Raw genomic sequence first — 176,406 nt, 5'->3', positions numbered from 1 at the left:
GGTTACATTCCGAACCCGGAAGCTAAGCCTTACAGCGCCGATGGTACTGCAGGGGGGACCCTGTGGGAGAGTAGGACGCCGCCGAACAAATATTGAAAGGGTTGGATCCTGAACTTCGGTTCGGGGTCCAACCCTTTTTTGTTGTGCGTCACTTGAAGTTCACGTTGCGCAATCACCATCCGAGCATGGGTACTGCTGCAATGCTCAGGGCCGCAGGCGTCGGACTCGGTGACGAGGTCGTCGTGCCGGCGTTCGGGAACGTGGAAGTCGCCGAGGCCGTCACCCTGGCGGGTGGCCTCCCGGTGTTCGCCGACATAGATCCGGTGACCTACTGCCTGGACGTGTCCGCTGTCGAAGCGGCCGTAACTCCGCGTACCGCGGCGATAGTTGTCGTACATCGATTCGGTCGGTCGGCTGATGTCGGGCGGTTGCTCGGGGTTGGGCAGCGGCATGGGCTGCTGGTGTTGCAGCAGGGGGAGTCCGAGGCGCCGTACGACGAAGTCGCTCAGCGGCGGGAGCGGGCTGCCTATCTTGATGCGAAGTTGCGGGGGGTGCGGACGCCCGATGGTGGGGACGGGCACACCTACCAGCAGTACGTCGTGCGGGTGCCGGGGAACGGGCGGCCGGATCGGGATGCCTTCGCTCGGGCCGTGCGCGGTAGGGGAGTTGAGTGCCGGGTGCCGGTGAAGACTCCTGTGCATCGGCTGCCGGAGTTCCGGCGGTGTGTGGCTCTGCCGGAGACCGAGCGGGCCGCCGACGAGACCCTCGCGCTGCCCGTGGACGCCTCGTTGACCAAGCGGGAGATGCAGAGGATCGTTTCTGCATGCAACGCGCTCGGGGGACTGTTGCAGCCCGCTTTCTGATCGAGTCGGGGTCGGGAGGCGGTGGTTGGGCGCACGGGCCTGTTCGGGGTATGATTCTTTTCGTTGCCGCGAGGGAAACCTCGGGAAAGTGACAGGCCCTCTTAGCTCAGTCGGTAGAGCGTCTCCATGGTAAGGAGAAGGTCAACGGTTCGATTCCGTTAGAGGGCTCCAGACATCAGAAGGCCCCGCCCAATTGGGCGGGGCCTTCTGCGTGTTCGGGGTCGGTCAGTCCTTCTGGAGGCCCGGGACGCGCATCGCCAGGATCGCCATGTCGTCGGACGGGGCGTCGGAGGCGAAGCGTTCGACCGCGCGCATGACGCGGGCCGCGACTGCTCCCGCTGTGAGGCCCGTGCAGGTCGTGAGGACGTCGGTGAGGCCGTCGTCGCCCAGCATGCGGGTGCCCTCGCGGCGCTCTGTGACGCCGTCCGTGACGCACAGGAGGACGTCTCCGGGGTCGAGGGTGACCGTCTGCTCGTAGAGCTCCAGGTCGTCCATGACGCCGAGGAGGGGCTGGGGTTCGGCGGCGGGTTCGACGGTGCCGTCCTGGCGGAGGCGGAGCGGGAGGGGGTGGCCGGCGCAGACCACCTTCAGTTCGGCGCTGCCGTCCTCCTGGGGCCACAACTCGCCGTAGAGGAGCGTCAGGAAGCGGCTGCGGGCTCCCTCGTCGAGGATCGCGGAGTTGAGGCGCTCCAGGACCGCGGGGCCGCCGAAGCCCTCCCTGGCGAGCAGGCGGAGGGCGTGGCGGGCCAGGCCGGTGACCGCGGCGGCCTCGGGTCCTGTGCCGCAGACGTCGCCGATGGCGAAGCCGTAGACGCCGTCTCGGATGGGGAACAAGTCGTAGAAGTCGCCGCCTACTTCGTTGCCCTCGCCGGCCGCGCGGTAGATGACCTCGACCTCTACGCCCTCGATGTGCGGGAGGTCGGGGGGCAGGAGGCTGCGCTGGAGGGACTGGCTGATCGCCGTGCGTTCCGAGTACAGGCGGGCGTTGTCCAACGCCAGCGCCGCTCGGCGGCTCAAGTCCTCGGCCAGTTCCAGGATTTCCTGGCGGAAGTGTTCGTCGGTGGGCTTGCCGAGGGTCAGCATGCCGATGACGCGGTTGCGGGCGACCAGGGGGAGGACGACTGTCTCGCCGCCAACGGCGGATGCCGTAGCGAGAGTTGGGCCGATGCCCGAGCTGACGCGGCGGGTCGGCTCGCCGAGGCCGAGGCTGCGCATGGAGGTGCGCAGGGCGGCCTGGTGGGCGGCCTCGGCGGGGGCGGCCCAGACGCGGGCGCCGGGGGTGGGGACCGGGTCCGGAGGGGCGATCTTCGAGAGCAACGACTTGATGCCGTCGATGAGTTCCTCGTCCTCATGGAGGACATACGAGAGGTACGGGTCCGAGGACTGGTCGGCGATTGTGTAGACCGCGCACCAGGTGGCGAGCGTCGGGACCGTCATCTGGGCCATCAGGGCCAGGGTTTGGTCGCGGTCCAGGGTGCCGGCGAGGAGGTCGGAGGCCTCGACCAGGAAGCTGAGGGAGCCGCGGCGCAGGCGTTCCAGTTCGCCCAGGCGGGCCGATTCCACCGCCAACGCGATGCGGTCCGCGGCGAATTGGAGGCGGAGCGCTTCTTCGTTCGAGTACTTGTTGGGGCCTTCGGCGGCCACTCCGAGGGAGCCGGTGAGGCGGCCCTCCACCTTCAGGGGGACTGTGACGACCGAGCGCATTCCGGTGCCGCTGAGGAGCGGGACGGCGCCCGGGACGGCCTGGAGGTCCTCGTGGACGGCCGGCATGCGGGCGGAGCCGTAGCGGCCGGGGCCCGCTTCGACGGGCACGCGCGCGAAGCGCTGGCGGGCGGAGGGCAGGCCGGTGGAGGCGCGGACCTCCAACTCCGTTTCGTCGTCGGTCGCGAGGAGGAGGAAGGCGGAGTCTCCGTCGAGCATGTCGCGGGCGCGTTCGACCGTGCGCTGGAGGAGGCCGTCGAGGTCGTCCGGCGCGGGGGAGCCGATGAACACCTCGAACGGGTCGGTGTTCTGGCCGTCCGGGGTGGACGCCGCGTCGGGGGCGGGGCCGCGCAACGGGGTCTGCAGAACCGCGCGTTCGTGGTCCCGCACCAGGAGGCACACGGTTGACGGCTCGCCGTCCGTGTCGCGGACGCGGAGGTGGGAGGCGTAGACCGGGGTCACGCGGCCGTCGGCGCCGCGGATGCCGTAGGTGCCCTCCCAGCGGGAGAGGCGGAGGGCCTCGGCGATGCCGGTGCTGGTGCCCGGGGTGTGCGGCCAGGCGGCGAGGTCGGTGAGGGGCTTGCCGGTGACCTGCTCTGCGGCGTAGCCGAAGAGTTCCTCGGCGTCCTCGTTCCAGGACGCGATGGAGCCCGTACGGTCGATCTGGACGACCGCGACGCGGACTCTGCCGTCGGCGAGCGGGAGCAGGGCGGCCGGGAGGGACGGGCCGGCCGCGCGGGTGCCCACCGGGCGGGCGGGGAGGTCGAGTTGGAACCAGACCAGCTTCTTGGTGGGGGTGTAGTCGACGCCCCAGCGGCTGGCCAGGGCCGCGCACAGTTGGAGGCCGCGGCCGCCCTCGCGGTCGGGGCTGCTCATGCTGATCGCGGCCCCCTGGAGGGGGATCTCGCGCTCCGGGTAGTGGTCGGCGACCTCGATCCTCACGCCGTCGTCACTCCGTAGACACAGAACATCCGCGGCCGTGCCCGCGTGGACCACGGCGTTGGTCACCAGCTCGCTGGTGAGGACCACGGCGTCGTCGACGATGTCGGCGAAGCCCCAGCCCTGCAGGGTGTCGCGGACGAAGGACCGCGCGGTGGCGACCGATCGTCCCACGGGGTCGAAACTGGCGGCCGCGCGCGCGGTGATCACAGAACTCCTCGGCCTGTCGTCGGCGGGCAGGTCACCATGGCCGATCGTCGCCTGCCGGGGCACCGGCTGGTTTCCGGTCGGCGGGGGATCCTGGGGCGTTCCCCCAGGATGCAGTCCGGTGGTCATGGTGCGGTGCCCCTCCGATGCCTGCCCGCTCGTGCTCGTGCCACCGCCCAGGCCGGACGGAACCGGCGCGGCTGGACAGCCGCATGCAAGGTTACTTACCTTCACCGTCCATGCGGATGCCGGTCCGCAGTGTTTCCGTCCTCAGGGTGTGCGGACCGTGTGCGAAGCTGCCGAACTGTTATGGCCTGGTTCAGGCAGGGTGAAACACTGGGCAGGATTCTGGTGAAGGTCCGGGCAGGCCGGGTGTCTTCCGTGTACGGAGGGCAGCAAGCCCTGTTGAAGCCCGGTAAACCGGGCAGAGATACGCGGCAGTAACTGATACGCCGAGCAGTAGCACCCAGAACAGCAGTAACGGTCGACCCCTGCGGGAGGGACACAGTGGAGTCTGGCGCAGCGACGCGGGCCACCAAGACGCGCGCGAAAGGCGGACAGTCCCTGAAGAACCAGCGCAAACCGCGCAATGGGACCACGGAGGTGGACGCTGCCTCCTTGGACCGGCTGCTGACGGCTCTGGTCTCCATGCGGGACGGGAACTTCCGCAAGCGGCTCACGGTGTCCGGCGACGGCGTGATGTCGGAGATCGCCGCCGTGTTCAACGAGGTGGCCGACCGCAATCTGCATCTCACGGGCGAGCTGTCCCGGGTGCGGCGCATGGTGGGCCGCGAGGGAAAGCTCACGGAGCGGCTGGAGACGGGCGCCTGCGAGGGTTCCTGGGCCTCGGCCATCGACGCCTCCAACGCGCTCGTGGACGACCTCGTACGGCCCGTCTCCGAGGTCGGACGGGTGCTGTCCGCGGTGGCCGAGGGTGATCTGTCGCCGCGCATGGAGCTGCGGACGCAGGCGCCGGACGGGACCGGGCATCCGCTGCGCGGGGAGTTCCTGAAGGTCGGGCGGACCGTCAACAACCTGGTCGACCAGCTGTCGACGTTCACCGACGAGGTCACGCGCGTGGCCAGCGAGGTGGGCACCGAGGGCAAGCTGGGCGGGCAGGCACGCGTGCGTGGCATGTCCGGCTCGTGGAAGGACCTCACGGAGTCGGTCAACACGATGGCGTACCGGCTGACGGCCCAGGTGCGGGACATCGCGCTGGTGACCACGGCGGTCGCCAAGGGTGACCTGTCGCGGAAGGTCACCGTCCATGTCGCCGGCGAGATGCTGGAGCTCAAGAACACCGTCAACACGATGGTGGACCAGCTGTCGTCGTTCTCCTCCGAGGTGACGCGAGTCGCCCGTGAGGTGGGCACCGAGGGCGAGCTGGGCGGCCAGGCGCAGGTGCCGGGTGTGGCCGGGGTGTGGAAGGACCTCACCGACTCGGTGAACATCATGGCCGGCAACCTGACGGCCCAGGTGCGCGGGATCGCGCAGGTGACGACGGCGGTCGCCAACGGTGACCTGTCGCAGAAGGTGACCGTGTCGGCGCGGGGCGAGGTCGCCCAGCTCGCCGAGACGATCAACCAGATGACCGAGACGCTGCGGACGTTCGCGGACGAGGTCACGCGCGTGGCCAACGAGGTCGGTGCCGAGGGGCAGCTCGGCGGGCAGGCGAACGTGCCGGGTGCGGCGGGAACGTGGAAGGACCTCACCGATTCGGTGAACACGGTCTTCCGGAACCTGACGATTCAGGTGCGGGACATCGCCGCCGTGACGACCGCCGTGGCGAGCGGTGACCTGTCCCAGAAGGTCACGGTGAACGTGGCCGGCGAGATGCTGGAACTGAAGAACACCGTCAACGGGATGGTCGACCAGCTGTCCTCGTTCGGTGCCGAGGTCACGCGCGTGGCGCGCGAGATCGGTGTCGAGGGTGAACTGGGCGGCCAGGCGCAGGTGCCGGGCGCGGCCGGGACGTGGAAGGACCTGACGGACTCCGTCAACACGGCGTTCCGCAACCTCACCGGACAGGTGAGGAACATCGCGCAGGTGACGACGGCCGTGGCCAACGGCGACCTGTCGCAGAAGGTCACCGTCGATGTGTCCGGCGAGATGCTTCAGTTGAAGAACACCGTCAACACGATGGTGGACCAGCTGTCTTCGTTCGCCGACCAGGTGACGCGGATGGCCCGTGACGTGGGCACGGAGGGCCGGCTCGGTGGCCAGGCGCGCGTGGACGGTGTCTCGGGCACCTGGAAGGAGCTCACCGACTCCGTCAACTCGATGGCCGGGAACCTGACTTCCCAGGTGCGCAACATCGCCCAGGTGACCACGGCGGTGGCCCAGGGCGACCTGTCCCAGAAGATCGACGTGGACGCGCGCGGCGAGATCCTGGAGCTGAAGAACACCATCAACACGATGGTCGACCAGCTCTCCGCCTTCGCGGACCAGGTGACCCGGGTGGCCCGCGAGGTGGGCACGGAGGGGCGCCTGGGCGGGCAGGCGCAGGTGCCCGGTGTCGCCGGTGTGTGGCGGGACCTGACCGACTCGGTGAACGGCATGGCCGGCAACCTCACCGCGCAGGTGCGCAACATCGCGCAGGTCGCGACCGCGGTGGCCCGGGGTGACCTGTCCCAGAAGATCACCGTGGACGCGCGCGGGGAGATCCTGGAGCTGAAGAACACCCTGAACACGATGGTCGACCAGCTGTCCTCGTTCGCCGAGGAGGTCACGCGTGTGGCCCGCGAGGTGGGCACCGAGGGGCAGTTGGGCGGGCAGGCCGAGGTGCAGGGTGTCTCCGGCACCTGGAAGGACCTCACGCAGTCGGTGAACTTCATGGCGAACAACCTGACCATCCAGGTGCGCCAGATCGCCGAGGTCACGACCGCCGTCGCCAAGGGCGACCTCTCCAAGAAGATCACCGTCGACGCCAAGGGCGAGATCCTCGAACTCGTCACCACCGTCAACACGATGGTCGACCAGCTGTCGTCCTTCGCCGAGCAGGTGACCCGGGTCGCCCGCGAGGTGGGCACCGAGGGCATCCTGGGCGGCCAGGCGCACGTACCGGGTGTCACGGGCATCTGGAAGGACCTCAGCGGCAACGTCAACCTGATGGCCAACAACCTGACCATGCAGGTGCGGAACATCTCCCAGGTCGCGGCGGCCGTCGCCAACGGTGACCTGACCCGGACGGTGACGATCGAGGCGCGCGGCGAGGTCGCGCAGCTCGCCGACACCTTCAACACCATGGTGAAGACGCTGAGTTCGTTCGCCGACCAGGTCACCAAGGTGGCCCGCGAGGTGGGCACGGACGGCATCCTGGGCGGTCAGGCGCGCGTGCCCGGTGTGGCCGGCACGTGGAAGGACCTCACCGAGTCCGTGAACGGGATGGCGTCCAACCTGACCGGTCAGGTGCGCAACATCGCGATGGTCACCACGGCCATCGCCAAGGGCGACCTGACCAAGAAGATCGACATCGACGCCCGCGGCGAGATCCTCGAACTCAAGACGACGATCAACACCATGGTCGACCAGCTGTCCAGCTTCGCCGAGGAGGTCACCCGGGTCGCCCGTGAAGTGGGCACCGAGGGGCAACTCGGCGGCCAGGCACGCGTGCGTGACGTCGACGGCACCTGGCGCGACCTCACCGAGTCGGTGAACGAGATGGCCGGGAACCTGACCCGGCAGGTGCGCGCCATCGCGCGCGTGGCGACCGCGGTGACCCGCGGCGACCTGAACCTGAAGATCGACGTCGACGCGGCGGGCGAGATCCAGGAACTGCAGGACTACATCAACAAGATGATCGCCAACCTGCGCGACACCACGATCGCCAACAAGGAGCAGGACTGGCTCAAGGGCAACCTCGCCCGGATCTCCGCGCTGATGCAGGGCCGCCGCGACCTGGACGACGTCGCCTCGCTGATCATGAGCGAGCTGACGCCGGTGGTCTCCGCGCAGCACGGGGCGTTCTTCCTCGCGCTGCCCCTGGCGGATGCCGAGGGCGAGGAGGCGTACGAACTGCGCATGCTCGGGTCGTACGGCTACTCCATGGGCTCCATGCCGACCTCGTTCAGGCCCGGTGAGGCGCTGATCGGGACGGCCGCCCAGGAGCGGCGCACGATCCTCGTGGAGAACGCGCCCAGCGGCTATCTGAAGATCTCCTCGGGGCTCGGGGAGGCGCCGCCCGCGCAGGTGATCGTGCTTCCGGTGCTGTTCGAGGGGAAGGTGCTCGGCATCATCGAGCTGGCCTCCTTCACGCCCTTCACGCAGATCCAGAAGGACTTCCTCAACCAGATCGCCGAGATGATCGCGACCAGCGTCAACACCATCTCCGTCAACACCAAGACGGAGGTGCTGCTGAAGCAGTCGCAGGAGCTGACCGAGCAACTCCGCGAGCGGTCGGCCGAGTTGGAGAACCGGCAGAAGGCACTCCAGTCCTCCAACGCCGAACTGGAGGAGAAGGCCGAGCTGTTGGCCCAGCAGAACCGTGACATCGAGGTGAAGAACACCGAGATCGAGGAGGCGCGGCAGGTCCTGGAGGAGCGTGCCGAGCAGCTCGCGGTGTCGATGCGCTACAAGAGCGAGTTCCTCGCCAACATGTCGCACGAGCTGCGCACACCGCTCAACTCGCTGCTGATCCTGGCCAAGTTGCTCGCCGACAACGCGGAGGGAAACCTCTCCCCGAAGCAGGTCGAGTTCGCCGAGACGATCCACGGCGCGGGGTCCGACCTGCTCCAGCTGATCAACGACATCCTGGACCTGTCGAAGGTCGAGGCGGGCAAGATGGACGTCTCCCCGACGCGCATCGCGCTCGTCCAACTCGTCGACTACGTAGAGGCCACTTTCCGTCCGCTGACCGCGGAGAAGGGCCTCGACCTGTCGGTCCGGGTGTCGCCGGAACTGCCGGCCACGCTGCACACCGACGAGCAGCGCCTCCTCCAGGTGCTGCGCAACCTGCTGTCGAACGCGGTGAAGTTCACCGACTCCGGGGCGGTCGAGCTGGTCATCCGGCCGGCCGGCGCGGATGTGCCGGTGGCGATCCGGGAGCAGCTCCTGGAGGCCGGTTCGCTGCGGGACGCGGACGCCGCCCTTATCGCGTTCTCGGTGACCGACACCGGGATCGGGATCGCCGGCAGCAAGATGCGGGTCATCTTCGAGGCGTTCAAGCAGGCGGACGGTACGACCAGCCGCAAGTACGGCGGTACCGGCCTCGGGCTGTCGATCTCCCGGGAGATCGCGCAGTTGCTCGGCGGTGAGATCCACGCGCAGAGCGAACCGGGACGCGGTTCGACGTTCACGCTGTATTTGCCGCTGCACCCCAGCGAACTGCCCCCGCAGGGCTATCAGCAGCTGCCCGCGCTGGAGGCGGGCGACCTGGTGGCGTCCGCGGCGGAACTCGCCGAACTCACGGAGCGGAGCGAGGTGGGCATCGAGATGCCGGCCGAGGTGAAGTCGTACCACGAGACCCAGAACGGTGCCGCCGCGCTCTTCAGGCGCCGTCGCCGGGCCGTCGAGTCCGCCCAGCTCGGGCAGACCGTACGGGACCAGTGGGCGTCCGAGGAGTCCGCGCCGACCTCGCGCCGGGGCATCCGGTTCAACGGGGAGAAGGTGCTGATCGTCGACGACGACATCCGCAACGTCTTCGCGCTGACCAGCGTCCTGGAGCAGCACGGTCTGTCCGTGCTGTACGCGGAGAACGGCCGTGAGGGCATCGAGGTCCTGGAGCAGCACGACGATGTGACGGTCGTTCTGATGGACATCATGATGCCCGAGATGGACGGATACGCGACGACGACGGCGATCCGCAGGATGCCGCAGTTCGCCGGGCTCCCGATCATCGCGCTGACCGCGAAGGCGATGAAGGGCGACCGGGAGAAGGCGATCGAATCGGGCGCCTCGGACTACGTCACCAAGCCGGTCGATCCCGATCACCTGTTGTCGGTGATGGAGCAGTGGATGCGTCCGGAGTGAAGGAAACGACCGGACTTGACGGGAAAGCAGTGGGAACCGTGCGGGGAACGTTCGGTGGCCACGCGGAGTTGCTGACTGAGTGTGGCCGAAGCCGTGTAGAAGCACGGGATTCGGGGAACCTTCTGGTCTCCCGCTACGTTTCTGCTACGTGCACAGTGACATCGCGGTGACAGGGTGTGGCGACAGGCGGGGTGCGGCTACCATGACCGGCACAAGGACGGACGGCGCAAGAGAGTCGTCCCCTGGGGCGGCGCCCGGTGCACATCCGGGGCGAGGAGGGCGGGCCATGGTGCAGAAGGCCAAGATCCTCCTGGTCGATGACCGGCCGGAGAATCTGCTGGCGCTGGAGGCCATCCTCTCTGCGCTCGATCAGACACTGGTTCGGGCATCGTCCGGGGAGGAAGCGCTCAAAGCACTGCTGACGGACGACTTCGCGGTCATTCTGCTGGACGTCCAGATGCCGGGCATGGACGGTTTCGAAACCGCCGCGCACATCAAGCGACGGGAGCGGACCCGGGACATCCCGATCATCTTCCTCACCGCGATCAACCACGGCCCGCACCACACCTTCCGGGGTTACGCGGCGGGCGCGGTCGACTACATCTCCAAGCCGTTCGACCCGTGGGTGCTGCGCGCGAAGGTCTCGGTCTTCGTCGAGCTCTACATGAAGAACTGCCAGCTTCGGGAGCAAGCGGCCCTGCTGCGGCTCCAGTTGGACGGCAAGCCCGCGGTCGGGGCGGCCAAGGAACCGGCCGGACTGCTCGCCGAGCTGTCGGCGCGGCTCGCGGCCGTCGAGGAACAGGCGGAGGCGCTGTCCAAGCAGCTCGACGACGAGTCGGCGGACGCGGCGGCCGTAGCGACCGCGGCTCATCTCGAACGCAAACTCACCGGGCTGCGCAGGGCACTCGACGCCCTGGAGCCGGGTACGGGCAGCGGAGCACCATCGGTCCCGTCGCAGAACTGACGTCCGCCGCGGGCGCAGTTGTGCGTGAGCCGGCGTCAGTTCCCGGTCTCGTACGGGCGACACGAACGGGTGAAGCAGTGGGCACACGTGTCCGCTGCCGTCTCCACAGGTAACCTCACACCTATGGCCTCACGTCCCTCCGCAGCCAAGAAGCAGCCCGCCAAGAGGGCTGCTCCGGCGAAGGCTCCGGCGAAGAAGGCCGCTGCGAAACGGGCCCCGGCGAAGAAAGCGGTCGCCAAGAAGACCGCCCGCCCGGCGCCCAAGCCGGCGCCCAGCCCCACCGGGGGCATCGTCAAGCTCGTGCGCGCCGTCTGGCTCGGCACCGCGCACGCCGTCGGCGCGGTGTTCCGCGGAATAGGGCAGGGCGCGAAGAACTTGGACCCGGCCCACCGCAAGGACGGCGTCGCACTGCTGCTCCTCGGTCTCGCGCTGATCGTGGCCGCCGGCACCTGGGCCGATCTGCGCGGCCCGGTCGGCGACCTCGTCGAGATCCTGGTGACCGGCGCCTTCGGCCGCCTCGACCTGCTCGTGCCGATACTGCTCGCGGTCATCGCCGTGCGGTTCATCCGCCACCCCGAGAAGCCCGAGGCCAACGGCCGCATCGTGATCGGCCTGTCCGCGCTCGTCATCGGCGTGCTCGGCCAGGTCCACATCGCCTGCGGCGCGCCCGCCCGCAGCGACGGCATGCAGGCCATAAGGGACGCCGGCGGCCTCATCGGCTGGGGTGTGGCGACCCCGCTGACCTACACCATGGGCGAGGTCCTCGCCGTACCCCTGCTGGTGCTGCTCACGATCTTCGGGCTGCTGGTCGTCACGGCCACGCCCGTCAACGCCATCCCGCAGCGCCTGCGGCTGCTCGGCGTGAAGCTCGGCATCGTCCACGACTACGAGGACGACGAGGAGTTCGTCGGCGAGGACGACGAGCGCTACGACGAGCAGTGGCGCGAGGCGCTGCCCGCGCGCACCCGCAAGCGCGGGAGCGCCCCCGAGGCCTACGACCCCGACAGCGCCGAGCAGGACGCCCTCTCCAAGCGCCGGAGCCGCCCCCGGCGCTCCGCGGTGCCCCAGCCCGACATGAACCGCCCCATGGACGCCGTGGACGTCGCAGCGGCCGCCGCAGCGGCGCTCGACGGGGCCGTCCTGCACGGCATGCCGCCCTCGCCGATCGTCGCCGACCTCACCCAGGGCGTCCGGGTGGGCGACCGTGAGGACACCACCCCGACGCCCGTCCCGGCCCCGACAGCGCGCCCCAAGCAGGAGAAGCTCAAGGCCGAGCCGGCCGAACGCGTCGTGGCGGACCTGACCAAGGCCCCCCCGGAGGAGATGCGCGACCTGCCGCCGCGGGCCGAGCAGCTCCAGCTCTCCGGCGACATCACGTACGCGCTGCCCTCGCTCGACCTCCTCACGCGCGGGGGCCCCGGCAAGGCGCGCAGCGCGGCGAACGACGCCGTGGTCGCCTCCCTGACGAACGTCTTCTCCGAGTTCAAGGTCGACGCCGCCGTCACCGGCTTCACACGCGGGCCGACGGTCACGCGCTATGAGGTGGAGCTCGGCCCCGCCGTCAAGGTCGAGCGGATCACCGCCCTCACCAAGAACATCGCCTACGCCGTCGCCAGCCCCGACGTGCGGATCATCAGCCCGATCCCCGGCAAGTCCGCGGTCGGCATCGAGATCCCGAACACGGACCGCGAGATGGTCAACGTCGGCGACGTCCTGCGCCTCGCGGACGCGGCCGAGGACGACCACCCGATGCTCGTGGCACTCGGCAAGGACGTCGAGGGCGGCTACGTCATGGCCAACATGGCGAAGATGCCGCACATCCTGGTGGCCGGCGCCACCGGCTCGGGCAAGTCGTCCTGCATCAACTGCCTGATCACGTCGATCATGTGCCGGGCGACCCCCGAGGACGTCCGCATGGTCCTCGTCGACCCCAAGCGCGTCGAACTGACCGCCTACGAAGGCATCCCGCACCTGATCACGCCCATCATCACCAACCCGAAGCGGGCCGCCGAGGCGCTCCAGTGGGTCGTACGCGAGATGGACCTCAGGTATGACGACCTCGCCGCCTTCGGGTACCGGCACATCGACGACTTCAACCAGGCCATCCGCGACGGGAAACTGAAGACTCCGGAGGGCAGCGAGCGGGAGCTCAAGACCTATCCGTACCTCCTGGTGATCGTCGACGAGCTGGCCGACCTGATGATGGTCGCGCCGCGGGACGTCGAGGACTCGATCGTGCGCATCACACAGCTCGCGCGCGCGGCCGGCATCCACCTGGTGCTCGCGACACAGCGCCCCTCCGTAGACGTCGTCACCGGTCTGATCAAGGCGAACGTGCCCTCCAGGCTCGCGTTCGCCACCTCGTCCCTGGCCGACTCCCGGGTCATCCTCGACCAGCCCGGTGCCGAGAAGCTCATCGGCAAGGGTGACGGCCTGTATCTGCCGATGGGTCAGAACAAACCCACCCGTATGCAGGGCGCCTTCGTCACCGAGGACGAGATCCACGCCGTCGTGCAGCACTGCAAGGACCAGATGACCCCGGTCTTCCGGGAGGACGTCACCGTCGGCACCAAGCAGAAGAAGGAGGTCGACGAGGAGATCGGCGACGACCTCGACCTGCTGTGCCAGGCGGTCGAGCTGGTCGTGTCCACGCAGTTCGGGTCGACCTCGATGCTCCAGCGCAAACTGCGCGTCGGCTTCGCCAAGGCCGGGCGGCTCATGGACCTCATGGAGTCGCGGGGCATCGTCGGACCCAGCGAGGGATCCAAGGCGCGTGACGTTCTTGTGAAGGCCGACGAGGTGGATGGCGTGCTCGCGGTGATCCGCGGGGAGTCTGAAGGGTAGGCGTCCGCCGAAAGGTCCGCCGAAAGGATGCGACCGTGATCCACCCGTTAGAGATCCTCGGGCAACCGTTTCCCTTTGCCGTACGTCAAGTTGAGCGGGAAGACAGATGGGGCTCCCACCATGGGGTCCGTGTCTGACCCGTCATCGGACTGTCCGGCCATACCGATGGCGTACAAAGTCCCACCGCCCGGTTGCCCCACCCTTCGGTACCCCCCCTAGACTGAATTTCCAGCACAGGCGGCTACACGCTCGAAAGGCGCCCCCGTGTCCATCGGCAACTCCCCTGAAGACGAGCGTCCGTTCGAAGACGGTCGCTCCGAAGAGGGTCATGAGGAAGAAGCCCGCCCTTCCGTCGGCCGAGCCCTGCAGCAGGCACGTATCGCCGCCGGGCTGACCGTCGACGACGTCAGCAGTGCCACCCGGGTCCGCATCGCCATCGTGCACGCCATCGAGGCCGACGACTTCACGCCCTGCGGCGGTGACGTCTACGCCCGCGGGCACATCAGGACCCTCGCCAAGGCCGTCCACATCGATCCCGCCCCGCTCCTCGCGCGCTACGACGACGATCACGGCGGACGCCCGGCCCCGACGCCGGCGGCGCCCCTCTTCGAGGCGGAACGTATCCGTCCGGAGCGGCGCGGCCCCAACTGGACCGCGGCCATGGTCGCCGCGATCGTCGCCGTGGTCGGCTTCGTCGGGTTCACGGCGTTCAAGGGCGGCGACAGCGACACGGACGCCGCGACGCAGGCCACCCAGGGAGCCACGCCCAGCCCCAGCAAGTCCACCGCGCCCAAGCCCTCGAACACCACCGCCACGCCCAAGTCCGACCCCTCCGACAGTGCCATCGCCGCCGCGCCGCAGGACAAGGTGACGGTCCAGGTGAGCGCGGTCGACGGCCGCAGCTGGATCTCCGCCAAGGACCACAACGGCCGGATGCTCTTCGACGGACTCCTCAAGAAGGGCGAGTCCAAGACCTTCCAGGACAGCTCGAAGGTCAACCTGATCCTCGGTGACGCCGGTGTGATCCAGCTCTACGTCAACGGCAAGAAGATCGAGGACGACTTCCAGCCCGGAGCCGTGGAGCGCCTCACGTACACGAAGGGCGACCCCGAGGTCGGTTAGTCCGGTCCTGCGGAGTGGTCCTTTCAAGGGGTTGGCCAAGATCGGCCAACCCCTTCGACGTGGGGTGTCAGTGGGACGAAGTAGTCTTGAGCCCATGCCTGAACGCCGTACCGTCGCACTCGTCACTCTTGGCTGCGCCCGTAACGAGGTGGACTCGGAGGAGCTCGCAGGCCGCTTGGAGGCGGACGGCTGGCAACTCGTGGAGGACGCCGAGGACGCGGACGTCGCCGTCGTCAACACCTGTGGCTTCGTCGAGGCCGCCAAGAAGGACTCCGTCGACGCCCTCCTCGAAGCCAACGACCTGAAGGGCCACGGCAGAACGCAGGCCGTCGTCGCGGTGGGCTGCATGGCCGAGCGGTACGGCAAGGAGCTCGCCGAGGCGCTGCCCGAGGCGGACGGGGTGCTCGGCTTCGACGACTACTCCGACATCTCCGACCGCCTGCAGACCATCCTGAACGGCGGCATCCACGCCTCGCACACCCCGCGCGACCGCCGCAAGCTGCTGCCGATCAGCCCCGCCGAGCGGCAGGAGTCCGCCGCCGACGTCGCGCTGCCCGGCCACGGCCCGGTCGACCTCCCGGACGGCCTCGCGCCCGCCTCGGGCCCCCGCGCGCCCCTGCGCCGCCGCCTGGACGGCTCCCCGGTCGCCTCGGTGAAGCTCGCCTCCGGCTGCGACCGCCGCTGCACCTTCTGCGCCATCCCGTCCTTCCGCGGCTCCTTCATCTCCCGCCGCCCCAGCGACGTCCTGAACGAGACCCGCTGGCTGGCCGAACAGGGCGTCAAGGAGATCATGCTGGTCTCCGAGAACAACACGTCCTACGGCAAGGACCTGGGCGACATCCGCCTCCTGGAGACGCTGCTGCCCGAGCTGGCGGACATCGACGGCCTGGAGCGCGTGCGGGTCAGCTACCTCCAGCCCGCCGAGATGCGCCCCGGGCTCATCGACGTCCTCACGTCGACCCCGAAGGTCGCGCCCTACTTCGACCTGTCCTTCCAGCACTCCGCGCCGGACGTGCTGCGCTCCATGCGCCGCTTCGGCGACACCGACCGCTTCCTCGAACTGCTCGACACCATCCGCTCCAAGGCCCCGCAGGCCGGCGTCCGCTCGAACTTCATCGTGGGCTTCCCCGGCGAGTCCGAGTCCGACCTGGCCGAGCTGGAGCGCTTCCTGAACGGCGCGCGCCTGGACGCCATCGGTGTCTTCGGCTACTCCGACGAGGAGGGCACGGAGGCGGCGACGTACGACAAGAAGCTCGACCAGGACGTCGTGGACGCGCGGCTCGCGCATATCTCCCGGCTCGCCGAGGAACTCGTCTCGCAGCGCGCCGAGGAGCGCGTCGGCGAGACCGTGCAGGTGCTGGTCGAGTCGGTGGACTCCGAGGACGGCGCCTACGGCCGCGGTGAGCACCAGGCGCCGGAGACGGACGGCCAGGTGCTCCTCACGAGCGGCGAAGGCCTGAGCGTCGGCCGTATGGTCGAGGCGAAGGTGGTCGGTACGGAAGGTGTCGACCTGGTGGCCGAGCCGCTCCTGGGCTCGCTCGCGTGTAGTGAGGAGGCGGGCAGATGACCGGAGTCCCGGCATCGGCGGCGGGCGGCACCTCCAGCGCGAGCGGCGCGCCCGCGAGCGCGGGTTCCGGTGCGGCCTCCGGTGGCGCCCCTTCCGGCGCGATGTCGGGCAATGTCTCCGGTGGTGTCCCCTCCGGCGGTGCGGCCTCTGGTGGTGCGGCCTCCGGTGGTGTCTCGCCCGGTGTTGTCGAGACGGGCGTGGCCGGTGGGCAGAGGCCTGCGCGCGGTGCGAAGGTCGTCGCCGCGGCCGTCAACCAGGCGAGCGTCTGGAACATCGCCAACTTCCTGACCATGCTCCGGCTGCTGCTCGTCCCCGGCTTCGTCGCCCTGATGCTGGCCGACGGCGGGTACGACCCGGCGATGCGCTCGTTCGCCTGGGCGGCGTTCGCCATCGCCATGATCACCGACCTGTTCGACGGCCATCTGGCCCGCACGTACGACCTCGTCACCGACTTCGGGAAGATCGCCGACCCCATCGCCGACAAGGCGATCATGGGAGCGGCGCTGATCTGTCTGTCCTCGCTCGGCGATCTGCCGTGGTGGGTGACCGTCGTCATCCTCGGCCGGGAACTCGGGATCACGCTGCTGCGTTTTGTTGTCATCCGGTACGGCGTGATTCCCGCGTCGCGAGGCGGCAAGCTGAAGACCCTCATCCAGGGCGTGGCCGTAGGGATGTATGTGCTGGCGCTGACCGGCTGGCTGGCCACGCTGCGGTTCTGGGTGATGGCTGCGGCCGTGATTCTGACCGTGCTGACCGGGCTGGACTATGTGAGACAGGCCATTGTGCTGCGTCGGCAGGGAATCGCCGAGCGCATGGCGGCGGCGGAGGAGACGGAAGCGTGAGTTCCACGGCCACTGAAGTGGTGCGACTACTGACGGTGAGCGGTGCGACGCTCGCTGTTGCCGAGTCGCTCACCGGTGGCCTGGTTGCGGCGGAGATCACATCGGTGCCCGGAGCTTCCAAGGCCTTCCGTGGTTCGGTCACCGCCTACGCCACCGAGCTGAAGCACCAACTGCTCGGTGTGGACGCGACCCTGCTGGCCGAGCGGGGAGCCGTAGACGCGCAGGTCGCGGCCCAGATGGCGGTCGGCGTGCGGAAGGCGCTCGGCGCCGACTGGGGCATCGCGACCACCGGCGTGGCGGGTCCCGAGCCGCAGGACGGACAGCCTGTGGGGACGGTTTTCGTGGCCGTGGACGGCCCGTTTGGACCTGATTCGGATGAAACCGGTGGCGGGAAAGTGGCCGCGCTGCGGTTGAACGGCGGCCGGGCGGAAATTCGTAGAGAGAGTGTACGGAGCGTACTCGCGCTGCTTCTGGAGCGGCTCGTGAGCGAACAGACCGGGAATGAGCGGACACAGGATACGGAACAGAACGGGGGGTTTTGATGTTTGCAGCCCTGAGTGAACACGACATCGCTCCCCGCACGGCCGCGGCGCAAGGCGGTACGGTGGGGCGAGAAGGATGCGGCTACGCGGTCCGAGGAGGGAGCCACCGATGATTCTGCTCCGTCGCCTGTTGGGTGACGTGCTGCGTCGGCAGCGCCAGCGCCAGGGCCGTACTCTGCGCGAAGTCTCCTCGTCCGCCCGAGTCTCACTCGGCTATCTCTCCGAGGTGGAGCGGGGGCAGAAAGAGGCTTCCTCTGAACTGCTGTCCGCCATCTGCGACGCGTTGGACGTACGGATGTCCGAACTCATGCGGGAAGTGAGCGACGAGCTCGCTCTCGCCGAGCTGGCCCAGTCTGCTGCGGCCACCGGTTCTGTGCCCACGTCGGTACGTCCGATGCTGGGTTCCGTGTCGGTGACCGGTGTGCCACCGGAACGGGTGACCATCAAGGCCCCCGCCGAGGCGGTGGACGTGGTCGCCGCGTGACGCTCACGCTGGTGTAGGCCGATGCGACGCTGATCGGCAGCGAGCTGATCAGTACCGAGAAGTGTGCGAGCCCCGGCCGGGGCTTCTCCAGGGGGACCTGGAGGGGAGCGGCCGGGGTTTTTCGCGTTCCGGGCGCCTTGTGCGGCTGCCCGTGGCCGTGACGGTCCGTTTGCCGGTGTGACCCGGTGCGGTCATGGTTGAGGCGTGTGGTGCGTCCGTGTGCCGTCGATGCGCCCTTCTTGCGGGTGACCGTGACGTTCTAGCGTCGGGCTGGAGGTGGGGCCATGGCGGCGCGAATAGCACGCTGGGGGCTCGCGCTCGGGCTCTGCGCCGCGTGGTGGGTGGCCGTGCTGCGGCTCGCGCTGACACCGCACGCGGGGGCGCTGGAGGGGGCTGTGGCGGCCGGGGGGTGGGGGCTGAGTCTGCTTCCGGTGCACTGCATGCCGAAGGCTCGGGCGGTGGGGGCTGTGGCTGCGGGGCGGTGGAGGGCGGCTTGGCGGGGGGCTGTGGTGCCGGTGCCGGTGCCGGTTGCCGGGGCGGTGCCGGATGTTGGGTTTGTGGGGGGTGGGGTGACGGGTGGTGGGGTGCTGCCGGATTCCGGGGTGACGGGTGATGGGGTTTGGTCGGGCCCTGAGGGGACGGGCGCTGGGGTGGGGGCGGGCCCTGGTGGGACGGACGTTGGGGTGAGGCCGGACTTCGGGGTGACGGACGCTGGGGCGTGGCCGGGCCAGGGCGGGACGGAGGTTGGGACGACGGACGCCGGGGTCACGCCAGACCCGGGTGGGATGGATGTTGGGGCGTGGTCGGATCCGGGTGGGACGGACGCTGGGTCCACGTCGGACCCGAGTGGGACGGACGCTGGGGTGTGGTCGCACCCGGGTGTGACCGACGCTGGGATGACGGACGCCGGGGTCACGCCAGACCCGCGCGTGACGGACGCCGGGGCGCGGTCGGGCTTGGGTGGGACGGATGCTGGGGCGTGGCCGGACCCAGGTGTGACGGACGCTGGGGTGGCGTCGGCGGACGGATCGCTGCCGGGCGGCGGACGATCGTCGGACGTTGGACTGTCGCCGGGCACCGGACCGTCGCCGGATGCCTGGGCGTCGTCGGCCCCCGGAACGGCGCCGGATGCCGAGTCGGAGCCTGTTACCAAGGCATCGCCACGCCGCCGTTCGGGCGGAGGATCTGGCCCGTCGTGAACGACGACGCGTCCGACGCCAGATGCAGCACCGCGTGGGCGATGTCCTCCGGCTCACCTACTCGGCCCAGCGGCGACAGCCGGGTCATCATCGCTTCGGTACGGGCCTGGGCCTCGCCCTCGTGGTGGTCGGTCATGGGCGTGCGGATCCAGCCGGGCGCGACCGCGTTGACGCGGATGCCGTGCCGGCCGAGCTCCGTCGCCAGCGTCTTCGTCAGCTGGACTACGGCCGCCTTGGCCGCGCTGTAGCAGAGCAGTCCGGCTCCTCCGGTGTCGATGGCACCGGAGGCCATGGTGATGATGCTGCCCTTGGTGCCGCGGTCGAGCATCAACCGGGCCGCCTCCTGGCAGGCGTACAGGACGCCCTTGAAGTTGACGTTCAGCACCCGGTCGAGATCCTCGTCCCGGGTCTCCAGCACCGTGCTGCTGTGCATGATCCCGGCGACCGCGGCCATCACGTGCAGGTCCTCGCAGGACTCGACGGCCTGCCTGATCTGCGTGCGGTCGGTGACGTCCAGGTGATGGGTGCGGGCGGTGCCGCCCTTGTCCTTGATCAGGGTCGCCGTCTCGTGCAGGCCCTGCGCGTCGCGGTCGGCGCAGTGCACGGTGGCGCCCGCCTCGGCGAGCAGTACGGCGGAGGCGCGGCCGATACCGCTGGCGGCGCCGGTGACGAAAGCGGTGCGTCCGGTGAGGTCGTACGCCGTGACGGGCATGAACCGACCGTACGAGGGTTTCTGACGGGTCGTCAATTAGTCGTACGGTGCTGAGTTTTGCGGGGTGGAGTGGCGCCCGGTGCCGGTCCTACCTGGCAGGTCGGGCACCAGTAGGTGGGGCGTTCGCGGGAGCCGTCGCCTTGGTTCGCCGTACGGACGGGGGTGTTGCAGCGGAGGCAGGGACGGGGTGCGCGGCCGTAGACGAAGAGGTCGGGGGTGCCGGGAGCGGTGGTGCGGGGAGCTGTGGTGCGGTTCGGGGCGTTGCTCGTGAGGGTGCTGGTGGTGTTGCGGAGGGGGCGGTCGCGGTTGGCTTCCAGGAGGCGCTTGGCGATGGCGGGGAGCTTGGCGGCGCGGTCGGCGGGGAGTGCGCCGATGGGGAGCCAGGGGGTGGCTCCGAGGAGGAAGCAGAGTTCGCTTTTGTAGATGTTGCCGATGCCGGCCAGGTTGCGCTGGTCGAGCAGGGCCTCGCCGAGGGGGCGGGCGGGGTCCGCGAGGAGGTTGGCGAGGGCCAGCTCCGGGTTCCAGCCGGGGCCCAGGAGGTCGGGGCCGAGGTGGCCCACGGCGCGGTCTTCGTCGGTCGTGCGGAGGAGTTCCAGGACGGGGAGGCGGTAGCCGACGGCCGTGCGGTCGGCGGTGCCGAGGATCACGCGGATCTGGTGGGCCGGGCCGCCGCCGCTCCAGCGTTGGCCGTTGGCGTAGACCCTCCAGGTGCCGTCCATCCGTAGGTGGGAGTGGAGAGTGAGGTCGCCCTCGATGCGGGTCAGCAGGTGTTTGCCCCGGGGGGTGACGTCCAGGACGGTGCGGCCGGTGAGGTCTGCCGTGGCGTACTTGGGCACGCGGAGGTCGCTGCGGGTCAGCACCTTGCCCGCGAGGGCCGTGTGGAGGCGCTTCGCTGTCTGCCAGACGGTGTCTCCTTCAGGCATGGGCCAAGGGTGGCACGGCGTGAGGGTGGGAGGTGAGGGCTGACCTGGGGTGCTGTGCCGCGTGGCTCATGCGCGGAGGCGCAGGCCGCGCGGTGTCGCGATGAAGCCCGCTCCTTCCAGGAGGGTGCCGATGGGAGAGGCCAGGGCCGAGGCGCCGTTGACGCGCTCCACCGTGACCGTGCCGAGGGAACCGGCTCGGGCCGCCGCCGCGAGGGCCTCGGCGGCCGCCTGGAGGCGTGGGTCCTCGGTGGCTGCGGCGTCCGGTGCGGAGGGCCAGGCGAGCAGGGTCTTGCCGCCGCGCTCCATGTAGAGCGTCAGCTCACCCTCGACCAGCACTACGAGAGAGCCCGCTTTGCGTCCCGGCTTGTGCCCGGCACCGGTCGGCGGCTCGGGCCAGGGGAGGGCGGCGCCGTACGCGTTCGCCGGGTCTGCGGCGGCCAGGACCACGGCTCGGGTGGCGAGGGAGGGGCGGCGGGTGTGGTGGTTGGCGTAGGGGGAGCTGGTGTTGCCCTGGGGTGTGGGGGCGGGGAAGTCGCGGGGGGAGATGTAGTCGCCCGGGGCCGGGGGGTGCGAGGCGGGGGTGCGGTGGTGCCGGGATGTGGGCGCGCCCGGGTTCGGGAGGCGGTCGTCCGGTGCGCCCACGCTGTCGAGGTCGTCGAAGTCGGTGAACGGGCCGAAGTCGTCGGCGAAGTCGTGGACTCCGGAGGAGTTGGATGTGGCGGATGCATCCGGGAAGCCGGGTGTTCCGGGGGTGTGGGACGTGTCGTGTCGGTCGTGGTCGGCGGGGGAGGCGTACGGGGCTTGGCGGTTGCGGGCGTCAGGCGAGGAGTACGGGTCTTGGCGGTCACGGTCGTCGAGCGAGGAGTACGGGTCCTGGTGGCCACGGTTGCCGGGTGAGTCGTAGCCGGTGCTCGGGGCTCCGAAGGGGGCGGCGGAACCGTTGCCGGAACCGGTCTGCGGTGAGTTGGTGCCGCCGAGGACGCCGAAGCCGTAGGGGTCGTTGTCCGTGAGGTCGGGAGTGGGCAGCTCGTCGCCCCGGTCGCGGGCGTTGGCCACCGCGCGGAGGCGGTCCACCGCGCCGTCCATCGCGAACTGGGCCGCGCCGAGCCCCTCCACGACATAGCCGCGCCGCGCCTGCCCGCTGTCCTCGAAGGCGGACAGGACGCGGTACGTCGCCGAGAAGCCGCCCTCGACGCCCTCCGCGGCGACCGCTCCCCGGGTCACCACGCCATGCCGGTCGAGCAGGGTGCGGGCCAGGGCGTGGGCGCGGACGGTGGGGTCCGGTTCGTGGGCGGGGAGCAGGGACCAGCGGCCCGCGACGGTCGGCGGTCCGGTGCGGGAGGCGGGGCGCGCGGCGGCGGTGAGCGAGCCGTAACGCCCGCGCGGGACCGTGCGCTTGGCGCGGTGGGCCGTAGAACCCGCCGTACGGCCGGAGCCCAGCAGGGAGCGCATGGGGGCGAGCGTGTCGTTCGTGAGCCGTCCGGACCAGGCCAGGTCCCATACGGCGTCGGCCAGTTGGGGATCGGTGACGTCGGGGTGGGTGGTCGCGCGGATCTGGTCGGTGATCTGGCGGAAGAAGAGGCCGTAGCCGCCGGAGAGGGTGTCCAGGATCGACTGGTGCAGTGCTGTGAGTTCGAGTGGGTGCGGTGGTGGGAGGAGCAGGGGGGCCGCGTCCGCCAGGTACAGGGAGACCCAGCCGTCCTTGCCGGGGAGGGAGCCGGCGCCGGCCCAGACCAGCTCGCCGGCCGAGGTGAGTTCGTCGAGCATCGCGGGTGCGTAGTTCGCCACGCGGGACGGCAGGACGAGCTTCTCCAGGGCGGACGCGGGCACGGAGGCACCCTGCAACTGCTCGACGGCGCGCACCAGTCCGTCGATGCCGCGCAGTCCGTGGCCCTTGCCGATGTGCTGCCACTGGGGGAGGAACTGCGCGAGCGCGGCGGGCGGCACCGGCTCCAACTCGTGCCGCAGCGCGGCCAGAGAGCGGCGGCGCAGGCGGCGCAGCACCGTCGCGTCGCACCACTCCTGACCGATGCCGGCCGGGTGGAACTCCCCTTGTACGACACGGCCGTTGGCCGCGAGCCGCTGCAACGCGCCGTCGGTGACCGCCACGCCCAGGCCGAAACGGGCCGCCGCTGTGGCCGACGTGAACGGGCCGTGGGTACGGGCGTGCCGTGCCAGGAGGTCGCCGAGCGGGTCCTTGACCGGCTCGGTGAACGCCTCTGGGACGCCGACCGGCAGCGCCGTACCGAGTGCGTCGCGCAGGCGGCCCGCGTCCTCGATCGCCGCCCAGTGGTCGGCGCCGGCGATGCGCACCCGGATCGCGCGGCGGGCCGAGGCCAGCTCCTGGGCCCACGGCGGCGCGGCGCCCCGCTCGGCCAACTCGGCGTCGGTGAGCGGGCCGAGCATCCGCAGCAGGTCGGCGACGCCTTCGACGTCCTTGATGCGGCGGTCCTCGGTGAGCCACTGGAGTTCGCGCTCCAGCTCGGTCAGCACCTCGGCGTCGAGCAGTTCGCGCAGCTCCGCCTGGCCGAGCAGCTCGGCCAGCAGGTGCGAGTCCAGCGACAGGGCGGCGGCGCGCCGCTCGGCGAGCGGCGAGTCTCCCTCGTAGAGGAACTGGGCGACGTACCCGAAGAGGAGGGAGCGGGCGAAGGGGGACGGCTCGGGGGTGGTGACCTCGACGAGGCGCACCTTGCGGGACTCCAGGTCGCCCATCAGCTCGGTGAGGCCCGGGACGTCGAAGACGTCCTGGAGGCATTCGCGGACCGCCTCCAGGACGATCGGGAACGAGCCGAACTCGCTGGCCACCTGGAGCAGTTGGGCCGCCCGCTGGCGCTGCTGCCACAGCGGGGTGCGCTTCCCAGGATTGCGGCGCGGCAGCAGCAGCGCGCGGGCGGCGCACTCGCGGAAGCGGGCCGCGAACAGGGCCGAGCCGCCGACCTGGTCGGTGACGATCTGATTGACCTCGCCCTTGTCGAAGGCGACGTCCGCCGCTCCTACGGGGGCTTGATCGGCGTCGTACTCCGTGCCGGCCTTCATGGGTTCCTGGTCGAGCAGGTCCAGGCCCATGAGGTCGGCGTCGGGCAGCCGCAGGACGATGCCGTCGTCGGCGTGCATCACCTGGGCGTCCATGCCGTAGCGCTCGGAGAGGCGGGCGCCGAGGGCGAGGGCCCAGGGGGCGTGGACCTGGGCGCCGAAGGGGGAGTGGATGACCACGCGCCAGTCGCCCAGTTCGTCGCGGAAGCGTTCCACGACGATCGTGCGGTCGTCCGGGATGTGGCCGCAGGCCTCGCGCTGTTCGGCCAGGTATGACAGCACGTTCTCCGCGGCCCAGGTGTCGAGGCCTGCTGCGAGGAGGCGCAGGCGGGCGTCTTCCTTGGGCTGCGAGCCGACCTCGCGCAGGAACGCGCCCAGCGCGCGGCCCAGTTCGAGCGGGCGGCCCAACTGGTCGCCCTTCCAGAAGGGAAGACGGCCCGGTACGCCCGGTGCGGGGGAGACCAGGACGCGGTCGCGGGTGATGTCCTCGATCCGCCAGGAGGAGGTGCCGAGCGTGAAGACGTCGCCCACCCGGGACTCGTAGACCATCTCCTCGTCCAGCTCGCCGACCCGGCCGCCGCCCTTCTTGGGATCGGCGCCGGCCAGGAAGACCCCGAAGAGACCGCGGTCGGGGATCGTGCCCCCGGAGGTGACGGCGAGGCGCTGCGCCCCGGGGCGGCCGGTGATCGTGCCGGCGATGCGGTCCCACACCACGCGCGGGCGCAGCTCGGCGAACGCATCGGACGGATAGCGGCCCGCGAGCATGTCGAGCACGGCCGTGAACGCCGACTCCGGGAGCGAGGCGAAGGGCGCGGCCCGGCGGACCATGGCGAGCAGGTCGTCGACCTGCCAGGTGTCCAGCGCCGTCATCGCGACGAGCTGCTGGGCGAGGACGTCCAGGGGGTTGGCGGGGCCCCTCAGGGACTCGATCGAGCCGGTGCGCATCCGCTCGGTGACCACGGCGGCCTGGACGAGGTCGCCCCGGTACTTCGGGAAGACCACACCCGTGGAGACCGCGCCGACCTGGTGTCCCGCGCGGCCCACGCGCTGGAGGCCGGAGGCCACGGAGGGCGGGGACTCCACCTGGATGACGAGGTCGACGGCGCCCATGTCGATGCCCAGCTCCAGGCTGGACGTGGCCACCACGGCGGGGAGTCGGCCCGCCTTGAGGTCCTCCTCGACCTGGGCGCGCTGCTCCTTGGAGACCGAGCCGTGGTGGGCGCGGGCGATGACCGGGGGCGCGCCCTGGGCGGCGCCGGAGCCGCCCATCAGCTCGGCCGGCGCGTGGTGTTCGTCCAGGGGCTCGCCGGTCGCGCGCTCGTAGGCGATCTCGTTGAGCCGGTTGCACAACCGCTCCGCGAGACGGCGGGAGTTGGCGAACACGATCGTTGAACGATGGGACTGGACGAGGTCGGTGATGCGCTCCTCGACATGCGGCCAGATCGAGGGCTTCTCCTTGCCCTCGCTGCCGTCGGCCACCGGGGAGCCGCCCAACTCGCCCAGATCCTCGACCGGTACGACCACGGAGAGGTCGAACTCCTTGCCGGACTTCGGCTGGACGATCTCCACCTTGCCGCGCGGGGAGAGATAGCGGGCGACCTCGTCGACCGGGCGGACGGTCGCCGAGAGGCCGATACGGCGGGCCGGCTTCGGCAGCAGCTCGTCCAGCCGCTCCAGGGACAGCGCGAGATGCGCGCCCCGCTTGGTGCCCGCGACCGCGTGCACCTCGTCCAGGATCACCGTCTCGATGCCGGTCAGCGCGTCGCGCGTGGCCGACGTCAGCATCAGGAACAGGGACTCCGGGGTGGTGATCAGGATGTCCGGCGGGCGCGTGGACAGGGCGCGGCGCTCGGCGGGCGGGGTGTCGCCGGAGCGGATGCCGACCTTGACCTCGGGCTCGGGCAGGCCCAGGCGGACGGACTCCTGGCGGATGCCGGTGAGGGGGGAGCGGAGGTTGCGCTCCACGTCGACCGCGAGGGCCTTGAGCGGGGACACGTACAGGACGCGGCAGCGCTTCTTGGGGTCGGCGGGCGGGGGTGTCGCGGCGAGCTGGTCCAGGGCGGCGAGGAAGGCGGCCAGGGTCTTGCCGGAACCGGTCGGGGCGACCACCAGCACGTCCGAGCCCTCGCCGATGGCCTGCCACGCGCCCGCCTGGGCCGCGGTGGGCGCGGAGAAGGCCCCCGTGAACCAGCCGCGGGTCGCGGGGGAGAAGCCGTCGAGGGCTCGATGTGCGGAGCTGACCATGCGTCCATCCTGCACCCGACCACTGACAATGCGTCTGACCTGCGGAGATTGCGCGAGCTCGGCACGCGGAACCGTTTCGGCGTCGGCCGGCCGCCGTGGCGGGGGCTGCCCGGATGTCTCGCGGTCGCTGTGGGCCGGGCTGCTTCGGCGTCTTACGGTCGCCCTGGCCAGGACGGACTTGGCGTGTGGGGGTCGCCGTAGCCAGGAGGGTCCAGCCGTCAGCCGTCAGCCGTCAGCCGTCAGCCGTCAGCTGTCAGCTGTCAGCTGTCAGCTGTCAGCTGTCAGCTGTCAGCTGTCAGCCGTCGCCCGTCGCCCGTCGCCCGTCGGTCGCCGGTCGTCGTGGCGGAGAATGGCCGTATGGCAGGTGCGGGCGAGCTGGCTAGGCATTGGCAGTACACGGAGCTGCCCGGTGTCGATCTGCTGCGGGCCCGGTACATCCACAAGACGTTCGTTCGGCACACGCACGAGAGCTTCGTCATCGCCGCCATCTCGGACGGCGTCGAGGTGTTCCACCACGGTGGGGGCGATGTGTCCGCCGGGGCGGGAGCGCTCGCGCTGGTCAATCCGGACACTCCGCACACCGGGCGGGCGGGTGTGCCCGAGGGCTGGCGGTACGGGGCGGTCTACCCGTCGCCCGAGGTGGTGGCCGCGATAGCCGCCGAGACCACCTCGATCCGCGGCACCCCCGGTTTCATCAGTCCGGTGCTCGACGACCCCTACACCGTCGGGCTCGTCCATCAGATCCTGCGCGCGGCCGACGAGGGCAACGCGCTGGCCGCCGACACCCTGCTGCGGGTCGCCGTCACCAGGCTGCTCCGGCTGAACGGCGGACCGTTGCCGCAGCGCGTCGTGCCCACGGCCGGCAGTCGGGTCGCCGCACGCGCGCGTGCCGCGTTGGAAGCGCGGATGGCGAAACCGCCCACCCTGGAGCAGCTCGCCGGAGATCTCGGGACCAGCCCCTTCGCGCTGCTGCGCGCGTTCCGGGGCGCCTACGGGATGCCGCCCCATGCCTGGCTGACCGACGCCCGGGTGCGGGAGGCACGTCGGCTTCTGGACGCGGGTACGGCGCCCGCGGAGGCGGCCGTCGCCGTCGGATTCACGGACCAGCCGCACCTCAACCGGCACTTCGCCCGGATCGTGGGCGTGCCCCCGGGCGCGTATCAACGGGAGCGCAAGAACGTACAAGACGCGGGACACCGACTGCTCGTACCGTCCGACACGTGGCAGAACAGATCGCTTCAGAAGACATACGCCCCGGAGCAGAAGGGAGACGAGCCCCCGAGGCAGGGGGAAAGCCGGACTCCGCCGTCGTACGGGACGCCCTCGGAGTCGGGGTCGCCGTAGGGCTGTCCGGGTTCGCCTTCGGGGTGACCTCGGCCGGTGGCGGGCTCACCCTGCTGCAGACCTGCGCCCTCAGCCTCCTGGTGTTCACCGGCGCCTCCCAGTTCGCGCTCGTGGGAGCGCTCGCGGCCGGTGGCAATCCGCTCACCGCGGCGGCCGGAGCCTTCTTCCTGGGGGTGCGCAACACCTTCTACGGGCTGCGCCTCTCGCAGTTGCTGGCCCTCCCGCGCGCGGTGCGGCCGTTCGCCGCCCAGTGGGTCATCGACGAGACGACGGCCGTCACCCTCGCGCAGCCCACGCGGCGTGCCGCGCGGATCGGGTTCACCGTCACCGGGCTCACCCTGTACCTGCTGTGGAACCTCACCACGCTGCTCGGCGCGCTGGGTGCCAAGGCCATCGGGGACACGGACGCGTGGGGTCTCGACGCCGCAGGCCCCGCCGTCTTCCTGGCGCTGCTCGCGCCCATGCTCACGACCACCACGGAGCGGGCCGTCGCCGCGCTCGCGGTCCTGTTGGGACTGGGGCTGCTGCCCGTGCTGCCGGCCGGTGTACCGGTCCTGGCGGCCGGTCTCGCGGCGCCGATCGCCCTCTACGTAGAGGGCCGTCGGCAGGGCGGGGTGCGTAACGACGCGCCAGAAGAAGGCAGTTACGACGCACAGGAGGAAGACCGATGACCGTCTGGATCGCGATCGCGGCGACCGCCCTCGGCTGCTACGTCGTCAAGCTCGCCGGGCTCCTGGTGCCCGCGGGCGCCCTGGAGAGGCCACTGGTGAGGCGGCTCGCCGCGCTGTTGCCGGTCGCCCTGCTCGCCGCGCTTACGGCTCAGCAGACCTTCGCCGACGGGCACGCGCTCGTGCTCGACGCCCGTGCCGCGGGGCTCGCGGCGGCCGCCGTGGCGCTGGTGCTGCGGGCACCGTTCCTGCTCGTCGTCGCGGCGGCCGTGCTGGTGACGGCGGGCGTGCGGGCCATCGGCGGCTGAGGCGGCCCGGGGTCAGCCCACGGCGCGGCCGTACGCCTTCAGGGTGCGCAGTGCCTGGATCGTCACCATGGGGCGTGCCTCCAGGGCGATGCCAGGCGCCCACTGACGCCAGCGGATCGGCCAGCCGCCGTCCTCCTGCTGGTCGCCCGCGAGGTGGTCCAGGGAGCGGGTCATCTCGTCGTCCGTGAACCACGCGCGCGCGAGCGAGCTCGGCGTCTTCGCGTAGTCGTACGGGAAGTGGTGCTCGCCCGGCGCGTACCCGGGGGCGACCGGGTACGCCTCCAGGTGCTCCGGGTCCAGGGCGGCCAGTCGGTGTTCACGCACCAGGCGGCCGAGGCGGTCGGCGGCCGCCTCCGCGCGCGGGCGGTCGGATGCCGAGTCCAGGAAGGCCACGGCGGCCTGGATCTCGTAGGGGTGGGACTTCTCCAGCGAGTCGACGGCCTGCCAGCAGAAGTCGGTGGCCCGGAACAGCCAGGCGTGCCACACCTCGTTGCGGTGCAACAGGCCCACCACGGGCCCGGTGGCGAGGAGTTCACTGGGTGGGTCGTCCACGATCGGCACGAAGGGGGCCGTCGGATAGCCGCGTTGGCCGGGAAGGATCGCCGGCAGCGCGCCGTCGGCCGTGGAGACCGAGGTCAGATAGCGGCACACACGTTCCACCCGCTGTCCGCCGCAGCGCCCGACGGCGTCCAGGACGCGCAGTGCGTGACCGGTGTGCAGCGGCTGGCTGACCGGGCCGCGCAGATCGGGTTCCAGCGCGTGCCCGTAGCCGCCGTCCTCGTTGCGGTAGGCGTCCAGCGCGGTCTCCACCGGATCGGGTTCGCCGTTCAGGAAGTGGTACGCGAAGAGGCGCTGTTCCAGCACGCGCGCGGTGAGCCAGACGAAGTGCTCGGCGCGGAAGAGCGGGGAGTGCGCCGGGGGCGTCGGGGGGAGTGGGGAAGCTCCTGTTTCGGCCATGCGTCAGACCGTAGGACGGAAAGCGGTCTCCCGAGGCGGTCCCGGACCCGGGCCCACTCTCAGGGGCGGGATACTGGTGTCATGCGGTTGACGGTCTTCTGGGAGCGGATGACGGAGCACTTCGGCACGGGGTACGCCGAGAGCTTCGCGCGCGATCATGTGATGACGGAGCTCGGCGGGCGGACGGTCCACGAGGCGCTGGACGCTGGCTGGGAGGCCAAGGACGTATGGCGCGTGGTCTGCGACGTCATGAACGTTCCGCGGCAAAGTCGCTGATCTTCGGCGGGAAAGTCGCTGATCGGTCACGAAGATCGCCGCTGGTGACCGGTTGTCAGTGGCGTAGGCGAGACTTGCACCGTGGCAGTCACTGACGAGACCGGGCACGACGCCCCGCAGGCATCCCCGACCGGTGCGACGCCGCCGACCCGGCCCCCGGCCGACGGCGCCGCGCCGGGCACGGGCATGCCGCGCTGGCTGCCGCGCGCGATGGTGCTGGCGCTCGCCCTCGTCGCCGTGTTCCAGCTGGGCAGTTGGGCCTTCCACCAGCTCATCGGGCTGCTGATCAACATCCTCATCGCGTTCTTCCTGGCCCTCGCCATCGAGCCCGCGGTGAGCCGGCTGGCCGCCTACGGCATGCGCCGGGGGCTGGCCACCTTCTTGGTGTTCCTCGGCCTGCTGATCGTGAGCGCCGGGTTCGTCACGCTCCTCGGGTCGATGCTCGCCGGCCAGATCATCAAGATGATCGAGGACTTCCCGGACTACCTCGACTCCGTCATCAACTGGGTCAACGGGCACTTCCACACCGACCTCAGACGGGTCGACATCCAGGAGGGGCTGCTCCACTCCGACTGGCTGCGCAAGTACGTGCAGAACAGCGCGACCGGCGTCCTGGATGTGTCCACCCAGGTGCTCGGCGGCCTCTTCCAGTTGCTGACGATCGGTCTGTTCTCGTTCTACTTCGCCGCCGACGGGCCGCGGTTGCGCCGCGCGCTGTGCTCCGTACTGCCGCCCGCACGGCAGGCCGAGGTGCTGCGCGCGTGGGAGATCGCCGTCGACAAGACGGGCGGCTACATATACTCCCGCGGTCTGATGGCGCTGGTCTCCGGAGTGGCGCACTACATCCTGCTGCAGGCGCTGGGCATCCCGTACGCGCCCGTGCTCGCCGTCTGGGTCGGCCTGGTCTCCCAGTTCATCCCGACCATCGGTACGTATCTCGCGGGCGCCCTGCCCATGCTGATCGCCTTCACCGTGGACCCCTGGTACGCGCTCTGGGTGCTGATCTTCGTCGTGGTCTACCAGCAGTTCGAGAACTACATGCTGCAGCCCAAGCTGACCGCGAAGACCGTCGACATCCACCCTGCGGTCGCCTTTGGCTCGGTCATCGCGGGCACCGCGCTCCTGGGCGCCGTGGGCGCGCTGATCTCCATCCCGGCCGTCGCCACGCTCCAGGCGTTCCTCGGGGCGTACGTGAAGCGGTACGCCGTCACGGACGACCCCCGGGTCCACGGACACCGGACCCCCCGAGACTCCGGCGGCCCCGGCCTGCTGGCACGCGCGCGAGGCCTGTGGGAACGGCGACCGGGAGCGGCGGAGCCGAGGGCGACCGACTCCGCCGGTACCAGTAATCCCGCCTCTACGACCGACTCCGCAGCTACGACCAACTCCGCCGCTACGGCCGACTCCGGGAGAGACTCGCGGCCGACCGATCCGGAAGCGACCGGCTCCTCCGAACCGACTGGTTCCGCACCGACCGACTCCGAACCGAGGGACTCCGGAGAGGGCTCCTCCGGCTCCTCCTGAGGGATGATCCGGAGAGACACCGAGGGCGGCGTCGCGGTCAGTACGTGAGCACCGCCCACACCCCGGCCCCGGCCACCGCGACCACGTAACAGCCGACCGCGACGATCATCGTCCGCCGCCTTACCGCCTCGCTCCAGGACGTGCGGGACAGCAGCCAGGCCAAGGCCGGTAGGACCAGGACGGCGTGCAGGCTCACCCCGTGCAGCGGCTTGAGCAGGGCCGTCGAGTGGTACGCCGCCTCCTGGTGGCCGGTCCGGGCGAGGACGACCCCGCGCGCGATCATCGCGGCGCCCGAGGCCAGCGCCACGAGCAGGATCGCGAACCCGGAACGCACCGCGAGCGCCATCCCCGTAGGACCCGTCGGCCGGTGCCGGAAGGACGCCACCGCGAACACGGTGAGCAGCACCACGAGGACACCGCCGCCCACCGCGAGCGTCATGGACACCGCCGTGTCGAAGGGCGTCTCCATGTCGAGGTGCGACGGCACCCGGCGCCACGCCTGGAGGGTGATGCCGCCGACTTCCACGACACAGTCGGCGGCGAACACGACGAGCAGCACGGTGCGCAGGCGGACCCCGATGCGCAGATACGACGTGACCCAGGTGACCGCGATCAGCGTGGCCCCGAAGGAGAGCCCGAACGTGACGGGCTTGCGCCAGGAGACGGGCCCGTACCAGGGACCGCCGTCGACCGCGAACACCCCCAGGTGCACCAGCCCGGAGAGGATCAACACGGCGCCGGTCACATGGCAGAGCCGCTCGGCGGGGCGTACGGGGAGCTTCATGGCCCGAGCCTCGCGGGAACCCGCCCCGCAGTCGTCGTACGGCCGAAGGCACCCGCCGTACGACGGCGGAAGTAGTGCTCCTGGAAGCATCGCGATGAGTTTCGGGGGCGCGTCGGGTCCATGGAGGTGAGAGCCGCCCGGAATCCGCGGAACGGTGACCCACGAAGCGAGGATCGATCATGTCCACCGCAAAGGCCCTGCAGAACGTCGACATCACACCCGCCTCGCAGTTGGCGGACACGGGGCGACAGACCGCTGCGGGCAAGGTGCTGTGGCACTTCACGATGTCGCTGGACGGGTTCGTGGCGGGGCCGGGCCACGCGATGGACTGGATGACGGGGTTCTCGTTCCGGGCCGGCCTCGTTGAGGAGTACGTGGCTACGACCGGTGCCGTACTGGGCGGCCGGGACGGCTTCGACGCGTTCCCCGATGCCGACGGTGTCTACGGGGGCGCGTGGCAGGGGCCGGTGTTCGTCCTCACGCACCACCCTGACGACGCGCCGCCCGTCCCCGGGGTGACCTTCCTGGACTGCGATGTGGCCGAGGCCGTACGCATCGGGCTGGAGGCCGCCGGCGGCAAGAACCTCGAAGTGCTCTCGCCCACGATCGGCCGACAACTCCTGGAGCGCGGACTGATCGACGAGATCGACCTGCACATCGTGCCGGTACTGCTCGGCGACGGCATCCGGCTCTACGACAACCCCGGCGGCGCCCCGGTCAGGCTCGGGCTGCTGAACGGCGACGACCACGCGGCCGCGGTGAACGTGCGCTGTCGGCCGGTCGGGACGTGACCGTCCTGTGGTCTCGGGGTTCGAAGGCGCGCCGGGACGTCCCACGGTTCAGCAGCGTGCGGCGCTCGCGAAGGGCCCTACTGGTAGCAAGGATCACCGCACAGGACGCTGACGGTGCTGGTCCCGACGGCCGAGGTGATCGCCGTGCTCTGTGTCGGCGCGGGCTGATGCACGCGGCTGGTCTCCCACGGCATGGGGGCGGCCGATGCCACCGGACTCATGGTGCCGACGGCCGCCGCGGCCAGTACGGCGGCGATCCCCGCGCGCTTCCACGTCTTCATCGAACTCTCCCTGCGTCGGTTGCCGTTGGCTGCCGTCAGTCAACGGGCCCGACCTCCGGCACGGGAAGGATTTCCATCTCGTTCGAAGCGTCGCCACGACGCTCGGAGTCACCGGACATCGATGACGCGAGTGCCGCGTGGTGCGCTTGACACGAAAATCGAACATCCATTCTTATGGAAGCTCCGGCGAGGCCATGACGGGCATTTCGGCAGGCTTTTGATGGTGAAGTGTCCGAGTTATCCACAGGCCGGACGGGCGTCGGGGCGCATTGTCAGTGGCAGGCGTTAGCGTCTTTGACGTGAAGCGATCGACTCAAGCAAACCGGGTGGAACCCATGGCAGGAACCGACCGCGAGAAGGCGTTGGACGCCGCGCTCGCACAGATTGAACGGCAATTCGGCAAGGGCGCGGTGATGCGCCTGGGCGAGCGGCCGAACGAGCCCATCGAGGTCATCCCCACCGGGTCGACCGCACTGGACGTCGCCCTCGGCGTCGGCGGCCTGCCGCGCGGCCGAGTGGTGGAGGTCTACGGCCCGGAGTCCTCCGGAAAGACGACCCTGACCCTGCACGCGGTGGCGAACGCCCAGCGGGCCGGCGGCCAGGTGGCCTTCATCGACGCCGAGCACGCACTCGACCCCGAGTACGCGAAGAAGCTCGGCGTCGACATCGAGAACCTGATCCTGTCCCAGCCGGACAACGGCGAGCAGGCTCTGGAGATCGTGGACATGCTGGTCCGCTCCGGCGCGCTCGACCTCATCGTCATCGACTCCGTCGCGGCGCTCGTCCCGCGCGCGGAGATCGAGGGCGAGATGGGTGACAGCCACGTCGGTCTGCAGGCCCGTCTGATGAGCCAGGCCCTGCGGAAGATCACGAGTGCGCTCAACCAGTCCAAGACCACCGCGATCTTCATCAACCAGCTCCGCGAGAAGATCGGCGTGATGTTCGGCTCGCCGGAGACCACGACCGGTGGCCGCGCGCTGAAGTTCTACGCCTCGGTGCGACTCGACATCCGCCGTATCGAGACCCTGAAGGACGGCACGGACGCGGTCGGCAACCGCACCCGCGTCAAGGTCGTCAAGAACAAGGTCGCCCCGCCCTTCAAGCAGGCCGAATTCGACATCCTCTACGGCCAGGGCATCAGCCGCGAGGGCGGCCTGATCGACATGGGCGTGGAGAACGGCTTCGTCCGCAAGGCCGGCGCCTGGTACACGTACGAGGGCGACCAGCTCGGCCAGGGCAAGGAGAACGCGCGCAACTTCCTGAAGGACAACCCCGACCTGGCCAACGAGATCGAGAAGAAGATCCTGGAGAAGCTGGGCGTGGGCGTCCGCCCGGAGACGCCCGCCACCGAGCCGGTCGCGGACGCGGCGGTCTCCACCGCCCCGGACGACGCCGCCAAGGCGGTGCCCGCTCCGGCCGCGGCCAAGACCACCAAGGCCAAGGCCACGGCAGCCAAGAGCTGACCCGTGACACGACGAACGGACTGGGCCGAGTACGCGTATCCCGGCGCCCCGCAGGGGCGCGGGGGAGGTGGCGACGGCCTGGCCTACGGTGCGGACGGCGTACCCGAGGAGCCGTACGGCGACGAACCGTACGGCGAGTGGTCGGCCGGCGGTTTCGCCGGTGAGGCCGGTCCGCCTTTCGGCGGCCCGGAGCTCGGCGATGGTTCGGCGGGCACCGGTCGGCCTTTCAGGAGCTCGGCGCCAGGCGGCAGTTCGCCCGGCGACGGGTCTGACGACGATGCACCCGGCCGCGGCTCGCGCCGCAGCCGGGGAGCGCGTGGCGAGGGCGGTTCACGAGAGTCTACGGCGCGCGGTGACGGCGCACGCGGTAGGCGTGGGCGCCGTGGTCGCGGCTTCGGCGAGTCGTCCGGAGAGGACGGGGGTGACTTCTCCTCGTCGAGGGCCGAGAAGGAGGAGCCGCCGGCGGACCCGGCTGAGCGGGCGCGGGGAATCTGCCTGCGCCTGCTCACCGGGAACCCGCGCACCCGCAAGCAACTCGCGGACGCCCTGCGCAAGCGGGAGATCCCGGACGAGGTGGCGGACGAGGTGCTGTCGCGGTTCGAGGAGGTCGGGCTCATCAACGACGGCGCGTTCGCGGACGCCTGGGTGGAGTCCCGGCACCACGGCCGCGGCTTGGCCCGGCGCGCGCTCGCCCAGGAGCTGCGCACCAAGGGCGTCGACTCGACGCTGATCGACGAGGCCGTCTCCCAGCTCGACTCCGAGCAGGAGGAAACGACGGCCCGCGAACTGGTCGACCGCAAACTGCGGTCCACCCGGGGCCTCGACCGCGACAAGCGGCTGCGCCGCCTCGCGGGCATGCTGGCCCGCAAGGGCTACTCCCAGGGCATGGCCCTCAGAGTGGTCCGGCAGGCGCTGGAGGAAGAGGGCGAGGACACGGAGTTCCTCGGGGACGAGGGTGACGAGGGGTACTGATCCGGAGTCGATCCGGTTCTGCCCCTCTTCTGACCCCTCGATGGTGCGAACGTCCTGGACACGGTGGACGCGCGGGGGCGCCGACCGCGTTCAGGCAAGCACCGGGGTGATGGCCGGGGGTAGGGCTAACCCCCGGCTGAAGACGCCGGATTGCCGCAGTGCACAGACACCTGTGCACAAACGACTGTGTACGCATGGCACAGGAACCCGGCACACCCGGCGCGGAAACGCCCACCGAGCGGACGCCGACGGCCCCCGCACCGGTCGAACTCTCCGATCTCGCCGCGCTGAAGGCCCTCGCGCAGCCCCGCCGCCAGCGCATGCTCCAGCACCTCACCCTGCACGGCCCCGCGACCTCGGCCACGCTCGCCCGCGCGCTGGGCCTGAACACCGGATCCACCAGCTACCACCTGCGTGAACTCGCTCGCTACGGCCTTGTCGAGGAGACGGAGACGGCAACGGAGGCAGCAACGCGGGGTGGGGGAGCGGGAGTTGCCGAGGGGGACGCGGAAACCGGGACGAGCACGGGGGCGGAGCGCACGCCCGGTCATGGTCGCGAGCGCTGGTGGCGGGCCATTCCCGGTGACCGCCGGTTTCCACCGCGCAGCCGTCAGAGTGCCGAGATGCGGCACGTCATGGACGAGCTCAACCATCATGCGTACGCCGCCGATCTGGAGCTCTTCGAGCAGTTCCAGCGGGACTCCGCCGAGACCGGGCCGTGGGCGGACGCGTTCCCGTACTCACGCGGCACCATCCGGCTGACCCCGCCCGAACTCCGCGCGTTCTTCGAGGAGTACATCGCCCTCCTCAACCGCTACAAGCGTCCCGAAGCCGAGACACCGGCCGGCGCACGCACGGTACTCACCCGGTTCCTGGCCTTTCCGACGCCTGTCACCGATGCCGATACGGGTGCGGGTGTGTGCGCGGATGAGGGGACTGGTGCCGGCGCCGGAGTCGTGGCCGCCCTTGCGAGTCCCGCCGACGCCGACCCGGTACACAACAGAAATGAGACCGAGCCCTCATGATGCTGCGCTACGCCCTCCGGTCCGTCCGCGCCCGCAAGGCAGGTTTCCTCGGCGCATTCCTCGCCCTGATGTGCGCGGCCGCCCTCATCACGGCCTGCGGCACCCTCCTCGACACCGGTCTGCGCGGCACCATCCGTACCGAGCGCTATGCGGCGAGCCCCGTCGTGGTCTCCGCCGACCAGAACGTCCACCGGACCACCGTCAAGCACAAGAAGGGCAAGACCAAGATCAAGCACAAGGCGAAACCGATCGCCGAGCGCGCCTGGCTCCCCGCGAGCCTGGAGGGCACGCTCACAAGCACACCGGGTGTAGCGCGTGTCATCCCCGAACTGACCTTCCTAGCACAGCCGTTGACACCAATCGGCACAGGCATGGACACCGGCGGCAAGACCTCCTACGGGCACGCCTGGGACTCTGCGGCGCTGACGCCGTACCGCCTCGTGACTGGCAGCGCTCCGCAGGCCGCGACCGATCTCGTCATCGACCGTGACCTCGCCGAACGGGCCCGGCTCCGGCCCGGCGACCGGCTCACCGTCCAGTCGACGCAGGCTCCGCGTAGCTACCGGATCACCGGAATCGCCGCTCCCGCCACGGCCGTACGCCATCAGACCTCGCTCTTTTTCTCCACCACCGAGGCCCGCCGACTGGCCGCGCACCCCGGGCAGGTCACGGCGTTCGGCGTACTCCCGACCAAGGGTACGAGCACAGCCCGCCTACGGCAGGCGGTCGTCGCGGCACTCCACGGATCCACCGCCCTGCATGCCGACACCGCACCGCACACCGATACAACCGCACCACACGCCGGTTCCGGTGCCCCGCACGACCTCACCGCTCGGGCCGGAGCCACCGCCCAGGTCACCACCGGCGACGCCCGCGGCCCCGTCGAGTTCCTGGACGCCGCCACAGCCAGGATCAAGCTGGTCAGCATGGGCGGCGCGATGGGTGGTACCTCGCTGCTCGTGGCGATCCTCGTGGTCGTCGGCACCTTCGCGCTCTCCGTCCAACAGCGTCACCGCGAACTCGCCCTGCTCCGCGCGGTGGCCGCCACCTCCGGCCAGATCCGCAAACTCCTCGGCCGCGAGGCCCTGATCGTCGGCACGGTCGCCGGAGTCGCGGGCGCCCTGCTCGGGATACCCCTGGGTGCTTGGCTCTACGACAGGTTCGTCGCCCTGGGCGCCGTCCCCGCCACGCTTCAGCACACCTCTGGCGTCGTCCCACCACTGGCCGCTTTCGCCGTGACCGTGCTCGGCGCCTGGGCCGCGGCCCGGATCGCCTCCCGCCGAATCTCCCGGATACACCCGGCGCAGGCACTCTCCGAAGCGGGGGGGGCGAACCTGGGGCGGAACCTGGACGCGGAGTCGAAGCCGCAGCCGATCCCGAACCCCGAGCGCACCCCGAACCCCGAGCGCACCCCGGAGCCGGAGCCGGAGCCGGAGTTGGAGTTGGAGCCGAACCTCGAAACGAAGCCGAACCTGGATTCGGCCCCGGAGCTGAGGCCGGAGCTGGTCCTGAACTCCGAGTCCGCCCCGGAGCCGAAGCCGAGCCCCAAGCAGCAGTGGACCCTGTAGCCGGCCCCAGAACCGGAGCGCAAGGCAGTCCTCAAGCCCACCCCGGAGCCGAAGCCACCTCCCGAACCCACCCCGAAGCCAGCAGCCCCGAACACCCCTGCCCCACCCGGGACCACTCCACCCGCACCCGGATCAAACTTCCCCGGGCCGCCCGCAGCCGCCCCCACACCCGCACCCCACACACGCACACCTCCGCCCGCCTCCTCGCCGGCCTGGTTCTCCTCGCCCTCGGCGTCACCCTGGTCGCCCTGCTCAGTCAGCTCCGTACCGAACCCGCCTCAACTCCCGTGACCTTCCTCGCCGTTGTTGTCCTTTCCACCTCCGTCGCCCTCCTCGGACCAGTCCTCGTCAAGGCAGCCACCCTCGTGGTCGGTGGCCCGCTCCGGCGTACCGGCCCGTGTGGTCGGCTCGCTGTCGCCAACCTTCGGGGCAATGCCACCCGCATGGCCTCCGTCGTCACTCCTCTCACCCTCCTGATCGGCATGACCTGCACCGTTCTGTTCGTCCAGCCCACCCTTGGTGACGCCGCCCGCGCCCAGGTCCGCGAGGGCGTTCGCGCCGACTGGGTCGTCGCCTCTCAAGGGCCCGGCGTTCCGGCCGAGGCCGCACGGCATCTGCGCGCGCCGCACGACGTCGTCACCGAAGTCGTCCGTACGACCGTCCGTGTGGGCCTGGCCAAATACGCGGCGCAAGGTGTCACGCCCGCCGGACTCATCCGTACCTGGGACCCCGACGTCACCGCAGGATCGCTCGGCGGGCTCACCGAGCGCACTGCGGCCGTAAGCGAACTGGCGGCGGACCAGCTCCACTTGAGGCCCGGCAGCACCCTGAAACTGACGCTCGGCGACGGTACGCCCCGCACGCTCACCGTCGTCGCCGTCTACGCCAGAGGCCTCGGCTTCGGGGATCTCACCCTCGCGCACGATCTCGTCGCCCGGCACGTCGACAACCCGCTCTCCTCCTCCGTCCTCGTCAGCACGACCCGTACACAGACACAACTCGCGACTACCCTCCGTGAGTTCCCGGGCGTCCAGATTCTCGCGCCGGCCGCCGCCGAATCGCTCCAGGCGCAGCGCGGGCAGGAGAACGCCTAGGTCAACTACCTGGCCATGGGCCTCGTTCTGGCGTTCACGGCCATCGCCGTGGTCAACACGCTCGCCATGTCGGTCGCGGAGCGTGTCCGGGAGTTCGCGCTGCTCCGCCTCGCCGGGGCGACCCGCCGACAGGTGCTGCGGATGCTGCGCACCGAGGCGTTGTCTGTGCTGTCGCTCGCCACGGCCCTCGGCAGCGGTATCGCCCTGGCCGTCCTGACCGCGTTCAGCATCGGCATGACCGGCCGGGCAGCACCGTCGGTCACACCCCTCGTGTATCTCACGGTAGTCGCGGTGGCCGGAACCCTCGCTCTCGTCGCCACGGCACTGCCGGGACGAGCGGCGCTCCGCGTCCGGGCGGTCACGGTGGCGACCGCCAAGGAGTGAGCGCGGGAAGCCGCCGGGAGTGCGTACTGGGCGCGCGCGAGGGGAACCGTCAGGCATCCGTCCCAGGGGCCGCCCGCCTCACCGAAGGGTGCGCGTTGCGCAGGCTTAGTGTGCGTTCCGTGGAGGGTGCGGATGTTTGGCGCGGGGGTAGCTTCTGCTGCCGACCCCAGGTCCTCAGGTCCCCCGCTCGCTGAGCCCTCGGCCCTCCCCGCCTGCTGAGCCGCAGTCAGGCCTGCCCGAGTGCCCCCGGCCGCTTCGCCGACCGGTCCTCGTACGCCCTGAAAGGCGGCCCCCGTTGTCCCTGTCCGCTCACCACCGAAGAACACTGGTGGTCCTCCTGGTCGGAACCGGTCTCTTACTGAGCGGCTGCGGACTGGAGTCCAGTGCCACGCCCGCCGACGACGGGCCCACCATCCTCGGGTTCGTCAACGGCGGCAGCACCGAGTTCCACACCTGTCTCCAGGAGTCGATCGAGAACACGGCCAAGAGCAACTTCGCGAAGCTCGTCACGGCCGACTCGCATCAGGACGCCTCGCAGGAGCTGGCCAACATCCAGAACATGATCGCGCGCCATGTCGACGCGATCATCGTGCAGACCGTCAACACCACCGCGCTCAAGAGCGACATCGCCAAGGCCAAGAGCGCGCACATCCCGATCTTCCTGACCTCGGTCAGCGCCGACCCGAACGACATCCTCGGGGCCGTCGTCGTCGACCTGAAGACGGTGGGCAAGCTGGACGCCGACTGGATCAAGGACGACGCGGCGGGGCGTGAGGTGCAGGTGGGTGTCATCGCGGGCGCCCCCGGAGCCGCCTCCGACCTCCTCGTCGGCGGTTTCACCAAGGGGCTGCCGGCGAACGCGAAGGTGGTCGCGAACCAGCCCGCCATGTTCGTCGCCGCCAAAGCGAAGATCGTCGCCGAGGGCATGATCAAGGCGCACCCCGATCTGGACTACGTCTTCGTCGCCAACGAGGAGATGGCGTTCGCCGCCCGCAAGGCCTTCGACGCGGCCGGCGGCAAGAAGGTCAAGATCGTGACGGTCAACGGAACCGACGAGGCGCTGGCCGCCCTCAAGGACGGCCGTTTCGCCGCCACCGTCTCCAACTCGGCCAAGGACACCGGCGAACTGGCCGTCACCAACACCATCAGCCTTCTCCGTAAGGAGAAGGTGGAGAAGATCGCCACCACGCCGGCCCGCCTGATCACCAGGTCCAACGCGGACACCGCCCCGCTCTACTGCCCCTCCGACGGGTCGTGAACGGGGCCCGGACTGTCACGTCGTAGACATGATGTCCAGAACGTGACAGACCGCCTTTTCATAGACAGAGTGTCTACGGTGTGACAGGCAGTCCCGCCGCCTTCCAGGACTGGAAGCCGCCGACGAGGTCCGTCGCGCGGTGCAGGCCCAGTTGGTGCAGGGACGCCGCTGCCAGGGTGGACGCGTAGCCCTCGTTGCAGATCACCACGATGCGCAGGTCGTGGTCGGTGGCTTCGGGAGCACGGTGGCTGCCCCGGGGGTCGAGGCGCCACTCCAGTTCGTTGCGCTCGACGACCAGGGCGCCGGGGATCAGACCGTCCCGGTCGCGCAGGGCGGCGTAGCGGATGTCGACCAGGAGGGCGTCGCCGTCGCGGGCAGCTTCGTACGCCGCTCGCGCGTCGATGCGTTCGTAGTCCGCGCGTACCCGCTCCAGCAACTCGTCTATGCCGGGCGGCTGTTCGCGTACGGCACTCACTGCCAGTCCGCCGGGCGCTCGACCTGCTCCAGGCGCAGCACCGGGCCCGTGCGGCTGTAGCGGCGGATCTGCGGGAGCGGCGGGTAGTAGGCGTGGACGGAGATCGCGTGCTCTTCGGAGGACTCGTTGAGCACCTCGTGGACGTGGTGCTGACCGAAGGCGCGGCCCTTGCCGGTCGGCAGGCGCCGTTCGCGGTCCACGCCCTCCTCCAGTTCGAGGGTCTTCCAGCCGTTGCTCGGGAGCCGGGCGGCGAGCGAGTTCTCCTTGAGCTCACCGGCGGCGGTGAGGAAGGCGCCGACCGACTCGGCGTGGTCGTGCCAGCCCGTCCCGCTGCCGGGCGGCCAGCCGATCAGCCACGCCTCGCTGCCGCCGGGACCTTCGAGCCGCACCCAGGTGCGGCCCTCGGGGTCGAGGGGGAGTGAGGCGATGAGCTCGGCGTCGGCGGCCGTACGCCGGACGAAGTCGAGCAGGTCGGCTTGCGTCGGGGCCTGGGAGGGCGCGGCGGGGGACACGGGGGCAGAAGGGGAGACAGACACGTGCACCGTCCTGATGAGTGTTCGCGAGGGTGCGCGCAGGCATCACGACAGTGGCGCGCGCGGGTGAGAGAGATGCGAATTCAGCAGGCGACGAGACACACGCAGCCCACGTAGCGGACGAGGTCCAGGTGGACCTTCCGCCAGAGGTGGACAGAGGTGTCGGTCATGGTCCGGAGTACAGCACGGCGGTGCTGGCCGGTCAACTCAGCGTCACTATGTGGACAGTTCGGATACGCGGGTCTCAGCGCGAGCCGGCTGTGGCCTCCGTCTTCGCAGGGCCGCCGAGGGTCGCCTCGGCCGCCGCGTACAGGTCGGCCGGACGCACCCCGCTCAGCGCGGTGACCAGGTGTCCGTCGGGCCGTACGAGGAGGACGGTGTGGGCGGCGGCGCCCGGGTAGCTCTCGGCGACCAGCAGCTCGGCCGGGTGCGGCAGCGCCGTCACGGCGGCCGCCAGGCGGGGCATGATTCCGGCGGTCACCCAGTGCTTGCGCTCCCACACGCCCGTGCCCGGCGCGACCAGGACGACCAGCAGGGAGCCGCGCCCGAGACGGTCCCGCAGCCGTACGAAGGCGCCGTCCTCGGCGGTGACCAGGACATCGGTGACCGGCGCGCCCGGCGGGGTGTCCACGGGGACCTCCGCCTCGATGTGCCGGGGCGCGAGGGGCGAGTCGGCGTACGCCCCAGGCGCACCGAGCGCGCCGTGCCCCAAGTGACCGTCTGTGAGCAGCACGTCATGGCCGCGGGCCGAGCCGGGCACGACCGCGCGCAGCCCGGCGCCGCCGCGCACCATCGGCAGCGCCTGGTCGGCGGCGCGCAGCCGGGCGGCCACGACCGCCCGCCGTTCCGCCTGATAACTGTCGAGCAGCGCCTCGTGCGGCCCGTGGTGCCAGGCCGGTGCCAGCTTCCAAGCGAGGTTGTCGGCGTCCCGCAGCCCCTCGTCCAGCCCCTGCGTCCCGAGCGCCCCCAGCAGATGCGCCGCGTCCCCGGCGAGAAACACCCGCCCCACCCGCCACCGCCGCGCGAGCCGGTGGTGCACGGTGTGCACACCGGTGTCGAGCAGTTCGTACGGCGGGGTCGGGCCCTCGGTCCAGCCCGCGAGCGTCTCCCTGATGCGGGCCAGCAGCAGCTCGGGGGTGACCAGGTCCTTGCCCGGCGGCAGCAGCCAGTCCAGGCGCCACACGCCGTCCGGGAGGGGGCGTCCGGTGACCTCCCCGGCCGAGGGTCCGGACGTCCGCCACGGCGGCACCCGATGCAACAACGCCTGGTCGGGCCACGGAAGTTCCGTGCGCAGCGCGGCCACGGCGTGTCGCTCCACCGCCGTGCGGCCGGGGAAGCGGATGTCGAGGAGTTTGCGCACGGTCGAGCGCGGGCCGTCGCAGCCGACCAGGTAACTGCCGCGCCACCAGGTGCCCTTGGGGCCGCGGGTGTGGGCGGTGACGCCGGAGGGCTCCTGTTCGAGCGAGTCGAGGCGGTTGTCCGTGGCGATCTTCACGAGCCGCTCGCCCGCGAGGGCCTGCCGGAGGGCGCCGGTGAGGACGTGCTGGGCGATGTGCAGGGGGGCGGGCTCGGTCTCGTCGAACGTGATCTCGCGCATCACCTGCTTGCGCCGCATCGACCGCCATCCGGCCCAGCGCGTTCCGAGCTCGGCGAGGGGTGCGCCGGTCAGTCGCTCCAGGAGTGCTGCGGTGTCCTCCCGCAGAACGACGGTGCGCGCGGGGCGCGGTTCGTCCTTGCCCGGACCCTCGTCGAGGAGGACGGAGGGCACCTCCTGCCGCGCCAGTGCCAGGGCGAGCGTGAGCCCGACGGGCCCCGCCCCGACGATGATCACCGGGTCCACGGTGCGGCGCCCCCTGCCCGTGACGGTGTCCTCAGGGACGCATGTGAACAGGAAGTTGGAGCAGGGTGCACGATCACAGAACGTATGCAACCTATTGCCGGTGCTTGCGTCAAGTGACGGAGGGGAGTGGCGCCCGGGCGGATCCCTGTACCGGTCAGCCGCGCGCCGACTGGGGATGCACAGGCCGCACTCCCGGCGCTTGCGCTGTGTGCGAGCCATGCCTCCCGCGCGGCATGAAAACGTGTAGGGGCACCGAGCCCGGCGCGTTCCCCGGGCGACCAGGCGTAGAACCTCTTGCTCTCTGCGGCTCAGGCGACGGACTATTTCGCGGGCGGATTCTTCCTGAGATGTCGTCGCACTGGTTCTCGCTGAATGCGGAGTCTGCCGCCCGGTTACGTGGTCGGCTGGCGGAAGCTGCAAAGTGACTGTGATCTGCAAGCCGCAAGACGACCCAGTCGATCCAACGGATACGGCGTCCCATCCAGAAATCGGATGGGATGCCGTATCCGTCGAGTTGCCTTCGCTCCATTGTGTGGAAAGGCAACCTATTCCTTGATCCCGCCGCCCGACCGGGGCAGGGTATGGCCTACGACGTCGAGGTCGTCGATCATTTCCACTCCGACCACCGCACCCGTGCTCTTCTTGCTGCGCCTGAGCCTGGATTCCAGTCGGCTCGCGAAAGTCGTGAGCGCGAAATTGAGCGCAATGAAGATCACGGCAACGACCGTGAAGCTCGCGATTGTGTTGCCGTAGTAACCGATCATCGTGTTCGCCGACGAGAGCAGTTCCGGGAAAGTGAGGACTGCGCCGCCCAGGGCCGTGTCCTTCACGATCACGACGAGTTGGCTGACGATGGCCGGCAGCATCGCCGTGACCGACTGCGGCAGCAGGATGAGCCGCATGACCTGGTTCTTGCGCAGGCCGATCGCCATCGCTGCCTCGGACTGGCCCTTGGGCAGGGACAGGATGCCGGCCCGGACGATCTCCGCGAGGACCGCCGCGTTGTACAGCACGAGGCCGGTGACGACCGCGTACAGCGGGCGGTCGTCCGAACTGACATCGGTGTAGTTGGCGTAGAGGGCGAGTCCGAAGATCATCAGGACCAGTACCGGGATGGCCCGGAAGAACTCCACCACGACCGAGACCGGTACCCGGATCCAGGCGTGGTCGGAGAGCCGGGCGATGCCCAGTACGGCACCGAGCGGGAATGCGATGACCATGGCCAGGGCCGCGGCCTTCAACGTGTTCTGCAGGCCCGGCCAGATGTAGGTGGACCACGCTTCGGTGCCGCTGAAGAACGGCTTCCACAGGGCCCATTCGAGCTGGCCCTTGTCGTCGAGACCGGCGTACACCCAATACGCCACCGCCGCGAAGACGACCACGAAGATGCCGCTGAAGAACACGTTGCGCCGTTTGGCGCGCGGCCCCTGGGCGTCGTAGAGAACGGAACTCATCGCTTTATCGCCACCTTCTTGCCCACCCAGCCGAGGATCAGGCCGGTCGGCAACGTGAGGATCACGAAGCCCAGGGCGAAGATCGCGGCGATCGGGATCAGCTGCGCCTCGTTCTCGACCATGGACTTCATCAGGGTCGCCGCCTCGGCGACACCGATCGCGGCGGCCACCGTGGTGTTCTTCGTGAGTGCGATCAGGACGTTCGTCAGCGGGCCGACGGACGAACGGAACGCCTGTGGCAGGACGACCAGCCGCAGCACCTGCGAGAAGCTGAAACCGATCGCGCGGGCCGCTTCCGCTTGTCCGACCGGCACCGTGTTGATGCCGGACCGCACCGCCTCGCACACGAACGCCGACGTGTAGGCCACGAGGCCGAGAACAGCGAGCCGGAAGTTGACGGTGTCGATGACCTTCGAACCGAGGTCGATGCCAAAGGTGTTGTGCAGGCCCAGTGACGTGAACAGGATGATCACGGTCAAGGGAATGTTCCGCACGGTATTCACATATATGGTGCCGAAACCGCGCATCAGGGGTATCGGGCCGACGCGCATCGCGGCCAGCAACGTGCCCCAGACCAGGGAGCCGACGGCGGCGATCAGCGTCAGTTGCACCGTCGTCCAGAAGGCGCCCAGTAGGTCGTAACCTTCAAGAAAGTCGAACACGATCTCCCGTGCTTCCGCGTGTAGGGATACCCGGGTACGCCATCCCTCAGGAACGGCGCACCCCTGGGACGTTGCCTCAGCTCTTGATGTCGCCGATCTTCGGTGCGGGCTCGTTCTTGTAGTTCGCCGGGCCGAAGTTCTTCTTCACGGCCGCGGCCCAGGAGCCGTCGGAGACCATCGACTCCAGGGCGGTGTTGATCTTCGCCTTGAGGTCGCTGCCCTTCTTGACGCCGATGCCGTAGTTCTCGTTGGTCATCTTGAAGCCGCCGAGCTTGAACTTGCCCTTGTACTGGGCCTGGGAGGCGTAACCGGCGAGGATCGCGTCATCCGTGGTGAGCGCGTCGATGGCACCGTTCTGTACACCGGTCAGACACGCCGAGTAGGCCGGGTACTGCTGCAGTTGGGCCTTGGGCGCCAGCGTGTCCTTGACGTTCTGGGCCGAGGTCGAGCCGGTCACCGAGCACAGCTTCTTGCTGTTGAGGGACGACGGCGACGTGATGGAGTTGTCGTCGGCGCGGACCAGGACGTCCTGGTGCGCGAGCAGGTACGGGCCGGCGAAGTCGACCTTCTTCTGGCGCTCCGGGGTGATCGAGTACGAGGCGGCGATGAAGTCCACGTCACCGCGCTGCAGCATCGTCTCGCGGTCGGCGCTCTTGGACTCCTTCCACTCGATCTGCTTCGCGCTGTAACCGAGTTTCTTGGCGACGTAGGTGGCGACGTCCACGTCGAAGCCGGCGTAGCCCTGCGGGGTCTTCTGGCCGATACCGGGCTGATCGAACTTGATGCCGACGGTGATCTTCTTCCCGCCGGAGGAACCGCTGTCCTTGCTGTCGCTGGAGCCGCACGCCGTGGCGGCCAGGGCGAGGGCGAGGACGGCTGCCGAGGCGGCGGTGGCCTTGTGGAGCTGCATGGCGAACTTCCTTCGAGACTGAGGGAGGCGAAGAATTGAGGGCCCGTCATGGGCTTGAGGGCCCGTCATGGGCGGAGATGCGGAAGTGGTGCGAGGCGCGTGGTCGTCAGTGGTGAAGGATCTTCGACAGGAAGTCCTTGGCCCGGTCGCTGCGCGGGTTGCTGAAGAACTGGTCCGGCACGGCCTCTTCGACGATGCGGCCGTCGGCCATGAAGACCACTCGGTTGGCGGCCGAGCGGGCGAAGCCCATCTCATGGGTGACGACGATCATCGTCATCCCGTCCCGGGCGAGCTGCTGCATGACCTCCAGCACCTCGTTGATCATCTCCGGGTCGAGCGCCGAGGTCGGCTCGTCGAAGAGCATCACCTTGGGGTCCATGGCCAGCGCCCGCGCGATGGCGACGCGCTGCTGCTGACCGCCGGACAGCTGGGCCGGGTACTTGTCGGCCTGGGTGGCCACGCCGACCCGGTCGAGCAGCGCCCGGGCCTTCTCCTCGGCCTGCTTCTTGTCGGCCTTGCGGACCTTGATCTGGCCCAGCATCACGTTTTCGAGCACGGTCTTGTGCGCGAAGAGGTTGAAGGACTGGAAGACCATTCCGACGTCCGCACGCAGTCGGGCCAACTCCCTGCCCTCCTGGGGCAGCGGCTTGCCGTCGATCGTGATCGAACCCGAATCGGTCGTCTCCAGGCGGTTGATGGTGCGGCACAGAGTGGACTTCCCGGACCCCGAGGGCCCGATCACCACGACGACTTCGCCGCGGGCGATCGTCAGATCGATGTCCTGGAGAACGTGCAACGCGCCGAAGTGCTTGTTGACGCTCTTCAGGACGACGAGTTCGCCGGTCGCGGCCACATCTTCCTTGGCCACCGATACTTCGGTCATCGCTTGCTGGCTCCGTCCTCGTCGGTTGCGGAGGACAGTAGTGAGGCCGTGCGACCAGCGTCATCACATCTGAGCGAGATCTGAGCATCACGATCGGATAGCAATCGGACACGAGTCGTAGCACTTTGTCGCCGGGATCCGTACCGGCTGGATAACGGAAGCCGCGCGCAACCGGAACCCACTTGACGGCGTCTTCGTCCATCAGCGTGACTGCCTGGGTGCACGCGCGCGTGAGACGTGCTTTTGTACAGCCCGACACCATACGAACGATGAACCGGAGGGGGCCGGGATGAGACTGCTCCTCGTCGAGGACGACAACCATGTCGCCGCCGCTCTGTCCGCGGTCCTGGCGCGGCACGGATTCGACGTCACGCACGCCCGCAGCGGCGAGGAGGCCCTCCAGGCACTCGTCCCCGAGAGCGACGGCTTCGGTGTCGTCCTTCTCGACCTCGGCCTGCCCGACCAGGACGGCTACGAGGTCTGCGGCAAGATCCGCAAGCGCACCAGCACCCCGGTGATCATGGTGACCGCCCGCTCCGACGTGCGCTCCCGCATCCACGGCCTCAACCTCGGAGCCGACGACTACGTAGTGAAGCCCTACGACACCGGGGAGCTGCTCGCCCGTATCCACGCCGTCAGCCGGCGCAGCGTCCACGAGGACGCGAGCGGCGACGGCGACACCGCGCTGCGGCTCGGCCCGGTGCGCATCGAACTGCCCACCCGGCAGGTCACCGTGGACGGTTCGGTCGTCCAACTGACCCGCAAGGAGTTCGATCTGCTGGCGCTGCTGGCACAGCGCCCAGGAGTGGTGTTCCGGCGGGAGCAGATCATCAGCGAGGTGTGGCGCACCAGTTGGGAGGGCACGGGACGCACCCTGGAGGTGCATGTCGCGTCCCTGCGCGCCAAGCTACGGATGCCCGCGCTGATCGAGACCGTACGAGGCGTGGGCTACCGGCTCGTCGCTCCGGCCGCGTAGCGGGCACGGGTGCGCACACGTCTCCTCCCGCTGCTCATCGTCCTGATGGCGGCCGTTCTGCTCGCGCTCGGCGTGCCGCTCGCCATCAGCGTCGCCAAGGCGCAGCAGCAGAAGGTGATCGTCGACCGGATCGACGACACCGCGCGGTTCGCGGCCCTCGCCCAGTTCGTCACCGACGTGCCCACGGGATCACGCCCAGCGGACACGGCCCCGGACGAACGCCAGCAGACCTTGGACCGCGAACTCGCCAGCTACTACGAGGTCTACGGCATCCGCGCGGGCGTCTTCTACCGCACCGACACCTCCATGGCGAACGCGCCGGACGACTTCCTGGTGCCCAAGACGGGCGAGGTGCGCGACGCGTTCGCCGAGGCGCTCCTCAGCCGCCGCAGCCACGACCCGGAACAGGTCTGGCCCTGGCAGCGCCACCGCCTGGTCGTCGCCTCGCCGGTGATCCGGGACGGTGACGTCATCGCGGTCGTGGTCACCGACTCGCCCACCGGGCCGATGCGTTCACGGACCCTGCGCGGCTGGCTGACGATCGGCGCCGGCGAGATCGCCGCGATGCTGCTGGCCGTCGGCGCGGCCCTACGGCTGACCGGCTGGGTCCTGCGCCCCGTACGGGTCCTCGACGCCACCACCCACGACATCGCCACCGGACGTCTCAAGTCCCGGGTCGCGGCCGCCGGCGGGCCGCCGGAACTTCAGCGCCTGGCCCGTTCGTTCAACGAGATGGCGGACAACGTCGAGGACGTGCTGGAGCAGCAGCGCGCCTTCGTCGCCGACGCCTCGCACCAGTTGCGCAACCCGCTCTCGGCGCTGCTGCTGCGCATCGAACTGCTCGCACTCGAACTGCCGGAGGACAACGACGAGATCGCCTCGGTCCGCACCGAGGGCAAACGCCTGACCCAGGTCCTGGACGACCTGCTCGACCTGGCCCTGGCCGAGCACGCGGACGCGGACCTCAGGATCACCGACATCGGCGCGCTGACCGCCGAGCGCGTCGCGGCCTGGGCACCGACCGCCGAGGCCAAGGGCGTCCGGCTGGTGGGCAGTTGCCCGCCCACCACGGCCTGGGCCGACCCGGTCACGCTGTCCAGCGCGCTGGACGCGGTGATCGACAACGCGGTGAAGTTCACGCCCGAGGACAAGTCCGTCGAGGTGACGGTCGCGTCGAACGGCGAGACCTCGACCGTCGTCGTCACGGACCAGGGCCCGGGCCTCACCGAGGACGAACTCGCCCGCGTCGGCGACCGCTTCTGGCGCAGCGGCCGCCACCAGAACATCAAGGGCTCCGGCCTCGGCCTGTCCATCTCCCACGTCCTGCTGGCCGCGGGCGGCGGCTCCCTCACGTACGCCCACCACGAGCCGCACGGCCTCAAGGTGACCGTGTCGGTGCCCAGGAGCGGCCCTGCGGCCTGAACGGGCGGCTCAGGGGCGGGTGTTGAGGTTCCGGGGCCTGAGCGGCGGCCCAGGCCCTCGCGGCGCGCTCTACGGCTCTACGGCTTGACGGAGCGGTAGTAGCGCCGGGCGCCCTCGTGAAGGGCCAGGGGGTCGGTGTAGATCGCCGTCCGCAGGTCCACGAGTTGCGCGGAGTGCACATGCGCGCCGATGCCGTCCCGGCTCTTGATCACGGTCTTGGTGATCCACTCGGTGAGCCGGGGGTTGAGGTCCGCGCGGGTCATCAGCAGGTTGGACACGGCGATGGTCGGCACGGTGGCCCCCCGCTGGATGCTCGGGTAGGCCGACTCCGGCATGTTGGTGGCGCGGTAGTAGCGGGTGGCGTCGCCCTGCTCGTGCATCTTGGCGACCAAGGTGGCCTCTATGGGCACGAACCGGAACGAGTAATGGGCGGCGAGGTCCTTCAGGCCGTCCGTCGGCAGCCCGCCGGACCAGAAGAACGCGTCGATCTTGCCGTGCTTGAGCAGGTCCGGTCCGGTGTCGATACCGGCCGCCACCGGCTCGACGCCCTTCTTCGGGTCGATGCCGGCCGCCGTGAGCACCCGGTCGGCGATCAGCCGCACACCCGAACGGTCGGGCCCTATGGCCACCCGCTTGCCCCGCAGGTCGGAGACCGAGGCGATGTCCGAGTCCTGCGGGACGATGAGCTGGACGTAGTCGTCGTACAGCCGCGCGATCCCGCGCAGCTTGGACGCACCGGGCTTGCCGTCCATCTCGTACGTCTCCACCGCGTCGGCGGCGGCGATGGTGAAGTCGGCGTGACCGGTCGCCACGCGCGCGACGTTCTCCTGCGACCCGTCGCTGTTCACCAGCGTCACCTTGAGGCCCGGCATGTCCTTGTCGAGCTCGGTGCGCAGGAGCTTGCCGTACTCCTGGTAGACCCCGAGCGGGGTCCCGGTGCTGAAGGTGATCGACCCGGTCGGCGGTTCGTCGCCCAGGGGCATCAGCCACCACAGCAACAGCCCGAGCGCGACGAAGCCGGCGGCCGCGCCCTGGAGGGCCCGGCGCCTGCTGATACGGGAGAACACCTTGAGCATGCGCGCGATCCTGCCAGTCGGTGCGCGGTGCTGACCAGGGCAGGGCAGGGCGGAGGTGGGGCGAGGGAGTCGGTGATCGACGGCAACGGGGCTCGGGTCACGTGGTCCTCAAGGAGGGCAGCGGGGGAGTGCGTGCGCCCCGGGGCTGCGAGCACATCTGCCCGACAGACCATGTGGACCCGGCGGTCCGGGGGTGTCAGTGGCGGCCACTAAGGTCGTGGCATGAGTTCTTCGCCCGCCGACCTGGTCCGCGAATTCCATCTGGCCTTCGGGCTCGACGCCCGCAGCACACCCACCGAGGTCGCCCCCGACCTGGCCGCCCACAGAGGCGAGCTGCTCGCGGAAGAGGCCGCGGAGGTCGCCGAGGTCTCGGTGACCGGCCCCCTCGACAAGCTGGCACACGAGTTGGCCGACGTCGTCTACGTCGCGTACGGCACGGCCCTCGTCCACGGCGTCGACCTCGACGCGGTGATCGCCGAGATCCACCGCTCCAACATGACGAAGGTCGGCCCGAACGGCGAGATCTCCCGCCGGGCCGACGGCAAGGTGCTCAAGGGGGAGCACTACGAGGTGCCGGATGTGTCCGGGGTGCTGCGCAAGCAGGGGTGGGGCGCGGGCGACGAGTGAGATGAGGCTCGGCGGTTTTCGGCCGCCGGGAGAGTCACTCCCGGCACCGCCTACCCTTGTCACATGAGCAGCGGTGACCGGAGCGGGGCAGTGGACGTCAAAACGTACGAAGTGCGCACCTACGGGTGCCAGATGAACGTTCACGATTCCGAGCGGCTCTCCGGTCTCCTGGAGGGTGCCGGTTACGTGCGTGCGCCCGAGGGTTCGGACGGGGACGCGGACGTCGTCGTCTTCAACACCTGCGCCGTGCGCGAGAACGCCGACAACCGGCTCTACGGCAACCTCGGGCGGCTCGCCCCGATGAAGACGAAGCGTCCCGGGATGCAGATCGCCGTCGGCGGCTGCCTCGCCCAGAAGGACCGCGACACCATCGTGAAGAAGGCGCCCTGGGTGGACGTCGTCTTCGGCACGCACAACATCGGCAAGCTGCCGGTCCTGCTGGAACGCGCGCGTGTGCAGGAAGAGGCGCAGGTCGAGATCGCGGAGTCCCTGGAGGCCTTCCCCTCTACGCTGCCGACCCGGCGCGAGAGCGCCTACGCGGCCTGGGTGTCGATCTCCGTCGGCTGCAACAACACGTGCACCTTCTGCATCGTCCCGGCGCTGCGCGGCAAGGAGAAGGACCGTCGCACCGGCGACATCCTCGCCGAGATCGAGGCCTTGGTCGGCGAGGGCGTCTCCGAGATCACGCTGCTCGGCCAGAACGTCAACGCGTACGGCTCCGACATCGGCGACCGCGAGGCCTTCAGCAAGCTGCTCCGCGCGTGCGGCACGATCGAGGGCCTTGAGCGCGTCCGGTTCACCTCCCCGCACCCGCGCGACTTCACCGACGACGTCATCGCAGCGATGGCCGAAACGCCGAACGTGATGCCGCAGCTGCACATGCCCATGCAGTCCGGCTCCGACTCGATCCTCAAGGCCATGCGCCGGTCCTACCGCCAGGAGCGCTACCTGGGGATCATCGAGAAGGTCCGCGCGTCCATCCCGCACGCCGCCATCACCACGGACATCATCGTGGGCTTCCCCGGGGAGACCGAGGAGGACTTCGAGCAGACGATGCACGCGGTCCGCGAGGCCCGCTTCGCGCAAGCGTTTACGTTCCAGTACTCCAAGCGGCCCGGCACCCCGGCCGCGACCATGGAGAACCAGATCCCCAAGGAGGTCGTCCAGGAGCGCTACATGCGTCTGGTCGCCCTCCAGGAGGAGATCTCCTGGGACGAGAACAAGAAGCAGATCGGCCGCACCCTGGAGCTGATGGTCGCCGAGGGTGAGGGCCGCAAGGACGGCGCCACCCACCGCCTCTCCGGGCGCGCCCCCGACAACCGCCTCGTCCACTTCACCAAGCCGGACCAGGACGTCCGCCCCGGTGACGTGGTGACGGTCGAGATCACGTACGCCGCCCCGCACCACCTCCTCGCCGAGGGCCCCGCCCTGGACGTGCGCCGCACGCGCGCGGGTGACGCCTGGGAGAAGCGCAACGCCGCCGAGACCGCCAAGCCGGCCGGTGTGATGCTGGGCCTGCCGAAGATCGGCGCACCCGCGCCGCTGCCGGTCGCCACGGGGAGCGGTTGCGGCTGCGACTGAGGTCGTCGCCCCCTGAGCGAACTGCGCCGGGACGACGGCTCGCCCTTGTGGGGCACGACTGTGTGAGGCGTGCCCTTACGGGACGCGACCACGTGGCACGTGCCCTGTGGACTGTCGGCGTGCCTTGTCCGTCGCCTTGTTAGTGTTCCGGCCATGCTCGTAGCCGCCGCTGTCTGCCCCTGCCCGCCGCTCCTCGTCCCCGATGTCGCCGCAGGTGCCGCGCCCGAACTGGCCGCGGCGCGGGCCGCGTGCACCGACGCGCTGGGCGTGCTCGCCGCCGCCCGGCCCGACCGCCTGGTGGTCGTCGGGCCCGCCGAGCAGAACGGACGCGGGCCGCATCCCGAGGGCACCCGGGGTTCGTTCCGAGGCTTCGGCGTGGATCTCGACGTACGGCTGGGTGGGAACGGGCACAGGAACGGGGACCGTGACGGGGATGGCGATGCGGCGTCGGAGCGGGAGCTTCCGCCCTCGCTCGCGGTCGCCGCGTGGCTGCTGGAGCGGACCGGGTGGTCCGACGCCCCGATCGAAGGACTCGGCGTGGGGGAACCTCTTGAGGCCGAGCGGTGTATTCAAACCGGGAGGGACATCGTCGCGTCGGCCGACCGGGTCGCGCTGCTGGTGATGGGCGACGCCAGCGCGTGCCGGACGCTGAAGGCGCCGGGCTATCTCGACGAGCGGGCCGCGCCCTTCGACGCGGAGGTCGCGCGTGCGCTGGGGGCGGCGGACGTGGCGGCCATCAAGGGGCTGGACACCGAGCTGGCGTATGAACTGAAGGCGTCGGGCCGGTCCTCCTGGCAGGTGCTTGCGGGGGCGGCGGAGGGGGCGGGTCTTGGCGGGGCTTTGTTGTACGAGGACGCGCCTTACGGGGTCGGTTACGTGGTCGCTACCTGGTCGTAAGTGTCGTAAGTCTGGAGGCGGGTGCACGCGGTGGCGGGAGTGGAGTGCTCTGTGCGCCGAGCGCGTGGGCGGGGAGTGACTTGGTCTGGGTGAGCGTCGGTCGCGGCGGCGGGGAGTGACCTAGGCGTTGCCCGTGCGGGGTGCGGGGTGCGGGGTGCGGGGTGCGGGGTGCGGCGTCGAGCGGCATGCGTTGCGCCCGAGTGGGGCGGGGACGGTGCCTGGTGGCGGTGCCTGCGGAGGTGGTCCTCTGTGGTCGTCCTGGGGCGAAGCCTGCCTGTGCCCGGCGCGCGTGACACGCATCGGCTTGCCACAGCCGTCGCGCAGGTGCCACGCGGCGGGTCCGACGCTGCCGTAGCGCCCACGCCCCCACACTCGCCCTGCCCTGCCCTGCCCTGCCCTGCCCCGCTCCGAACCGGGCCCACCCTCCGGCGTCCCGCGCCCCGGCCCACGAAACGGCGGACGGCCGGGGAGCCATACGCCCCGCGGCCGTCCGCCGATCGATGTGCAGGTGCCGTTCAGGAAGCCGGCGGGGTCGAGCCCGGCGGCGTGGTCGTGCCGCTGCCCTCCGGCCCCGTGCTGCCTGGAGTGCCGGCGCTCCCAGGAGCCCCCGTGCTACCCGTGTCGCCCTGGTGCGCGAGTCGGTCCATGGCGTCCTTGGCCTTGCCCGTGCCCGTCTGGATCTTGTCGCTGTACTTGCCCTTGGTCTTCTCGTCGACCATTTTCGCGGCCTTGTCCAGGCCGTTCTCGATCTTGCCTCCGTGCTGCTGCGCGAGGCCCGAGACCTTGTCCTTCGCCGGGGCGAGTTTGGCCTTCAAACTGTCCATCAGACCCATGGTTCACCTTTCACGCGGGGCAGTTACGTTCGGGCGCCTTCACCGGCCTCGTTGTCGGCGGCCACTTCGGCGGACTGCTGCTTGGGGATCTCGACGCTGTCGGCAGTGCCCGTGACGTCCATGGCCTCGGTGGGTTCGACGGCCTCCGTCGCCGTCGCCTCCGCCGCTTCCTCGACCCCTGCCCCCGCCTCGGTCTCCGACACCTCGTCCGCCGCTTCGGCCGTCAGCGCCTCGGCCGTCTCCGTGTCGGCCACCGCTTCGGCGGTTGACGCCTCCTCCGTAGCCTTCGACCTCCGAAGAAGCCGGTCAAAAACGCCCATATCAACTCCATACGTTACTCGTGCGGGCGAAATCCCGCGTAGCCCGGTGCGTCCGTTTGCGTCGCCCGGGTCACCGCCTCCCGAAACCGGCGGCGGGATACCTCGCAACGGGCAACGACCCCGCGCGCGTGCTGTCACGTAACTCGTTCGAGGCGAGGGTCCGACGTTTGCGAGACTGGGAACGTGAGCAGCGCACCCCCCGCCCCCCGAGTCATCGCCGTCGTCGGACCGACCGCGGCCGGAAAGTCCGATCTGGGCGTCTTCCTGGCCCAGCGCCTAGGTGGCGAGGTCGTCAACGCCGACTCCATGCAGCTCTACCGAGGGATGGACATCGGCACCGCCAAGCTGACGCCCGAGGAGCGCGCCGGCGTCCCGCACCACCTCCTGGACATCTGGGACGTGACGGTCACGGCGTCCGTCGCCGAGTACCAGCGGCTCGCCCGTGAGCGCATCGACGCACTGCTCGCCGAGGGCCGCTGGCCGATCCTGGTCGGCGGTTCCGGGCTGTACGTGCGCGGGGCGGTCGACAACCTGGAGTTCCCCGGTACCGACCCCGAGGTCCGGGCCCGCCTGGAGGAGGAGCTCGCCCTGCGCGGCTCCGGCGCCCTGCACGCCCGCCTGGCCGCCGCCGACCCCGAGGCCGCGCACGCGATCCTGCCGAGCAACGGCCGCCGTATCGTCCGCGCCCTGGAGGTCATCGAGATCACCGGCAAGCCCTTCACCGCCAACCTCCCCGGCCACGACTCGGTCTACGACACCGTCCAGATCGGCGTCGACGTGGCGCGCCCCGAACTCGACGAGCGCATCGCGCGCCGGGTCGACCGGATGTGGGACGCGGGGCTCGTCGACGAGGTGCGGGAGCTGGAGGCGCGCGGGCTGCGCGAGGGGGTCACGGCGTCCCGTGCGCTCGGCTATCAGCAGGTGCTCGCGGCGCTCGCGGGGGAGTGCACGGAACAGGAGGCGCGCGCGGAGACCGTGCGTGCCACCAAGCGCTTCGCGCGCCGTCAGGATTCGTGGTTCAGGCGCGATCCCCGGGTGCACTGGTTGAGTGGGGCTGCGGCGGATCTCACAGAACTGCCGCACCTGGCACTGGCGTTGGTCGAACGACCGGTTACAGCCTGATCACGTCCTGGCATCGGGACGCTCCGGCCGCCGTTCCGGCCTTCGGGGGCGTGCCATCATCGAGCTTCGATCGACCAAGTGGAGTCCGAGTTGGGAGGGCGCGTGGCGATGGAGGCCGGCCCTCGCGACACCGCAGAAGGCATCGAGCAGGTCACCGCGGACCGTGGTGAACCGGAAGAGGGCGACGGTCGGCTGAGCCCGGACGGCCCGGACGAGATCCAGGGCGGTGTGACCGCCGACGGTCCCGGGCCCGACGAGATGTTCGCCGGTCCCGAGGTCGAGGTCGAGCTCCGCCCGCAGCGCCGTCTGCGGATCTGGCAGCTCGCCCCCATCGTGGCCCTTGCCGCGATCGGCTCCCTGATGTTCTCCTTCCCGCTCGCCTTCGACTTCGGCGACAGCGGGGCCGTGGTCGCCATGCTCGGTCTGCTCATCTGCTCCTGCGCGGCCGGCTGGGGCATGACGGCCGCCCGCCGTGTCGGCCACACCTGGCCCGGCTTCCCGCAGCGCGGCTCCGGCCGCCGCCCGGACTGGCGGGTCGTCATCGCGTACGCCCTGGTGGTGGCCGTAGTGGTGGTCCTGGCCGTGTGGCGCGTGGCCAGACTCCGCTAGCCGCGAGGTCGGTCGGCGGGGTCGCCGGGTTGTCATAGGCACCCCGTACGATCGAGGAATGAGCACGCGGATCGCCTTCCTCAAGGGGCACGGCACCGAGAACGACTTCGTGATCGTCCCGGACCCCGAGAACGTCATCGACCTGTCCCCGGCCGCCGTGGCCGCCCTGTGCGACCGCCGCGCGGGCATCGGCGGCGACGGAGTGCTGCACGTCGTGCGGTCCGCCGCGCACCCCGATGCGCGGGACATGGCCGCCGAGGCGGAGTGGTTCATGGACTACCGCAACAGGGACGGTTCGGTCTCCGAGATGTGCGGCAACGGAGTGCGTGTCTTCGCGCGCTATCTCCAGCGCGCCGGACATGTGGCCGAAGGGGATGTCGCGGTCGCCACGCGCGGGGGCGTCAAGACCGTCCACCTTGCCAAGGACGGGGACGTCACCGTCGGCATGGGCAAGGCCCTTCTCCCCGAAGGGGACGTCACCGTGAGCGTCGGCGAGCGCAGCTGGCCCGCGCGGAACGTGAACATGGGCAACCCGCACGCGGTCGCCTTCGTCGACGACCTCGCGCACGCCGGTGACCTGTACGCCCCGCCGCCCTTCAGCCCGGCCGCCGCCTACCCGGACGGTGTGAACGTGGAGTTCGTGGTCGACCGCGGCCCCGGGCACGTCGCCATGCGCGTGCACGAGCGCGGCGCCGGCGAGACCCGCTCGTGCGGCACGGGCGCGTGCGCGGTCGCCGTGGCCACCGCGCGGAGAGACGGCACCGACCCGGCCGCGACCGGAACGCCCGCGACGTACACCGTCGATGTGCCCGGCGGAACGCTGGTGATCACCGAGCGGCCCGACGGACAGATCGAGATGACGGGTCCCGCGGTGATCGTTGCCGAAGGCGAGATCGATGCGGAGTGGCTGGAAAACGCCATCCGCTGAACGGGTGAATCGCAGCTTCGGCCGCTCCGGACGCCGTGATCCGAAGTCTCCGGTGTCCGGTGCGGCTGGAAACCACGGCTGACGTCCTGACGCATGGCGCAAAACCGTAAACCTCCCGACCTTCGCTCGAATGGGTGATCCGTTTCACGCTCGGCGAGAGGCGGTCAGTCGCACGTGGTGGGCTCGGTAGCATCAAGCACCGGCCCGGACGGGGGATCGAAGATCCCCTGAGCCGAGTACGCCATGGGGCACCCGTCCGCCGGTCAAGCAGCCGGAGGTGCCCATGAGTGCGGAGGCCACGAACCCTGCGACCCCAGGCCCTGTGACCAACACAGTGCCCCGCAGGAAGGCCCGCCCCCGGATCGACCTGCGCCGGCTCGGCCGGGCCGCTCTGCTCGGACCGACCGCGCGCGACCGGCTGCCCGACGCCATCGGCCATGTCGCCGAGGCGCATCGCGCCCACTATCCCGACGCCGACCTCGAACCGCTGCGCCGCGCCTGGGTCCTGGCCGAGTCCTCGCACCGTGGCCAGATGCGCAAGAGCGGTGAGCCGTACATCACACACCCGCTCGCCGTGACCCTGATCCTCGCCGAACTCGGCGCGGAGACCACGACGTTGACGGCCTCTCTGCTCCACGACACCGTCGAGGACACGGAAGTGACCCTCGATCAGGTCGGCAAGGAGTTCGGCGCCGAGGTGCGCTATCTCGTCGACGGCGTCACGAAGTTGGAGAAGGTCGACTACGGCGCCGCGGCCGAGCCGGAGACCTTCCGCAAGATGCTCGTCGCCACCGGCAGCGACGTCCGCGTGATGTCGATCAAACTCGCCGACCGGCTGCACAACATGCGCACCCTGGGCGTGATGCGCCCCGAGAAGCAGGCCCGTATCGCCAAGGTCACCCGGGACGTCCTCATCCCGCTCGCAGAACGGCTCGGCGTCCAGGCGCTCAAGACCGAACTGGAGGATCTTGTCTTCGCGATCCTCCACCCCGAGGAGTACGACCACACCCGCGAGTTGATCGTCGACAACGCCTCCCGCGCGGACGACCCGCTCGCCGAGGTCACCGACGAGGTGCGCGGCGTCCTGCGCGACGCCGGCATCCAGGCCGAAGTCCTCATCCGGCCACGGCACTTCGTCTCCGTACACCGCGTCGCCCGCAAGCGCGGCAGGCTGCGCGGCGCCGACTTCGGCCGCCTCCTGGTGCTCGTGAACGAGGACGCGGACTGTTACGGCGTCCTCGGCGAACTGCACACCTGCCTGAAGCCGGTCGTCTCGGAGTTCAAGGACTTCATCGCCGTCCCCAAGTTCAACCTGTACCAGTCGCTGCACACCGCCGTCGCCCACACCGACGGCCAGGTCGTCGAAGTCCTCATCCGCACCCACCAGATGCACAAGGTCGCCGAGGCCGGCGTCATCGCGCTCGGCAATCCCTACGCTCCTCCTTCGGAGGAGCAACAGGCCGCGAGCGACGGTGAGCGTGCCGACCCGACCCGCCCCGGCTGGCTCTCCCGCCTACTCGACTGGCAGGAGGGCGCGCCCGACCCCGACACCTTCTGGTCGACGCTCCGCGAGGACCTCGCCCAGGACCGCGAGATCACCGTGTACCGGCCCGACGGCGGCACGTTGGGCCTGCCCGACGGCGCGACCTGTGTGGACGCCGCGTACGCGCAGTACGGCGAGGACGCCCACGCCTGCATCGGCGCCCGCGTCAACGGCCGCCTGGCGACCCTCAGCACGGTTCTGAAGGACGGCGACACCGTCCAGCTCCTCATGGGCCAGGACCCGGCCTCCGAGCCCTCCAGGGAGTGGCTGGAGCACGCGCACACGCCCGCCGCCCGGATCGCCATCCAGCGGTGGATCGCGGCGCACCCAGGGACCGGCGACGGACGGGACGCGGACGCGAACGAGGGGGCGCAAAGCGTCCGTTCGGCGCCCCCCGCTTCCGAAGGCACCCCGGACACCGCGGGCATCCCGAACACCGGGGACGCTCCCGCCACCCCGGTCGTCGACCAGCCCGGCGCGACCGTACGGCTCGCCGGCTGCTGCACGCCCGTACCGCCCGACGAGGTCACCGGGTTCTCGGTGCGCGGCGGGGTCGTGACCGTCCACCGCGTGGAGTGCAGTGCGGTGGCGCACATGAAGGGCGTGGGGCGCGCGGAGGTCGGTGTGCGCTGGGGCGACACCACCGAGTGCCGGGTCACGTTGGTAGCCGAATCGTTCGGCCGCCCGCATCTGCTCGCCGATCTCACCGAGGCGATCGCCCTGGAGGGCGCGGAAATCGTCTCGGCGACCGTCGAACCCCCGACCCAGCAACGCGTCCGCCACACCTACACACTTCAACTCCCGGACGCGGCCCACCTCTTGACCCTCATGCGGGCGATGCGCAACGTCCCGGGCGTCTACGACGTGAGCCGGGCGCAGCATCACCACACGACGGCGTTGTGAGCGGGGCGCGGGCTTGGTCACCGGCCCGCCGTGGTGCGTGTCGGCCTTGAGTCGCGTTGGCTTGTTGAGCCGTGCGCAGGGGCTTGGGCCGTGCTGGTTTGTTGAGGCGCGCGCCTGGCTTGAGTCACGCCGGTTGTTGAGACGTGCGCCGGGCTTGGGTCGGGCTGGGGCCTTGCGAGGTGCGCCGGGCTTGGGTTGGGCTGGTCTCTTGAGCTGTGCGCTTGCCTTGAGTGGCCCTGGCTTCTTGCGACGTGCTCCTGCCTTAGCCACTGCGGTCTCTTGAGACGTGCGTCCGCCCTGGGCCGTCCCCGCCCCCGTGCCCGTGGGTACGCGTCCGCTTGGAGCCGCCCCGGCCAGTTGACGTAAGAGTCAGCCTTAAATAGCCAGGGCCTGTTGAGTCACGCGTCCGCGATGCCTCCCGGACGGGGCGTTTGCGACGCGCGTCCGACGTGAGGCCCTCGGAGTTCCAGGGCACGCGCCGATGCCGACCGGCTTGCTCCTCCGAGATCACGCCCCGACTTGAAGCAGCCCGGCTCCTGAGACAAGCGCTGACCTGAAACAGCCCAGCCCTCTGACGCAAGCGCCGACCTGAAACAGCCCAGTTCCCTGAGACAAACGCCCACCCTGAAGCGGCCCAAACCGCACGGGCGCGCTTGAGTTGACCGCCCCAGCACCCTGAAGGCACGCACCGGAAGGGACACGCCTGAAAGTACGCGCCTGAAAGCCCACGCCTGAAAGCGCACGCCCGAAAGCACCCGCCAGCTCACGCCCCCTGGCGCACCACGCGCCGCCCCACGCCCCCGGCGCACCAGGCCGCCAGCCCGCGCCCCCGCTGCACCGAGCGCCCCGTAAACCCCCCTCCAGAAGCCCCCGTTCGAGTGGGCCAGGCGCGAGTCGTCGCCGTAGGCCACGCGCGCGCTGGTACCGGTGGGGCATGCTGCACACCCCCCGCACCGGCCCGACCGTCATCGACACCCCCCGCACCGGCCCGACCGGCAACGGCACCCCCCGCACCGGCCCCGGCGATCCGGCCCCCCGGTCGCGCACCAGGAACCGCCGAAGGCTGAACGCGGCGCTGCTCGCCTCCGCCGTGTCCGTCTGCCTCGTCGCCGCGAGCGCGCCGCCCACGCCCCTGGGAGTCGGTGACCGTCTCTTCCCGACCCTGGGCAACCCGGGCTACGACGTCGCGTCGTACGACCTCTCGTTCACGTATCCCGGTAGCAACAGCAAGCCGCTGCAGGCCGTGACCACGATCGACGCGTGGACGACCGAGAGGCTGGACCGGATCAACCTGGACTTCGCGCACGGCACCGTGGACTCGGTCGAGGTCGACGGCCGGCCGGCCACCTTCGCCAGTGCCGACGAGGATCTGGTCGTGACTCCGGAGAGGCCGATTTCCGAGGGGAGTTGGACGCGGATCACCGTGCGGCACACCAGCGACCCGGTGTCCGCCAAGGGCCAGGACGGCGGCTGGGTGCGCACCAAGGACGGGCTCGCGATGGCCAACCAGGCCGACGCCGGGCACCTGGTGTTCCCGTGCAACGACCATCCCTCCGACAAGGCGATGTTCACCATCAGGGTCACCGCCCCCAACGCCTACACCGCCGTCGCCAACGGACTCCCGGCCGGCGTCGACAAGGTCGGCGGGAACACCACCTGGACGTACCGCACCCAGCACCCCATGGCCACCGAACTCGCCCAGGTGTCCATCGGCCGCTCCGCCGTGCTGCACCGCACCGGACCGCACGACCTGCCGATGCGTGACGTCGTACCCGCCAAGGACGCCAAGCAGCTCGAACCGTGGCTCAAGAAGACCCCCGACCAGATCGCCTGGATGGAGAGCAAGGTCGGCCGGTACCCCTTCGAGACGTACGGGCTGCTCATGGCCGACGCGTCCACCGGCTTCGAACTCGAGACCCAGACGATCTCTCTCTTCGAGAGAGATCTCTTCACCCAGCCCGCCTACCCCAAGTGGTACGTCGAGTCGATCATGGTGCACGAACTGTCCCATCAGTGGTTCGGCGACAGCGTCAGCCCCCGCACCTGGTCCGACCTGTGGCTCAACGAAGGACACGCCACCTGGTACGAGGAGCTGTACGCCGAGGAGAAGGCGCACCGGCCCATGGAGACGCGCATGAAGGCGGCCTACGCGGCCTCCGACCGCTGGCGCGCCGCCGGTGGACCGCCCGCACTCCCCAAGGCGCCCGCGCCCGGCCAGAAGATCAGCATCTTCCGCCCCAACGTCTACGACGGCGCCGCCCTCGCCCTCTACGCCCTGCGCCAGGAGATCGGTCGCCCGGCATTCGAACGCCTGGAGCGCACCTGGGTGAGCGTCCACCGGGACGGCACGGCCACCACCGCCGACTTCGAGGAACTCGCCTCCGCGATCTCCGGCCGCGACCTGAGTGACTTCTTCCAGGGCTGGCTCTACGGCGAGAAGACCCCGCCGATGCCGGGTCACCCGGACTGGACGTCGCAGGCACCGGTGAAGCAGGGCCGTGACGGGCAGTAAATAAGGCAGTGACGTGGCGATCCGCGCCGTGCGACCATCTTCAGGTCGGCGGCGCGGGTCACCGGGGACACACCCGGCGGCCATCGGGAATCTCCGGAGGCGCTCGCACGTTATGACCTTTGCAGGACTCCCATCGACGTAAGGAACCAATGACCTCCTCTTCTTCCCCTTCCCAGGACACTGAGCGCCTCGCGCACGCCTACCCCGAAGGTCTTCGGGCCGATGCCCTGATGGAAGAGGACGTCTCCTGGAGCCACGAGATCGACGGAGAGCGGGACGGCGACCAGTTCGACCGCTCCGAGCGCGCGGCTCTGCGCCGCGTCGCGGGCCTCTCCACCGAGCTCGAGGACGTCACCGAGGTCGAGTACCGACAGCTCCGCCTGGAGCGCGTCGTACTCGTCGGCGTCTGGACCACGGGAACGGCGCAGGACGCGGACAACTCGCTCGCCGAGCTGGCCGCCCTCGCGGAGACCGCGGGCGCGCTCGTGCTCGACGGTGTCGTCCAGCGCCGCGACAAGCCGGACGCGGCCACCTACATCGGTTCCGGCAAGGCGAACGAACTGCGGGACATCGTCCTGGAGACCGGCGCCGACACCGTCATCTGCGACGGTGAGCTCAGCCCGGGCCAGCTGATCCACCTCGAAGACGTCGTCAAGGTCAAGGTCATCGACCGTACGGCCCTGATCCTCGACATCTTCGCCCAGCACGCCAAGTCCCGGGAGGGCAAGGCGCAGGTCGCGCTCGCGCAGATGCAGTACATGCTGCCGAGGCTCCGCGGCTGGGGTCAGTCGCTGTCCCGTCAGATGGGCGGCGGCTCGGGCGGCGGCCTCGCCACCCGTGGTCCCGGTGAGACCAAGATCGAGACGGACCGGCGTCGTATCCGCGAGAAGATGGCGAAGATGCGCCGGGAGATCGCGGCCATGAAGACGGGCCGCGACATCAAGCGCCAGGAGCGCCGGCGCCACAAGGTGCCCTCGGTCGCGATCGCCGGTTACACCAACGCCGGAAAGTCGTCCCTGCTCAACCGCCTCACGGGCGCGGGCGTGCTGGTGGAGAACGCGCTGTTCGCGACCCTCGACCCGACCGTGCGCCGGGCCGAGACACCGGGCGGACGGCTGTACACGCTGGTCGACACGGTCGGATTCGTCCGGCACCTGCCGCACCACCTGGTCGAGGCCTTCCGGTCCACGATGGAGGAGGTCGGCGACGCCGACCTGATCCTGCACGTGGTGGACGGTTCGCACCCGGTCCCGGAGGAGCAGCTGGCCGCCGTACGCGAGGTGATCCGGGATGTCGGCGCCACGAAGGTGCCCGAGATCGTCGTGATCAACAAGGCGGACGCGGCGGACCCGTTGACGCTCCAGCGGCTGATGCGGAACGAGAAGCGCTCCATCGCGGTCTCGGCCCGCACCGGCCAGGGCATCGACGAGCTGCTCGCGCTCATCGACAACGAACTGCCGCGCCCCTCGGTCGAGATCGAGGCGCTCGTGCCGTACACCCACGGCAAGCTGGTCGCCCGCGCCCACTCCGAGGGCGAGGTGATCTCCGAGGAGCACACGTCGGAGGGCACGCTGCTCAAGGTGCGGGTGCACGAGGAACTGGCGGCGGATCTCGCGCCGTACGTCCCGGCACCGCTGGCCTGACGGTCGTAGCACAGCACGTCACGGCAAGTCCGAAGGCCCGCCCCCGATCTCTCTTCCCGGGGGCGGGCCTTCAGCGTATCCGTGCGCGTGCGGGTCACCGACCGCCGTACGTCCTGCTCATGTTCTCGTAGAGCGACTCGGCGGTGGCGCCGAGCTGGGGGCCCGCGAGCCAGGTGTTGTCGGACGGGCCGATCGAGGTGTTGGAGACCAGCTCCGTCTTGCCGTTCACCACGCGGAACCAGCCGCCGCCGGACGAACCGCCGGTCATCGTGCAGCCGATGCGGTACATCGTCGGCAGGGTCGTGTCGAGCGACAACCGGCCGGGCCGGTCGAGGCACTTGAACATCTTCAGACCGCTGTACGGCGGCGCGGCCGGGTAGCCCCAGGCGCCCATCGAGCCGACCTCGGTCGCGGAGGGTGCCGAGAAGTCCACGTCGAGCGCGGCGCCGACCGTCTCCTCAAGGGACTTGGATCCGGACTGCGGCTTCACATGCAGGATGGCGTAGTCGTACGCGGCACCCGCGCCGCCCGTCTCCGAGCCGCCCTGGATCCACTGGTTCGAGGTCGAGGCCCAGTCGGCCCACCACTGGCCGTAGGGAGCGATCTCCGACGCCGAGGCGTTGCTCAACTGGGAGGCGGACTCGCCGAGATCGTTGTACGACGGCACGAACTCGATGTTGCGGTACCAGCCGCCGTCCTTGCCCGCGTGGACGCAATGGCCCGCCGTCCACACGAGGTTGGACTTGCCCGGGTGGTTGACGTCCTTGACGACCGTCCCGGAGCAGACCATCGAACCCTCGGGGGAGTCGAAGAAGACCTTCCCGACCGGGGCCGCGTTCTGGTGGTACGGCGTCTTCTCAGCGGCGGCCTCGACGGGCGTCGGCTCCGGGTCGCTGACGCCCTGGTCGGCGGCGGCGTCCTTCGTGGAGACCGTCTTGTTGGCCTCCTCGGCGGACTTCATCCGCTCGGGCTTCCACAGCCCCTGGATCACCGGGTTGACGAAGTCCTTGGCCTCACTGAGCCACTTGTCCTTGTCCCAGTTCTTCCAGCCGCCGTCCGCCCACTTGTCCACGTCGACGCCGTGCGCCTTGAGCTTGTCGGCGACGGACGACGGAATCCGGACCTTGTCCTGGCCGGAGGCCTGGGTGGCGGTGGCGGCCGGCTTGTCGCTCGCGGAGTCGTCGCCGTTGCAGGCGGTCGCGGTGAGCGACAGAGCCGCGACGAGACCGGCGGCGGCCAGACCGGTGCGCCGCCCGCGCCGAGCCGATGCGGGCGTGCTTGTGGAACGCATGGTGCGATTACCCCCGTGGAAACTGCTGTTCTTCTACTGCCGATCGCGTACTACTGACGGACCGTGTACCGCTGATCGTTCTACGACACCCCACTATGCCCGGGGAGTTGGGGACGAACGCCGGTGAGGCGGTGAGGTTCCTGTGAGACACCCCGCCGACGTCAGTCCCCCGACTGTGCCTGCCGCCTTGCCTACTGGCCGGCGAACTTCTTGCTGACCGAGTCGTACACACTCTTGGCCACATCGCCCAGCCGCGGACCCGCCAGCCAGCCCGAAGTCACCGGCCCGATCGAGGTGTTGGACACCAGCGTCGGCTTGCCGTCCGTCCCCGTCTCGACCCAGCCGCCACCGGACGAACCGCCCGTCATGCTGCAGCCGATGCGGTACATCGTCGGGTCCGAGGCGTTGATCGACAGCCGCCCCGGCTTGTCCGTGCACTGGTACAGCGTCGAACCGTCGTACGGCTTCGCCTCGGGGTAGCCGGTCGCGGTGATGCTGGACACCTTCGGCACGGCCGGCGCGTTGAAGTTCACCGGCAGCGCCGAACCCACCGTCTCCTCAAGGGACTTGCCCCCGCTGCCCTTCTCGGGCGTCACATGGATCACGGCGTAGTCGTACGACGAACCCTGCCCGCCCGTCTCGCCGCCCTGGTCGATCCACTGCTGCGAGGTCCGCGCCCAGTCGGCCCACCAGACACCGTACGGAGCGACCTGCTCCCGGGTCTCGGTCTCCAACTGCGCTGCCGAATGGCCCGCGTTGTTGTACGACGGCACGAACGCGATGTTGCGGTACCAGCCGCCCTTCTTGCCGGCGTGCACACAATGGCCCGCCGTCCAGACCAAGTTGGACTTGCCCGGGTGCGCCGGGTCCTCCACGACCGTCGCCGAGCAGACCATCGTGCCCTCGGGGGAGTCGAAGAACACCTTGCCCGCCGTGGCCGCGTTGGCGTGGTACGTAGGCGACACGGCCTTCGCGTCCACCACCGCGGGCGTCGGGTCGGTCACGCCCTGGTCACCGGAGATGTCGTTGGTGTCGACGCCCGTGTCCGGGTCGTTGGCGTCCCGCATCCGGCCGGAACTCCACAACCCCTTGATGATCGGGTTGATGTAGTCGTCGGCCTCGCGCAGCCAGTCGTCCCGGTTCCAGTTCTTCCAGGCGCCGCCCTTCCACTTGTCGATGTCGATCCCGTGCTCTTTGAGCTTGTCCCTGATGTCGTTCGGGATCTTGATCTTGCCGTCACCGGTGTCACTGCTGGTGGCGGACGCGGTGGACTGGCCGTCCGCCTTCGTGTCACTGGAACCGCACGCGGTCGCGGTCAGCGCGAGCGCCGAGGCGAGGGCAACAGTGGCCACCACGGGGGAGGTTCCGCGCCGCGCGCCCCTCCCACGACGGGCGCTGAAGGACGGCCGTATCGATCGCATGGTCTTGACTCCCCCTGGGTGAACGGATGTTGAGCTTTACGGCTGTGATCTCAGCCGGAACTCATGGTGAGTTCACGCCGAACTCACGGCCTTCGGGAACGGCACCACACACTATGCGCTCGCTGTGGGGGACTTCCCACGGGACGGCAACGGTTTCGCTACGGCAAGGATCTTGGAACAACCCGTAACCCCGTGGGCGGCCCGGGGTTGGTAGCGGTGGGGGGCCTGCTGTCGATACGCGGTCCCCTGCGCCCGTGGCGACGCGCGACCTCAACTCGCCCATGGACAGCGGGAGGAGTGGAGGGTCGTGGCCAACTCTGCGTCTGCGTACGGGAGATGTGGGCTCGCTGCGGGCGAGAGGGGTGAACTCGGCGGTGCGTCTGCGGTGGTGCGGGGAGCGCAGGAGGGGGCCTTGGTTCGTCGGCCGACGGGCGGAGAGCACGAGGGGGATCTGGGGCGCGAGTCGGGGCGCGGTCGGCATGAGGACGCCAGTCGGCCTCGCCCGACGGGCGAGATGTACGGGAACGACCTGCGCCCTGAGCCGCCGTGTGTCGGGTACGAGGGAATTCCGCGGCGTCGGTCCGTGCGTGAGGGCTACGAGGGGAACCCACGGCGTCAGGCGGCGCGCGAGTCGCCGGCACGGACCTACGCGCGGGCCCTTCCCATCGTGCCGGTGCGGGCGCGTGGACTGACCGTCGAGGGCGCTGACGGCCGCCGTTACCTGGACTGCGCTTCGGGCGGCGGGACGCTGGCCCCCGGGCACAACCACCCCGTGGTCCTGGAGGCGATCCGCACAGTCCTCGACTCGGATGCCCCGCTCCATACCCCCGACCTCGCAACTCCCGTCAGGGACGCCTTCGTCGCCGAGCTCTTCCGCACGCTGCCGCCCGGATTCGGCGACCACGCACGCGTGCAGTTCTGCGGGCCGACGGCCACCGAGGCGGTCGAGGCCGAGTTCAGGCTGGTCCGAGCCGTGACCAGACGCACCGACATCCTCGCCCTCACTGACGCTCACCCTGGCATGACCACGAGCACGCTCGATGTATCCGGCGATGACCCCGACGTCCGGGACGGCCGCCTGCCCTCCCCGCAGGACCACCGCCGCCCATACGGCAACGGCCCGGACAAGTTCGAGCACGGCCTGGACGACCCCAACTCCGCGATGCCGAACCCCGCCGGAGTGCTCCTCGAACCTGTCCAGGGCGGCGGAGTGATCCCGGCCCCCGACGACTGGATGCGGCACATCCGGCAGGTCACCGCCACCCGCTCCATCCCGCTGATCGCCGACGAGACCGAGACGGGCATCGGCCGAACCGGCGCCTTCTGGGCCGTTGAGCACAGCGGAGTCGCCCCTGACGTGATGGTGCTCTCCAATGCCATCAGCGGCAGCCTGCCCCTGGCCGTCGTCGTCCACCGAGACGACCTCGAAGTCCACCAACTCGACGCCCCCACAGACGCGTTCAGAGCCAACCAACTCGCCCTGGCCGCCGGCGCCGCGATCCTCGCCCACGTCCGCAAGCACGACCTCGCCGGACGCGCGGCCGGGATCGCCACTCGGATGCTTGCCCAACTCCGGGGAATGGTTGACGAGTTCGCGTGCGTGGGCGATGTGCGCGGGAGGGGGTTGATGATCGGGGTCGAGTTCGTGACTGAGGAAGAGGGGGCTGCCAGGGGAGTCGGCGATGGAAGGCGCGGATCGGACCTGGGGGCGATGCGACGGCCCGTGGACGGCGCCCGTCCCGCCGCTCCCGGACTCGCCGCCGCGGTCGAGCAGGAGTGCCTGCGCCGCGGCCTCATCGTCGAACTCGGTGGCCGCCACACACGCGTCGCACGACTCCTCCCACCTCTCACGATCAGCGACGAACAGACGACAGCCGCACTCGGCCGCCTGTCCGACGCGGTGGAGGCCGTGGCCCGCGGCCAGACCGACGTCGGCAGCGGGCGCACCGGCTGCCGCTCCGAGTGGGCCGGGTAATGCGCCGTAGCGGGTGTGGTCGACGCGTTCGCCTGCGCAGATGCGCATGTACATCAACTCATCGGTACATCGACTGGTCGCCACCGGCGCATCGAGGTGACCACTCCGGAACATGGAGCGCCACGGGACACCGACACCAACTCGGCTGATCTGCCGCAACAGTTGCAGAACACCAAAGATCAACGCTCGCCAGAACAACCCCACTTGGCCCCACACGACTCCCACTCCGAAACACCTCCCGAGGAACAGCTTTGAATCCCACGCCCACCTCTGACGGCCACTCCCACGAGGCGAGCTCTCGACACACACAGACCCTGGCGGCGGCGTCGACCGAGTCGGTTCCCCGGCAGCAGCCCCGCAGCCCGGAAGCAGCTCAGCCGCGCGGTACGACCGCCGACCTCTTGGAGCACCCCGACCCCCACACCGCCGCCCAGGCCGCAGCTGTCGAGAACCTCCTGCGCTGCTGGGTACGCGAAACGAACCTCCCCGCCCCCACCAATGGCACCCTCCACATCCCCCTCCCCGCCAGCAACACGGCCCTGCTCGCCCAGGTCCACTACTGGTCCCCGACGGGCTGGCACCGCTTCGGCCTTCCCTACCTGTCCGACGCTCCCCACGGAACCCCACCCGCCGATGCGGTGACGGTCGCGGCGTTGCTCGGCAGGGAGACGGTCGTGCGTGACGGCGGCTCCACAACGGGTGCCGATACGGCCACCGTTGCCTCCCCGGGAGCGGTGCCGCAGGGGGTCGGCTGTGTCGCCGGGGGCGACGACGTATCGGCGAGTCCCAACGCCCCCTTGGGCTCGGCGCTTCCCGCTGCCACCTCGGTTATGGACGAGGCGGCGACAGCGGCAGCGACAAGGGCATCCGCAACGGCATCCGCAACGGCACCCGAAACCGTGACCGACCTGGTGGCCCGCGTAGCCGACTCCGTCCGTCGTACCGTCACCTTCATCACCGACCGCCGTGCACACCCGGCCGACGGCCCCGATCTCTTCCTCTCCGCCGAACAGGCACTCCTGCTCGGCCACCCGTCGCACCCGACCCCGAAGAGCCGCGAGGGCCTTTCTGAGGCCGAAGCCCGCCTGTACTCACCGGAGTTGCGCGGCTCCTTCCCACTGCACTGGCTGGCTGTCGCTCCTTCCGTACTGGCCACCGACTCGGCCTGGACCGAACGCGGCCGCCCCGTCTCCGCCGCCCACCTCACGGCCCGACTCGCCGGCCCCGAACTGCCGTTGCCCGAGAGCCATGCCGCTCTTCCCCTGCATCCCTGGCAGTGGCGCGAGATCCAACACCGAGCCGATATCGCGGCCTTGCTAGACGCCGGCCTGATCCAGGATCTCGGTACCCATGGCGCCCCGTGGCACCCCACCTCCTCCGTACGAACCGTCCACCAATCCGGCGCCCCCGCCATGCTCAAGCTCTCCCTGGGCCTCCGCATCACCAACTCCCGCCGTGAGAACCTCCGCAAGGAACTCCACCGAGGCGTCGAGGTACACCGCTTGCTGCGCACCGGCCTGTCCCAGCACTGGCACGCTGCCCACCCGGGCTTCGACATCGTCCGCGACCCGGCATGGCTGGCCGTCGACGCGTTGGACGTGCCGGGCGAGTACGGCGCCGACTCGGGGGAGCGCGGTGCAGGCACAGGTGAGCGCGGTGCGGGCCTGGGCGAGCACGGTGCCGATCACGCCGGCCGTGGCGAGCGGGGTGCCCGTGTGCCGTTGCCCGGAATCGACGTGGTGATCCGGCACAACCCCTTCAGCGCGTCCGACGACGTGTCCTGCATCGCCGGGCTCGTCTCACTCCGGCCGTACACCGGGCGGAGCGCCACCGCCGGCGGACCGGCGACAACTTCGCACCTCAGCTGCACTAGCCGCACCAGCCCCGCCACGTCCGGCACACCGCTGTTGCGGTCCCGTCTGGCCGAGGTCGTCATGGGCCTCGCCGCGCGGACCGGCCGGTCGCGTGGAGCAGTCGCCGCCGAGTGGTTCCTGCGGTACCTGGAGCAGGTCGTCCGTCCCGTGCTGTGGCTGGACAGCGAGGCGGGGATCGCCCTGGAGGCGCACCAGCAGAACACGCTGCTTCTGCTGGACGGCGAAGGCTGGCCCGTGGGCGGCCGCTACCGCGACAACCAGGGCTACTACTTCCGCGCCTCCCGACGCGCGGAACTCGAAGCCCGACTGCCCGGCATCGGCGAACACAGCGACACCTTCGTCTCCGACGAGGTCACCGACGAACGCTTCGCGTACTACCTCGCGATCAACAACGTGCTCGGTCTCATCGGGGCGTTCGGTTCGCAACGTCTCGCCGACGAGCGGTTGTTGCTCTCCGCCTTCCGTCGCTTCCTCAGTGATGTGGCCTCCGGTCCCGCCCGGCTGCGCACCTCCCTGCCGGCCCGCCTGCTCGACTCACCCGTCCTGCGCTGCAAGGCCAACCTGCTGACCCGACTGCACGGCCTCGACGAACTCATCGGCCCGGTCGACACCCAGTCCGTCTACGTCACCATCGCGAACCCCCTTCGTTTCTGACCGTTGCCGTTGCCGTTGCCGTTGCCGTCGCTGGCTCTGGCTCCGAAGGCCGCCACCAACTGCCGCCGATCCGATCGCCGCCAGCGGCCTCCCGCTCCGACCAGCAGCAACTCCCTCCCCCTCCGAACATCACCGGCTTTTACCGACTCCGACCGCCGCAGACCCCCGTCAATCCGGACCAGCACCGAGCAATCCCGACCGCCACCAACTCCCTTCGCCCCTAAGGAACATGACCCACCCCACCTCCTGAGAGGAGCGGCACCGTGCCTCCCACCGATGCAAGCGCCGACACCGCGACTGGACCCGGCTCCTACCCAGGCATCGGCGCGACTGCGAGCGAGAGTTCAGGCACGGACGGCGAGGACACCCTCGACCTCCGCCTACCCGAGGCGTTCCTCGCGCTCTGCGCCGAGGCGGACGCAGCTGACGCGGTAGCCCACCGTGAGGCAGCCCACGACGCGGTGGACCATCACGCATCCGCCCCCGATGCGGCCGCCCTCGACCAGGCCGACGCCACCGGGCGACGGAAGCCGATGGACGACGCGGAAGGCACAACCCGGCGCGCCTCCGAGTCCCGGCCTGCTGTCTCCGGCACCTCACCCGCCTCCGACATCTCGCCCAACTCCTATACCCCGCCCGGTGACGACCTCCTCGATCGCGTCACCGACTGGGGCCAGACCCGCACCCCCGCAGGCTCCTTCCACCTCCTCCCCGTCCAAATCGAACGTGACCTCCCGCTGATCAACGGCTGGATGAACGACCCTGCTGTCGCAGAGTTCTGGGAATTGGCCGGCCCTCAGACGCCGACCGAGGACCACCTGCGAGCCCAACTCGCCGGTGACGGACGCAGCGTTCCCTGTCTCGGCGTGTTGGACGGCACCCCGATGAGCTACTGGGAGATCTACCGGGCGGACCTCGACCCACTGGCCCGCCACTACCCCGCCCGACCGCACGACACCGGCATCCACCTCCTCATCGGCAACGTCGCCGATCGAGGCCGAGGGCTGGGCGGCACGCTTCTCCGGGCCGTCGCCGACCTCGTACTCGACAAGCGCTCCGCCTGCGCCCGCATCGTCGCGGAACCCGACATTCGCAACACCCCTTCCGTAGCCGCTTTCCTGGGCGCCGGTTTCCGGTTCTCCGCCGAGGTCGACCTGCCCGCCAAGCGAGCCGCCCTCATGGTCCGAGACCGTTCCCTGCGCGATCTGCTGTAGCGCCACGTGGCAGCGCCATCACTTTTGGTACACCGCTCGGCCCGATCCGGTTCCCACTCCCTCGAATCGGATTCGACCGCGGTGGCTCTGATTTACCGAGCCTGATCGCCTGGCTCCCGCCGACTGGGCCCGGCTGGCTGAGCCCGGTCGGCCGAACTCAGCCGACTCCACCCCCGAACCGATCGGAACGCCGAACAATCCGACCTGTCCCCCCGAACCATTCCGAGCCCGCTCCCACACACCCCGAGCCCGCCTCGAACCCAACCAGCCCTCGGCCGAAGCGCAGCAGCCCCGATTTCCCCCAACCTCAACCAACCCCCAACCTCAACCAACCCCCACCCCAACCAACCCTCGCTCCCACCCCCCACGCCCACGCCTCACCCGCCTCGGCCCGATCTCCCCCCTCCCGACCTGACCCGAACCGACCCGATCCCCACCCGAACAAAACCCGCCCCCATCCAAAAGCCCCCGGTCGTGATCCACCCCTGCCCTCCGCCTTGATCGCCCGGTTGTCAGTCCCGCCCCGTAGGGTGGTCGGGCTATGACGAAGCCCTCACTCCCCGAACTCCTGCATGCTGCCGTCACTGCCGTCGGCGGTTCGGAGCGCCCCGGCCAGGTGACCATGGCCGAAGCCGTCGCGGAGGCGATCGACGACGGTTCCCATCTGCTGGTCCAGGCCGGCACCGGCACCGGAAAGTCCCTCGGCTACCTCGTGCCCGCGCTCGCGCACGGGGAGCGTGTCGTCGTCGCCACCGCGACGCTCGCCCTCCAGCGCCAGCTGGCGGAGCGGGACCTGCCGCGTACGGTCGACGCACTGCATCCACTGCTGCGCCGCCGCCCACAGTTCGCGATGCTCAAGGGCAGGTCGAACTACCTGTGCCTGCACCGACTCCACGAGGGCATGCCGCAGGACGAGGAGGACGGTCTCTTCGACCAGTTCGAGGCGGCGGCACCCACGAGCAAGCTGGGCCAGGACCTGCTGCGGCTGCGCGACTGGACGGACGAGACCGAGAACGGCGATCGCGACGACCTCACACCCGGAGTCTCCGACCGCGCCTGGGCGCAGGTTTCGGTGTCCTCCCGTGAGTGCCTGGGCGCCCAGAAGTGCGCCTACGGAGCGGAGTGTTTCGCCGAGGCGGCCCGCGAGCGCGCCAAACTCGCCGACGTCGTCGTCACGAACCACGCGCTGCTCGCGATCGACGCCATCGAGGGCGCCCCCGTCCTCCCGCAGCACGAGGTGCTGATCGTCGACGAGGCGCACGAACTCGTCTCGCGGGTCACCGGAGTGGCCACCGGCGAGCTCACCCCGGGCCAGGTCAACCGCGCGGTGCGCCGCGCCGCGAAGCTGGCCAACGAGAAGGCCGCCGACCAGCTCCAGACCGCTGCCGAGGGCTTCGAGCGGCTGATGGAGCTCGCCCTGCCGGGCCGCCTGGAGGAGATCCCGGAGGACCTCGGTTACGCCCTCATGGCGCTGCGCGACGCCTGCCGTACGGTGATCTCCGCGATCGGCGCCACCCGCGACAAGTCCGTGCAGGACGAGGACGCGGTCCGCAAGCAGGCGCTGGCCTCCGTGGAGAGCGTGCACGACGTGGCGGAGCGGATCACCAACGGTTCCGAGTGGGACGTCGTCTGGTACGAACGCCACGACCGCTTCGGCGCCTCCCTGCGGGTAGCCCCCATGTCCGTGTCGGGCCTGCTGCGGGAGAAGCTCTTCGCGGACCGCTCGGTGACCCTGACCTCGGCCACGCTGAAGCTCGGCGGCGACTTCAACGGCGTAGGGGCATCTCTGGGCCTCGCCCCCGAGGGAACCGTGGGCGACAATCTGCCGCAGTGGAAGGGGGTCGACGTGGGCTCGCCCTTCGACTACCCGAAGCAGGGCATCCTGTACGTCGCGAAACACCTGTCGCGCCCTGCGCGGGACGGCGATCGCGCCGACATGCTCGACGAGTTGACGGAGCTGATCCAGGCGGCCGGGGGCCGCACCCTGGGGCTGTTCTCCTCGATGCGGGGCGCCCAGCTCGCCGCAGAGGAGCTGCGCTCCCGCATCCCCGAGTACCCGATCCTGCTCCAGGGCGAGGAGACGCTCGGCGAGCTGATCAAGAACTTCGCGGCCGACCCGAAGACCTGTCTCTTCGGCACGCTGTCGCTCTGGCAGGGCGTCGATGTCCCCGGGCCCAGTTGCCAGTTGGTCGTCATGGACAAGATCCCGTTCCCGCGCCCGGACGACCCGCTGATGAGCGCCCGTCAGAAGGCGGTGGAGGACGCCGGAGGCAACGGCTTCATGGCGGTGGCCGCCACGCACGCGGCGCTCCTCATGGCCCAGGGAGCCGGCCGTCTCGTCCGCGCGTCGGGTGACCGGGGCGTGGTCGCCGTGCTCGACCAACGGCTGGCCACCGCCCGCTACGGCAGCTATCTCAAGGCGTCACTGCCCGACTTCTGGTACACCACGGACCGTAACCAGGTCCGGAGGTCGCTGGCCGCGATCGACGCGAAGGCGAAGCAGGAGGAAGCCGAAGCGGTGCAGGAGGAGGCCGAACCGGCGTGATGCGGGACGAGGTTGGTCCGGCGCGCCGGACCAACCCGCGGATACCCGGGCCCGCACAGCACAGGACCCCGGAACCGGCGCAGGGGTCCCGGGGTCCGGTCAGGGGGCCGGGCCGATGGGCCCGCCCGCCGCAGCCGTCACACGCGCCGCAGCACTGCCACCACCTTGCCGAGGATCGTCGCGTCGTCGCCGGGGATCGGCTCGTAGGCCGAGTTGTGCGGGAGGAGCCAGACGTGGCCGTCCTCGCGCTTGAAGCGCTTGACGGTTGCCTCGCCCTCCAGCATGGCGGCCACGATGTCGCCGTTCTCGGCGACCGGCTGGCGGCGCACGGTCACCCAGTCGCCGTCGCAGATCGCGGCCTCGATCATCGAGTCACCGACGACCTTCAGGACGAACAGCTCACCGTCACCGACCAGTTGGCGGGGGAGGGGGAAGACGTCCTCGACGGACTCCTCAGCGAGGATCGGGCCACCGGCGGCGATCCGGCCCACCAGCGGGACGTACGACGCGGCCGGCTTGCCCGCAGTGTCCGTGGGCTGCACCGACGAGGACTGGTCGGAGCCGCGGACCTCGTACGCGCGCGGGCGGTGCGGGTCGCGGCGCAGGAAGCCCTTGCGCTCCAGTGCCATCAGCTGGTGTGCGACCGAGGACGTGCTGGACAGGCCCACGGCCTGGCCGATCTCGCGCATCGACGGCGGGTATCCCCGTCGCTGCACCGAGTCCCTGATGACCTCGATCACCCGGCGCTGCCGGTCCGTGAGCCCCGAGCTGTCCGCCCGGATACCGGGAGGTCGGCCCGGCAGGGAGCGCTTGTGTCCCTCGGGATTCGCGGCTTCGTTCATTGCATGCACCGGCTCGAGTCGGCCCTGGGAGCGATCCTGGGCAGTGATGGTGGCACTGTCTGCGGTGGTGGTCACGTCGGCCCCTCTCGATGGTCTCCCTGCTGGACAACGGTAGTTGCTTTCGAAAGGTTGCGCCAAACACACGTTCGAGTGAAAAAGTGCAGATAGCCTGTCGCGATCATGCGTCCGGGTGTATGGCTAACGCGGCGCCTGGCGGACAAAAGAGGCCATTGTTGTACTCTTCGCCGCCGGGGTGGTGACCTTGTGGGTTGTCGCCACAGTCTGCCACCCGGTGTCCCGGCAGTCGGGGGTCGGTCCCGTTCTGTGCGGGAGCCCCACGCCTCCTCCGTGCCGCGCTCACGGTATCTCCGTAAGTGGCCTGGCGGTACGGGTGTGCGCCCGCGTGTTCGGGGCGACTGGACGGTCGTATGGCACATGCCAATACGGGTGCGACACGCGCGTACGGCGTGTTTGTGTGGGCCAATCACCACATCTAGTGGTTGGATTGCGGCAGCAGCCCAGAAGTTGTGGTCCCCCGGGTCTCCAGAGTCTCGGCCATCCCCTATGCTTGGGGCTGCTTCGAGAGGCCCAAGGGGTCTCACGAGGCTATTGAGTCTGCTGTGAGGGAGGGTTGGAGACCATGCACTGCCCCTTCTGCAGGCACCCCGACAGCCGTGTCGTCGACAGTCGTACGACCGATGACGGCACGTCGATCCGCCGGCGCCGCCAGTGCCCTGACTGCTCCCGTCGTTTCACGACCGTGGAGACGTGCTCGCTCATGGTGGTCAAGCGGTCCGGAGTCACCGAGCCTTTCAGTCGTACCAAGGTCATCAACGGTGTGCGCAAGGCATGCCAGGGACGGCCTGTCACCGAGGACGCACTCGCCCAGCTCGGCCAGCGGGTCGAGGAAGCGGTGCGGGCCACCGGAAGCGCCGAACTGACCACCCATGACGTCGGGCTGGCCATACTCGGCCCGTTGCAGGAGCTCGACCTCGTCGCCTATCTGCGATTCGCCTCCGTCTACAGGGCGTTCAACTCCCTTGAGGACTTCGAGGCCGCGATCGTGGAACTGCGCGAGGTGGCCCCAGGATCCGCCGCGGACGACGAAGACGCGGTATCGGGGAGCCAGGAAGACGACGGCGGAACCGGGGGGACCGTTCAGGTCCCCGTGCCCGCCCACTCCGCCGACTGACCGACGGGCCGGAACCGGGCGGAGACCCCGGGTCCGGCCGGGCGACGGCGTATCAGGACTTGTCGCGGGGCCATGAGCTGTGGGCACCCGCGGCACCAGACAAACACTCTGCCACGGGAACATCGTGGCATTTTCGGGCGTTTTCGCCTGTAGAGGGAGGCGGCATGACAGAGACGGCGAGCGGTCCGGCACGAGGTTCCCGCGCGAAGGGCACCAAGGCCACCAAGGGACTGCGCATCGAGCGTATTCACACCACCCCGGGCGTGCACCCGTACGACGAGGTGGAGTGGGAGCGCCGTGACGTCGTCATGACCAACTGGCGCGACGGCTCGGTCAATTTCGAGCAGCGTGGCGTCGAGTTCCCCGCCGAATGGGCGGTGAACGCGGTCAACATCGTCACCAGCAAGTACTTCCGCGGTGCCGTGGGCACCCCGCAGCGCGAGGTGAGCCTCAAGCAGCTCATCGACCGCATCGTGAAGACGTATCGGAAGGCCGGCGAGGACTACAAGTACTTCGCCTCACCCGCCGACGCCGAGATCTTCGAGCACGAGCTGGCGTACGCCCTCCTGCACCAGGTCTTCAGCTTCAACAGCCCCGTCTGGTTCAACGTCGGGACCCCGCAGCCCCAGCAGGTCTCGGCCTGCTTCATCCTGGCCGTCGACGACTCCATGGAGTCGATCCTCGACTGGTACAAGGAAGAGGGCATGATCTTCAAGGGCGGTTCCGGCGCCGGCCTGAACCTGTCCCGCATCCGCTCCTCCAAGGAGCTGCTCTCCTCCGGTGGCAACGCCTCCGGACCGGTCTCCTTCATGCGCGGCGCCGACGCCTCCGCGGGAACCATCAAGTCCGGCGGCGCCACCCGCCGCGCGGCCAAGATGGTCATCCTGGACGTCGACCACCCCGACATCGAGGACTTCATCCAGACCAAGGTCAAGGAAGAAGAGAAGATCCGCGCGCTGCGTGACGCGGGCTTCGACATGGACCTGGGCGGCGACGACATCACGTCGGTGCAGTACCAGAACGCCAACAACTCGGTCCGTGTGAACGACACGTTCATGAAGGCCGTGGAGAACGGCGACAAGTTCGGCCTGACGTCCCGCATGACCGGCGAGGTCATCGAGGAGGTCGACGCCAAGGAGCTCTTCCGCAAGATGGCCGAGGCCGCCTGGGCCTGCGCCGACCCGGGCATCCAGTACGACGACACCATCAACCAGTGGCACACGTGCCCGGAGTCCGGCCGTATCAACGGCTCGAACCCGTGCAGCGAGTACATGCACCTGGACAACACGTCCTGCAACCTCGCCTCCTTGAACCTGATGAAGTTCCTCAAGGACGACGGCAAGGGCAACCAGTCCTTCGAGGTCGAGCGTTTCGCCAAGGTCGTCGAGCTCGTCATCACCGCGATGGACATCTCCATCTGCTTCGCGGACTTCCCGACGCAGAAGATCGGCGAGAACACGCGCGCGTTCCGCCAGCTCGGCATCGGCTACGCCAACCTCGGCGCCCTGCTGATGGCGACGGGCCACGCGTACGACTCGGACGGCGGTCGTGCCCTCGCGGGTGCCATCACCTCCCTGATGACCGGCACGTCGTACAAGCGTTCCGCCGAACTCGCCGCGGTCGTCGGCCCGTACGACGGCTACGCCCGCAACGAGCAGCCGCACCTGCGCGTCATGAAGCAGCACGCAGACGCCAACGCCGTGGCCCCGCGCGCGGACGACCTGGACACGCCCATCTGGGCCGCTGCCACGGAGTCCTGGCAGGACGTGCTGCGCCTCGGTGAGAAGAACGGTTTCCGTAACTCGCAGGCGTCCGTCATCGCCCCGACCGGCACCATCGGTCTCGCGATGTCCTGCGACACCACCGGACTTGAGCCCGACCTCGCCCTGGTCAAGTTCAAGAAGCTGGTCGGCGGCGGCTCGATGCAGATCGTCAACGGCACCGTCCCGCAGGCCCTGCGTCGCATGGGCTACCAGGAGGAGCAGACCGAGGCGATCGTCGCCCACATCGCCGACAACGGCAATGTGATCGACGCCCCCGGGCTCAAGCAGGAGCACTACGAGGTGTTCGACTGCGCCATGGGCGAGCGTTCCATCTCCGCGATGGGCCACGTCCGCATGATGGCCGCCATCCAGCCCTGGATCTCCGGCGCGCTCTCCAAGACGGTCAACCTGCCGGAGACGGCGACCGTCGAGGACGTCGAAGAGGTCTACTTCGAGGCGTGGAAGCTGGGCGTCAAGGCGCTCGCGATCTACCGCGACAACTGCAAGGTCGGCCAGCCCCTCTCCGCGAAGACCAAGGAGAAGGAGAAGGTCGAGGTCACCGCCAAGGCCGAGGACACCATCCGCACCGCGGTCGAGAAGGTCGTCGAGTACCGCCCCGTCCGCAAGCGCCTCCCCAAGGGCCGCCCGGGCATCACGACCTCCTTCACGGTCGGCGGCGCCGAAGGCTACATGACCGCCAACTCCTACCCGGACGACGGTCTCGGCGAGGTCTTCCTGAAGATGTCCAAGCAGGGCTCCACCCTCGCGGGCATGATGGACGCCTTCTCGATCGCCGTCTCCGTAGGCCTGCAGTACGGCGTGCCCCTGGAGACGTACGTCTCCAAGTTCACGAACATGCGCTTCGAGCCGGCCGGCATGACGGACGACCCGGACGTGCGGATGGCGCAGTCGATCGTCGACTACATCTTCCGCCGCCTGGCGCTCGACTTCCTGCCCTTCGAGACGCGCTCCGCGCTCGGCATCCACTCCGCCGAGGAGCGTCAGCGTCACCTGGAGACCGGCTCGTACGAGCCGACGGAGGACGAGGTCGACGTAGAGGGCCTGGCCCAGTCGGCGCCGCGCGCCCAGGAGTTGAAGGCCGTGGCCGCGCCGAAGGCCGTGGCCGAGGCGACCAAGCCCGCCCCGCAGCAGGCGCACACCAGCGCCGAGTTGGTGGAGATGCAGCTGGGCATCCAGGCCGACGCCCCGCTCTGCTTCTCCTGCGGTACGAAGATGCAGCGGGCCGGTTCCTGCTACATCTGCGAGGGGTGCGGCTCGACCAGCGGCTGCAGCTGAAAGTGGGCCGAGTTTCATCGGGCACAACGGGCTGAATGTCCGTTGTGGAGGTTAGCTCGGCGTAGTTGGTCGTGGGTTCTCCCTGGCTTCGGTAGAGGAGCCAGGGATGACCGAGAGCTTGTTTTGGCCGCTACTGGGTGGCTGCCGAAACAACGAACGCCCGACCTTGTAGGGGGCGGGCGTTCGGTGCGGCATTGAGGCGATGTCAATGCGCTGCGTGAGAACACGCATGACATCAGCTTCCGGGTCGCGATGCAAATTTGACCCGGAGGGAGGTGTTGATCATCTCGAAGAATCCTCGTCAAACTGGCGCCAAGGCTGCCTCGGCTGCCGCTAAGACGCTGACCAGTAAGAGAGCGACCAAAGCGGAGAAGTCCGCTGCGGCCAGTGCGTTGTCGCAGGCTCCTAAGAGCACCGGCCAGACCAGTGCCAAGGCCGCTTCGGCTGCAGGCAAGACGCTGGCAAGCTCGAATGCGACGAAGGCGGAGAAGGCAGCTGCTGCCAGCACGCTGTCGCAGGCGCCGAGCCGCCCGAAGGGGAAGTAGAGGGTGACTGCCCGGGCCCTACACCTGGGGAGCCATCCACTTGGCCGATATCAAGGGCAACCGCTTGAAGTGAACTAGCTGGTCAGGGCGGTGGAGTCGGTATCCCGGCTTCGCCGCCCTCGGCGTTTCCCGCCCCGGGGAGAATCCGGTTTCCCAGCGGAACGATCAGCGGTTAATCTCCCTCAGCGCGCATAGGCCGCGCACAGGGGAGGGTGGGGGAAATGGTCGACGAATCCGTCGAACCCGAAAGACGTAGGAGCGCGGGGGCCCAGGCGGTCGCCGCGGTGGTCGTGGTCGGGGGTGTCGTGGGCGGCATGTGGGGACTTGGGGGAGTCCTGCCGAAGACGTCGCAGCAGGACGGCAAACCGGCGACCTGCTCGGTGAGCACCGACAAGACGCTGCCGGCGAAGTACGTTTCGCCGGCGCAACTCTGCACGGCACTGAACCGCACGGACCTTCCGGTGCTCCTGGGGACCCCGGAAGAGCACGCGGAGACCGCCGGGGGCAGCGCGGGCTGGATGACGCTGGCGGGCGGCACCAAGATCGCCAGCCCGGAGGCCGACGTCGACCTGAAGACGTACTCCGTGCGGCTGTCGGCGTCCTACGACGACATTCCCGTCGCCCAGGCGGCGCGCTACGTGGACTCGACCTCAGCGGTGAAGAAGGTCCTGGGGCACCCGGCCGTCCTCTACTCGGACCGGACCATCGCCATCAGCTTCAACCTCGGCGGAGGCAAGGCCAGTACGGGCCCTGGAGGCATCGCCCGCAGCCTGCTGGTCTCCACGAGTGCGAAGGACGGCGGCGACTCCTTCGAGATATCCATCTGGCGTCAGGACGACGTGCCGCCCGACGACGAGGCGCTGTTCCGTATCGCCGAGGAGGTGCTGCCGACGGTCCCGGGCTGGACCGCCGGCTGACGCGCCGTCCTGATGGGCTCAGGGCTGCTGCGCCCTGCCCATCGTCCTGGTGAAGGTCGCGGGGTCGTCCTCGAAGCCCCGGATGCCGGGATGGAAGTCCCAGCTTCCGGAGTCGTCGCGGACGAACTCCCCGACCGTCGCCGCCGTAGCGCCCAGGACGTCACCGAAGTCGTCCTCGGTGAGGACGGTGTATCCCTCGCGGATGCGCAGCTTCGGGTTGAGGACATTGACGAACGTGCGGTGGGCGACGCGCTGTTGGATGACGACACCGACCACCACGCGCGCGTACCGGTCGGCGAGCCGGTCGAGTTCCAGGGTCATGACCTCGTCCCAGCCGAAGCCCTTGCCGTCCTTGCTGTCCCGGTTGAGATAGATGGTGCCGTCGGGCGAGCGGCTGTCGAAGTGCACCGCGTACGCGGGAGCGCCGTACAGATCGCCCGCCACATACGTGGTGGCGACGATGTCCAGATCGACGGGCGGCTGCCCGGTGGGACTCGGATCCCACTGGAGCCCGACTTCGGCCTTGCGGATCCCCTTGTTGAGGCCGTTCACCACAGTTCCCCTTCCCCGTTCGCCTCGATCGCGCGCCCCAACTACTGGGCGATCAGCGTTCGTTGTCCATCGTGCCACGCGCGCGGGGGCGCATGCGCCGACGATCTCAGCCGGAGCGTGACCGGCGCCACGCTCGGTGGCCTTACGATGGCGCGGTGCTGGTCAAGTGGATTCGCTGCACCGTGGTTGACCGCCGCGGCTTCGAGCGCGGGCAGCGAAAGTGGGCGGGGCTTCTGGGGGAGCCGGGATTTCGGGGACAGGGGGGAGGCTGGAGCAGAGCGCGGCCGGGCGTGGCACACATTTTCGCGTTCTGGGAAAGCCGTGCCTTCTACGACTCCTTCATGGCCCGATCCCACGACCGGCTGGCCTCGGCCCAGGTGGGCACCTTCAAGGACGCGCAGGTCAAGCTGTTCGACCACCGTTTCGACGTGAAGACCGGCTTCGAACCGCGCTTCACCGACGCCGACCTGGTGCGGGTGGCCCTGTGCCGTGTCCACGAGGAGCGCGCCGAGCACTTCACGCTGATGCAGGAGAAGGTCTGGAATCCGGCGATGGCCGGTTCCCCCGGCATGCTCCGCGGGCTGTTCGGCGAGGCCCCCGGACACGAGTTCATGGTGCTGTCGATGTGGCACTCGGCCGCCGAGCACGGCAAGTACCGCACCGAGCGGGTGGAGCGGCTCGCACTGCGGGCCCAGATCGAGGCCGACGTCGCCTCCCTCACGGGGGACATCGTGCAACTGGAACCGTCCTGGACGGTTTGAGATCCAAACTGACGCCGCAGGCGTCCCACTGTGTGAATCGTGCGCCCCTATGTGGTCCATCGGGCACAATTCGTGTGACCTACGCCGTATGGAGCCCGTACGAGTGCTCGATATCCCGTCACTCGATCTAGGGTTTTGGCATGGCACGACCACGGCGCATCGTCCTTGTCCGGCACGGCGAGTCAACGGGCAATGTTGATGACACTGTGTACGAGCGTGAACCCGACCATTCCCTGGCGCTGACCGACCAGGGCTGGCGACAGGCTGAGGAGACCGGAAAGCGGTTGCGGGAGGTGTTCGGCCGCGAGCGCATCAGCGTGTACGTCTCCCCGTACCGCCGTACGCACGAGACCTTCCGGGCCTTCCACCTCGATCCCGACCTCGTCCGCGTACGCGAGGAACCCCGGCTGCGCGAACAGGACTGGGGGAACTGGCAGGACCGCGACGACGTACGCCTCCAGAAGGCGTACCGGGACGCGTACGGGCACTTCTTCTACCGCTTCGCCCAGGGCGAGTCCGGCGCCGACGTCTACGACCGGGTGGGCGGCTTCCTGGAGAGCCTCTACCGCAGCTTCGAGGCCCCCGACCACCCGCCGAACGTGCTCCTGGTGACGCACGGCCTGGCGATGCGGCTGTTCTGCATGCGCTGGTTCCACTGGACGGTCGCGGAGTTCGAGTCGCTGTCGAATCCGGGGAACGCCGAGATGCGGATGCTCGTTCTGGGAGATGACGGGCGGTACGCGCTGGACCGGCCGTTTTCCAGTTGGCGAGACCCGGAGCCGTACGGGATCACCGGATAGGGTGGCCGACCGATGATCGCTGACTCCTCTTCCGACACTCCCGACCCTGCTGTTTCTCCTGCCTCTCCCGCCTCCCTCGATGCGCGTCTGGACCGTGCCCTGGCCAGCCTGCGTGGACTCGCCGTGGGCGACGCGCTGGGCTCGCAGTTCTTCGTCCCCGCGAACTACCCCCTCCTCAAGCGTCGCGAACTGCCGCCGACTCCCTGGCAGTGGACCGACGACACGGAGATGGCCTGCTCCGTGGTCGCCGTCCTGGCCGCCCACCACCGCATCGACCAGGACGCCCTGGCGCGTTCCTTCGCCGAGCACCACGACTTCGACCGCGGCTACGGTCCCGCGGTCAACCGGCTGCTGCGCCTCGTCCGCGAAGGCGGCGACTGGCGTGAACTGTCCGCCGCGCTCTTCAACGGGCAGGGGTCATGGGGCAACGGCGCGGCGATGCGGATCGCGCCCCTGGGCGCCTGGTACGCCGACGACCCCGAGCAGGCCACCCACCAGGCGGAGATCTCCGCCTACCCCACGCACCAGCACCGTGAGGCCGTGGTCGGCGCCATGGCCGTCGCCGCGGCTGCCGCGCTGGCAGCGGCTCCCGGCGGCCCGCCCCGTGGAGAGTCACTCCTCGACGGCGTCATCGCACCCGTACCGAAGAGCGCCGTCGGCGCGGGCCTGCGGCGCGCCCGGGACATGCTCGACTACGCCGATCCGGGCACCGTCGCGGCCGTCCTGGGCTGCGGACGCCGTACGTCCGCCCACGACACGGTTCCCTTCGCGCTCTGGTCGGCCGCGCGTGGCCTCGGCGACTACGAGGGGGCGTTCTGGGCCACCTCGCAGGTCGGCGGCGATGTGGACACCACCTGCGCCATCGTGGGCGGCGTGATCGCCGGCGGGAAGGCGGGGGCGCCGCCCGTCGAGTGGCTGGAGCGTACGGAGGCGCTGCCCGGCTGGGTTCCGACGTCCGTCTGACGCCCTCACCACTTCGCCCGGGCAGCGCTCCGCACGCGATGAAAACTCTCTGTGCCTGATGGGAACTCTCCGTGATCGCCCGGCCGTTGTCCTGGCAGCTGCTGTGCGACACATGAGTCCGCACAGGCAGACGGGACGCGACAGTTGGGGGGTGACCATGAGGTTTTCGCTGGTGCCGGTGGGCCGGGTCCCGACCGGGCCCGGCCGGTCAGCCGACTCCCGCAGCCGCCGTGCCCGCGAGGGCTTCGAGGTCGCTCTTGCGGACCTGGATCACCAACCAGGCGGTGACCAGGGCGAGTACGGCCATCGCGGCGGCCGGGATGAAGGCCGCCGAGATGCCGTGCGCGAGCACCTCGTGCCCCCAAGGCGCGGGCAGTTGGTGCGTCTTGGGAAACGCCGCCTTCTGTTCCGCCGATCCATTGGCCAGGAACTTCGGCAGCTGCTTCTTCGCCTCGTCCTTGCTGGCCGAGCCGAACACCGTGGTCAGGATGGACAGGCCGAGCGAACCGCCCACCTGCTGCATGGCGTTGAGCAGCGCGGAGGCCGCGCCCGCCTCGTGCTGGGCGACGCCGGAGACGGCAGTCACTGTCAGGGTCACGAAGTTCAGGCCCATCCCGAAGCCGAACACGAGCATCGGGCCGAGCACTCCGCCGACGTACGAGCTGTCCGAGCTGATGAGGGTCTGCCAGGCCAGCCCGATCGCCGCGAGCGTCGAGCCCATGAGCATGAAGGGCCGTGGCCCGAGCACCGGCAGGAACCGCTGGGACAGCCCCGCGCCGGCCGCGATCACGACCGTCACCGGCAGGAAGGCGAGACCCGCCTGGATCGGGCTGTACCCCAGCACGTTCTGCACGAAGAGCACGATGTAGAAGAACATCCCGAACATCGCGGCGGCCAGGCTCAGCATGATCACGTAAGTGCCCGAGCGATTGCGGTCGGCGAACATCCTGAGTGGAGTGATCGGCTCCTTGGCCCGGGATTCGGTGATCACGAAGGCCAGCAGCAGGACGATCGCCGCGGCGAAGGAGCCGATGGTCAGGCTGTCGCGCCACCCCTTGTCCGCCGCGCGGATGAAGCCGTAGACGAGGGACGCCATGCCCGCCGTCGAGGTCAGTGCGCCCGCGATGTCGAAGCGGCCGGTGTGTCGTTCGGACTCGTTGATGTACAGCGGTGTGAGGACGGCGATCAGGATGCCGATCGGCAGGTTGACGAAGAACACCCAGCGCCAGTCGAGCCACTCGGTGAGCATGCCGCCCGCGAGCAGACCGATCGCGCCGCCGCCCGCCGAGACCGCGGCGAAGACTCCGAACGCCCTGTTCCGCTCCGGGCCTTCGGGGAACGTGGTGGTGATCAGCGCCAGCGAGGTCGGCGACGCGATCGCGCCACCCACGCCCTGCAGGACCCGTGCGGCGAGCAACTGCCAGGGTTCCTGGGCGAGACCGCCGAGCAGCGAAGCGAAGGTGAAGAGCAGGATGCCGGTCGTGAACACCCGGCGTCGGCCGAGGATGTCGCCGGCCCGGCCACCGAGAAGCAGCAGACCGCCGAAGGTGAGCGTGTAGGCGCTGACGACCCAGGTGAGGTCGGTGGTGCTGAAACTGAGTGCAGCTTGAATGTGCGGGAGGGCGATGTTCACAATCGTCGCGTCGAGTACCACCATGAGCTGACAGGCCGCGATGACTGCGAGCGCGATGCCGGGATGCCCCTCCCGGCGGGCCGCTCCTGGCCTTGGCTCCTGAGTCAACTGAGAGGTTGTCACTATGGGTCCCCCACAAGTGAGTTAGTGAACGCTCGCGTTCACTGTCGCGTCAACCGTAGTGAGTCCCCAACAGTGAACGCAAGCGTTCACTTAACTCGCCTTCGCGTGGCGTCCTCCCCGTCGCTGCCGCGTGACGCATCCCCGATCCCCGGAATTCCCCATTCCACTGCTCGCTGGAGACACTCAGATGGTTACTTCGGGCTGGACGGCCGCCCCCGCTCGGGCGGCCTCCCTCCGCCGCCGAGGCGCCGTGCTCGAACGCGCGATCCTGGAGGCCGCGCTGGAGCAACTCAGTACGGTCGGATGGAACGCCCTCACGATGGAAGGCGTCGCCGCCGGCGCGCAGACGGGCAAGGCCGCCGTCTACCGGCGCTGGTCCTCGAAGGAGGACCTCGTCGCGGACGCGTTGCAGGCCGGGCTACCGCGTCTGGACGAGGCGCCCGACCTGGGAAATGTGCGCGAGGATCTGCTGGCGCTGTGCATGCGGGCGCGCGACGCGATGTTCTCGCGGCCGGGATTCGCCCTGCGCGCGGTGATTCACGAATGCGACACTGTGCAGGCGGAACGCTTCCATGGCGTGATCACCGAAGGGGTCGTGGAGCCGACGATCCGGCTGCTTCGCGAGGCCATCGACCGTGGAATAGAGCGAGGCGAGGTCCGGTCCGGCGCGTCCAACGGCTATGTCATCGATGCCATCCCGGCGATGATGATGTACCGCTCGAAGATGTGCGGCAGCGAATGGGGCGACCGTGAAATCGAGGAAATGATCGACCAGTTGATGATTCCGCTGCTCCGGCCCGCCGGTGCCTGAAACTCGACCGGACCCGTCGTGGAGGAGCTTGCGGAAACCCGGGTGTCGCAGGGGGTTCCAGGCGGCGTAGTCTGATGGCGCCATGCCGTACGAACCACCTACTCATACCGTCGAGCGCTCACTGCGCGCCACGACCGGGGCCAAGGTCATTGCCGGCGTCGACGAGGTGGGGCGCGGTGCGTGGGCCGGCCCCGTCACCGTCTGTGCGGCGGTCACCGGACTGCGCCGACCCCCCGAAGGCCTCACCGACTCCAAACTCATCGCGGTCAAACGACGCACCGAACTCGCCGAAGAACTGCGCAAGTGGGTCTCGGCGTACGCCCTGGGACACGCCTCCCACGAAGAGATCGACGACCTGGGGATGACGGCCGCGCTGCGGCTCGCCGCAGTGCGTGCCCTGGAGGCCTTGCCCGTTCGCCCCGACGCGGTCATCCTCGACGGGAAGCACGATTACCTCGGGGACCCCTGGCGGGTTCGTACGGTGATCAAGGGCGACCAGTCGTGCGTGGCGGTCGCGGCCGCTTCGGTGATCGCCAAGGTTCAGCGCGACAAAATGATGGCCGAACTGGGCATCGACCATGCAGACTTCGCTTTCGCGGCCAACGCCGGGTATCCCTCACCCGTGCACAAGGCCGCACTGGAGGAGCGGGGGCCCACCCCGTACCACCGGTTGTCGTGGGCGTATCTTGATGCGCTGCCCCAGTGGCGGCACCTCAAGAAGGCCCGCAGTTGGGCGGAGGGAAACGTTCCGAAGATCGAGGGCCAGCTCGGTTTCGACTTCTGACCGTTCCGCTCGCACTCATGTGCCACCCGCTGCCGCAAGCCGCACCAGTGTTTGATAAAAATCAGCTCATGCCTCTCATTCCCGAGGAGCCTCAGATTCACGAGAGTGCCCAGGGTCCCAGCGCCACTCCGGCCAGCAGCCGCGTCGCGCCGACCCCCCGCCCTGTTCCCGGTCCCCGCCCTGCGGCTCCGCCGCGTCCCGGTCGTCCCGGCCCCCTGCGGCCGACGGCTCCGGCGCAACGTACGCCGCGCGACGTGGCCGTGGCCAAGCCCGGACCCTCGGGTCCGGCTGTTCCCACCTCCTCCGACAACGCTGTGGCGACCCCGCAGATCCAGCTGATCCCGGCCTCGGCCGAGGGCGCGCTGGACGCTGCCGAGGAAGCCGTGGACCTGCTCCTGGAGTCGGGCCGTGCCCCCGGTGACGTGCTGGTGATCACCACCGGCGAACCGCACCCGTGGGCCGCCCACGAACTGTCCTTCGGTGAAGCCTCCTACTGGGCGCAGCACGACGCGCGCGACGACGTGTTCTACGCGGACGCCGCCGTCGCGGGCCGGGCGGCGTCCCGTCCCGTCGTCGTGGTCGCCGTCAACGGAGGCGCAGCCGCCGTGGCCACCACCGCCCTGCCCCTGGCCCTCGGCCGGGCCGGCACCCTGCTGATCGTCTGCGGCGACCCGCAGCAGATCAACTCGGTGCTGGGCGCGGGCGTCTGAGCCGTTCCGGGAACTCCCGGAAGGCTCTCGGAGGGCGACGGCGGTCAGGTGAACGCCGTCGCGACGGTCTGAGCACGGTGAGCCATTCGGCGTGCGCGGATTTCGGTGCGGTTGGCGACGTACGCCTTCCGCAGCCGTGCTTCCGTTGCTGCTCACGTCGGCGCGGCGACCTTCTGGGCGGGACAGCGCCTGCCGCAGCCGTCCCGCGAGCCGAGACCGGAGTATGGCGGGATTTCCCGCATACGGTGCTTCGGACGCCACGCCGGCAAGGGCGCGCGTACGGTCCGGGCGCGAGGCCCGGACCGGGTTTCAGCGGGCCGCGGCGCGGCGCAGGACCTCCGAGGCGGCGCCGCCGGTGCGGGGCAGCAGAGGCGGTACCTCGGACATGGCGAAAGGTTCCGGCGCGGAGTCCGCACTGGGCCGTCGGCCACCGCGCCCCTCGCCGAGCACCTGCCAGCCGTCGCGTGTCAGCGTGATGTAGGCCCCGCAGCGCAGCCCGTGCAGCGTGCAGGCGTCACGCAGCCCCCACATCCACGCACCGTCCTCCTCCGTCCAACGCGCGTCGCCCTCACGGCAGTAGAGCAGCACGGCCGTGCGCACCGGAGTGCGGCGGCGCAGATCGTGCGGGATGACACGGCGTAGCTGCGCGAGCAGCGCGTTGCGGAACATCCAGCCGTCGGCCGGGGCCGACCGCCGGACGAACGAGGCGCTCGCGAGCAGCCGCTCGTCCGGGTCGAGGACGGCCACGACTGCGGTAGCCGGTTTCGGCCGATGCCGGGAGTGCAGCCCGCTGACCACCTCGCGGGGATTGCGCAGCAACGGGATTCCGGCAGCGGCCCATTCGGAGGGTTCGAGCAGACGGGCCAGAGGGTTGGCGGAAGCGGCGGACAGGTCGGCAGACGTCGACGTGGATGCCGCGGAGGACGGAGCGAATCCGAAGGTCACGGTCCTCCCTTCGGCTACGCGCCCACACTGCGGGCGGGGTCGGATTCGGGGGAGCGCGCACCGCAGCAGAGCCCTACCGGATCACGGACGAGCCGTGCGGGGAGCGGACTCCAATTCTTCCTGTCGAACTGGGATGCGGCAACGAGCAAATGGGGCCACCGACCCTTATCTGACGGTCTGTGGCTTATATCCCTACCCAATGCGTCACCCGGCGACGCCTGGGACGTTCGAGCACGACACTTTCGTACGCCATTGATGTGCGGGAGGTCCAGAGAGGGCCGGTCGGACGGGGTGCGGGACACGGTCGCGCGCGCTTCGTCGCGGCGGGGGATTGGGCCGTTGTCAGTGGCGTGCGGTTGCATGGGGGTATGAGCAACCAGGAGCTGCGTGCCGAAGCCGACGCCATCCTCGCCGAGCTGGTCGGTGATCCGACCGGCACGGCGCGGCTGCGCGAGGACCAGTGGCAGGCGGTGGCGGCCCTGGTGGAGGAGCGTCGGCGCGCACTGGTGGTGCAGCGCACCGGCTGGGGCAAGTCGGCGGTGTACTTCGTCGCGACCGCCCTGCTGCGCCGGCGCGGCTCCGGTCCTACGGTGATCATCTCGCCGTTGCTCGCGCTGATGCGCAACCAGGTCGAGTCGGCGGCGCGGGCCGGAATCCGGGCGCACACCATCAACTCCGCCAACCCGGAGGAGTGGGACAGCATCTACGGAGAGGTCGAACGGGGCGAGACCGACGTGCTCCTCGTGAGCCCGGAGCGGCTCAATTCCGTCGACTTCCGCGACCAGGTGCTGCCCAAGCTCGCGGCCACGACCGGCCTCCTGGTGGTCGACGAGGCGCACTGCATCTCCGACTGGGGACACGACTTCCGCCCCGACTACCGCCGACTGCGGGCGATGCTGGCCGAACTGCCCACCGGCGTCCCCGTGCTGGCCACCACCGCGACCGCCAACGCGCGCGTGACGGCCGATGTGGCGGAGCAGTTGGGCACGGGCGCAGGGGAGGCCCTGGTGCTCCGCGGTCCCCTGGAGAGGGAGAGCCTGCGGCTCGGAGTGGTCCAACTGCCGGACGCAGCGCACCGTTTGGCCTGGCTCGCCGAGCACCTGGACGAGCTGACCGGCTCCGGGATCATCTACACGCTCACCGTGGCCGCCGCCGAGGAAGCCACCGCCTTCCTGCGCCAACGTGGCTTCAAGGTCGCCTCGTACACCGGGAAGACGGAGAACGCCGACCGGCTGCAGGCTGAAATCGACCTCCAGGAGAACCGCGTCAAAGCCCTGGTCGCCACCTCGGCACTGGGCATGGGCTACGACAAGCCGGACCTCGGCTTCGTGGTCCACCTCGGCTCGCCCTCCTCGCCGATCGCCTACTACCAGCAGGTGGGCCGTGCGGGTCGCGGCGTCGCCCACGCCGATGTGCTGCTCCTGCCCGGCCGCGAGGACGAGGCCATCTGGCGCTACTTCGCCGATACAGCCTTCCCGCCCGAGACGCAGGTCCGCCAGACCCTCTCCGCCCTCGCCGACGCGGGCCGCCCGCTGTCCGTGCCCGCCCTGGAGACGGCGGTCGACCTACGGCGCAGCCGCCTGGAGACGATGCTGAAGGTCCTGGACGTCGACGGCGCGGTCAAGCGTGTGAAGGGCGGCTGGGCGGCCACGGGCGCCGAGTGGATGTACGACGCCGAGCGGTACGCATGGGTGGCCAAGCAGCGGGCGGCCGAGCAGCAGGCGATGCGCGACTACGTGAGTACGTCCCAGTGCCGGATGGAGTTCCTGCGGCAACAACTCGACGACGAAGGGGCGGTCCCCTGCGGTCGGTGCGACAACTGCGCGGGCGCCTGGATCGATTCCTCGGTCTCGGCCGAGACGCTGACAGGCGCTACGAAGGAACTGGAGCGCCCAGGTGTGGAGGTCGAGCCGCGCCGCATGTGGCCGACCGGGATGGCCGCGCTGGGCGTCGACCTCAAGGGCCGCATCCCGGCCAAGGACCAGTGCTCCACAGGGCGCGCCCTGGGACGGCTCTCCGACATCGGCTGGGGCAACCGCCTGCGCCCCCTGCTGGCCGAGAACGCGCCCGACGGCCCGGTCCCGGACGACGTCCTGAAGGCCGCGGTCGCGGTACTCGCCGACTGGGCACGCTCTCCTGGCGGTTGGGCGCCGAACGTCGCGGACCCCTCCGCCCGTCCCGTGGGGGTCGTGGCCGTACCGTCGCTGGCCCGCCCGCAACTGGTCGGTTCCCTCGCCCAGGGCATCGCGAGCATCGGCCGCCTCCCCCTCCTGGGCACCCTGACGTACACCGGACCGGACGGCACGCACGGGGCGCGTCGCAGCAACTCCGCCCAACGTCTCAGGGCCCTGTCCGACGCCTTCGCCGTCTCGGGGGAACTGGCTGACGCCCTGGCCGCCTCTCCCGGCCCCGTCCTGCTCGTGGACGACTACACCGACTCCGGCTGGACGCTCGCGGTTGCTGCCCGACTGCTCCGCCGGGCCGGTGGCGAACAGGTTCTTCCGCTGGTCCTCGCTGCGGCGGGCTGAGATTTCTCATCGGGGCCCTTGACGTCGTCGGGATGCCGAGGGGGGCTCGGGTCGGGGTGATGTCGGCCTGCGGGCGCGGTGATTGAGGCTGCGCCGGGTCGATCCTCGGTGGCGACCGGGACTGCATCGCCCCGGTCGCCTCCTCGAAGCGCGGTCGGGCGATCCGTCGTTGCGGCCCGGATCTCCCGGTCGCACAGCCCGACTTGGCCGTACCGAGCCCCATGTGGCGTGTCCCTGACCGGACTTATCCACAGGCTCAAGCGGAATCTTGCGATCCGCGAGATCGTCGACGCATGACGAACCACAGCGAAACGACCGGATCCGCCGAAAACGGCGACATCGACCCCACCGCGTACGACCGACACGGCACCGAGCACCAGGTCACCCTGCGCAGCCCCGCCGAACTCGCCGACGCCCTGCCCTATCTGCTCGGGTACCGCCCCGAGGACAGCATCGTCCTCGTCGCCCTGCACGATCGGGGCGGCCGGGGCCGGTTCGGCGGCAGGGCCCGGCTCGGGATTCCCGCCGGCGCGGACGACTGGGCCTCCGTGGCACGGCAGTTGGCCCACGGCCTGGTGACGGGCAGCGAGCGCAGGGGGACCCGGCCCGAGCAGATGATCGCCTACGTCTGTCAGGAACCGGCGCCGGGAGAGTCGGGGCGTCAGGTCATGGAACGCCTGCGCCCGCTCGTGCAGAAGCTGCGCACCGAGTGCGGCCGACTCGACGTGACCGTGATCGAGGCGATCTGCATCTCGGACGGCCGCTTCTGGTCGTACTGCTGCCCGATCGAGGGATGTTGTCCGGTCGACGGATCCCCGATGGGCCTGCCGGGCACCTCCGTACTGGCCGCGGCGGCGACCTACGCGGGCCTCCAAGTGCGCGGCACACTGCGCGAGTTGCGGACGAGGCTGCTGCCTTGGGAGACGGCGTCCGCGCTGGAGCAGGAAGTCGCCCTGGACGCCGCGGGTTTGACCCTGGTGCCGAGGATCCTCGACGACACGAGCCGCGCGGATGTGGCGCAGGAGACCCTGGATCTGGCCCAGCGGATCCTGAGGCGGTTCGCGGCGGCACCACACGTGTCCGGTGCGCTCCACGCGGACTTCCGTGACGACGCCCTGCTCGCCCACGACGAAGCCGCCACGCTGATCCTCGGCCTCCAGGACCGCACGACCCGCGATCGCGCCGCCGAATGGATGGAGGGCGACGACGCGCTACCTGCCCTGCGGCTCTGGCGTGCGCTGGCCCGCCGCTGCGTCGGACCGTACGGCGAACATGCCGCGGCTCCTCTCACCCTCGCCGGCTGGGTCGCCTGGTCGACCGGCGACGACCTGGAAGCCAGGGAGGCCCTCGCCATGGCCCTGGGCGCGGACCCCGACTACCTCTTCGCCCGCCTCCTGCACCAGGCCTGCAACGAGGGCCTGGACCCGGAGTCGATCCGACGCTGTCTGCGTGCGGAACGGGTGGGGCGTGCAGGCGTGGTGGAAGCCGGTGAAGTGACGGGAGTTGGCGCGAGGACAGGGGTTGGAGAGGCGACGGAAGCCGGAGATACGAGGGGGATCGGAGGGACGTCAGGCGCCGGGGAGGCAAAGGGACCAGGAGCAGCGACGGGTGTCGGAGGGACGGTAAAAGCCGAAGAGGCGACGGGAGTTGGAGGGATGAAGCGACCCGGAGGTGTGGTCGTCGGCGCGGACGCCGCCGACGGTTCCGTACGGCAGGGTACGAGCGGCCCCGGCGACGCCCTCGCACCGGCCGTCTCGCCCACGGCCTCCCGCCGTCGGCACCGCGCACGTACTGCCGACGGAGGCGAGCGCCGTCCCCGTCCCTCGGGCACGGACAGCCGCCGATCCGGCGCAGACGGATCCCGTCCGCGCACACCGGCGCAGGGCACCGAACGCCCCGGCAGCACACGTTCGCGCACCCCGGGGAAGGGTGAGTCGCGGCGATACGGCGCTTGCCCGGAGGGGCTGCAGTCGGGGTCCAACGGTATTGAGGGGGACGGGTGATCAAGGGCTGGGGGAGTGGAAGGCGGCCCCGCCGGTCCGGTCGTCGGCCTCGTGGGTTCGGAGCTTGGTTCCACCGAGTCGTGAGGCTCCGGAAGGCGGCGCCACAAGCGGTCAGTGCCCTCAGCGCGCGGGCCGACGCCGGGCTCACTGAGGAGCACCCGGCGCGAGAAACGGGCGCGTGTAGACGAGAGGGCGTGCGCCGGGTCTGTGGCCACCGGGACCGGGTGACCGGCGCCGGCTGTCCGTCGACTCCGCCGCGCCGCCATTCGGTCGGCTTCCCGGGCCGCAGGCGTGACCAGGAGGAGCCCGGTCCCGTTCACCTGAGTGGCGGAACGCCTGAACGGGTCGTGTCGCCGGACAGCGCTTGTCCTCCCGGAACAGTCCAACCGGCGCCGCACACGTCTGGGGCGCACAGAGTGCAGAAGAAGCCGCCCATGCACCAGCCGACTCCGCCCTCCGCCGCCGACGACGACCGCCCCGACTCCGGCGACCCCGAACCGCGCCCGAGTAGGGCCACCAACTCATCGCCGCCGTACGGGAGTACCAGCCCGTCACAGCCGGGGAGTACCAGCTCGTCACAGCCGTACGGGAGCAGCGCGTCCCAGCCGTACCGAGGCACGAGCTCATCCCCGCTGCACCGCGGCACGAGTTCATCGCCGCCGTACACGGGCACCGCCGACCCCGAGCATCCGCCGCAACCGTCCCGTCGGCCGGCGGAAGGGTGGACGCCCGGCCAGATCCGCCGCCCACCCCCGCCCGCATCCCCACGCCAGTCCTCTCCCAACTCCCCGCGGCAGAGTCCTCTGCCACACCCGCCACCCCCATCCCGTCCGGCGCCCCGCCGTTCCCTCGAACTGCCGCCGACCCACACCACCCTGATCTGCGTGGCGCTCCCGGGCCTCGCCGTCTCCACCGAGCAAGGGCAGCTGAACGGGCGGGGGTTGGAGGGGTTCTACCGCGCGGGGCGGCGTGTGCTCTCCCGCTGTCAGGTGCGGGTGGCCGGACGGGAGCCACTGGCGGTGCAGGCCAGGATGACGGCGGCCGACCGCGCCCGGTTCGTGGGGACCGTGCGGGTGTCCCCGGACTGCGGCCCGGACCCGGACCTCGTCGTCGAGCGGACCCGGCACGCCGACGGCACCGAGCGCATCACGCTGCGCAGCGTTTCCTGGCGTCCGCTGCGCCTGCCGGTCGAGGTGGCGCTCGGCACCGACATGGCCGATCTGGGCGCGATCGCCGCGGGCGGCACAGGGCCCGAACTGCCCGCCAGCGTGCACGACTCGGGCTTGCGCTGGTCCGGCGCCACAGGGAACTCGGCGGTCACGGCCGATCCGCCTCCCACCGACGCGCTGGCCTCCGCAGGACTCCTGCGCTGGGAGTTCGAACTGCCACCGGGCGGCACGGTGAGCATGGAACTTCGGGTACGGCCGGACGGCGCGGGACCGGTTCGGGCCGTGGGCCACGGGGCGACCAGTCCCCTGGCGACCGCCCGGGCGTCCGGCGACGACCCTCGAGTCCACGGGCTCCTGCGGACCAGCATCGAGGATCTCCAGGCACTGCTGCTGCGCGACCCCGCGCACCCCTCCGACACCCATCTCGCGGCTGGGGCACCCTGGCGCTGCGGTCTGGCGCCTGCGGAGTCGCTCACGGCGGCGCGCATGGCACTGCCTCTCGGTACGCGGCTCGCCGCCGGCACACTGAGAATCCTCGCCCGTACCCAACTCCAGCGCGCCGGAGCGCAGTTGGGCATGATTCCCGGGCCGCGTCGGGATGCCGGCGCCCATCTGCCGCCGAGTTGTACGGGGACCGAGGCGACGCTGCTCTTCCCGGTGCTGCTCGCGGAGGCCCGCCGCTGGGGTCTCCCGGAGCAGGCGACGCGGGAGTTACTCCCGGCCGCCGAGCGCTGTCTGACCTGGCTGCGGACCACCGTGGGCGACGGCACGTATCTCCGCGACCCGCACCCGGGCGGACCCGTCCGCTGCGAGACACAGGCCCACGCCCATCGGGCGGCGCTGCTCGGGGCCGATCTGCTCGACGCGTACGGCAGACCCGGCGGTACGGAACTGCGGCAGTGGGCCCAGGAGTTGCGCACCGCCTTCCGCGCGGATTTTTGGATCGGGGACCTCGGCGGCGGCCGCCCGGCAGCGGCCCGGGCTCCGGACGGACGTCTCGTACCGCACCTCGGCGCGACCACGGCCCACCTCCTGGACACCGGCCTCTTGGGCGGCGGCGAGTACGCGCCCGGCCTGCTCGACAAGGTGCGGGCCGAACAACTCGCCCGGCTGCTCGGCGGCCCCACCATGGACTCGGGCTGGGGACTGCGTGGCCTGGGCGCGAAGGAACCGGGCTACAGCCCGTTCAGTCACCGGGGCGGAGCCGTGCGGGTGGCGGAGACGGCGATCGCCGTCGCGGGCCTGGCCGCCGCCGCGTACGAGAAGGAGGCGACCTCGCTGCTGCGGGGCGTCCTCGCCGCGGCCGAGGCGTTCGGGCACCGGCTCCCCGAGATGTACGCGGGGGAGCAGCGCAAGGACGGGAGCGCTCCCCTTCCGCATCCGGCGGCCTGCCGCCCGGCGGCCACGGCGGCGGCCGCCGGAGTGCTGCTGCTGACCACCCTCGCGGGCATCCGCCCCGACGCCCCCGCCCGCACGGTCACGCTCCGTCCCGTGCGCAGCGCGCCCCTGGGCGAGATCGGCCTGACCGGGCTGCGGATCGCGGGTGCCCCCTTCTCCGTACGGGTCGGCCGACTCGGTGTCGCCATGGTCGAAGAGGCGGCCGACGGCCTGCAATTGGGAGCGTGACCTCGGAGGAAGCCGTATCGGCAGACGGCCGCAGGCAAGGGGCGAGTCGCGCCTCGCACCGAAGTGGATCAGTCAGGGCGGTACCGGCGAAGGGAGTGTTTATCGTCAGGCAGACGACTATGATCGCCGCATGTCCTACGACCCGTCAGCGTATCCGCCCTTCGCCGTCACCGTGGACCTGGTCGTGCTGACCGTGCGCCGCCATGCTCTGTGCGGGCTGGCGGTACGCAGGGGCGAGCCGCCGTTCCAGGGACGCTGGGCGCTGCCCGGCGGCTTCGTGCGGGCCGACGAGGATCTGTCGCAGGCCGCGGCACGCGAACTGGCCGAGGAGACGGGACTGCGCGCCCACGACCCCGGCGCCCCCGCCCAGGACAACGGAGCACATCTGGAGCAGCTCGCGACCTACGGCGACCCCAAGCGCGACCCGCGGATGCGCGTCGTCAGCGTCGCCCATCTCGCGCTCGCCCCCGACCTGCCCGCACCCCGCGCCGGCGGCGACGCCAGCAACGCGCGCTGGGCACCCGTCGAAGAGCTGCTGCAGCAGGGCGGGTTCGGACGCGACGGCGATCCGGTGGCGCCGCTCGCCTTCGACCACACGCAGATCCTGTCCGACGGGGTGGAGCGCGCCCGTTCGAAGATCGAGTACTCGTCCCTGGCCACGGCGTTCTGCCCCACCGAGTTCACCGTCGGTGAGCTGCGCCGCGTCTACGAGGCGGTGTGGGGCGTGGCGCTCGACCCGCGCAACTTCCACCGCAAGGTGACCGGCACGCCCGGGTTCCTCGTCCCGACCGGCGGTACGACGACCCGTCAGGGCGGCCGCCCGGCGCAGTTGTTCCGGGCCGGCGGGGCCACGCTGCTCAACCCGCCGATGCTGCGCCCCGAGGTGTGACGCCGTAGCACCTGGAACGAGGCGATCAACCGTTGCGGAGCGGGCCGTTCGGTGGCCGGAAAAACGGACATAACGCGCTATCTTGCTGTGGGTGATCCAGGCCTTCGGACTGACCAGCAACGCCCGCAAGGAGCACCCGCCCGCCGTCGACGACGTTTCCTTCGAGGCACGTGCGGGCCGTGTCACCGCACTCCTCGGAGCACCGGGCGCGGGAAAGACGGCCGCGCTCAGACTCATGCTCGAACTCCAACAGGGGCGTGGAATCACCTACTTCAGGGGCCGCCCCCTGCACCGCATCGCCCACCCGTCGCGCGAGGTCGGCGTCCTCCTGGGCGATGTGCCGGGTCATCCTGCACGATCCATCCGCGGCCATCTCCGGATGCTGTGCGCGGCGGCGGGCGTTCCGGCCCGGCGCGCCGACGAAGTCCTCGAAGTGGTCGGCCTCGTCAGCCTGCGCGACGAACGCCTCGGCAGCCTCGCACGCGGCATGGACCGCCGCCTCGGCCTCGCCTGCGCCCTGCTGTCCGACCCGCACACGCTCGTGCTGGACGAACCCGCGGACGCCCTCTCCGCCCGCGAAAGCCGTTGGCTGTACGGCATGCTGCGCGCACACGCGGCCCAGGGCGGCACGGTCCTGTTCACCACCGCCGAACCCAAGGAGGCCGCCCGCTGCGCCGACCGGGTCGTCACCCTGGAGCAGGGCAGACTCGTCGCCGACCAGGAGGCCGGAGACTTCGCCCGCACCCGGCTCCGCCCCCGCGTCGCCGTCCGCAGCCCGCACGCCAACCGCCTCGCCGCCCTCCTCACCAAGGAGGCCCGCACCGCGCACCGCTCCGTCGAAGTCGTACGGGAGGACGGCAACCGCCTTTCCGTGTACGGCAGTACCTGCGCCGACGTCGGCGAGACAGCGTTCCGGCACGACATCCTCGTACACCAACTCGCTGATGAGATCGGGGACATGGGACCGGGCGCCGGAACGACCGTCCGAGACGATCCCGAATCCGTCGAAGCGCCGCGAGCGTCTGCCCCCTCACCGACAGCCGAGATGCCAACGCCCCGCACCGACGCGCCCCTTGCCGAGCCGCCCACGCGCCTCGCCGATGCGCTGCCCGACGGGACGCCGACACCATGCGCCGGCACGCTGCCTGCCCAGACCGCACAACCTCCCGCCGCCGCGCCGCTCGCCGGCACGCTGCCCGCCGCCGAGCCGCCCGTCGCCGGAGAACCGGAACCCGCCGCCGAACCCCACCCGCCCTACGAGGCCCGCACAGCCGCTGCGAGCCCCCGCACGGCCAACTCCCGCCTGGTTCCCCTCATCGACCCCGAGAAGCCGTCAGCCGCCCGCCCCAGCGCGCGTGCCCCGCGTCCCTCCCCAGCCCGCACCCTCGACACCCTGCCCCCGCTCCCGCCCCCCATCTCCGTCCGCTCCGCGCCCAGCCCACTGCGCCCGCTCCGCTACGAGCTGCGGCGTGCCACCGGTATCGGCACCGGGTTCCTGACCGGGGCCGCCGTACTCGTCGTATCCGCTCTCACCGCACTCCTGTTGGCGCGCATCGGGCACACCCCGCAGCCGCGTCTGCTGGCCGCGTGGCCGCGGGAGTTGCCCCTGCCGCCCGCGGCGCTCGGTGCGGGACTGTTGGGGGCGTTCGCCTTCGGTGACGAGTTCCGTCACCCTGCCCTGGCGGCGGACCGCGGCACCGTGCCCCGCCGGATGGGACTGCTCGTCGCGAAGCTCCTCGTCTCCGCGGCCACCGCGCTGCTGCTGGCCTTCCTCACGGTGGGCTGCGACGCCGAAGTGCTCTATCTCGTCTACGGACGGGAGCTCGCGCAAGTTCCCGCCGACTGGCTTTCGTCGGGCGCGAGTTGGATCGGCCTGGTCGTCGGCTGCGCCTGGGCCGGCGTGCTGGCCGCGGGCATCTTCCGGTCCACCACGGCCGGGCTCGCCGCGGTGGTCGCCGTACCGATTCTCGTCGTACCCCTCGTGCACAAGGCGTTGGAAGGACCCGCCGTGCGGACCGCGGCAGGTTTGCCGATGCGGATGCGACAGGTGTTTCTGCTGCAGTGGCCCTTCGGGGGAGAGCGTTACCTGTCGGCGGCCGCGCGCGTGATCGCCCAACCCGTGGGCGGGGCACTGACGTTGTCGCTGACCGCCCTGCTCTGCGCGTATCTGCTCACGACCCTGCGGAGCAGGGTCCGATGACGACCGACCGCACCCTTCGGATGCCGCTCTGCGCACAACTCCCCGCAGAAAGCCCATTTCTTTCCGATAAGGCGTCAATTGCGACGGGGTGAGCGATCACCCTTTCGTGTGCTTTTCACCAAAGACCTCAAGGGAGTTGGAGACAGCGCCGACAAAGGATCCGTGAGTACCCTTGCGCACACCATGATGACCGCCGCCCGCTCCGCAGACTCCGGTCTCGCCGGCCCGGGCGATCTCGACCGCTACCCCTACGCCGAGGCGCCCGTCACCGAGCGCCTCGGAGCCCCTTCCTGGGACGGTTCCGACCCCGAGCTCGGCCGCGTGGGCCGGCGTGCCGCGGGCAGCCGCGGACGCGGGCTGCACGGCCAACTCGTCCAGCAGCTGGGCCAGATGATCGTCTCCGGGGACCTGGGCGCCGACCGCCCGCTGGTGCCCGAGGAGATCGGCCAGCGTTTCGAGGTGTCCCGCACCGTCGTCCGCGAATCGCTCCGCGTCCTGGAGGCCAAGGGCCTGGTCAGCGCCCGCCCGAACGTCGGCACGCGCGTGCGTCCCGTCAGCGACTGGAACCTCCTCGACCCGGACATCATCGAATGGCGCGCCTTCGGCCCGCAGCGCGACAACCAGCGCCGTGAACTGAGCGAGCTGCGCTGGACGATCGAGCCGCTCGCCGCGCGCCTCGCCGCCGGGCACGGGCGCGAGGACGTCCAGCAGCGCCTCTCCGACATGGTCGAGATCATGAGCCACGCCATGGGGCAGGGCGACGCGCTGACCTTCTCCCGCGCGGACGCCGAGTTCCACTCGCTGCTCATCCAGGTCGCGGGCAACCGGATGCTGGAGCACCTTTCCGGGATCGTCTCCTCGGCCCTCCAGGTCTCCGGCGGCCCGGTCACGGGCTGTGACCGCCCGACCGAGGCGTCCCTGGGGCACCACGCCCGCATCGTCGACGCCCTCGCCGCCGGCGACGGAGCGGCGGCCGAGGCGGCCATGCGGCAGCTGCTCATCGTGCACCCCGAGGTGGAGCGCGTGGTGCCCGCCCCGCGCGAACACTGACGCGCGCGGGGTGGCCGGCGCGGCCGAGGTGTGCCGCGTTCTCGTGGCGGCGCCCGGCCGGGGCGCCCGTCTTCCGCCGGACCCCGCAGGATCCTCCAGGGAATCCGGCGGGGTCCGGCGGTGCGACGGGGTGTCGGATCTCTCTGGGGAACGCCTGTCACGGCCGCGGGTGACCTCATCTGCCCGTGTCTGACCGTTTTTGAACGCTTACGGGGTGTGACTCGGGCCACGCAGATTGGGCGTAACGCTCGCGGGCACTGCGCGATGACCTAAGAGGTGACAGCCGCGGAAGGGAATACGGACGCCGTTCAAGGCGCTGTGTTTCTTCCCGGCCTCAGCCCGCGCCGTCGGCCCATCCCCAAGTCGGCGGTCGTCGGCTCCTGTCCGTACCGGACGGGGCCGGAAGCCGTTTTCCATCGTTCCGAGAGGTTGTTCGTGTCGGCCAGCACATCCCGTACGCTCCCGCCGGAGATCGCCGAGTCCGTCTCTGTCATGGCGCTCATCGAGCGGGGAAAGGCTGAGGGGCAGATCGCCGGCGATGACGTGCGTCGGGCCTTCGAAGCTGACCAGATTCCGGCCACTCAGTGGAAGAACGTACTGCGCAGCCTCAACCAGATCCTCGAGGAAGAGGGTGTGACGCTGATGGTCAGTGCCGCGGAGCCCAAGCGCACCCGAAAGAGCGTCGCAGCGAAGAGTCCGGCCAAGCGCACCGCCACCAAGACGGTCGCCGCGAAGACGGTGACCGCCAAGAAGGCCACCGCCACCGCCACTCCGGCAGCCCCCGTCGCCGACGCCTCCGCCGAGGACGACGCCCAGAAGGTCGCCGCCAAGAAGACGGCGCCCGCCAAGAAGGCGGTCGCCAAGAAGGTCGCCGCCAAGAAGACGACGGCGGCGGCGAAGAAGACCAGCGCCAAGAAGGACGACGTCGAAGTAGTCGACGAAGAGGCGACCGAGGAGACCCCCGGCAAGACCGGGGACGAGCCCGAGGGCGCCGAGAGCGCCGGCTTCGTACTCTCCGACGAGGACGAGGACGACGCGCCCGCGCAGCAGGTCGCCGCCGCGGGTGCCACCGCCGACCCCGTCAAGGACTACCTCAAGCAGATCGGCAAGGTCCCCCTCCTCAACGCCGAGCAGGAGGTCGAGCTCGCCAAGCGCATCGAGGCCGGTCTGTTCGCCGAGGACAAGCTGGCCAACGCCGACAAGCTCGCCCCCAAGCTCAAGCGCGAGCTGGAGATCATCGCCGAGGACGGCCGCCGCGCCAAGAACCACCTCCTGGAGGCCAACCTCCGTCTGGTGGTCTCCCTGGCCAAGCGCTACACCGGCCGCGGCATGCTCTTCCTGGACCTCATCCAGGAGGGCAACCTCGGTCTGATCCGCGCGGTCGAGAAATTCGACTACACCAAGGGCTACAAGTTCTCCACGTACGCCACCTGGTGGATCCGTCAGGCGATCACCCGCGCTATGGCCGACCAGGCCCGCACCATCCGTATCCCGGTGCACATGGTCGAGGTCATCAACAAGCTCGCGCGCGTGCAGCGCCAGATGCTCCAGGACCTGGGCCGCGAGCCCACCCCGGAGGAGCTGGCCAAGGAACTCGACATGACCCCGGAGAAGGTCATCGAGGTCCAGAAGTACGGCCGCGAGCCCATCTCCCTGCACACGCCCCTGGGTGAGGACGGCGACAGCGAGTTCGGTGACCTCATCGAGGACTCCGAGGCCGTCGTCCCGGCCGACGCGGTCAGCTTCACCCTTCTCCAGGAGCAGCTGCACTCCGTCCTGGACACCCTGTCCGAGCGCGAGGCCGGCGTGGTCTCGATGCGCTTCGGTCTCACCGACGGTCAGCCGAAGACCCTCGACGAGATCGGCAAGGTGTACGGGGTCACCCGTGAGCGCATCCGCCAGATCGAGTCCAAGACCATGTCGAAGCTGCGCCACCCGTCGCGTTCGCAGGTGCTGCGCGACTACCTCGACTAGGTCGTAGTCGTACGACACGGAAGGCCCGGTTTCCCCTCAGGGAGCCGGGCCTTCGTGCTGGCCGCGGGTGCGGGGCGCGGCGTGCTGGATCACTGTGGGTCTCCCATGACCATCCCAGAGTGAGGAACGTGCATGCGTCGTCCCCTTGCCCGGGCGCTGACCCGGCCGCTGGTCCTGGCGGCTGCCGCGTCCGCCATACCGCTGGTCTCCGCGTCTGCCGTGGCCGCCGACACCATCGTCGTCGGCGGGTTCCCGGTCGATGTCTCCGTGAGCCCCTGGACGGTGGCGCTGTCCAGCCGTGACCGGTTCGGGGGTACCCGGGCGGGGCAGTTCTGCGGCGGTGTGGCCGTGGGCCGGACCACCGTGCTGACCGCGGCCCACTGCATGGGCGACGACGTCCTGGGGGCGCCGCCGCACCGAGCGGCCGACCTCAAGGCCATCGCGGACCGTACGGACCTGCTGTCGGGCCGGGGCCAGGAGATCGCCGTACGCGATGTGTGGGTCAATCCGGACTACGACCCCGTCAGCAACGCCGGCGACTTCGCCGTGCTCACCCTCGCCGATCCGCTGCCCCAGAGCTCGGTCATCAGGATGGCGGCCGCGGGCGACACGGCCTACCGGGCGGGCACGGCCGCCACGGTCTACGGCTGGGGCGATCTCACCGGCAGCGGCGACTACGCGGGCAGCCTGCACGCGGCGAACCTGCACGTGCTGTCCGACGCGCGCTGCGAGGAGGCCTATCCGGCCGGTACCGACGGCACGTACCTCCCCAAGTCCATGCTCTGCGCCGGAGAGGCCCAGGGAGGCCGTGACGCCTGTCAGGGGGACAGCGGGGGACCGCTGGTAGCCCAGGGGCGGCTGATCGGGCTCGTGTCCTGGGGCAGCGGGTGCGGGCGGGCCGGGAGCCCAGGCGTCTACACCAGGGTGTCGGACGCCCTGCGGACGCTGGGCCGCCACCGCGGCTCGCCAGGGCCGCACAAGGGCGCCTGACGGCGTCCGAGAGGCATCCGTGGGTCACCCACGGGTCTCCGGCTCCGCGGGTACGAAGACGGGCGGCCCCGCTCCTGTGGTTCAGGAGCGGGGCCGCCCGTCGCCGGCCTGGGCCGGTGCTGGCTCGTCGTGGACGCGATGTGTCAGCGGTCTTCTTCAGGAACGCTTGCTGCTGGAGCGGAGGTCAGCCGCTCCGACTCGTCCTGTATCTCAGCGGCGATCTTCTTGAGTTCCGGCTCGAACTTGCGGCCGTGGTGGGCGCAGAAGAGCAGTTCTCCGCCGCTCAGCAGGACGACGCGCAGGTATGCCTGGGCGCCGCAGCGGTCGCAGCGATCGGCGGCCGTCAGTGGGCTCGCGGGGGTCAGAACAGTAGTCACGTCGCCTCTTCTCTAGCTCGACGAGCTGTCGTACCAGGGTCAACATCCAACCAGCCCGAAAACGTTCCCGCTCGTGGCTTTTCCTCGAAAAATTCTTCCGGGGCGGCTGTCTGCTGCCGGTTGGCGGCGAATGTGCCGTATTGCGTGTCTATGTGTCTGTACGGGTTCGCGCTGTGGGATCAGGGTCGGGTCCACCCGGCTGGATTGCCGGTTGTTCATGAGGACGTGCCCGGAGCCTAAATGGTTCATGCCCCGAAGGGAACGTGATATGTACTTCACTCCATCGAGGGATCGAACAGGTATACGACCCTGGACTAGTGTGAGGAGGAGACGAGGGTGGCGTTACAACGGCTCTACCAGGCCTCGGTACCCTCTGAGCGGCAACCGAAGCCGGGCCCTTACCCAAAAGGGCCTCATCTGAAATTCAGCGAGGAGCGAACCGCGTGACCGCCGAAACGTCCGTGCCGTCGACAGCGCTGCTGGCAGGAGCAGACCGGGACGGTTCCAACTACACCGCGCGGCACCTGCTCGTCCTTGAGGGGCTAGAGGCCGTACGCAAGCGCCCGGGCATGTACATCGGGTCCACCGACAGCCGTGGCCTGATGCACTGTCTGTGGGAGATCATCGACAACTCCGTGGACGAGGCCCTCGGGGGCTACTGCGACCACATCGAGGTGATCCTGCACGACGACGCCTCGGTGGAGGTCCGGGACAACGGCCGGGGCATCCCGGTCGACGTCGAGCCCAAGACCGGCCTCTCCGGTGTCGAGGTCGTCATGACCAAGCTGCACGCCGGCGGCAAGTTCGGCGGCGGCTCGTACGCCGCCTCCGGCGGTCTGCACGGCGTGGGCGCCTCCGTGGTGAACGCCCTGTCCGCGCGACTCGACGTCGAGGTGGACCGCAGCGGCAGCGTCCACGCCATCAGTTTCCGGCGCGGTGTGCCCGGCTCCTTCGCCGCCGCCGGCCCCGACGCCGCGTTCGAGCCCGGTGGCATGCGCAAGACCAAGCGGATCCCCAAGACCCGTACCGGCACGCGCGTGCGCTACTGGGCCGACCGCCAGATCTTCCTCAAGGACGCCAAGCTCTCCCTGGAGGGCCTGCATCAGCGGGCCCGGCAGACCGCGTTCCTGGTGCCCGGGCTGACCATCGTCGTCCGCGACGAGTACGGTCTCGGCGAGGGCGGCAGCAAGGGGGAGGAGTCCTTCCGCTTCGACGGCGGCATCAGCGAGTTCTGCGAGTACCTGGCGAACGACAAGCCGGTCTGCGACGTGCTCCGTCTGTCGGGTCAGGGCACCTTCAAGGAGACCGTGCCCGTCCTGGACGACCACGGCCAGATGACGCCCACCGAGGTCACCCGCGAACTCGGCGTCGACATCGCGCTGCGCTGGGGGACCGGTTACGACACGACCCTCAAGTCGTTCGTGAACATCATCGCCACCCCCAAGGGCGGCACCCACGTCGCCGGCTTCGAGCAGGCCATCGTCAAGACGATGAACGAGGTGGCGCGCGCCAAGAAGCTGCTGCGCGTCGCCGAGGACGACGTCGTCAAGGACGACGCCCTGGAGGGCCTCACCGCGGTCGTCACCGTCCGGCTCGCCGAGCCTCAGTTCGAGGGTCAGACCAAGGAGGTGCTCGGTACGTCGGCGGCCCGCCGTATCGTCACCAACGTGGTCACCAAGGAGTTCAAGGACTTCCTGACCTCGACGAAGCGCGACGCGGCGGCCCAGGCCCGGGTGGTCATGGAGAAGGCCGTCGCCGCGGCCCGTACGCGGATCGCGGCCCGGCAGCACAAGGACGCGCAGCGCCGCAAGACGGCCCTGGAGTCCTCCTCGCTGCCCGCCAAGCTCGCCGACTGCCGCAGCGACGACGTCGAGCGCAGCGAGCTGTTCATCGTCGAGGGGGACTCCGCACTCGGTACGGCCAAGCTCGCCCGGAACTCCGAGTTCCAGGCGCTGCTGCCGATCCGCGGCAAGATCCTCAACGTCCAGAAGTCGTCCGTCACCGACATGCTGAAGAACGTCGAGTGCGGGGCGATCATCCAGGTCATAGGAGCGGGGTCGGGCCGTACGTTCGACATCGACGCGGCCCGCTACGGCAAGATCATCATGATGACCGACGCCGATGTGGACGGTTCCCACATCCGGTGTCTGCTCCTGACCCTGTTCCAGCGCTACATGCGGCCCATGGTCGAGGCCGGCCGGGTGTTCGCCGCGGTGCCGCCGCTGCACCGCATCGAGCTTGTCCAGCCCAAGAAGGGCCAGGACAAGTACGTCTACACGTACTCGGACCGTGAGCTGCGCGAGAAGATGCTGGAGTTCCAGAGCAAGGGCGTCCGGTTCAAGGACTCCATCCAGCGTTACAAGGGTCTCGGCGAGATGGACGCCGACCAGCTGGCCGAGACGACGATGGACCCCCGTCACCGCACCCTGCGCCGGATCAACCTCTCCGACCTGGACGCGGCCGAGCAGGTCTTCGATCTGCTCATGGGCAACGACGTGGCACCGCGCAAGGAGTTCATCTCCAGCTCGGCCGCGACGCTGGACCGGTCGCGCATCGACGCCTGACCGTCGGGCCGGGTGCCGGGTGCCGGGTGCCGGGTGCCGGGTGCCGGGTGCCGGGCGTGGGTCTGGGCTCGGGTTCAGGTCCCACCTGGGCCCGGGTTCGGGTCCGCCGGCTTGGGCTCGGGCCGGGCTCGGAGGCCTGGACCCGGCTCGGCGGGATCGCTCCGTTCCCGGCACTGACCTGATGCGATTGCTCGGCTTCCGGCACCGGCCCGGCGCGGTGGTTCCGTTGATGAGACGGGTCCGGTGCCATCGGCTCGTTTCTGACACCGCCCCGGCGCGGGCGCTCCGTCGCCGAGACGGGCCCGCGCTGTCGTGCCGTCCCCGAAATGGACCCGGCGCGGTGACTTCGTCGCTGAATCGGACCCTGCGCCGTCATACCGCCCCTGAAACGGACCCCGCGCCGCCGCCCGGCTCCACCCGTGGGTGGAGGTCGGGGCGGTCCGGGAATCCACCCACGATCCACCCTGGCGCCGATCTGCCGACCTGCCGATTTCCGTAGCGTCGAAGGCGTCGGCAGCGCTCGCCGCCGGCATCCTCTTCCGCTCACGGAGGCTCTGATGTCCGGGCTGGTCAACGCGTTGGTGATCGTGGCCGTCGTCGCAGTGGTGATCGTGCGGCAGTTCCGCGCCCGTCGGATCGACACCGACCGGCGCTGGTGGCTCCTCCCTGTGATCCTCGCCGTCGTCGCGCTGCGCGAGCCCGGCATACTCGACGCCCACCACCACACCGAGTCGGCCGTCCTGCTCGCCGTCGAGCTGGTCATCGGGCTGGCCACCGGAGCCGGCTGGGCCTGGACCACGCGTCTGTGGGTCGAGACGGACGGTTCCGTGTGGAGCAAGAGCACCAAGGCGAGCGGGGGCGTCTGGATCGTCGGCATAGCCCTGCGCGTCGGCCTCGTCGCCCTTGGCGCGGTCGTCGGCGTGCACCAGGACAGCTCGGCCCTGATGCTCGGCCTCGCGGCCACGCTGCTGGTCCGCTCCGGGGTTCTGGCCTGGCGGGCCCAGTCCGTCACCGGGTCGGACGGGTCGGCTCCGGCGTACGGTTTCGGCATGGCGCCGCCCGCCCGGAAGGAGCGCGTGTGACGGAGAACGCCTGGACGCGCTGGCCCTCGCGGGAGGCGCTGGGCCGCGAGGGGGTCTCAGGGCCCCGGCGGGTGCTCGCCTGGGCCGTCCGGCTGCTGGTGATCGGCGTGCTCCTGGGGGGCGCGCTCACCGGCAGCCACGTCCACGGCTGGGCCCTGGCCGGAGGCGCGGCCGGGATCCTGGTGTCCGCGGTCCTCGGCTGGGCCTTCTGGCGCACCACCCTCGCCCACAGGCTCTGGCCGTCGGTCGGACTCATCGCCGTACTCCTCGGGATCGCGATCGCGGGACAGGCCGTGGGGTTCACGGTCCCGGCCCTCGTCATCTGGTGCGGTTGCGCCGTGAGTTCGCTGGAGCGGCTGCCCATCGCGGTCGCCGTGCCTGTGACCTCTGTGTCCCTCGCGATCTTCGCCGCGGTCAACAACGACGTGTGGCTGACCACCGCGGTCACCACGGCCGGGCTGGCCCTCGCCGGATACACGCTCCGCCTCGACGCCGAGGCGCGGGGCAGCGCCCAGCGGCTGCTCACCCAGGAACGCATGGCACGGACCGCCGAGGCGGAGTCGGCCGCGCTGGCGGAGCGGGCCCGTATCGCCCGGGAGATCCACGACGTGCTGGCCCACAGCCTCTCCGCCCAGCTCGTGCACCTGGAGGCGGCCAGGCTGCTGATCGAGCGGGGCGCCGACCGGGAGACCATCCTGGAGCGGGTCGTGGCAGCCCGGGGGATGGCCCGCGACGGTCTGGTCGAGACCCGGCAGGCCCTGTCCGCGCTGCGGGGCGAGATGAGCCCGCTGGAGGACTTCCTGACCGAGATCGTCGGTACGACCGGCCGTGCCGAGGTCACCGTTACGGGTGACCGGAGACAGCTGCCCGCCGAGGCCTCGCAGGCCGTGCGCCGGGTCGCCCAGGAGGCCCTGACGAACGTCCGCAAGCACGCCCCGGGCGCCAAGGTGCTGCTCACGCTGGACTACGGCGAGCACGAAGTGACCCTGGACGTACGGGACTCGGGCGGCTCGCCCGGCGAACTCACCGGGGCGGGAGGTGGATACGGTCTGCTGGGCATGCGGGAACGCGCCGAGCTGCTGGGCGGTTCGCTGCTGGCCGGGCCGGACGAGGAGGGATTCGTGGTGACGCTGAAGGTGCCCGCATGACGGAGGAGGCCGTGAGGAGACCCGCGCGGGTCGTGGTCGCGGACGACCAGACCGTCGTACGGGAAGGCATCGTGATGCTGCTGGGGCTGCTGTCCGGGATCGAGGTCGTCGGCGCCGCCGCCGACGGGGACGAGGCGGTGCGGCTGGTGGCCGAACTCGCCCCGGACGTCGTCCTGATGGACCTGCGCATGCCGCGCTGCGACGGTGTCGAGGCGACCCGGCGCATCCGTGCGGAGTACCCCGGGACGCAGGTCGTGGTGCTCACGACGTTCGCGGACGACGCGTCGCTGTTCCCGGCGCTGCGTGCGGGGGCGCGCGGCTACCTCACCAAGGACGCGGGCGGCGACGAGATCGTACGGGCCGTGGAGAGCGTGCTGTCGGGGGACGCGGGGCTGTCGCCGAGCATCCAACGGCGGTTGCTGGAGCGCCTGTCGGAGCCCGAGCCGCTGCCGTCGTCCGAGCCCGCCCAGCCGCCGGACGGGCTCACCACGCGGGAGACCGAGGTGCTGGTGCTGATCGCCGACGGTCTGTCCAATCAGGAGATCGCCCGCGAGCTGCATGTCTCCACGGCGACCGTGAAGACCCACATCAACAACCTGTTCGCCAAGACGGGGCTCAAGGACCGTGCGCAGGCGGTGCGTTACGCCTACGGCAAGGGACTGGTGCGGCCACCAGCGGGTTGAGTCACCTGATGGGGTGAAGACACCGGAGAAGAAGAGTCGGGGATCTTCCCGTTCTGTCCATCCTTGGGCATGCAGTCAAGCAACGGTCGTCCCCGCGGTGGCGGGAGCGGTCACGAGAGTCCGGCCGAGAACCACGAAGGTCATGACCCGACCCCCGCCGAGGCAACCGGAAAGGTCAGGTACCACGACCCGTGGTACGACGCACTGGCGTCCGGCTGGGGCGAGTTGGACGGCGCGGGGGTGCCCGCCCCCGAGGTGCCGTCCGCCCGCCGGGAGGACGACGGACGGGCGCTGCGCGCCGCGGACGTGTACCTGGAGGTGCAGCGCAGCGCGGCCTTCCAGGAGGTGCGCGGCCGGTATCTGCGGTTCGTGGTGCCGGCCACCGTGGTCTTCTTCGCCTGGTACGTGGCCTATGTGGTGACGGCGACGACGGCACCCGGATTCATGGCCCGACCGGTGGCCGGAGCGGTGAACGTGGGGATGGTAGCGGGACTGGGACAGTTCCTCACCACCTTCCTGCTCACCTGGGCCTACGCCCGGCACGCGAGGCTGCGCCGGGACCGGGCCGCGCTCGAACTGCGCTGGGACACACAGGAACTGACACGAGGCATTCGAGGCGGTACGTCGTGACCGGGAACCATCAGACGCTGGCGCTGCTGCTGTTCAGCGTGTTCATCGCGGTCACCCTCGGGATCACCACCTGGGTGAGCCGCAACCGGCATGGCTCGGAGGAGGAGTTCTACGCGGGCGGGCGCCTCTTCTCCCCTATGGAGAATGGTTTTGCCATCTCGGGTGATTATCTGTCCGCGGCCTCGTTCCTCGGGGTCACCGGGCTCATCGCGCTGTTCGGCTACGACGGCCTGCTGTACGTGGTGGGCTTCTTCGTCGCCTGGCTCATGGTGCTGTTCCTCGTCGCCGAACTGGTGCGCAACTGCGGGCGGTTCACGCTCGCCGACGTGGTCGCCGCCCGGATGAGCGAGCGGCCGGTGCGGATCGCGGCGGGAACTTCCTCGGTCACCGTGTCCGTTCTCTATCTGGTGGCGCAGATGGTGGGCGCGGGCAGCCTGGTCTCGCTGCTGCTGGGCGGGACGAGCCCGGCCGCGCGGGCCTGGACCGTCATCGGCGTCGGCGCGCTCATGGTGATCTATGTATCGATGGGAGGGATGCGGGCCACCACCTGGATCCAGATCGTCAAGGCGGTCCTGATGATGAGCGGCACCATCGCGCTGACGGTGCTGACCCTGGTGCGCTTCCACGGGAACCTGAACCACCTGCTGCTCACGGCCGCCGCGCGCAGCGGTCACGGCGCCGCCTTCCTGGCGCCGGGGCTCAGGTACGGCGGGGACTGGACCGCGCGGTTCGACTTCATCAGCCTGGGTCTCGCGCTGGTGCTGGGCACGGCCGGGCTGCCGCACATCCTGTCCCGCTTCTACACCGTGCCGACCGCACGGGCCGCGCGCCGTTCGGTGGTGTGGTCGATCGGGCTCATCGGCGCGTTCTACCTGATGACGATCATCCTCGGCTTCGCCGCCGCCGCGGTCGTGGGACCGGACACGATCCGCAAGTCGAACGAGGCCGGGAACACGGCGGTCCCGCTGCTCGCCCTCGACCTCGGCGGAGGAGCCGATTCCACCGGCGGTACCGTCCTGTTCGCGATCGTCGCGGCCGTGGCCTTCGCCACGATCCTCGCGGTGGTCGCCGGGATCACCCTGGCCTCCTCGGCCTCCGTGGCGCACGACCTGTACGCGTCGCTGCGTCGCCCGAACGCCAAGCCGCGCAGCGAGGTGGCCGTGGCGCGGGTCGCCGCGGTCGGCATCGGTGTCGTGGCGATCGGGCTCGGTCTCGTCGCCAGGGACCTCAACGTCGCCTTCCTGGTGGGCCTCGCCTTCGCCGTCGCCGCCTCCGCGAACCTCCCGGTGCTGCTCTACTCGCTGTTCTGGCGCGGCTTCACGACCCGCGGCGCCGTTTGGGCCGTATACGGCGGACTGATCCCCGCGCTCGTGCTCGTGCTGCTGTCGCCGGTCGTGTCGGGCAGCCCCGGATCGCTGTTCCCTGGCGTCGACTTCCAGTTCTTCCCGCTGCAGAACCCCGGCCTCGTCTCGATCCCGCTCGGCTTCCTGGCCGGCTGGCTCGGCACGGTCACCTCGCCGGAGGTCCCGGACGAGGCCAAGCACGCGGAGACCGAGGTACGGGCGCTGACGGGGGCGGGGGCCGTGTAGCGGTCCTTGTGTGCCGTAGCCACGCGCGAGTTGTGCGGCTGTCGCGGGGCTACGGCGCCACCCAGGCGTACCGGTGTTCCGGGCGGCCCGTGTCGCCGTACTTGAGGGAGAGGCGGAGGCGGCCGGCCTGTTCCAGGTGGCGGAGGTAGCGCTGGGCCGTCGAGCGGCTCAGGCCGGTCTCGGCGGCGACCTCGTGGGCCGAGAGCGGGTGGCCGGCGCTGTGCAGGACGCCGCAGATCAGGTCGGTGGTCGGTTCCGAGTGACCGCTGGGCAGGCCGGGGGAGGCCGGCACGGTGGTCGTGCGCAGGGCGCCGAAGATGCGATCGACCTGCTCCTGGCCGGCGATGCCGCGGCCGCCGACGCGGTCGACGGTGCGGCGCAGGGCGGCGTACGAGTCGAGGCGGGTGCGCAGCGCGGCGAAGGTGAACGGCTTGACCAGGTAGTGCAGGGCGCCGAGGCGCATCGCCCGCTGCACGGTCGTCACATCGCTGGCCGCCGTGATCATGATGACGTCGGTCGTGTGGCCCTGTTCCCGCATGCGGTGGACGAGTTCGAGACCCGTCTGATCGGGCAGATAGTGGTCGAGCAGCACCAGGTCGATGGTCCCGCGTTCCACGGTGGCCAGCGCCTGGGCGGCGCTGTGCGCGCGGGCGGCGACCCGGAATCCGGGAACCTTCCCCACGTACTTGGCGTTGATCTCGGCGACGCGGAAGTCGTCGTCCACGACCATGACGTCAATCATTGGGCCTCTTTCCTCAAGGCCAGGCGAGCGTTAAGCCCGTGTTTCGGCTCCGCAGTTGTAGCGCGAGCAAAACGAGCACAACAGGCTCTTGCGAGCAAAAGAACGGCTTGCGCCCAGAAGACTGCTGTTGTGGTCCGCGCCACATCTACGGTCCCGGCCATGAGCGCAGACACCAGCCCCGCCATCGAGCTGCGGGGCGCGAGCAAGACCTTCAGGACCCCGTCGGGGGGTCTGCACACGGCCGTACGGGGGCTTGATCTCACCGTCGGGCGTGGCGAGTTCGTGGCGGTCGTCGGCCCCACGGGCTGCGGCAAGTCGACCACGCTGACCCTCGTCAGCGGGCTGGAAGAGCCCTCCGAGGGCGATGTGCTGGTGGCCGGAAAGCCGGTCTCCGGCGTCGGCGACAAGGTCGGTTTCGTCTTCCAGCAGGACGCCACCTTCCCCTGGCGCACGGTGCTGTCGAACGTCATGGCGGGCCCGCGCTTCCGCGGCGTACCGAAGGCGGAGGCCAAGGCGAAGGCGCGTGAGTGGCTGGCCCGGGTCGGGCTCTCCGCCTTCGAGGACCGCTATCCGCACCAGCTCTCCGGCGGTATGCGCAAGCGCGTCGCGCTCGCCGCGACCTTCGTCAACGACCCCGAGATCCTGCTGATGGACGAGCCGTTCTCGGCGCTCGACGTGCAGACCAGGGCGCTGATGTCGGACGAGCTCCTGGAGCTGTGGGAGGGCACCGGTACCTCGGTCGTCTTCGTGACCCACGACCTGGAGGAGTCCATCGCGCTGGCCGACAGGGTCGTCGTGATGACCGCCGGGCCGGCCACCGTGAAGCAGGTCTTCGACATCGACCTGCCGCGGCCCCGCAAGGTCGAATCCGTGCGCCTGGAGCCGCGGTTCATCGAGATCTACCGCGAGATCTGGGAGTCCCTGGGCGAAGAGGTCCGCATCACGCGCGAGAGGGGTGCGGCCAATGTCGCCTGACGTCATACCCGAGGACAAGGTCGCGTCGGCCGTGATCGAGTCCGGCGCGAAGACCGACCGCGCCCATTCACGCGCGCGTGCCGCCCGTAAACGCAAGCTCGGTGTCGGCGCGGCGAGAGTGCTGCTCCTGGTAGCCGTTCTCGGTCTGTGGGAATGGCTCTCCCGGGCCAAGGTCATCGATCCGTTCAACTTCTCGATGCCCTCGAAGATCTGGGACCAGATCTGGACCTGGGTGATGCACGGGACGGCGCTCGGCTCCCTGGGGGAGCAGATCTGGTACACGCTCCAGGAGGCGCTGCTCGGCTGGATCATCGGTGTCATCGCCGGTGTCGTGTTCGGTATCGCGCTGGGGCGGATCGCCTTCCTGGCCGACGTACTTGGTCCATACATCAAAGTGCTCAACTCGATACCGAGGATCGTCCTCGCGCCGATCTTCATGATCTGGTTCGGACTCGGACCGGCCTCCAAGGTCGCCTCCGCCGTGGTGCTCGTCTTCTTCCCGGTGTTCTTCAACGCCTTCCAGGGCACCCGCGAGGTCGACCGCAACCTGGTCGCCAACGCCCGCATCCTTGGCGCCAGCGACCGCAAGGTGACCCTCCAGGTGGTCATCCCGTCCGCCACCTCCTGGATCTTCACCAGCCTCCATGTCAGCTTCGGCTTCGCCCTCATCGGCGCGATCGTCGGCGAGTACATCGGCGCGACCAAGGGCATCGGCCTGCTCGTGGCGCAGTCCCAGGGCACCTTCAACGCGGCCGGTGTGTACGCCGCGATGGTGATCCTCGCGGTCGTCGCCCTCGTTGCCGAAGGGCTGCTCACCTTCGCCGAGAACCGCATCTTCCGCTGGAAGCCGTCGGGCTCCGACAGCTGAACGGCCCCTCGCCGCAAGCCCGTTGAAGAGCCCCCCTTCCTCCCCGCACCGCACCCTCACAAGGACGTGAACCTCCATGCGCAAGACCGCCAGATACACGGCCCTGGCCGCCTCGGGCCTGCTCGCCCTCTCCTCGCTCACCGCCTGCGCCAACGACGCGGCCTCCACCGCCTCCGCCGGCAAGGGTGACGGCAAGGGCGTGAAGGTCAAGATCATGGTCGGTGGCCTGGACAAGGTCATCTACCTGCCCGCGATGCTCACCCAGCGGCTCGGCTACTTCGACGCCGAGGGCCTCGATGTGGAGCTGCTGAGCGAACCGGCCGGCGTCCAGGCCGAGACCGCGCTCGTCTCCGGACAGGTCCAGGGAGCCGTCGGCTTCTACGACCACACGCTGGACCTGCAGGTCAAGGGCAAGTCGGTCGAGTCCGTGGTGCAGTTCTCCCAGGCACCCGGCGAGGTGGAGGTCGTCTCCACCAAGGCCGCGGGGAAGGTCAAGTCGGCCAAGGACTTCAAGGGCAAGAAGCTCGGCGTGACCGGCCTCGGCTCCTCCACCGACTTCCTCACCAAGTACCTCGCAGTCAAGAACGGCGTCAACGTCAGCGAGTTCACCCCGGTCGCCGTGGGTGCGGGGCCGACCTTCGTCGCCGCCCTCCAACAGGGCTCCATAGACGCCGGGATGACGACCGACCCGACCGTCGCCACGATCCTCGACAAGAAGGCCGGCAGCATCCTCGTCGACATGCGCACGCCCGAGGGCTCGCAGGCGGCGCTGGGTGGGCCGTATCCCTCGTCAAGTCTGTACATGCAGACGGACTGGGTGAACAGCCACAAATCAACTGTACAGAAGATGGTCAATGCATTCGTCAAGACGCTCACGTGGATGTCCACGCACAGCGCGACGGCGATCGCCGACAAGATGCCCGCCGACTACTCCCAGGGCGACAAGGCCCTCTACGCCGCCGCGATCAAGAGCACGCTGCCGATGTTCACCAAGGACGGCGTGATGCCGACCAACGGCCCGGAGACCGTCGAAAAGGTGCTCAAGGCGTTCAACCCCACTATCAAGAACGCCGATGTGGACCTCGACAAGACGTACACGACCGAGTTCGTGAAGAACGCGACAGGCTGACGGCCGTGCGGTCCGCATCCGTATAGGAGGAAGGGGTACGGCCCCTTCCCCCGCCCCCACCGGCCGTGCCCTCAGGCGCGGGTCGCCCACACGTAACGGTGTTCCGGGCGGCCCGCGTCGCCGTACTTGAGCGTCAGCCTGGCCCGTCCGGTGCGCTCCAGGAGCTTCAGATAGCGCTGGGCAGTCTGCCGGCTCACCCCCGTGCGATCGGCGATCTCCTGGGCGGACAGCGGGCCTTCGGCGTTCATCAGGGACTGGCGGACGAGTTCCGCGGTGGTGGGGGAGTGCCCTTTGGGCAGTCCGGGCTCCGAGGGCGCGGACAGGGCGCCGAAGATGCGGTCCACCTCGGCCTGTTCGGCCTCGCCGCCGCCGTCGAGCGTGCGGCGCAGTTCGGCGTACGCCTCCAACTTGGCGCGCAAGCCCGCGAACGCGAACGGCTTGACCAGGTACTGCAGGGCGCCCTGCCGCATCGCCGCCTGTACGGTCGTCACGTCCCGGGCCGCCGTCACCATGATCACGTCGGTCTGGTGGCCGCGCCGGCGCATCTCCTGGACGACCGCCAGACCTGTCTCGTCGGGCAGATAGTGGTCCAGGAGGACCAGGTCGAGGCGGGGCAGCGTCTCCAACTGGCGCAGCGCCTCCGCCGCGTTGTGGGCCTCGCCGGCGACATGGAAGCCCGGGACCTTCTCCACGTAGGCCGCGTTGACGCGGGCGACCCGGGTGTCGTCGTCCACGACCAGGACCTCGATCATCGCGACTCCTCCTCGGCGGGCTCCCCGGGGACGGTGAGGGCGGGTTCCAGGTCCGGCTCTGTCAGTGCCTCGGGCAGGACCACGACGAACTCCGCGCCCCCGCCGAACGCCTCCGTCACCACCGCGCTGCCGCCCTGCCGTTCGGCGAGCCGACGTACCAGGGAGAGCCCGATTCCGCGCTTGCCGTGGGCCGGGGGCTTCTTCGTGGACCACCCCTCGGTGAAGATCAACTCCCGTTGTTCCTCCGGGATCCCGGGGCCCGTGTCGCGCACCCGGAGTACGGCCGTACGCCCCTCCGTCCGCAATTCGACCTCCACGCGTGCGTGCGGTGTGCCCGCGACGGCGTCGAGCGCGTTGTCCACCAGGTTGCCGACGACCGTGACCAGCCCGCGCGGGTCGATCAACCGGTCCGGCAGCCAGGTCCGGTCGGAGATCCACAGGGCGACGCCCCGCTCGGCCGCGACGGTCGCCTTGCCCACCAACAGGGCGGCGAGCAACGGATCCTGGATCTTCTCGGTGACCTGTTCGGCGGTGGCCCGGTGATCACCGACCACCTCGCCGACGAAGTCCACGGCGTCGTCGTACATCTCCAGTTCGAGCAGCCCCAGGAGCGTGTGCATACGGTTCGCGTGCTCGTGGTCCTGGGCGCGCAGGGCGTCGATCAGACCGTGCGTCGAGTCCAACTCCCGGCCGAGCTGCTCCAGTTCGGTGCGGTCGCGCAGGGTGGCCACGGCGCCGCCGTCGTCGGTGGGCATGCGGTTGGTGACCAGGACCCGCTGGCCGCGGACGGCGAGCAGGTCGGTGCCGGTGACCCGGCCGGCCAGGACGTCGGTCGTACGGCCCTCACCGAGCGCCTCGTCCAGGGAGCGGCCGACCGCCTCGTCGCCGATGCCCAGCAGGCGTCGCGCCTCGTCGTTCAGGAGTCGTATGCGGCCCGTGCGGTCCAGGGCGACGACGCCCTCCCGGATGCCGTGCAGCATCGCCTCGCGCTCCGAGAGCAGCGCCGAGATGTCGGAGAAGGCCAGGTCCCGGGTCTGCCGCTGGACCCGCCGGGAGATCAGCCAGGCCGCCAGGGCGCCGACGGCGAGAGCGCCCCCGGCGTACGCCAGCAGCCCCGGGATCGCGCTGATCAACTGCGCGCGGACGCTGTCGTACTTGATGCCCACGGAGACGGCCCCGACGACCGTGCCGTCGGCGTCCCGCAGGGGTACCTTGCCGCGCGCGGAGCGGCCCAGGGTGCCCTTGTCGATCTCCTTGACCTCCTGGCCCGCCAGGGGCTGGCCGGGAGAGGTCGAGACGAAACGGCCGATCTCGCTCGGCGTCGTGTGCGACCACCGCATGCCCCGCCAGTCCATGACCACCACGTACTCGGCCTTGGTGGCCTTCCGGATCCGCTCCGCCTCCCGCTGCACGGGTCCGTCCACGGTCGGAGGGGTGTTCTGGATGTCCTTGACGATCCCCGGCTGCTGCGCGGTCGTCTGGGCGATGGCCAGGGCGCGGTTCATCGCCTCCTGGTCCAGCTGCTTGCTCAGCGGCGCGAGGAACAGCCCGGTCGCCAGGACCGCGACTCCCGCGGCGATCGCCAGCTGCATCAACAGCACCTGCGAGAACACCCGCCGCGGCAGCCCGAGGCGACGGCGGCGTGCGGGGGGAGTGGGGCTCATACCCCTGACGGTACGTGGCGGGGCGGGGGCTGCCCCAGGGGTGTGGCATGGATCTCTTGACCAGTTCTTGGGAAAATCGGCCTCCCGTAGAGGGCGATTTCCAGCGGAAGCCGGTCGGGTGGCCTGTGGTTCGGCCGGGTCAGCCCGCCAGCGCCGTCGTCAACTCGCGCACCGCCACCACGTCCATCCGCGCCGGCGAGCCGAGGACCGACGCCCCGCAGCTCTCCGGGCGGGGCGGAAGCGACGCCCCCTGGGCGACGATCACGCGCCAGTGGCGTCCGTCGGTGTGCGCGACGGTCACCTCCCAGCGCGGTGCGGCGCCGTCCGTCCGTACGACGCTCAGGGCGTCCATCGCGTACTCGCCCGTCGCCGTCCGCACGGCCAGCTCCGCCGCCTGTCCGGGCCGTTCCCAGGCCGAAGCACCCCGGCAGCCCTCGACGACCACACGGCCCTCCTGGACGCCGTGGAGGATCTCCTTGATGCCGTGCGCCTGGACCCGCCCGTACGCGTAGCCGTACGGCAGGACGAGCACCGTCGGCGAGAAGCGGTGACCGCCCAGATGGGTGACCTCCCAGGCGCCCTCGACCCCGGAGGCGGCCAGCTCGGCCGCGAGCGGGCGGCCCAGGAGCGCGCAGCAGCGGTCGCGCTTGCCGTTGGTGCAGACGAGCGCGAGCGGGTCGCCGGTGTGGGCCCGCCCGTCGAGCGCCGAGCCGAACGAGTGCGGGTCACCGGCGCCGAGAGCCGCGAAGTCGAGGGCGAGGAGCTGCCGCGGGTCCTCGGTCGTGGCGCTGTGCAGCCACGCGTTTCCGGGCACGGTGTGGGCCGCGTACACCTGGCGCACCCGTGACGGCGCGGGGTCGGCGTGCCGTCCGGGGCGGCGGATGAGCGCGATCCGTACGCCCGTGTCCGCGGCGGCCGCTTCCAGGGCACGCCCGAGCACGGGGTCCAGGTGGCTCGAAGTGAGCGCTTTGGCACCCCAAGGACCGGGCTGTTCCAGCAGCAGCCACGTCGTCGCCGTGGCCGCGGTTCCGGAAATGGGCTCGTCGAGGTCCCGAGAGACGGTCGCGCACGTACTCACAGAGGTGAGCCTAACCTGACTTGCCTCGGGGCGACTTCCGGCCGCGCTCGTGTCCTACTCCGGTAGTGGCTGAGGCGGCCTGGGGCCTACGTAGTGACCGCTCGGCCGCATGCGCAGCGGGCGCTCCCCGTACTCCTCCAGGGCGTGCGCGATCCAGCCCGCCGTACGGGCGACGGCGAACACCGTCTCGCCCGCCGTGGAGGGCATCCCGGAGGAGACGGTGAGCACGGCGAGCGCCAGGTCGACGTTGGCGTGCAGCGGGGTGTGGCGGGCGGTGGTGGCGACGATGTCGCGGGCCGCGGCCAGGGCGGGAGCGGCGCCCGGGATCTCCTTCAGGAGGGCGAACAGGGCACGCGCGCGTGGGTCTTCGCCCGGGTAGAGCCGGTGCCCGAGTCCGGGGATGCGGCGGCCGGCGCGCAGTTCGTCCGCGACCACCGGGGCCGCGGTGCCCTGGTCGAGCACGTCGAGCAGCAGTCGGTGCGCCAGGCCGCTGGCCGCGCCGTGCAGGGGGCCTTCGAGGACCCCGAGGCCGGAGGAGACGGCCGCGTAGGGGTGCGCGCGGGCCGAGGCGGCGACCCGCACCGCGAGCGTGGACGCGGCCAGGTCGTGGTCGACGAGCAGCCCAAGTGCCGTGTCCAGGACGTGCAGTGACGCCTCGTCAGCCGGCCGTCCGCTCAGCCGTGCCCACAATCGGTGGGCCAGTGGACCCTCGTCGCGATGAGCGCGCTGCACCGGCGGCAGGGCCGCGACGAGGGTGGGGATGAGGATGCGCGCGGTGCCGAGCACGGCGTCCTCGGACAGGTCGAAACGCAGCGGGTCCGCGGTTGCCGCCGCGATGGCCGCGACCCTCAACCGGTCGGTGGGGCCGGTGTGTTCGGGCAGCGCGTCCACGGTGCGGCGGGCGACGGCGACGGCCGCCTTCGGCGCGGTGAACGTGATCCCGGGGCGCAACTCCCCGGTCCACAGCCACTCCGCGATCTCCTCGTAGGAGTGGCGGGCGGCCAACGCGGTCGCGTCGACGCCCCGGAAGTAGTACCGGTCCTTCTCGATGAGCGTGATGCGGGTCCGTACGGACAACTCGCCCCCGGAGCCCGAACTCCCGCTGCTCTCCCGCCTGTTGCGCCGGGCGAGCGCCTCCACCTCCTTGGCGTCGAAGGTGCTGCCCCGCCCGCCGGGCTCGCGCCTGCTGCTCAGCTGTCCGCGACTCACGTACGCGTACACGGTGTCGGGCTTCACACCGAGCAGTTCGGCGGTCTCCTTGGTGGTCAGCCGTCGCTCGGGGTGGCCGGGAGCGGGTTCTTGATCGCGCATGGAGGTCACGGTATCCACTCCTTGCGCAGGTTGATTCAATCAATATTGACAGAGATTGAGTCAACCATGGACATTTAAATCAAGTCCAGGGAGGAAACATGTCCATCAACAGGGCCGCTGCCACGCGTATCGAGGTTCCGCGGGGACTCGCGGGCGTCGTCGTCACCGACACCCGAATCGGTGACGTCCGAGGTATTGAGGGCTTCTACCACTACCGCCAGTACTCCGCCGTCGACCTCGCGCAGACCCGCGGCTTCGAGGACGTCTGGCATCTCCTGGCCCACGGCGAACTGCCGGACGCCGAGCAGGGCGCCGCCTTCACCGCCGAGACCGCGGCGCTGCGCCGGCTGCCCGACGAGGTGTGGGCCGCACTTCCCGCCGTGGCGGCGGCGAGCGGCACGTCCGGACCGCTGTCCGGCATGCGTACGGCGCTGTCGCTGCTCGGCGCCGCGAAGGGTTTCCGGCCGGTGTACGACATCGACGCGGACGCGCGCCGACGGGACACCCTCGTGGCGTCCGCCGCCGTACCGACGCTGCTGACCGCGCTGTACCGCCTCGGTCAGGGGCTCGACCCCGTGGAGCCCCGCGAGGACCTCTCCTACGCGGCCAACTACCTCTACATGCTGACGGGTTCGGAGCCGGACAAGCAGCAGGCCAGGGCGATCGAGCAATACTTGATCTCAACCATTGACCACGGATTCAATGCGTCAACCTTCACCGCGCGGGTCATCGCGTCCACGGGAGCGGATGTGGCGGCCTGTCTGGTCGGGGCCGTAGGGGCGCTCTCGGGTCCGCTGCACGGGGGTGCGCCCAGCCGCGCCCTGGACACCCTGGACGCGATCGGCACGCCGGACCGTATCGACCCCTGGATCCGTGAACGGGTACTCGCCGGCGACCGCATCATGGGCTTCGGCCACGCGATCTACCGCACGGAGGACCCCCGTTCACGGATGCTGCGCGACGTCGCCCAGCAGTTCGGAGGGGCTCGGGTTGAGTTCGCGGTGGAGGTCGAGCGCCAGGTGGAGACGATCCTCGCGGAACTCAAGCCGGGCCGCGAACTCCACACCAACGTCGAGTTCTACGCGGGTCTGGTTATGGAACTCTGCGGGCTGCCGCGGGAGATGTTCACTCCCACGTTCGCTGCCGCGCGGGTGGTGGGGTGGAGCGCGAACGTGGTGGAGCAGGCGGAGGACTCGAAGATCATCCGGCCGGTTGCTCGGTATGTGGGGGTGGGGGCGCCGGTGGCGGTGCCGGAGGCGGCTTGAGGGATTGCGTGAGGTCCGGCACCGGTCTGGTGCCGGACCTCACGAAGTCATGGTCGAGCGCAGCTCGGCGGGGTGGGTGCCGGTCATCTCGAGGCGTTCCCGTTGCGTCAGGGGGTTGTGCGCAGGGTGGAGGTGATGCGAGTGGAGAGCGGGCCTGCGGGGACTCGTCTTCCGGAGGTTGCCCCTCATCGGGGTGACCGGGTGGACCTCAACGGTTGACGGTGTAGTCCATGGTGCGGCCCAGATGCCGTCACTCGTCGGGAATGTCTGCTTTGGCGCGTAGGAGTGTCTCGCGGGTAATGATAACGATATTTTCGTAGCTGGCTCGCGCGGCGTCCGGGGGGAGCTCCTTGTCGAGCGCCGCCGTGGCTTCTGTCCCGATGACCGCGAAGTTGCCGTCACTCAGTTCGAAGATGTCCGGGCATGTATCGCCGGACAAGCTGCCTCGTTCGCGTGGAGACGCACCGATGCGGCGCACGATGTTCAAAGGGATCCCTGTCCTTTGGAGGGGCGGAAGATAGCCCATCTGGGCGGGGACAGGGTAGCTCTCGGTGTTGTCCGCTCCTGACAGGGGGCCGGGTTGGCGCGTCTTGTTGACGATGTGTCAACTCTCTTTATTCTTCTGGCGGTTCGCCGACAACCCACCACTCTTCTGTGTCCGCTTCATCCAGATCGTGGATCAGGCGGTCCACCATTCGGCCCACCTTGGCTTCGATCGACTCCGCCTTGAGGCTGGACCGGTGGGGGTGATGGGCGCGCCAGTAGTCGCGAAAGATGGCGTTCTGGCAGATGGCTCGGAGGTGGCCGTGCAGTTCCTCCCAGCTGACGATGCCCACGCGGTAGGCAAGCAGGGTGTTGTTGTACATGGCGTTCGCGAACAGGTACTGGCGCTGCTGCGTGGGCGAGTCCACCTGGACGTTGCTGTACACGGCGGCCAGGTCCGGATCCTCCATGGCCTTGGTCAGGAGGTAGAACTGCAGCCGCTGCTGTTCCGTCAGCATCGCCTGCCGGTCGCTCTGTTCCACTTCGTCGACGCGCAGTCGAAGTTCCTCGAACTTGCGGCGCTGTGCGAAGAGCGCCGCGAGCGCCCCCGCAGCGAAGGCGAGTCCTACGGTGGCGGCGGCACTGGGCCCTCGCATCCCGCGGTTCTGTGTGGCCATGTCAACCCCCGAATCAGGCGGCCGTCCGCCGGTCGTCGGGGTGCGGGTCGACTGATGGGGACCGGCGAGCGATGGGCGGCGCTTGCCGTCTCCCAGAGTGCCGAGCGGCTCTGATCGGCAGGGAGGCGGAGAGGAGGCGCACGGAGGGAAGCGAGGGTCGCACGAACCGGCGCCTTCCCCAACGTCTGCCCCGCAAGTGCTGCTAACAATCGTTCACTTCGCGGCGATTCTTCCGGCTCGTATCCTGGGGCGGCATTCAACCTCCGTACGTGCGCCGAACCACGAGCCGGTGCACGCGTCGGCGTGAAAGAGGTCGCACGTTGAGCCAGCAGAGCCCGAGCGCAAGCCCGAGCCGGAACCCGGGCCAGAGCGAGAGCCCGAGCCAAGGCCCGAGCCCGAGTACGCATCCGGCGTCGGCCCCGGGCCCGGATCCGAGCCCCCGGCAGATCCCCGTCGTCGTACTCGCCGGATTTCTCGGTTCCGGCAAGACGACCCTGCTCAACCACCTCCTGCACCGCAGCGGAGGCAGCCGTATCGGAGCGATCGTCAACGACTTCGGGGCGATCGAGATCGACGCGCTGGCCGTCGCCGGCGCCCTCGGCGACTCGACCGTCTCGCTCGGCAACGGATGCCTGTGCTGTGCCGTCGACGCCAGTGAACTCGACGTCTACCTGGAGCGACTCGCCCGGCCCGCCGCCGGCATCGACGTCATCGTCATCGAGGCCAGCGGACTCGCCGAACCGGAGGAACTGGTCCGCATGCTGCTCGCCAGCGAGCACCCGGGGATCGTCTACGGCGGCCTCGTCGAGGTCGTCGACGCCGCCGAGTTCGACGACACGCGCGCGAAGCACCCCGAGCTCGACCGGCATCTCTCCCTCGCCGACCTCGTCGTCGTCAACAAGCTGGACCGCGCGGCCGACGCCCCGCGCGTCCTCGGCCTCGTCCACTCGCTCACCGACCGCGCCGCCGTCGTACCCGCGACCTACGGCCGTATCGACCCGGAGTTCCTCTTCGACTGCCGGCCGAACGAGGAGCGCGTCGGGCAGCTGACCTTCGACGACCTGCACGAACGCACCGGCGACGGCCATGGCGATGGTGACGCGCACGCCGACCACCTGCACGCCGCCTACGACAGCCTCTCCTTCGCCTCCGACGTGCCCATGGACCCGCGCAGGCTGATGGGGTTCCTGGACAGTCGGCCCGAGGGGCTCTACCGCATCAAGGGGTACGTCGACTTCGGCGCCCACGATTCACGTAATCGGTACGCCGTGCACGCCGTCGGACGGTTCCTGCGGTTCTATCCCGAGCCCTGGGGCAACGGGGATGGGGCCGGGGACGGTGACGCCCGGCTGACCCAGCTCGTGCTCATCGGTACCGGTCTCGACATGCCCGCCCTCGGCAAGGAGTTGGAGGCGTGCAAGAACGGCGACGCCCCACACGCCGACGAGCGCGGCATGTGGGGCGTCCTCCGTTACGTACAGGACCAACAACCCGGATCCGAGCCGGAGTTGGACCCGGATCCGGAAGTAGACCTGGACCCGGATCCGGAACTGGACGACTGACCGCCGGCGCTACACCGGACCCGCCACCACCGACACCGTCTTCGCCAGCGACACGCCCGAGCCGTCCCGTCGTGGGTCCATTTCCGGGAGTTCTGCCGGAGAGCCGTCCCGTTGGGCCGCCTTCGCCGGTACGGGGCCCGCCCAGGCCAGGGAGAGGCAGTCCTCGCCCTTCAGGAAGCGCTGGCAGCGGACGCCGCCGGTGGCTCGGCCCTTGCGGGGGTACTGGTCGAACGGGGTCAGCTTGGCCGTCGTCTGGACGGAGTCGTCCAGCGTGCCGCGCGAGCCGGCGACCGTGAAGACGACCGCGTCCACCGCCGGGTCGACGGCCGTGAAGGAGATGACCTTCGCGCCCTCGGTGAGCTTGATGCCCGCCATGCCGCCGGCCGCGCGGCCCTGGGGGCGGACCTGGGAGGCCTGGTAGCGCAGGAGTTGGGCGTCGTCCGCGATGAAGACCAGGTCCTCCTCGCCGGTGCGCAGCTCGACGGCGCCGACGATCCGGTCGCCGTCCTTGAGCGTGATGACCTCCAACTCCTCCTTGTTCGTGGGGTAGTCGGGGACCACGCGCTTGACGACGCCCTGTTCCGTGCCGATGGCCAGGCCGGGGGAGGACTCGTCGAGCGTCGTCAGGCAGATGACCGTCTCGCCCTCGTCCAGGGAGACGAACTCCGAGATCGGGGCGCCGCCGGAGAGGTTCGGTGCGGCGGCCGTCTCCGGGAGTTGGGGCAGGTCGACGACGTTGATCCGGAGGAGGCGGCCGGCCGAGGTGACCGCGCCCAGCTCGCCGCGCGCGGTCGCCGGGACCGCCGAGACGATCACGTCGTGCTTGGTGCGCCGGGCCTCGGAGTCCTCCGGGAAGGGCTCGCCGTTCGCCGTGCGGGCCAGCAGGCCCGTCGAGGAGAGCAGCACCCGGCACGGGTCGTCGGCCACCTGGAGCGGCACGGTGGCGGCGGGGGCGCCCGCCGATTCCAGCAGGACCGTACGCCGGTCGGTGCCGAACTTCTTTGCCACGGCGGCCAGTTCGGTCGAGACCAGCTTGCGCAGCTCGGTGTCCGACTCCAGGATGCGGGTCAACTCGGCGATCTCCGCCTGGAGTCGCTCCATCTCCGACTCCAGCTCGATCCGGTCGAACCGGGTCAGGCGGCGGAGTGGGGTGTCCAGGATGTACTGCGTCTGGATGTCGCTCAGCGAGAAGCGGTCCATCAGACTCTGCTTCGCCTGCGCGGAGTTGTCGCTGGAGCGGATGATCCGGATGACCTCATCGATGTCGATGAGCGCGGTGAGCAGACCCTCTACGAGGTGGAGGCGGTCGCGCCGCTTGGTGCGGCGGAACTCGCTGCGGCGCCGAACGACGTTGAAGCGGTGGTCGAGATAGACCTCCAGGAGTTCCTTGAGGCCGAGCGTGAGGGGCTGGCCGTCCACCAGCGCCACGTTGTTGATGCCGAAGGACTCCTCCATCGGCGTCAGTTTGTAGAGCTGCTCCAGGACCGCTTCCGGTACGAAGCCGTTCTTGATCTCGATGACCAGGCGCAGGCCGTGCGCGCGGTCGGTGAGGTCCTTGACGTCGGCGATGCCCTGCAGCTTCTTCGCGCCGACCAGGTCCTTGATCTTGGCGATGACCTTCTCGGGGCCTACGGAGAAGGGCAGTTCGGTGACGATCAGGCCCTTGCGGCGCGCCGTCACGTTGTCCACGGCGACCGTGGCACGGATCTTGAAGGTGCCGCGGCCCGTCTCGTACGCGTCCCGGATGCCGGTGAGGCCGACGATCCGGCCGCCCGTCGGCAGGTCGGGGCCGGGGACGTGCCGCATCAGGCTGTCCAGGTCCGCGTTCGGATAGCGGATCAAGTGCCGGGCGGCGGCGATGACTTCGCCCAGGTTGTGCGGCGGCATGTTGGTGGCCATGCCGACGGCGATGCCCGACGAGCCGTTCACCAGGAGGTTCGGGAAGGCGGCGGGCAGGGCCACCGGCTCCTGCTCCTGGCCGTCGTAGTTCGGGGAGAAGTCGACCGTGTCCTCGTCGATCGACTCGGTCATCAGGTTGGCCGCTTCGGACGGCCGGCACTCGGTGTACCTCATGGCGGCCGGCGGGTCGTCGTTGCCCAGCGAGCCGAAGTTGCCGTGGCCGTCGGCCAGCGGGACGCGCATGGAGAAGGGCTGGGCCATGCGCACCAGGGCGTCGTAGATCGACGCGTCCCCGTGCGGGTGCAGCTTGCCCATGACCTCACCCACGACACGCGCGCACTTCACGTAGCCGCGGTCGGGGCGCAGGCCCATCTCGTCCATCTGGTAGACGATGCGTCGGTGGACCGGCTTCAGGCCGTCCCGGGCGTCCGGCAGGGCGCGGGAGTAGATGACCGAGTACGCGTACTCAAGGTAGGAGCCCTGCATCTCGTCGACGACGTCGATGTCGAGGATCCGCTCCTCGAACGAGTCGTCGGGCGGCGGGGTCTTCGTGCTGCGGCGGGCCATCGCTGCCGGCTCCTCTTTTCTGGTCGCTCGCCTGGGGGTCGCTCCCCTTCGGCTCACTCTTGCTGAAGCGTGAACGGGGTCTTGACGTGAACCATTGTGGACCGCGGCACTGACAACGCGGACCAGGACCCGGCGTTGCCCGCTCGGGTCCGTCGCCGGCGGCTGCCGCGTGAGTCCACGTGTGCGACTGCCCGCAGGCTACGCGATCTCGCTCTCGGCGTACGTCCGCCGGGAACTTCGCCGACGGTCCGCACGCTTGCATACAGTGGCGGGACGAGCAGGATTTCTGCGTTTCCAGCCAGAGAATCCGCGATCGAAGGGACGTACATGCCCATGGGTCACACGGCCACCGCCGAGGCAGGGTCCGGCGGTCTGACAGCGACCGAACACCGCTTGGCCAACGGTCTGCGCGTGGTCCTCTCCGAGGACCACCTGACCCCGGTCGCGGCGGTGTGCCTCTGGTACGACGTCGGTTCCCGCCACGAGGTCAAGGGGCGTACCGGCCTGGCTCACCTCTTCGAGCACCTGATGTTCCAGGGCTCCGGACAGGTGAAGGGCAACGGCCACTTCGAACTGGTGCAGGGCGCGGGCGGTTCGCTCAACGGCACCACCAGCTTCGAGCGCACGAACTACTTCGAGACCATGCCCACCCACCAGTTGGAGCTCGCGCTCTGGCTGGAGGCAGACCGCATGGGCTCCCTGCTGGCCGCCCTGGACGAGGAGTCCATGGAGAACCAGCGGGACGTCGTCAAGAACGAGCGCCGCCAGCGCTACGACAACGTGCCCTACGGGACGGCGTTCGAGAAGCTGACCGCCCTCGCCTACCCGGAGGGCCACCCGTACCACCACACGCCCATCGGCTCGATGGCGGACCTGGACGCGGCCACCCTGGAGGACGCGCGCGCGTTCTTCCGCACCTACTACGCGCCCAACAACGCCGTCCTGTCCGTGGTCGGCGACATCGACCCCGAGCAGACGCTCGCGTGGATCGAGAAGTACTTCGGGTCCATCGCCTCGCACGACGGCAAGCCGACGCCTCGTGACGGCGCGCTGCCCGACTCGATGGGCGGGGAACTGCGCGAGGTCATCGAGGAGGAGGTCCCGGCCCGCGCCCTGATGTGTGCCTACCGGCTTCCGGAGGACGGCACGCGCGCGTCCGACGCGGCCGACCTCGCCCTCACCATCCTCGGCGGCGGCGAGTCCTCGCTCCTCTACAACCGCCTTGTACGGCGCGACCGTACGGCTGTGGCGGCCGGCTTCGGCCTGCTGCGGCTCGCCGGAGCGCCCTCCCTGGGGTGGCTGGACGTCAAGACGTCCGGTGACGTCGAGGTGCCCGTCATCGAGGCCGCCATCGACGAGGAGCTCGCCCGGTTCGCCGAGGAGGGCCCCACGGCCGAGGAAATGGAGCGCGCCCAGGCCCAGTTGGAGCGCGAGTGGCTCGACCGTCTCGGCACGGTCGCGGGCCGCGCGGACGAACTGTGCCGGTACGCCGTCCTGTTCGGCGACCCGCAGCTCGCCCTGACCGCCGTACAGCGCGTCCTGGACGTGACGGCAAAGGAGGTGCAGGAGGTCGCCAAGGCCCGCCTGCGCCCCGACAACCGCGCGGTGCTCGTCTACGAGCCCATCGCGGACGAGGATGACGCAGCAGAGGCCGGCGACGAGAACGAGGAGGCGGCCAAGTGACCGAGCTCGCCACGATGGAATTCCACCCGCAGCCCCAGGCCGGCGAGGCCAGGCCGTGGGCCTTCCCGGCCCCGGAGCGCGGGACACTCGGCAACGGCCTGACCGTGCTGCGCTGCCACCGCCCCGGCCAGCAGGTCGTCGCCGTGGAAGTGCTCCTGGACGCGCCCCTGGACGCCGAACCGGCGGGCCTGGACGGTGTCGCCACGATCACCGCGCGGGCCTTCTCCGAGGGCACCGACAAGCACTCCGCCGAGGAGTTCGCCGCCGAGCTGGAGCGCTCCGGCGCCACGCTTGACGCACACGCCGACCACCCCGGGCTGCGCCTGAGCCTTGAGGTCCCGGCCTCGCGCCTGGCCAAGGGCCTCGGCCTGCTCTCCGACGCGCTGCGGGCGCCCGCCTTCGCCGACAGCGAGATCGAGCGGCTGGTCCGCAACCGCCTCGACGAGATCCCGCACGAGACGGCCAACCCGTCCCGCCGTGCCGCCAAGGAGCTCTCCAAGGAGCTCTTCCCGGCGACCTCGCGCATGTCGCGCCCGCGCCAGGGCACCGAGGAGACCGTCCAGAAGATCGACTCCGGGGCCGTACGCGCCTTCTACGAGCGGCACGTTCGCCCCTCGACGGCCACCGTCGTGGTCGTCGGCGACCTCACCGGCATCGACCTGGACGTGCTCCTGGCCGACACCCTGGGTTCGTGGACGGGGTCCACCGCGCAGCCGCGTCCCGTGCCGCCGGTGACCGCCGACGACACCGGGCGCGTCGTGATCGTGCACCGTCCCGGCGCCGTCCAGACGCAGCTGCTCATCGGCCGCGTCGGCGCCGACCGGCACGACCGTGTGTGGCCCGCCCAGGTGCTCGGCACGTACTGCCTCGGTGGCACCCTCACCTCCCGCCTGGACCGTGTCCTGCGCGAGGAGAAGGGCTACACCTACGGTGTGCGGGCGTTCGGCCAGGTGCTGCGTTCGGCACCCGACGGCACGGGCGCCTCGATGCTCGCCATCAGCGGCTCCGTGGACACCCCGAACACCGGTCCCGCGCTGGACGACCTGTGGACGGTGCTCCGCAAGCTCGCCGAGGGCGGACTCACCGACGCCGAGCGGGACATCGCCGTACAGAACCTCGTCGGGGTGGCGCCGCTCAAGTACGAGACCGCGGCGGCCGTCGCGAGCACGCTGGCCGACCAGGTCGAGCAGTACCTGCCCGACGACTACCAGGCGACGCTGTACCAGCAGCTCGCCGCGACCGGCACCGTGGAGGCCACCGCGGCGGTCGTGAACGCCTTCCCGGTGGACCGTCTCGTGACGATCCTGGTCGGCGACGCGGAGCAGATCAAGGAGCCCGTGGAGGCGCTCGGCATCGGCGAAGTGACCGTCGTCGCGGCCGAGTAGACGACCCGTAGCGAGCCGACGAGCGGCACGCGCGCGTGGGGGCCCTGGTGACGGAAGCGTCACCAGGGCCCCCTATTGTCCGAATTGGGGGAGAGGTTGCCTGTCTGCCCTGTGGCATGTGCAACAAAAACCGTGATCCGTTTGGGGATTGAAAGTTGTCCCCCTTAGCGTCGGTCCGGCTGTCCGTCAGGCACCGCGCCGCACTCGCGGCACCGGACAGTCATCGCCGAGTCCCCGTACGGCGCGAGCCAGGGGAGCCGGGGACCCATGTCCCTGGGGTGAATCGGACCCCCGTAGAGGGAGTCCGTAGGAGACCTTCCTGCTCCGAACCCGTCAGCTAACCCGGTAGGCGAGAAGGAAGGAAAGGACCAGCCACTCCATGGCGTTCACCCGCGCCACCGGGAAGCACCGTCGCCCGAGCCGGACCCACCGCACCACCGTTCGTGTCGCGAGTGTCGCGGCCCTCACTACCACCGGCGTCGTGGGCACCCTGGCCGCCGCCCCGGCGTTCGCCGCGGAGCCCGCCCCCGAACAGACCGGCCTCACCCCCGTCATCGCCATGGGCGACGCGGTCGCCGAGAAGATCGACGCCCAGGCCGTCGCCCAGCAGCAGGCCGCGGACGAAACGCTGGCCAAGGAGGTCGCCCGCGCCAAGGCCGCCGCACTGGCCAAGGCGGAGCGCGAGGCCGAGGTACGCGCCGCCCGCGCCGCCGAGCGCAAGAGGCTCAACACCTTCGTCGCACCGGTCTCCGACTCGTACGTCTCCACCGGCTACAAGACCGGCGGCTCCCTGTGGTCCTCCGGCGCCCACACCGGCATCGACTTCCATGCCTCGACCGGCACCTCCGTGCACGCGGTCGGCTCCGGCACCGTCGTGGACGCCGGCTGGGGAGGCTCGTACGGCAATCAAGTAGTGATCAAGATGGCCGACGGCATGTACACCATGTACGGGCACCTGTCGTCCATCGGTGTCTCCGTCGGGCAGAGCGTCACCCCGGGGCAGCAGATCGGCCTCTCCGGAGCGACCGGCAACGTCACCGGACCGCACCTCCACTTCGAGGCCCGCACGACCGCCGAGTACGGCTCCGACGTCGACCCCGTCGCCTACCTCCGTAAGCACGGCGTGAACGTCTGACGACCCACTGCCGCACTTCCCGAAGCCCTGGCCCCCGGCCGGGGCTTTCGGCGTTTCCGGAGGCCTCCTGTCCAAAAAATATCCATGGATTCCGGCCCGCCATCGGAAATTCCCGCTCATTGCAATAGAGTCACGGAACACACGTCAATCGTCGACGTTTCACGGGGATTAAGGCGGAGGTCGGACATGCGTATTCCGGCGCACTCGGTATGCACGGCGATCCGGGACGACATCGTCGCCGGTGTCTACGAGCGCGGCAGCCGGCTCACGGAGGAACTCCTCGCGCGCCGGTACGGCGTTTCGCGCGTGCCCGTCCGGGAGGCCCTGCGCACGCTGGAGGCCGAGGGGTTCGTGGTGACCCGGCGGCACGCGGGCGCGTGCGTCGCGGAACCGACCGAGCAGGAGGCCGCCGACCTGCTGGAGATGCGGATGCTGCTGGAGCCGCTCGGCGCCTCACGGGCCGCCCAGCGGCGCACCGAGGCCCACCTCAAGGTGCTGCGCGGCCTCGTCAGGCTGGGCCAGGAGCGCGCCAGGCGGGGCAACAGCGAGGATCTGCGCTCCCTGGGCAGCTGGTTCCACGAGACGTTGTCCCAGGCCTCCGGGAGCCCCGCGCTGACCTCGATGCTGACCCAGCTGCGGCACAAGATCGCCTGGATGTACGCGGTGGACGCCCCGGCCAACCCCGTGGAGTCCTGGGCCGAGCACGGTGCCATCGTGGACGCCGTGGCCCGCGGCGACGGCGAGCGCGCCCGGGCGATCACCGCTCTGCACACCGAGCGCGCGGGCACCGCACACCGGCTGCGCTTTCCCGGCGGGGCGAACGGCGCGAACGGCGCGGACCGTGTGAGGACTTCGCAACCTCCCGTAAACATGTCGGGTCTGCGGCATTAACACGGGCACCGTATACAAAGAGAAGTAATTCGCGGGGGATTATTTATGCTGCCCGCAAGTGGAATTGCGAAGGGCTCGCCCGGTAATTCGGACGAGCCCTTCAGGTTGTGGTACATCGGTTTTGCGACGAAAGGCACCGCAACCATCAATTGAGGAACCCCTACGGCGCGCAACCGCCTCCGCGAGAGCGGCGCCGGTTCAGGCGCAAGGGGGCGGCTCAGACGGTCTCGGGGAGTTCCTCAAGACCCTCCGCGACCAGCTTCGCCAGCCGGTCGAGGGCCGCGTCCGCGCCCTCGGCGTCCGACGCGAGGACGATCTCCTCGCCGCCCTGGGCGCCCAGGCCCAGAACCGCGAGCATGGAGGCCGCGTTGACGGGGTTGCCGTCGGCCTTGGCGATCGTCACGGGGATACCCGAGGCCGTGGTGGCCCGGACGAAGATGGAGGCGGGGCGGGCGTGAAGGCCCTCCGCCCAGCCGACGTTGACGCGGCGCTCAGCCATGTGATGCTGCCCTTCAGAGTCTCAGGGTTGTCTAGACCAGTTTCCCACACGTGAAGCGAGCCCGGACCGGCCTTGCGAACCGTCCGGAACGAGTGGTCGGACCGCGGCCTCGGCCCGACTCCTCGCGCTCAGTTGTTCCCCACAGACTGCCTCGCGCCGTTGTCGGACGCGAGCCGTACGCTGGGCCCCATGCAGCAGACCTCGTCGGACCGGCACGAGTACCCCGCCCACTGGGAAGCCGACGTGGTGCTGCGCGACGGGGGTACCGCGCGCATCAGGCCCATCACCGTCGACGACGCCGATCGCCTGGTCAGCTTCTACGAGCAGGTCTCCGACGAGTCGAAGTACTACCGCTTCTTCGCGCCGTATCCGCGCCTGTCCGCCAAGGATGTCCACCGCTTCACGCACCACGACTTTGTGGACCGGGTGGGACTCGCGGCCACCGTAGGCGGCGAGTTCATCGCCACCGTACGCTATGACCGCATTAGTGCCGACGGGCGAGCCGCCTCCGCGCCGGCCGACGAGGCCGAGGTCGCCTTCCTGGTGCAGGACGCGCACCAGGGGAGGGGCGTCGCCTCCGCCCTCCTGGAGCACATCGCCGCCGTCGCCCGCGAGCGCGGCATCCGCCGCTTCGCCGCCGAGGTGCTGCCCGCCAACAACAAGATGATCAAGGTGTTCACGGACGCCGGCTACACCCAGAAGCGCAGCTTCGAGGACGGCGTCGTCCGTCTGGAGTTCGATCTCGAACCCACTGATCGGTCCCTCGCCGTGCAGCGCGCGCGGGAGCAGCGGGCCGAAGCGCGGTCCGTACGGCGGCTGTTGGGGCCCGGCTCGGTCGCCGTCGTCGGTGTCGGCCGTTCCCCCGGAGGGGTGGGCCGCAGCGTTCTCGACAACATCAGGGACGCCGGTTTCACCGGCGGCCTGTACGCCGTGAACAAGGCCTTCCCCGAGGAGCAGAAGGACCTCGACGGGGTGCCCGCGTACCGCTCGGTGCGCGACATCGAAGGCCCCGTGGACCTCGTGGTCGTCGCCGTACCGGTCGAGCACGTCCCCGAAGTCGTCACCGAGTGCGGCGAACACGGGGTGCAGGGGCTCGTCGTGGTCACCGCCGGGTACGCCGAGAGCGGCCCCGAGGGACGCGAGCGCCAGCGCGAACTCGTGCGCCACGCGCGCACGTACGGGATGCGCATCATCGGGCCGAACGCCTTCGGGGTCATCAACACCGCGGCCGACGTACGCCTGAACGCCTCCCTCGCCCCCGAGATGCCCCGCCCCGGACGCATCGGCCTGTTCGCCCAGTCCGGCGCCATCGGCATCGCCCTGCTGTCCCGCCTGCACCGGCGCGGCGGCGGGGTCACCGGAGTCACCGGCGTCTCCACCTTCGTGTCGTCCGGCAACCGCGCGGACGTCTCCGGCAACGACGTCCTTCAGTACTGGTACGACGACCCCGACACCGACGTCGCCCTCATGTACCTGGAGTCCATCGGCAACCCCCGCAAGTTCACCCGCCTCGCCCGGCGCACCGCGGCCGCGAAACCGCTGGTCGTCGTCCAGGGCGCCGGATCCGCCCCCCAGGGACACGCCGTACGCGCGACCCGCCTGCCGCACGCGACCGTGTCCGCGCTGCTCCGGCAGGCCGGGGTGATCCGTGTCGAGACGATCACCGAACTGGTCGACACCGGGCTGCTGCTCGCGCGCCAGCCGCTGCCCGGCGGGGCACGCGTGGCGATCGTAGGGAACTCCGAATCCCTCGGGCTGCTGACCTACGACGCGTGCCTCTCCGAGGGGTTGCGGCCGCTCGCTCCGCTGGATCTGACCACGGCGGCGACGGCGGCGGACTTCCATCGGGCGCTGTCGGAGGCGTTGGCGGACGAGGCGTGCGACGCGGTGGTCGTGACGGCGATACCTGCCGTGGGGGAGGGGCCGGCGGAGGACGCGGCGTTGGCGGAGGCGTTGCGCTCCGCTGCGGCGGCGGTTCCCGGGAAGCCGGTGCTGGTGGTGCATGTGGAACTCGGGGGACTGGCGGAAGCGCTGTCGGCCGCCATGAGCACGGCACCCCAGGCCGTCTCGAAGCGGGAGGACCCCGATCTCCCCGCGGACCGACCGGCCACCGCGGAACCCGAACAAGCAGTCACCGAGACGCCGGCCTCCGAAGGCGGCGGTCTCATCCCCGCCTACCCCGCCGCCGAGCGTGCCGTCCGCGCCCTCGCCGAAGCCGTGAAGTACGCCCAATGGCGACGCGAGGCCGTCGACCCCGGCCGGGTCCCCGAGTTCGAGGACATCGACGAGAAGGGCGCGGCCCAGCTGATCGGCGGCCTCCTCGCGCGCGGGCAGGGCCTCACCCTCGGCGTCGACGACACGTGCGACCTGCTCGGCAAGTACGGCGTCGACGTCCACCGCGCGCTCCCCGCACCCACCCCCGACGCCGCCGCCGAAGCCGCCCGCACCCTCGGCTACCCGGTCGCCCTCAAGGCCACCGCCCCGCACCTGCGCCACCGCGCGGACCTCGGCGGCGTACGGCTGGATCTCGCGGACGAGGACCAACTGCGGCGGGCGTACGTCGAGTTGGGCGAGCTGTTCGGGACGCCGGAGGAACTGCGGCCGGTCGTGCAGCGGATGGCGCCGCGCGGGGTCGACACCGTCGTACGGGCCGTCATCGACCCGGCGGCGGGGGCCGTGCTGTCGTTCGGGCTCGCCGGAGCCGCCTCGCAGTTGCTCGGGGACACCGCGCACCGGCTGATTCCGGTCACGGACCGGGAGGCCGCCTCACTGGTCAGGTCGATCCGGACGGCGCCGCTCCTGTTCGGCTGGCGCGGCTCCACGCCCGTCGACACGCCTGCCCTGGAGGAGCTGATGCTCCGGGTGTCGCGGCTGGTCGACGACCACCCCGAGGTCGTCGCCGTGACCCTGGAGCCGGTCGTCGTCGCCGCGCACGGCCTGAGCGTGCTCGGCGCCTCCGTCCGCCTCGCCCCGCCGCCCGCCCGCGACGACCTCGGCCCGCGCACGCTTCCCGTGTACTGAGACGCGGGACTGAGACGTAGGAGAGACCCGAGGACGCCTTCCGCGTACTGAGACAGGAGAGATGAGACCGCCCTGACCGGTGCCTCGCAGTCAGTGCGCCACCGTAGGATGGACGTCATGGCCAAGACCAGTACGACGACCCAGGGGCTGCGTGCGGCGATCGAGCGCAGCGGCTACTACCCGGCCCTCGTGGCCGAGGCGGTGGAGGCCGCCGTCGGCGGCGAGCCGATCCGGTCGTTCCTGGTCCACCAGGAGACCACGTTCGACCAGAACGAGGTGCGCCGGCATGTGACGGTGCTCGTCCTCACCGGCAACCGTTTCATCGTCAGCCACACCGACGAGCAGGCCGCCGACAGCACCTCCCCGACGCCGTACGCCACGACGTCCACGGAGTCCGTGAAGCTCGGCCGGATCTCGTCCGTGGTGCTCAGCCGCGTGGTCGCCAACCCGGAGTCGTACACACCGGGCACGCTGCCGCGCGAGGTCGTGCTGACCATCGGCTGGGGCGCCGTAGCCCGGATCGACCTGGAGCCGGCCGCCTGCGGAGACCCCAACTGCGAGGCGGACCACGGCTACACGGGCAATTCGACGGCGGACGACCTGAGCCTGCGCGTCAGCGAGGCCGGCGACGGCCCCGAGACGGTCCAGCAGACCCTCGCCTTCGCACAGGCCCTCTCCGAGGCGACCGCGGACGTTCCCCGCTGATGTCCCACCCGTCTCCCCCCGCCGCCCATGATCGAGGGCGCTCCGCGCCCACCCCTCCTGATTCCGCGACCTGGGACCACCCCGAGCCCCTAGCCGTCGAGTCCGCGCCCGTCCCCGAGTACGGCTCCGGCTCCCTCGCCGACCTGCTGCCCACCCTGGCCGCGGGCATGGGCGTACCCGGTACGACCGCGGCGATCCCGGAGCTGACCCCGGCCGACCGGAACTGCGTCTTCCTGATCGACGGCCTCGGCTGGGAGCAGATCAAGGACCACGCCGACGAGGCGCCGTACCTGCACGCGCTCCTCGGCAGCTCGCGCGGCGGCACCGGACGTCCGCTCACCGCCGGCTACCCAGCGACCACCGCGACCTCCCTCGCCTCCGTCGGCACCGGCCTGCCGCCCGGCGCCCACGGTCTGCCCGGCTACACCGTGCGCAACCCGGCCACCGGCGAGCTGATGAACCAGCTCCGCTGGCAGCCGTGGACCAAGCCGGGGGCCTGGCAGCCGTACCCCACGATCTTCCAACTGGCCCACGACGCGGGCGTGCACGCGGCTCAGGTGTCGTCCCCCACCTTCCAGAACACCCCGCTGACGAAGGTCGCGCTCAGCGGCGGAACGTTCCACGGGCGACTGACCGGCGAGGAGCGCATGGACCTCGCGGCCGAGCAACTGGCCGCCGGGGACCGCTCCTTGGTGTACACGTACTACGCCGAACTCGACGGCGCCGGCCACCGCTACGGCATCGCCTCCGACACCTGGCGCGGTCAACTCATGTACGTCGACCGGCTCGTCCAGCGCCTCGCCGAGCAACTGCCGCCGCGCAGCGCCCTGTACGTCACCGCCGATCACGGCATGATCGACGTGCCCTTCGACGAGGAGCACCGCATCGACTTCGACGCGGACTGGGAGCTGCGCGCCGGCGTCGCTCTCCTCGGCGGCGAGGGCCGCGCCCGTCACGTCTACGCGGTGCGGGGCGCCGAGAACGACGTACTGACCTGCTGGCGCGAGGTGCTCGGCGAGCAGTTCTGGGTGGCCTCGCGGGACGAGGCGATCGCGGCGGGCTGGTTCGGCCCGCACATCGACGAACGTGTCTACGACCGCCTCGGCGACGTGATCGCGGCGGCCCGGGACGACGTCCTGATCATCGCCACCGAGCGGGAGCCGAAGGAGTCGGCGATGGTCGGCAACCACGGTTCGATGACCCCTGCCGAGCAATTGGTCCCCCTGCTCGAAGTACGCTCCTGAGGTCCCTCCGTCCTCCTCCTGCTTCCCGTCTCCGCCGAAAGGTGCTCAACTCCCCATGCCCGAGCTGGTGTTCTTCTCCGGAACGATGGACTGCGGGAAGTCGACCCTGGCGCTCCAGATCGAGCACAACCGCTCGGCACGCGGCCTGGCGGGGATGATCTTCACCCGGGACGACCGCGCGGGCGAGGGAAAGCTTTCCTCACGCCTGGGCCTGGTCACCGACGCGGTGGAGGTCGAGGACGAGCAGGACCTGTACGCGTACGTCGTCGACCACCTCTCCCAGGGCGGCCGCGCGGACTACGTCATCGCCGACGAGGCACAGTTCCTGGCGCCCGTGCAGATCGACCAACTCGCGCGCATGGTCGACGACCTGGGTCTCGACGTCTACGCCTTCGGTATTACGACCGACTTCCGCTCCAAGCTCTTCCCCGGCTCCCAGCGCCTGGTCGAACTCGCCGACCGCGTGGAGGTCCTCCAGGTCGAGGCCCTGTGCTGGTGCGGCGCCCGCGCCACCCACAACGCCCGCACGATAGGCGGCGAGATGGTCGTCGAGGGCGCGCAAGTCGTCGTGGGCGACGTCAACCAGGCGGAAGCGGTCGGCTACGAGGTCCTGTGCCGCCGCCATCACCGCCGCCGCATGACGGCCGCCACGGCCCGGGCGGCGGCCCTGTCGCCGGACGTCCTGCCGATGACGTCGGCCTAGGACCGAGCGCTCACGGCACCTGCCACTCGCCGACGTCGTCGGAGAAGCCGCTGTCCATGGCGAACTGGACGGTGACGACCCGGGAGGTGTTCGGCACCTCGAAGGTGATGAAGCCGAGGGCCGCCTTCCCGGGGCTGATCGTGACGCTGCCCGGGAACGACGGACCGGCTGTGGAATCGTTCAACGATGAGGAGAATCGCTGCCCGTCCTTGTCGATCACGGTCGCACCGTTCGACGGTGAGTCGTCGTAGACGGCCGTGCCCGTGTTCTTCAGCCGGAACCGGACGGCCACCAGATGGTCTCCCGCGCTCGGCCTGAGGAAGGAGTCCTTGGCGTGCGCCGGCTCGACGACCTTGGTCACCGTGACGTCCAGGGTCTCGCCGGACTCGAAGCCCTTGAGATGCAGGGTGTCCCCGACCTTGGAGTCAGTGGTTCCCAAAGGCGCCAGAGCCAGCGCCGGAACGGCCAACAGACACGTCAACAGCGGTGCCGTACGACGACGCATCGCTCCTCCAGGTGTGCGGAGCGGCTGATGACTCCATGATCCGCCCGCGCCGCACCGGAGGCGACCCGAGGGGCTAGCGCGGCCCCTCGATCACCGAGAACATCGCGCCCTCGGGGTCCGCGACCGTCGCCACGCGCCCGTGGGGGCTGTCGTGGGCCGGTGCCAGGGTGTGGCCGCCGAGGTCCGTGACGCGGCGCAGGGCCTCGTCCGTGTCGGCGACCTCGAAGTACGTCATCCAGTGCGGGCCCCGGTCGCGGGGCAGGGCGGTGCCGACGCCATGGATGCCGGCGACCGGGTGGCCGTCCAGGTGCAGGGTCACGTAGTCGAAGTCGGCGGAGCCCACCGGCACTTCCTCGTAGCCGAACACCGCCTCGTAGAACTTGGCGACGCTCGCGGTCTCGGAGGTCAGCAGCTCGTTCCAGGCGGGGGTGCCGGGGACGCCGGTGATGGTCGTGCCGAGGTGTTCGGCGGCCTGCCAGATGCCGAACACGGCCCCCGACGGGTCGGAGCCGATCGCCAGGCGGCCGGCTTCGGCCGCGTCCAGGGGGCCCACCCCGACCGTGCCGCCGCACATCCGTACCGTCTCGGCCGTCTGGTCAACGTCGTCCGAGGCGAGATACGGCGTCCACGCGATGGGCAGATGCCGGTCCGGCGGCAGCTGGCCGATGCCGGCCACCTCCTGGCCGTCGAGCAGGGCCCGCGCGTAGGGGCCGAGCTGCTGTGGACCGGGCTGAAACTCCCAGCCGAACAGCTCTCCGTAGAACTCCTGAGTCGTGGCCATCCCGTGCACCATCAGACTCACCCAGCAGGGTGTGCCCTGCGTCCGCCGAGTGTGTGTGTCGCCGTTCAGGTCGGCCGACCCCCGTGCCTCGGTCATCGTCACCTTCTCCTAGGCCCCTCGCGGTGGCCGTGTCGCTTCCGCTCTGCGGATCCGCGTGCTGCACGCGCGTGCACGCCCCGTGCCGATGCTCGCACCCTCCGTGGCGCACCGCGCCCCGGCCGCGCCGTCGACGGGCGGCTCACGTGGAGAGGATGGTCGATCTGCGGTCACTCGTCCGTTTCCGGATGATTGCCTGGGGGTGTCCATCGGCTGTACAGCATGTGCTCGTTCCCGTACGCCTCGTGATCGAGGCTGTCCGGCCGAGCAGAGTAGTCGGACCTGGACGCGGCGGCCACCCCTTGCGCAAGGATGGTGGCCATGAACGCCATCATCTCCGCATCCGAACTGGCGAGCGATCTGGCCGGGATGAACCCGCCGGTCCTGCTCGACGTCCGCTGGCAGCTCAGCGTCGCGAAGGCCGCAGGTGAACCGCCCTTCGACGGCCACGCCGCGTACGCGAGCGGGCACATCCCAAGTGCCGTCTACGTAGACCTCGATCAGGAACTCGCCTCGGCCCCCGGCGCCCACGGCCGCCACCCGCTTCCCGACACCGCGCGTTTCGGCGCGGCGATGCGCCACGCGGGCGTGTCGGTCGATCGCCCGGTCGTTGTGTACGACGGCGGCCAGGGCTGGGCGGCGGCACGCGCGTGGTGGCTGCTCCGCTGGACGGGTCACCCGGACGTGCGGGTCCTCGACGGCGGCCTTCCCTCCTGGGAGGGGTCCTTGGAGACGGCCGCACCGACCCCGGCCGAGGGCGACTTCACCCCGGAACCGGGCGCCGTGGACCTCCTCGACGCCGACGGAGCCGCCGCACTCGCCCGCACCGGCGTCCTGTTCGACGCCCGCGCGGGGGAGCGTTACCGGGGCGAGGTGGAACCGATCGACCGGGTCGGCGGCCACATCCCGGGTGCCCTGTCCGCCCCGACCAACGAGAACGTGGGCCCGGACGGCCGCTTCCTCCCGGCGGACCAACTGGCCGCCCGCTTCAAGTCCCTTGGCGCCACGGAGGGTTCGGGCGTCGGCGTCTACTGCGGCTCGGGCGTCTCGGGCGCCCACGAGGTGCTGGCCCTGGCGGTCGCCGGATTCCCGGCCGCGCTCTACGTGGGCTCCTGGTCGGAGTGGTCCTCGGACCCGGAGCGCCCGGTCGCCGTGGGCCCGGACCCCCAGTAGTACCCGTACATCTGTAGTACCCGTATCCCTGTACGACGACGGGGGCCCGCCACCGAACCGGCGCGGGCCCCCGTCGTCGTACGGGCAACTGCCGTACTACGCCTGCTGTTTCCTGCTACTCCTGCTTCTTCCTACGCGTCCCGAAGACGATCTCGTCCCAGCTCGGAACGGCCGCTCTGCGGCCCGGACGGACGCCGTCCGCCTCGGCCTGGCGGTCGGTGGAGCCGATGAGTCGGTCGCGATGGGCTCCTACGGAGCGGGGCATCAGGACGTCCGCGTACGCCGAACCGGCCGAGGCCGCGGGTGCCGGGGGCTCCTCCGCCTCCGGTTCCACGACGGGCTCCTCCGGGGGGTCCGAGGGGCGCTCGGGGACCACCATGTCGCCGCGGAAGCTCGGTACCGCCTCCAGGAGGCTGGTCAGCGAGTCGCGCTCGCTCTCCTCGACCGGCTCGGGCGACGGCAGCGCGGGACGCTCCGGGCGCTCCAGGGCGCGGTCCAGCGGCCGGTCCCGGGGCAGCCGGGCGATCCGCGGCACGAACGGGAAGCTGGGCTCGGGCGTCGAGGCGAGATCGTCGGACTCGCCGATCAGCGAGCGCGCCTCGTCGTCGACGGCCTGGACGAGCCGCCGGGGCGGGTCGTACGTCCAGCTCGCCGAGTGCGGTTCGCCAGCGACCCGGTAGACCAGCAGGACCTCCCAGGTGCCGTCGTCGCGGCGCCAGGAGTCCCACTGGACGGTGTCCTTCTCGGCACCGCGCAGCGTCAGTCGCTCCTGGACGGCCTCGCCGAGCTGGGGGCCGGCGTTCTCGCCGGGCCGGCGGACCGGAGTCTTCCGGGCCCGCTCGGCCATGAAGGCGCGCTCGGCGAGGACGGGGCCCTCGAAGCGGCGCACCCGATCGACGGGGATACCCGCGAGCTGGGCGACCTCCTCGGCGGAGGCGCCGGCGCGTATACGTGCCTGAATGTCTCGGGGGCGGAGATGGCTCTCCACCTCGATCTCGATCTGGCCGAGGCGGGGACGGTCGCCGCGTACAGCGGCGCGCAGACGCTCGTCAATCGGAAGCGTGTACTCCGTGCTGTCCGCAGCCTTCAGCACCAGCCGTGTGCCGTCGTTAGAGACGGCCACGACACGCAGTTCGGGCATGGGGACCTCCCGGGTGGTGCCTGCCGACGTCACGTGCGTCGCTGCTTCCGCTAGTCGAGTGTGGCCTGCCCGGGTGCAGCCTGCCACAACCTTGCCGAGTTGCCCGGCGTGTCGGGCACGGGCCCTGACTCGCCGTTATGGCACGGTTACCTATTCGCAACGCTAAGTGACCAACTACGTCACCCTGTGCAACTGGCCCCCTCTGAGCGGTCCATTGAGGCCGCGGACGCCCTGGCAGGAGACCGCACCCAGGGCTCGCAACAGTACTCCATTTGGACCACGTGCGTGGATTGGCACGCCGCCCAACTTCTTGTGGGGGGCGGGACTTGGCGGCCTGGGGCGGGGTTCGGGTGATCTTGAAAGTGGCGTACTTCACGCAATGGCCCGAAACGGAACTATTGGTTTCGGCCGTACGTCCCTTTGTCGTACAGATAGTTGATCAGGTACGAGAAAGTGCGAGAAAGCGAGGCTGGGTCCCGGAATGCGTGCAAGGCCCGATGTCAGCAAGAGGCGGATCGATCTGAGCGTCCCTCAAGTCGCGGGAAGTGCGGTGGCGGCGGTGGTGGCCGCCAAACTCGCCTCCTACTTCGGGGTCTACGGCACGATCCTCGGCGCCGGCGTCGTGAGCGCGATAGCCACCTCCGGAGGCACCGTCTTCCAGCACTTCTTCAGCCGGACGGGCGCCCAGCTCCGGGAGGCGACCGTCACCTCCAGGGCGGCGGAACAAATCCCCGTGCGTCCAGGGGAGTTCACGGAGGGCACGGTCTACCGCGCGCGGGTGGGCGGTCGGAGCTGGAAGCGCCCGGTGCTCGCCGCGGCCCTCGTCTTCGGGGTCACGATGACCGGGATCACCGTCTACGAACTGGTGTCCGGCGACAGCTTCAGCGGCGGCAAGGGCACCACGGTCAGCGCCGCCGTCACCGGCCACGACACCTCGTCGTCCTCCAAGTCCGGTGAGGACGAGCCCACTCCGGCCGATTCCCCGTCCACCTCCTCGAACGGTTCGTCGGCCGACCCGGAGACGTCATCCGGCTCGACCGACACCGGCACACCGTCCAACAGCGGTGCTACGACGTCGAGTCCGACGCCGACACCCAGCGCCTCGGACGGCGGCGGTACGCCGACCTCCACGCCGAGCGCGTCGGCTACTGACCCAACACCCGCCGCAAGTAGTCGTTCTGGAACCGGCGATCAGGATCCAGCCGATCCCGCAACGCCGTGAACTCGCCGAAGCGCGGATAGACCCCGGCGAAGTACTCCGCGTCCCGGGTGTGCACCTTGCCCCAGTGCGGGCGGCCCTCGTGCGCGGTGAGGATGCGCTCGGCGGCGGTGAAGTACGCCTGGTAGGGCGTGCCCTTGAACATGTGCACGGCGATGTAGGCGCTGTCCCGGCCGGAAGCGGTGGACAGGGCGATGTCGTCCGCCGGGGCGGTGCGGACCTCGACCGGGTAACTGATCCTGAAGTCGGAACGGTCGACCATCGCCTTGAGTTCCCGCAGCGTGTCCACCAGGGCCGCGCGCGGGACGGCGTACTCCATCTCCACGAACCGGACCCGGCGGGGCGATGTGTAGACCTTGTAGGGGATGTCCGTGTACGTCCGCGTGGACCAGGCCCGGGTGGAGATCTGCGCGATGGTCGGGATGGTCGCGGGTGCCGCGCGGCCGACCATGTTGGCCACCTGCCAGAGGCCGTTGGAGACGAACTCGTCCTCGAACCAGCCGGCCATTTTGCCCACCGGCTGCTCGGGGCCGGCGCTGCGGTTGTTGCGCTTGGTGTTGGTGCTCGCGGTGTGCGGGAACCAGTAGAACTCGAAGTGCTCGTTCTCGGCCCAGAGTTCGTCGAAGCGTCCGGTGACCTCGTCGAAGGTCATCGGCTCCTCGCGGGCCGTGAGCAGGAAGACGGGTTCCACGGCGAAGGTGATCGCGGTGACGACGCCCAGGGCGCCGAGGCCTATGCGGGCCGCCGCGAAGATCTCCGGGTTCTCCTTGTCGGAGCAGGTCAGCACCGAGCCGTCGGCGGTAACCAGCTCAAGTCCCTTGATCTGGGCGGCTATCGAGGCCGACTCGCGGCCGGTGCCGTGGGTGCCGGTGCTGATCGCCCCGGAGACCGTCTGCTCCATGATGTCGCCCATGTTCGTGAGCGACAGACCCTCGCGCGCGAGAGCCATGTTGAGTCTCTTGAGCGGGGTGCCCGCCTCAACCGTGACCGTCAAGGCATCGCGATCAATATTGCGGATGCCGGTCAATAGTTGAGGGCGGATCAACACACCGTCAGTGGCGGCGATCGACGTGAAGGAGTGCCCGCTGCCGACGGCCTTCACCGTCAGACCGTCCTCACCGGCCCTCCGTACGGCGGCGGCCAGTTCCTCGACGGAGGCGGGCGTGACCTCCCGCGCGGGACGGGACGCGACCGTTCCGCCCCAGTTACGCCACGTGCCGTTCTTCGCGCTCGCTGTGGTGCTCAACGGTGCCTCCCCGACCCGGCGCCGGTCTGCTGAGCCGGCGGTACCCGAGGAAACCGACCGCGACCGCGACGGCACCGGCGACGACCGGAACCCCGTACCCGGCACGCGCGCCGGCTGCGTCGATCACCCAGCCGGCGACGGAGGAGCCGAGCGCGACCCCGACCGCCAGGCCGGTGCTCACCCAGGTCATGCCCTCGGTGAGCTTCGCGCGAGGTACGTGCTCTTCTATGAGGGACATCGTCGTGATCATCGTGGGTGCGATGGACAGGCCCGCAAGGAACAGCGCCACGGCCAGAAGCGGCAAGTTTCCGACCAGTAGGAGGGGGATCATACTCACGGCCATCGTGCATATGCCCAGCAGCCATCGACGTTCCGGGGCTCCCCGGAAGCGCAGCAGCCCGAACACGACGCCCGCCACACAGGAGCCCGCCGCGTACAGCGCGAGCACGACACTGGCGCCCCCCTTGTGACCCTGCTCGTCGGCGAACGCGACGGTGACCACGTCCACCGCCCCGAAGATCGCCCCCGTCGCCACGAAGGTGGCCACCAGCACCTGGAGACCGGCCGCCCGCAGCGCCGAACCACCGCCGTTGTCGCCACGCGCGCGTGGATGCGGCGCGGGCTCAGTGGCACGCTGCGCGGTCAGCCAGAACACACCGACCGCCAGGAAGCAGGCGGCCAGCAGCGGACCGGCCTCCGGGAACCACGCCGTGGACAGCCCGATGGAGATGATCGGCCCGAAGATGAAGCACACCTCGTCGACCACGGACTCCAGGGAGTACGCCGTGTGCAGCTGCGGGGTGCCCCGGTAGATCGCCGCCCAGCGCGCGCGGACCATCGCGCCCAGGCTCGGCACCGACCCGATGCCGGCGGCGCACACGAACAGCATCCAGTCCGGCCACTCGAAACGCGCGGCCAGCAGCAGCCCGGCCGCCGCGACCAGCGCCACGAGCGTCGCCGGACGCAGCACCCGCCGCTGCCCGTACTGGTCGACCCAGCGCGAGATCCGCGGCCCGATCGCGGCGGCGGCCAGCGCGATGGTGGCCGACAGGGCGCCCGCGAGCCCGTAGCGCCCGTTGATCTGGGAGATCATCGTGACCACGCCGATGCCCATCATCGACAAGGGCATACGGCCGAGGAACCCCGCGGCGGAGAAGGCCCTGGAGCCGGGTGCGGCGAACAGGGCGCGATAGGGGCTGGGCACGGTGTCTCCGGTCGGGAAAGAGCAGTGGCGGCTCGGTGCTGATGCGGTGGCGGCTCGGTAAGGTGCGAACGCGGCTGATACAGCTTACGAGCAGGTGGGCCCCGATGCACCCGCCCGTGACGCGCCGGATCTCCGCCCGGATCCCCTGTCGAATCTCCGCCGGTCGCCGCCGGAATCTCCGTCCCGATCCCCGTCCGGCACCCCGCCGTTTCCCGGCTGTCAGTGGCGGGTGGCAGGATCGGAGGCATGCCAGACGCGCTCGATGCCACCCCCTACGACGCCCTGCTCCTGCTCTCGTTCGGCGGCCCCGAAGGCCCGGACGACGTGGTTCCGTTCCTGGAGAACGTGACGCGTGGGCGGGGCATCCCCAAGGAACGCCTCAAGGAAGTGGGCCAGCACTACTTCCTGTTCGGCGGGGTCAGCCCGATCAACGACCAGAACCGCGCCCTCCTGGACGCTCTCCGCAAGGACTTCGCGGACCACGGCCTGGACCTGCCGGTCTACTGGGGCAACCGCAACTGGGCGCCGTACCTGACGGACACCCTGCGCGAGATGGTCGCCGACGGCCGCCGCCGCATCCTGGTCCTCGCCACCAGCGCCTACGCGTCGTACTCGGGCTGCCGGCAGTACCGCGAGAACCTCGCGGACTCCCTGGCCGCGTTGGAGGCCGAGGACCTCGACCTCCCGAAGGTCGACAAGCTGCGCCACTACTTCAACCACCCCGGCTTCCTGGAGCCGATGATCGACGGCGTCATCGAGTCCCTCGCCGACCTCCCCGAGGACGTCCGCGACGGCGCGCACCTCGCCTTCTCGACCCACTCCATCCCGACCGCCGCGGCCGACAGCTCCGGCCCGGTCGAGGACCACGGGGACGGCGGCGCGTACGTCGAGGAGCACCTGGACGTGGCCCGGCTCATCGCCGACGCCGTCCGCGAGCGCACCGGCGTCGACCACCCCTGGCAGCTCGTCTACCAGTCCCGCTCCGGCGCCCCGCACATCCCCTGGCTGGAGCCCGACATCTGCGACCACCTGGAGGAGCGCCACGCGGCCGGCGTCCCCGCGGTCGTCATGGCACCCATCGGCTTCGTCTCCGACCACATGGAGGTCCTCTACGACCTCGACACGGAGGCCACGGCCAAGGCCGCCGAACTGGGCTTGCCCGTACGCCGATCGGCCACCGTGGGCGCCGATCCGCGCTTCGCCGCCGCGATCCGCGAGCTGGTCCTGGAGCGCGCCGCCGTCGAGAGCGGCCGGCAGGTCACGCCCTGCGCCCTGGGCGCGCTCGGCGCCGGCCACAACCTCTGCCCGGTCGGCTGCTGCCCCGCCCGCGCCCCCCGCCCCGCCGCCGCGGGCGCCGACAGCCCCTACGCCTGAGGAGCGCCGTGACCGACCCCCTGCACCAGGAACTGCTCGCCCTCGCCCAGGAGGCCGCCCACAAGGCCGGCGCCCTGCTGCGGGACGGGCGCCCGGCCGACCTCGCGGTCGCCGCCACGAAGTCCAGCCCGATCGACGTCGTCACCGAGATGGACATCGCCGCCGAGAAGCTGATCACCGGCCTGATCTCCGAACAGCGCCCCGATGACGGCTTCCTGGGCGAGGAGGGCGCCTCCGTAGAGGGCACCAGCGGAGTCCGCTGGGTCATCGACCCGCTCGACGGCACGGTCAACTACCTCTACGGACTGCCCACTTGGTCCGTCTCCATCGCCGCCGAGCTGCACGGCGAGACCGTCGCCGGGGTCGTCGCGGCCCCGATGCGGGGCGAGACGTTCCACGCGGTGCTCGGCGGCGGGGCGTGGGCCACGGGCGCGTGGGAGGGCGAACGCAGGCTCACCTGCCGGTCGGCTGCGCCGCTGGAGCAGGCATTGGTCTCGACCGGCTTCAACTACGTCACCGAGGTTCGCTCCCACCAGGCCGACGTGGCCCAGAAGTTGATCCCGTTGCTGCGTGACATCCGGCGGGGCGGTTCGGCGGCGGTCGACCTGTGCGATGTGGCCGCGGGACGCCTGGACGGCTACTACGAGCGGGGGTTGAACCCGTGGGACCTCGCGGCCGGGGACCTGATCGCCCGTGAGGCGGGCGCCCTGACCGGTGGACGCCCCGGAGAGCGCCCCGCACGCGATCTGGCGATCGCGGGCACCCCGGGAGTCTTCGAACCCCTCCAGCGGCTGTTGGAGGATTTCGGGGCCTGGCACGACTGACGTGAGTGGTGGGGGCCTGGGTCGGTGTTGAGTTGGTGTCGGGTGGGTGGGCCGGTGTGGGCCGGGTGCCGGGTGGCGATACGTGGCGGTGTTGGTCGGGTGCCGGCTGGGAGTGTGCCGGTGTTGGTCAGGCACCCCGCGCGCACCTCTTGTTGGTTCGGTCGCCTTCGGGGCGCTGCCGTGCTCGATATGCGCCTACCGGCGCGTGGCGGTGTCGAGAGCCCCACCGTGCTCGACCCTTCGGGCCTCCGCGCGCTGGGGCTCTCGACACCGGCGCGCCCCTGCGGCTCCCTCTCGGCCGTCCGCGTGGGGACAGTTGGAGTTGGTGGGCCCGCACCGTTTGTTGCGGTGGGCGAAAAGCAGCAGGCCCCCGGCGCTGGATTCGCCGGGGGCCTGCTTTTCTGCTGGCCGCACTGATCAGACGCTCGTCGCGCCGACCTCCACACCGTGGTCGGCGGCGAGGCGGCGCAGGTCGTCGAGCTCGGCCTGTTCCACCTCGACGAGGAAGTCGTCGCCCTCGTCACGAGCCCGCGTCAGGTCGGTCTCGGTCGCCCTTATGCGCTGCAGAAGTCCTGCGGTGAATGCGTCCATGCTGCGCCCCCTCGTCCTGGGTCGTGGGTCGTTTGGCACGGGGGTGTGCCGTTCGGAAGGGGCGATCACGTCTGCGGATGGGGTGCCCAGCGCTGCCCTGGCTGGGCGGCGACGGTGCCGGACACCCACGCCCGCTCTGCGGAAGCGGTTGGACGTACCACAAGGTGGCTTGCCACGTGCAGAGCGTGATCGCGGGGTGTAAAGCCGTCCTCCCCCCGCTCCCTTCCGTGGAAACCTCAACCCACCGAGAAAATCCCGCATTCCCGGGCCTCACACCGGACCTTCATCTTGCCCCGAGCCGCCTTACAGCCGACTTATGGCCGAAAAGGGCAGGATGGAGGTCACACAGCCACGAAGACCCTGCCCGCGTGCGCCGAGGCGCGCTACGCGGGTGGACAGAGGAAGGACAAGCGACGTGCGCGTACTCGTCGTCGAGGACGAGCAGCTGCTCGCCGATGCGGTGGCCACCGGACTGCGCCGGGAGGCCATGGCCGTCGACGTCGTGTACGACGGTGCGGCCGCCCTGGAGCGTATCGGCGTCAACGACTACGACGTGGTCGTCCTCGACCGCGACCTCCCGCTCGTGCACGGCGACGACGTCTGCCGCAAGATCGTCGAGCTCGGCATGCCCACCCGCGTGCTCATGCTCACCGCGTCCGGCGACGTCAGCGACCGTGTCGAGGGCCTGGAGATCGGCGCCGACGATTATCTGCCCAAGCCCTTCGCGTTCAGCGAGCTGACGGCACGCGTGCGTGCCCTCGGCCGGCGCACCAGCGTGCCGCTGCCGCCCGTCCTGGAGCGCGCCGGCATCAAGCTCGACCCGAACCGCCGCGAGGTGTTCCGCGACGGCAAGGAAGTCCAGCTCGCGCCCAAGGAGTTCGCCGTTCTTGAGGTGCTGCTGCGCAGCGAGGGCGCCGTGGTCTCCGCGGAGCAGCTCCTGGAGAAGGCCTGGGACGAGAACACGGACCCGTTCACCAACGTCGTGCGCGTCACCGTGATGACCCTGCGCCGCAAGCTCGGCGAGCCCCCGGTCATCGTCACCGTCCCCGGCTCCGGATACCGGATCTGATCCACTGTGGCCACGACCCCCGCGCCTCCCCAGGCGCCCCCGAAGCCCACGTGGGACCCCAGAAGGCCCGAACCGCCGTTCCCCTGGCTGCGCCCCACCATCCGCATAAGGCTCACGCTGCTGTACGGCGGCATGTTCCTGATCGCCGGCATCCTGCTGCTCTCGATCATCTACCTGCTCGCCGCGCAGGCGCTGAACACGGGCAACGAACCGCTGTTCAAGATCGTGGACGGCGATTCGATCAAGGTCACCAGCGACAGCTGCACCGCGGTGAACAACGCGAGCAACATCCCGCTGACGCAGTTCAACGCCGCGATCAGCGAGTGCATCGACCACCAGCGCCAGGCGGCCCTGGACAACCTCCTCAGCCGCTCGCTGCTGGCCCTGCTGGGCCTCGCGATCATCGCCTTCGCGTTCGGCTACGCGATGGCGGGCCGGGTGCTGTCGCCGCTCGGCCGGATCACCCGCACCGCCCGCGCGGTGGCCGGATCGGACCTGTCCCGCCGGATCGAGCTGGACGGCCCGGACGACGAACTCAAGGAACTCGCGGACACCTTCGACGAGATGCTGGAGCGGCTGCAGAGAGCCTTCACCGCCCAGCAGCGCTTCGTGGGCAACGCCTCGCACGAGCTGAGGACGCCGCTCGCGATCAACCGCACGCTCCTGGAAGTGCATCTGTCCGATCCCGGCGCCCCCATGGAGCTGCAACAGCTGGGCAAGACGCTGCTCGCCACCAACGAGCGCAGCGAGCAGCTCGTGGAGGGCCTGCTGCTGCTCGCCCGCAGCGACAACCAGATCGTCGAGCGCAAGCCCGTGGACCTCGCCGAGGTCGCCGAGCAGGCCGTCGACCAGGTGCACGGCGAGGCGGCCGCCAAGGGCGTGGTGATCCGCGGCGAGCAGAAGCCCGCGGTCGTCCAGGGCAACGGCGTCCTGCTGGAGCGGATCGCCCTGAACCTGGTGCAGAACGCGGTGCGCTACAACGTGCCGGAGGACGGCTGGGTCGAGGTCACGACCGAGGTGCAGCACGGCCACGCGGTGCTGGTCGTCTCGAACACGGGTCCGGTGGTCCCGGCGTACGAGATCGACAACCTCTTCGAGCCCTTCAGACGGCTGCGTACGGAGCGAACGGGCAGCGACAAGGGTGTGGGCCTCGGTCTGTCGATCGCGCGGTCCGTGGCGCGCGCTCACGGCGGCCACATCTCGGCCCAGCCGCGTGAGGGGGGTGGACTCGTGATGCGAGTCACCCTGCCCATCTGAGATCATGTCGCCGACACACGAGGATGTTCGCTTTGCGCGGAATTTTCTGGCCGCTTTTCCGGCATCCCCGTGTGTGATCGATCACAAGCGCGATTTTCAGGCCATCTACTCTCCGTGATCATGCACCCTGTCGGAAAGCCGGGAAAATCCGGGTTTTCGGGGGTCTTGATCACGGGAAGTACACGATGAGGTGCCTTTGAAGAGCGGCACGAGGACCGTGTACGGTCCCCTTCGCCATCCAAGCCGATCACTCTTGAGGGGTCCGGTTGGGTGTCGATTGAGTAACAGACCTTGATGTGAGGCAAAATCTCCGCCTCAGGTCGGGCACAAGTCCGGCCTCTCACGCGTTACGTGCGCTGGAGACACCGCAGACACCCAGAGGGGGAGAGCGCGACATGGCAACGGATTACGACACCCCACGCAAGACCGACGACGACGTCGACTCGGACAGCCTTGAAGAACTCAAGGCGCGTAGGAACGACAAGTCGACTTCCGCAGTGGACGTCGACGAATTCGAGGCGGCCGAGGGCCTCGAACTGCCCGGAGCGGACCTCTCGAACGAAGAGCTGGCCGTCCGGGTGCTGCCCAAGCAGCAGGACGAGTTCACTTGCATGAGCTGCTTCCTGGTGCACCACCGCAGCCAGCTGGCCCGCGAGAAGAACGGCCAGCCGATCTGCCGCGACTGCGACTGAGGAGGGGTCGGCCGTGACTGGCTCGACCCCACCCTGGAAGCGCCGCTCCCGCAGGCCGGGAGCGGACGAAGGACCGACAGACGGTCCTCATGGCGCGCGTGACGACGAGCGGGGCTCATCCGACCAGGGATCAGCCTCGCTCGAACCGGCGGCCGACCGGGCTGACCTCCCGGTGCCGGCGGATGTTCCCGCAGCCGCCCCCGTTGCCAAGCGACGGGTGGCGGTGATCCGGGACAAGGCCAAGGAAGGCGTCCGCAAGGGCGGCAGCCGGGCCAGGGCCGGTCTGGCGTACCTCGCCGACCGGATCATCGACATAGCCCCGCGGATCCCCGTACGGGACCTTGAGGCGCTTCGGCGACAGTTCCCGGGCCTCGGCCCCGAACAGCTCGCCGACAAACTGGTGGCGGGCGCGGCGAACGCGACGTCGACCGTCGGCGCGGGCATCGGTGCCGCGGCGATGCTGCCGGTGCCGCCAGCGATGCCAACCGAACTCGCCGCCGAGATCACCGGCGTCGCCGCGATCGAGCTGAAGCTGATCGCCGAGCTCTACGAGGTCTACGGCGTCCGTCCGCCCGGCGACCTCCGGCAGCGCAGCACCGCGTATCTGAACTCCTGGTCCGGGGAGCGCGGTATCGACGTGACCAAGCCGTCGACCATGAGCGCGGCCCTGAACGGCCACATGAAGCGCGAGCTGCGCCAGCAGATCATGAAGCGCATGGTCCGCGACCTGCCGAACCTGATGCCCTTCATGGTCGGCGCCGCCGTCGGAGCGGTCATGAACCGCCGGGACACCAAGAAACTCGCCGAGCGCATCCGCAAGGACCTGCGCAAGGCCCAGGTCCCGTGGGACGCGCTGCCCGAACTCCCGCCCCTGGAGGCCCCGCCGGACCCGATCCGGATGGATGAGATCCCGAAGGAACTCGGTCGCTGAAGAGGCCCTAGACGGCTGCCGCGCGGGCAGTCTTCAGGGCCTCCGCCAGCCGCTCCGGCTCGCGGGTGGACAGATACAGGTACGGCGTCGGGTCGTCCGGGTCGGTGACCTCGACGCGCAGTGCCCTGGGGATGTACGAGCGCAGCAGCAGGAAGGCGCGGGTGTCGGCCTTGTAGGTCCGCCAGGCGCGCGCCTCCTCCGGGTCCAGGATCTCCGCCTCGCCCAGGGCCGTCACCGGGATCTTCGCCTCGCCGGCGATCAGCTGGTCGCCCACGATCCGGATGCGGAGCGAGCCGTAGGAACTGGCCATCACGGAGGCGGCAGCGGTGCCGCCGACCAGGCCGCCGAGGAGCGGCAGGGTGCCGAAGGGCAGCAGGATCAGGGCGAAGGAGACGCCCACCAGGAACGAGATGAACCACCACGAACGGGGGGCGGTGAGGCGCTCGTCGTAGGGGGAGGCGGAAAGCTGCATGAAGCCAAGCTTGGCACGGTGTCGGGAACCTACCGACGCGCGGGTAAGGTCTGCGGCTGTGAGTGGTACTTCTCCAGCTCTTAAGCCTCCGTCCGACGCCGTGAAACCGGTGCGGCACCCGGACGCGCCCGCGCCCGGTGAGCTGCTCGGTGCGCACTACGAACAGTGTTTCGGATGTGGCGGCGACCAGCCGCACGGGCTGCATCTGGCGGCGCGGGCAGGCGAGGGCGTGACCATCACCGCCGAGTTCACCGTGCGGGCCGCCCACCAGGGCGCCCCGGGTCTCGCGCACGGCGGGGTGCTCGCCAGCGCGCTGGACGAGACCCTCGGCTCGCTGAACTGGCTGCTGCGGACGATCGCGGTGACCGGGCGCCTGGAGACCGACTTCGTCCGGCCGGTGCCCGTGGACACCGTGCTGTACCTGGAGGCCGAGGTGACGGCCGTGGCCGGCCGGAAGATCTACTCGACCGCCACCGGACGCATCGGCGGCCCCGACGGACCCGTCGCGGTGCGCGCCGACGCGCTCTTCGTCGAGGTGAAGGTCGACCACTTCATCGACAACGGCCGCCCGCAGGAGATCCGGGCCGCCATGGACGACCCGGACCAGGTCCGGCGTACCCGTGCCTTCGAGGTGAACCCGTGAGCCGTAGCCCTCTGGACGTGCTGATCCGGCGCGTCGACCCGGACGTACCGCTTCCGTCGTACGAGCATCCCGGTGACGCGGGAGCCGATCTGCGGACCACCGAGAGCCGGGAACTGAAGCCGGGTGAACGGGCCGTACTGCCCACGGGGGTGTCTATCGCTCTCCCCGACGGGTACGCGGCCTTCGTGCACCCTCGTTCGGGGCTCGCCGCCCGCTGCGGTGTTGCCCTGGTGAATGCCCCGGGGACGGTTGATGCCGGGTACCGTGGGGAGATCAAGGTGATCGTGGTGAATCTCGACCCGTACGAGTCGGTTCGGTTCGAGCGCTTCGACCGGATCGCCCAGCTGGTCGTCCAGCAGGTCGAGAGGGTCCGCTTCCAGGAGGTCGCGGAGCTTCCCGGATCGGCGCGGGCCGAGGGGGGCTTCGGGTCCACCGGCGGTCACGCCGCCGTGGGCGGCACTACGGGTGGGAATCGATACGCTTCGGTCGTATCCGACCGGGAAGGACAGTGACGTGTTCGGACGTCGCAAGAAGGGCACTGCCGCCGAGGACGCGGCGAGCGAGGCCGAGCAGGTCGTCGACGACGTCGACACTGAGGCGGACGAGTCGGTCGAGCGCGTGAAGCTCGAACCGGAGCCCCGCCCCGACGGACCCTGGGACGACTCGGAGATCGGCGACCCCGCCGAGGGCCGGGTGGACCTGGGCGGTCTGTTCGTGCCGGGAGTCGACGGCATGGAGTTGCGGGTCGAGGTCGCGGGTGACGCGATCGTCGCCGCCACCGTGGTCCTCAAGGACAGTGCCATCCAGTTGCAGGCCTTCGCCGCTCCCAAGCGCGAGGGCATCTGGGGTGAGGTCCGCGAGGAGATCGCCAGCGGCATCACCCAGCAGGGCGGCATCGTCGACGAGGTCGAGGGGCCGCTGGGCTGGGAGCTGCGTGCGCAGGTTCCGGTCCAACTGCCGGACGGCACGGGCGGTTTCCAGGTCGTGCGGTTCGTCGGTGTGGACGGTTCGCGCTGGTTCCTGCGCGGGGTGATCTCCGGGCAGGGCGCGGTGCAGCCGCAGGCGGCCGGTCTGCTGGAGCAGATCTTCCGGGACACGGTCGTCGTGCGCGGCGAGGGCCCGATGGCGCCCCGCGACCCGATCGTCCTGAAGCTGCCGAACGACGCCCAGATGGTTCCCGAGGGCGTCCAGCAGGAGGAGGCGGGTTCGCGCTTCTCCGGCGGCATGGGCCAGCTGCAGCGCGGGCCGGAGGTCACCGAGATCCGCTAGCGGGAACAGACGTAGAACAGACGTAGACGAAAGGGTCGTACCCCTCCCCGGGGTGCGGCCCTTCGTCGTGCGCGCACTCTTGACGGCTCATTGGTCCGTACCTATGGTCTCGGCTCAACGCCCAAGTTCATGAGGGTGCTCTGTGTTCACATACGAGAACGGAGTCACCGTGCGCCGCGCTGCCCTGCTCTCCGTCGTCACCGCGCTGGTCCTGGGTTTCTTCGCCCAGCCCGGCACCGCCGCCCAGGCGGCCCCCGCCACCTTCGTCCATCCCGGAGTCGACGTCTCCCGGAGCCAGTTGGACTTCGCCCGCACCGAGGTCCTCGCCGGCGCCCAGCCCTGGAAGGGCGCCTACGACCAGATGATGGCCAGCTCCTACGCCAGCCTGACCCGCACCCCGAAGCCCAGGGCCGTCGTCGAGTGCGGCTCGTACTCCAACCCCAACTACGGCTGCACCGACGAGCGCGAGGACGCGATCGCGGCCTACACCGACGCGCTCGCCTGGTACATCACCAAGGACGCGCGCTACGCCCAGAAGGCCATCGAGATCATGGACGCCTGGTCGGCCACGATCACCAGCCACACCAACAGCAACGCGCCCCTGCAGACCGGCTGGGCCGGCGCCTCCTGGCCCAAGGCCGCCGAGATCATCAAGTACACGTACACCGGCACGTGGACCAACTCGGCCCGCTTCGCGACCATGCTGCGCAACGTGTACCTCCCCGAGATCATCAACGGCTCCAATTCCAACGGGAACTGGGAGCTGACGATGATGGACGCCGCCGTCGGCATCTCCGTCTTCCTGGAGGACAAGACGTCGTACGACAAGGCCATGGCGATCTTCCGCACCCGTACCGCCGCGTACATCTACCTCGCCTCGGACGGTTCCGTACCGAAGACCGTGCCGAGCCAGAACCTCAACACCACCGCGAAGATCGTCAGTTACTGGCAGGGCCAGTCGACCTTCGTCACCGGGCTCACCCAGGAGACGTGCCGCGACTTCACGCACACCGGCTACGGCCTCTCGTCGATCTCGCACGTCGCCGAGACCAGCCGGATCCAGGGCACGGACCTCTACGGCACGGACGTCGGCGAGCGGCTGCGCCAGGCGCTCGGGTTCCAGTCGAAGTACCAGCTGGGGGAGGCCGTGCCGAGCTGGCTCTGCGGCGGCTCGCTGACCCTCGGCCTCGGGCCGGTCACCGAGGTCGGCTACAACGCCCTGCACAACCGCCTGGGCATCGCGATGACCAACACCCAGACGCTCACGCTCAACAACCGCCCGGCCGGCACGAACAACCTCTTCGTGGCCTGGGAGACGCTCACGCACGGCGACAACCCCAACTGAACAGCGCCGGACCCTGATGCCCGTACGGTGCCGTACGGGCATCAGGGTTGTGTCAAAGACGTCCCTGAGTGCACTCCTCACCCCATTTGTCGGACTTATTGGCCGTAAAGTCGACGCTGCGTACACAGGTGTGACGGGAAGACAATGGGGCCATGGGACGCGGCAAGCTTCGGATCTACCTCGGTGCGGCACCGGGCGTCGGCAAGACGTACGCCATGCTGTCCGAGGCCCACCGCAGGGTGGAGCGGGGCACGGACTGCGTGGTCGCCTTCGTGGAGCACCACGGGAGGGCCCGCACCGAGGTGATGCTGCACGGGCTGGAGCAGGTGCCGCGCGCGGAGCTGGCGTACCGGGGGACCGTTTTCAGCGAGATGGACGTCGACGCGGTGCTGCGCCGGGCGCCCGCCGTCGCCCTGGTGGACGAACTCGCCCACACCAACATCCCGGGCTCCCGCAACACCAAGCGCTGGCAGGACATCGAGGAGCTGCTCGCGGCCGGGATCGATGTGGTGTCCACCGTCAACATTCAGCATCTGGAGTCCCTCGGTGATGTCGTCGAGTCGATCACCGGGGTCCGGCAGCAGGAGACCGTGCCGGACGAGGTCGTACGGCGGGCCGATCAGATCGAGCTCGTCGACATGTCGCCCCAGGCGCTCCGGCGGCGGATGGCGCACGGCAACATCTACAAGCCCGACAAGGTCGACGCGGCCCTCTCGAATTACTTCCGGCCCGGAAACCTCACCGCCCTGCGGGAGTTGGCGCTGCTGTGGGTGGCCGACCGGGTCGACGAGTATCTCCAGGAGTACCGCAGTGAGCACCAGGTCTCCGCGATCTGGGGTTCGCGCGAGCGCATCGTCGTCGGGCTGACCGGCGGCCCCGAAGGGCGGACGCTGATACGGCGGGCCGCGCGGCTCGCCGAGAAGGGGGCCGGTGGCGAGGTGCTGGCCGTCTACATCTCCCGCAGCGACGGGCTGACCTCTGCCTCACCGAAGGAACTCGCCCTCCAGCGCACCCTCGCCGAGGACCTCGGCGGCACCTTCCACCACGTCGTCGGCGACGACATCCCGGCCGCGCTGCTCGACTTCGCGCGCGGGGTGAACGCCACCCAGATCGTCCTCGGCTCCTCGCGCCGCAAGACCTGGCAGTACGTCTTCGGGCCCGGGGTGGGCGCCACGGTCGCCCGCGAGTCCGGGCCCGACCTGGACGTCCACATCGTCACCCACGAAGAGGTCGCCAAGGGACGCGGGCTGCCCGTGTCCCGGGGTGCGCGGCTCGGGCGGGCGCGGATCGTCTCCGGGTGGCTGGTCGGGGTCATCGGTCCTGTGGGGCTCGCGTTCCTGCTGAACGCCGTCCACCTCGGGCTCGCCAACGACATGCTGCTCTTCCTGTCGCTGACGGTGGCGGCGGCGCTGCTCGGCGGGCTGGCTCCCGCGCTGGTCTCGGCGGCCCTCGGCTCGTTCCTGCTGAACTACTACTACACGCCCCCGCTGCACCGGCTGACGATCGCCGACCCCAAGAACATCGTCGCCATCGCGATCTTCGTCGGCGTCGCCGTGTCCGTGGCCTCCGTGGTCGACCTCGCCGCGCGGCGCACCCAGCAGGCCGCCAGACTGCGCGCCGAGTCCGAGATCCTGTCCTTCCTCGCGGGCAGCGTGCTGCGCGGCGAGACCAGCCTTGAGGCGCTTCTGGAGCGCGTCCGGGAGACCTTCGGCATGGAGTCCGTCGCCCTGCTGGAGCGCAAGAGCGACGTGGAGCCCTGGACCTGTGCCGGCCGGGTCGGCGTGGGCGCGCCGCTGGAGCGGCCCGAGGACGGCGATGTGGACATGCCGGTCGGCGACCACATGGCCCTCGCGCTGACCGGCCGCGTGCTGCCCGCCTCCGACCGCCGGGTGCTGGCCGCCTTCGCCGCGCAGGCAGCCGTCGTACTGGACCGCAGGCGCCTGCGCGAGGAGGCCGACCAGGCCCGCGCGCTCGCCGAGGGCAACCGCATCCGTACGGCCCTCCTGGCGGCCGTGAGCCACGATCTGCGGACCCCGCTGGCCGGCATCAAGGCGGCCGTGTCGAGTCTGCGGTCCGACGACGTGGCGTGGTCCGAGGAGGACCAGGCCGAGCTGCTTGAGGGCATCGAGGACGGCGCCGACCGGCTCGACCACCTCGTGGGCAACCTGCTCGACATGTCCCGCCTCCAGACCGGTACGGTCACGCCGATCATCCGCGAAATCGACCTGGACGAGGTCGTGCCGATGGCGCTGGGCGGGGTCCCCGAAGGCAGCGCCGAACTCGACATCCCGGAGACGTTGCCCATGGTGGCCGTCGACCCCGGGCTCCTGGAGCGCGCGGTTGCCAACCTGGTCGAGAACGCGGTCAAGTACAGCCCGCCCGGCGAAACCGTCCTGGTGTCCGCCAGCGCCATCGCCGACCGCGTCGAGGTACGAGTGGTCGACCGCGGCCCCGGAGTCCCTGACGAGGCCAAGGACCGCATTTTCGAGCCCTTCCAGCGCTACGGCGACGCCCCGCGCGGCGCCGGAGTCGGACTCGGGCTCGCCGTGGCGCGCGGCTTCACCGAGGCGATGAACGGCACCCTGAACGCCGAGGACACGCCCGGCGGAGGCCTCACCATGGTGCTCACGCTCCGCGCGGCGAAGCCTTTCGACCCCGCGCCGGCCGACAGCGCCGTGGAAGAAGTACACGACGTGCGACACATGCAGGACGTGCAACCGGAAAGGCAGGTCTCATGACCAGGGTCCTCGTGGTCGAGGATGAGCCGCAGATCGTGCGGGCCCTCGTGATCAACCTCAAGGCGCGGAAGTACGAGGTCGACGCGGCCGCCGACGGCAAGACCGCCCTCGACCTCGCCGCCTCCCGGCATCCCGATGTGGTCGTGCTCGACCTGGGGCTGCCCGACATGGACGGCGTCGAGGTGATCCGGGGGCTGCGCGGCTGGACCCGGGTGCCGATCCTGGTGCTGTCCGCGCGGCACTCCTCCGACGAGAAGGTCGAGGCGCTGGACGCGGGGGCCGACGACTACGTGACCAAGCCGTTCGGGATGGACGAGCTGCTGGCGCGGCTGCGGGCCGCCGTGCGCCGGGCCGAGCCCACCGGGGGCGGCGAGGACGACGTCCTGGTCGAGACCGACGAGTTCACCGTCGACCTGGCCGCCAAGAAGGTCCAGCGCGACGGGCGGGACGTACGGCTCACCCCCACGGAGTGGCATCTGCTGGAGGTGCTCGTGCGCAACACCGGGCGGCTGGTGAGCCAGAAGCAGCTGCTCCAGGAGGTGTGGGGGCCGTCGTACGGGACCGAGACGAACTACCTCCGTGTCTACATGGCGCAGCTGCGGCGGAAGCTGGAGACGGACCCCGCGCATCCGAAGCACTTCATCACGGAGCCCGGTATGGGCTACCGGTTCGAGCGCTAGGGCCGTGGGTACGTTGCTGTCAGTGGACCCCGGTACGCTTCAGATATGAGCGCTGTCCCTCGTTCCGAAAAGCCGGCCGGACGGTTCCGGCGCATGCTCGACCGGCTCTCCACCTCGCAGGAGGACCTGGAGTCGGAGGAGCTGCGTGAGGACGCCGAGACCGAGGGCTGTGTCCGGATCGGCGACTGCCACGACCGACAGATCGTGACGGTTACTGGTACCTTGCGCACGGTTACGCTGCGCCCCCGGGCGGGCGTGCCGGCCCTGGAGGCCGAGCTGTTCGACGGTTCGGCCGCCCTGGACGTGGTGTGGCTCGGCAGGCGCTCCATCGTGGGGATAGAACCGGGGCGCAAGCTGATCGCGTCCGGCCGGATCTCGATGAGCCGGGGCCGCCGGGTGCTCTTCAACCCGAAATACGAACTGAAACCCCTCGGACGGGAGTAGCCGGTGACGTCGCTCGACAAGCCGACCGCGGACACCGTGGACGCCGAAGACAGAGAGCAGGATGTCCGGGCGGTGACCGAGGCGGCTCTCTTCGAGGCGTTCGGCGGACTGCGCGGCATGATCGAAACGGTCCTGCCCGGGCTGCTCTTCGTCAGCATCTTCACCGTCAACAAGAACCTGCACTGGTCGGCGATCGCCGCCCTGGCCGTGGCGCTCGCCCTGGTCGTGGTCCGGCTGGCGACCCGGGACACTGTCAAGCACGCCTTCAGCGGTGTCTTCGGCGTCGCCTTCGGTGTCGTCTTCGCGATGATGACGGGCAACGCCAAGAACTTCTATCTCCCCGGCATGCTCTACACGCTGGGCCTGGCGCTCGCGTACATCGTCACGACCCTCGCCGGCGTCCCGCTGATCGGCCTCATCCTCGGCCCGGTCTTCAAGGAGAACCTCTCCTGGCGGACCCGCAACCCCGGCCGCAAGAAGGCCTACGCGAAGGCCAGTTGGGCCTGGGGCCTGATCCTGCTCGCCAAGTGCGCGATCCTCTTCCCGCTCTACTGGTGGGCCAACACCGCCCAACTCGGCTGGGTCCTGGTCGCGTTGAAGATCCCGCCCTTCCTCCTCGCCGTCTGGCTGACCTGGGTCTTCCTCGCGAAGGCGCCCGCGCCGATCGACGTGTTCGCGGAGATGGAGGCGGAGGAACAGGCCGAGAAGGAGCGCAAGGCTGCCGCCGGGGAGGTCGGTGCACGACACCGGCGTGATGGGTGACCGTTCGTCGCGGTGAGCGTCCCTGGGGGCTCTGCCCCCAGACCCCCGAGGCCTTTGCCCACCCAGCCACCCGTTTACTGGCAACAGAGAAGTGAAGCTGGAAGGGCGCCCTGCAATCCCAGGGCGCCCTTCCTCGTCGTACACGTACAACTGATCAGCTCGCCGCGTCCTCCCGGCGCACCGACAGCAGGTCCTCCAGCTGCTCCTCGCGTGCCTGAGCCGCCACGAACAGGAGTTCGTCGCCGGCCTCCAGGGAGTCCTCGCGGGACGGGGTCAGCACGCGGGTGCCGCGGATGATCGTGACCAAGGACGTGTCCTCGGGCCACTCCACGTCGCCGACCTGGGTGCCGGCCAGGGCCGACTCCTCCGGCAACGTCAGTTCCACCAGGTTCGCGTCGCCGTGGCTGAAGCGGAGCAGGCGGACGAGGTCGCCGACCGACACCGCCTCCTCGACCAGGGCCGACATCAGGCGGGGGGTGGAGACGGCCACGTCGACGCCCCAGGACTCGTTGAAGAGCCATTCGTTCTTCGGGTTGTTGACGCGGGCGACGACGCGCGGGACGCCGTACTCCGTCTTCGCGAGGAGGGAGACGACGAGGTTGACCTTGTCGTCGCCGGTCGCGGCGATCACGACGTTGCAGCGCTGCAACGCCGCCTCGTCCAGGGACGTGATCTCGCAGGCGTCGGCCAGCAGCCACTCCGCCTGGGGGACCCGCTCGACCGAGATCGCGGTCGGGGCCTTGTCGATGAGAAGGATCTCGTGACCGTTCTCCAGGAGCTCTCCGGCGATCGAACGACCGACCGCGCCGGCTCCGGCAATGGCGACCCTCATCAGTGACCGCCCTCCTCTTCGGGACCCTTGGCGAACGCCGCCTCGACCTTGTCGACCTCGTCCGTACGCATCATCACGTGCACGAGGTCGCCCTCCTGCAACACGGTCTGCGAAGAGGGCAGCATCGCCTCGCCGAGCCGGGTGAGGAACGCCACGCGGACGCCCGTCTCCTCCTGCAGCTTGCTGATCCGCTGGCCGACCCAGGCGGCCGAGGCGTGCACCTCGGCGAGCTGGACACCGCCGGTGGGGTCCCGCCACAGCGGCTCCGCGCCCGAGGGCAGCAGCCGGCGCAGCATCTGGTCGGCGGTCCAGCGGACCGTGGCCACGGTGGGGATGCCCAGGCGCTGGTAGACCTCGGCGCGGCGGGGGTCGTAGATACGGGCCGCGACGTTCTCCACGCCGAACATCTCGCGGGCGACGCGCGCCGAGATGATGTTCGAGTTGTCACCGCTGGAGACGGCCGCGAACGCGCCCGCCTCCTCGATGCCGGCCTCGCGCAGGGTGTCCTGGTCGAAGCCGACCCCGGTGACCCGGCGGCCGCCGAATCCGGGGCCCAGCCGACGGAAGGCGGTGGGGTCCTGGTCGATCACGGCGACCGTGTGCCCCTGTTGCTCCAGGGTCTGGGCGAGAGCGGAACCCACTCTGCCGCAGCCCATGATGACGATGTGCACGACCGTCCTTCCGGTGTCCTGAAATCAATGCTCAGCCCCATCAGGGTCTCAGACCGAGGCCCAAGCTACACACGCCCGGTCCCTCCAGGGCACCCCTGTGCGTCAGCGGCGCCCGATGCTGCGCACGCTGGCCAGGGTGAGGATTCCGAGGCCGACGAGGGCGGCCAGGGCGCCGATCAGCTCTGCGGTCGCGGGCATGGAACCTCCAGGAGGCGGTGGGAGCGGGGTTTTGTCATATAGACACGGAGTCGGCGATCTTGACGGAATCCGCAACTCCACTCGTCCCTTATTTCACTCGTGAGGCAGATGACAGGGCTCTGAGACGGGTCAAGCCGGTGGCGAGTAGAGGATCGCCTGTTCGAAGGCCTACGATCCTCTGTTGTGTCCAAACTGACCGACGTGCCCAAGCGCATCCTCATCGGGCGCGCACTGCGCAGCGACCGGTTGGGCGAAACGCTCCTGCCGAAGCGCATCGCACTCCCCGTCTTCGCTTCCGACCCGCTGTCCTCCGTGGCGTACGCGCCCGGCGAGGTGCTGCTGGTCCTCTCCATCGCGGGCGTGTCGGCGTACCACTTCAGCCCCTGGATCGCGGTCGCGGTCGTGGTGCTGATGTTCACCGTGGTCGCCTCCTACCGGCAGAACGTCCACGCCTACCCCAGCGGTGGCGGCGACTACGAGGTGGCCACCACCAACCTCGGCCCCAAGGCCGGCCTCACCGTCGCCAGCGCCCTGCTCGTCGACTACGTCCTCACCGTCGCCGTGTCGATCGCCTCCGGCATCGAGAACCTCGGCTCCGCGGTGCCCTTCGTGGTCGAGCACAAGGTGCTGTGCGCGATCGCCGTCGTGGTGCTGCTCACGCTGATGAACCTGCGCGGGGTGAAGGAGTCCGGCTCGCTGTTCGCGATCCCGACGTACGTCTTCGTCGCGGGCGTCTTCGTCATGATCGCGTGGGGAGCCTTCCGCGGCCTGGTCCTCGGCGACACCATGCGCGCGCCGACCGCCGCCTACCACATCAGGGCCGAGCACCAGGGCCTCGCGGGCTTCGCCCTGGTCTTCCTCCTCCTGCGGGCCTTCTCCTCCGGCTGCGCGGCGCTCACCGGTGTCGAGGCGATCTCCAACGGCGTCCCGGCCTTCCGCAAGCCCAAGTCCAAGAACGCGGCGACCACCCTGGCCGCGATGGGCATCCTGGCCGTCACGATGTTCTGCGGGATCATCGCGCTGGCCATGACGACCAAGGTCCGCATGGCCGAGAACCCCGGCACCGACCTGCTGCACAACGGGGTCGCGATCGGCTCCGGCTATGTCCAGAACCCGGTGATCTCGCAGGTCGCCGAGGCCGTGTTCGGCAAGGGCAGCTTCCTGTTCATCGTGCTGGCCGCGGCCACCGCGCTGGTCCTGTTCCTGGCCGCCAACACGGCGTACAACGGCTTCCCGCTGCTCGGCTCGATCCTCGCCCAGGACCGCTACCTCCCGCGCCAGCTGCACACCCGAGGCGACCGCCTGGCCTTCTCGAACGGCATCGTGCTGCTCGCCGGCACGGCCGCCCTGCTGCTGGCGATCTACGGCGCGGACTCGACCCGCCTGATCCAGCTCTACATCGTGGGCGTGTTCGTGTCGTTCACCCTGAGCCAGACCGGCATGGTCCGGCACTGGAACCGCCACCTGGCCACCGAGAAGGACCAGGTCAAGCGCCGCCACATGGTCCGCTCCCGGGCCATCAACACCTTCGGCGCGTTCTTCACCGGCCTGGTGCTGGTCGTCGTCCTCGTCACGAAGTTCACGCACGGCGCCTGGGTGGCGCTGCTCGGCATGTGCATCTTCTACGCGACGATGACCGCGATCCGTAAGCACTACGACCGGGTCGCCGAGGAGATCGCGGCCCCCGAGGGCCCGAGCGACGACAGCCTCCGGCCGTCCCGTGTCCACTCCGTCGTCCTGATCTCCAAGATCCACCGCCCGGCTCTACGGGCCCTGGCCTACGCCAAGTTGATGCGCTCGGACACGCTGGAGGCGCTCAGCGTCAACGTGGACCCGGCGGAGACCAAGGCGCTGCGCGAGGAGTGGGAGCGGCGCGGGATCGACGTACCGCTGAAGGTGCTCGACTCGCCGTACCGGGAGATCACGCGGCCGATCATCGAGTACGTGAAGGGGCTGCGGAAGGAGTCGCCGCGGGACGCGGTGTCCGTGATCATCCCCGAGTACGTGGTCGGCCACTGGTACGAGCATCTCCTCCACAACCAGAGCGCGCTGCGGCTCAAGGGCCGGCTGCTGTTCACGCCGGGCGTGATGGTGACGTCGGTGCCGTACCAGCTGGAGTCCTCCGAGGCGGCGAAGAACCGGGCGCGGAAGCGGCAGGAGTGGAGTGCGCCGGGTGCGGTGCGGCGGGGGCCCGCGGTGGACCGGCACAAGGAGTCCTCGGACACCAAGGGCTGAGTGCCTTGTGGTGAGCGGCCGGGCGGGGTCCACGTAGACTGGTGGGCTGTTGTCCGGCCGTCCCCTTTTGTACGTCCTTTCGCTCGCCCCCTTTCGCATCTGGAGTCACCCCGCCATGCAGGCAGAACCGAAGAAATCGCTGGTGGGGGAGGAGTACGAGGTCGAGGTGGGCCCCGTCGCCCATGGCGGGCACTGCATCGCCCGTACGTCCGAGGGGCAGGTGCTGTTCGTCCGGCACGCGCTGCCGGGTGAGCGGGTCGTCGCGCGGGTCACCGACGGCGAGGAGGGCGCGCGGTTCCTGCGTGCCGATGCGGTGACGATCCTGGAGGAGTCCAAGGACCGGGTCGAGGCGCCCTGTCCGTACGCCGGTCCGGGCCGTTGCGGCGGCTGCGACTGGCAGCACGCCAAGCCCGGCGCCCAGCGCCGCCTCAAGGGCGAGGTCATCACCGAGCAGTTGCAACGGCTCGCGGGGCTCACGCCCGAGGAGGCCGGCTGGGACGGCACGGTGATGCCGGCCGAGGGCGACAAGCTGCCCGCGGGCCAGGTACCGCGCTGGCGTACGCGCGTGCAGTACGCGGTGGACGTCGACGGCAACGCCGGTCTGCGCAAGCACCGTTCGCACGAGGTCGAGCCGGTTGAGCACTGCATGATCGCGGCGCCGGGCGTCAGCGAGCTGGGCATCGAGGAGCGCGACTGGTCCGGCATGGCGTCGGTCGAGGCGATCGCGGCGACGGGTTCCCAGGACCGCATGGTCATCCTGGAGCCCCGCCCCGGCGCCCGCCTGCCCCTGGTCGAACTGGAACGCCCCGTCTCCGTGATGCGCGTAGAGGAGCACGACGGCGGCATCCATCGCGTCCACGGCCGCGCGTTCGTGCGCGAGCGGGCCGACGGCCGCACGTACCGTGTCGGCAGCGGCGGCTTCTGGCAGGTCCACCCGATGGCCGCGGACACCCTCGTCAAGGCGGTCATGCAGGGCTTGCTCCCGCGCAAGGGCGACATGGCGCTCGACCTGTACTGCGGTGTCGGCCTCTTCGCCGGCGCCCTCGCCGACCGCCTCGGCGACAAGGGCGCGGTCCTCGGCATCGAGTCCGGCAAGCGCGCGGTCGAGGACGCGCGGCACAATCTCGCCGGGTTCGAACGGGTCCGGATCGAGCAGGGCAAGGTCGAGAGCGTGCTGCCGCGGACCGGGATCAGCGAGGTCGACCTGATCGTGCTGGATCCGCCGCGGGCGGGGGCGGGCAAGAAGACGGTCGAGCATCTGTCGTCCCTCGGGGCGCGCAAGATCGCTTATGTGGCGTGCGATCCGGCCGCGTTGGCTCGGGACATCGCTTATTTCCGGGACGGGGGGTATCGGGTGCGGACGCTTCGCGCGTTCGATCTGTTCCCGATGACCCACCACGTGGAGTGTGTCGCGATCCTTGAACCCGTGGAAAAGGGCAACTGACCCGAAGTCGCCCCAGCCCGCGCTACCCCTGCTCGCCCACCGGCTTCGGCCAGCTCTCCAACAGCTGCGCGTCCGTCAGCGCCGACGTGTGAGCCGTAGCCGCCCCCTCCAACCCGAACCCCACCATCAGCACCTCCGCATACCGCCGCCACGCATCCGGTGCGACGTCGTTCGTGCGGTCGGCGACCGCGCCGATCATGTACAGGAAGGCGTACACGTCGGCGCTGGCGAAGTCCTCGCGGACGGCGCTCGCCGTCACCGCTCGTTCCGCTAGGCCGTCGACCAGGCGGCCGAGGGCGTCGCGGGTTCGGGCGACCGGGCCCGTGTCGACGCTCGCGTTGGCCAGGATGACCTCCAGGGCGCGGTCCTCGGCGCGCCACTGGGCCGCCGCCAGCAGGTAATGGCGTAGGGCATGGGCCGGGTCAGGGAGCTCCGCGGCCTTGGTCGCCAGGTCCAGGAACACCGTGAAGCGTTCCGTGAACAGGGCGTCCACCAGGGACTGGAGGTCGGGGAAGCGGCGGTAGACCGTGCCTACGCCGATGCCGGCCTCGCGGGCGATCTCGTTGAGGGGGACTGTCGTCCCTCGCTGGGCGAACAGGCGGTCGGCCGTCGTCATGATCAGGCGGCGGTTGCGTTCCGCGTCGGCCCGCAGCGGGCGTTGGTGTTGGGTGTCCGGGCTCACGCCGGGACATTCTCCGGCATCCTCGCCCCGGCCGGACGGCGCGCCTGCCTCACCAGGAGGGATGCGCCGGTGACGACGCTCCACAGCAGCCACGAGTAGACACCGCCCCGCTCGAAGATGCCGGCCGTGCTCGTGGAGACGCCCACGCCCGCCTCGCTCAGCAGGCCCAGGACGCCGACCGCGATGCTGAACACGCGGTACGCGCGCGGCAGTTGGAGGCGCTTCAGCGAGCCCGCCATGATCGCGATCGTGTTCGCGCACAGGATGGCGACCGACGCGCCCCCGACGTGCAGCCCCAGGCTGTAGCTCGCGCCGTCGGCGGAGCCGTGGAACAGGCCGACCAGCAGGAAGCCCACCGCGTGCGCGCCCGCCAGGGCGATCACGACACGGCGTACGCGGCCCGTGAGCAGCGGGACCGCCAGCAGGATCACCCCGGCGGCGAACAGGATGCCCTGGGCGATGAACGACGTGTTCATCAGCGTGTGGTCCGGCGAACAGATGGTGCGGTCCTGGAACGTCGTGCCGCAGTCCGTGACGCCCAGGTCGCTGATGTAGTTCGTGGCGTAGCTGTAGGCCGGGGTGGTCCAGGCGGCCGCGGCGACCGCCTCGGACACCACCCACTGCACCGCGTTCAGCACCAGGACGGCGGCCCCCAGGGGAAGCCAGATCTTGCGTGACGTCGGAACTTCCATCACGACTCCTCACGATTCCTCTCGACAGGTCTTGCTCACCACCCTACATTAAGTGGATAGATCTATCCGGTTAGCGGTCGCGAGTGACCCGTCGCCGTGTGATCGGCATCACATTGCAAGGTTCGAACTTCGAGGGCCGCCGTGCATCTAGTCGGCGTCCACTCCACTCCACCGAGGAAACAATCAATGTTGGCTTATCTGCCCGGATTCGCCCCCTGGATCGTCGCCGGCGTCCTCTCGTCCTTCGACTGGCGCTGGGGCGCGCTCGGCGGTCTCGTCACGGGGCTGCTGATGATGCTGAACGACCGGCGCCGCGGGGTCGGCTTCGACGCGCTGGTCCTGGAGATCAGCACGCTCGCCTACTTCGTGGTGATCGGCGCCGTCTCCGTCGTCAGGCCGGACTCGTCGCTCGCCGGCCACACCGACGTCATCTCCTTCGTCTGGCTGGGCGGCACCGCCTGGGGGAGTCTGGTGGTCCGGAGCCCCTTCACGCTGGGCATCGCCAAGCGGCAGACCCCGCGCGAGTACTGGGACATGCCGGAGTTCGTCCAGGTCAACAACTACATCACCAGCGCCTGGGGAGCCGGCTTCACCTTCATCGCCGTCAGCCTGGCCATCGCGGGCGCGGTGGACGCCCCGGCCTGGGTCGGCATCACCGCCCACGTCGTCGGACTGGTCGCCCCCGCCGTCTTCACCAAGGTCTATCCCGCCCGCGCCCAGGCCCGCCTCATGGCGCAGGCCCAGGCATCGGCGCAGGCCCAGCCGTCGGTGCGGGCCGTTCCGTAACGCCCGTTCCATAACGCCTGTTCCCGTACCGCAACGCCCGTTCCCGTACCGCGACCTGCCTGACCTCTCAGCACCAAAGCACTTACCCCACAAAGGAGTTGGCGCATCGTGAGCATCGCAAAGAATGTCGTTCTCGTGCACGGCGGATTCGTCGACGGATCGGGCTGGCGGGGCGTCTACGACGCGCTCCGCGCCGACGGCTACCACGTGAGCGTCGTCCAGAACCCCACCCTGTCGCTCGAAGGCGACGTCGCCACGACCCGACGGGTCCTCGACGCCCAGGACGGCCCGACCGTACTCGTCGGACACTCCTACGGCGGCGCCGTGATCTCCGAGGCCGGTACCCACGAGAACGTGTCGGCCCTCGTGTACATCGCGGCGTTCGCGCCCGACAAGGGCGAGTCCGTGAACACCCTCATCGCCGACCCGCCGCCCGGCGCGCCCGTTCCGCCGATCCTGCCGCCCGTCGACGGGTTCCTCTTCCTCGACCGGGAGAAGTTCGCCGCGTCCTTCGCCGGGGACCTGCCCGCCGCCGACGCCCGGTTCCTCGCGGACTCCCAAGTGCCGTGGGGCGTGGACGCGTTGGCGGGCGCGGTGACCGAGCCCGCCTGGCAGACCAGGCCGAGCTACTACCTGGTCGCCACCGACGACCACATGATCCCGCCGCCGGCCCAGCGCTTCATGGCCGAGCGGGCCGGGGCGACGGTGACCGAGACCGGCGGCAGCCACGCCGTGTATGTGTCCAAGCCCGCCGAGGTCGCCGCGTTCATCGCGAAGGCGGCGTCCGGCACCACCGCGTGAGCCTTCTTCGCTGACGGGTCGTGGCGGCCGCGGCGCTCAGCACGGCCGCCACCACCGCGGCGGCGGACGCGCACCACCGGTGTCCGCCGCCGCGGCCAACTCCGGCCCGGGCCAAGGGCGTTCGGGTGCCCGGAGCCACAGAACCTTTAAGGAAACCAGCATGACGAACGAAACCCCCGTCCCCCTCTACCTCCAGGGCCGCTTCGCGCCGGTCCCCGAGGAGTACACCGCCGCCGAGCTCACCGTGCGGGGCACCTTGCCGCCCGACCTGGACGGCCGTTATCTGCGCAACGGCCCGAACCCGCTGCCCGGCGAGGACCGCGGGCACTGGTTCACCGGACCCGGCATGCTGCACGGCATCCGGCTGCGCGGCGGGCGGGCCGAGTGGTACCGCAACAGGTGGGTCAAGACACGGGAGTTGGAGGGTCACCCCTTCGTCCGCGAGGACTTCAGCGTGGACCTCGCCGCGGTGCCCGCCAACACGCACGTCATCCGGCACGCCGACACCGTCCTCGCCCTGTGCGAGGTCGGCCTGCCCTACTGGGTCACCCCCGAGCTGGAGACCGTCGGGCCGTACGACTTCGGGGGCAAGCTGACCACCGCGATGACCGCGCATCCCAAGGAGGACCCGGTCACCGGTGAACTGCACCTGTTCGGGACCGGGTTCGCGCCGCCCTACCTCACCTACCACCGGGTCACCCCTGAGGGCGAGTTGCTCGACAGCCGGCCGATCGACGTGCCGGGGCCGACGATGATGCACGACTTCGCCATCACCGAGCACCACATCGTGTGGATGGACCTGCCCGTCGTCTTCGACCACACCCTGGCCGGGCGCGGCGGCATGCCGTACCGGTGGGCCGAGGCGTACGGCGCGCGGATCGGGATCATGTCCCGCGAGCACGGCTCCACCGACGTGCGGTGGTTCGACGTCGACCCCTGCTACGTCTTCCACGTGGGCAACGCCTACGAGGACGCGCAGGGGCGGGTCGTGTTGGACGCGGTGCGCTACGACGACGCCGGGTTCCGGAAGGTCTGGGGCGACATCGGCGGGCCCACCGGTACCGGCACGCCGAGTGTGGCGAACGGGCAGGTCGGGGTGCGCGAACCCGGCCACACCCAGGCCCCCTCCGTCCTGTACCGGTGGACCCTGGACCCGGTGGCCGGCCGGGTCACCGAGACCCAACTCGACGACCGCGAGGCCGAGTTCCCCACCCACAACGAGACCCTCACCGGGCGCCGGAACCGCTACCTCTACACGGTCAACGGCGACGGCATCGCCAAGCACGACCTGGAGCGTCAGACCGGTGACGTCCACAAGACGCCCGGCAGCCGCTACTCCGGCGAGGCCGTCTTCGTACCGGCGTCCGACGGCACCGACGAGGACGCGGGCTGGCTCATGTCGCTCGTCTCGGACGACGACGGGGCGGCGGGCGAACTCCTCGTCCTGGACGCCAGTGACCTCTCCGTGCAGGCGGTCGTGGAACTGCCGTACCCGGTCCCGTCCGGCTTCCACGGCAGCTGGCTGCCGGAGCCGGAGGCCGCCGAACAGGCCTGACGCCAGGGCGGGTTGACCGGTCCGGCCGAGGGGGCCCGGCGAGGAGCCGTAGCGGCGTATCTTCCTCGACAAGGGGCCCCTCGGTCCGACACACGGGGTCCATCTCCCGTTCATCGGCGGGTGGGAGAAGTGGGGTCCCCGGAGCATGAGCCCAACTCCCGCTCCCGGCCCCGGGCTTGTGATGTGTGCGTATGGAGGCTTCATGGTGACCCTCGACCACCCCACGGACGAGGAACTCACCCTCAGGGCCCAGGCCGGTGAGTCCGGTGCCCTGGGGTTGTTGCTGACGCGCCATCAGGCGCCCATGCGGGCCGTCGCGTTGAGCCTGCTCGGCTACGGTCCCGATGCCGAGGACGCCGTACAGGATGCCGCGTTGACCGCGCTGCGGCGGATCGGGGACGTACGTGAACCCGCCGCCGTCGGGGCGTGGTTGCGGGCGATCGTGCGGAACGCGGCGCGGATGCGGCTGCGGGCCGTGCGGGAGTTGCCCGGGCTCGACGCGCTGGAGCAGGTGTATGTGCGGGACGACGAGCCCGCGCATCCGGAGCGGGTCGTCGAGCAGCACGCGATGCGTGACTGGATCTGGGACGCGGTGGAGGAACTGCCGCAGCAGCAGCGGCTGGTGCTGATGCTGCGGCACTTCAGCGGGATCACCTCGTACCAGGAGATCGCCGAGGCCTGCGAGGTCCCGGTCGGCACCGTGCGCAGCCGGCTCAACCAGGCCCGGGCGAAGATGGCCAAGGTGCTGCTGTCGACGACGACCGAGGGCCACGACGACGCCTCCGCGGTCATCGAGGACAGCCGGCAGGAGGCCGAGGTCACCCTGGACGGTGCGATGCGCGGCCAACTGCCGCCGGAGATCCTGGAGTTGTGGCCCGAGGAGACCGAACTGGTCGGCGTCCTCAACAAAGAGGGCGGACGCCTCCATCCCTTCCCGGCCATGCGCAGCACCCGCGACAAGGGCGTGACCCAGCATCTGCGCCATGTCGTGGCCAGCCGGGACATCGCCATCTGGGAGATGGAGGCCGTCAACCCCGCCGGTATCTCCAACCCCTGTCCGCCCGCCCTCGCCTGGCTGATGTTCCGGCAGGGCGGACGGGTGCGGAAGCTCCGGGTGGTCTTCCCCGGGGCGTCGCCCGGGGCACCGGCGTGAGGGTCCCGTCAGGCGGCGCGCAGCAGCTGTCGTAGAACCGTGGTGTCGATGACGTGGGCCCGGGACGGGAAGACCTTCTCGACCAGGACCTGGTGGGTCTCGGCGTCGGGGTCGGCGACGCCGTCGGAGAGGACGAAGACGCGGTAGTCGCGGTCGGCCGCGTCGATGACGGTGGACAGGACCACGCCGCTGGTGCTGATGCCGGCGAGGACCAGGGTGTCGATGCCGCGGTCGCTCAACTGCTCGTGGAGATCGGTCGTGGAGCCCGAGCCGTAGCGGATCTTGCGGACCACGATGTCGTCGTCCTCGGGCGTGATGCGGGCGTCGACCTGGGTGGCGTCGTCCTCGTGGTGCAGCATCTTCGCCGCGGCGACCGCGCTGAAGGACTTGTTGGTGTCCGGGACCGCCGACCAGTCGTCCTCGGTGAAGGCGACGCGGACGTAACCGATGGTGCCGCCGGCCGTGCGGACCTCGGCGATGGTGTCCTTGACCCGCTCGACGAGGGCGTCGGAGTCGGGGGCGATGGGGACGATCCCGTTCTGGAAGTCCATGACCAGCAGGGCGGTGCGCTCGGGGGTGATCGTGGGGAGGGAGGGGGTGCTCACGCGAGGTTCTCCTTGGTGGGGTTCTTACTAGGGGGGTGTGGTCAGGTGGTCTTGGTGCGGCCCATCAGGCGGCGGTCCAGGACGGTCAGCAGGAGGACCGCGAGGCCCGCGCCGACCAGGACCAGGCCGAGGACGTGCAGGCCGTGGTCGCTCACGCCGGTGCGGAAGACGATGCCGCCGATCACGGCGGAGGTGATCGTCCCGAGGTAGCCGAAGGTCCTGAACAGGCCGGAGGCGGTGCCTATTTGGTCCGGCGGCGCCTCCAGGTAGAGGGCGGTCTGGTTGCCGACGGTGGTGGTCGCCGAGGCGACGCCGAAGATCAGGGACACCAGCACGATCGCGATCGCCGGGCTGTGCGAGGTCAGCAGCATGATCGCGGCCGAGCCGAGCAGCATGGACACCGCCGAGACGACCAGCGGGCCGCGGATCAGATTGCGGCGGGCGAGCGGGTGCGAGAGGAGCGCGGAGACGGCGCCCATCGGCAGCAGCAGGAGACCCGCCGTCACGGTGGACAGCCCGTGCGCGGCCTCCATCCACTGCGTCACGCCGTACATCACGGTGTACGTGCCGAGCAGGGAGAGCGCCTGGCGGAGGTAGGTGCGGGTGAGGGCGCCATTGGCGGCGAGGCCGCGGAAGTCGAAGAACGGGCCCGGCTTGCGCAGCTCCCACCAGACCGTGGGTACCGCCGCCAGGACGAAGACGGCGAGCGCGGTCCACCCGAGGTGGGGGAGGCCCATCAGGAAGACGACCAGCGCGGTCATCGTCACCGCGAAACCGAGGATGCCGGGCAGGTCGATCCGGTCGGCGACCCGGCGGAAACCGTTGTCCGCGCGGTCGAGTGCCGGGTCCTTGGGCAGCCAGCGCACGGCCATCGCCAGCGCGGCCAGGGTCACCGGGATGTTGATCAGGAAGGCCCAGCGCCAGCCCGCGGCGCCGACCAGGAGTCCGCCGATGGGCGGGCCGATGGCCGCGGTGGCCATGCCCGCGATCGCGATCCCGCCGAGGACTCCGCCCGGCGGGGCGTCGAGCCCGGCGTCCTGGGCGCGGCGCCGGATCAGCACCATCGCGCAGGGGAACGCGGCCGAGGTGCCGATGCCGACCAGCACGCGGGCCACCGTCAGCATCGCCAGGTTCTGGCCGAGGCCGCCGACGACACCGCCGAGCAGCACCAGGACGATGCCGACGAGGAAGACCCGACGCGCGCCGAGCACCTCCGCCAGCTTGCCGGCGGTGGGCTGCGCCACCGCGCTGGCCAGATAGAGCGAGGAGACGAGGACGGCGGTGCTGCCGACCGCGACATGCAGTTCGGTGGCGATCGGCACCAGCGCGGTCGCGATGATGGAGCTGTTGACCGGGTTGAGCCCGGCACCCACATAGAGCGGGGTGGTGAAGGTCCAGGCGAAGGGCTTGCGCACGAGCTCGCGCGCCCCTCCGGCGGCCTTGCCGGTGTCGGTCCTCATATGCCGGTCCTCATCCGGACTGTCCCGGTCCTCATATCCCGCCGTCGTTCAACTCGGCCGTGGCGAGGCGCTCCAGCAACTCGACGGCCTTCTCCACGTCCTCGCGCTCGTCCGGGGCGACCAACTGGTCGATGGCCCGGGCCAGGAAGGAGGCGCGGCCCGCCAGCAGCTTCTCGACCAGTTCGGTCGCGGACGGGTCGGCGCTCATCAGCTTCTTGCGGCCGTCCCGCGCGTCGGGCTCGCTGCGGACCAGCCCGGCGGCCTTGAGCACGGCCAGGCTCTGCGCGATGGACTGCGCGCTGACCCGCTCCAGCGTGGCCAGCCGCGCGGCGGTCACCGGGCCCTCCTTGACGACACTCGCCAGCACACCGAGCTGCGTGAGGGTCAGGCCGGTCGCATGCTGGCCCGACTCGGCGCGCAGCCGTGCGCGCAGCCGGGTCATCGCGTCGTTGAGCCGCTGCGCGGTCACGACGGACCGCTGCGGCGGGGGGTTCGTGGTCATGGATCCAACGTAAAACTGCACAAGTAACTTTGCCAAGTTACTTGTGCAGTTTTAGCTGTCTACTGGATCACACGGCTAGCGCCGCCCACCGGATCACGCGGCCAGGTGCTCGGCGAAGAAGCCGTCCAGCCTCTCCACGGCGGGCGTCACGTACTCGTCCTTGTCATAGAGATCGACGTGCGAAGCGCCCTCGATCCACGCCAACTCCTTTGGCCCGTCGGCCTTTTGGAACGCCTCCACGCTCATCCAGGACGTGACCGCATTCCGCCCGACGATCAACAGCAGCGGCCGCGGCGCGATCATGGCGACGGTCGCGAACGTGTCGAAGGCGGCGATGCGGTCCACGCTCGTCCAGGTCAGCTCCTTGGCCGAGCGGGGGTGCCGGGCGCGCGGAGTGCAGTAGTACTCCCAGCCGTCGTAGACGTGCGGACCGCCCGCCCGCGCCTCCTCCTCGGTGGCGGGGAAGACCGGGAACCGCTGGACGTCCGCGCCACCGGCCTCCGCCGTGCGGGCCGCCGAGGCGGCGGTCAGCATGCCCGCGATGACGGCCGGGTCCTGCGCACCGTCCGCGCCGAGCCGGAACTGCCGTGACATGTCTACGGCGCTGACCGCGCCCACGGCCCGGATGCGCGGGTCGGTCGAGGCCGCCGACAGGGCGTAGCCGCCGGAGGCGCAGACGCCCAGCGCCCCGATGCGGGCGGGGTCGACCTCGTCGAGGGTGCCGAGGAAGGAGACGGCGGCCTTGAGGTCCTCGACCCGCTGCCCCGGATCCTCCAGCGCGCGCGGCTCGCCCTCGCTCTCACCCTGGTGGGCGGCGTCGAAGGCGAGCGTGACGAACCCGCGCTCGGCCAGCCGGCGGGCGTACAGACCGGAGGCCTGTTCCTTCACCCCGGTGCCGGGATGCCCGACCACGATCGCGGGACGCGGCACCCCGGGCGTCACCTCCCCGTCCGGTGTGTAGAGGTGACCGGCGAGCTTCAGGCCCGCGCTGAGGAAGGTGACATCGGTACGCATGGGATGCACTCCAGTCGGAGATGGGGAGGAGAGAGGCCGGTTCTACGGCCATGCCCCCACCGTCACTCCGCCCCGCCCCGCGCCACCAGGGACGGCCCTGCCTATGCGGTTCTGTACCAGGCACGCCCGTGGCACCCCGGGGACACTGGAGCCATGGCAGACCGTGACGCGCCGCCCCATTCCAGCAACGAACTGGGCGACTTCCTGCGCGCCCGCCGGGCGGACCGCGACCCGCAGCAGGCGGGCTTCCCCGACGACGGCCGCCTGCGCCGCGTGCCCGGGCTGCGCCGGGAGGAACTGGCCTGCCTCGCGCACGTGAGCGTCGACTACATCGTCCGCCTGGAACAGGGCCGCACGCGCCGGGGCTCCC

The 176,406-nt window shown here is 70.2% G+C and carries 143 protein-coding genes, 1 tRNA gene, 1 rRNA gene, 1 pseudogene and 1 riboswitch (1 of these 147 running past the window's edge); of the genes and pseudogenes, 98 read left to right on the top strand and 48 right to left on the bottom strand.

Going from position 1 to position 176,406, the window contains the following annotated elements; genetic code table 11:
- The 3 genes from rrf to ACIBK4_RS23975 all read left to right on the top strand — a co-directional run.
- Nucleotides 1–87 (top strand): 5S ribosomal RNA (rrf, locus tag ACIBK4_RS23985); the annotation flags it as partial.
- Between the two features lie 113 nt (nucleotides 88–200).
- Nucleotides 201–863, top strand: a complete 663-nt coding sequence (locus ACIBK4_RS23980) for a DegT/DnrJ/EryC1/StrS family aminotransferase (protein WP_033287124.1) — start codon at nucleotides 201–203, stop codon at nucleotides 861–863.
- Between the two features lie 95 nt (nucleotides 864–958).
- Nucleotides 959–1,034, top strand: a tRNA-Thr gene (locus ACIBK4_RS23975).
- A gap of 54 nt (nucleotides 1,035–1,088) precedes the next feature.
- Here ACIBK4_RS23975 and ACIBK4_RS23970 read toward each other — a convergent pair.
- Nucleotides 1,089–3,839, bottom strand: coding sequence for a SpoIIE family protein phosphatase (locus ACIBK4_RS23970; protein ID WP_398997284.1), 2,751 nt, complete (start codon nucleotides 3,837–3,839; stop codon nucleotides 1,089–1,091).
- A gap of 378 nt (nucleotides 3,840–4,217) precedes the next feature.
- Between ACIBK4_RS23970 and ACIBK4_RS23965 the strand changes: the two genes are divergently transcribed.
- The 8 genes from ACIBK4_RS23965 to ACIBK4_RS23930 all read left to right on the top strand — a co-directional run bounded on the left by ACIBK4_RS23965 (nucleotide 4,218) and on the right by ACIBK4_RS23930 (nucleotide 18,042).
- The gene (locus tag ACIBK4_RS23965; RefSeq protein ID WP_398997282.1) at nucleotides 4,218–9,677 is read left to right on the top strand and encodes a HAMP domain-containing protein; all 5,460 of its coding nucleotides are present in this window, start codon (nucleotides 4,218–4,220) and stop codon (nucleotides 9,675–9,677) included.
- Between the two features lie 286 nt (nucleotides 9,678–9,963).
- The gene (locus tag ACIBK4_RS23960; protein WP_363101542.1) at nucleotides 9,964–10,641 is read left to right on the top strand and encodes a response regulator; all 678 of its coding nucleotides are present in this window, start codon (nucleotides 9,964–9,966) and stop codon (nucleotides 10,639–10,641) included.
- 123 nt (nucleotides 10,642–10,764) lie between these two features.
- Complete coding sequence (locus ACIBK4_RS23955; protein ID WP_398997279.1) at nucleotides 10,765–13,485, top strand: DNA translocase FtsK; 2,721 nt, start codon at nucleotides 10,765–10,767, stop codon at nucleotides 13,483–13,485.
- Between the two features lie 264 nt (nucleotides 13,486–13,749).
- The gene (locus ACIBK4_RS23950) at nucleotides 13,750–14,607 is read left to right on the top strand and encodes a helix-turn-helix domain-containing protein (protein ID WP_398997277.1); all 858 of its coding nucleotides are present in this window, start codon (nucleotides 13,750–13,752) and stop codon (nucleotides 14,605–14,607) included.
- Nucleotides 14,608–14,701: 94 nt separating this feature from the next.
- Nucleotides 14,702–16,174 carry a 30S ribosomal protein S12 methylthiotransferase RimO gene (rimO, locus tag ACIBK4_RS23945; protein ID WP_398997275.1) on the top strand — a complete coding sequence of 491 codons (1,473 nt, stop codon included), beginning with the start codon at nucleotides 14,702–14,704 and terminating at the stop codon, nucleotides 16,172–16,174.
- Entirely contained in the window at nucleotides 16,171–17,016 is an 846-nt protein-coding gene (pgsA, locus tag ACIBK4_RS23940; RefSeq protein WP_398997273.1) for a CDP-diacylglycerol--glycerol-3-phosphate 3-phosphatidyltransferase, read from the top strand. The genes rimO and pgsA overlap by 4 nt, the downstream gene beginning before the upstream one ends.
- Nucleotides 17,013–17,558 (top strand): CinA family protein, encoded by a 546-nt coding sequence (locus ACIBK4_RS23935; protein ID WP_398997271.1) that lies wholly within the window; start codon nucleotides 17,013–17,015, stop codon nucleotides 17,556–17,558. Before pgsA ends, ACIBK4_RS23935 begins: the two co-directional genes overlap by 4 nt.
- Before the next feature lie 109 nt (nucleotides 17,559–17,667).
- The gene (locus ACIBK4_RS23930; protein ID WP_019060943.1) at nucleotides 17,668–18,042 is read left to right on the top strand and encodes a helix-turn-helix domain-containing protein; all 375 of its coding nucleotides are present in this window, start codon (nucleotides 17,668–17,670) and stop codon (nucleotides 18,040–18,042) included.
- A 1,146-nt stretch (nucleotides 18,043–19,188) separates the two neighbouring features.
- Here ACIBK4_RS23930 and ACIBK4_RS23925 read toward each other — a convergent pair.
- From ACIBK4_RS23925 to ACIBK4_RS23915, 3 genes are all read right to left on the bottom strand, one after another.
- The gene (locus ACIBK4_RS23925; protein WP_398997268.1) at nucleotides 19,189–19,953 is read right to left on the bottom strand and encodes an SDR family NAD(P)-dependent oxidoreductase; all 765 of its coding nucleotides are present in this window, start codon (nucleotides 19,951–19,953) and stop codon (nucleotides 19,189–19,191) included.
- A 32-nt stretch (nucleotides 19,954–19,985) separates the two neighbouring features.
- Complete coding sequence (locus tag ACIBK4_RS23920) at nucleotides 19,986–20,876, bottom strand: DNA-formamidopyrimidine glycosylase family protein (RefSeq protein ID WP_398997266.1); 891 nt, start codon at nucleotides 20,874–20,876, stop codon at nucleotides 19,986–19,988.
- A gap of 66 nt (nucleotides 20,877–20,942) precedes the next feature.
- Nucleotides 20,943–26,153 (bottom strand): ATP-dependent helicase, encoded by a 5,211-nt coding sequence (locus ACIBK4_RS23915; protein WP_398997264.1) that lies wholly within the window; start codon nucleotides 26,151–26,153, stop codon nucleotides 20,943–20,945.
- A gap of 357 nt (nucleotides 26,154–26,510) precedes the next feature.
- On the opposite strand from ACIBK4_RS23915, the gene ACIBK4_RS23910 reads away from it, so the two are divergent.
- The 3 genes from ACIBK4_RS23910 to ACIBK4_RS23900 are packed head-to-tail and all read left to right on the top strand — an operon-like array spanning nucleotide 26,511 to nucleotide 28,473.
- Nucleotides 26,511–27,497, top strand: a complete 987-nt coding sequence (locus ACIBK4_RS23910) for an AraC family transcriptional regulator (RefSeq protein WP_398997262.1) — start codon at nucleotides 26,511–26,513, stop codon at nucleotides 27,495–27,497.
- On the top strand, nucleotides 27,401–28,168 hold the full coding sequence (locus ACIBK4_RS23905; protein ID WP_398997315.1) for an AzlC family ABC transporter permease: 768 nt from the start codon (nucleotides 27,401–27,403) through the stop codon (nucleotides 28,166–28,168). Before ACIBK4_RS23910 ends, ACIBK4_RS23905 begins: the two co-directional genes overlap by 97 nt.
- A complete protein-coding gene (locus ACIBK4_RS23900) occupies nucleotides 28,165–28,473 on the top strand; it encodes an AzlD domain-containing protein (protein WP_033286170.1) in 309 nt (102 codons plus the stop codon). The genes ACIBK4_RS23905 and ACIBK4_RS23900 overlap by 4 nt, the downstream gene beginning before the upstream one ends.
- Nucleotides 28,474–28,485: 12 nt before the next feature.
- Here the strand turns inward: ACIBK4_RS23900 and ACIBK4_RS23895 are convergent, their stop codons facing one another.
- Nucleotides 28,486–29,430, bottom strand: coding sequence for a hypothetical protein (locus ACIBK4_RS23895; protein WP_398997260.1), 945 nt, complete (start codon nucleotides 29,428–29,430; stop codon nucleotides 28,486–28,488).
- Between the two features lie 81 nt (nucleotides 29,431–29,511).
- On the opposite strand from ACIBK4_RS23895, the gene ACIBK4_RS23890 reads away from it, so the two are divergent.
- Entirely contained in the window at nucleotides 29,512–29,706 is a 195-nt protein-coding gene (locus ACIBK4_RS23890; protein ID WP_398997258.1) for a DUF3046 domain-containing protein, read from the top strand.
- Between the two features lie 81 nt (nucleotides 29,707–29,787).
- Nucleotides 29,788–31,230: an AI-2E family transporter gene (locus tag ACIBK4_RS23885; protein ID WP_398997256.1), complete on the top strand. Its 1,443-nt coding sequence runs from the start codon at nucleotides 29,788–29,790 to the stop codon at nucleotides 31,228–31,230.
- Between the two features lie 37 nt (nucleotides 31,231–31,267).
- Here ACIBK4_RS23885 and ACIBK4_RS23880 read toward each other — a convergent pair whose 3' ends face one another.
- Nucleotides 31,268–32,014: a hypothetical protein gene (locus tag ACIBK4_RS23880; RefSeq protein WP_398997254.1), complete on the bottom strand. Its 747-nt coding sequence runs from the start codon at nucleotides 32,012–32,014 to the stop codon at nucleotides 31,268–31,270.
- Between the two features lie 179 nt (nucleotides 32,015–32,193).
- On the opposite strand from ACIBK4_RS23880, the gene ACIBK4_RS23875 reads away from it, so the two are divergent.
- A complete protein-coding gene (locus ACIBK4_RS23875) occupies nucleotides 32,194–32,805 on the top strand; it encodes a dihydrofolate reductase family protein (protein WP_398997252.1) in 612 nt (203 codons plus the stop codon).
- A gap of 77 nt (nucleotides 32,806–32,882) precedes the next feature.
- Here ACIBK4_RS23875 and ACIBK4_RS23870 read toward each other — a convergent pair whose 3' ends face one another.
- The gene (locus ACIBK4_RS23870; protein ID WP_398997250.1) at nucleotides 32,883–33,086 is read right to left on the bottom strand and encodes a hypothetical protein; all 204 of its coding nucleotides are present in this window, start codon (nucleotides 33,084–33,086) and stop codon (nucleotides 32,883–32,885) included.
- Between the two features lie 335 nt (nucleotides 33,087–33,421).
- Here ACIBK4_RS23870 and recA point away from each other — a divergent pair, with 335 nt between their 5' ends.
- The 6 genes and pseudogenes from recA to ACIBK4_RS23840 all read left to right on the top strand — a co-directional run bounded on the left by recA (nucleotide 33,422) and on the right by ACIBK4_RS23840 (nucleotide 40,850).
- A complete protein-coding gene (gene recA / locus ACIBK4_RS23865; protein ID WP_366436458.1) occupies nucleotides 33,422–34,549 on the top strand; it encodes a recombinase RecA in 1,128 nt (375 codons plus the stop codon).
- 3 nt (nucleotides 34,550–34,552) lie between these two features.
- Nucleotides 34,553–35,521, top strand: a complete 969-nt coding sequence (recX, locus tag ACIBK4_RS23860; RefSeq protein ID WP_398997248.1) for a recombination regulator RecX — start codon at nucleotides 34,553–34,555, stop codon at nucleotides 35,519–35,521.
- Nucleotides 35,522–35,715: 194 nt separating this feature from the next.
- Entirely contained in the window at nucleotides 35,716–36,546 is an 831-nt protein-coding gene (locus ACIBK4_RS23855) for an ArsR/SmtB family transcription factor (protein WP_398997246.1), read from the top strand.
- Nucleotides 36,543–38,114, top strand: coding sequence for an ABC transporter permease (locus ACIBK4_RS23850; protein WP_398997244.1), 1,572 nt, complete (start codon nucleotides 36,543–36,545; stop codon nucleotides 38,112–38,114). Before ACIBK4_RS23855 ends, ACIBK4_RS23850 begins: the two co-directional genes overlap by 4 nt.
- 197 nt (nucleotides 38,115–38,311) lie before the next feature.
- Nucleotides 38,312–39,592: pseudogene (locus ACIBK4_RS23845) on the top strand (ABC transporter permease); the annotation flags it as partial.
- 328 nt (nucleotides 39,593–39,920) lie between these two features.
- Nucleotides 39,921–40,850 carry a sugar ABC transporter substrate-binding protein gene (locus tag ACIBK4_RS23840; RefSeq protein WP_398997242.1) on the top strand — a complete coding sequence of 310 codons (930 nt, stop codon included), beginning with the start codon at nucleotides 39,921–39,923 and terminating at the stop codon, nucleotides 40,848–40,850.
- Nucleotides 40,851–40,923: 73 nt separating this feature from the next.
- Here the strand turns inward: ACIBK4_RS23840 and ACIBK4_RS23835 are convergent, their stop codons facing one another.
- From ACIBK4_RS23835 to ACIBK4_RS23805, 7 genes are all read right to left on the bottom strand, one after another.
- Nucleotides 40,924–41,325 (bottom strand): rhodanese-like domain-containing protein, encoded by a 402-nt coding sequence (locus ACIBK4_RS23835; protein ID WP_398997241.1) that lies wholly within the window; start codon nucleotides 41,323–41,325, stop codon nucleotides 40,924–40,926.
- Nucleotides 41,322–41,861 carry a cysteine dioxygenase gene (locus ACIBK4_RS23830; protein WP_366436452.1) on the bottom strand — a complete coding sequence of 180 codons (540 nt, stop codon included), beginning with the start codon at nucleotides 41,859–41,861 and terminating at the stop codon, nucleotides 41,322–41,324. Before ACIBK4_RS23830 ends, ACIBK4_RS23835 begins: the two co-directional genes overlap by 4 nt.
- A 241-nt stretch (nucleotides 41,862–42,102) precedes the next feature.
- Nucleotides 42,103–43,698, bottom strand: a complete 1,596-nt coding sequence (locus ACIBK4_RS23825) for an FAD-dependent monooxygenase (RefSeq protein WP_398997238.1) — start codon at nucleotides 43,696–43,698, stop codon at nucleotides 42,103–42,105.
- A gap of 545 nt (nucleotides 43,699–44,243) precedes the next feature.
- Nucleotides 44,244–45,152 (bottom strand): amino acid ABC transporter permease, encoded by a 909-nt coding sequence (locus tag ACIBK4_RS23820; RefSeq protein WP_398997236.1) that lies wholly within the window; start codon nucleotides 45,150–45,152, stop codon nucleotides 44,244–44,246.
- Entirely contained in the window at nucleotides 45,149–45,814 is a 666-nt protein-coding gene (locus ACIBK4_RS23815) for an amino acid ABC transporter permease (protein WP_366436448.1), read from the bottom strand. Before ACIBK4_RS23815 ends, ACIBK4_RS23820 begins: the two co-directional genes overlap by 4 nt.
- Nucleotides 45,815–45,890: 76 nt before the next feature.
- A complete protein-coding gene (locus tag ACIBK4_RS23810; protein ID WP_366436447.1) occupies nucleotides 45,891–46,724 on the bottom strand; it encodes a glutamate ABC transporter substrate-binding protein in 834 nt (277 codons plus the stop codon).
- 106 nt (nucleotides 46,725–46,830) lie between these two features.
- A complete protein-coding gene (locus ACIBK4_RS23805) occupies nucleotides 46,831–47,607 on the bottom strand; it encodes an amino acid ABC transporter ATP-binding protein (protein WP_366098002.1) in 777 nt (258 codons plus the stop codon).
- Nucleotides 47,608–47,896: 289 nt separating this feature from the next.
- Between ACIBK4_RS23805 and ACIBK4_RS23800 the strand changes: the two genes are divergently transcribed.
- Together ACIBK4_RS23800 and ACIBK4_RS23795 are read left to right on the top strand one after the other, a co-directional pair.
- Complete coding sequence (locus ACIBK4_RS23800) at nucleotides 47,897–48,583, top strand: response regulator transcription factor (RefSeq protein WP_318019219.1); 687 nt, start codon at nucleotides 47,897–47,899, stop codon at nucleotides 48,581–48,583.
- Nucleotides 48,584–48,592: 9 nt separating this feature from the next.
- On the top strand, nucleotides 48,593–50,005 hold the full coding sequence (locus ACIBK4_RS23795) for an ATP-binding protein (RefSeq protein ID WP_398997232.1): 1,413 nt from the start codon (nucleotides 48,593–48,595) through the stop codon (nucleotides 50,003–50,005).
- A 77-nt stretch (nucleotides 50,006–50,082) separates the two neighbouring features.
- Here ACIBK4_RS23795 and ACIBK4_RS23790 read toward each other — a convergent pair whose 3' ends face one another.
- On the bottom strand, nucleotides 50,083–51,081 hold the full coding sequence (locus ACIBK4_RS23790; protein WP_398997230.1) for a TAXI family TRAP transporter solute-binding subunit: 999 nt from the start codon (nucleotides 51,079–51,081) through the stop codon (nucleotides 50,083–50,085).
- Between the two features lie 222 nt (nucleotides 51,082–51,303).
- Between ACIBK4_RS23790 and ACIBK4_RS23785 the strand changes: the two genes are divergently transcribed.
- From ACIBK4_RS23785 to ACIBK4_RS23775, 3 genes are all read left to right on the top strand, one after another.
- Nucleotides 51,304–51,708, top strand: coding sequence for a MazG nucleotide pyrophosphohydrolase domain-containing protein (locus ACIBK4_RS23785; RefSeq protein ID WP_398997228.1), 405 nt, complete (start codon nucleotides 51,304–51,306; stop codon nucleotides 51,706–51,708).
- 63 nt (nucleotides 51,709–51,771) lie between these two features.
- Complete coding sequence (gene miaB / locus ACIBK4_RS23780) at nucleotides 51,772–53,289, top strand: tRNA (N6-isopentenyl adenosine(37)-C2)-methylthiotransferase MiaB (protein ID WP_398997226.1); 1,518 nt, start codon at nucleotides 51,772–51,774, stop codon at nucleotides 53,287–53,289.
- A 153-nt stretch (nucleotides 53,290–53,442) separates the two neighbouring features.
- Nucleotides 53,443–54,186, top strand: coding sequence for a class III extradiol dioxygenase subunit B-like domain-containing protein (locus ACIBK4_RS23775; protein WP_398997224.1), 744 nt, complete (start codon nucleotides 53,443–53,445; stop codon nucleotides 54,184–54,186).
- 515 nt (nucleotides 54,187–54,701) lie between these two features.
- Here ACIBK4_RS23775 and ACIBK4_RS23770 read toward each other — a convergent pair.
- Complete coding sequence (locus tag ACIBK4_RS23770) at nucleotides 54,702–55,019, bottom strand: antitoxin (protein ID WP_398997222.1); 318 nt, start codon at nucleotides 55,017–55,019, stop codon at nucleotides 54,702–54,704.
- 23 nt (nucleotides 55,020–55,042) lie between these two features.
- A complete protein-coding gene (locus ACIBK4_RS23765) occupies nucleotides 55,043–55,273 on the bottom strand; it encodes a hypothetical protein (RefSeq protein ID WP_398997220.1) in 231 nt (76 codons plus the stop codon).
- 249 nt (nucleotides 55,274–55,522) lie between these two features.
- Between ACIBK4_RS23765 and miaA the strand changes: the two genes are divergently transcribed.
- From miaA to hflX, 6 genes are all read left to right on the top strand, one after another.
- Complete coding sequence (gene miaA / locus ACIBK4_RS23760; protein WP_398997219.1) at nucleotides 55,523–56,461, top strand: tRNA (adenosine(37)-N6)-dimethylallyltransferase MiaA; 939 nt, start codon at nucleotides 55,523–55,525, stop codon at nucleotides 56,459–56,461.
- A 108-nt stretch (nucleotides 56,462–56,569) separates the two neighbouring features.
- Nucleotides 56,570–57,070: a hypothetical protein gene (locus ACIBK4_RS23755; RefSeq protein WP_366436477.1), complete on the top strand. Its 501-nt coding sequence runs from the start codon at nucleotides 56,570–56,572 to the stop codon at nucleotides 57,068–57,070.
- Nucleotides 57,071–57,128: 58 nt separating this feature from the next.
- A complete protein-coding gene (dapF, locus tag ACIBK4_RS23750) occupies nucleotides 57,129–57,998 on the top strand; it encodes a diaminopimelate epimerase (RefSeq protein WP_398997217.1) in 870 nt (289 codons plus the stop codon).
- Nucleotides 57,999–58,281: 283 nt separating this feature from the next.
- Nucleotides 58,282–60,444 (top strand): RelA/SpoT family protein, encoded by a 2,163-nt coding sequence (locus ACIBK4_RS23745; protein ID WP_398997215.1) that lies wholly within the window; start codon nucleotides 58,282–58,284, stop codon nucleotides 60,442–60,444.
- A 934-nt stretch (nucleotides 60,445–61,378) separates the two neighbouring features.
- The gene (locus ACIBK4_RS23740) at nucleotides 61,379–62,956 is read left to right on the top strand and encodes a M1 family metallopeptidase (RefSeq protein WP_398997213.1); all 1,578 of its coding nucleotides are present in this window, start codon (nucleotides 61,379–61,381) and stop codon (nucleotides 62,954–62,956) included.
- Nucleotides 62,957–63,105: 149 nt separating this feature from the next.
- Entirely contained in the window at nucleotides 63,106–64,599 is a 1,494-nt protein-coding gene (gene hflX, locus ACIBK4_RS23735) for a GTPase HflX (protein ID WP_398997211.1), read from the top strand.
- Nucleotides 64,600–64,693: 94 nt separating this feature from the next.
- Here the strand turns inward: hflX and ACIBK4_RS23730 are convergent, their stop codons facing one another.
- Together ACIBK4_RS23730 and ACIBK4_RS23725 are read right to left on the bottom strand one after the other, a co-directional pair.
- Nucleotides 64,694–65,890, bottom strand: coding sequence for a trypsin-like serine peptidase (locus ACIBK4_RS23730; RefSeq protein ID WP_398997209.1), 1,197 nt, complete (start codon nucleotides 65,888–65,890; stop codon nucleotides 64,694–64,696).
- 191 nt (nucleotides 65,891–66,081) lie between these two features.
- Nucleotides 66,082–67,311: a trypsin-like serine peptidase gene (locus ACIBK4_RS23725; protein WP_398997207.1), complete on the bottom strand. Its 1,230-nt coding sequence runs from the start codon at nucleotides 67,309–67,311 to the stop codon at nucleotides 66,082–66,084.
- A gap of 514 nt (nucleotides 67,312–67,825) precedes the next feature.
- On the opposite strand from ACIBK4_RS23725, the gene ACIBK4_RS23720 reads away from it, so the two are divergent.
- The 4 genes from ACIBK4_RS23720 (at nucleotide 67,826) to ACIBK4_RS23705 (ending at nucleotide 75,573) form a co-directional block, all read left to right on the top strand.
- Nucleotides 67,826–69,286 carry an aminotransferase class III-fold pyridoxal phosphate-dependent enzyme gene (locus ACIBK4_RS23720; RefSeq protein ID WP_398997205.1) on the top strand — a complete coding sequence of 487 codons (1,461 nt, stop codon included), beginning with the start codon at nucleotides 67,826–67,828 and terminating at the stop codon, nucleotides 69,284–69,286.
- Between the two features lie 251 nt (nucleotides 69,287–69,537).
- A complete protein-coding gene (locus ACIBK4_RS23715) occupies nucleotides 69,538–71,814 on the top strand; it encodes an IucA/IucC family protein (protein WP_398997203.1) in 2,277 nt (758 codons plus the stop codon).
- A 263-nt stretch (nucleotides 71,815–72,077) separates the two neighbouring features.
- On the top strand, nucleotides 72,078–73,028 hold the full coding sequence (locus ACIBK4_RS23710; protein ID WP_398997201.1) for a GNAT family N-acetyltransferase: 951 nt from the start codon (nucleotides 72,078–72,080) through the stop codon (nucleotides 73,026–73,028).
- 541 nt (nucleotides 73,029–73,569) lie between these two features.
- Nucleotides 73,570–75,573 (top strand): ATP-dependent DNA helicase, encoded by a 2,004-nt coding sequence (locus ACIBK4_RS23705; protein ID WP_398997199.1) that lies wholly within the window; start codon nucleotides 73,570–73,572, stop codon nucleotides 75,571–75,573.
- Between the two features lie 137 nt (nucleotides 75,574–75,710).
- Here the strand turns inward: ACIBK4_RS23705 and lexA are convergent, their stop codons facing one another.
- A complete protein-coding gene (gene lexA, locus ACIBK4_RS23700) occupies nucleotides 75,711–76,490 on the bottom strand; it encodes a transcriptional repressor LexA (protein WP_026151025.1) in 780 nt (259 codons plus the stop codon).
- A 565-nt stretch (nucleotides 76,491–77,055) separates the two neighbouring features.
- Here lexA and nrdR point away from each other — a divergent pair.
- The 4 genes from nrdR to ACIBK4_RS23680 all read left to right on the top strand — a co-directional run bounded on the left by nrdR (nucleotide 77,056) and on the right by ACIBK4_RS23680 (nucleotide 82,128).
- Nucleotides 77,056–77,607 carry a transcriptional regulator NrdR gene (gene nrdR / locus ACIBK4_RS23695; RefSeq protein WP_398997196.1) on the top strand — a complete coding sequence of 184 codons (552 nt, stop codon included), beginning with the start codon at nucleotides 77,056–77,058 and terminating at the stop codon, nucleotides 77,605–77,607.
- Between the two features lie 164 nt (nucleotides 77,608–77,771).
- Nucleotides 77,772–80,666 carry a vitamin B12-dependent ribonucleotide reductase gene (locus ACIBK4_RS23690; protein ID WP_398997195.1) on the top strand — a complete coding sequence of 965 codons (2,895 nt, stop codon included), beginning with the start codon at nucleotides 77,772–77,774 and terminating at the stop codon, nucleotides 80,664–80,666.
- 278 nt (nucleotides 80,667–80,944) lie between these two features.
- Nucleotides 80,945–81,211 (top strand): hypothetical protein, encoded by a 267-nt coding sequence (locus tag ACIBK4_RS23685; protein ID WP_398997193.1) that lies wholly within the window; start codon nucleotides 80,945–80,947, stop codon nucleotides 81,209–81,211.
- 221 nt (nucleotides 81,212–81,432) lie between these two features.
- Nucleotides 81,433–82,128 carry a DUF6215 domain-containing protein gene (locus tag ACIBK4_RS23680; RefSeq protein WP_398997191.1) on the top strand — a complete coding sequence of 232 codons (696 nt, stop codon included), beginning with the start codon at nucleotides 81,433–81,435 and terminating at the stop codon, nucleotides 82,126–82,128.
- 18 nt (nucleotides 82,129–82,146) lie between these two features.
- Here ACIBK4_RS23680 and ACIBK4_RS23675 read toward each other — a convergent pair whose 3' ends face one another.
- Nucleotides 82,147–82,680 carry a TerD family protein gene (locus ACIBK4_RS23675; RefSeq protein WP_366436425.1) on the bottom strand — a complete coding sequence of 178 codons (534 nt, stop codon included), beginning with the start codon at nucleotides 82,678–82,680 and terminating at the stop codon, nucleotides 82,147–82,149.
- A 155-nt stretch (nucleotides 82,681–82,835) separates the two neighbouring features.
- Here ACIBK4_RS23675 and ACIBK4_RS23670 point away from each other — a divergent pair, with 155 nt between their 5' ends.
- From ACIBK4_RS23670 to ACIBK4_RS23660, 3 genes are all read left to right on the top strand, one after another.
- A complete protein-coding gene (locus tag ACIBK4_RS23670) occupies nucleotides 82,836–83,441 on the top strand; it encodes a YdbC family protein (protein ID WP_398997313.1) in 606 nt (201 codons plus the stop codon).
- A gap of 140 nt (nucleotides 83,442–83,581) precedes the next feature.
- A complete protein-coding gene (locus tag ACIBK4_RS23665; RefSeq protein WP_393050150.1) occupies nucleotides 83,582–84,241 on the top strand; it encodes a histidine phosphatase family protein in 660 nt (219 codons plus the stop codon).
- A gap of 12 nt (nucleotides 84,242–84,253) precedes the next feature.
- A complete protein-coding gene (locus tag ACIBK4_RS23660) occupies nucleotides 84,254–85,204 on the top strand; it encodes an ADP-ribosylglycohydrolase family protein (RefSeq protein ID WP_398997188.1) in 951 nt (316 codons plus the stop codon).
- 208 nt (nucleotides 85,205–85,412) lie between these two features.
- Here the strand turns inward: ACIBK4_RS23660 and ACIBK4_RS23655 are convergent, their stop codons facing one another.
- Nucleotides 85,413–86,960, bottom strand: coding sequence for an MFS transporter (locus ACIBK4_RS23655; RefSeq protein ID WP_398997186.1), 1,548 nt, complete (start codon nucleotides 86,958–86,960; stop codon nucleotides 85,413–85,415).
- A 187-nt stretch (nucleotides 86,961–87,147) separates the two neighbouring features.
- Between ACIBK4_RS23655 and ACIBK4_RS23650 the strand changes: the two genes are divergently transcribed.
- From ACIBK4_RS23650 to ACIBK4_RS23640, 3 genes are all read left to right on the top strand, one after another.
- Nucleotides 87,148–87,771 carry a TetR/AcrR family transcriptional regulator gene (locus tag ACIBK4_RS23650; protein ID WP_398997184.1) on the top strand — a complete coding sequence of 208 codons (624 nt, stop codon included), beginning with the start codon at nucleotides 87,148–87,150 and terminating at the stop codon, nucleotides 87,769–87,771.
- An 82-nt stretch (nucleotides 87,772–87,853) separates the two neighbouring features.
- Nucleotides 87,854–88,555 (top strand): ribonuclease HII, encoded by a 702-nt coding sequence (locus ACIBK4_RS23645; protein WP_398997182.1) that lies wholly within the window; start codon nucleotides 87,854–87,856, stop codon nucleotides 88,553–88,555.
- Between the two features lie 68 nt (nucleotides 88,556–88,623).
- A complete protein-coding gene (locus ACIBK4_RS23640) occupies nucleotides 88,624–89,265 on the top strand; it encodes a hypothetical protein (protein ID WP_366436419.1) in 642 nt (213 codons plus the stop codon).
- A 309-nt stretch (nucleotides 89,266–89,574) separates the two neighbouring features.
- Here the strand turns inward: ACIBK4_RS23640 and ACIBK4_RS23635 are convergent, their stop codons facing one another.
- Nucleotides 89,575–90,210 carry a hypothetical protein gene (locus ACIBK4_RS23635; RefSeq protein ID WP_398997180.1) on the bottom strand — a complete coding sequence of 212 codons (636 nt, stop codon included), beginning with the start codon at nucleotides 90,208–90,210 and terminating at the stop codon, nucleotides 89,575–89,577.
- A 368-nt stretch (nucleotides 90,211–90,578) separates the two neighbouring features.
- On the opposite strand from ACIBK4_RS23635, the gene ACIBK4_RS23630 reads away from it, so the two are divergent.
- From ACIBK4_RS23630 to ACIBK4_RS23595, 8 genes are all read left to right on the top strand, one after another.
- Complete coding sequence (locus ACIBK4_RS23630) at nucleotides 90,579–92,738, top strand: RecQ family ATP-dependent DNA helicase (RefSeq protein ID WP_398997177.1); 2,160 nt, start codon at nucleotides 90,579–90,581, stop codon at nucleotides 92,736–92,738.
- Nucleotides 92,739–93,031: 293 nt separating this feature from the next.
- Nucleotides 93,032–94,741 carry a DUF4192 family protein gene (locus tag ACIBK4_RS23625; RefSeq protein ID WP_398997175.1) on the top strand — a complete coding sequence of 570 codons (1,710 nt, stop codon included), beginning with the start codon at nucleotides 93,032–93,034 and terminating at the stop codon, nucleotides 94,739–94,741.
- An 884-nt stretch (nucleotides 94,742–95,625) separates the two neighbouring features.
- Nucleotides 95,626–97,536, top strand: coding sequence for a glycogen debranching N-terminal domain-containing protein (locus ACIBK4_RS23620; protein ID WP_398997173.1), 1,911 nt, complete (start codon nucleotides 95,626–95,628; stop codon nucleotides 97,534–97,536).
- A gap of 130 nt (nucleotides 97,537–97,666) precedes the next feature.
- Complete coding sequence (locus ACIBK4_RS23615) at nucleotides 97,667–98,425, top strand: NUDIX domain-containing protein (RefSeq protein ID WP_033283995.1); 759 nt, start codon at nucleotides 97,667–97,669, stop codon at nucleotides 98,423–98,425.
- 91 nt (nucleotides 98,426–98,516) lie between these two features.
- Nucleotides 98,517–100,625: an ATP-binding cassette domain-containing protein gene (locus ACIBK4_RS23610; RefSeq protein ID WP_398997171.1), complete on the top strand. Its 2,109-nt coding sequence runs from the start codon at nucleotides 98,517–98,519 to the stop codon at nucleotides 100,623–100,625.
- 162 nt (nucleotides 100,626–100,787) lie between these two features.
- A complete protein-coding gene (locus tag ACIBK4_RS23605) occupies nucleotides 100,788–101,675 on the top strand; it encodes a FadR/GntR family transcriptional regulator (RefSeq protein WP_199811058.1) in 888 nt (295 codons plus the stop codon).
- A gap of 435 nt (nucleotides 101,676–102,110) precedes the next feature.
- A complete protein-coding gene (locus ACIBK4_RS23600) occupies nucleotides 102,111–103,649 on the top strand; it encodes an RNA polymerase sigma factor (RefSeq protein ID WP_398997168.1) in 1,539 nt (512 codons plus the stop codon).
- A 132-nt stretch (nucleotides 103,650–103,781) separates the two neighbouring features.
- On the top strand, nucleotides 103,782–104,639 hold the full coding sequence (locus tag ACIBK4_RS23595) for a S1 family peptidase (protein WP_398997165.1): 858 nt from the start codon (nucleotides 103,782–103,784) through the stop codon (nucleotides 104,637–104,639).
- 143 nt (nucleotides 104,640–104,782) lie between these two features.
- On the opposite strand, the gene ACIBK4_RS23590 is transcribed toward ACIBK4_RS23595, so the two are convergent.
- Complete coding sequence (locus ACIBK4_RS23590) at nucleotides 104,783–105,016, bottom strand: hypothetical protein (RefSeq protein ID WP_019061015.1); 234 nt, start codon at nucleotides 105,014–105,016, stop codon at nucleotides 104,783–104,785.
- Between the two features lie 443 nt (nucleotides 105,017–105,459).
- Here ACIBK4_RS23590 and ACIBK4_RS23585 point away from each other — a divergent pair, with 443 nt between their 5' ends.
- The 6 genes from ACIBK4_RS23585 to ACIBK4_RS23560 all read left to right on the top strand — a co-directional run bounded on the left by ACIBK4_RS23585 (nucleotide 105,460) and on the right by ACIBK4_RS23560 (nucleotide 112,712).
- On the top strand, nucleotides 105,460–107,580 hold the full coding sequence (locus ACIBK4_RS23585) for a type IIA DNA topoisomerase subunit B (RefSeq protein WP_398997163.1): 2,121 nt from the start codon (nucleotides 105,460–105,462) through the stop codon (nucleotides 107,578–107,580).
- A 557-nt stretch (nucleotides 107,581–108,137) separates the two neighbouring features.
- Nucleotides 108,138–108,662, top strand: a complete 525-nt coding sequence (locus ACIBK4_RS23580; protein ID WP_398997161.1) for a DUF1453 domain-containing protein — start codon at nucleotides 108,138–108,140, stop codon at nucleotides 108,660–108,662.
- Nucleotides 108,659–109,810, top strand: coding sequence for a sensor histidine kinase (locus ACIBK4_RS23575; protein ID WP_398997159.1), 1,152 nt, complete (start codon nucleotides 108,659–108,661; stop codon nucleotides 109,808–109,810). Before ACIBK4_RS23580 ends, ACIBK4_RS23575 begins: the two co-directional genes overlap by 4 nt.
- Nucleotides 109,807–110,493: a response regulator gene (locus ACIBK4_RS23570; RefSeq protein WP_398997157.1), complete on the top strand. Its 687-nt coding sequence runs from the start codon at nucleotides 109,807–109,809 to the stop codon at nucleotides 110,491–110,493. The genes ACIBK4_RS23575 and ACIBK4_RS23570 overlap by 4 nt, the downstream gene beginning before the upstream one ends.
- A 69-nt stretch (nucleotides 110,494–110,562) precedes the next feature.
- Entirely contained in the window at nucleotides 110,563–111,123 is a 561-nt protein-coding gene (locus ACIBK4_RS23565) for a DUF485 domain-containing protein (protein WP_398997155.1), read from the top strand.
- Complete coding sequence (locus ACIBK4_RS23560; RefSeq protein WP_398997153.1) at nucleotides 111,120–112,712, top strand: cation acetate symporter; 1,593 nt, start codon at nucleotides 111,120–111,122, stop codon at nucleotides 112,710–112,712. The genes ACIBK4_RS23565 and ACIBK4_RS23560 overlap by 4 nt, the downstream gene beginning before the upstream one ends.
- A 49-nt stretch (nucleotides 112,713–112,761) precedes the next feature.
- Here the strand turns inward: ACIBK4_RS23560 and ACIBK4_RS23555 are convergent, their stop codons facing one another.
- Nucleotides 112,762–113,454, bottom strand: coding sequence for a response regulator (locus tag ACIBK4_RS23555; protein ID WP_398997150.1), 693 nt, complete (start codon nucleotides 113,452–113,454; stop codon nucleotides 112,762–112,764).
- A 159-nt stretch (nucleotides 113,455–113,613) separates the two neighbouring features.
- Between ACIBK4_RS23555 and ACIBK4_RS23550 the strand changes: the two genes are divergently transcribed.
- From ACIBK4_RS23550 to ACIBK4_RS23540, 3 genes are all read left to right on the top strand, one after another.
- A complete protein-coding gene (locus tag ACIBK4_RS23550; protein ID WP_398997149.1) occupies nucleotides 113,614–114,429 on the top strand; it encodes an ABC transporter ATP-binding protein in 816 nt (271 codons plus the stop codon).
- The gene (locus ACIBK4_RS23545; protein ID WP_398997147.1) at nucleotides 114,419–115,297 is read left to right on the top strand and encodes an ABC transporter permease; all 879 of its coding nucleotides are present in this window, start codon (nucleotides 114,419–114,421) and stop codon (nucleotides 115,295–115,297) included. Before ACIBK4_RS23550 ends, ACIBK4_RS23545 begins: the two co-directional genes overlap by 11 nt.
- Before the next feature lie 76 nt (nucleotides 115,298–115,373).
- The gene (locus ACIBK4_RS23540; protein WP_398997145.1) at nucleotides 115,374–116,426 is read left to right on the top strand and encodes an ABC transporter substrate-binding protein; all 1,053 of its coding nucleotides are present in this window, start codon (nucleotides 115,374–115,376) and stop codon (nucleotides 116,424–116,426) included.
- 71 nt (nucleotides 116,427–116,497) lie between these two features.
- On the opposite strand, the gene ACIBK4_RS23535 is transcribed toward ACIBK4_RS23540, so the two are convergent.
- From ACIBK4_RS23535 to ACIBK4_RS23520, 4 genes are all read right to left on the bottom strand, one after another.
- A complete protein-coding gene (locus ACIBK4_RS23535; RefSeq protein ID WP_398997143.1) occupies nucleotides 116,498–117,178 on the bottom strand; it encodes a response regulator in 681 nt (226 codons plus the stop codon).
- Nucleotides 117,175–118,842, bottom strand: a complete 1,668-nt coding sequence (locus tag ACIBK4_RS23530) for an ATP-binding protein (protein WP_398997141.1) — start codon at nucleotides 118,840–118,842, stop codon at nucleotides 117,175–117,177. Before ACIBK4_RS23530 ends, ACIBK4_RS23535 begins: the two co-directional genes overlap by 4 nt.
- Before the next feature lie 139 nt (nucleotides 118,843–118,981).
- A complete protein-coding gene (locus ACIBK4_RS23525; protein ID WP_398997139.1) occupies nucleotides 118,982–119,920 on the bottom strand; it encodes a sucrase ferredoxin in 939 nt (312 codons plus the stop codon).
- A 54-nt stretch (nucleotides 119,921–119,974) separates the two neighbouring features.
- On the bottom strand, nucleotides 119,975–121,231 hold the full coding sequence (locus ACIBK4_RS23520; protein ID WP_398997137.1) for a citrate/2-methylcitrate synthase: 1,257 nt from the start codon (nucleotides 121,229–121,231) through the stop codon (nucleotides 119,975–119,977).
- Nucleotides 121,232–121,329: 98 nt separating this feature from the next.
- Between ACIBK4_RS23520 and ACIBK4_RS23515 the strand changes: the two genes are divergently transcribed.
- Nucleotides 121,330–122,496 carry a citrate synthase/methylcitrate synthase gene (locus ACIBK4_RS23515; protein ID WP_398997135.1) on the top strand — a complete coding sequence of 389 codons (1,167 nt, stop codon included), beginning with the start codon at nucleotides 121,330–121,332 and terminating at the stop codon, nucleotides 122,494–122,496.
- Nucleotides 122,497–122,746: 250 nt separating this feature from the next.
- Here ACIBK4_RS23515 and ACIBK4_RS23510 read toward each other — a convergent pair whose 3' ends face one another.
- Nucleotides 122,747–122,983: a hypothetical protein gene (locus ACIBK4_RS23510; RefSeq protein WP_398997133.1), complete on the bottom strand. Its 237-nt coding sequence runs from the start codon at nucleotides 122,981–122,983 to the stop codon at nucleotides 122,747–122,749.
- 127 nt (nucleotides 122,984–123,110) lie between these two features.
- The gene (locus ACIBK4_RS23505) at nucleotides 123,111–123,656 is read right to left on the bottom strand and encodes a DUF6082 family protein (protein ID WP_398997131.1); all 546 of its coding nucleotides are present in this window, start codon (nucleotides 123,654–123,656) and stop codon (nucleotides 123,111–123,113) included.
- 446 nt (nucleotides 123,657–124,102) lie between these two features.
- On the opposite strand from ACIBK4_RS23505, the gene ACIBK4_RS23500 reads away from it, so the two are divergent.
- Complete coding sequence (locus ACIBK4_RS23500) at nucleotides 124,103–125,218, top strand: CobW family GTP-binding protein (protein WP_398997311.1); 1,116 nt, start codon at nucleotides 124,103–124,105, stop codon at nucleotides 125,216–125,218.
- A 9-nt stretch (nucleotides 125,219–125,227) separates the two neighbouring features.
- On the opposite strand, the gene ACIBK4_RS23495 is transcribed toward ACIBK4_RS23500, so the two are convergent.
- The gene (locus tag ACIBK4_RS23495) at nucleotides 125,228–127,684 is read right to left on the bottom strand and encodes a DNA topoisomerase (ATP-hydrolyzing) subunit A (RefSeq protein WP_398997129.1); all 2,457 of its coding nucleotides are present in this window, start codon (nucleotides 127,682–127,684) and stop codon (nucleotides 125,228–125,230) included.
- A gap of 327 nt (nucleotides 127,685–128,011) precedes the next feature.
- On the opposite strand from ACIBK4_RS23495, the gene ACIBK4_RS23490 reads away from it, so the two are divergent.
- The 4 genes from ACIBK4_RS23490 (at nucleotide 128,012) to ACIBK4_RS23475 (ending at nucleotide 132,778) form a co-directional block, all read left to right on the top strand.
- Entirely contained in the window at nucleotides 128,012–129,367 is a 1,356-nt protein-coding gene (locus ACIBK4_RS23490) for a M16 family metallopeptidase (RefSeq protein ID WP_398997127.1), read from the top strand.
- Entirely contained in the window at nucleotides 129,364–130,752 is a 1,389-nt protein-coding gene (locus tag ACIBK4_RS23485) for a M16 family metallopeptidase (RefSeq protein ID WP_398997125.1), read from the top strand. The genes ACIBK4_RS23490 and ACIBK4_RS23485 overlap by 4 nt, the downstream gene beginning before the upstream one ends.
- A gap of 214 nt (nucleotides 130,753–130,966) precedes the next feature.
- Nucleotides 130,967–131,119: riboswitch (cyclic di-AMP (ydaO/yuaA leader) on the top strand.
- Nucleotides 131,120–131,131: 12 nt separating this feature from the next.
- On the top strand, nucleotides 131,132–131,887 hold the full coding sequence (locus ACIBK4_RS23480) for a M23 family metallopeptidase (protein WP_398997123.1): 756 nt from the start codon (nucleotides 131,132–131,134) through the stop codon (nucleotides 131,885–131,887).
- A gap of 186 nt (nucleotides 131,888–132,073) precedes the next feature.
- Nucleotides 132,074–132,778, top strand: a complete 705-nt coding sequence (locus ACIBK4_RS23475) for a GntR family transcriptional regulator (protein ID WP_398997121.1) — start codon at nucleotides 132,074–132,076, stop codon at nucleotides 132,776–132,778.
- Between the two features lie 217 nt (nucleotides 132,779–132,995).
- Here the strand turns inward: ACIBK4_RS23475 and ACIBK4_RS23470 are convergent, their stop codons facing one another.
- Entirely contained in the window at nucleotides 132,996–133,277 is a 282-nt protein-coding gene (locus ACIBK4_RS23470; RefSeq protein ID WP_013000229.1) for an HPr family phosphocarrier protein, read from the bottom strand.
- A gap of 189 nt (nucleotides 133,278–133,466) precedes the next feature.
- Between ACIBK4_RS23470 and ACIBK4_RS23465 the strand changes: the two genes are divergently transcribed.
- The 4 genes from ACIBK4_RS23465 to ACIBK4_RS23450 all read left to right on the top strand — a co-directional run bounded on the left by ACIBK4_RS23465 (nucleotide 133,467) and on the right by ACIBK4_RS23450 (nucleotide 138,950).
- Nucleotides 133,467–136,298 carry a GNAT family N-acetyltransferase gene (locus ACIBK4_RS23465; RefSeq protein WP_398997119.1) on the top strand — a complete coding sequence of 944 codons (2,832 nt, stop codon included), beginning with the start codon at nucleotides 133,467–133,469 and terminating at the stop codon, nucleotides 136,296–136,298.
- 108 nt (nucleotides 136,299–136,406) lie between these two features.
- Nucleotides 136,407–137,003 (top strand): DUF5998 family protein, encoded by a 597-nt coding sequence (locus tag ACIBK4_RS23460; protein ID WP_366436387.1) that lies wholly within the window; start codon nucleotides 136,407–136,409, stop codon nucleotides 137,001–137,003.
- Nucleotides 137,003–138,247 (top strand): alkaline phosphatase family protein, encoded by a 1,245-nt coding sequence (locus ACIBK4_RS23455; RefSeq protein ID WP_398997116.1) that lies wholly within the window; start codon nucleotides 137,003–137,005, stop codon nucleotides 138,245–138,247. Before ACIBK4_RS23460 ends, ACIBK4_RS23455 begins: the two co-directional genes overlap by 1 nt.
- A gap of 55 nt (nucleotides 138,248–138,302) precedes the next feature.
- Nucleotides 138,303–138,950, top strand: coding sequence for a thymidine kinase (locus tag ACIBK4_RS23450; protein WP_398997114.1), 648 nt, complete (start codon nucleotides 138,303–138,305; stop codon nucleotides 138,948–138,950).
- A 10-nt stretch (nucleotides 138,951–138,960) separates the two neighbouring features.
- Here the strand turns inward: ACIBK4_RS23450 and ACIBK4_RS23445 are convergent, their stop codons facing one another.
- On the bottom strand, nucleotides 138,961–139,455 hold the full coding sequence (locus ACIBK4_RS23445; protein WP_398997111.1) for a DUF4352 domain-containing protein: 495 nt from the start codon (nucleotides 139,453–139,455) through the stop codon (nucleotides 138,961–138,963).
- A gap of 73 nt (nucleotides 139,456–139,528) precedes the next feature.
- Entirely contained in the window at nucleotides 139,529–140,332 is an 804-nt protein-coding gene (locus tag ACIBK4_RS23440; protein ID WP_398997109.1) for a VOC family protein, read from the bottom strand.
- Between the two features lie 321 nt (nucleotides 140,333–140,653).
- Here ACIBK4_RS23440 and ACIBK4_RS23435 point away from each other — a divergent pair, with 321 nt between their 5' ends.
- A complete protein-coding gene (locus tag ACIBK4_RS23435) occupies nucleotides 140,654–141,505 on the top strand; it encodes a sulfurtransferase (RefSeq protein ID WP_398997107.1) in 852 nt (283 codons plus the stop codon).
- Between the two features lie 115 nt (nucleotides 141,506–141,620).
- Here ACIBK4_RS23435 and sepH read toward each other — a convergent pair whose 3' ends face one another.
- On the bottom strand, nucleotides 141,621–142,646 hold the full coding sequence (sepH, locus tag ACIBK4_RS23430; RefSeq protein WP_398997105.1) for a septation protein SepH: 1,026 nt from the start codon (nucleotides 142,644–142,646) through the stop codon (nucleotides 141,621–141,623).
- Nucleotides 142,647–143,127: 481 nt separating this feature from the next.
- Between sepH and ACIBK4_RS23425 the strand changes: the two genes are divergently transcribed.
- Entirely contained in the window at nucleotides 143,128–143,868 is a 741-nt protein-coding gene (locus ACIBK4_RS23425) for a hypothetical protein (protein ID WP_398997103.1), read from the top strand.
- Here ACIBK4_RS23425 and ACIBK4_RS23420 read toward each other — a convergent pair.
- Together ACIBK4_RS23420 and ACIBK4_RS23415 are read right to left on the bottom strand one after the other, a co-directional pair.
- Complete coding sequence (locus ACIBK4_RS23420; RefSeq protein ID WP_398997101.1) at nucleotides 143,792–145,111, bottom strand: D-arabinono-1,4-lactone oxidase; 1,320 nt, start codon at nucleotides 145,109–145,111, stop codon at nucleotides 143,792–143,794. The genes ACIBK4_RS23425 and ACIBK4_RS23420 overlap by 77 nt on opposite strands.
- Nucleotides 145,071–146,315, bottom strand: a complete 1,245-nt coding sequence (locus ACIBK4_RS23415) for an MFS transporter (protein WP_398997099.1) — start codon at nucleotides 146,313–146,315, stop codon at nucleotides 145,071–145,073. Before ACIBK4_RS23415 ends, ACIBK4_RS23420 begins: the two co-directional genes overlap by 41 nt.
- A gap of 246 nt (nucleotides 146,316–146,561) precedes the next feature.
- Here ACIBK4_RS23415 and ACIBK4_RS23410 point away from each other — a divergent pair, with 246 nt between their 5' ends.
- Both ACIBK4_RS23410 and ACIBK4_RS23405 read left to right on the top strand, forming a co-directional pair.
- Nucleotides 146,562–147,689, top strand: a complete 1,128-nt coding sequence (locus tag ACIBK4_RS23410; protein WP_398997097.1) for a ferrochelatase — start codon at nucleotides 146,562–146,564, stop codon at nucleotides 147,687–147,689.
- 8 nt (nucleotides 147,690–147,697) lie between these two features.
- Complete coding sequence (locus ACIBK4_RS23405) at nucleotides 147,698–148,513, top strand: inositol monophosphatase family protein (RefSeq protein ID WP_398997094.1); 816 nt, start codon at nucleotides 147,698–147,700, stop codon at nucleotides 148,511–148,513.
- A 417-nt stretch (nucleotides 148,514–148,930) separates the two neighbouring features.
- Here the strand turns inward: ACIBK4_RS23405 and ACIBK4_RS23400 are convergent, their stop codons facing one another.
- Nucleotides 148,931–149,104, bottom strand: a complete 174-nt coding sequence (locus ACIBK4_RS23400) for a hypothetical protein (protein WP_019061061.1) — start codon at nucleotides 149,102–149,104, stop codon at nucleotides 148,931–148,933.
- A gap of 415 nt (nucleotides 149,105–149,519) precedes the next feature.
- On the opposite strand from ACIBK4_RS23400, the gene ACIBK4_RS23395 reads away from it, so the two are divergent.
- The 4 genes from ACIBK4_RS23395 to ACIBK4_RS23380 all read left to right on the top strand — a co-directional run bounded on the left by ACIBK4_RS23395 (nucleotide 149,520) and on the right by ACIBK4_RS23380 (nucleotide 153,053).
- Complete coding sequence (locus ACIBK4_RS23395) at nucleotides 149,520–150,173, top strand: response regulator transcription factor (RefSeq protein WP_010983842.1); 654 nt, start codon at nucleotides 149,520–149,522, stop codon at nucleotides 150,171–150,173.
- A gap of 6 nt (nucleotides 150,174–150,179) precedes the next feature.
- On the top strand, nucleotides 150,180–151,430 hold the full coding sequence (locus ACIBK4_RS23390) for a HAMP domain-containing sensor histidine kinase (protein ID WP_366429213.1): 1,251 nt from the start codon (nucleotides 150,180–150,182) through the stop codon (nucleotides 151,428–151,430).
- Nucleotides 151,431–151,825: 395 nt separating this feature from the next.
- Nucleotides 151,826–152,122, top strand: coding sequence for a DUF4193 domain-containing protein (locus ACIBK4_RS23385; protein WP_005481602.1), 297 nt, complete (start codon nucleotides 151,826–151,828; stop codon nucleotides 152,120–152,122).
- Between the two features lie 13 nt (nucleotides 152,123–152,135).
- Nucleotides 152,136–153,053 carry a hypothetical protein gene (locus ACIBK4_RS23380; RefSeq protein ID WP_398997091.1) on the top strand — a complete coding sequence of 306 codons (918 nt, stop codon included), beginning with the start codon at nucleotides 152,136–152,138 and terminating at the stop codon, nucleotides 153,051–153,053.
- Between the two features lie 7 nt (nucleotides 153,054–153,060).
- Here the strand turns inward: ACIBK4_RS23380 and ACIBK4_RS23375 are convergent, their stop codons facing one another.
- Nucleotides 153,061–153,525 (bottom strand): DUF3093 domain-containing protein, encoded by a 465-nt coding sequence (locus ACIBK4_RS23375; protein ID WP_366493333.1) that lies wholly within the window; start codon nucleotides 153,523–153,525, stop codon nucleotides 153,061–153,063.
- A gap of 58 nt (nucleotides 153,526–153,583) precedes the next feature.
- Here ACIBK4_RS23375 and ACIBK4_RS23370 point away from each other — a divergent pair, with 58 nt between their 5' ends.
- The 8 genes from ACIBK4_RS23370 (at nucleotide 153,584) to ACIBK4_RS23335 (ending at nucleotide 161,406) form a co-directional block, all read left to right on the top strand.
- On the top strand, nucleotides 153,584–154,168 hold the full coding sequence (locus ACIBK4_RS23370; protein ID WP_328828230.1) for a PaaI family thioesterase: 585 nt from the start codon (nucleotides 153,584–153,586) through the stop codon (nucleotides 154,166–154,168).
- Nucleotides 154,165–154,680 (top strand): dUTP diphosphatase, encoded by a 516-nt coding sequence (dut, locus tag ACIBK4_RS23365; protein WP_398997088.1) that lies wholly within the window; start codon nucleotides 154,165–154,167, stop codon nucleotides 154,678–154,680. Before ACIBK4_RS23370 ends, dut begins: the two co-directional genes overlap by 4 nt.
- A 1-nt stretch (nucleotide 154,681) precedes the next feature.
- Nucleotides 154,682–155,437 carry a DUF3710 domain-containing protein gene (locus tag ACIBK4_RS23360; protein ID WP_033283953.1) on the top strand — a complete coding sequence of 252 codons (756 nt, stop codon included), beginning with the start codon at nucleotides 154,682–154,684 and terminating at the stop codon, nucleotides 155,435–155,437.
- Between the two features lie 169 nt (nucleotides 155,438–155,606).
- Nucleotides 155,607–156,782, top strand: a complete 1,176-nt coding sequence (locus ACIBK4_RS23355; RefSeq protein WP_398997086.1) for an alginate lyase family protein — start codon at nucleotides 155,607–155,609, stop codon at nucleotides 156,780–156,782.
- A 152-nt stretch (nucleotides 156,783–156,934) separates the two neighbouring features.
- Complete coding sequence (locus tag ACIBK4_RS23350; RefSeq protein ID WP_398997084.1) at nucleotides 156,935–159,520, top strand: ATP-binding protein; 2,586 nt, start codon at nucleotides 156,935–156,937, stop codon at nucleotides 159,518–159,520.
- Nucleotides 159,517–160,200: a response regulator gene (locus tag ACIBK4_RS23345; RefSeq protein WP_381251119.1), complete on the top strand. Its 684-nt coding sequence runs from the start codon at nucleotides 159,517–159,519 to the stop codon at nucleotides 160,198–160,200. Before ACIBK4_RS23350 ends, ACIBK4_RS23345 begins: the two co-directional genes overlap by 4 nt.
- A gap of 45 nt (nucleotides 160,201–160,245) precedes the next feature.
- The gene (locus tag ACIBK4_RS23340; RefSeq protein ID WP_078652621.1) at nucleotides 160,246–160,644 is read left to right on the top strand and encodes an OB-fold nucleic acid binding domain-containing protein; all 399 of its coding nucleotides are present in this window, start codon (nucleotides 160,246–160,248) and stop codon (nucleotides 160,642–160,644) included.
- A 3-nt stretch (nucleotides 160,645–160,647) separates the two neighbouring features.
- On the top strand, nucleotides 160,648–161,406 hold the full coding sequence (locus ACIBK4_RS23335) for a DUF3159 domain-containing protein (RefSeq protein WP_398997082.1): 759 nt from the start codon (nucleotides 160,648–160,650) through the stop codon (nucleotides 161,404–161,406).
- Nucleotides 161,407–161,560: 154 nt separating this feature from the next.
- Here ACIBK4_RS23335 and ACIBK4_RS23330 read toward each other — a convergent pair whose 3' ends face one another.
- Nucleotides 161,561–162,238 (bottom strand): TrkA family potassium uptake protein, encoded by a 678-nt coding sequence (locus ACIBK4_RS23330; protein ID WP_019061074.1) that lies wholly within the window; start codon nucleotides 162,236–162,238, stop codon nucleotides 161,561–161,563.
- Nucleotides 162,238–162,909 carry a TrkA family potassium uptake protein gene (locus tag ACIBK4_RS23325; RefSeq protein WP_033283949.1) on the bottom strand — a complete coding sequence of 224 codons (672 nt, stop codon included), beginning with the start codon at nucleotides 162,907–162,909 and terminating at the stop codon, nucleotides 162,238–162,240. The genes ACIBK4_RS23330 and ACIBK4_RS23325 overlap by 1 nt, the downstream gene beginning before the upstream one ends.
- 381 nt (nucleotides 162,910–163,290) lie before the next feature.
- Between ACIBK4_RS23325 and ACIBK4_RS23320 the strand changes: the two genes are divergently transcribed.
- Nucleotides 163,291–165,342: an APC family permease gene (locus ACIBK4_RS23320; protein ID WP_398997078.1), complete on the top strand. Its 2,052-nt coding sequence runs from the start codon at nucleotides 163,291–163,293 to the stop codon at nucleotides 165,340–165,342.
- A 115-nt stretch (nucleotides 165,343–165,457) separates the two neighbouring features.
- The gene (locus ACIBK4_RS23315; protein WP_398997076.1) at nucleotides 165,458–166,786 is read left to right on the top strand and encodes a class I SAM-dependent RNA methyltransferase; all 1,329 of its coding nucleotides are present in this window, start codon (nucleotides 165,458–165,460) and stop codon (nucleotides 166,784–166,786) included.
- Nucleotides 166,787–166,808: 22 nt separating this feature from the next.
- Here the strand turns inward: ACIBK4_RS23315 and ACIBK4_RS23310 are convergent, their stop codons facing one another.
- Complete coding sequence (locus ACIBK4_RS23310) at nucleotides 166,809–167,468, bottom strand: TetR/AcrR family transcriptional regulator (protein ID WP_398997074.1); 660 nt, start codon at nucleotides 167,466–167,468, stop codon at nucleotides 166,809–166,811.
- A complete protein-coding gene (locus ACIBK4_RS23305) occupies nucleotides 167,465–168,160 on the bottom strand; it encodes a DUF998 domain-containing protein (RefSeq protein ID WP_398997072.1) in 696 nt (231 codons plus the stop codon). Before ACIBK4_RS23305 ends, ACIBK4_RS23310 begins: the two co-directional genes overlap by 4 nt.
- Before the next feature lie 186 nt (nucleotides 168,161–168,346).
- Here ACIBK4_RS23305 and ACIBK4_RS23300 point away from each other — a divergent pair, with 186 nt between their 5' ends.
- From ACIBK4_RS23300 to ACIBK4_RS23285, 4 genes are all read left to right on the top strand, one after another.
- Nucleotides 168,347–168,946, top strand: coding sequence for a hypothetical protein (locus ACIBK4_RS23300; RefSeq protein ID WP_398997069.1), 600 nt, complete (start codon nucleotides 168,347–168,349; stop codon nucleotides 168,944–168,946).
- 108 nt (nucleotides 168,947–169,054) lie between these two features.
- Nucleotides 169,055–169,747 carry an alpha/beta fold hydrolase gene (locus ACIBK4_RS23295; RefSeq protein WP_398997067.1) on the top strand — a complete coding sequence of 231 codons (693 nt, stop codon included), beginning with the start codon at nucleotides 169,055–169,057 and terminating at the stop codon, nucleotides 169,745–169,747.
- 160 nt (nucleotides 169,748–169,907) lie between these two features.
- Nucleotides 169,908–171,302: a carotenoid oxygenase family protein gene (locus ACIBK4_RS23290; protein ID WP_398997065.1), complete on the top strand. Its 1,395-nt coding sequence runs from the start codon at nucleotides 169,908–169,910 to the stop codon at nucleotides 171,300–171,302.
- A 202-nt stretch (nucleotides 171,303–171,504) separates the two neighbouring features.
- The gene (locus ACIBK4_RS23285; RefSeq protein WP_398997063.1) at nucleotides 171,505–172,455 is read left to right on the top strand and encodes an RNA polymerase sigma factor; all 951 of its coding nucleotides are present in this window, start codon (nucleotides 171,505–171,507) and stop codon (nucleotides 172,453–172,455) included.
- Between the two features lie 8 nt (nucleotides 172,456–172,463).
- Here the strand turns inward: ACIBK4_RS23285 and ACIBK4_RS23280 are convergent, their stop codons facing one another.
- The 4 genes from ACIBK4_RS23280 to ACIBK4_RS23265 form a co-directional block, all read right to left on the bottom strand.
- The gene (locus ACIBK4_RS23280) at nucleotides 172,464–173,060 is read right to left on the bottom strand and encodes a cysteine hydrolase family protein (RefSeq protein WP_398997061.1); all 597 of its coding nucleotides are present in this window, start codon (nucleotides 173,058–173,060) and stop codon (nucleotides 172,464–172,466) included.
- A 41-nt stretch (nucleotides 173,061–173,101) separates the two neighbouring features.
- A complete protein-coding gene (locus tag ACIBK4_RS23275; protein WP_398997059.1) occupies nucleotides 173,102–174,520 on the bottom strand; it encodes an MFS transporter in 1,419 nt (472 codons plus the stop codon).
- Between the two features lie 31 nt (nucleotides 174,521–174,551).
- Nucleotides 174,552–175,022: a MarR family winged helix-turn-helix transcriptional regulator gene (locus tag ACIBK4_RS23270; RefSeq protein WP_398997057.1), complete on the bottom strand. Its 471-nt coding sequence runs from the start codon at nucleotides 175,020–175,022 to the stop codon at nucleotides 174,552–174,554.
- 93 nt (nucleotides 175,023–175,115) lie between these two features.
- Nucleotides 175,116–176,036: an alpha/beta hydrolase gene (locus ACIBK4_RS23265; protein ID WP_398997055.1), complete on the bottom strand. Its 921-nt coding sequence runs from the start codon at nucleotides 176,034–176,036 to the stop codon at nucleotides 175,116–175,118.
- 153 nt (nucleotides 176,037–176,189) lie between these two features.
- On the opposite strand from ACIBK4_RS23265, the gene ACIBK4_RS23260 reads away from it, so the two are divergent.
- Nucleotides 176,190–176,406, top strand: partial view of a helix-turn-helix transcriptional regulator gene (locus tag ACIBK4_RS23260; protein ID WP_398997053.1) — the start only. Its footprint extends 659 nt past the window's final position; 217 of the gene's 876 nt are visible here — the first part of the coding sequence; its start codon is at nucleotides 176,190–176,192; the stop codon falls past the right edge of the window.

Origin of the sequence: Streptomyces sp. NPDC050528 (genome assembly GCF_044457795.1) — a bacterium.
In the GTDB taxonomy this organism is placed as follows: Bacteria; Actinomycetota; Actinomycetes; order Streptomycetales; family Streptomycetaceae; genus Streptomyces.
The sequence above is the reverse complement of the archived record's forward strand: the minus strand, read 5'-3'. Positions and strand labels throughout refer to the sequence as shown.

Excerpts from the sequence above, each read along its gene's own strand:
- ACIBK4_RS23375 (WP_366493333.1), bottom strand. The coding sequence starts at position 153,525 with ATGCAGCTTTCCGCCTCCCCCTACGACGAGCGCCTCACCGCCCCCCGT.
- ACIBK4_RS23520 (WP_398997137.1), bottom strand. The coding sequence starts at position 121,231 with ATGCGCGATCAAGAACCCGCTCCCGGCCACCCCGAGCGACGGCTGACC.
- ACIBK4_RS23630 (WP_398997177.1), top strand. The coding sequence starts at position 90,579 with ATGAGCAACCAGGAGCTGCGTGCCGAAGCCGACGCCATCCTCGCCGAG.
- ACIBK4_RS23890 (WP_398997258.1), top strand. The coding sequence starts at position 29,512 with ATGCGGTTGACGGTCTTCTGGGAGCGGATGACGGAGCACTTCGGCACG.
- ACIBK4_RS23970 (WP_398997284.1), bottom strand. The coding sequence starts at position 3,839 with ATGACCACCGGACTGCATCCTGGGGGAACGCCCCAGGATCCCCCGCCG.
- ACIBK4_RS23810 (WP_366436447.1), bottom strand. The coding sequence starts at position 46,724 with ATGCAGCTCCACAAGGCCACCGCCGCCTCGGCAGCCGTCCTCGCCCTC.
- ACIBK4_RS23690 (WP_398997195.1), top strand. The coding sequence starts at position 77,772 with ATGACAGAGACGGCGAGCGGTCCGGCACGAGGTTCCCGCGCGAAGGGC.
- ACIBK4_RS23285 (WP_398997063.1), top strand. The coding sequence starts at position 171,505 with ATGGTGACCCTCGACCACCCCACGGACGAGGAACTCACCCTCAGGGCC.
- ACIBK4_RS23535 (WP_398997143.1), bottom strand. The coding sequence starts at position 117,178 with ATGATCGAGGTCCTGGTCGTGGACGACGACACCCGGGTCGCCCGCGTC.
- ACIBK4_RS23495 (WP_398997129.1), bottom strand. The coding sequence starts at position 127,684 with ATGGCCCGCCGCAGCACGAAGACCCCGCCGCCCGACGACTCGTTCGAG.
- ACIBK4_RS23640 (WP_366436419.1), top strand. The coding sequence starts at position 88,624 with ATGCCTCTCATTCCCGAGGAGCCTCAGATTCACGAGAGTGCCCAGGGT.
- ACIBK4_RS23385 (WP_005481602.1), top strand. The coding sequence starts at position 151,826 with ATGGCAACGGATTACGACACCCCACGCAAGACCGACGACGACGTCGAC.
- ACIBK4_RS23820 (WP_398997236.1), bottom strand. The coding sequence starts at position 45,152 with ATGAGTTCCGTTCTCTACGACGCCCAGGGGCCGCGCGCCAAACGGCGC.
- ACIBK4_RS23660 (WP_398997188.1), top strand. The coding sequence starts at position 84,254 with ATGATCGCTGACTCCTCTTCCGACACTCCCGACCCTGCTGTTTCTCCT.
- ACIBK4_RS23930 (WP_019060943.1), top strand. The coding sequence starts at position 17,668 with ATGATTCTGCTCCGTCGCCTGTTGGGTGACGTGCTGCGTCGGCAGCGC.
- ACIBK4_RS23265 (WP_398997055.1), bottom strand. The coding sequence starts at position 176,036 with ATGCGTACCGATGTCACCTTCCTCAGCGCGGGCCTGAAGCTCGCCGGT.
- ACIBK4_RS23565 (WP_398997155.1), top strand. The coding sequence starts at position 110,563 with ATGCAGTCAAGCAACGGTCGTCCCCGCGGTGGCGGGAGCGGTCACGAG.
- ACIBK4_RS23290 (WP_398997065.1), top strand. The coding sequence starts at position 169,908 with ATGACGAACGAAACCCCCGTCCCCCTCTACCTCCAGGGCCGCTTCGCG.
- ACIBK4_RS23645 (WP_398997182.1), top strand. The coding sequence starts at position 87,854 with ATGCCGTACGAACCACCTACTCATACCGTCGAGCGCTCACTGCGCGCC.
- miaB (WP_398997226.1), top strand. The coding sequence starts at position 51,772 with ATGAGCAGCGGTGACCGGAGCGGGGCAGTGGACGTCAAAACGTACGAA.
- ACIBK4_RS23920 (WP_398997266.1), bottom strand. The coding sequence starts at position 20,876 with ATGCCTGAAGGAGACACCGTCTGGCAGACAGCGAAGCGCCTCCACACG.
- ACIBK4_RS23515 (WP_398997135.1), top strand. The coding sequence starts at position 121,330 with ATGTCCATCAACAGGGCCGCTGCCACGCGTATCGAGGTTCCGCGGGGA.
- ACIBK4_RS23900 (WP_033286170.1), top strand. The coding sequence starts at position 28,165 with ATGACCGTCTGGATCGCGATCGCGGCGACCGCCCTCGGCTGCTACGTC.
- ACIBK4_RS23725 (WP_398997207.1), bottom strand. The coding sequence starts at position 67,311 with ATGCGATCGATACGGCCGTCCTTCAGCGCCCGTCGTGGGAGGGGCGCG.
- ACIBK4_RS23925 (WP_398997268.1), bottom strand. The coding sequence starts at position 19,953 with ATGCCCGTCACGGCGTACGACCTCACCGGACGCACCGCTTTCGTCACC.
- ACIBK4_RS23350 (WP_398997084.1), top strand. The coding sequence starts at position 156,935 with ATGGGACGCGGCAAGCTTCGGATCTACCTCGGTGCGGCACCGGGCGTC.
- hflX (WP_398997211.1), top strand. The coding sequence starts at position 63,106 with ATGACCTCCTCTTCTTCCCCTTCCCAGGACACTGAGCGCCTCGCGCAC.
- ACIBK4_RS23625 (WP_398997175.1), top strand. The coding sequence starts at position 93,032 with ATGACGAACCACAGCGAAACGACCGGATCCGCCGAAAACGGCGACATC.
- ACIBK4_RS23410 (WP_398997097.1), top strand. The coding sequence starts at position 146,562 with ATGCCAGACGCGCTCGATGCCACCCCCTACGACGCCCTGCTCCTGCTC.
- ACIBK4_RS23915 (WP_398997264.1), bottom strand. The coding sequence starts at position 26,153 with ATGGTCAGCTCCGCACATCGAGCCCTCGACGGCTTCTCCCCCGCGACC.
- recA (WP_366436458.1), top strand. The coding sequence starts at position 33,422 with ATGGCAGGAACCGACCGCGAGAAGGCGTTGGACGCCGCGCTCGCACAG.
- ACIBK4_RS23490 (WP_398997127.1), top strand. The coding sequence starts at position 128,012 with ATGCCCATGGGTCACACGGCCACCGCCGAGGCAGGGTCCGGCGGTCTG.
- ACIBK4_RS23980 (WP_033287124.1), top strand. The coding sequence starts at position 201 with ATGCTCAGGGCCGCAGGCGTCGGACTCGGTGACGAGGTCGTCGTGCCG.
- ACIBK4_RS23330 (WP_019061074.1), bottom strand. The coding sequence starts at position 162,238 with ATGAGGGTCGCCATTGCCGGAGCCGGCGCGGTCGGTCGTTCGATCGCC.
- ACIBK4_RS23910 (WP_398997262.1), top strand. The coding sequence starts at position 26,511 with ATGGCAGGTGCGGGCGAGCTGGCTAGGCATTGGCAGTACACGGAGCTG.
- ACIBK4_RS23705 (WP_398997199.1), top strand. The coding sequence starts at position 73,570 with ATGACGAAGCCCTCACTCCCCGAACTCCTGCATGCTGCCGTCACTGCC.
- ACIBK4_RS23680 (WP_398997191.1), top strand. The coding sequence starts at position 81,433 with ATGGTCGACGAATCCGTCGAACCCGAAAGACGTAGGAGCGCGGGGGCC.
- ACIBK4_RS23790 (WP_398997230.1), bottom strand. The coding sequence starts at position 51,081 with ATGCTCAAGGTGTTCTCCCGTATCAGCAGGCGCCGGGCCCTCCAGGGC.
- ACIBK4_RS23530 (WP_398997141.1), bottom strand. The coding sequence starts at position 118,842 with ATGAGCCCCACTCCCCCCGCACGCCGCCGTCGCCTCGGGCTGCCGCGG.
- ACIBK4_RS23400 (WP_019061061.1), bottom strand. The coding sequence starts at position 149,104 with ATGGACGCATTCACCGCAGGACTTCTGCAGCGCATAAGGGCGACCGAG.
- ACIBK4_RS23345 (WP_381251119.1), top strand. The coding sequence starts at position 159,517 with ATGACCAGGGTCCTCGTGGTCGAGGATGAGCCGCAGATCGTGCGGGCC.
- rimO (WP_398997275.1), top strand. The coding sequence starts at position 14,702 with ATGCCTGAACGCCGTACCGTCGCACTCGTCACTCTTGGCTGCGCCCGT.
- ACIBK4_RS23665 (WP_393050150.1), top strand. The coding sequence starts at position 83,582 with ATGGCACGACCACGGCGCATCGTCCTTGTCCGGCACGGCGAGTCAACG.
- ACIBK4_RS23720 (WP_398997205.1), top strand. The coding sequence starts at position 67,826 with ATGTACGGGAACGACCTGCGCCCTGAGCCGCCGTGTGTCGGGTACGAG.
- ACIBK4_RS23460 (WP_366436387.1), top strand. The coding sequence starts at position 136,407 with ATGGACGTCATGGCCAAGACCAGTACGACGACCCAGGGGCTGCGTGCG.
- ACIBK4_RS23650 (WP_398997184.1), top strand. The coding sequence starts at position 87,148 with ATGGTTACTTCGGGCTGGACGGCCGCCCCCGCTCGGGCGGCCTCCCTC.
- ACIBK4_RS23745 (WP_398997215.1), top strand. The coding sequence starts at position 58,282 with ATGAGTGCGGAGGCCACGAACCCTGCGACCCCAGGCCCTGTGACCAAC.
- ACIBK4_RS23340 (WP_078652621.1), top strand. The coding sequence starts at position 160,246 with ATGAGCGCTGTCCCTCGTTCCGAAAAGCCGGCCGGACGGTTCCGGCGC.
- ACIBK4_RS23270 (WP_398997057.1), bottom strand. The coding sequence starts at position 175,022 with ATGACCACGAACCCCCCGCCGCAGCGGTCCGTCGTGACCGCGCAGCGG.
- ACIBK4_RS23770 (WP_398997222.1), bottom strand. The coding sequence starts at position 55,019 with ATGGGTCTGATGGACAGTTTGAAGGCCAAACTCGCCCCGGCGAAGGAC.
- pgsA (WP_398997273.1), top strand. The coding sequence starts at position 16,171 with ATGACCGGAGTCCCGGCATCGGCGGCGGGCGGCACCTCCAGCGCGAGC.
- ACIBK4_RS23305 (WP_398997072.1), bottom strand. The coding sequence starts at position 168,160 with ATGGAAGTTCCGACGTCACGCAAGATCTGGCTTCCCCTGGGGGCCGCC.
- ACIBK4_RS23555 (WP_398997150.1), bottom strand. The coding sequence starts at position 113,454 with ATGATTGACGTCATGGTCGTGGACGACGACTTCCGCGTCGCCGAGATC.
- ACIBK4_RS23855 (WP_398997246.1), top strand. The coding sequence starts at position 35,716 with ATGGCACAGGAACCCGGCACACCCGGCGCGGAAACGCCCACCGAGCGG.
- ACIBK4_RS23470 (WP_013000229.1), bottom strand. The coding sequence starts at position 133,277 with ATGGCTGAGCGCCGCGTCAACGTCGGCTGGGCGGAGGGCCTTCACGCC.
- ACIBK4_RS23505 (WP_398997131.1), bottom strand. The coding sequence starts at position 123,656 with ATGGCCACACAGAACCGCGGGATGCGAGGGCCCAGTGCCGCCGCCACC.
- ACIBK4_RS23545 (WP_398997147.1), top strand. The coding sequence starts at position 114,419 with ATGTCGCCTGACGTCATACCCGAGGACAAGGTCGCGTCGGCCGTGATC.
- ACIBK4_RS23300 (WP_398997069.1), top strand. The coding sequence starts at position 168,347 with ATGTTGGCTTATCTGCCCGGATTCGCCCCCTGGATCGTCGCCGGCGTC.
- ACIBK4_RS23895 (WP_398997260.1), bottom strand. The coding sequence starts at position 29,430 with ATGGCCGAAACAGGAGCTTCCCCACTCCCCCCGACGCCCCCGGCGCAC.
- ACIBK4_RS23425 (WP_398997103.1), top strand. The coding sequence starts at position 143,128 with ATGCGTGCAAGGCCCGATGTCAGCAAGAGGCGGATCGATCTGAGCGTC.
- ACIBK4_RS23580 (WP_398997161.1), top strand. The coding sequence starts at position 108,138 with ATGTCCGGGCTGGTCAACGCGTTGGTGATCGTGGCCGTCGTCGCAGTG.
- ACIBK4_RS23275 (WP_398997059.1), bottom strand. The coding sequence starts at position 174,520 with ATGAGGACCGACACCGGCAAGGCCGCCGGAGGGGCGCGCGAGCTCGTG.
- ACIBK4_RS23955 (WP_398997279.1), top strand. The coding sequence starts at position 10,765 with ATGGCCTCACGTCCCTCCGCAGCCAAGAAGCAGCCCGCCAAGAGGGCT.
- ACIBK4_RS23455 (WP_398997116.1), top strand. The coding sequence starts at position 137,003 with ATGTCCCACCCGTCTCCCCCCGCCGCCCATGATCGAGGGCGCTCCGCG.
- ACIBK4_RS23475 (WP_398997121.1), top strand. The coding sequence starts at position 132,074 with ATGCGTATTCCGGCGCACTCGGTATGCACGGCGATCCGGGACGACATC.
- ACIBK4_RS23730 (WP_398997209.1), bottom strand. The coding sequence starts at position 65,890 with ATGCGTTCCACAAGCACGCCCGCATCGGCTCGGCGCGGGCGGCGCACC.
- ACIBK4_RS23570 (WP_398997157.1), top strand. The coding sequence starts at position 109,807 with ATGACGGAGGAGGCCGTGAGGAGACCCGCGCGGGTCGTGGTCGCGGAC.
- ACIBK4_RS23465 (WP_398997119.1), top strand. The coding sequence starts at position 133,467 with ATGCAGCAGACCTCGTCGGACCGGCACGAGTACCCCGCCCACTGGGAA.
- nrdR (WP_398997196.1), top strand. The coding sequence starts at position 77,056 with ATGCACTGCCCCTTCTGCAGGCACCCCGACAGCCGTGTCGTCGACAGT.
- ACIBK4_RS23435 (WP_398997107.1), top strand. The coding sequence starts at position 140,654 with ATGAACGCCATCATCTCCGCATCCGAACTGGCGAGCGATCTGGCCGGG.
- ACIBK4_RS23785 (WP_398997228.1), top strand. The coding sequence starts at position 51,304 with ATGAGTTCTTCGCCCGCCGACCTGGTCCGCGAATTCCATCTGGCCTTC.
- dapF (WP_398997217.1), top strand. The coding sequence starts at position 57,129 with ATGAGCACGCGGATCGCCTTCCTCAAGGGGCACGGCACCGAGAACGAC.
- ACIBK4_RS23960 (WP_363101542.1), top strand. The coding sequence starts at position 9,964 with ATGGTGCAGAAGGCCAAGATCCTCCTGGTCGATGACCGGCCGGAGAAT.
- ACIBK4_RS23540 (WP_398997145.1), top strand. The coding sequence starts at position 115,374 with ATGCGCAAGACCGCCAGATACACGGCCCTGGCCGCCTCGGGCCTGCTC.
- ACIBK4_RS23850 (WP_398997244.1), top strand. The coding sequence starts at position 36,543 with ATGATGCTGCGCTACGCCCTCCGGTCCGTCCGCGCCCGCAAGGCAGGT.
- ACIBK4_RS23775 (WP_398997224.1), top strand. The coding sequence starts at position 53,443 with ATGCTCGTAGCCGCCGCTGTCTGCCCCTGCCCGCCGCTCCTCGTCCCC.
- ACIBK4_RS23440 (WP_398997109.1), bottom strand. The coding sequence starts at position 140,332 with ATGACCGAGGCACGGGGGTCGGCCGACCTGAACGGCGACACACACACT.
- ACIBK4_RS23550 (WP_398997149.1), top strand. The coding sequence starts at position 113,614 with ATGAGCGCAGACACCAGCCCCGCCATCGAGCTGCGGGGCGCGAGCAAG.
- ACIBK4_RS23800 (WP_318019219.1), top strand. The coding sequence starts at position 47,897 with ATGAGACTGCTCCTCGTCGAGGACGACAACCATGTCGCCGCCGCTCTG.
- ACIBK4_RS23480 (WP_398997123.1), top strand. The coding sequence starts at position 131,132 with ATGGCGTTCACCCGCGCCACCGGGAAGCACCGTCGCCCGAGCCGGACC.
- ACIBK4_RS23875 (WP_398997252.1), top strand. The coding sequence starts at position 32,194 with ATGTCCACCGCAAAGGCCCTGCAGAACGTCGACATCACACCCGCCTCG.
- ACIBK4_RS23595 (WP_398997165.1), top strand. The coding sequence starts at position 103,782 with ATGCGTCGTCCCCTTGCCCGGGCGCTGACCCGGCCGCTGGTCCTGGCG.
- ACIBK4_RS23315 (WP_398997076.1), top strand. The coding sequence starts at position 165,458 with ATGCAGGCAGAACCGAAGAAATCGCTGGTGGGGGAGGAGTACGAGGTC.
- ACIBK4_RS23740 (WP_398997213.1), top strand. The coding sequence starts at position 61,379 with ATGCTGCACACCCCCCGCACCGGCCCGACCGTCATCGACACCCCCCGC.
- ACIBK4_RS23805 (WP_366098002.1), bottom strand. The coding sequence starts at position 47,607 with ATGACCGAAGTATCGGTGGCCAAGGAAGATGTGGCCGCGACCGGCGAA.
- ACIBK4_RS23870 (WP_398997250.1), bottom strand. The coding sequence starts at position 33,086 with ATGAAGACGTGGAAGCGCGCGGGGATCGCCGCCGTACTGGCCGCGGCG.
- ACIBK4_RS23615 (WP_033283995.1), top strand. The coding sequence starts at position 97,667 with ATGTCCTACGACCCGTCAGCGTATCCGCCCTTCGCCGTCACCGTGGAC.
- ACIBK4_RS23880 (WP_398997254.1), bottom strand. The coding sequence starts at position 32,014 with ATGAAGCTCCCCGTACGCCCCGCCGAGCGGCTCTGCCATGTGACCGGC.
- ACIBK4_RS23450 (WP_398997114.1), top strand. The coding sequence starts at position 138,303 with ATGCCCGAGCTGGTGTTCTTCTCCGGAACGATGGACTGCGGGAAGTCG.
- ACIBK4_RS23755 (WP_366436477.1), top strand. The coding sequence starts at position 56,570 with ATGGAGGCCGGCCCTCGCGACACCGCAGAAGGCATCGAGCAGGTCACC.
- sepH (WP_398997105.1), bottom strand. The coding sequence starts at position 142,646 with ATGCCCGAACTGCGTGTCGTGGCCGTCTCTAACGACGGCACACGGCTG.
- ACIBK4_RS23445 (WP_398997111.1), bottom strand. The coding sequence starts at position 139,455 with ATGCGTCGTCGTACGGCACCGCTGTTGACGTGTCTGTTGGCCGTTCCG.